Origin of the sequence: Ruegeria aquimaris (assembly GCF_025751555.1) — a bacterium.
Lineage (GTDB): Bacteria > Pseudomonadota > Alphaproteobacteria > Rhodobacterales > Rhodobacteraceae > Ruegeria_B > Ruegeria_B aquimaris.
The window spans coordinates 1-203,836 of record NZ_JAOWLB010000007.1 but is presented as its reverse complement, the minus strand read 5'-3'; the positions used below and the strand labels follow the sequence as shown (position 1 = coordinate 203,836).

Annotated in this window: 194 protein-coding genes and 1 riboswitch; of the genes, 97 read left to right on the top strand and 97 right to left on the bottom strand. The window is 62.8% G+C overall.

Annotated features, from left to right (window positions below):
• Positions 1-654: 654 nt before the first annotated feature.
• From OE747_RS12470 to OE747_RS12430, 9 genes are all read left to right on the top strand, one after another.
• A complete protein-coding gene (locus tag OE747_RS12470; protein ID WP_263828920.1) occupies positions 655-1,365 on the top strand; it encodes a Crp/Fnr family transcriptional regulator in 711 nt (236 codons plus the stop codon).
• A 105-nt stretch (positions 1,366-1,470) separates the two neighbouring features.
• Positions 1,471-2,109 (top strand): RNA polymerase sigma factor, encoded by a 639-nt coding sequence (locus OE747_RS12465; RefSeq protein WP_263828919.1) that lies wholly within the window; start codon positions 1,471-1,473, stop codon positions 2,107-2,109.
• Positions 2,099-2,386, top strand: a complete 288-nt coding sequence (locus tag OE747_RS12460) for a RebB family R body protein (RefSeq protein ID WP_263828918.1) — start codon at positions 2,099-2,101, stop codon at positions 2,384-2,386. Before OE747_RS12465 ends, OE747_RS12460 begins: the two co-directional genes overlap by 11 nt.
• A gap of 39 nt (positions 2,387-2,425) precedes the next feature.
• On the top strand, positions 2,426-3,157 hold the full coding sequence (locus tag OE747_RS12455) for a hypothetical protein (protein ID WP_263828917.1): 732 nt from the start codon (positions 2,426-2,428) through the stop codon (positions 3,155-3,157).
• Positions 3,158-3,183: 26 nt separating this feature from the next.
• The gene (locus OE747_RS12450; protein WP_263828916.1) at positions 3,184-4,575 is read left to right on the top strand and encodes a hypothetical protein; all 1,392 of its coding nucleotides are present in this window, start codon (positions 3,184-3,186) and stop codon (positions 4,573-4,575) included.
• Positions 4,576-4,654: 79 nt separating this feature from the next.
• Positions 4,655-4,957, top strand: a complete 303-nt coding sequence (locus OE747_RS12445) for a hypothetical protein (RefSeq protein ID WP_263828915.1) — start codon at positions 4,655-4,657, stop codon at positions 4,955-4,957.
• On the top strand, positions 4,954-5,577 hold the full coding sequence (locus OE747_RS12440) for a hypothetical protein (RefSeq protein WP_263828914.1): 624 nt from the start codon (positions 4,954-4,956) through the stop codon (positions 5,575-5,577). Before OE747_RS12445 ends, OE747_RS12440 begins: the two co-directional genes overlap by 4 nt.
• A gap of 69 nt (positions 5,578-5,646) precedes the next feature.
• Positions 5,647-5,970, top strand: a complete 324-nt coding sequence (locus tag OE747_RS12435) for a RebB family R body protein (RefSeq protein ID WP_011242175.1) — start codon at positions 5,647-5,649, stop codon at positions 5,968-5,970.
• Between the two features lie 50 nt (positions 5,971-6,020).
• Positions 6,021-6,365 carry a RebB family R body protein gene (locus OE747_RS12430; RefSeq protein WP_011242176.1) on the top strand — a complete coding sequence of 115 codons (345 nt, stop codon included), beginning with the start codon at positions 6,021-6,023 and terminating at the stop codon, positions 6,363-6,365.
• A gap of 259 nt (positions 6,366-6,624) precedes the next feature.
• Here the strand turns inward: OE747_RS12430 and OE747_RS12425 are convergent, their stop codons facing one another.
• From OE747_RS12425 to OE747_RS12390, 8 genes are all read right to left on the bottom strand, one after another.
• Complete coding sequence (locus tag OE747_RS12425; protein ID WP_263828913.1) at positions 6,625-7,617, bottom strand: C45 family autoproteolytic acyltransferase/hydolase; 993 nt, start codon at positions 7,615-7,617, stop codon at positions 6,625-6,627.
• Between the two features lie 185 nt (positions 7,618-7,802).
• Positions 7,803-9,254 carry a biotin carboxylase gene (locus tag OE747_RS12420; protein WP_263828912.1) on the bottom strand — a complete coding sequence of 484 codons (1,452 nt, stop codon included), beginning with the start codon at positions 9,252-9,254 and terminating at the stop codon, positions 7,803-7,805.
• A gap of 10 nt (positions 9,255-9,264) precedes the next feature.
• The gene (locus tag OE747_RS12415) at positions 9,265-12,018 is read right to left on the bottom strand and encodes an aminotransferase class I/II-fold pyridoxal phosphate-dependent enzyme (protein WP_263828911.1); all 2,754 of its coding nucleotides are present in this window, start codon (positions 12,016-12,018) and stop codon (positions 9,265-9,267) included.
• Positions 12,019-12,069: 51 nt separating this feature from the next.
• A complete protein-coding gene (locus tag OE747_RS12410) occupies positions 12,070-13,038 on the bottom strand; it encodes a carbon-nitrogen hydrolase family protein (RefSeq protein WP_263828910.1) in 969 nt (322 codons plus the stop codon).
• Positions 13,039-13,075: 37 nt separating this feature from the next.
• Complete coding sequence (locus OE747_RS12405) at positions 13,076-13,501, bottom strand: universal stress protein (protein WP_263828909.1); 426 nt, start codon at positions 13,499-13,501, stop codon at positions 13,076-13,078.
• 3 nt (positions 13,502-13,504) lie between these two features.
• Positions 13,505-16,276, bottom strand: a complete 2,772-nt coding sequence (locus tag OE747_RS12400) for a TRAP transporter permease (protein ID WP_263828908.1) — start codon at positions 16,274-16,276, stop codon at positions 13,505-13,507.
• Positions 16,277-16,383: 107 nt separating this feature from the next.
• A complete protein-coding gene (locus OE747_RS12395; protein WP_263828907.1) occupies positions 16,384-17,346 on the bottom strand; it encodes a TAXI family TRAP transporter solute-binding subunit in 963 nt (320 codons plus the stop codon).
• Positions 17,347-17,433: 87 nt separating this feature from the next.
• A complete protein-coding gene (locus OE747_RS12390) occupies positions 17,434-18,003 on the bottom strand; it encodes a cupin domain-containing protein (RefSeq protein WP_263828906.1) in 570 nt (189 codons plus the stop codon).
• Between the two features lie 197 nt (positions 18,004-18,200).
• Between OE747_RS12390 and gabT the strand changes: the two genes are divergently transcribed.
• Entirely contained in the window at positions 18,201-19,640 is a 1,440-nt protein-coding gene (gabT, locus tag OE747_RS12385) for a 4-aminobutyrate--2-oxoglutarate transaminase (RefSeq protein WP_263828905.1), read from the top strand.
• Between the two features lie 284 nt (positions 19,641-19,924).
• On the opposite strand, the gene OE747_RS12380 is transcribed toward gabT, so the two are convergent.
• Complete coding sequence (locus tag OE747_RS12380) at positions 19,925-20,506, bottom strand: carboxymuconolactone decarboxylase family protein (protein WP_263828904.1); 582 nt, start codon at positions 20,504-20,506, stop codon at positions 19,925-19,927.
• Between the two features lie 146 nt (positions 20,507-20,652).
• Here OE747_RS12380 and OE747_RS12375 point away from each other — a divergent pair, with 146 nt between their 5' ends.
• Positions 20,653-21,759: a hypothetical protein gene (locus OE747_RS12375; protein WP_263828903.1), complete on the top strand. Its 1,107-nt coding sequence runs from the start codon at positions 20,653-20,655 to the stop codon at positions 21,757-21,759.
• 7 nt (positions 21,760-21,766) lie between these two features.
• On the opposite strand, the gene OE747_RS12370 is transcribed toward OE747_RS12375, so the two are convergent.
• Genes OE747_RS12370 through OE747_RS12355 form a run of 4 tightly spaced genes read right to left on the bottom strand, consistent with a single transcriptional unit; the run spans position 21,767 to position 24,716 of the window.
• Positions 21,767-22,822: an aromatic ring-hydroxylating dioxygenase subunit alpha gene (locus tag OE747_RS12370; protein WP_263828902.1), complete on the bottom strand. Its 1,056-nt coding sequence runs from the start codon at positions 22,820-22,822 to the stop codon at positions 21,767-21,769.
• A 10-nt stretch (positions 22,823-22,832) separates the two neighbouring features.
• Positions 22,833-23,168 carry a carboxymuconolactone decarboxylase family protein gene (locus OE747_RS12365; protein WP_263828901.1) on the bottom strand — a complete coding sequence of 112 codons (336 nt, stop codon included), beginning with the start codon at positions 23,166-23,168 and terminating at the stop codon, positions 22,833-22,835.
• Between the two features lie 11 nt (positions 23,169-23,179).
• Positions 23,180-23,941, bottom strand: coding sequence for an amino acid ABC transporter permease (locus OE747_RS12360; protein WP_263828900.1), 762 nt, complete (start codon positions 23,939-23,941; stop codon positions 23,180-23,182).
• A 13-nt stretch (positions 23,942-23,954) separates the two neighbouring features.
• Complete coding sequence (locus tag OE747_RS12355; protein WP_263828899.1) at positions 23,955-24,716, bottom strand: amino acid ABC transporter ATP-binding protein; 762 nt, start codon at positions 24,714-24,716, stop codon at positions 23,955-23,957.
• A gap of 112 nt (positions 24,717-24,828) precedes the next feature.
• Here OE747_RS12355 and OE747_RS12350 point away from each other — a divergent pair, with 112 nt between their 5' ends.
• Complete coding sequence (locus tag OE747_RS12350; protein WP_263828898.1) at positions 24,829-25,599, top strand: transporter substrate-binding domain-containing protein; 771 nt, start codon at positions 24,829-24,831, stop codon at positions 25,597-25,599.
• 38 nt (positions 25,600-25,637) lie between these two features.
• Here OE747_RS12350 and OE747_RS12345 read toward each other — a convergent pair whose 3' ends face one another.
• A complete protein-coding gene (locus OE747_RS12345; RefSeq protein WP_263828897.1) occupies positions 25,638-26,246 on the bottom strand; it encodes a helix-turn-helix domain-containing protein in 609 nt (202 codons plus the stop codon).
• 78 nt (positions 26,247-26,324) lie between these two features.
• Here OE747_RS12345 and OE747_RS12340 point away from each other — a divergent pair, with 78 nt between their 5' ends.
• Positions 26,325-27,065: a creatininase family protein gene (locus OE747_RS12340; protein ID WP_263828896.1), complete on the top strand. Its 741-nt coding sequence runs from the start codon at positions 26,325-26,327 to the stop codon at positions 27,063-27,065.
• Positions 27,066-27,155: 90 nt separating this feature from the next.
• Here the strand turns inward: OE747_RS12340 and katG are convergent, their stop codons facing one another.
• Complete coding sequence (gene katG / locus OE747_RS12335) at positions 27,156-29,351, bottom strand: catalase/peroxidase HPI (protein ID WP_263828895.1); 2,196 nt, start codon at positions 29,349-29,351, stop codon at positions 27,156-27,158.
• A 188-nt stretch (positions 29,352-29,539) separates the two neighbouring features.
• Positions 29,540-31,192 (bottom strand): GMC family oxidoreductase, encoded by a 1,653-nt coding sequence (locus OE747_RS12330; protein ID WP_263828894.1) that lies wholly within the window; start codon positions 31,190-31,192, stop codon positions 29,540-29,542.
• Between the two features lie 102 nt (positions 31,193-31,294).
• Here OE747_RS12330 and OE747_RS12325 point away from each other — a divergent pair, with 102 nt between their 5' ends.
• Positions 31,295-32,191: a LysR substrate-binding domain-containing protein gene (locus tag OE747_RS12325; RefSeq protein WP_263828893.1), complete on the top strand. Its 897-nt coding sequence runs from the start codon at positions 31,295-31,297 to the stop codon at positions 32,189-32,191.
• A 245-nt stretch (positions 32,192-32,436) separates the two neighbouring features.
• Entirely contained in the window at positions 32,437-32,895 is a 459-nt protein-coding gene (locus tag OE747_RS12320) for a hypothetical protein (RefSeq protein ID WP_263828892.1), read from the top strand.
• 62 nt (positions 32,896-32,957) lie between these two features.
• Here OE747_RS12320 and OE747_RS12315 read toward each other — a convergent pair whose 3' ends face one another.
• The 5 genes from OE747_RS12315 to gcvT form a co-directional block, all read right to left on the bottom strand.
• Positions 32,958-33,809, bottom strand: a complete 852-nt coding sequence (locus OE747_RS12315) for an FAS1-like dehydratase domain-containing protein (protein WP_263828891.1) — start codon at positions 33,807-33,809, stop codon at positions 32,958-32,960.
• Between the two features lie 43 nt (positions 33,810-33,852).
• Positions 33,853-34,815 carry a helix-turn-helix domain-containing protein gene (locus tag OE747_RS12310; RefSeq protein ID WP_263828890.1) on the bottom strand — a complete coding sequence of 321 codons (963 nt, stop codon included), beginning with the start codon at positions 34,813-34,815 and terminating at the stop codon, positions 33,853-33,855.
• A gap of 68 nt (positions 34,816-34,883) precedes the next feature.
• Positions 34,884-37,742 carry an aminomethyl-transferring glycine dehydrogenase gene (gcvP, locus tag OE747_RS12305; protein WP_263828889.1) on the bottom strand — a complete coding sequence of 953 codons (2,859 nt, stop codon included), beginning with the start codon at positions 37,740-37,742 and terminating at the stop codon, positions 34,884-34,886.
• Between the two features lie 56 nt (positions 37,743-37,798).
• Complete coding sequence (gcvH, locus tag OE747_RS12300) at positions 37,799-38,164, bottom strand: glycine cleavage system protein GcvH (protein WP_263388281.1); 366 nt, start codon at positions 38,162-38,164, stop codon at positions 37,799-37,801.
• Between the two features lie 115 nt (positions 38,165-38,279).
• Positions 38,280-39,377 carry a glycine cleavage system aminomethyltransferase GcvT gene (gene gcvT, locus OE747_RS12295; protein ID WP_263828888.1) on the bottom strand — a complete coding sequence of 366 codons (1,098 nt, stop codon included), beginning with the start codon at positions 39,375-39,377 and terminating at the stop codon, positions 38,280-38,282.
• Positions 39,378-39,760: 383 nt separating this feature from the next.
• On the opposite strand from gcvT, the gene OE747_RS12290 reads away from it, so the two are divergent.
• Complete coding sequence (locus OE747_RS12290; protein ID WP_263828887.1) at positions 39,761-40,375, top strand: helix-turn-helix domain-containing protein; 615 nt, start codon at positions 39,761-39,763, stop codon at positions 40,373-40,375.
• Positions 40,376-40,411: 36 nt separating this feature from the next.
• Here the strand turns inward: OE747_RS12290 and OE747_RS12285 are convergent, their stop codons facing one another.
• The 9 genes from OE747_RS12285 to pcaQ all read right to left on the bottom strand — a co-directional run bounded on the left by OE747_RS12285 (position 40,412) and on the right by pcaQ (position 49,844).
• The gene (locus OE747_RS12285) at positions 40,412-40,789 is read right to left on the bottom strand and encodes a c-type cytochrome (RefSeq protein WP_263828886.1); all 378 of its coding nucleotides are present in this window, start codon (positions 40,787-40,789) and stop codon (positions 40,412-40,414) included.
• Between the two features lie 37 nt (positions 40,790-40,826).
• A complete protein-coding gene (locus tag OE747_RS12280; protein WP_263828885.1) occupies positions 40,827-41,345 on the bottom strand; it encodes a nitrous oxide reductase accessory protein NosL in 519 nt (172 codons plus the stop codon).
• On the bottom strand, positions 41,342-42,163 hold the full coding sequence (locus OE747_RS12275) for an ABC transporter permease (RefSeq protein ID WP_263828884.1): 822 nt from the start codon (positions 42,161-42,163) through the stop codon (positions 41,342-41,344). The genes OE747_RS12280 and OE747_RS12275 overlap by 4 nt, the downstream gene beginning before the upstream one ends.
• Positions 42,160-43,053: an ABC transporter ATP-binding protein gene (locus OE747_RS12270; RefSeq protein ID WP_263828883.1), complete on the bottom strand. Its 894-nt coding sequence runs from the start codon at positions 43,051-43,053 to the stop codon at positions 42,160-42,162. Before OE747_RS12270 ends, OE747_RS12275 begins: the two co-directional genes overlap by 4 nt.
• On the bottom strand, positions 43,043-44,299 hold the full coding sequence (locus OE747_RS12265) for a nitrous oxide reductase family maturation protein NosD (RefSeq protein WP_263828882.1): 1,257 nt from the start codon (positions 44,297-44,299) through the stop codon (positions 43,043-43,045). The genes OE747_RS12270 and OE747_RS12265 overlap by 11 nt, the downstream gene beginning before the upstream one ends.
• A 3-nt stretch (positions 44,300-44,302) precedes the next feature.
• Positions 44,303-46,210 (bottom strand): TAT-dependent nitrous-oxide reductase, encoded by a 1,908-nt coding sequence (gene nosZ, locus OE747_RS12260; protein ID WP_263828881.1) that lies wholly within the window; start codon positions 46,208-46,210, stop codon positions 44,303-44,305.
• A 14-nt stretch (positions 46,211-46,224) separates the two neighbouring features.
• A complete protein-coding gene (locus tag OE747_RS12255) occupies positions 46,225-48,402 on the bottom strand; it encodes a NosR/NirI family protein (protein WP_263828880.1) in 2,178 nt (725 codons plus the stop codon).
• On the bottom strand, positions 48,393-48,854 hold the full coding sequence (locus tag OE747_RS12250) for a DUF2946 family protein (protein ID WP_263828879.1): 462 nt from the start codon (positions 48,852-48,854) through the stop codon (positions 48,393-48,395). The genes OE747_RS12255 and OE747_RS12250 overlap by 10 nt, the downstream gene beginning before the upstream one ends.
• Before the next feature lie 72 nt (positions 48,855-48,926).
• Complete coding sequence (pcaQ, locus tag OE747_RS12245; protein WP_263828878.1) at positions 48,927-49,844, bottom strand: pca operon transcription factor PcaQ; 918 nt, start codon at positions 49,842-49,844, stop codon at positions 48,927-48,929.
• A gap of 90 nt (positions 49,845-49,934) precedes the next feature.
• Between pcaQ and pobA the strand changes: the two genes are divergently transcribed.
• The 7 genes from pobA (at position 49,935) to OE747_RS12210 (ending at position 54,608) form a co-directional block, all read left to right on the top strand.
• Positions 49,935-51,104 (top strand): 4-hydroxybenzoate 3-monooxygenase, encoded by a 1,170-nt coding sequence (pobA, locus tag OE747_RS12240; RefSeq protein WP_263828877.1) that lies wholly within the window; start codon positions 49,935-49,937, stop codon positions 51,102-51,104.
• Between the two features lie 22 nt (positions 51,105-51,126).
• Positions 51,127-51,504, top strand: coding sequence for a 4-carboxymuconolactone decarboxylase (gene pcaC, locus OE747_RS12235; RefSeq protein WP_263828876.1), 378 nt, complete (start codon positions 51,127-51,129; stop codon positions 51,502-51,504).
• A 47-nt stretch (positions 51,505-51,551) separates the two neighbouring features.
• The gene (gene pcaH, locus OE747_RS12230) at positions 51,552-52,280 is read left to right on the top strand and encodes a protocatechuate 3,4-dioxygenase subunit beta (RefSeq protein WP_263828875.1); all 729 of its coding nucleotides are present in this window, start codon (positions 51,552-51,554) and stop codon (positions 52,278-52,280) included.
• A gap of 65 nt (positions 52,281-52,345) precedes the next feature.
• A complete protein-coding gene (gene pcaG, locus OE747_RS12225; RefSeq protein ID WP_263828874.1) occupies positions 52,346-52,966 on the top strand; it encodes a protocatechuate 3,4-dioxygenase subunit alpha in 621 nt (206 codons plus the stop codon).
• Between the two features lie 14 nt (positions 52,967-52,980).
• Positions 52,981-53,805 carry a BKACE family enzyme gene (locus OE747_RS12220; protein WP_263828873.1) on the top strand — a complete coding sequence of 275 codons (825 nt, stop codon included), beginning with the start codon at positions 52,981-52,983 and terminating at the stop codon, positions 53,803-53,805.
• 66 nt (positions 53,806-53,871) lie between these two features.
• Positions 53,872-54,246, top strand: a complete 375-nt coding sequence (locus tag OE747_RS12215; protein ID WP_263828872.1) for a fluoride efflux transporter FluC — start codon at positions 53,872-53,874, stop codon at positions 54,244-54,246.
• Complete coding sequence (locus tag OE747_RS12210) at positions 54,243-54,608, top strand: fluoride efflux transporter FluC (RefSeq protein WP_263828871.1); 366 nt, start codon at positions 54,243-54,245, stop codon at positions 54,606-54,608. The genes OE747_RS12215 and OE747_RS12210 overlap by 4 nt, the downstream gene beginning before the upstream one ends.
• A gap of 132 nt (positions 54,609-54,740) precedes the next feature.
• Here OE747_RS12210 and OE747_RS12205 read toward each other — a convergent pair whose 3' ends face one another.
• On the bottom strand, positions 54,741-56,651 hold the full coding sequence (locus tag OE747_RS12205; RefSeq protein WP_263828870.1) for a di-heme-cytochrome C peroxidase: 1,911 nt from the start codon (positions 56,649-56,651) through the stop codon (positions 54,741-54,743).
• A 389-nt stretch (positions 56,652-57,040) separates the two neighbouring features.
• Here OE747_RS12205 and OE747_RS12200 point away from each other — a divergent pair, with 389 nt between their 5' ends.
• The gene (locus OE747_RS12200; RefSeq protein WP_263828869.1) at positions 57,041-58,216 is read left to right on the top strand and encodes a helix-turn-helix transcriptional regulator; all 1,176 of its coding nucleotides are present in this window, start codon (positions 57,041-57,043) and stop codon (positions 58,214-58,216) included.
• Positions 58,217-58,349: 133 nt separating this feature from the next.
• A complete protein-coding gene (locus OE747_RS12195; protein ID WP_263828925.1) occupies positions 58,350-59,144 on the top strand; it encodes a class I SAM-dependent methyltransferase in 795 nt (264 codons plus the stop codon).
• A gap of 16 nt (positions 59,145-59,160) precedes the next feature.
• Here OE747_RS12195 and nqrM read toward each other — a convergent pair whose 3' ends face one another.
• From nqrM to OE747_RS12180, 3 genes are all read right to left on the bottom strand, one after another.
• On the bottom strand, positions 59,161-59,403 hold the full coding sequence (gene nqrM / locus OE747_RS12190) for a (Na+)-NQR maturation NqrM (protein WP_263828868.1): 243 nt from the start codon (positions 59,401-59,403) through the stop codon (positions 59,161-59,163).
• Between the two features lie 21 nt (positions 59,404-59,424).
• On the bottom strand, positions 59,425-60,450 hold the full coding sequence (locus OE747_RS12185; protein ID WP_263828867.1) for an FAD:protein FMN transferase: 1,026 nt from the start codon (positions 60,448-60,450) through the stop codon (positions 59,425-59,427).
• A 62-nt stretch (positions 60,451-60,512) separates the two neighbouring features.
• A complete protein-coding gene (locus OE747_RS12180) occupies positions 60,513-60,701 on the bottom strand; it encodes a hypothetical protein (protein ID WP_164132193.1) in 189 nt (62 codons plus the stop codon).
• A gap of 106 nt (positions 60,702-60,807) precedes the next feature.
• Between OE747_RS12180 and OE747_RS12175 the strand changes: the two genes are divergently transcribed.
• Both OE747_RS12175 and arsB read left to right on the top strand, forming a co-directional pair.
• Entirely contained in the window at positions 60,808-61,332 is a 525-nt protein-coding gene (locus tag OE747_RS12175; protein ID WP_263828866.1) for a CBS domain-containing protein, read from the top strand.
• Between the two features lie 165 nt (positions 61,333-61,497).
• Positions 61,498-62,505, top strand: a complete 1,008-nt coding sequence (arsB, locus tag OE747_RS12170; protein ID WP_263828865.1) for an ACR3 family arsenite efflux transporter — start codon at positions 61,498-61,500, stop codon at positions 62,503-62,505.
• Positions 62,506-62,658: 153 nt separating this feature from the next.
• Here arsB and nqrF read toward each other — a convergent pair whose 3' ends face one another.
• From nqrF to OE747_RS12140, 6 genes are read right to left on the bottom strand one after another with little or no spacing between them, the layout of a single operon-like run.
• Positions 62,659-63,879, bottom strand: a complete 1,221-nt coding sequence (gene nqrF, locus OE747_RS12165) for an NADH:ubiquinone reductase (Na(+)-transporting) subunit F (RefSeq protein WP_263828864.1) — start codon at positions 63,877-63,879, stop codon at positions 62,659-62,661.
• Positions 63,880-63,891: 12 nt separating this feature from the next.
• Complete coding sequence (gene nqrE / locus OE747_RS12160) at positions 63,892-64,500, bottom strand: NADH:ubiquinone reductase (Na(+)-transporting) subunit E (RefSeq protein ID WP_011241816.1); 609 nt, start codon at positions 64,498-64,500, stop codon at positions 63,892-63,894.
• Entirely contained in the window at positions 64,500-65,153 is a 654-nt protein-coding gene (locus tag OE747_RS12155; protein WP_263828863.1) for an NADH:ubiquinone reductase (Na(+)-transporting) subunit D, read from the bottom strand. The genes nqrE and OE747_RS12155 overlap by 1 nt, the downstream gene beginning before the upstream one ends.
• Positions 65,153-65,956, bottom strand: coding sequence for a Na(+)-translocating NADH-quinone reductase subunit C (locus tag OE747_RS12150; protein ID WP_263828862.1), 804 nt, complete (start codon positions 65,954-65,956; stop codon positions 65,153-65,155). Before OE747_RS12150 ends, OE747_RS12155 begins: the two co-directional genes overlap by 1 nt.
• Complete coding sequence (locus OE747_RS12145) at positions 65,949-67,157, bottom strand: NADH:ubiquinone reductase (Na(+)-transporting) subunit B (protein WP_263828861.1); 1,209 nt, start codon at positions 67,155-67,157, stop codon at positions 65,949-65,951. The genes OE747_RS12150 and OE747_RS12145 overlap by 8 nt, the downstream gene beginning before the upstream one ends.
• A gap of 4 nt (positions 67,158-67,161) precedes the next feature.
• On the bottom strand, positions 67,162-68,505 hold the full coding sequence (locus tag OE747_RS12140; protein WP_263828860.1) for a Na(+)-translocating NADH-quinone reductase subunit A: 1,344 nt from the start codon (positions 68,503-68,505) through the stop codon (positions 67,162-67,164).
• Positions 68,506-68,887: 382 nt separating this feature from the next.
• On the opposite strand from OE747_RS12140, the gene hpaE reads away from it, so the two are divergent.
• The 9 genes from hpaE to OE747_RS12095 all read left to right on the top strand — a co-directional run bounded on the left by hpaE (position 68,888) and on the right by OE747_RS12095 (position 77,851).
• Positions 68,888-70,396, top strand: coding sequence for a 5-carboxymethyl-2-hydroxymuconate semialdehyde dehydrogenase (hpaE, locus tag OE747_RS12135; protein WP_263828859.1), 1,509 nt, complete (start codon positions 68,888-68,890; stop codon positions 70,394-70,396).
• 46 nt (positions 70,397-70,442) lie between these two features.
• Positions 70,443-71,294 (top strand): 3,4-dihydroxyphenylacetate 2,3-dioxygenase, encoded by an 852-nt coding sequence (gene hpaD, locus OE747_RS12130; protein ID WP_263828858.1) that lies wholly within the window; start codon positions 70,443-70,445, stop codon positions 71,292-71,294.
• A gap of 26 nt (positions 71,295-71,320) precedes the next feature.
• Positions 71,321-72,172: a fumarylacetoacetate hydrolase family protein gene (locus tag OE747_RS12125; RefSeq protein WP_263828857.1), complete on the top strand. Its 852-nt coding sequence runs from the start codon at positions 71,321-71,323 to the stop codon at positions 72,170-72,172.
• Entirely contained in the window at positions 72,169-72,969 is an 801-nt protein-coding gene (gene hpaH / locus OE747_RS12120) for a 2-oxo-hept-4-ene-1,7-dioate hydratase (protein ID WP_263828856.1), read from the top strand. The genes OE747_RS12125 and hpaH overlap by 4 nt, the downstream gene beginning before the upstream one ends.
• A gap of 98 nt (positions 72,970-73,067) precedes the next feature.
• Positions 73,068-73,724 carry a TetR/AcrR family transcriptional regulator gene (locus tag OE747_RS12115; RefSeq protein WP_234176895.1) on the top strand — a complete coding sequence of 219 codons (657 nt, stop codon included), beginning with the start codon at positions 73,068-73,070 and terminating at the stop codon, positions 73,722-73,724.
• A complete protein-coding gene (locus tag OE747_RS12110; protein ID WP_263828855.1) occupies positions 73,724-74,101 on the top strand; it encodes a c-type cytochrome in 378 nt (125 codons plus the stop codon). Before OE747_RS12115 ends, OE747_RS12110 begins: the two co-directional genes overlap by 1 nt.
• Positions 74,098-75,531 (top strand): D-arabinono-1,4-lactone oxidase, encoded by a 1,434-nt coding sequence (locus OE747_RS12105; protein ID WP_263828854.1) that lies wholly within the window; start codon positions 74,098-74,100, stop codon positions 75,529-75,531. The genes OE747_RS12110 and OE747_RS12105 overlap by 4 nt, the downstream gene beginning before the upstream one ends.
• Positions 75,524-76,696 carry a DSD1 family PLP-dependent enzyme gene (locus OE747_RS12100; protein WP_263828853.1) on the top strand — a complete coding sequence of 391 codons (1,173 nt, stop codon included), beginning with the start codon at positions 75,524-75,526 and terminating at the stop codon, positions 76,694-76,696. The genes OE747_RS12105 and OE747_RS12100 overlap by 8 nt, the downstream gene beginning before the upstream one ends.
• 9 nt (positions 76,697-76,705) lie before the next feature.
• Positions 76,706-77,851, top strand: a complete 1,146-nt coding sequence (locus tag OE747_RS12095; RefSeq protein WP_263828852.1) for a DUF819 family protein — start codon at positions 76,706-76,708, stop codon at positions 77,849-77,851.
• Here the strand turns inward: OE747_RS12095 and OE747_RS12090 are convergent.
• From OE747_RS12090 to OE747_RS12040, 11 genes are all read right to left on the bottom strand, one after another.
• Complete coding sequence (locus OE747_RS12090; protein ID WP_263828851.1) at positions 77,848-78,366, bottom strand: YbjN domain-containing protein; 519 nt, start codon at positions 78,364-78,366, stop codon at positions 77,848-77,850. The genes OE747_RS12095 and OE747_RS12090 overlap by 4 nt on opposite strands.
• Before the next feature lie 73 nt (positions 78,367-78,439).
• Positions 78,440-79,057 carry a (d)CMP kinase gene (locus tag OE747_RS12085; RefSeq protein ID WP_263828850.1) on the bottom strand — a complete coding sequence of 206 codons (618 nt, stop codon included), beginning with the start codon at positions 79,055-79,057 and terminating at the stop codon, positions 78,440-78,442.
• A complete protein-coding gene (gene aroA, locus OE747_RS12080) occupies positions 79,054-80,400 on the bottom strand; it encodes a 3-phosphoshikimate 1-carboxyvinyltransferase (protein WP_263828849.1) in 1,347 nt (448 codons plus the stop codon). Before aroA ends, OE747_RS12085 begins: the two co-directional genes overlap by 4 nt.
• A 147-nt stretch (positions 80,401-80,547) precedes the next feature.
• Positions 80,548-81,261, bottom strand: coding sequence for a tRNA (guanine(46)-N(7))-methyltransferase TrmB (gene trmB, locus OE747_RS12075; protein WP_263828848.1), 714 nt, complete (start codon positions 81,259-81,261; stop codon positions 80,548-80,550).
• A gap of 112 nt (positions 81,262-81,373) precedes the next feature.
• Positions 81,374-82,555 (bottom strand): methionine adenosyltransferase, encoded by a 1,182-nt coding sequence (gene metK, locus OE747_RS12070; protein ID WP_263828847.1) that lies wholly within the window; start codon positions 82,553-82,555, stop codon positions 81,374-81,376.
• Positions 82,556-82,561: 6 nt separating this feature from the next.
• Positions 82,562-82,612: riboswitch (SAM-SAH riboswitch) on the bottom strand.
• A 31-nt stretch (positions 82,613-82,643) separates the two neighbouring features.
• A complete protein-coding gene (gene lnt / locus OE747_RS12065) occupies positions 82,644-84,161 on the bottom strand; it encodes an apolipoprotein N-acyltransferase (protein WP_263828846.1) in 1,518 nt (505 codons plus the stop codon).
• Positions 84,158-85,045, bottom strand: a complete 888-nt coding sequence (locus tag OE747_RS12060) for a hemolysin family protein (protein ID WP_263828845.1) — start codon at positions 85,043-85,045, stop codon at positions 84,158-84,160. Before OE747_RS12060 ends, lnt begins: the two co-directional genes overlap by 4 nt.
• A gap of 33 nt (positions 85,046-85,078) precedes the next feature.
• Positions 85,079-85,576, bottom strand: coding sequence for an rRNA maturation RNase YbeY (gene ybeY / locus OE747_RS12055; protein WP_263828844.1), 498 nt, complete (start codon positions 85,574-85,576; stop codon positions 85,079-85,081).
• A gap of 48 nt (positions 85,577-85,624) precedes the next feature.
• Complete coding sequence (locus OE747_RS12050; protein WP_263828843.1) at positions 85,625-86,638, bottom strand: PhoH family protein; 1,014 nt, start codon at positions 86,636-86,638, stop codon at positions 85,625-85,627.
• Positions 86,639-86,776: 138 nt separating this feature from the next.
• Positions 86,777-87,082, bottom strand: coding sequence for a hypothetical protein (locus OE747_RS12045; RefSeq protein ID WP_263828842.1), 306 nt, complete (start codon positions 87,080-87,082; stop codon positions 86,777-86,779).
• Positions 87,083-87,094: 12 nt separating this feature from the next.
• The gene (locus OE747_RS12040) at positions 87,095-87,682 is read right to left on the bottom strand and encodes an OmpA family protein (RefSeq protein WP_404818314.1); all 588 of its coding nucleotides are present in this window, start codon (positions 87,680-87,682) and stop codon (positions 87,095-87,097) included.
• Between the two features lie 467 nt (positions 87,683-88,149).
• Between OE747_RS12040 and OE747_RS12035 the strand changes: the two genes are divergently transcribed.
• Positions 88,150-88,473: a hypothetical protein gene (locus tag OE747_RS12035; RefSeq protein WP_263828841.1), complete on the top strand. Its 324-nt coding sequence runs from the start codon at positions 88,150-88,152 to the stop codon at positions 88,471-88,473.
• Between the two features lie 12 nt (positions 88,474-88,485).
• On the opposite strand, the gene miaB is transcribed toward OE747_RS12035, so the two are convergent.
• Positions 88,486-89,805 (bottom strand): tRNA (N6-isopentenyl adenosine(37)-C2)-methylthiotransferase MiaB, encoded by a 1,320-nt coding sequence (miaB, locus tag OE747_RS12030; RefSeq protein ID WP_263828840.1) that lies wholly within the window; start codon positions 89,803-89,805, stop codon positions 88,486-88,488.
• Positions 89,806-89,930: 125 nt separating this feature from the next.
• Here miaB and OE747_RS12025 point away from each other — a divergent pair, with 125 nt between their 5' ends.
• Complete coding sequence (locus tag OE747_RS12025) at positions 89,931-90,797, top strand: hypothetical protein (protein WP_263828839.1); 867 nt, start codon at positions 89,931-89,933, stop codon at positions 90,795-90,797.
• Between the two features lies 1 nt (position 90,798).
• On the opposite strand, the gene OE747_RS12020 is transcribed toward OE747_RS12025, so the two are convergent.
• Together OE747_RS12020 and OE747_RS12015 are read right to left on the bottom strand one after the other, a co-directional pair.
• Entirely contained in the window at positions 90,799-90,993 is a 195-nt protein-coding gene (locus OE747_RS12020) for a hypothetical protein (RefSeq protein ID WP_263828838.1), read from the bottom strand.
• Positions 90,994-91,058: 65 nt separating this feature from the next.
• Entirely contained in the window at positions 91,059-91,868 is an 810-nt protein-coding gene (locus OE747_RS12015) for a phytanoyl-CoA dioxygenase family protein (RefSeq protein ID WP_263828837.1), read from the bottom strand.
• A 92-nt stretch (positions 91,869-91,960) separates the two neighbouring features.
• On the opposite strand from OE747_RS12015, the gene OE747_RS12010 reads away from it, so the two are divergent.
• Positions 91,961-92,857 carry a LysR family transcriptional regulator gene (locus OE747_RS12010; protein WP_263828836.1) on the top strand — a complete coding sequence of 299 codons (897 nt, stop codon included), beginning with the start codon at positions 91,961-91,963 and terminating at the stop codon, positions 92,855-92,857.
• On the opposite strand, the gene irrA is transcribed toward OE747_RS12010, so the two are convergent.
• Positions 92,858-93,277, bottom strand: a complete 420-nt coding sequence (gene irrA, locus OE747_RS12005; protein ID WP_263828835.1) for an iron response transcriptional regulator IrrA — start codon at positions 93,275-93,277, stop codon at positions 92,858-92,860. It abuts the gene before it with no gap.
• Between the two features lie 186 nt (positions 93,278-93,463).
• Between irrA and fabA the strand changes: the two genes are divergently transcribed.
• The gene (fabA, locus tag OE747_RS12000) at positions 93,464-93,973 is read left to right on the top strand and encodes a bifunctional 3-hydroxydecanoyl-ACP dehydratase/trans-2-decenoyl-ACP isomerase (RefSeq protein ID WP_263828834.1); all 510 of its coding nucleotides are present in this window, start codon (positions 93,464-93,466) and stop codon (positions 93,971-93,973) included.
• Between the two features lie 65 nt (positions 93,974-94,038).
• Here fabA and OE747_RS11995 read toward each other — a convergent pair whose 3' ends face one another.
• Both OE747_RS11995 and OE747_RS11990 read right to left on the bottom strand, forming a co-directional pair.
• Positions 94,039-94,302 (bottom strand): hypothetical protein, encoded by a 264-nt coding sequence (locus OE747_RS11995; RefSeq protein ID WP_263828833.1) that lies wholly within the window; start codon positions 94,300-94,302, stop codon positions 94,039-94,041.
• Between the two features lie 151 nt (positions 94,303-94,453).
• Positions 94,454-95,341, bottom strand: coding sequence for a sulfotransferase (locus OE747_RS11990; RefSeq protein WP_263828832.1), 888 nt, complete (start codon positions 95,339-95,341; stop codon positions 94,454-94,456).
• 216 nt (positions 95,342-95,557) lie between these two features.
• On the opposite strand from OE747_RS11990, the gene fabB reads away from it, so the two are divergent.
• Both fabB and OE747_RS11980 read left to right on the top strand, forming a co-directional pair.
• On the top strand, positions 95,558-96,787 hold the full coding sequence (gene fabB / locus OE747_RS11985) for a beta-ketoacyl-ACP synthase I (RefSeq protein ID WP_263828831.1): 1,230 nt from the start codon (positions 95,558-95,560) through the stop codon (positions 96,785-96,787).
• Between the two features lie 6 nt (positions 96,788-96,793).
• A complete protein-coding gene (locus OE747_RS11980) occupies positions 96,794-97,585 on the top strand; it encodes an enoyl-ACP reductase FabI (protein WP_263828830.1) in 792 nt (263 codons plus the stop codon).
• A gap of 65 nt (positions 97,586-97,650) precedes the next feature.
• On the opposite strand, the gene OE747_RS11975 is transcribed toward OE747_RS11980, so the two are convergent.
• The gene (locus OE747_RS11975) at positions 97,651-98,079 is read right to left on the bottom strand and encodes an FKBP-type peptidyl-prolyl cis-trans isomerase (RefSeq protein WP_263828829.1); all 429 of its coding nucleotides are present in this window, start codon (positions 98,077-98,079) and stop codon (positions 97,651-97,653) included.
• Positions 98,080-98,202: 123 nt separating this feature from the next.
• Here OE747_RS11975 and OE747_RS11970 point away from each other — a divergent pair, with 123 nt between their 5' ends.
• The 10 genes from OE747_RS11970 (at position 98,203) to OE747_RS11925 (ending at position 107,788) form a co-directional block, all read left to right on the top strand.
• Positions 98,203-98,889, top strand: coding sequence for a haloacid dehalogenase type II (locus tag OE747_RS11970; RefSeq protein ID WP_263828828.1), 687 nt, complete (start codon positions 98,203-98,205; stop codon positions 98,887-98,889).
• Positions 98,889-99,716: an alpha/beta fold hydrolase gene (locus tag OE747_RS11965; protein ID WP_263828827.1), complete on the top strand. Its 828-nt coding sequence runs from the start codon at positions 98,889-98,891 to the stop codon at positions 99,714-99,716. Before OE747_RS11970 ends, OE747_RS11965 begins: the two co-directional genes overlap by 1 nt.
• Positions 99,713-100,687: a threonine ammonia-lyase gene (locus OE747_RS11960; RefSeq protein WP_263828826.1), complete on the top strand. Its 975-nt coding sequence runs from the start codon at positions 99,713-99,715 to the stop codon at positions 100,685-100,687. Before OE747_RS11965 ends, OE747_RS11960 begins: the two co-directional genes overlap by 4 nt.
• 102 nt (positions 100,688-100,789) lie before the next feature.
• Positions 100,790-101,578 carry a 3-oxoadipate enol-lactonase gene (gene pcaD / locus OE747_RS11955; protein WP_263828825.1) on the top strand — a complete coding sequence of 263 codons (789 nt, stop codon included), beginning with the start codon at positions 100,790-100,792 and terminating at the stop codon, positions 101,576-101,578.
• Positions 101,579-101,593: 15 nt separating this feature from the next.
• Positions 101,594-102,307 carry an alpha/beta fold hydrolase gene (locus tag OE747_RS11950; protein ID WP_263828824.1) on the top strand — a complete coding sequence of 238 codons (714 nt, stop codon included), beginning with the start codon at positions 101,594-101,596 and terminating at the stop codon, positions 102,305-102,307.
• Positions 102,307-103,644 carry a class-II fumarase/aspartase family protein gene (locus OE747_RS11945; protein ID WP_263828823.1) on the top strand — a complete coding sequence of 446 codons (1,338 nt, stop codon included), beginning with the start codon at positions 102,307-102,309 and terminating at the stop codon, positions 103,642-103,644. Before OE747_RS11950 ends, OE747_RS11945 begins: the two co-directional genes overlap by 1 nt.
• A gap of 60 nt (positions 103,645-103,704) precedes the next feature.
• Positions 103,705-104,904: a TCR/Tet family MFS transporter gene (locus tag OE747_RS11940; protein WP_263828822.1), complete on the top strand. Its 1,200-nt coding sequence runs from the start codon at positions 103,705-103,707 to the stop codon at positions 104,902-104,904.
• A gap of 86 nt (positions 104,905-104,990) precedes the next feature.
• The gene (locus OE747_RS11935) at positions 104,991-106,079 is read left to right on the top strand and encodes a Zn-dependent alcohol dehydrogenase (RefSeq protein ID WP_263828821.1); all 1,089 of its coding nucleotides are present in this window, start codon (positions 104,991-104,993) and stop codon (positions 106,077-106,079) included.
• 89 nt (positions 106,080-106,168) lie between these two features.
• A complete protein-coding gene (locus OE747_RS11930; protein ID WP_263828820.1) occupies positions 106,169-107,401 on the top strand; it encodes a mandelate racemase/muconate lactonizing enzyme family protein in 1,233 nt (410 codons plus the stop codon).
• 102 nt (positions 107,402-107,503) lie between these two features.
• The gene (locus tag OE747_RS11925) at positions 107,504-107,788 is read left to right on the top strand and encodes an ArsR/SmtB family transcription factor (RefSeq protein ID WP_263828923.1); all 285 of its coding nucleotides are present in this window, start codon (positions 107,504-107,506) and stop codon (positions 107,786-107,788) included.
• Positions 107,789-107,806: 18 nt separating this feature from the next.
• Here OE747_RS11925 and OE747_RS11920 read toward each other — a convergent pair whose 3' ends face one another.
• The gene (locus tag OE747_RS11920; protein WP_263828819.1) at positions 107,807-108,802 is read right to left on the bottom strand and encodes an AraC family transcriptional regulator; all 996 of its coding nucleotides are present in this window, start codon (positions 108,800-108,802) and stop codon (positions 107,807-107,809) included.
• A gap of 97 nt (positions 108,803-108,899) precedes the next feature.
• Here OE747_RS11920 and OE747_RS11915 point away from each other — a divergent pair, with 97 nt between their 5' ends.
• On the top strand, positions 108,900-110,108 hold the full coding sequence (locus tag OE747_RS11915; RefSeq protein WP_263828818.1) for an acetyl-CoA C-acetyltransferase: 1,209 nt from the start codon (positions 108,900-108,902) through the stop codon (positions 110,106-110,108).
• Between the two features lie 12 nt (positions 110,109-110,120).
• Entirely contained in the window at positions 110,121-112,265 is a 2,145-nt protein-coding gene (locus OE747_RS11910; protein WP_263828817.1) for a 3-hydroxyacyl-CoA dehydrogenase NAD-binding domain-containing protein, read from the top strand.
• A gap of 27 nt (positions 112,266-112,292) precedes the next feature.
• Here OE747_RS11910 and OE747_RS11905 read toward each other — a convergent pair whose 3' ends face one another.
• Complete coding sequence (locus tag OE747_RS11905) at positions 112,293-112,859, bottom strand: TetR/AcrR family transcriptional regulator (protein WP_263828816.1); 567 nt, start codon at positions 112,857-112,859, stop codon at positions 112,293-112,295.
• A 303-nt stretch (positions 112,860-113,162) separates the two neighbouring features.
• Here OE747_RS11905 and OE747_RS11900 point away from each other — a divergent pair, with 303 nt between their 5' ends.
• From OE747_RS11900 to OE747_RS11885, 4 genes are read left to right on the top strand one after another with little or no spacing between them, the layout of a single operon-like run.
• Positions 113,163-113,627 (top strand): nuclear transport factor 2 family protein, encoded by a 465-nt coding sequence (locus OE747_RS11900; RefSeq protein ID WP_263828815.1) that lies wholly within the window; start codon positions 113,163-113,165, stop codon positions 113,625-113,627.
• Positions 113,628-113,641: 14 nt separating this feature from the next.
• Positions 113,642-114,262 carry a pyridoxamine 5'-phosphate oxidase family protein gene (locus OE747_RS11895; protein ID WP_263828814.1) on the top strand — a complete coding sequence of 207 codons (621 nt, stop codon included), beginning with the start codon at positions 113,642-113,644 and terminating at the stop codon, positions 114,260-114,262.
• 54 nt (positions 114,263-114,316) lie between these two features.
• Positions 114,317-114,508, top strand: a complete 192-nt coding sequence (locus OE747_RS11890; protein ID WP_263828813.1) for a hypothetical protein — start codon at positions 114,317-114,319, stop codon at positions 114,506-114,508.
• Between the two features lie 46 nt (positions 114,509-114,554).
• Positions 114,555-115,388: a PhzF family phenazine biosynthesis protein gene (locus OE747_RS11885; RefSeq protein ID WP_263828812.1), complete on the top strand. Its 834-nt coding sequence runs from the start codon at positions 114,555-114,557 to the stop codon at positions 115,386-115,388.
• A gap of 6 nt (positions 115,389-115,394) precedes the next feature.
• On the opposite strand, the gene OE747_RS11880 is transcribed toward OE747_RS11885, so the two are convergent.
• A complete protein-coding gene (locus tag OE747_RS11880; RefSeq protein WP_263828811.1) occupies positions 115,395-116,267 on the bottom strand; it encodes a LysR family transcriptional regulator in 873 nt (290 codons plus the stop codon).
• Positions 116,268-116,419: 152 nt separating this feature from the next.
• Here OE747_RS11880 and OE747_RS11875 point away from each other — a divergent pair, with 152 nt between their 5' ends.
• Together OE747_RS11875 and OE747_RS11870 are read left to right on the top strand one after the other, a co-directional pair.
• Positions 116,420-116,842 carry a GFA family protein gene (locus tag OE747_RS11875; RefSeq protein ID WP_263828810.1) on the top strand — a complete coding sequence of 141 codons (423 nt, stop codon included), beginning with the start codon at positions 116,420-116,422 and terminating at the stop codon, positions 116,840-116,842.
• Positions 116,843-116,873: 31 nt separating this feature from the next.
• On the top strand, positions 116,874-117,068 hold the full coding sequence (locus tag OE747_RS11870; RefSeq protein ID WP_164132133.1) for a DUF1059 domain-containing protein: 195 nt from the start codon (positions 116,874-116,876) through the stop codon (positions 117,066-117,068).
• A 69-nt stretch (positions 117,069-117,137) separates the two neighbouring features.
• Here the strand turns inward: OE747_RS11870 and OE747_RS11865 are convergent, their stop codons facing one another.
• Positions 117,138-118,829, bottom strand: coding sequence for a thiamine pyrophosphate-binding protein (locus tag OE747_RS11865; RefSeq protein ID WP_263828809.1), 1,692 nt, complete (start codon positions 118,827-118,829; stop codon positions 117,138-117,140).
• A gap of 105 nt (positions 118,830-118,934) precedes the next feature.
• Between OE747_RS11865 and OE747_RS11860 the strand changes: the two genes are divergently transcribed.
• Positions 118,935-119,624, top strand: a complete 690-nt coding sequence (locus tag OE747_RS11860; RefSeq protein WP_263828808.1) for a GntR family transcriptional regulator — start codon at positions 118,935-118,937, stop codon at positions 119,622-119,624.
• Positions 119,625-119,631: 7 nt separating this feature from the next.
• On the top strand, positions 119,632-120,372 hold the full coding sequence (locus OE747_RS11855; protein WP_263828807.1) for an aspartate/glutamate racemase family protein: 741 nt from the start codon (positions 119,632-119,634) through the stop codon (positions 120,370-120,372).
• 210 nt (positions 120,373-120,582) lie between these two features.
• On the opposite strand, the gene OE747_RS11850 is transcribed toward OE747_RS11855, so the two are convergent.
• The 6 genes from OE747_RS11850 to OE747_RS11825 form a co-directional block, all read right to left on the bottom strand.
• Positions 120,583-120,828 (bottom strand): MoaD/ThiS family protein, encoded by a 246-nt coding sequence (locus OE747_RS11850; RefSeq protein WP_263388199.1) that lies wholly within the window; start codon positions 120,826-120,828, stop codon positions 120,583-120,585.
• Positions 120,821-123,082: a xanthine dehydrogenase family protein molybdopterin-binding subunit gene (locus OE747_RS11845; protein WP_263828806.1), complete on the bottom strand. Its 2,262-nt coding sequence runs from the start codon at positions 123,080-123,082 to the stop codon at positions 120,821-120,823. Before OE747_RS11845 ends, OE747_RS11850 begins: the two co-directional genes overlap by 8 nt.
• Positions 123,082-123,561, bottom strand: coding sequence for a (2Fe-2S)-binding protein (locus OE747_RS11840; protein ID WP_164132127.1), 480 nt, complete (start codon positions 123,559-123,561; stop codon positions 123,082-123,084). Before OE747_RS11840 ends, OE747_RS11845 begins: the two co-directional genes overlap by 1 nt.
• Positions 123,558-124,439: an FAD binding domain-containing protein gene (locus OE747_RS11835; protein WP_263828805.1), complete on the bottom strand. Its 882-nt coding sequence runs from the start codon at positions 124,437-124,439 to the stop codon at positions 123,558-123,560. The genes OE747_RS11840 and OE747_RS11835 overlap by 4 nt, the downstream gene beginning before the upstream one ends.
• 182 nt (positions 124,440-124,621) lie before the next feature.
• Positions 124,622-125,458, bottom strand: coding sequence for a tryptophan 2,3-dioxygenase (locus tag OE747_RS11830; RefSeq protein ID WP_263828804.1), 837 nt, complete (start codon positions 125,456-125,458; stop codon positions 124,622-124,624).
• Between the two features lie 4 nt (positions 125,459-125,462).
• Complete coding sequence (locus OE747_RS11825; protein ID WP_263828803.1) at positions 125,463-126,239, bottom strand: alpha/beta hydrolase; 777 nt, start codon at positions 126,237-126,239, stop codon at positions 125,463-125,465.
• Positions 126,240-126,372: 133 nt separating this feature from the next.
• On the opposite strand from OE747_RS11825, the gene OE747_RS11820 reads away from it, so the two are divergent.
• From OE747_RS11820 to OE747_RS11780, 9 genes are all read left to right on the top strand, one after another.
• Positions 126,373-128,667, top strand: a complete 2,295-nt coding sequence (locus OE747_RS11820; protein ID WP_263828802.1) for a bifunctional salicylyl-CoA 5-hydroxylase/oxidoreductase — start codon at positions 126,373-126,375, stop codon at positions 128,665-128,667.
• Entirely contained in the window at positions 128,664-129,422 is a 759-nt protein-coding gene (locus OE747_RS11815) for an SDR family NAD(P)-dependent oxidoreductase (RefSeq protein ID WP_263828801.1), read from the top strand. Before OE747_RS11820 ends, OE747_RS11815 begins: the two co-directional genes overlap by 4 nt.
• On the top strand, positions 129,419-129,886 hold the full coding sequence (locus OE747_RS11810) for a MarR family winged helix-turn-helix transcriptional regulator (protein ID WP_263828800.1): 468 nt from the start codon (positions 129,419-129,421) through the stop codon (positions 129,884-129,886). The genes OE747_RS11815 and OE747_RS11810 overlap by 4 nt, the downstream gene beginning before the upstream one ends.
• Positions 129,883-130,686 carry an enoyl-CoA hydratase family protein gene (locus tag OE747_RS11805; RefSeq protein ID WP_234176925.1) on the top strand — a complete coding sequence of 268 codons (804 nt, stop codon included), beginning with the start codon at positions 129,883-129,885 and terminating at the stop codon, positions 130,684-130,686. The genes OE747_RS11810 and OE747_RS11805 overlap by 4 nt, the downstream gene beginning before the upstream one ends.
• A gap of 70 nt (positions 130,687-130,756) precedes the next feature.
• Positions 130,757-131,899, top strand: coding sequence for an acyl-CoA dehydrogenase family protein (locus OE747_RS11800; protein WP_263828799.1), 1,143 nt, complete (start codon positions 130,757-130,759; stop codon positions 131,897-131,899).
• Between the two features lie 28 nt (positions 131,900-131,927).
• On the top strand, positions 131,928-132,380 hold the full coding sequence (locus OE747_RS11795) for a cupin domain-containing protein (RefSeq protein WP_164132118.1): 453 nt from the start codon (positions 131,928-131,930) through the stop codon (positions 132,378-132,380).
• A gap of 3 nt (positions 132,381-132,383) precedes the next feature.
• On the top strand, positions 132,384-134,006 hold the full coding sequence (locus OE747_RS11790; protein WP_263828798.1) for an AMP-binding protein: 1,623 nt from the start codon (positions 132,384-132,386) through the stop codon (positions 134,004-134,006).
• Between the two features lie 13 nt (positions 134,007-134,019).
• Positions 134,020-134,415, top strand: a complete 396-nt coding sequence (locus OE747_RS11785; RefSeq protein ID WP_263828797.1) for a RidA family protein — start codon at positions 134,020-134,022, stop codon at positions 134,413-134,415.
• An 81-nt stretch (positions 134,416-134,496) separates the two neighbouring features.
• Entirely contained in the window at positions 134,497-136,026 is a 1,530-nt protein-coding gene (locus OE747_RS11780; RefSeq protein ID WP_263828796.1) for a sulfatase-like hydrolase/transferase, read from the top strand.
• On the opposite strand, the gene OE747_RS11775 is transcribed toward OE747_RS11780, so the two are convergent.
• The 5 genes from OE747_RS11775 to OE747_RS11755 are packed head-to-tail and all read right to left on the bottom strand — an operon-like array spanning position 136,017 to position 141,419.
• A complete protein-coding gene (locus OE747_RS11775; RefSeq protein ID WP_263828795.1) occupies positions 136,017-136,454 on the bottom strand; it encodes a MerR family transcriptional regulator in 438 nt (145 codons plus the stop codon). The two genes, OE747_RS11780 and OE747_RS11775, sit on opposite strands and share 10 nt — an antisense overlap.
• A gap of 39 nt (positions 136,455-136,493) precedes the next feature.
• On the bottom strand, positions 136,494-137,729 hold the full coding sequence (locus OE747_RS11770; RefSeq protein WP_263828794.1) for a Tm-1-like ATP-binding domain-containing protein: 1,236 nt from the start codon (positions 137,727-137,729) through the stop codon (positions 136,494-136,496).
• Positions 137,726-138,670, bottom strand: a complete 945-nt coding sequence (locus OE747_RS11765; RefSeq protein WP_263828793.1) for a homoserine kinase — start codon at positions 138,668-138,670, stop codon at positions 137,726-137,728. The genes OE747_RS11770 and OE747_RS11765 overlap by 4 nt, the downstream gene beginning before the upstream one ends.
• Positions 138,667-139,965 (bottom strand): aspartate aminotransferase family protein, encoded by a 1,299-nt coding sequence (locus OE747_RS11760; RefSeq protein WP_263828792.1) that lies wholly within the window; start codon positions 139,963-139,965, stop codon positions 138,667-138,669. The genes OE747_RS11765 and OE747_RS11760 overlap by 4 nt, the downstream gene beginning before the upstream one ends.
• Positions 139,962-141,419: an aldehyde dehydrogenase family protein gene (locus OE747_RS11755; protein WP_263828791.1), complete on the bottom strand. Its 1,458-nt coding sequence runs from the start codon at positions 141,417-141,419 to the stop codon at positions 139,962-139,964. Before OE747_RS11755 ends, OE747_RS11760 begins: the two co-directional genes overlap by 4 nt.
• Positions 141,420-141,559: 140 nt before the next feature.
• Between OE747_RS11755 and OE747_RS11750 the strand changes: the two genes are divergently transcribed.
• A complete protein-coding gene (locus OE747_RS11750) occupies positions 141,560-142,915 on the top strand; it encodes an aspartate aminotransferase family protein (protein WP_263828790.1) in 1,356 nt (451 codons plus the stop codon).
• A gap of 323 nt (positions 142,916-143,238) precedes the next feature.
• On the top strand, positions 143,239-144,150 hold the full coding sequence (locus OE747_RS11745; protein ID WP_263828922.1) for a DMT family transporter: 912 nt from the start codon (positions 143,239-143,241) through the stop codon (positions 144,148-144,150).
• Here the strand turns inward: OE747_RS11745 and bhcD are convergent.
• Genes bhcD through bhcA form a run of 4 tightly spaced genes read right to left on the bottom strand, consistent with a single transcriptional unit; the run spans position 144,145 to position 148,513 of the window.
• Positions 144,145-145,119, bottom strand: a complete 975-nt coding sequence (gene bhcD / locus OE747_RS11740; protein ID WP_263828789.1) for an iminosuccinate reductase BhcD — start codon at positions 145,117-145,119, stop codon at positions 144,145-144,147. The genes OE747_RS11745 and bhcD overlap by 6 nt on opposite strands.
• 40 nt (positions 145,120-145,159) lie before the next feature.
• On the bottom strand, positions 145,160-146,323 hold the full coding sequence (gene bhcC, locus OE747_RS11735; protein ID WP_263828788.1) for a 3-hydroxy-D-aspartate aldolase BhcC: 1,164 nt from the start codon (positions 146,321-146,323) through the stop codon (positions 145,160-145,162).
• A 13-nt stretch (positions 146,324-146,336) separates the two neighbouring features.
• Positions 146,337-147,311: a beta-hydroxyaspartate dehydratase BhcB gene (bhcB, locus tag OE747_RS11730; protein ID WP_263828787.1), complete on the bottom strand. Its 975-nt coding sequence runs from the start codon at positions 147,309-147,311 to the stop codon at positions 146,337-146,339.
• Positions 147,312-147,322: 11 nt separating this feature from the next.
• Positions 147,323-148,513 carry an L-aspartate--glyoxylate aminotransferase BhcA gene (gene bhcA / locus OE747_RS11725; RefSeq protein WP_263828786.1) on the bottom strand — a complete coding sequence of 397 codons (1,191 nt, stop codon included), beginning with the start codon at positions 148,511-148,513 and terminating at the stop codon, positions 147,323-147,325.
• A 190-nt stretch (positions 148,514-148,703) separates the two neighbouring features.
• Here bhcA and OE747_RS11720 point away from each other — a divergent pair, with 190 nt between their 5' ends.
• Positions 148,704-149,552 carry an IclR family transcriptional regulator gene (locus tag OE747_RS11720; RefSeq protein ID WP_318527308.1) on the top strand — a complete coding sequence of 283 codons (849 nt, stop codon included), beginning with the start codon at positions 148,704-148,706 and terminating at the stop codon, positions 149,550-149,552.
• Here OE747_RS11720 and OE747_RS11715 read toward each other — a convergent pair.
• The gene (locus OE747_RS11715) at positions 149,538-150,161 is read right to left on the bottom strand and encodes a hypothetical protein (protein ID WP_263828784.1); all 624 of its coding nucleotides are present in this window, start codon (positions 150,159-150,161) and stop codon (positions 149,538-149,540) included. The two genes, OE747_RS11720 and OE747_RS11715, sit on opposite strands and share 15 nt — an antisense overlap.
• 191 nt (positions 150,162-150,352) lie before the next feature.
• On the opposite strand from OE747_RS11715, the gene OE747_RS11710 reads away from it, so the two are divergent.
• Positions 150,353-151,834, top strand: coding sequence for a caspase family protein (locus OE747_RS11710; RefSeq protein WP_263828783.1), 1,482 nt, complete (start codon positions 150,353-150,355; stop codon positions 151,832-151,834).
• Here OE747_RS11710 and OE747_RS11705 read toward each other — a convergent pair whose 3' ends face one another.
• Positions 151,835-152,395, bottom strand: a complete 561-nt coding sequence (locus OE747_RS11705; RefSeq protein WP_263828782.1) for a DUF4202 domain-containing protein — start codon at positions 152,393-152,395, stop codon at positions 151,835-151,837.
• Complete coding sequence (locus OE747_RS11700; RefSeq protein WP_263828781.1) at positions 152,392-153,096, bottom strand: Crp/Fnr family transcriptional regulator; 705 nt, start codon at positions 153,094-153,096, stop codon at positions 152,392-152,394. The genes OE747_RS11705 and OE747_RS11700 overlap by 4 nt, the downstream gene beginning before the upstream one ends.
• A 182-nt stretch (positions 153,097-153,278) precedes the next feature.
• Here OE747_RS11700 and hemA point away from each other — a divergent pair, with 182 nt between their 5' ends.
• Positions 153,279-154,502 carry a 5-aminolevulinate synthase gene (gene hemA, locus OE747_RS11695; RefSeq protein ID WP_263828780.1) on the top strand — a complete coding sequence of 408 codons (1,224 nt, stop codon included), beginning with the start codon at positions 153,279-153,281 and terminating at the stop codon, positions 154,500-154,502.
• Positions 154,503-154,505: 3 nt separating this feature from the next.
• Here the strand turns inward: hemA and OE747_RS11690 are convergent, their stop codons facing one another.
• Positions 154,506-155,624, bottom strand: coding sequence for a THUMP domain-containing class I SAM-dependent RNA methyltransferase (locus OE747_RS11690; RefSeq protein ID WP_263828779.1), 1,119 nt, complete (start codon positions 155,622-155,624; stop codon positions 154,506-154,508).
• A gap of 123 nt (positions 155,625-155,747) precedes the next feature.
• Between OE747_RS11690 and OE747_RS11685 the strand changes: the two genes are divergently transcribed.
• Positions 155,748-156,209, top strand: a complete 462-nt coding sequence (locus OE747_RS11685; RefSeq protein ID WP_263828778.1) for a VOC family protein — start codon at positions 155,748-155,750, stop codon at positions 156,207-156,209.
• Here the strand turns inward: OE747_RS11685 and OE747_RS11680 are convergent.
• From OE747_RS11680 to OE747_RS11670, 3 genes are all read right to left on the bottom strand, one after another.
• Positions 156,200-156,577: a 5-carboxymethyl-2-hydroxymuconate Delta-isomerase gene (locus OE747_RS11680; protein WP_263828777.1), complete on the bottom strand. Its 378-nt coding sequence runs from the start codon at positions 156,575-156,577 to the stop codon at positions 156,200-156,202. The genes OE747_RS11685 and OE747_RS11680 overlap by 10 nt on opposite strands.
• A 149-nt stretch (positions 156,578-156,726) precedes the next feature.
• Positions 156,727-159,117 (bottom strand): 1-deoxy-D-xylulose-5-phosphate synthase N-terminal domain-containing protein, encoded by a 2,391-nt coding sequence (locus OE747_RS11675; protein WP_263828776.1) that lies wholly within the window; start codon positions 159,115-159,117, stop codon positions 156,727-156,729.
• Positions 159,118-159,284: 167 nt separating this feature from the next.
• Positions 159,285-160,487 carry a methionine gamma-lyase gene (locus tag OE747_RS11670; RefSeq protein ID WP_263828775.1) on the bottom strand — a complete coding sequence of 401 codons (1,203 nt, stop codon included), beginning with the start codon at positions 160,485-160,487 and terminating at the stop codon, positions 159,285-159,287.
• 116 nt (positions 160,488-160,603) lie between these two features.
• Here OE747_RS11670 and OE747_RS11665 point away from each other — a divergent pair, with 116 nt between their 5' ends.
• Both OE747_RS11665 and OE747_RS11660 read left to right on the top strand, forming a co-directional pair.
• The gene (locus OE747_RS11665) at positions 160,604-161,062 is read left to right on the top strand and encodes an Lrp/AsnC family transcriptional regulator (protein ID WP_234140617.1); all 459 of its coding nucleotides are present in this window, start codon (positions 160,604-160,606) and stop codon (positions 161,060-161,062) included.
• Positions 161,063-161,175: 113 nt separating this feature from the next.
• A complete protein-coding gene (locus OE747_RS11660) occupies positions 161,176-163,035 on the top strand; it encodes an amidohydrolase (protein ID WP_263828774.1) in 1,860 nt (619 codons plus the stop codon).
• Positions 163,036-163,131: 96 nt separating this feature from the next.
• Here OE747_RS11660 and OE747_RS11655 read toward each other — a convergent pair whose 3' ends face one another.
• Positions 163,132-165,345 (bottom strand): NADP-dependent isocitrate dehydrogenase, encoded by a 2,214-nt coding sequence (locus OE747_RS11655; RefSeq protein WP_263828773.1) that lies wholly within the window; start codon positions 165,343-165,345, stop codon positions 163,132-163,134.
• Between the two features lie 573 nt (positions 165,346-165,918).
• Here OE747_RS11655 and OE747_RS11650 point away from each other — a divergent pair.
• Complete coding sequence (locus OE747_RS11650) at positions 165,919-166,710, top strand: hypothetical protein (RefSeq protein ID WP_263828772.1); 792 nt, start codon at positions 165,919-165,921, stop codon at positions 166,708-166,710.
• A gap of 161 nt (positions 166,711-166,871) precedes the next feature.
• Positions 166,872-169,169 carry a Tex family protein gene (locus tag OE747_RS11645; protein WP_263828771.1) on the top strand — a complete coding sequence of 766 codons (2,298 nt, stop codon included), beginning with the start codon at positions 166,872-166,874 and terminating at the stop codon, positions 169,167-169,169.
• Here OE747_RS11645 and OE747_RS11640 read toward each other — a convergent pair.
• The gene (locus OE747_RS11640; RefSeq protein ID WP_318527307.1) at positions 169,166-169,867 is read right to left on the bottom strand and encodes a DnaA N-terminal domain-containing protein; all 702 of its coding nucleotides are present in this window, start codon (positions 169,865-169,867) and stop codon (positions 169,166-169,168) included. The two genes, OE747_RS11645 and OE747_RS11640, sit on opposite strands and share 4 nt — an antisense overlap.
• Before the next feature lie 474 nt (positions 169,868-170,341).
• Between OE747_RS11640 and OE747_RS11635 the strand changes: the two genes are divergently transcribed.
• Both OE747_RS11635 and OE747_RS11630 read left to right on the top strand, forming a co-directional pair.
• Entirely contained in the window at positions 170,342-171,649 is a 1,308-nt protein-coding gene (locus tag OE747_RS11635) for an AAA family ATPase (RefSeq protein WP_263828770.1), read from the top strand.
• Positions 171,646-172,743 (top strand): ParB/RepB/Spo0J family partition protein, encoded by a 1,098-nt coding sequence (locus tag OE747_RS11630; protein WP_263828769.1) that lies wholly within the window; start codon positions 171,646-171,648, stop codon positions 172,741-172,743. Before OE747_RS11635 ends, OE747_RS11630 begins: the two co-directional genes overlap by 4 nt.
• A gap of 33 nt (positions 172,744-172,776) precedes the next feature.
• On the opposite strand, the gene OE747_RS11625 is transcribed toward OE747_RS11630, so the two are convergent.
• Positions 172,777-173,823, bottom strand: a complete 1,047-nt coding sequence (locus OE747_RS11625) for a tyrosine-type recombinase/integrase (RefSeq protein ID WP_263828768.1) — start codon at positions 173,821-173,823, stop codon at positions 172,777-172,779.
• Between the two features lie 408 nt (positions 173,824-174,231).
• Here OE747_RS11625 and OE747_RS11620 point away from each other — a divergent pair, with 408 nt between their 5' ends.
• The 5 genes from OE747_RS11620 (at position 174,232) to OE747_RS11600 (ending at position 180,886) form a co-directional block, all read left to right on the top strand.
• Complete coding sequence (locus OE747_RS11620; protein WP_263828767.1) at positions 174,232-175,182, top strand: TAXI family TRAP transporter solute-binding subunit; 951 nt, start codon at positions 174,232-174,234, stop codon at positions 175,180-175,182.
• A gap of 66 nt (positions 175,183-175,248) precedes the next feature.
• Positions 175,249-177,342, top strand: a complete 2,094-nt coding sequence (locus tag OE747_RS11615; RefSeq protein ID WP_263828766.1) for a TRAP transporter permease — start codon at positions 175,249-175,251, stop codon at positions 177,340-177,342.
• A complete protein-coding gene (locus OE747_RS11610) occupies positions 177,339-177,701 on the top strand; it encodes a DUF1850 domain-containing protein (protein ID WP_263828765.1) in 363 nt (120 codons plus the stop codon). Before OE747_RS11615 ends, OE747_RS11610 begins: the two co-directional genes overlap by 4 nt.
• Before the next feature lie 111 nt (positions 177,702-177,812).
• Complete coding sequence (locus OE747_RS11605; RefSeq protein WP_263828764.1) at positions 177,813-179,579, top strand: sensor histidine kinase; 1,767 nt, start codon at positions 177,813-177,815, stop codon at positions 179,577-179,579.
• Positions 179,576-180,886: a sigma-54-dependent transcriptional regulator gene (locus OE747_RS11600; RefSeq protein ID WP_263828763.1), complete on the top strand. Its 1,311-nt coding sequence runs from the start codon at positions 179,576-179,578 to the stop codon at positions 180,884-180,886. The genes OE747_RS11605 and OE747_RS11600 overlap by 4 nt, the downstream gene beginning before the upstream one ends.
• Positions 180,887-180,902: 16 nt before the next feature.
• Here the strand turns inward: OE747_RS11600 and OE747_RS11595 are convergent, their stop codons facing one another.
• The 9 genes from OE747_RS11595 to OE747_RS24670 all read right to left on the bottom strand — a co-directional run bounded on the left by OE747_RS11595 (position 180,903) and on the right by OE747_RS24670 (position 191,661).
• A complete protein-coding gene (locus OE747_RS11595) occupies positions 180,903-182,642 on the bottom strand; it encodes a Mur ligase family protein (protein ID WP_263828762.1) in 1,740 nt (579 codons plus the stop codon).
• Between the two features lie 14 nt (positions 182,643-182,656).
• Entirely contained in the window at positions 182,657-185,458 is a 2,802-nt protein-coding gene (gene cphA / locus OE747_RS11590) for a cyanophycin synthetase (RefSeq protein WP_263828761.1), read from the bottom strand.
• Positions 185,459-185,469: 11 nt separating this feature from the next.
• Positions 185,470-186,369, bottom strand: a complete 900-nt coding sequence (locus OE747_RS11585) for a cyanophycinase (RefSeq protein WP_263390030.1) — start codon at positions 186,367-186,369, stop codon at positions 185,470-185,472.
• Between the two features lie 176 nt (positions 186,370-186,545).
• Positions 186,546-187,934, bottom strand: a complete 1,389-nt coding sequence (locus tag OE747_RS11580) for a glutamine synthetase family protein (protein WP_263828760.1) — start codon at positions 187,932-187,934, stop codon at positions 186,546-186,548.
• Positions 187,935-187,945: 11 nt separating this feature from the next.
• Positions 187,946-189,319 (bottom strand): aspartate aminotransferase family protein, encoded by a 1,374-nt coding sequence (locus OE747_RS11575; protein ID WP_263828759.1) that lies wholly within the window; start codon positions 189,317-189,319, stop codon positions 187,946-187,948.
• Between the two features lie 77 nt (positions 189,320-189,396).
• A complete protein-coding gene (locus tag OE747_RS11570; protein ID WP_404818313.1) occupies positions 189,397-189,714 on the bottom strand; it encodes an SRPBCC domain-containing protein in 318 nt (105 codons plus the stop codon).
• A 399-nt stretch (positions 189,715-190,113) separates the two neighbouring features.
• Positions 190,114-191,235, bottom strand: a complete 1,122-nt coding sequence (locus OE747_RS11565; RefSeq protein WP_263828757.1) for a Fic family protein — start codon at positions 191,233-191,235, stop codon at positions 190,114-190,116.
• Positions 191,236-191,356: 121 nt separating this feature from the next.
• The gene (locus OE747_RS11560; RefSeq protein WP_263828756.1) at positions 191,357-191,563 is read right to left on the bottom strand and encodes a hypothetical protein; all 207 of its coding nucleotides are present in this window, start codon (positions 191,561-191,563) and stop codon (positions 191,357-191,359) included.
• Positions 191,564-191,565: 2 nt separating this feature from the next.
• Positions 191,566-191,661 (bottom strand): MHYT domain-containing protein, encoded by a 96-nt coding sequence (locus OE747_RS24670; RefSeq protein ID WP_404818312.1) that lies wholly within the window; start codon positions 191,659-191,661, stop codon positions 191,566-191,568.
• A gap of 56 nt (positions 191,662-191,717) precedes the next feature.
• Between OE747_RS24670 and OE747_RS11555 the strand changes: the two genes are divergently transcribed.
• Positions 191,718-192,671, top strand: a complete 954-nt coding sequence (locus OE747_RS11555) for an aminotransferase class IV (protein ID WP_263828755.1) — start codon at positions 191,718-191,720, stop codon at positions 192,669-192,671.
• A 42-nt stretch (positions 192,672-192,713) separates the two neighbouring features.
• Positions 192,714-193,778: a hypothetical protein gene (locus OE747_RS11550; protein WP_263828754.1), complete on the top strand. Its 1,065-nt coding sequence runs from the start codon at positions 192,714-192,716 to the stop codon at positions 193,776-193,778.
• On the opposite strand, the gene OE747_RS11545 is transcribed toward OE747_RS11550, so the two are convergent.
• Positions 193,751-194,719 carry a GlxA family transcriptional regulator gene (locus tag OE747_RS11545; RefSeq protein WP_263828753.1) on the bottom strand — a complete coding sequence of 323 codons (969 nt, stop codon included), beginning with the start codon at positions 194,717-194,719 and terminating at the stop codon, positions 193,751-193,753. The genes OE747_RS11550 and OE747_RS11545 overlap by 28 nt on opposite strands.
• 80 nt (positions 194,720-194,799) lie before the next feature.
• Here OE747_RS11545 and OE747_RS11540 point away from each other — a divergent pair, with 80 nt between their 5' ends.
• The 7 genes from OE747_RS11540 to OE747_RS11510 all read left to right on the top strand — a co-directional run bounded on the left by OE747_RS11540 (position 194,800) and on the right by OE747_RS11510 (position 203,711).
• Positions 194,800-195,960, top strand: coding sequence for an acyl-CoA dehydrogenase family protein (locus OE747_RS11540; protein WP_263390040.1), 1,161 nt, complete (start codon positions 194,800-194,802; stop codon positions 195,958-195,960).
• A gap of 49 nt (positions 195,961-196,009) precedes the next feature.
• Entirely contained in the window at positions 196,010-198,025 is a 2,016-nt protein-coding gene (locus OE747_RS11535) for an acetate--CoA ligase family protein (protein WP_263828752.1), read from the top strand.
• A 3-nt stretch (positions 198,026-198,028) separates the two neighbouring features.
• Positions 198,029-198,634, top strand: coding sequence for a DJ-1/PfpI family protein (locus tag OE747_RS11530; RefSeq protein WP_263828751.1), 606 nt, complete (start codon positions 198,029-198,031; stop codon positions 198,632-198,634).
• Positions 198,634-199,419 carry a carnitinyl-CoA dehydratase gene (locus OE747_RS11525; RefSeq protein WP_263828750.1) on the top strand — a complete coding sequence of 262 codons (786 nt, stop codon included), beginning with the start codon at positions 198,634-198,636 and terminating at the stop codon, positions 199,417-199,419. The genes OE747_RS11530 and OE747_RS11525 overlap by 1 nt, the downstream gene beginning before the upstream one ends.
• A gap of 645 nt (positions 199,420-200,064) precedes the next feature.
• Complete coding sequence (locus OE747_RS11520; protein ID WP_263828749.1) at positions 200,065-200,871, top strand: transporter; 807 nt, start codon at positions 200,065-200,067, stop codon at positions 200,869-200,871.
• Positions 200,872-200,972: 101 nt separating this feature from the next.
• Positions 200,973-202,343 (top strand): serine hydrolase domain-containing protein, encoded by a 1,371-nt coding sequence (locus tag OE747_RS11515; protein ID WP_263828748.1) that lies wholly within the window; start codon positions 200,973-200,975, stop codon positions 202,341-202,343.
• A gap of 105 nt (positions 202,344-202,448) precedes the next feature.
• Positions 202,449-203,711 carry a serine hydrolase domain-containing protein gene (locus tag OE747_RS11510; protein ID WP_263828747.1) on the top strand — a complete coding sequence of 421 codons (1,263 nt, stop codon included), beginning with the start codon at positions 202,449-202,451 and terminating at the stop codon, positions 203,709-203,711.
• Positions 203,712-203,836: the final 125 nt, after the last annotated feature.

Genomic DNA, 203,836 nt, shown 5'->3' with positions numbered 1-203,836 from the left:
AACCATGGAAAGCTTCCTGGGTTTCATCGACATTACCTCCATCCGGCTTTGGCTCAGACATTTGTCAACATGACCTAGCCTCACAGTTAGGCGGCAAAGCGTCTACAAATCTAGGGGCACCTCAGTGGGTCGGTTTCTCTTTGCCGCTCATTGACGCATGGTCTCCATCCTGGTGCAGGGTATGTTGATCGTCTTACTGTCAGCGCTGCCTGTCGCATACGCTGTGCCAAGTATCAGCGGCGATCCGAGACGGACCGATCTGTTTCCATCGCCACGCGAACCTTGACGTCGGGACCATCAATCTTGCGTTTCGACATGTCCTGATCTCCGCGATGCTAAAGATGAACAGACGTCAGGTCGCAGCTTCCACCATCGGCTGATCTTCGGGAAGGGGCTCTGGTATCGACGATGCTGCCATGTCACGATTTCTCCACCCGAACACATTGGCTTTACGATGCCAGCAACAGTGATCCAGCGCACACTGCACAACTCTCCTCTTGCGGTATTACTCGGCGTCAACGTCTATCTGTGCTGGCAGCGTCGCTCCGCTGGCCCAGCTCTGATCCAATAATCCACGCCCTGTATCACGGGGCCACTGCCCGAGTTTCTGTCGACCGCGCCGGTCGGCTTCGTCTCTAACGATGTCAGGCTGTCATGTCCTCTGCCCGAAGCGAGATTCGCAGCGACCTGATCCGCCGTGTACTGAAACGGATGCCGCTTTTTGCCGGGCTGGGCGCGGGAGAGTTGGCCGCGCTGGCCCGACAATGCGATCTGCGCGCCTATGACAAGGCGCAGATGGTCTATGCCGAGGGCGAAGCGGCGCGCTCGGCATATGTCATAATGTATGGGCAGATCGACTCGATCTGGTACGACAAAACCGGGCGCGAGGTGATCTTTGAGACCCGCACGCGCTATGACCTGCTGGGCCTGCATGAAGTGGCCGATGGCCGGGGGCGCCCGGCGACCTGTGTCTGCGCGAGCCGCGCGGCACTGGTACATATCCCGCCCGGGGCAAGTCGCCGCCTGCTGGATCATGCAGGGATACAGGCGGCGCTGGCGCGCAGCATGCGGGACGAATTGCACAACCTGCGCGACAGTTATCGCCGCGCAGTGCTTTTCGATCTGGAAACCAGACTGGCCCACTACCTTCTGGCGCAGGCCGGTCCCGGTCGCTCGCGACCGCATCAGCTGCGCATCGAGGAGAACCAGTTGCGCATCGCGGCCAAGGTGCAGGCAAGTCGTACACGGGTGAACACGACCATCAGAAAATGGCGCGAATCCGGCGACATAGCGGTCAAGGACGGGGCGATCCTGCTGGACCGGACCTCGGGCCTGTGGGACCGGTTCGGACCGGATCAGAGTTAGAACCGCACCCAAACCAAGCGATGCGCCGGTGCTGTTACGCGCGTAACAGACAGACGTGCGGACAGGGTCAAAGCTGAGTTCATGCAACCCTAGGGGGGAATCAGCATGAACCAGTACAGTACGATCACCGGCACGTTTCACGCCATCCAGACGCCCGAGGAGTTCGGCCGGGCCTGGCGCCAGCACTATCCCGAACTTATGCGCCGCGCCTGCCGACTGGCGCAGGGCAACCCGGTTCTGGGCGAGGCCTTTCTGGCCCGCACAACCCTGCGCATCCTGGAATACCTGCGCAGTTCGAACCAGCCGATCGACAATTTCCAGGCCTTTTTTGCGGTCTCGCTGCGCAACACCGCTCAGGATCACTGGCGCCGCTACCGGCGCGACATGTCGATCATGGCCGAGCTTGGCTTTCACCAGGCCCACGCCGAGGATCCGGACGCCACCCTGCGCCGGGTGATCGCACGCCAGAATCTGGACACGCTCTGTGCCGCGCTGGCGCGGATGTCGCCCGAACAGGCGCGGCTGGTGCGGCTGCGAGTCTTCGAAGATCTGCCCTATGGCGAAATCGCGCGGCAGCTGCACATCTCCGAGCCGCTGGCCCGCAAGCGGATGCAGGTCGCCCGCAATGCGCTGCGTCAACAGATTGCCGCGGGAAAATCCTGTTTGTCGCGTCACGAACCCGGATTTGCCGCGTCTATTCCCGCAAAAGCACATCAATCCCTAGGAGGCACCCATGGCCAATGACGGTTCCGGCACGCCGGTGAATTCACAGATCACCGACGCGGTGACCCAGAGCAATGTCGAGGTCGTCGCGATCTCTCCCGCACAGTCGATGGGGATGCTCTATCAGATGGCGACCCATTCGGCGGGCCTGTCCCTGCAGAACTCGGTCTCAAGCCAGCAGAACCTCAACCAGATCGCCAATGCGGTGGTCGCGACCGCAGTGCGCGAGATCCTCAGCATCGGCGGCGGTGGTGGTGGTGGTGGTGGCACGGGCGGCGGCAAGCCCAAGAGCGATTGATGAGAGCTTTGGCAGATGTGGTCGTTTCTGGAGAAAATCATGTCCAAAAAGACACCTGAAGGCACAGAGCCTGTGGACCCGGCCGCACAGCTGGAAGAGGCAATTTCCGAGGTCGGGCACGAGATCCTTGCTAGTGTCGAGGGCAAGGCCGAAGGCGCCATCGAAACGGCCACAACCAAGGCCGAAGCCAAGATCGCGTCAGTCGAGGATGAGATCACCAAGGGAGAGGCCCAGGCCATGACCGAAGCGGCACTGCCGCCATCGACACGTCAGGCCTATCGGGCGCTCGCATTTGGCGCGCCACCCGCCACTCCGGCGGCGGGCGATGCGGGTGGGCCGCCCATCGGCCCGGTGCCCAAGGGCCCGTCCGATACCTCGGCGCTGGATCCGGCGGTGGTGCAATCAGTGGAATTCCAGAACCAGGAGATCAAGGATTACGCCCCTACAATGATCGTGACGCCGCCCGATCAGATGATAGGGCAGGCGGCCGGGCTCGCCGCACAATCTGCGGCGCAGTATTTCGACAGCGTGACCAAGCTGGTGATGGCCAGCCAGTCGGTCATGCTCAAGAAGATGTCCGAGGATCTGGTGGCGGGCAACATCGCCACAGCCGCCGAAGACGGGCTGATCATCGCCGAAACCGAATTGCTGTTGGCCGGTGCCATGGCCGTGGCCGCCGCGGGCGGCGCGATGGAGGCCGCCTCGGCCAGTTTTGGCATCTCGAAAATCAACGAAAGCGTACAGGCCCGCCAGGCGCAGGCCCGCAAATGAACCGCATGTCAGAGCGAGGTTGACCCATGCCACTTGTTCCCCAACCACAGAATGCCCGCTGGCTGACCGGCGATGCCGTCGAAGGCGCAAAGGGGCTGATCCGCGAGACCGACGCCAGCTATCTGATCCAGATCCTGCTGCGCGCCTTTGGCAATGGCGGTCCGATGGAGGCAGTGGCCGCCACCTTGCAGACCCTGTGCGATCAGGCCCGCAGCACCGTCGCCCAGCAGAACATCAATGCGCCGCTGACGGTGGGCGGGCAGTCGATCTGGTCGGGCTATGACCCGGGCGGGCGTGGTGAGTTCGAGTTCAACATCCGGTTGTTGGCCACGCTGCATGTGCGGGCCAACAACACCCTGTCCAATCCGCTGGCCATCGGCGATGTGTGCCGCGCCTGCGCGGACATGATCTCGGCCGCGCCGAACCATCCCAATACCGCTCCCGGCCTGGCGCCCATTGCGCAGTTCTTGCATGACTTGCAGAACGCGCAGGCCTTTAACAAGACCACCAACCGGGTGCGGGTGAAGCGGCGCGATATCCTCGACCAGATGCCCGGCGTCGGCGGCACCCAGTGGTATCTGCCGCCCGAGGATGTGCTGGGCAACATTGACCGGCTGCTGGGATATTACGAGACTGGCGATATCTCGGGCACCACCACCGACGGGCTGGGGGTGCTGGCAATGCTGTCCACGGTGAACGTCGCCGCGATCGGCACGCTTGACCAGATCAAGCAGCAACTGGCCGCCATGGTCAACAACGGGCTCGCCTTTACCAGCTTTGCCGGGATGGTGGTGCAGATGCATCATTCGCTGCCCGAATGCATGATGGCGCTCAACCTGATGCCACGCGATCTGGGGGTCGGCAACTCGGCGATCACGCAGATCTACTCGCCCTTCCTGACCAATACCGGTTTGGGCGAAATCAACAACGTCTACACCGAATGGCGACAGGCGCGTTATACGGCGTTGGGCGGTGCCGGCCAGGTTCCGGCCAATGTCACGCAGATGCTGATTGTGGTGCAGGACATCTTTCAGATGCCGAACCGCGCCACAGCAACGCATGAGGTGGCGCTGATCCTGCCGGTGACCGCGCAGGACATGACGAACAACGCCTATGTGTTCGGCCTCAACTTCTACAACCGGATCGTCGCAGCGCTCAACACTGCAAACCCAGGCCCCGCGATCACGCTGGAGAAACTGTCAACCGCCGTATTCGACCAATGGTTCGGCCCCGATTTCGATCCGGCCATCGTGAACCCGCAATTCGGCCAAGGCGTGGTGGAGAGTGTTCAGCGTGGCATGGCGCTGCCGCCCAACCTGCTGCAAAACGCCGATCACTATCGCCAGATCGCCGCCCCCTTTGTCGGGCAGGCCGAGTATGGCCAGGTTGAGCCGGCACAAGTCGGCAACCTGAACTGACGGATGTGCGGCGCCCGCGTCACGAACTGCTGCGCCGCGCGTCTTCCTAGTAACACACCCTGAGGCGCTGGAGAGAGCCATGTATGAGGAAATCGAATTTCTGCGCAGCCGGACCGATGAATTGCTGGTTCAGGTGCTGTCTCAATGGAGCGCAAGCGTGATGTCGAGCCGCGACCGGGGCCTGCCGCCCTATAGCAGCCTGGCGGCCGATCTGGCGGCGGCGCGCGACCGGCTGGCCGAGGCCGCCCAGGCAGCGGCCAGGTTGGACGGCTGGGACTATGCCCCTGAGTGCGACGAAGTGAGCGGCGAAGAGCGGGTTGAGATGGATGTCGAAACCCGAGAAGTCAAATCATCCACCGTCCGCAAGGGTGGTCGCAAATGAGCGGATTTGCCGAAGAGTTGCCCCGCCTGCTGGCGGTGGGCCGCAATTGGGTCGGGCGCGAGCTGCACGAGGACGAGGTGATCGGCCTGGTGAACTGGCTCAAGTCCGAAACCGCCCATAACCCCGCTGCCGCAGGTCAGATTGATCGCGGGCTGGCCGCCGCCTCGTCGGTGATCGCCCAGGGCCGTCAGGCCGCCGAGGGCGCCATCGCCGATGCGTTCCGCTCGGTGCGCGGCGCGCCGCCACAGCCCCATGCACCGGGGCAGGCGCCACCGCCCTCGCTGCATGAGCGGGTAACGCGCACCGAACAGCGGGTGCTGGAACAGGTGCTGAAATCGGGGGTCGCGGGCGAGGCCCGGATCGACCCGGCGATGGAGGCGCAATTCGCCCAGCTGGCCCAGCATCTGGCCAATCTGATCGAGACCGAGGTGGTGCGCCAGGTCGAACTGCGCATGGTCGAGTTCGACGCCCGCACCGGCGCCCGGATGGAGACCCAGAGCGCCCAGGTGGTCGAGCTGTGCAACCAGCTCTCGGCCGAGATCCGTCAGCAGCTGGCCCGCGACCTGCGCGCCGAAACCGCCCAGCGTTCGGAACGCCCCGTTCCGCAGAAAAAGAGCTAACCCGTTTTCACAAAACGGATTTCGCCGCGTCAATATCGGTAAGACCCCAACCGCAAAGGAGCACTCCGAATGCCTTACAACACCGCAGTAAACTCTCAGATCACGGACGCGGTGACCCAGTCCAACGTCCAGGTGGTCGCTCAGGCGCCCGCGATGGCGATGGGTTCGGTCTATCAGTCGATGGCCCATTCGACCGGCATCCTGCTGCAGAACTCGGTCGCCGCCGCCCAGCAGCAAAGCGCGCTGAGCCAGGCCGCCGCCAACCAGGGCGTCATGCAGATCTACTCGCTGGACACCACCGCTGCGGCGGGGGCCAGTGAAAAGATCGGACAGGTGGGCACGCCGGACCAGATGTCCAGCCTGCTGGCGGTCCTCAACTCGTTCGGCGGCTGATCCGGCGAACCCCTCTTCAATAAACCCAGTGCCAAACAAGGAGACAGATCATGACTTGGCCGACAGCAGTAAATGACCAGATCACCGACGCGGTAACCCAGTCCAACGTCAAGGTCGTGGGCGAAGCGCCCGCGATGGCGATGGGCACGGTCTATCAGACCATGGCCCATTCGACCGGCATCCTGTTCGAAAACGCGGTGGCCGCCGCGCAGCAGCAGAACGCGCTGAGCCAGGCCGCCTCGAACCAGGGTGTGATGCAGATCTATTCGCTGGATACCACCGCGACAGCGGGAGCCAGCGAGAAGATCGGCCAGACCGGCGTCGCCGACAACCTGACCAGCCTGCTGACCGTGCTGAACGCGTTCAAACGCCCACAGCAGCCCGGCGGTATCTGATCCCGCCACATGCACCGGGAGAGCGGGGCGTGCTGTGTAGCGCGCCCCGTTTTCGTTGTTCGGATCAGTCGATGACGATGGTGGTGTCATCCTTGGCCAAATCCACCATGACGACGGCTTGGGAGCGACACTTCTACTTCGCTCATGGGTGACATTTTAGCTTTGCGGCTACAATCCAAAGACGCGTAATTTGGATTATGTAAAGAATATCCCGGTAAGTATCGTGGAGCTCAAAATTCACATCATTTCGAAAAAACAATCAGCTTGCGGCGGTATCGCTTTGATGTGGGAAAACGACACGAACCGACTCTTCCTTGAAGTCTCCAAAACCTTTCGACCAGATTCGACCAGGCCAATGGATATCGACCATCCCGGCTTTTGGGCGATAGGCCGCAGTGTAAAGCGTCCCAAAACCAGCCGAAAACGCTGTTGAGTACAACGGAGGTTTCAAAAAGGTTGCGATGAACTTTTCCTGCGTTTCAGGATGTAGGGTCAGGCGTTGCAAGAGATACCGTTCTCTTTCGACCGTGGCAGTGAACCTGGCGTGGCTCGACCACTCCACGCGTTCCTGGTGGTTTGTGGCAACGGCTGAATGCGTCAACAATGTTGGTCTATCCGGAGCGAGGAAGGCTGTGAGATAGTTTCGCTCGGCATCCAAAACAGTAACATTGTAACTCATGTGCGAGGGAATGCGTTTGAGAGCCTGCCCGGCCTCCTCGGCGGTGCTGCAGGTTTGCAGGATGTAGCGTAGGATCAAAGGGACGCCAAAGCCGACACCTACCGCCTGCCGACCCCCAAACGTCAACGAGGCCGTCAAACCCTGATCGTTCATGCCATCGACCAGCCCGAACAAACCATCAGATGTTCCGATGACACCTCGGCCATTCCAGTTTGTCTTCAGCAGAACAGCATCAAACGCGTTCTTGTCATAATCGTAGTTTCGAACAAGAAGCGGCTCGTCGCCTTGCCAGATCGCCTGGCTGCACCCCGCCAGATAACGGGGTGGGCAGTAGAAACTCAGGAACCGAGCTTCGACGTCACCACCACCGACCAACTCGCAAAGCTCGTCATAAAGCCCAAGAATTTCAGGCATATGCATTCGAACGGCCTGACGGCACTCAAGGTAAGTCGGCCTGCCGGAAAGCCCTTCCCGCCGCCACCATTTTGAATAGGCAGGCCAATACATGGCGAACTGGTGCGCCCAGCGTGGCCCGGGCGACGCCTCGGCGATAGATCGAAATTCTACTGTCATGACCCATACATATCCCAAGCCCGCCCACGTACAAGCTGCTCCACCGAACGCCCGGTGAAGCACAAAGCTGACCTCTAACAAATGCCGATTGCCGTTGATCTCGGCCGATCAGGCGCGCCAGCGTATCCCTTTCCCACCGCACGCGAAGGCACGATCAAGACCGGTCGAACAGAGCCAAAACGCGACTACATGATCTTGAACGCGGGGTCCTCGAATGCCTGCGCCGAAGGAAGCGGGCGCGCCGAATACGCGTTCTTTATCCCATTGATCCAGTTCTTGGATTTTTCGGTCAACGCAAAGCCTTTGGTCATCGATCGCCCACGCGTCACCAGGATTCCAAGGTCCGCGCCCTCGTAACGGTAATCACCGACGTTGGAAATGCGCAGGAAAAAGGCCTCATCTTCGCTTTCAACTGCTCGGCGATGATAGTCAAACCGATCAAAGACCACCCGCCCATCCGGCGTCATCTTGTAGATGCCCGATTTCGGCGCGTGGGTGATGATATCGACGCTGTCCTCGGTGTGCTTGATGACCATCTGTGACCAGCTGTCGATCATATCAGGGTCGGCCCAACGCGCGTTCAGCTCTTCAACATCCAGCTTGAAGGGCTTTTTCGAGAATTCGAGCAAGTGGAACAGGAACAGCGGTGCGTCCGCATGGGCAAAGGCGGCGTGGTTGGTCATCGAAGATGCACCGGTGATCCGGGGATTGAGCTCACCCAGCCAAATGTCGCCAGTCTTTTTATCGATCAGGAAGTCCAGCTCGAAATATCCCCGATAACCTTCCTTGCGAAGTTGCTCACCGAATTTGAATGTCAGTTCACGCGCCTTTTGGCGTGTCTTCGGCGGGAAGGCGGTCGAGAAGATCTCGTTCCCGCACCAGCCGCCCCTGTAGGGCGTGAGTTCGTTGAACCCGACAAGTTCTGTCATCAGCGGCCCGACGATCGTGCCTTCGCTCGTGGCACATGCCTCGATCGCCGATCCCCGGCAATCGATCCGCTTCATGATCTTGATCTCGCCTTCGCCGATGATTTCGTGCTCGTGCTTACGGAAATCCGCCTCAGACTTGATAAAGAAGGTCGTGTGGCCGCTATCACCGAAGGCCGATTGTAGCACCAGGTCGTGCCCAATCCCTGCCTTTTCGCAGACCTCGCGCAACTGCTCGTAGCTGGTGACCTCGCTGAGCACATTGGGCACCGAAGGCACGCCCGCCTTGTTGCCGACGCGAACGGTCTCGATCTTGTTGTCCATCGACTGACGCAGCTTGGCCTTGGGGAACCAAACCTCGCCCCCAAGTTCCTTCACAAGTTCCTCGGTCTTTTCGTCAAACATAAGGAAGACGAATTTGGGTTTTCCGCCCCGCGACTTGACGTAGTCGATAACCTCTTTGTGTTGCAGCAGATAGTTGTTGATGTCCTCGATGGACTGAAATTCATCATGCGGCAGTTCCGAAGGGCACAGCACGTTGGGATGACGGCCATCAAAGCAATCCATGTAGCAGATGTATTTGAAGTTCTTCACCCATTCATCGAGCCCGAGCAGGTTGAAGTTGGTCGCAGAGACGAAGTAGATCGGGTCCCGATTTGTATGAAAGAAACGCCGGATCTCGGAGATGTTGTTTAGGGTTTTCTTTGGCATGTCGTCCTCTCTACATCTTTCTCTTTGATTGTTTCTTCAGGGCGGCTTCGGTGAATACCCGTAAACCTAGATCCGGCCGGAAACCGTGAATCTCGCTAACATCCAACGCGCGCATGAATGACAGGATTTCCGGGCTGATGACCTGACCCGGCACAAGGATTGGGAACCCTGGGGGATAAGGAATGATGAAGGAGGCCGAAACCATCTCCTCCCCTGCTTCAAGCCGCGCCATCAACGCATCGTCGAGATCGAAATAATCGCAGTTATCCTCGTTGTAGGCGAGGAAAAACGCCGAACGAATATCGCCTTCCGGCGTTTCATGGCCTGTTCGGAACGCATCATGAAAACGACTGAAATCAGGAAGCGGAGGAACATGCTCGACCAATGCAGCGACACGCTTCTCGAATGACCGTCGCTCCATCTTTGAAGCATCATCGAGAAGGTCATCAAGCTCTTTGGCAACCTCGACAAGTACTTCGATAAGGTAGGCGACCGACGACCGTGTTGTGCCAATATTGGTCATGAACAGGACCGAGTTGCGCGAGGTCTTGTTGATCTGGATCCCGTATTTGTCCATCAGGATCTTGGTCTTGAAGGTATCGCCATCCCAACCGGTTCCACCTACGGCAAGAGTCACACGGGTCGGGTCCAAAACAAATTCATCCTGCGCCCAGATCTCCCACTTGTCGGACCAGCCTTCATGCACATCGTAGTATGTTTGAACTCCGCTTTCCCTGTATTCGTCAGGGATCATGTCGGACGGGGTAAGCACCTTGAAATACTTGCGCAGCAATGGGTGAGTCTGAACCGCGCGCCGAATTGCCATTGCGCTCTCGACCTGGCGTTGTACGAACTCAAACCCCTCCAGTTCAACCTGGCGTCGCCCGACATCCAGCGACGCGATGATCTGATAATTCGGCGAGGTCGAGGTGTGCGTCATATAAGCCTCGTGAAAAGCCTGCTCGACCTCACCTTTGAAGTCCATATCATTCACATGAATCATGGAGCCTTGCCTCAGGGACGTCAGCGTCTTGTGCGTTGATTGGGTCGAATATGCCCGGACGCGCGCGTCAGGTGGCGGTATCAGCCGCGTGTTCAGCCACGTTTCTTCATTTGCATCCTTAAGCTGTTCCTGTTGCGCTTCATATGCCGCTGCATGCGCTGCCTCCTGCAAGCGTTCGCGCAACGTGTTCGCAACCGACATGGCCGTTCTCTGCCGGTAAGCCGGGCTAAAGCGTGCAAACGCAAACCAGGCTTCATCCCAAAGGAAAATGAGATCCTTCTTGATGGCAAGACACTCTTCCATGACACGTTCGACGTTGTAGACGAGTCCATCGAAGGTACAGTTGGTCAAAAGTACCATGCGCACTTTGTCCAGCTTCCCCGCTGCCTTCAACTTTAGCAGTGTGTGTTTGATCTCATTGATCGGAACAGCTCCATACATGGAGTATTCGTGCAACGGGTAGCTGTCCATGTAGACCACATTCGCTCCCGCCAACACCATGCCATAATGGTGCGACTTGTGGCAGTCACGGTCGACCAGAACGATGTCGCCCGGTCGAACCAGCGCCTGCACGACGATCTTGTTGCAGGTCGACGTGCCGTTGGTGGCAAAGAATGTCTGTTTGGCCCCAAAGGCCCGGGCCGCCATGTCCTGCGCTTCCTTGATCGGACCGCGTGGTTCCAGAAGGCTGTCAAGACCACCTGAGGTGGCCGAGGTTTCCGCCAAAAAGATATTAGGGCCATAAAAGGCCCCCATGTCCTGGATCCAGTGCGACCGGCTGATCGATTTTCCCCGGCTGATCGGCATGGCGTGAAACACGCCGGTGGGCTGCTTCGAGTATTCTTTGAGCGCGGTGAAGAACGGCGTCTTATACCGACGATTGACACCTCGAAGGATGTTCAGGTGAAGTTCAAGAAAGTCTTCCTGATTGTAGAAAACGCGTCGGCACCGCCCCAGATCGAGGCCCGCTATGTCTTCAACGGACCGATCCGTGATCAGATAAGCATCGAGTTCGGGCCGGACCTTCGCAATCAGTCTACAGGCTTCGGGGCCGTATTCGTAAGGTTGCAGCGCATCAACATCTTCGTCCTGATTCAAGCGGTGCAGATACTGTTCGATGATCGGCAGGACATTTTTTGATTTCAGGACCAGCCCCGGCCGAACAATGACCGCTTGTACATTGTAATTGAACAGGATGCCCATCAGCGCATCTTCGAGGCTCGGGACGATCACAGGCTCGTAGATGAACGGGTCTTCGGGACGTCGCATGCGGTGCAGATTGTTGCGCAAGAACCTCTCTTGGTGCTCATTGACATTGTCGACGATCAGAACTTCGAAATATGGACGTCCCAGGGCCCGATCTTCCGGAGCCAGAGCGCTTTCGTCTTCGTAGTCTTCATTGTCAGCTTCGTCGCCACCTATTGGAATCGTTCGCCGACGATAGGCGCCCGAGGTCAGTGCTCGGGCGACGCGTCGCACAGAAATTGACAGGTCCTCAATACTGCGCTGTTCCAACAATCTCTGAAGATGCTCAAACGCCCGGATACCCGGGAAGGCCCAATAGAGTTCTATCGGAGCAAGGGCTTCGAACAAGGCCTCTGCCGTCTTGAGCAATCTGCCACCCTGCCGCCCTTCGACACCATGAACCAGCATGGACTCTGCGGTTTCCCGCAGCGCACTCCAGCGATCTGCGCGCAACTGCGTCGCGCTGAAGTAATCGCTGACCGACGGCAGTTTCGTTCCATGCTGCTGTATTTTCATGTTTTCTCCTCCCTTGCCCGGTCACTCGGCAACTTGTGCCGAGGCCAGGCTCTAGTCTGTACCTGTCTTGCCTCTGAACATTGAGATTCCTGGCACAGCATTTTTTAGCTGTTCGTTGAGGCCAAGAGCCGTTCTGGGATCATTCACACCCACACCAGCGCGCGAGCCTTGTCTGGGGACTTCTAACGGTCCGAGTGTGTCCAGATAGCTTCCGGCACCTGACGTACGATCATAAATCGGGAAATCCGCCTCCCGATCCCGGAAGCTCTTGAGCACCTGCCCCAATCCTTTGATCCCGGTTTCCCGCTGGCGTCTCACCATGTCGAGGTCGATTTCGATCGGGAAAATATCTTCCTGCCCCGCAGACTGGTGAAGAACCGTTGCTGCGGGATCGACAACCAGAGATCTGCCGACACCGCCTGCTGCCAGTCCGTTCACATCAAAAACGTAGCATTGAAACTGCGCAGCCGTCGCCCTTGCGATGGCGATCTCGGCATCCCGATCAGTCGTTCCCGTCAAGACTGGATGCAGCAACACCTCCACACCTTGACTGGTCAGCTGCCGCGTCGTTTCCGGAAACCAGATATCGTAGCAAATAGACAATCCAAACCGGCCTACCCCGGGGACATCGAACACACAAAATTCGGTTCCCGAGGCAATCCCTCTTTCGTATGGCTTGAACGGAAACATCTTGGAGTATTTCGCAACGATCTCTCCGTCTGGGTTTATCACAACGGACGTGTTGTAGATTCTGCCATCTTCGCGCTTTTCGAACATGGACCCGGGGATCAACCATATCCCGAACCTGCGGGCATCCTCCTGAAATTGAGCCAGCGCATCGTTTGGAAACGGCTGCGCATAGTGGTCCAGCGGGCCGTATGGAGCCAACTCGGAAAACAACGCCATTTGGGTCCATGGGAAGCGTGCCATGAGAATTTCGAGGCGATGGCGCATGGCTTCCACATTGGAATGCAGCGCGGAGACGTGCATTTGAATGCCAGCGATTGCGAAGGGTGTCATGATTTCTGCTGCTCTCTTTACTTGTTCGGACACGCGCCTAGCGAAGCGTCAAGACTGGAATTGGAGAATGGCGCACCACTTTGCCGGCGTTCGAGCCAACGAGAAGTGTCTGTAAATCGTTTGGCGGGTGCGATGCCATAACGATCAAATCTGCGCGAATTTGCTCGGCGACTCGCAGGATGGTTTCGGGCACGTGCCCATGCCCAACATGCGTTTCGACCTTGTAGTCAGACGAAAACTGCGTGGATGCCAATTCCTCCAGTTTCGCCTTCAAGTTTTCCATAGCAGTTTGTTCGAAGTTCTCAGGAAGAAACGACGAGATCATTGCACTGCCGAGATCGTGTACGATGCCGAGGAGGTGAATTTCACCATCTGCACCTGCACAGCGCATTGCCGCAGGGAGCGCGTTTTCCCAGCTCTCGGGGTGGTTGACGTCAACGGGAAGCAGAACTTTCTCGAACATATCTCAAGCTCCCTCCGAAGCGGCGACTGCTGTCATACGCGCCCTGCCGCGCTGAAGCATGACAACCAGCCCAAGAACAATCAGGGCCGGGATGAACATCCAGTACTTAGATGGTTGTGACACCGGTTTTCTGACCTGCTCGACCTTCTGATCCCAGTCGAATCCGGCTTCCGCCGCAGGACTTCCAAAAGCCACGTTATCAACGATCACTTCGTCACCGTTGACGACGTATTCGAGGCCGGAAGCAAAGAGACGGTCCTGACCCGATTCACCATCACCGACGGGCAGGAGTGCCGTGAACGTAACCGGGTCGCCAACCGCGTTTAGCCCACTGACAGTCAGCCGCAGTGTTTCCCCAACCGGCACGTCCATAGCGGCCTGCTCTATGGCAGCAGGCGGGACGTTTTCGAAGGGCGGCGCAACCATGTCCATCCAGAAACCGGGTCGGAACAATGTGAACGCAACAAGAAGCAGTCCTATCGTCTCATAGAAACGATTCCTTGTCAGGAACCAGCCTTGCGTCGCCGCCGCAAACAAGAGCATCGCTACCGTCGCCGTCACAAAGACGAAAATCCCCTGCCCCCATCCCACATTGATGAGCAACAAGTCGGTGTTGAAGATGAACAGGAATGGCAATGCGGCGGTACGAAGCGAATAGAAAAACGCCACCACGCCGGTTTTGATGGGATCTCCACCCGAGACAGCCGCTGCCGCAAAGGAGGCCAGACCGACAGGCGGCGTCACATCCGCCATGATGCCGAAGTAGAAGACGAACAGGTGCACCGCGATCAGCGGTACAATCAGTCCGTTCTGTTGGCCGAGTGTAACGATCACCGGGGCAAGTAGTGCCGAGACCACGATGTAGTTCGCGGTCGTTGGCAAACCCATTCCCAGGATCAGCGACAAAATGGCGGTTAGAACGAGGATCGCAAGGATATTGCCGCCGGACAGCACTTCGACGACATCGGCGAGGGCAGAGCCCACCCCGGTCTGGCTGACCGCTCCGACAATAATGCCGGCAGTTGCCGTCGCGATACCGATACCGATCATGTTGCGAGCACCGGCCTCCAGTCCTTCCAACAGCTCGCGGACCCCGTTCGAGACCGCTCCACCGATGTTCCCCTCACCTCTGAGGGCCGCCTCAATTGGGCGTTGGGTGACAAGAATGAAAATCATGAAGGACGCAGCCCAAAAGGCAGACAACCCCGGCGACTTACGGTCGACCATCAAGGCCCAAACCAGCACGACGACAGGGAGCAAGAAATGCAGACCTGCGCGGATGGTTGGCCCTGGCGGCGGCAGCTTGGTGACCGGTGCATTCGGGTCTTCCATCTTCAACCGAGGCTGCCTGGACGACACGAAGAGCAATCCGACGTAAACGACAGTCAACCCTAGAAACACGATCCAGGGCGCTGCGGCGCCGAAGGTGGGGCGGATCCACCCCATCGTGTAGTAGACGCCGAAGGACAATGCGCAGATGACAGCGATGGTGAAGGCAAGACTGATCAACCAGGCAACCAGCGGCTTGGGCTCCACAGCACGCGGCAGACCCTGCATGTTCGCCTTCATTGCTTCCAGATGAACGATGTAGACAAGCGCGATGTAAGAGATCACGGCCGGAAGAAACGCGTGTTTGACCACGTCGAAATACGGGATACCGACATACTCGACCATCAGGAACGCGGCAGCGCCCATTACCGGCGGCATGATCTGACCATTCACCGAAGAGGCGACTTCAACCGCCCCGCCTTTCTCCGCCGAAAACCCGACGCGCTTCATCAAGGGGATTGTAAAGGTGCCGGTGGTCACGACGTTGGCGATGGACGAACCCGAAATGAGGCCGGTCATCGCAGAGGATACCACGGCCGCTTTCGCTGGCCCTCCCCGCATGTGGCCCATGAGGCTGAACGCCACCTGAATAAAGTAGTTCCCCGCACCGGCCTTATCCAGAAGCGAGCCAAAGAGCACAAAGAGGAAGACAAATGACGTCGAAACCCCCAGGGCAATACCAAACACGCCTTCGGTCGTGATCCACTGGTGGTTTGCCACGACACCCAACGACTTCGCGCTGTGCGCGATAATGCTCGGCATGTAAGGGCCAAGGAAGGTGTAGGCCAGAAAAATGGAGGCCACGATCGTCAGCGCGGGACCAAGGGCGCGGCGGGTTGCCTCCAGCAACAGGATCAGTCCGATAACGCTGATGACAAGGTCTTGTGTTATCGGCGCCCCTACGCGACTTGCAATCCCGTCATAGGCAAAGAAGATATAAAGCGATGTGATGGCAGCGACGATGCCAAGCGCCCATTCCCAGGGGGGAACCCGGTCCTTGGGCGATCCCAACAGGATTGCGGCCACGACAAGTGCGGCAATCAGGACAATCCACCATCCTGAGGCAAGGCCGCCGATTCCGATGACGAACAGGAAAGCCAGCAGCAAGGGTATGCCAACGCCCAAAGCAAGCTGGAACGGGGTCCGTGCGGCCGGATAGGCAGCGTAGGCAAGGAACAGGGCGAACGCGAGATGGAAAGACCGGGCTTCGGTATCGTTGAAGACCCCGAAGCCGAGCATGAAGGGCAGAGGTGACGCAATCCAAAGCTGGAACAGGGACCAGATGATCGCGACAATTGTTATGAACCGTGCGACTGGAAGCGACGGGCTGCGTCCGCCCGTATCAGAGGAGGCGACAAGTTCGTCAAGCTCGGACTGGCTCAGCCCGCCTTTGCCCGCCGCCTGATTTTCTACCGCTGCGGCTTGAGTCTGATCCTCGTTTGTCATCGCGCGTCCCCCCGGTTCTCTTCCTTGTTCGGTCCGACCAAATCGAACCGGCGAGTGAAAGGATGACCCCGACGACCGGAGCCATCCGATTGTACTGGCGTGCGCTGTTACTGAATCCAGCCGCGCTCACGGTAGTACTTTTCCGCGCCCGGGTGCAGCGGCGCGCTTAGACCGCCCGAGATCATCTCTGCTTCCGAGAGATTCGCAAAGGCAGGGTGCAAACCCTTGAAGCGGTCGAAGTTGTCGAACACTGCCTTGACGACCGTATAGACCACGTCATCGGGCACGCTTGCCTTGGTGACAAAGGTCGCCTTCACGCCGAATGTCTGGACGTCTTCGTCATTACCCTTGTACATGCCACCGGGAATCGTGGCCTTGGCGTAATACGGGTTGTCCGCCACAAGCTTGTCGATAGCTTCGCCAACGACCGGGATCAGCTTTGCATCGGTGGTCGTGGTGGCTTCCTGAATCGACCCGTTCGGATGGCCTGCGGTAAACACAATCGCATCGACCTTGTTGTCGCCAAGCGCGGCGGACTGCTCTGCCGATTTCAATTCGGATGCGAGAGAGAAGTCGTCGATGCTCTTACCCATAGCAGCAAGAACAACCTCCATCGTGCCACGCTGGCCCGACCCTGGATTGCCGATGTTCACGCGCTTGCCGAACAGGCTTTCGAAATCAGTCGCACCACTATCGGTACGGGCGACGACGGTGAAAGGCTCGCCATGCACCGAGAAGACGGCCCGCAGATCGTCCATCTTCTTGCCTTCGAATTCCGAGGTGCCGTTGTAGGCATGATGCTGCCAGTCAGACTGGGCAACGCCCATGTCCATGTCACCCGCAGCAATCGCATTGATATTCGCGATCGAACCGCCGGTCGAAGGTGCGGTACACTTCAGGTTGTGTTCGGCAGTGCCCCTGTTCACCAGTCGGCAAATCGACTGACCCACGACAAAGTACACCCCTGTCTGTCCACCGGTACCGATGGTGATAAACCGCTCCTGCGCCGTCGCCGTATGGCCGGCAAACACAGCAGCCGAAAGAAATGCGCTTAGTTTCAGGTATTTCATGGAAGTCTCCCATTGTTATCGTTGTGACCGGTTTTCCGGTCTATTGTGAATCAGCAGGTTAAAGCCCGCGCGTGTCTTTTTCAAATCTCAGAATGTCGGCGGTGTGCAGGCACTGATCACCACGCACTCCTGATCGCCGATGTTACGAAACCGGTGAGGCAGCCGACTATCGAACAGATAGCCTTCGCCAGGACCCAAGACGCGAACCTGATCGTCAACGGTTATCTCTATGTAACCGGAGACAACAACGCCCGCCTCCTCACCGTCATGCCTGAGCATTTCCGGACCTGTATCCGTGCCGGGGGGATAACGCTCATGCAGCATTTGCAGACTGTGCTCAGAAGCATTTCCCAGCTGACGCAAGGATAGCCTCGCCGCAGCGGCACCGAGGCCAATGTCCTGCGGCGACAACTCAACGAACTCATTTTTGGCAAAAAAGTACTTACGCGGACCGGAATTTTCGACTTCGGCGAAGAATTCCGACATCGTCATCGGAATGGCATCGAGCAAAGCCTTCAACGATGACACCGATGGGCTGCTCTTGTTCTGTTCGATCAGCGAGATTGCGCCACTTGTCAGGCCAGCACGTGTTGCAAGGTCGCGCTGCGAGAGCTTTCGTGACTCTCTTACCGACCTCAGTCTTCCGCCGACATCCATTGCCGCTCCAAAGTCCTCCAGTTCCCGATTGATATTTTAATCACCTCATTCTCGCTTCAGTCAACCAATTTCCAACTGAACAGCGCGCCCATGCGTAGTTGAGGTAAGAACACTTAGCAGATCGCCCTCATCTTGACAAGTATTCTAATCTGTGTATGAAAATTTTCATCATTCCACCCTTGTCCTTGGAGATCCAGATGACCAGGAAAGCACCCGCCGGACAGAAGCGAACAAAAGCCTCCACAGCGAAGACTTCGACAGCAACCAAATCGAGCGAGAACGTACCCGCGACAGAAAAGCCGGGGCTGAAACCGGACGTGTCGCCGTCCGGCTCCAACGCCGCACTGCTCGCGCGTCGCGAAGCGGCTGTGCCGCGCGGCGTGGCTTCTGCGGCACCCATTTTTGCCGCGAAGGCAGAGAATGCCGAGCTTTGGGATGTCGACGGTCATCGCTACATCGACTTCGCGGGCGGCATTGCGGTTCTGAACACCGGCCACCGTCACCCGTCCGTTGTCGCCGCCGCCAAGGCACAAGAAGACCTCTATACCCACACCTCCTTCCAGGTTGTGCCTTATGAACCCTATGTCGCGCTGGCCGAGAAGCTCAACGCGCTTGCGCCCGGCGACTTTGCCAAGAAAACCCTGCTGGTCACAACGGGCGCAGAAGCGGTTGAAAATGCCGTCAAGATTGCTCGCGCTCACACGCGGCGGCCCGGCATCATTGCCTTCACTGGCGGCTATCACGGTCGCACGCTGATGACGCTGGGCATGACAGGCAAGGTCACACCCTACAAGAAAGACGTGGGTCCCTTCCCGGCTGATATCTTCCGCGCACCCTTCCCTGATGCCCGCAATGGCGTAACGGTCGCGGACGCTCTGAAGGCGCTCGAAACCCTGTTCCTGACAGATGCCGATCCGTCGCGTGTCGCCGCGATCATCCTTGAGCCGGTGCTTGGCGAAGGCGGCTATCACCCGGTCCCGACCGAGATGTGGCAGGCCCTGCGCGCAATCTGCGACAAGCATGGCATCCTCCTGATTTCGGACGAGATTCAAGCGGGGTTCGGACGTACCGGCAAATGGTTCGCAATCGAGCATTCCGGCGTCACACCCGATCTGATCACCGTCGCCAAGTCGATGGCCGGAGGGTATCCGATTGCCGGTGTGATCGGTCGTGCCGATGTCATGGACGCCCTCGCACCGGGCGGGCTTGGCGGCACGTACGGCGGCAACCCGGTGGCCTGCGCCGCCGCGCTGGCAGCTATCGAGGCGCTTGAAAGCGAGGGCCTGCTTGCCCGGTCTGTGGCACTTGGTGAAACCTTCCGCGCGCGCTTTACCGAGATGGGTGCGCGTACAGCCCCCTACCGGATGTGGGACATTCGCGGCTTGGGCGCCATGCTGGCAGTTGAATTCGTCACCGATTTCGAAACGGCCACGCCGGACGCCGCCTTTACCAAGTCGGTGATTGCTCACGCTCTCAAGCGGGGGTTGATTCTTCTGGCTTGCGGGATGCATGGCAACGCCGTGCGCATCATGGTTCCGCTGACCGCATCGGACGCCATTATCGAAGAGGGCCTTGCGATCTTTGAAGCCGCGCTCGCGGATGCGATTGCCGCGGAACTCCAAGTCGCGGCGGAATAATGCGGTTGCCGGAGCGCCTGGTGTTGGCGCTCCGGCTGCCCGGACCTAATAGATCAACGGTGAAGACGATGGCCGCCGGGCGTCGCCGGTTCGGCTATCGACGCGCGCGTGTAATGCTGGTGAGCCAGAAGCACAGATACGATTGTATCACGAGGAGCCTCCGAAGGCCTGTCCTCACGATGGTCTGAAACGGACTCTTGGAACGCGCGGGTCAATGCGGGTGCCGACATGGTCGATGACTTCACGACCGGTCGGAACCGAACACGACGCTGCGCTGGCCCTCATCAATTGTCTTCCCTGTAATATCCGATCACATCGTTTTCGGTAGTCGCTCCAAGCCCATTCAACAGCCGGTTCGAATAGTTGAAATACGCACAGACCTGATTGACCTCCAGTATCTCCCCGTCGTCGCATCCGGCGATCTTCAAAGCCTCGAAATCTGATTTGACCATCTTGCCGACAGAGGTTGTCAGTTTCGCGGCATAACGCAGCAAAGCAAGCTCTTTCCCCGCAAACTCCTCTTCCGGGCGGTGTGCCTTGAGCGCGAGAAAGATCCGGTCCGAACGCGTTTGATCTCGCAGCAGGTTTCGCACATTCATGAAATGATGCGTCAGCGAATAGGTGCAATCGTTCAGGATCGACGTGTAGCTCGCAACGACTTCCAGAAACCAGAACGGCAGCACGTTGTCTTGTGAATGAAGAACCGAGCGATACAGGGTCACATGCCCGTTCATGGTTTCCGGTCTGAGTGAATGCACCCGCATGACGGTATCGACCGTGCCATGCGGCGTGCGCGCGTTGTCCAGCATCTCCTTGAGCCGACCATCCGCTTGCTCATCCGGAATCATTTCAATCCACGCACTCATGATTTCACTCCTCCAGTTGCAGCTACAGGATATGAGGCAAGTAGCCCTAATTCACAGTAGAAATTTCAACTGAGGAGAAATTTTTGTAGGAAGGGACGATGGAGCGGGAGTATGATTGACTCGATCTCGCAAAACAGTGGGCAGACATGTCAGAGGATAGACTTCGAGCCGGGGCCGAAAACCTCTTGCGCAATTGCGGTGGTTTGAGCGCGGGGGATCACCTCTTGATTGTTCAGGAGGAAGCAGGCCACGGCTATTACAGCGACGATCTCGCCGCCGAGATTGCAGGTTGCGCCAAGACGATGGGTGTCGAGACCGATCTCAGGACAGCGCCCTTTGACCCGATCGGATCGACCTTACCGGCCAGCATTCAATCTGCCATGGCGACGGCCGACCGGACCCTGTTCCTGTCGCGCTGTGGTGACCAGATCAGGTTCAGCGAAGAGATGCGCAGAACGCGCCCTATCGTCGCTTATGTCCTGGATACAGAGATGCTTGCGTCCGCTTTTGGCCGCGCCCATTATGACGGCTTCGTGGAGATCAAGGAGAGGTTGTACTCGCTCTTGGCGAATGCGCGCGAAATCGGCGTGACCTGCCCGCTGGGCACCAATTTCAGTGGCCCTGGCGCTGCCTTTCCCGACAAACGCATATCGGATGTCGCAATCACCCGGTTTCCCATGTCGGTCTTTGCTCCAGTCCCAGCTGCCGGGTTTTCCGGCGTGATCGTTCAGGACGGGTTTCTTGTGGGGACGGGATCCAGGTTTTACCAGCCCTATGGATGCCATCTGGATTCCCCAATCGAGATTCATTTCAAGGACACCGTTCTCGAAGGGTTTGAGGGAGCGCCCGAAGATGTCCGGCGCGCGATGGCGCATTTTCACAATGTCGGAAAACGGTTCGGGCTGAACCCGATGACGGTTCATTCCTGGCATGCGGGCATTCATCCGGGCTGCTTCTACACCAGGCCGGCTGCCGAGAACTTCGAACGGTGGAGCGGTAGCGCCTTCGGGAATCCACGATTGCTGCATTTCCATACATGCGGGAACACCGCTCCCGGAGAGATTTCCCTGAATGTGCTGGATCCAACCATCGAGGTTGACGGAGTCAAGATATGGGATGCGGGCGTTTTCCACGTTTCCCGTGTTCCCGGCGGAGCAGAGATCCTGGAACGTTACCCGTGTATCCGCGCGGTCTTCGAGAACCCGGAAAAGCAGGTCGGACAAGGGCCGACAGGGCGGCTTTCAGGCGTTTGACAAAGTCTCAATCGGCAGAGGTTTCTGCTCTGATCTGACGGGCCACCCTTGTGCGAAAACGCATCGCGCCTGCGTCCAGACCAAGATTGATGTAGGCAGACCTGCGGTTCGCCATGCCTGTTTGCACGTGCTCCAGAACGGCCTTGTCTTCGTTGAACGCCATTGTTGCGCCTTCGAACATCCGTTGCGAGAGTTGGTGATCCTCGGCATGCATGTTGCGATGCTGGAACCAGAAATACCGGGACCGGTTGGCATCCACAGGGGTAATGAAATTGTAGGAAATGTTCACAAAGGCATTGGGCGACACTGGCCTCTGCGCGCCGCCCTCTCCCGCAGGGGTATAGACCGACATGTTAATCGCGGTGGATGGCAGGCGACACTCGTAGTGCTGCTTGCGGTCGCAGGTGGGGCCAAAGGGCAGCATGGCTTTGTAGTATGGTGGCGGCTCTTCGCCCAGAACCCAGCGCGAGACGATAACGCCGTTCTCGATCTCCTCCAGATCCAGGGGCCGGTTATCGGTTCCGGCCCCCGCAAATGAAGAAAGATGAACCCAGGCCACATGGCTAGGGTCGAGAAGGTTGTCGATAATATAGAGGTAGTGACAAGCCATCTCCATGGCGCCTTTCGGCGTCTTGCCCCAGTCAGGATTGTCGAAATTGGGGATGTCCAGAATCGCATCTCGGTCCGCCTTGTCCGGGTCTCCCATCCAGAGCCACAGGAAACCCCACCTGTCTTCGGCGGGATAGGAATGAACAGCGGCGCGGCGCGGCGGATTGTCGAGCTGGGTCGGGGCAATGACACATTCACCGGTACAATCGAAGGTCAGGCCGTGATACCCGCAGACCACGTTGTCACCTTCGACAGTGCCACGCGAAAGTGGCAGCTTGCGATGCGGACAGGCGTCCTCCAAGGCAATTGCATTGCCCTTGGTGTCCCGAAAGATCGCGATTTGCTCTTCCAGCATGGTGACCGCGCTCAACGTCCGCCCAAAGTCCTCACTGCGTCCGGCGACATACCAGCAGTTTCGCAAGAACCCTTCCGCTCCGATCAGGTCAGGCCGCATATCCACCCCCCTACGCAGAAAACACGTCAAACGCCTTCAGCGCCTTGGCGCTATAGGCATACGAGGGCCCGCCCCCCATGTAGGTGGCCATCGCCAGGGCCTCGCACATTTCGGCCCGGGTCGCCCCCAGCCGCACGAGCGAGCGCACGTGAAAACCGATACAACTGTCGCACCGGGTCGCAATGGCAATCCCCAGCGCGATGAATTCCTTTGTCTTTTCGCTCAGGGCGCCATCGGTCTTTGCCGCCTTGCCCATGATGCCGAAACCGCGAACGGTTTCCGGCACCTCTTTCGAATAGGCCGCGATATCGCCTTCGATTTCGGCCATGAAGGTTTTCCAGTCCATGCCTCGCCTCCTCAACCCCGTTCGTCCGAGCCCATGCGCCGCTCCAGCCAACGCACGCCAGCGCTGATGATCAGAACCAGTACAAGGTATTCAAGGATCAGCAGGGTATAGATTTCCAGCGGTCGGTATTCGGTAACCACCAGTTCATTGGCGCGGCGGGTCAGTTCCTGCATGCCGATGACGCTGGCAAAGGCGCTCATCTTGACGATATAGATGAACTGGTTGGCCAGGGGCGGCAGAATGCGCCGGATCGCCTGCGGCAAGATCACGTAGCGCATGGTCTGGAGGTAGTTCAGACCGATGGTCTGCGCCGCTTCTGTCTGACCCTTGGCGATCGACTGAATACCGGCCCGATAGATCTCGGCGGTAAAGGCGCTGTCCGACAGCGCCAGCGTAATGACCGCCCCCCAGAACGGATCAATCGGAATGTTCAATCCCATCTCGCGGAAAATGATCGGCAGCCCATAGAACACCCAGAACAACATGGGCAACAGGGGGATGGAGCGGATGAATTCTACATAGATCCGGTTGACCAGCCTCCAGCCGCGTTTCTTGGACAATCCCGGCAGGGCGACCACAAGGCCCACCACGATGGACAGAGCTGCCGCGATCACCGAGATCAGTATGGTGTCGCCCATGCCCGAGATCAGGAACTTGATATTGATCCAGCCCCCGGGCGTCATCGGATTGATGACGTACCAGCCCCAGGTCGAGGAACTGGAACATCCCGAAAGCGCCAGAACGGGAAGTGCAAGAAGCAGGAGTTTCTTCATCAACCCTCGCGCCTCAATGCTGCAATATCTGTGACAGGAACTTCTGGCATCGAGGGGAACGCGGCGACCCGAAAAACTCCTCTGGTGGCCCCTGCTCGACGATCTCGCCCGCGTCCATGAACACCATCTGATCGGCCACTTTTCGGGCAAAACCCATCTCGTGCGTAACCACCACCATGGTCATCCCCTCTTCGGCCAGCGTGACCATGACATCGAGAACCTCCGAGATCATTTCCGGGTCCAGCGCCGAGGTCGGTTCGTCAAACAGAAGAACCTTGGGTTCCATGCAAAGCGAGCGCGCGATCGCCACCCGCTGCTGTTGTCCACCGGACAACTGGCTGGGGCGCTTGCGGGCCTGATCGGGGATATGCACCCGCTCGAGATAGTGCATCGCGCGCGCCTCGGCCTCTGACCGGGTCATACCGCGTGCCTTGATCGGGCCAAGCGTCAGGTTTTCAAGAACCGTCAGATGCGGGAACAGATTGAACTGCTGAAAAACCATGCCAACCTCGGAGCGGATGGCCGCCACGGATTTCGGATCATTGGTCAATTCCACCCCATCGACGCGAATCGTCCCCTCCTGATGCTCCTCCAGCCGGTTGATGCAGCGCACCACGGTCGACTTGCCCGACCCCGACGGCCCACAGATCACAACTTTTTCACCCAGACCAACGGACAAGTTGATATTCTTGAGAACATGGAAGGTTCCGAACCACTTGTTCACGCCCTTGAGTTCGATCGCCTGTGTTGATCGGGGCTGAGTTTGAGCGGGCATTTTTCTTCCTGAGAAATATTTTTCTTGAGGTTAGCGGTCCGCTTGCCCTTAAATCAAGTATCAAATCCACTGGTTTTCCAGTCGGCCACAGAAACACCAACAGGAGATACCCATGAATAGCTTTCTCAAGACCATAGCGGTAGCCGCTGTCGGCGTGGTGCTGTCTACCGCGGCACAGGCGCAATCGGCGCTGAACGACATCTTGGACAACGGGATTCTCAAGGTCGGCACAACGGGCGACTGGAACCCGATGACGCTGCGCGACCCGGCGACCAACAGTTACAAGGGTTACGACATCGACATCATGAACGAATTGGCCAAGGACCTGGGCGTCGAGGTCGAGTTCGTTCCGACCGACTGGAAGACATTGGTCAATGGCGTGGTTGCCGGTCAGTATCACATTACCGGTTCTGCCTCGATCTCACCGCCCCGGATGAAGGTTGCGGGTTTCTCGGAAAGCTATATCGCCGTCGAGATCTTCCCCTTCACCACGAAGGACAAGGCCGACAAGTTCTCGGGCTATGACTCGATCAACCAGCCCGGCGTGAAGGTTGCCACAACCCTTGGCACCACGTTTGAAAAACTGGTGCGAGAATGGTTCCCCAACGCCGACATCAAGGTCGTCGAAGCGCCTGCGCGCGGATACCAGGAGGTTCTGGCCGGCCGCGCCGATGTTTTCGTGACATCGAACATCGAAGGGTCCACGCTGGAGGCCAAATTCCCTGTCGTGCGCGTGCCCAATGCCGAACCCCGCGCGCCCTCGCCCATCGCCATGATCCTGCCTCAGGACGATCAGGTCTGGATCAACTACGTCAACAACTGGGTAAAGGTGAAAGCGGCCCAGGGTTTCTTTGAAGAGAACCGCAAGAAATGGGGTCTGTAAGCTCCTGACAGGGTGGCCGCCTTTGGCGGCCGCTTCCCTCAGAGGTCGTTGGAAACGGCCTTGGTCACCAGGGTAATGAAACTGACCCTATCCGTCTTGAGCTCAACCGGCCCATGCGCATTGCTTGATTCAAAGCTGATACTGTCGCCCGGTTTCATGTGGTATTTGGCTTCTCCGCACTGGAACACCATTTCACCACTGGTGACATGCATGAACTCCAACCCCCGGTGTCGGTAGAGCGGTCGTGGCTTCAGCGGCTTTTCCAGTGTGACACTGAAGCTTTCGAAACTGACATGGCTGGCCTCGGCCCGCCCGATCATCTTGTAGGTATGACCAAAACCGCTTCCCAACCTCTGCACGGTCACCCCCTCGCCTGCCGCGACAAAGGAAACATCCGAATGCTCAACCGTTCCGGCAAAGAAGTTGATCAGCGGAACTCCGATGCCGCCAGCTAGCGCCGCCAGGGTTCCCAGCGAGGCCGAAACCTGTCCGCGCTCGATCTTGGATATCATGGCAGTGGACACGCCAGAGCGTGTCGACAACTCGGCCAACGTCAGCCCGCCCAGCATCCGGTGCGTCTTGACTGTCGCTCCGACAACCTGGTCCAGCGCAGGTTTCTCGATATCCAGCGGCGGTGAATCTTCCATGCCGACAGGTTATTACGCTCTTGCACAAAGGGGAAGCGCTCTGCCACCACAGGCCTCCGTTGTCAAAAGGAGAGGGGAATGCAACTGTCCCACATGACATGGCTTCAGGTCGAGACATGCCTGAAAAAGGGCGCCGCGGTCATGGTGCCCGTCGGTTCGACCGAACAACATGGCCCAATGGGCCGGATCGGAACCGACACGATCTGTGCCGAAGCGGTCGCCCTGGCCGCAGCAGAGATTTGCGACGCCATCGTCGCGCCCCCTCTCGCCTATACGCCCGCGCCGTTCAACACCGCCTTCCCCGGGACGGTTTCCATGCCCGAGGACCTGTTTCAGGCACATGCCAGAGCGGTGTTTCAGGGGTTGTTGGCACAAGGGTTTCGCGGGGTCTATGTCGTCAACGGCCACGGGGCGAACATTGAGCCATTGGAGCGTGTGGTAACAGAGCTGGCACCGTCCCCCATCTGCATCCGCAGCTGGTGGGAACCCGCAGAGGTCAACCAGATGCGCAAAACGCTCTACGGAGATTGGGAGGGAATGCATGCCACCCCATCCGAGATCGCCATCACCCAGGCATTGCTGGGAGCATTGCCCGAAGGCGAGGCCGCCCTGCCGCCGAAATCGCTGAGTGCCGATTACATCCGGGCACATGCGGGTGATCGTCACGGCCCACCGGCTGAACACAGGGCCGAGTTTCCCGATGGCCGGGTCGGATCGCACTCCGCGCTCGCCAACCCCGTTGATGGCGCACGGCTGCTTGAAAGCGCCGCGCGGGGCATCGCGGCAGACTTTGCGGAGTTCCTGAACAGGGTGCGTTGAATTTCCCTTAGACAACGAAAAGAGGCCAGCAAACACATTGCTGGCCTCTCTTTACATCCCTCGGCCGAAGGATCGACCGACGATAACAGTTCAGTTCAGATCGAACCGGTCAGCGTTCATAACCTTGGTCCAGGCCGCAACAAAATCGGTGACGAAGTCGCCTGCCGCGTCATCCTGGGCATAGCGTTCGGCCAATGCCCGCAACTGCGAGTTCGAGCCAAACACCAGATCGGCACGTGTTGCCGTCCAGCGGGTCTTGCCAGTCGCCCGGTCGCGGCCCTCGTAAACGCCATCGCCTGCCGGTTTCCATTCGGTTCCCATATCGAGCAGGTTCACCAGGAAATCGTTGCTCAACACGCCGGGACGATCGGTAAGCACGCCGTGCTTGGAGCCACCGTGATTGGCACCCAGAACACGCAGGCCCGCGACCAGCACCGTCATCTCGGGTGCAGTCAGGCCCAGCAGCTGCGCCCGGTCTACAAGCATCTCTTCCGGAGACGTCCGCAGCTTGCGCGCCTGGTAGTTCCGGAACCCGTCCATCACAGGTTCCATCACTGCAAAGCTTTCGGCGTCGGTCTGTTCTGCCGTCGCATCGCCACGGCCCGAAACAAACGGCACGTCGACGTCGTGGCCACCGGCCTTTGCCGCCGCTTCCACAGCCGCCGACCCGGCCAGCACGATCAGGTCAGCCATCGACACTTGCTTGCCGCCAGCATTGAACGCCGACTGGATGCCCTCCAGTGTGCCCAGAACCTTGGCGAGTTGCGCGGGCTGGTTCACCTCCCAGTCCTTTTGCGGGGCCAGGCGAATACGGGCGCCATTGGCACCGCCGCGCATGTCCGAGCCGCGGAAGGTCGAGGCAGAGGCCCAGGCTGTCGAGACCAGCTCAGCGACACTCAGACCCGAGGCAAGGATTTGTTCCTTGAGCGCCTTGGCATCCGCTTCGCTGATTTCCGAACCTGCCGGAATCGGATCTTGCCAGATCAACTCCTCGGCCGGCACTTCCTTGCCCAGATAGCGCGCGCGCGGGCCCATGTCGCGATGGGTCAGCTTGAACCAGGCGCGGGCAAAGGCGTCGGCAAAGGCCGCCGGATCCTCGGCAAAGCGCTTGGCATGCGGCGCCAGCTTGGGATGATACCGCAACGACAGGTCGGCGGTGGTCATCATCGGGCGATGCTTTTTCGACGGGTCAAAGGCATCTTCGACCATATCCTCTTCATCGACATTGGTGGCCAGCCAGATATGGGCGCCCGCCGGGCTCTTGGTCAGCTCCCAGTCGTACTTGAACAGGACCTTGAAGTATCCCATGTCCCAAGTGGTCGGGTGCGGCTTCCACGCCCCTTCAATACCCGAAGTAATGGCGTCTCCGGCCTTGCCCGACCCGTGCGTCGAAAGCCAACCCAGCCCCATCGCCTCGATCGGGGCCGCTTCCGGCTCGGGGCCGACTGCGGTGGCAGGACCGTTGCCATGCGCCTTGCCGAAAGTATGGCCGCCAGCGACCAGCGCCACCGTCTCGGCCTCGTCCATCGCCATCCGACCAAAGGTCTCGATCACGTCATGCCCCGAGGCGACGATGTCCGGGTTTCCGTCGGGGCCCTCGGGATTCACATAGATCAGGCCCATCTGGACCGCGGCCAGAGGGTTCTCCAGATCGCGCGCGCCGGAATAGCGGCTGTTGGCCGAGTCCGAGGGGGCAAGCCATTCGCCTTCGGACCCCCAATAGATGTCCTCTTCGGGCTCCCAGATGTCGGGCCGGCCACCGGCAAACCCGAAAGTCTTGAAGCCCATCGATTCCAGCGCCACGTTGCCGGTCAGGATCAGCAGATCGGCCCAGGAGATCTTGTCGCCGTATTTCTTCTTGATCGGCCAGAGCAGGCGGCGCGCCTTGTCCAGGTTGCCGTTATCGGGCCAGCTGTTGAGCGGGGCGAACCGCTGGTTGCCGGTATTGCCGCCACCGCGCCCGTCGGCGGTGCGATAAGTGCCTGCAGCGTGCCAGGTCATGCGGATGAAAAGCGGGCCATAATGGCCGTAATCGGCAGGCCACCAATCCTGGCTGTCGGTCATCAGCGCGGTCAGATCGGCCTTGAGCGCATCGAGGTCCAGCGATTTGAACGCTTCCGCATAGTTGAAATGTGCCTCCATCGGATCCGATTTGGACGAATGCTGATGCAGCACCTTCAGGTTGATCTGGTTGGGCCACCAGTGGTGGTTGCGCATGCCTGAGCCCGCGGCTTGTCCGTGTACAACAGGGCACTGGCCCGAGGCAGGGGCGTCGTTTCCGTCCATGTCTGTCTCCAATCTGGGTTGAGCAAAACCTACTCGAACAGGCAGAGACGACATCCGTGTGACCGGACTGTCTCTGCTGTTTGACCGGATCAGGCTATCAAGTTGGATTGATCGGATTAAGTTCTATTTTCTGATGCTTTCAATAATTTTTACCTATCAATATTCCGAACAGCCTCGGGCCAGTCGGGTCAGGCCACCGCGGAGCGGCCCAGGTTGTCTTCGATGACCATCCGAGCCGCCCTGTCGGCCAGCATCATCGTGGGTGCATTGGTGTTGCCAGAGGTGACATTCGGAAACGCCGAGGCGTCAATGACCCGCAGCCGTCCGATCCCATGCACCCGCAAACGGTTGTCGGTTACGGATGTGTCCGGCCCGTCACCCATACGGCATGTGCAACTGGCATGGAAAACGGTTCCGGCGCGCTGGCGGAAGTTTTCCAGCAAGGCATCATCGTCCATCTCTAGAATATCGGGGTCGCGCCGGGCGCGGGTCACGCGCTGCAATGTCGGCGACTGCGCCAGTTGTTGAAGCAAATGGCTGGCGGCGACGGCAGTTCGCTGGTCTTCCGCCGTGGAAAGTGAATTGGGTTGAATGCGCGGTGCAGCCGCCGGGTCGGCAGACCTCAACGTGATCCAGCCCCGGCTGGTTGGTCGACAGGGTTGAACGCACAAAAGGAATCCGTTGTCGCGGTCGACGAGCGGCGCCCCATCCGGCAGGGTCGCATAGGTGGCGGGGTTGCAATAAACCTGAACATCCGGGACAAGCGCGCCGCTGGTCCTCAGATAGCCGCTCACTTGGTTCACGGGGACCGACAGCGGCCCTCCGCGCGTCAACAGATATTGTACACCAGCGCGGAACTGCCCTGTCCGTCGACCGAGGATACTGTTCAGGGTCGCTTCCTTGGCCCAGTAATAGTGCGAAACGGCAAGATGATCCTGTAGCCCCTGCCCAACCTGCGGCTGGTCCAACACCATATCTATGCCAAGGGTCCTGAGGTCGGCGGCAGGACCGATCCCCGATAGCATCAGCAACTTGGGCGAGTCGATGGCGCCCGCGCTCAGGATCACCTCGCGCCGAGCGCTGGTTTCCCGTATCTCGCCGTTCACGCGATAGCGGACCCCAGTCGCCAGTTTCTCTTTTGTCAGAATACGTTCGACGCGCGCGCCAATGACCACAGAGAGATTGTGCCGTTTGATCGCTCGTCGCAGAAAGACGTCGGCGGCGGACCATCGGCGCCCATTCCGGACCGTGGCGCGCATGTAGCCCATCCCTTCGTTCGGATGCTGGTTCTGACCCGGCGATGCGCTGCCGTTTAGATCCCCAAGGACAGGCCAGTTCAGGTCGCGGGCGGCGTCCAGGAAGTGGCGGCTGAAGGGGGACATCGCGTTCCTCAGATCGCTGACGACAATAGGACCGGAGCCGCATGTGGTTCCATCCGCCTCGACAACGGTTTCCAGCGCCTCATAGGTTTCCTGAACGGTTTTCCAGTCCCAACCGGTTGCACCGGCCTTGGCCCAATCGTCAAAGTCATGCGGCAGGCCACGCATGTAGGCCATCGCGTTGATCGAGGAAGACCCGCCGATCACCTTGCCGCGCGGCCAGTACCCAATGCGGTTCCCAAGGCCCGGATCCGGCTCGGCCTGATATTTCCAGTTCACCCGAGCATCGGAAAAGGTCAATCCGTAACCCATTGGCATTTTTATGAAAAACTTCTGATCACTGCCGCCGGCTTCGATCACCTGCACGGTGAATCGCCCGCATTCGGTCAGTCGGTCGGCGAGGACACAGCCCGCCGAACCGGCGCCGACAATGATGAAATCGAATTCCGGCGCCTTGGTCATTGTTGGTCTTTCCGCGATTTTCCGGGCAATTTCGGAGAGAGCAATAGACAAATCAAACGATGCGTTTTACGCCTAAGGCTAAATCAGCGTTGAAGCTTGCCCATGCCCGCCCTGCCCCATGTGACCTGGCTCAAGTCCTTTGAAGCCGCCGCGCGGCATAGCAGTTTTTCCTCTGCGGCGGCGGAGCTGAATCTCACGCCCGCTGCTGTCAGTCAGCAAATTCGCCTTTTGGAGCAACACCTTAAAGCACAACTGTTCCAACGCCTGCCACGCGGGGTCAAGCTGACGGATATCGGGCTGGCCTATGCCCAGACAATCCGCAAGAGCTTTGACGAGATGGCCGTCGCGACCGATGGGTTGTTCGGCAAACAGCGCAAACGCGAGGTCCGGGTGCGGGCCGCGATTTCAAGCGCGACGCTGGTCATCGCGCCGCATCTGGCCGAGTTCCAGACCGCACATCCAGACATAATTGTCCGTTTTGTAACCTCGATCTGGGCCGATCGGTTCGATTTGTACAATCTGGATCTGGATATCCGCTGGGGTCTGGGAACCTGGGACGAACCGCTGGTTCAGCATTTGGGCCACGAATCCGCGGTGCCGGTCTGCTCTCCCGCCTTTGCCGCCGCCCTGGGCGGGGCACCGGATATCGCGGCGCTGGCCCGGTCACAGGTGGTGCAGATCATCGGCTCGGAGACCGACTGGCGCAAGCTGTCGGACCTGCACGGGCTGGGCCTGGGCCCGACGGCCGACTGGATGTTTGTCGACAGTTCGCTGAGCGCGCTTCAGATCGTCAGCGCGGGCACCGGCGTGACCATGGTGCTGGAGAGCTTTGCCCGCCCCTATCTGGAGCGGAGCGAACTGATCGTGCCGGTTGAGTGCAAACTGCCCAAACGCCGAGCGCATTATCTGGTGACCCGCGACGAGGCGGCCCAGCGTGACGAGGTGCGCCAGTTCGCGGCGTGGGTGACCGGACTCTATCGCGACCTGTTGTCGGAGTAGGGCGACATCCCGCAATCTGGGTCAAACACACTGGCAACACATGTTGACCTGGCATTCGCGCGAACTGGACTGTCGAATGCGGCGCCTGACAAAGCTGTCTTTCGTCAAAGGGCCGCGAAAATGTTTCGACGGGATGACCGCCATGTGTACGGCTTTGGGCCTCCCGATTGCATTTGGAGTATCGCCGGGGAGCGGGCTCAGGTAAGCTTGCCAAGCTGGTTTTGGCCTCCCGACGAGGATGAAGAATGCTCCGTATCGTTCTATGCGCCGCAGCTGTCTTGGTGCCTGAGTGCCTGATTGCGTCAGAGAAGGTGTCAGCAACAAATTTCTATGTCGTCAAACAAGAGCAAATTCCGGCGGGAGAGAACGTTTTCTGGAAAGAGGACAACTACGGAACTTACACCATTCACGAAGGATCAATCGACGCTGGGTTTGTTCGGTGCGTCGGTTCGGGGTTCGGCGGTCCCGGCGGTATCACCGGTGGTGGCGTGTGTGTGTACGGAGCGGACGAGGACACGTTCACCATGAGATGGGAAGTTGTCAGTCTTGGCTTCAACAAGTGGCGGATCGTTTCCGCCACCGGCAAATACTCAGGGATGACTGGAAGCGGAACCACCAGAACACGCGTGGCGTCGCAATTCATGGCACTCCCGCACCGAATTTCCGACTGGGAAGGCGAGGTTAACTTGCCCGCCAAGGACTGATACACCGGGCCGTGCCGGAAGACCCTGACGAACCGGCACATTGAGCCGCTTTTGCCACGAGATCAGGCGATTGTGGCGCGTGCCTGCATGGCCAAAGCGCCATCGTGCCGCCGGGCCCAGAGGCGAAAGGTCTTGCCATCCGCCTCAGCCGCGCCATGCACCGAGAAATCAGTGGTGTCAAACACGGTCGAAATGGCACGGAATTCGAAGCTCTTCACGATGGCCTCCGGTTTCTCGCGGCGCAGCAGGTCCAGCAGCAGCGTGGCCAGCAGCGGGCCATGCACGACCAGCCCCTCATAACCTTCGGTAGTGACACAGAACGGCTGGTCATAGTGGATGCGGTGACCGTTGAAGGTGAGTGCTGAATAGCGGAACAGCATCACCGGGTCGGGATGAACATCGCGGGCAAAATCCCAACTGTCGGGGGCGGCAGGCGGCGGCGGCACCGGGTCAGAGGGGCGCGGCGCCTCGCGATAGACGATGTCGTGCTCTTCTTCGACGCAGAGAGTTTCATTGTCGAACACCTGATGTCCGACGGTGACAAAGACAAGCTGGCCCGTGCGCCCCTCTTTCGGCGCGACCGAGCGGACCGTGGAAACCTTGCGCAACGCGCGCCCGATCCGCAGCGGTTCGATGAACCGCAACCGGCTGCCGGCCCACATACGGCGCGGCAGAGGCACCGGCGGCAGGAAGCCGCCAAGGGCGGCGTGTCCGTCATATCCGGCGTCGGAGAGCTTGTAGACGGGCAGGAAATGCAGCCAGTGCCAGAGCGGCGGCAGGTCCGATCCCTCGGTGTATTCGGGATCGTCGCGATTCAGGGTCGCCGCCAGGGCATTGGCGGGAAAGGGGGCGATGCGTTCGCTGCGGGTCTCGCTCCGCCCGATCCAGGCGGTCAGGTCCAGTGTCTCGGTCATGGCTGAAACTTGTGCTGATCGGCGCCATGGCTGTCAACGGGGATCAGGCGGCGCCGCGAAACGCCTGCTGCCTGAGGGTCTGCGGGCTGACACCATATTCCTTGCGCACCCAGCGGGCGAGGTTCGAATGGGTGCCAAACCCGGTGGCCAGAATGATCTCGGACAGGGGCAGGCTGGTCTGGACCAGCAATTGCTGTGCCCGCTCGATCCTGAGCGCCCGGTAGATTGTCAGCGGCCCTTCGCCGATCAGATCGAGAAACCGGCGTTGCAGCTTGCGGGTGGAAACACCCTGATGCCGGGCCAGTTCACCGATCTTCAGCGGCTGTTCGATATGGGCCTGCATCAGCGACAGGCAATTGTCGATCAGCCGGTCGCCGCGCGCCTTGTGCAACAACCCAAGCGACAGGCGGCTGTGCCGGTTGGGCTGGGTCTGTTTCAGGCCAAGATAGGTGCCAAGCGCATGGGCGGCAAAGGCACCGTGATCCTGCGCGATCAGCTCCAGTATGACCGGCAAGGCGGCAAAGGCGCTGATGGCAGTGGAAATACAGCCGTTCCGGGTTGTCAGATCGGACCCGTCGCCGCAATCCAGCCCCTCTTCCCGGGCGGAGGCAGAGAAGTTGGGATGAACCGCCATGGCCCGGCCCTGCGCCAGCCCGGTATTGCCCAACAGGAACACCGCGCCGCCAATCAGGACGGTGCGCGGGGCCAGAGACAGGATGCGGTGAATCCGGGCGGATTCCTTGTCGGCGACGGGCCATCTCTTGTGGATGTCACCCAGGAAGATCACCGTCCGGCGCTGCCACTTGCGCGGGTCGCCGCCCGGCTGGGCCGAGAGCCGGTGCGCCGAGATGCGATAGGGCTTGCCTGGGAGGATCTCGTTGGCGGCCCGGAAAAGATCGGCCAGCATTCTGGCCGAAGAGGGCGCGGCGCCCTCGGGCAGAATGATGTCGATATGGCGGGGCGGGGCGGGCAGGTCAGTGGCCCCGGTGGATGCGCAACAGGTCACTTGGCCCTCCCTCTTGCGTCTGGCCGCGCCTGTCCGGGACGGGCGCGGCCGACTTTGGCTGTGCCGCCTTATTCGGCGGCTTCCTCATAGGCGCTCATCGGCGGGCAGGTGCAGACCAGGTGACGGTCGCCATAGGCGTTGTCCACCCGATTGACTGCCGGCCAGTATTTGTCGACGCCCAGATTGCCCGGAGGGAAACACGCCTGTTCGCGGCTATAGGGCCGGTCCCAGTCCCCCACCAGGTCACGCACCGTGTGGGGGGCGTGTTTCAGCGGATTGTTTTCCGGGTCGATCTTGCCGTCGATGATATCCTGCGCCTCGGCCCGGATCGACAGCATCGCCTCGCAGAACCTGTCGAGCTCTTCCTTGGGCTCGGATTCGGTCGGTTCCACCATCAGCGTGCCCGCCACCGGCCAGCTCATCGTCGGCGCGTGGAAACCGCTGTCGATCAGGCGCTTGGCCACGTCGTCCACCGTCACGCCACCCTCGTCGTTCAGCGGGCGGGTGTCGAGGATGCATTCATGCGCCACCCGACCGGTCTCCGAGGTGTAGAGGATCGGATAGGCGTCCTTGAGCCGGGCCGCGATATAGTTGGCGTTCAGGATCGCGACCTTGGTGGCCTGGGTCAGACCGGCGCCGCCCATCAGCAGCACATAAGCCCAGCTGACCGGCAGGATCGAGGGCGAACCGAAGGGCGCGGCCGAGACCGGGCCGACGGCGGTGCCGTATTCCGGATGGCCGGGCAGATGTTCGGCCAGATGCGCCTTGACCCCGATCGGTCCCATGCCGGGGCCACCACCGCCATGCGGAATGCAGAAGGTCTTGTGCAGGTTCAGGTGGCTGACGTCGCCACCGATGTCACCCGGCCGCGACAGACCAACCATCGCGTTCATGTTGGCCCCGTCGATATAGACCTGGCCGCCATGTTCATGGGTGATGTCGCAGACCTCTTGCACGGTGGTTTCGAAAACACCGTGGGTAGAGGGGTAGGTGATCATGCAAGCCGCAAGGTTATCCGAATGCTCGATGGCGCGGGCGCGGAAATCGGCCACGTCGATATTGCCCTTGTCGTCGGACTTGATCGGCACGACCTTCCAGCCGACCATCTGGGCCGAGGCCGGGTTGGTGCCATGTGCCGAGGTCGGGATCAGGCAGACGTTGCGGTGTCCCTGGCCATTGGCAACGTGATAGTTGCGGATGGTCAGCAGACCCGCATATTCGCCCTGCGCGCCCGAATTGGGTTGCTGGCTGATCGCGTCATAGCCGGTGATCTGGCACAGCTTGTCGTTCAGGTCCGCAATCATCTCGTGGTAGCCCTGCGCCTGATCGTCGGGGACGAAGGGGTGCAGGTTGCCGAACTCGGGCCAGGTGACCGGGATCATCTCGATGGTGGCGTTGAGCTTCATCGTGCAGGACCCCAGCGGGATCATGGCACGGTCAAGCGCCAGGTCGCGGTCGGCCAGACGGCGCATGTAGCGGGTCATCTCGGCCTCGGCCCGGTTCTTGTGAAAAATCGGGTGGGTCAGATAGGGGCTTTCCCGCAGCGCGTAGTCCGGCAGATGATAGCTGCGGTTGGCAACGCTGTCGTCTTTCTTGTCGATGCCAAAGGCACCCCAGACCGCCTCGATGGTCTCGGCGCGGGTCTGCTCGTCGAGCGAGATGCCGATCCGGTCGTCACCCACCTTGCGCAGGTTGACGCCCCGGGCAACGGCGGCTTCCATCACGGTTTTCTGGAGCGGGCCGACCTCGACGGTGATGGTGTCAAAGAACACTTCCGGTTCCACTTTGAACCCGGCCTCGACCAGACCGTCCACGAGGCGCGAGGTCTTGCGGTGCACCGATTGCGCGATGGCCTTGATCCCGTCGGGGCCGTGATAGACGGCATACATCGAGGCGATGACGGCCAGCAGGGCCTGCGCGGTGCAGACGTTCGAGTTGGCCTTTTCCCGGCGGATGTGCTGTTCACGGGTCTGAAGCGCGAGGCGGTACGCCTTGTTTCCGCGCGCGTCGATGCTGACGCCGATGATCCGGCCCGGCATCGCACGTTTGAGCTTGTCGGTGGTGGACATATAGGCGGCGTGCGGTCCGCCGAAGCCCATGGGCACGCCAAAGCGCTGGGTCGAGCCGATGGCGATGTCGGCGCCCATTTCGCCCGGGCTTTTCAGCAGGGCCAGCGACAGGATGTCGGCGGCCACGATGGCGATGGCGTTATGTTCGTGCAGCGCTGCGATTTCCTTGGTGAAGTCGCGCACATGGCCATAGGTGCCCGGATACTGGAAGATCGCACCGAATACGGCACCGGCCTCCAGCTCGTCAGGATCGGCGACCTTGACGTCGATGCCCAGAGGCTCGGCACGGGTCTTGATCACGGCAATGGTCTGCGGGTGGCAGTTCTTGTCGACGAAGAAGGCGGCATTGTTGGCCTTGGACCGACCGCCGCGCTGTGCCATGGTCATCGCTTCGGCGGCGGCGGTGGCCTCGTCCAGAAGCGAGGCGTTGGCCACGTCCAGCCCGGTCAGATCGCTGACCATGGTCTGGTAGTTCAACAGCGCCTCAAGCCGGCCCTGGCTGATTTCCGGCTGATAGGGGGTATAGGCGGTGTACCAGGCCGGGTTTTCCAGGATGTTGCGCAGGATCGGCGCCGGGGTGGTGGTGCCGTAATAGCCTTGGCCGATCAGCGAGGTGAGAACCTTGTTCTTCGAGGCCACCTGTTTCATGTGATAGAGCGCGTCGCGCTCGGTCATGGCCGGACCCCAGTCCAGCGCCTCTTTCTGCCGGATCGACGGCGGCACGGTGGCGTCGATCAGCTGGTCGAGCGTCTTGAAGCCGATCACCTGCAACATGTCGGCCATCTCACGCGGGCTGGGTCCGATATGGCGGCGGTTGGCGAAATCGTAGGCTTCGTAATCGGTGAGTTTGAAGGCCATGGCTCTGGGTCCTCGTCAGGCGGTGGGAGCCGCCGGCAGGGCCGGCGGCTGGCGGCTTAGCCGATCATGTCTTTATAGGCGGCGAGATCCATCAGCCCGTCAAGCTGCGACGCATCGCTGAGCTTGATCTTGTAGATCCAGGCGTCGCCCTCGGGGCTTTCGTTCAGGGCGCCGGGATTGTCGGCCAGTTCCTCGTTTACCTCGACCACTTCGCCATCGACGGGAGCATAGATCTCGGAGGCGGCCTTGACCGACTCGATCACGCCGATCTCGTCGCCCTGGGCAAATTCGTCACCGGCTTCTTTCTGTTCGATGAACACCACTTCGCCCAGCTGGTCGGCTGCGTGTTTGGTGATGCCCAGCGTGGCGATCTCGCCCTCGACGCTGAGCCATTCGTGGTCTTCGGAGTAGTAGATGGTCATGTTTGTCGATCCTTCGGATGGTGTATTTCGGCTGCGGCGGGCGCGGGCAAGGTTTTGGAAAAACCTTGTGGACAAAGCCTTGGTCAAGGCTTTGTACCCCTGCCTCTGGCAGGAGCTAGCGTTTGTAATTCTGCGCGACGAACGGCAGCGCGACGATTTCGGCGGGCTGGGCCTTGCCCCGGATGATCAGGTTGACCTTGTCGCCCGGCGCCGCGTGGGCGCTGGCGACATAGCCCATTGCCACCGGCGCGCCGACCGTGGGGCCGAAGCCGCCCGAGGTGATCTCACCGATGGTCTCGCCGTCAAGGCTCTGGATCTCCACATGCTGGCGGGCGGGTGCACGGCCTTCGGGCTTGATACCGACCAGCTTGCGCGGGGCGCCTTCGGCGATCTCTTTCAGGATGCGCTCGGCGCCTGGGAAACCACCCTCTTCGCGGCGACGTTTCTGGATCGCCCAGAGCAGGCTGGCCTCGATCGGCGAGGTGGCATTGTCGATGTCGTTGCCGTAAAGGCAAAGCCCCGCTTCCAGCCGCAAGCTGTCTCGGGCGCCCAGGCCCGCCGGTTCGCAATCCTCATGCGCCAGAAACAGGCGCGAGATGCGGATCGCCTCGCCTTCGGGGATCGAGATTTCGTAACCGTCCTCACCGGTATAGCCCAGCCGCGAGATGCGGCAGTCTACGCCGTCGATCTGACCCAGCATCGTCTCCATGAACTTCAGGTCGCGCGCTGCGGGGCAGAGGCGGCCCACCACATCCTCGGCGCTGGGGCCTTGCACCGCGACCAGCGCGCGGTCGAAGATCTCGGTCACCTCGACCCCGTCCAGGTGCGCCGCCATATGCGGGATATCCTGATGGCGCAGCGCCGCGTTCACCACCACAAAGAAGTATTCGCCCGCGTTCGACACGATCAGGTCATCCATGATGCCGCCCTGGGCATTGGTGAAGAAGCCATAGCGCGCCTTGCCTTCGGGCAGGGTCGAGAACACCTGCGGGCAGAGCTTTTCCAGTTTGGCGCCGATATCTTCCCCGCGCAGGATCACCTGCCCCATGTGGCTGACATCGAACAGCGCCGCCTTTTCGCGGCACTGCTTGTGCTCGCCCATGATCCCCATCGGGTATTGCACCGGCATTTCCCATCCGGCGAAATCCACCATCTTGCCGCCAAGCTCGACATGCAGGTCATAGAGCGGGGTGCGTTTGGGCGTGTCAGTCATGATCTGGTTTGTCCTTGAGCTCGCGCAGGGCACGCAAAGGGAAAGGGTTGCCGCCCCGCCGATCCCCATGCCGAAGGGAGAGGAGGAGAGAAGCTTTGACACGGTGATGTCGGCGGAGCGGCAAGGCGGAAAGAGGGGAGGCGGGGCGCGAAACCGACACATGGCAAGAACCATGGCCCATTTCACCGATCAGTGTCGCAAGTGGCAGGCCCACCGGATCCCCCCTGAGTTTCGCTGTGCGCCCGGTCTGTATTCCATGGCGCACAATTCTGATGTATCGTATAGGAAACTTTTCCCCTATTGGCAACAAAAGATTTGATTTGGAAAATTCGAATACGTTAGGGTTATGAGGGAGATCAACCGCCGAAATCAGGGGAATGCGCATGGAGCCGGTTCAGACAGAAGACGAAGGCCTGAGCGTCGAGGGGCTGGAAGCGCCCGATGGCGAAACCCTTGGCCGCATGATTCGCGAGGCACGCAAGGACAAGGGGATGACCCTGGAGGAGGTCGCGCGCGCCGCCGCCATCGGGCGGTCGACCCTGTCCAAGATCGAGAACAACCAGACCCGCGCCAGTTTCGACATCATCCGCCGCCTGATGCAGGCGCTGGAACTGGAGACGCCACAGCTCTTTGTGCAGTCGGGCAAGAGCGACATTTCCGGCCGCCGCGATTTCACCCGCAAGGATCAGGGCGAACATCAGGTCACCCGCACCTATGATCATGAACTCTTGTGCACCGAACTGACCAGCAAGCGGATGCTGCCCTATATCAGCACGATCAAGGCCCGCGATGTCAGCGAGTTCGATACCTGGGTGCGCCACCGGGGCGAAGAGTTCATGTTCGTGCTGAGCGGCGAGCTGACGCTCTATACCGAACATTACCGCCCGTTGCAGATGAAGGCGGGCGACAGCGTCTATTATGACAGCGGCATGGGCCATGGCTGCGTCTCGACCAGCAAGGAGGACGCGCGCGTTCTCTGGGTCTCGCTGGACGGTTGACGCGGGCGGCAGGCCTGCCTGCCGCCCCTTGACCGGTCAGAAGCCTTGCAGATAGGCAATGACGTCTTCGATCTCGTCTTCCTTCTTGAGCCCGGCAAAGCTCATCTTGGTGCCCTTCATGAAATCCTTGGGCTTGGCAAGGAAGGCGGCCAGATTCGCCTCGTCCCAGACCAGACCGCCGGCTGCGGCCTCGGTCAGGGCATCGGAATACTTGAACCCTTCGACCTGACCGGCAGCTGCGCCGACAATACCGTTCAGCTGCGGCCCGACCTTGTTGGCCGCCCCTTCGCCCACCGCATGGCAGGCCTTGCATTTGTTGAAGACTTTCTTGCCCTTGTCGGCATCGCCATCGGCAAGCGCTGGCATCGCCAGCGCCGCGGCCAGCGCCGTCAGGATCAGTCTGGATTTGAGCATCTCTCTCTCCTTCTTGGTTGAGGTTGGTCTTTCTAGGTCACGCCGGATTTTGCAGGGTCTGGTTCAGATCAACCGGCCCCAGTACCTCGGCGTCGGGTATGTCGTCGAGCGACAGGATACGGCCACCATAACGGGCGACAAAGCCCTCGGCCGCCGTCGGATCGGCAAAGGGTACGATTTCAGGGGCACCCATGCCCCCGGCGACACCCGCCCCGACGACAAATAAAGCTGTATTGGCGGGGGTCCAGTTCATTGAACCCGGTTCTGCCCAGCTGACGGCCGCGCCCATGTCGCTGACATAGACGGCGGTAATCTCCGCCTCGCGCTCTGGGCTTTTCAGATAGGTGACCAGATCGCGGACCTGGGCGAAAAAGATCGGGGCTGGATATCCATCGAGATGGATCTGTCCCTTGGGCCCGCCATGCTCGGCCACGTTCATCTGGCAGAAGTAGCTGAGCGCGGCCTCGGTCAGTTCCACCGGGGCGGGCGGCGCCTTGGCCTCTTCCTCCTTGCAGGCGGCAAGGGCAACCAGGGCGATGAGCGCAAGTGTCCTCATGGTTCGAGCCTCCGGAACGCGGCCCAGGCCAGGACAAACCCCAGGACCGGCCAGACCAGCAGCGATACCGGCGCGGCCCAGACCGGCAGCGCCTGTGCGGCGCCGGTCATGCCCGAGGTCATGGCGACGCCTTCGGTCGCGGCGATGTTCCACAAACGGAAAGCGTCGGCCGGGTTGGCCACCATCACCCATGGGAAGACGGAACGGGTGAAGGTACCGCCCTGATCCATGACCACGGCCCCCAAAAGCCCCAGGTCATACAGAACGACAAAGACCAGCCAGAGCCCGGCCGACAGACCTGCCGCAGCCGTGGCGCCCCGTGCCAGGGCCGACAGCAGGGATCCAAGCGCCAGGAACACGGCGCCCAACAGGATCGAGGTTAGGATGAGGCGCAGAAGCGCCATCAGGCTTTCAGGCCCTGCCCCACCGAACCAGGCGGCCACCGCACCTGCGGTGCCAAAGCCCACGGTCATGGCAAAGGCCAGCGCGGCCAGATGGGCGGTGAACTTGCCCAGCAGGATCTCGGCCCGACCGGCGGGATAGGACAGGAGCAGCGCCAGGCTGCCCCGGTCCACGTCGCCTGCCACGGCATCGAACGAGATCATCAGCGCCAGGAGCGGCGCGAGATAGACGCTGAGCGTCGTCATCGAGGCGACCGAGACAGTCAGCATGTCCACGCCCAGCGTGCCAGTGGGCGCACTGCCCGCAAATGTCAGGGCCAGCGCGAACAGCACCATGATCAGCGTCGCCACCAGCAGCCAGCGGTTGCGGCGCAGGATCAGCATTTCGGCCCGGGTGATGGCAAGAAAGCGGGTCATTGCACGGTCTCCCTTGCATAGTGGCGGTAGAGGTCTTCGAGCTTGGGCGGGGTCATCTCCAGATCGGCCACCGCCTCGCCCATGGCGGCGATGCGGCGCAGCGCCTCCATCTTGTCGTCGGGTGAACACAGAAGCTCGACCGAGGCGCCGTTGACACGGTTGCCGCCCAGCCGGGCGGCCAGCGCATCGGCGTTTTCGCGCGCCCTGACCCGCAGGCGGATTGGCAGACCCGCCAGCGCCGACAGGTTGGCCAGCGTGTCGTCGGCCACCTTGACCCCCTTGCGCAGGATGGCGATGCGGTCGGTGCGGGCCTCGACCTCGGTCAGGGCGTGGCTGGCGATCAGCACCGCAGCCCCCTGCCCGGCCAGTTCGTCGATGATGGCATAGAGATCCTGGCGCGAGATCGGGTCGAGCCCCGATGTCGGCTCGTCCAGCAGCGCCACGCGGGGTTTGCCCAGCAGCACCTGCGCCAGTCCCAGCCGCTGCCGCATCCCCTTGGAATAGGTGCCGATGCGGCGGTCCAGTGCGTCGGCCAGGCCGACCCGTTCCAGTAGTCCGGGCACATCGGCCCGTTCGCCAGACAGGCGGGCAAAGAGCGTCAGTTGCTCGCGCCCGGTCAGAGCCGGGTGGAAAGACACCGCCTCGGGCAAATAGGCGGTATCGCGGCGGGCCTGGGCGCTGCCGGGGGCAGCAGTGCCGATGCGGATCGTGCCGCCATCGGTCGGGATCAGGCCGAGGATGGATTTGATCAGGGTCGATTTCCCGGCGCCGTTATGTCCAAGGAGCGCCACGCGCTCGCCGGGGGCGACATGCAGGGTGATATCGCTCAGAACGCGGGTTGGCCCGCGATCCTTGCACAACGATGTGATGGTCAGGGCCTTATCCGTCATGAGGCACCTTTTTCAGGGCTGGAGGTTCAGGGGCTTTGATCAGGGCGTTGCTGTCGATCACGCCGCCGGGCAGAAGGACCGGAAAGGCGGATTGCGACCAGCGCACCAGCTGCACGGCAGGGGAGCCAAGCAGCAACTTGGCTGCGGGTTGCGTCCACAGCACATGGTCCATGCTATCGTTGGGGCGATAGGGAGCGTCGGCGATGCCGTCGCCATTGACGTCATAGGCGGCAAAATCGGACCAGTAGTTGCCGCGCCCGTCCTCGGACCACTCGACCCATTTGGTCGAGACATATTTGACCTGGGTCCGGTTGCCGACAAAGGCGTTGCCGACGATCCGGTTGCGCTCGGACCCGGCGGTGAAATGGATGCCGATGCCGCAGCCTTCGAACCAGTTGTCGGTAAACTCATTCTTGTTGGCATTGTAGAGGAAGGTGCATTTCTCCTTTGCCCCTTTCACCACATTGCCCGAGATCACGCTGTCATTGGCATAGTTCAGCATGACCCCATGTTCGCGGTCACCGATCGAGACGTTGTCGACCACCTTGACCCGGCTGGTGAACATCACCGCATAGCCCAGGTCGTTACCGATCGAGACATTGCCCGTGACCTCGGAATTGTCGGCATACATGTAATGCACGGCAAAACGCAGATCGCGAAACAGGTTGTTGCGAAAGATGTTGCGGCGCGAGGAGTTCACGAAGATGCCGTCGCGCCCGTATCGGATATCGTTCTCTTCGACCACCGCGCCGGGGGCGTTCCAGACATAGACCCCGTTACCGCGCGCGTTCATGTGGCGGTCCTGGCGGCCCTCGATCCGGTTGCCCCTGACCAGCGCGTCCTTGGCGCCGTGGATATCGACGCCGTAGAGATTGCCGATCAGCATGTTGTTTTCCACCACCGGGGCGCGGGCGGTCTTGGTCAGCTGGATACCGCTGTCGATGCCGTCATGGTCCGAGCCGGAGCCGACCACGGTCAGCCCTCGCAGGGTCACGTCGGGGCCGGTCACGGTGATCACGCTGCCCGCGCCCTGCCCGTCAATGGTGGCCTGCCCCATCCCGTCAAGGGTGACGGACCGGGACAGGACCAGGGTTTCGGCATAGATGCCGGGCGCCAGGCGGAGGGTGTCACCATCCGCCGCCTGGGCCAGTGTCCGGGCGATGGCCCCCGCCCGGTTGGGCACGTCCCAATCCGCCGCCCAAAGGGGCGTGGCAAACAGGGTCGCAATCAGCAGGGGCCAGCGCATGATTTATGCTCCCCGCGGTTCGACAAACATCCGGCCGCGCATTTCCATGTGCAGCGCGTGGCAGAACCACTGGCAATAGAACCAGTGCACGCCCGGACGGTCAGCGACGAAGGTGACCGAGGCGGTCGCCTGCGGCGCCACTTCCATTGCAACGCCAAAGTTGGCCATGCAGAAGCCGTGGGTCACGTCATCCACATCGTCGAGGTTGGTGACATAGACCGTCACCTCGTCGCCCTGTTTCACCGTGAACTTCTCAAGGCTGAAGGTCGGCGCCACGGACGTCATGTAGACCCGCACCTTGTTGCCGTCGCGGATCGGCTCCTCGGCGCCTTCCTCCAGGTCGACGCCATCGGCGGCGGCCTGCTGGCGGGCGTCTTCCCACATCGGGTCGTCGCGGTTCCAGACGTTGACCGGGTTCACCTTGGAGCGATGCACGATGATGCTGTCATGCGGCTCGGCAAAGGTCGGGCCGTCATGCACCACCTTCATCTTGTCGCCGGAGATGTCGATCAGCTGTTCGTTCTCGGGCTTCAAGGGGCCGACATTCAGGAACCGGTCCTTGGAGAACTTGTTCATCGAGATCAGCCATTTGCCGTCGGCCTCGGCGGTTTCTCCCATCGAGGTCGAGTTGTGGCCCGGCTGATACTGCACATCGACCTTGTCGAGGATCGGGTCGACATCGGCGCCGGCATAGGCCTCGATCGCCTTTGCGATGTTCCACTTCACCACCTGACTGTCCAGGAACAGGGTGGTATAGGCGTTGCCCTTGTTGTCGAACGCGGTGTGGAGCGGCCCAAGACCCAACTGCGGTTCGGCCACGATGGCCGAGCGCGGATCGGCATTGTCCGTGAACAGCGCATCGACCTTTTCGACGTCGATCACCGACACGGTGGGCGACAGCTTGCCGTTGATCATGATGTGGCGCTTGTCGGGGGCGGCGTTACAGCCATGCGGGCTGTTGGGGATCGGGATATAGCGGGTATAGTTCTTGCCCGCGCCCTTGCGCCCGTCGACAACCTTGACGCCGTTCAGCTCCTGATAGTCGCCCGCGGCGATGCCGGCCTCGATTTCCTTGAGGTTGAACACAACCACATGGTCCTGCTCGTTCTCGGTCATCTCGGCCAGGTTCATGCCCATTTCCGAGTTGTACGAAGTCGAGAAGGCGTATTTGCCCTGATAGTCGCAATCGGTGTTGTCGAGGTTGCCCGACACGATCACCTGCCAGGCGATTTCCATGCTGTCGCCGTCAATCGCGGTGAAGATGTTCACATATTGCGACGGATCGTCGAGGATCTGACCGTCATTGACCAGCGGCGCCTCATGCTCGCCATTGGCAAAGACATAGCCGGTGCGCGGGTATTTCTGCGGCCGCAGGCCGTGGATGTCATGCGCGTTGGGGATCTCGATAATCTTGTCGCATTTCATCACGTCGCAGCGCACGCGCGCCACGCGTGTGTTGGCCTTGTCGTTCATGAACAGGTAACGGCCGTCATAGGTGCCATCGGTGAACGACATATGCGGGTGGTGCAGGTCGCCGTTGTCATAGGTGACCTTGCCGTTGGCGGCGAGGTACTGCTTGGTTTCGGGCAGCAGGCCCTCGGTCAGCACCTTGAGAGACTCGTTGGTCTGGCCCCAGCCGGTGGCCGAGCAGCGGTTGAACACAGGCACCCGCATCAGCTCGCGCATCGAGGGGATGCCGAGGATGCGCAGTTCGCCGGTCTGGCCCGAGGACCAGAAGCCGTAATACTCGTCCAGCTCGCCGGGTTCGAGATTGGCCTTGGCGGCGGCGGATGCCTCGCGCGCGGTCATCAGGGTGGCCCCCAGCCCGGTGCTGGCGAGAACGGCCCCGGTGGCTGTCGCGCCCAGCAGGCCGCGGCGGGTGACGCTCAGGTTGTTATCGTGGTCCGACATGATCGTTCCTCCTTTCAGGAAGCTTCTTGCGGTTTGGCGTTTGGATGGTTCGCCGGTGGGTGTCCGAGGTTCAGTTTCGGATCGACCGTCCCTGTGCGCGCCCGCCGCTTGATCTGGCGGATGACGACGGGGCATTTGGCCTCGGACTGATAGAGCACCTGGCAATGCAGGCAGGTGATGCATTCGTTCGGGTTGATCTCGCCCGTGGGGTGGATCGCCTGAACCGGGCATTCGTTGGCGCAGGTCTGGCAGGGATTGCCGCAATCCTTGTAGCGGCGCAGCCAGTCGAACATGCGGATGCGGGCGGGGATCGCCAGTGCCGCGCCCAGCGGACACAGGTAGCGGCAATAGAACCGTTCGATGAAAAGGCCGATCAGCAAGAGCAGCAGGGCAAACACCACAAACGGCCAGTCGCGCATGAACTTGAGGATGATCGCGGTCTTGAACGGCTCGACCTCGGCATAGGTTTCGGCCAGCGGGATCGAGACAAAGCTGAGACCGAAAAGACCAAGGAAGATCATGTATTTGACTGGCCAGAGCCGCTCGTTCAGGCCCCAGGGCAGGGTCCATTGCGGCAGGCGCAGGGCGCGGGCCACCTTGTTGGTCAGCTCTTGCAGCGCGCCAAACGGGCAGAGCCAGCCGCAATAGGCGCCCCGGCCCCAGAAGATCAGCGCGGCGGCCACGGCGAACCACTGGATGAACACCAGCGGATCAAGCAGGAACGCGTCCCAGCTGAAGCCCGTGCGCAGGCTGCCCGCCAGCGCCATCAGGTTGACGACGCTCAGCTGGGCATTGGCGTACCAGCCGATGAAGAACAGCGTCGCGGTCAGATAGGCGATGCGGAACCAGTAGAAGACGCGCGCGTTCATCGTGGCCTGGAACTGGAAGAAGAAGGTTGCCGTCAGCAGCAGCAGCATCGCGCTGAGGATGCCGATCTCGACGGTGCGGTCCTTCCAGATCCGTTGCCACAGCGCGGCCTTGGCGGCGGCCTCGTCGCCTGCATCCTCGATCACCGCCGGGGCGGCGGCGGGTAGCAGGAAGCGTTCCGGCAGGCGGTAGCCCAGATCGAAGGTGAGGAAGCTTTTCTCCACCGCGCCCACGGCGCGCTGTACCAGGAGTTGCAGGCGGAAGGGGGCGGCGGGGTCGAATTCGGCATCGGCAGGGATCTTGAAGAGGTCAAGTTCCGAGAACGCAGGCGCATCCTCGGCCGCGACCGTTCCCAGGCGGCGTTGCTGGCGATCGAAGAAGCGCACCGCGCTGTCGCCCTGAATCAGCTGGATCCGGTCGAAGATGCCGCCGCGCACATAGCCCGATCCCTTGAAGCTGTAGGCGCCGCGCCCCAGCACCAGAATGGCCTGTTCACCCGGCTCCAACCAATTGACAAGATTGGTATATTCCGCCTCACCCAGCAGGGTGCGGCCGATCTCGGGGACCGAGACCAGGGCCAGGTGCATGTCGATGAACGTATCCTCGGGCGCGCCCGGTTCGGGCCGCTTGATGGCGCGGGCGTCGCCGGTGGCCTCAAAGGCCGCGTTGACCTGCCCGATATCCAGGGTCATCCGCCGGACCGAGCCGTCGCCCGACAGGGTGAACCAGTCGCTGGTGCCGGTCTGGTCCATGTCGATCTCGCGACGCGGGCCTTCGGGGGTGGCGGGCGACAGGCCGCCCAGACCCAGCGCGCGGGCCACCTTGAGCCCTGCGCGCACCAGGCTGTCGTCGATCACCATGATGGTGACGGTGGCGCCCGAGATGATGTCGAGGTCATGCCCCTCGCCGCCGGTCTCGGCCTCGCGTTTCAGGTCGAGGCCTTTGTAGCCTTCGGTCAGGGCGACCATTTTCGAGTTGGGAATACCAATAAGAACAATGGGTTCCGAGTGCGCTACCAGTTTAACGCCGGTCAGGACGGCATCGGCGTCGATGGCCGCGACCACGTGAATAGGCTTGCCCGAATAACCGGTCGTGCCGACAAAATCAGAGGTCAGGAACGCCCAGGCGACAGGCTCGCCGCCCTTGAGCACCGGGGCGACCTTTACATCCTCGCGCACGGGGCCAAAGGCGTCGGCGCCGGGGGCGAGGTCGGACGGGGCGATATCGGGAAGGAAGCTGGCCAGACTGTCGGCGCGGGCGGCGACCGCCAGCAAGCAGGACAGGGTAAGAACCAACAGGAATTCAGCTGCGCGTTTCAGGACCATGGCGCACCTCCGGTATTTTGGATTGACGCCAGGACCGCGCGGGGGGCGCGGGCAATTCTATCTTGGGCCGCGACCGGGGGGCCGCGGGTTTCGGGCCGCAAACGAGGTGTTTTGACCGTTTTGTACAGCGGTTTCAGACCCCATTGACCGTTTTGTACGCCCTGGAACAAGGCCATGACGGGCAGATCGGGCAGCGGCGCGGGACCGGTCAGTGCGCAGAGCGCGCAGTCGGCACAACGGGGGCAAGGCGCGTTCGGGTCGGGGGTTTCGTCTTCGGTCACCTGAACCCAGACCGCGCCGCTCTCGGAGCAGATCTCGATCCAGTTGCCCTGCCCGGCCTGCGCCAGTTGCGGCGCCATCAGTTGCAGCAGCATCAGCAGGATCGCGGCACAGCCCGCCAGCGCGCGCAGGGCGCGGTGGGGCAGGTTTGCTGATCTGTGCCGGCGGGACATGGGGGCTCCGACTCGGGGATTGCGGTTGATCCGAGTTCTAGAAGCCGGGGCGCCGGGGTTACTTGACTTTGGTCAGGCGTGGCGGTTCGCGCCCAGAACGTTGGTGACCGCCAGGGCAAAGAGCTGCCGAACCGGGGTTTCGGGATGGTCGGGGCGGGTCATCAACCCGACCGGCCCCTGGGTCAGCTCGGTGCGGAAGGGCAGCGCGACCAGACGGCCTTCGGCAATCTCGTTGGCGACCACCCCGCGCGAGATGATCCAGACGCAATCGGATTGCCTTGTGTGCACCCGGCCAAACGCGCCCGAGACGGTTTCGAGACGGTTCGGAAACTCCCCCACCCCGTTGGCGATCAGGAACTGTTCGACCAGCGGCCGGATGGCCGCGCCTGCGGGCGGGTAGATCACCGGCCAGTCGGCAACCCGGCGCAGATCGGGGTCGGACAAGAGCGGGTGGCCCGGGCGCACCACGAACACCACCTGTTCGTCATAGAGCTGGGTAAAGGAAATCCCCTGCATGGTGTCCGAGGGGCCGATGCGGCCGATCACCAGATCAAGCTCTCCCAGCCGCAACCGTTCGGTCAGGTAACCATGCGGTCCGTCGAGGATACGCAGCAGCGCGTTGGGCGCCAGCCGGCCGAATTCCGTCACCACCAGCGGCATCAGGTGGGCTGCCACGCTGGGCAGGGCGCCGACCGACAGCTTGTCCTTTTGCCGGCGGCCTTCCAGCTCGATCCCGTCGAGCCCCTGTTGCAGGCTGGCGATCGACATCTGTGCGAAATGCAAGAACACTTCGCCGGGACGTGTCAGAACCACGCCCGAGCGGCTACGCCGCATCAGGGTGGTGCCGACAATCTCTTCGAGTTCCTTCAGCGTCTTGGACATGGCTGGTTGGGTCAGGAACAGCTTTTCGGCGGCGGTCTTGAGGCTGCGTTCGCGGGCAATCTCGACGAAACACTGGATGTGCCGGAACTTGATGCGTCGGTCGATCATTTACTTTCCAGTATTGATAATCAAATGGCACGATAACTCATTTTACATGTCTGTTCCAATCATCCACCCTGTATTCGGGGAGGATTTTCCATGCGAGTTCAGGTTGTCATCATTGGCGGGGGGCCATCGGGGCTGCTGTTGGGGCAGCTGTTGCACCAAAAGGGCATCGACACGCTGGTGCTGGAGCGCAAGACGCGCGACTACGTGCTGGGCCGCATCCGGGCCGGGGTGCTGGAGGTGGGATTCGTCAACCTGATGCGCGAGGCGGGCGTGGCCAAGCGGATGGAGCGCGAAAGCTTTATCCATGGCGGCACGGTGATCTCTTACGAGGACATGCAGTTCGGCATCAATTTCGAGGAACTGACGGGCAATCATGTCGTTGTCTATGGCCAGACCGAGGTGACCCGCGATCTGTATGATGCGCGCGCGGCGGTCGGGGCCAGGACCGTGTTCAACACCGAACATGTCGAGATCCACGGGGCCGACAGCGACGCGCCATATGTCACCTATCAGGTGGACGGCGCCGAGCACCGGGTCGACTGCGATTATGTGGCGGGCTGTGACGGGTTCCACGGTGTGAGCCGCCAGACCATCCCGCTGACGGTGCGGCGGGAATACGAAAAGGTCTATCCCTTTGGCTGGCTGGGCATCCTGTCGGAGACGCCGCCGGTGAATGACGAGCTGATCTATGCCGGGTCGGATCGCGGGTTTGCGCTGTGTTCGATGCGCAACGCCAATCTGAGCCGGTACTACATCCAGTGTTCGCTCTCGGACCATGCCGAGGACTGGACCGATGCGGCGTTCTGGCAGGAGCTGAAGCGGCGCATTCCGGCAGAGGCGGCGGAACGGCTGGTGACCGGCCCGTCGATCGAGAAGTCCATCGCGCCGCTGCGCTCGTTCGTTTGCGAGCCGATGCGCTGGGGGCGGCTGTTTCTGTGCGGGGACGCGGCGCATATCGTGCCGCCGACCGGGGCCAAGGGGCTGAACACGGCGGCGAGCGATATCCATTACCTCTATCACGCGCTGGTGCAGGTCTATGACACCGGCGAGACCGAGGGCATCGACCGCTATTCGGAAAAGGCGCTGGCGCGGGTATGGAAGACCCAGCGGTTCAGCTGGTGGATGACCACCCTGCTGCACCGGTTCCCGCATCAGTCGGAGTTCGACCTGAAGGTTCAGAAGGCCGAGATCGCATTCCTGCGCGACAGCCGGGATGCGCAGACGGTGCTTGCACAGAACTATGTCGGTCTGCCCTATTAGGGTGCAGCGGAAAGGAAGACGGATGTCCGATCGCTTTGACAACGGAATGAAGGTGCGGCGCCGGGTGCTGGGCGATGCCTATGTCGACCGGGCCGAGGCGGGCAAGACCGCGTTCGACGTGCCGTTCCAGACGCTGATCACCGAGGGCGCCTGGGGCACGGTCTGGGCCTCGGACGGGATCAGCGACCGGGAACGGTCGATGCTGACGCTGGCGCTGTTGGCGGCGCTGGGGAATTTCGAGGAGATCCCGATGCATATCCGGGCCACCGCCCGCACCGGCGCCAGTAAACAAGACGTGCTGGAGGCGTTCCAGCATGTGGCGATCTATGCCGGTGTGCCGCGCGCCAATCAGGCGCTGAAACTGGCCAAGCAGACCTATGCCGAAATGGAACAGGAATAGTCCGGGAAACGCGCGACACGTCCCGCCCGAGAGAGGAGACCACAGAGATGCTCAAACCCGGTGAATTCTACCAGAGGGACAGGGAGTGGCACCCGCCCGCCTATGTGCACAACTACAAGACCTCGGTCGCGCGGTCGCCCCGGCAGGCGCTGATCAGCCTGGAGAACACGGTGAGCGAGATCACCGGTCCGGTGTTTGGTCACGGCGATATCGACGCGGGCGACAATGACCTGATCTACAACTATGCAAAGTCGGGCGAGAGCGCGATTGGCGAGCGGATCATCCTGCATGGCCGGGTTCTGGACGAGAACGGCCGCCCCCTGCCCCATACGCTGGTCGAGATCTGGCAGGCCAATGCGGGCGGGCGGTACCGGCACAAGAAGGACACCTATCTGGCGCCGATCGACCCGAATTTCGGCGGCTGCGGCCGGACCCTGACGGACGAGAACGGCTATTACTATTTCCGCACGGTCAAACCCGGCGCCTACCCCTGGCGCAACTGGGTCAACAACTGGCGGCCAGCGCATATCCATATGTCGATCTTTGGCACGGCGTTCGCGCAGCGGCTGATCACGCAGTGCTATTTCGAGGGCGACCCGCTGATCGCGAAATGCCCGATCGTGAACACCATCCCCGACCCGGCGGCCATCGACCGGCTGATCGCACCCCTGGACCTGAACGCAACGATCCCGCTGGATAGCATCGCCTATAGGTTCGACGTGGTGCTGCGCGGGCGCCGGTCGACCTTGTTTGAAAATCGTCTGGAGGGGAACTGAAGCGTATCCAGGAAAATTGGGAACCGGTTTTCCGGTTCGGAAACGCGACAGAAAAGGAGAAGAGCATGGCGCAGTCTTTGGATTATCTGAAGGAAACCCCGTCGCAGACGGCCGGACCTTATGTGCATATCGGGCTGGCGCCGGGTGCCGCCGGGTTCGACATCTACGGCCAGGAACTGGGCTGGGACATCGCCGGGCCGAATGCGCAGGGCGAACGTATCCGGGTCGAGGGGCTGGTCATCGACGGCACCGGCAGCCCGGTCAAGGACGTGCTGCTGGAGGTCTGGCAGGCCAATGCCGCCGGTATCTACGCCCATCCCGAACACCCAGGCGCGGTCGAGGACGGGTTTCGCGGCTGGGGCCGGGTGATCACCGATTTCGCCACCGGCGAATGGGGGTTCGACACGGTCAAGCCCGGTGCCGTTCCGGGCCGGAACGGAACCGTGCAGGCGCCGCATATCAACCTGTGGATCGTGGCGCGCGGCATCAATGTGGGACTCAACACGCGGCTCTATTTCGAGGACGAGGCGGAGGCCAACGCCGCCGACCCGGTGATCAACATGATCGAATGGGAGAACCGCCGCCAGACGCTGATCGCCCGGCGCAACGAGACGGACGGCAAGGTCGTCTATCGGTTCGACATCCGATTGCAGGGTGAGAACGAGACGGTGTTCTTCGACATCTGAGCCGGGAGGAAGCCATGACCAAACCCTGTATCATCTGCGTCGCCATAACCGGGTCGCTGCCCACCAAGGCCAACAACCCGGCAGTGCCGATCACGGTCGAGGAACAGGTCGAAAGCACGCAAGAGGCATTTGAGGCGGGTGCAAGCATCGCCCATTGCCATGTGCGCAACGACGACCAGACCCCCACCAGCGACCCCGAACGCTTTGGCCGACTGCTGGAGGGGCTGCGGCAGCACTGTCCCGGCATGATCGTGCAATTCTCGACCGGCGGGCGGTCAGGCGCGGGTCAGGCGCGGGGCGGCATGCTGCCGCTGGCGCCTGATATGGCCTCGTTGTCGGTGGGGTCGAACAATTTTCCGACGCGGGTCTATGAGAACCCGCCCGACCTGGTCGACTGGCTGGCCTCGGAAATGCGGACCTATCACGTGACGCCGGAAATCGAGGCCTTTGACCTGAGCCATATCCTGCGCGCCATCGACATGCATGGCAAAGGGCAGCTTTACGGCAAGCTCTATGTGCAGTTCGTCATGGGGGTGAAGAACGCCATGCCCGCCGACCGCGAGGTGTTCGATTTCTACGTGCACACGATGAAGACGCGCGCGCCACAGGCGGAATGGTGCGCGGCAGGGATCGGACCGAACCAGATCGTGGTCAACGAATGGGCCATTGCGGCGGGCGGCCACACGCGCACGGGGCTGGAGGATAACGTGCGGCTGGACCGCGACCGTCTGGCACCATCCAACGCGGCGCTGGTGCGGCGGGCGGCGGAGCTTTGCGAGAAATACGAGCGCCCGGTGGCCAGCTGGCAAGAGGCGCGCGAGATCCTCGCGCTGGCCTGACCCGCCGCAATTGAAAACCGCCCCTTCGCCCGGTATGCCGGTGGCGCAGGCGGATAAGGGGCGCGGGTGGCACGGGCAGGCATGTATCTGGCGGTATTTGTGGGCGGCGCGGCGGGGTCGCTGCTGCGCGAACTGTTCGCGCTGGAAATCCCCGGTCTGCCGCTGGTGACCGCCACTTTCGGAATCAATACGCTGGCCTGCCTGATCCTGGGCTGGCTATACGCCGTGCGGCACCGGGTGCATGCCCATGTGCTGCATCTGGGCGCGGTTGGGTTCTGCGGCGGGCTGTCGACCTTTTCGTCCTTCATCTTCGAACTGGACCGGATGATCCGGCTGGAGGGCTGGGGCACGGGGCTTGGTGCCATGACGCTGGAGATTGTCGCGGGCCTTGCGGCGGCGGTGCTGGGCGAGGCGCTGGGGCGCCGGAGGGCGGCGCGATGAGCGGGGTTTACCTGCATCTCCTGTTTGCATTTGGCGGCGGGCTGGGCGCGGTGCTGCGGCACTGGACGGCGCGCCGGATCACCCATGACCTGCCGCTGGCAACGCTGGCGGTGAATGTCGCGGGCACGCTTCTGCTGGGGCTGTGGCTGGGCCATCTGGAGGCCACTGGCGCGGGTGTCGGCGAGGATACGCGCCGGTTGGTGCTGGGCTTTTGCGGCGGGCTGACCACGTTTTCCAGCTTCGCCTGGCAGACGCTCGACCTGAATCGCTCGCGCACGATCCTGATTGCGGCGGGCAATATCCTGATCAGCGTCGTGCTTTGCGCCCTGGCTTTCCTGTTGGGACAGACCGTGACCGGCTGACCGGCTTCGGGTTCGGCGCCATTGAGTATTTATGACCAGAAAGAAGCCGCAGCGCGTTCAGGCTTCTTTCTGGTTCAAAATACTCCCGCCGGAGGCGCCCGCACGTGCCACGCGCGCAGGCGCCGGGACGGGTCACAGGGTCTTCAGATACTCCAGCAGGGCGCGGCGATCCTCTTCGGACAGGCCTGCCGTGCCATAGTCATGGCCCGAGTTGAAATTGCCAGGGATCGGTTCGCCATCCTCGCCGCGGGCGCGGAAGGTGAAGGGGTTCTGCTCCGGGTCCGAGACGAAGCCGACCTTGACCGGATCAAACTCGCGGCTGCCGATGCCGAACACCTCGGGCCGGGTTTCGGCATCCTCGGGCAGGGCGGCGTCGAGGTCGGAGGCCGTGTTGCGCATGCGCGCGGGCAGCAGCAGGTCGTAGAGCGTGGGCACCGAGCCGTTGTGCAGATAGGGCGCGGTGGCCCAGATCCCGTTCAGCGCACGGGCCTTGTAGGCGAGGAGCGCGTGATCCTGGGTCAGGCAATCCTGCGCGTCGGCCTTCTTCTTCTGATCCGTCACGCCGGGCAGGTATTCGGTGATCAGCCCGCTTTCGGTGCGGTCGCCCGAGGGGCGGTCATCCTCGTAGAGGATCGCGCCCAGCACCTCGCCCCGCTTGCCCCAGATGGCGCCGATCGTGGCGTTGACCAGCATCATGCGGGTGAAATCCTCGACCGGGTCGATGCGGGCGCCTTCGGTGATCACGTACTGGCCGCCAAACTGGCCGGGTTTCGAGCGGTGCAGGAAGGTGTTGCAACTGGTGAACACGTCGGTGCCGATCTCGGCCAGCGGCGTCATTGTGGTGGCCATCGGGCTGGTGGTGTCGGAGGCGTCCATGTGGCTGTGGCAGTCGGCGCAGCTTTCGCCGTCGATCTTGCGGGTGAACACCTCGCGCCCGCGCGCTGCGAGATCCCAGTCGATGGCGCCCAGCATATCTTCGGGCCATTTCGGCGATTGCAGGCTTTCGAGCTGGCGTTCGAGCGAGACCAGCTCGCGGACCCGGGCGCTGGAGGGATAGCCCCGGCGCACGGTGAACTTGTCGGTCTCGATATGGGCAAAGACGCCGATCACCTCGGAGGTGTTACGCACCAGCGCGCCCAGTTCCGTGCTTTCGCCGAGGAAGCGGATCTTGAACATCCGCTTGGCGATGCCGTTCCATTGCAGCTGCTCCTGCTGCGAGGTGTTCCAGATATGCGGATAGCTGGCTGGCGCGTCGGCCAGCACATTGGTGATCTGGTTCGGGTCGCGGACGGTCAGCGCAACCTTGTTCAGGATATGGCCCTGAGCATCCAGCCGGGCATGGCCATAGCGCACCTTGGGTGCCGCGTTCTTGTCGGCCAGCGCCTGCTGCCAGGCGATCTGTTCGCCGAGCTGGGTTTCCAGCGATGCGCGGGTGTCGATATCGTGATCCTGCCCCAGCACGGCGCGCGCGAAGCGGTCGAAGCGGGTGCGGTCGGTCACGGTGTCCTTGAGCGATTGCAGCAGGTCCTCTTCCATCCGCTGGAAATCGGCGAGCGTGGGTGCGCCTTCGATCCGCAGGCGGCGGCCCTGATGGGTGATCTCGTTGGTGTGGCAGGCCGAGCAGGTGAGCCCGACCCAGGGTTTGCGCATGGTCAGCGCATCGCAGGTCTCGGGGAAGGTATCGCACATCAGGTCCGCCGACAGGCTCTGGTCCTGGTCGATCACCCAGCCGAGCGGCAGACCCTCGGGATTGTTCACCGGGTCGGGGTTGGCGATATAGCCCAGCTCTTCCATATAGGCGCGGTCGAGAAAGGCGCGCTGGCCTTCGCCGGGCTGTTCCAGCGCCTGGAGCCAGTCGAGCGGCAAGAGGCGCGAGCCCTGGGTGGTGGTGTACCACCAGCGGCGCTGTGCATCGTTCCAGCCCTGATCCAGGCATTCGACGTCGCGACAGACGCTCCAGCCCGATTGCGCCTGGGCCTGGGGAGCGCCCAGAATCGCAAACGCACCAAGCAGGGTCAAACCAATCCAATGTCTCGAAATCATCACTCACCTCCGGTGCTGTTGCAGCCGCTCCTGTCCTTGCCACAGGGGCGGCGACCCCATTGTGCCGCCGCCCCTGCGTGTTTTTCAAATGTCTTTTTCAATTTTTACGCGCTTAAACATGGCTTGAGTTGAATATATTGATATGCTGAGCGGCGTCTGTCTTGCGCCGTATCCCGCCCAGGGCCGGGTCCAGAATACCCCCGTTTCCCTGTCCGGTTTTGGCGATCGGCCCGCCTCAGCCGCCAGCTCAGCACTTTAATGACTTTTTCCGAGCCACTCACTCACGGACTTGAATGATACGTAGCGTAAAGCAGGAACGACTTTGAAAAATCACCAGAACTGGTGAAACCGGGTATAGTCAGTACCAACCACTCGAATCACCAAGTCCAATGTCCAAGACCGACCGGCACGATCAGATAGTAGTTTCCATTTACGACGCCGCGCTGGATCCGGGGAAATGGCCTGCCCTGCTGAGCGAAATCGCGCAATATGCGGGTGCGGTCGGGGCCATGATTTTCGAAGTGGAAACGCCACAGGACCGGCCGCATCTGTTGGCCTCGCATTTCAGCGATACCTACAACGCGGGGCTGGTGCAGGGCTATCTTGCGCAGCATAACGACCTGGAGATCGCCGATCAGGCGGTTTTCGCCCGGCATTCCCGGGCGACCGACGATATCGAACTGATCCCCGATTCGGTTCTGGCGGCGTCCGAGGCCGAATTGCTGGCACGGCCCAATCAGCGCACCATGATGCAATACGGCATCCGCTATCGCTGTGGCGCCCTGCTGAACAAGGACCAGCTGTTTCACGACCGGTTTTCGATGCAGTTCGGGTCCGACGCGGCAGAGGATCTGCCGCTGCGGCTGGCGCGCGCCTCGCGGTTGTTGCCCCATATCGCCAAGGCGCTGAGCATCGGCCGCCCGATCCAGGCGGTGCAGAAGCGGCACCGGACGGTGCTGAACGCGCTCGACAAGCTGGATGTCGGGTTCTGTGTGCTGGACAGCCGGATGAACGTGATCGTCGACAATGAAGAGTTCCGCCGTCAGGCCGACGAGGCCGGAGTCTATCGCACGACGCCGCGCGGGCAGCTGTCGTTCCGGAGCGAAAGCGATCTGGGCCGGGCACGGGCGCTGATGGACGGGGTTGCCGGGCATGGCCGGTTCGGCGCGCGTCCGCGCAAGGAAGCGGTCGAAGCCGACCACAAGGGACAGCCCGCCGCCACCGAAGCGCTGTGCATCGACATCTCGCCCCTGAACAGGGCAGGCGAGATGGGGAATGGTCCGATCGACGGATATCTGCTGATGAGCACGGATACCAGCCGCAGCTATCGGCTGGAGATGCCATGCCTTGCGGCGCTGTTCGACCTGAGCGAGGCGGAAAGCGCGGTGCTGGAACTGATGGCGGAAGGCAAGACCAACAAGCAGATTGCCGAAGAGCGGGGCCGGTCGCTGGATACGGTCAACACCCAGGTCAAGTCGATCCTGTCGAAATCGAACTGCGAGAACCGGACCCAGGCGATCCGGATGGCAACCAATATCTCGTCGGGTTTTCTGGTTCGGGACTGAGGGCCGGGCGCGGGGTGCGGTTGTGCGCACTTGCCTCTGCCGCAACGCTCGTGATAGCGTCCGGCCATTCGCGCGGATGCCGGATACATCAAGAATATGAACATATTTTCAAGGAGATACGGCATTGAACGAAGTGGTAATCGACGCATCATTCCTGCCTGAGGTGGAGCGGACATCGCTGTCGGACATTCCCGAACACCTGCTGCGCCACACCATTGGCACGACGGATCTTGCACATTTCCAGCGCTCGGCCCTGGAGCATATCGCGTTCTTCGAGGCGGCCACGCTGAAGCATGACGGGAAGCGGCTGTATGATTATCAGTCGATCCTTGATTTCGGCTGCGGCACCGGCCGGCTGATGCAGATGTTCCCGAACACCGCCAACATCAAGGGCTGTGATCCGAACGGGCCGCTGGTCAAGTTCTGCAACGACTTCTTCAAACATGCCGAAGTGTATCAGAGCCAGCCGGAACCGCCGCTGAAATGGGCCGACGGGACCTTTGATCTGGTGTACAGCTTCTCGGTGTTCTCGCATCTCAAGCGCGACAGCGAAGAACGCTGGCTGAAGGAACTGGCCCGTGTCGGCAAGCCGGGCTGTATCTATCTGATCACCGTGCAGGGCGACTGGTGGCTGGAAAGCAAGTTCCCCAAGCCGGAGCGCGAGCAGATCCAGAATGCCGGGTTCTGGTATTTCGACATTCATACGTCGCGCGGGACCGACATGGATTTCCCGGAAAACTACGGTTCGTCCATCCACACCTCGGATTTCATCCGCCAGGAGTGGAGCAAGCACATGGATGTCCTTGAGGTCTACAAGGGCCGACCGCCGATGCTGTATGATCACCCCGCGTTGCCCGAGGCCCACCGCCGCGCGCTGCAAGGCAGCCGCTCGATGGGTCAGGACATGGTGATCATGCGGAAACGGTAAGACAAGGAAGCGCGGGTCAGCCGCGCTTTTCCTGTTCCAGCTCGGCCGCGATCTTGCGCGCGCGCGGACATTGCAACCGCTCGCGCAGCGGGCTGTCGGGGTCGATCTCCTTGGAGCAGACAACGCAGCGGTCGGCGCCGGAAATGGCGTTGAGCCCGCCGCAGCTGCCCTTGATCCGCTTGCCCATCAGCATGACGCCAAGCGACATGCCCAGCATCACGATCAGCAAGAGGAAAAAGGCCAGCAGGAAGGTTGTCATCTGGGGCGCCCCCGTTTCGGATCAGTCGGTGTTGAGCAGGTCGGCGAATGCGCTGCTCTGTGCTGTCATATAGGCATCGTCGCCGCCTTGCACGTCTCTTTCGATGAAGAACACGGCAAGGTTATTGGCTTCGGCCACTTTCAGCCCCGCGTCCAGCCCCAGAACCAGCATCGCGGTGGCCCAGGCATCGGCCATCATCGCGGTGTCGGCAATGACGGTGACCGAGGTGGTGCGGTGTGTGACCGGGCGGCCGGTGACCGGGTCGAGGATATGGGAATAGCGGCGGCCTTCATGTTCGAAATAGTTGCGGTAATCGCCCGAGGTGGCCATGCCGTGGTCGCTGACCGGCACCACCAGCTGGATGCTCTGCGCGCCCTGGTCGGGGCGTTCGATGCCGATGCGCCAGGCCTCGCCCTTGTCATTGTTGCCCCTGGTCACCAGATCGCCGCCGATCTCGACCAGATAGCTTTCGGCGCCCAGCCCGGCAATCGTGCGCGCCACCGCGTCGACGCCAAAGCCCTTGGCGATGGCGCTGAGGTTGATTCCGGTCTCGGGCCGGGCCTTGGCGATGGTTCCGGCGCCCGCGTCCAGCGTCAAGAGGCGGGTCTGGCCGACACCTTGCAGCGCGGTTTCAATGGCCTCGTCGGCGGGAATCGGGTCTTCGGGCTTGCGCGGACCAAAACCCCAGAGCTCGATCAGGGGCCCGAGGGTCACGTCGAACTTGCCGCCCGATTTCTGATGCACTTCGTTGGCCGCGGTCAGGATAGTGACGAAATCCGCCGATACCGGCATCGGCGTGGTCTGGGCGCTGGCCGAGAAGGTCGAGACTTCGGATTTCGGATCCCAGTTCGACATCTTGCCGTTCACCGCCGTCAGGGTCTCGGCCACGGCGGCGGCGAGTTTCGCCTCGTCCAGATCGGGGCCGATGGCGGTGACGTGATAGGTGGTGCCCATCGTCTCGCCCGAGAGTTTGACGACAACCGGCTCTTCATCGAACAGGCAGGCGGAGAGCAAGAGAGTGGCGGAGAGGGCAAGCCAACGGAACATCGAAAAACCTCGGCGATTTCGCTGCTGCGGCATAGGACAGCGGCGGGGCGGTGTCAAACGCCTCAGGGTCGCAGCGGCAGAAAGGCGAGAACCAGCAGGCCGATGGCCGCCGGGACGCCGTAAAGCCAGAGCCGCGACCGGGGCGCGGGGGGATCGGCCTTCCATGTCTTGCGGTAGCCGTGACCGCAGACCACCACCACGAAGAAGATCAGCGCGGCGGAAAACGGGGTCAGGTGCAGGGTATCGAACATCGCGGCCTTGCCGATTTTCGGGGTCCGGGCATTTCGGGCCTTCCCGGATCGGTCTGCCGGGGTAAGATGGAGGTGAACCCGCAGCAGGACAACAGGAGACCCGCGCATGGCACCCAGTTCATATCAGCCGCCGACCCGGGGCGACAAGGCCGACACGGCAACCTATAGCCAGACGGTGGAATCGAACCTGGCGCATTCCCAGTCGACGGTGGCCAAATTGCTGGAGGGCAAGGGCGACGCGATATTCTCGGTCCGGCCGGGGGACACGATCGGGCATGTGGTGGGCGTCCTGAAGGAAAAGCGGATCGGCGCCGTGGTGGTGACGGATCAGAATGGCACGTTGCAAGGCATTCTGTCGGAACGGGACATCGTGCGGCGCATGGCTGACACGCCGGGCCAGACCCTGCCACAGCAGGTCGAGGCGCTGATGACCAAGAGCGTGCGCACCTGCACGCCCGAGGACACGCTGACGGATGTGCTCAAGACGATGACCGAGGGCCGGTTCCGCCACATGCCGGTGGTCAAGGACGGCAACCTGTGCGGCATGATCACCATCGGCGACGTGGTGAATTTCCGCCTGCGCGAGCTCGAATACGAAGCGCTGCGGATGAAACAGATGATCGTCGGTTAGGGTCCCGCCCGGAAATCAGAGTGCACGGCCGAAGGCGGCTTCTGCCGGCGCCGGTCATTCTTGCCGGTAAAGCCCATGACCGGAACGCAGCCCGGGCCACCGATTTTTCAGGATTGCGAGGACGAGTTCACAATTTGGTTCGCTAGACGAGGTATGTGGCAGACCATGAGTGTTTTCGAGCGGTATCTTTCTGTTTGGATTGCGCTGGCGATGATCGTCGGCATCCTGGTTGGCAGTGCCGTTCCCGGCCTGGTGGAGACGATTGCCGCAGCTGAAGTGGCAAACGTAAACCTTGTGGTTGCGGTTCTGATCTGGGCGATGGTCTACCCGATGATGGTGGGGGTCGATCCCGGCACCCTCAAAGGCGCGGCGAAGCAGCCAAAGGGTTTGGCGATCACGCTGGCGGTGAACTGGCTGATCAAGCCGTTTACAATGGCCGCGCTTGGCGTTGTGTTCTTTGACTATGTCTTTGCCGATTTCATCGCACCCGAAGATGCACAACAATACATTGCGGGGCTCATCCTGCTTGGGGCCGCGCCCTGTACAGCGATGGTTTTCGTCTGGTCCCAGCTTACACGTGGCGACGAGAGTTATACGCTGTTGCAGGTTTCAGTAAACGATGTGGTCATGGTCTTCGCCTTTGCGCCCATCGTCGCCTTTCTGTTGGGTGTCACGGATATCGCCGTGCCATGGGAGACGCTGTTTCTCTCGGTCGTGCTGTTTGTTGCGCTGCCGCTGGCAGCAGGTATCTGGACGCGTCGGCGGCTTGGCAGTGCAGAGCGCATCGACCGGTTCCGAGACCGGATCAAGCCATGGTCCATCCTGGGCCTGATCGCGACGGTAGTCATCCTGTTCGGCCTTCAGGGGCAGGTGATCCTTGACCGGCCTCAGGTTATCGCGCTGATCGCAGTACCGATCCTGATCCAGTCCTATGGTATCTTCGCGCTGGCATATGCATCGGCCTGGGCGCTGCGGGTTCCCCACAGGATCGCAGCCCCCTGTGCGTTGATCGGAACCTCAAATTTCTTCGAGCTTGCGGTCGCGGTGGCGATCAGCCTTTTCGGCCTGAATTCAGGCGCCGCGCTGGCCACGGTGGTCGGAGTTCTGGTCGAGGTGCCGGTGATGCTGTCGCTGGTGGCCTTTGCCAACCGGACACGCACCTCGTTCAGCTGACGCCAACCCTGTTGCCGTGATCTCGATCTTCGGAAAATCGTTCACGCCGCGGGGCAACGCTTTGCCAAATTGGCGTTTCGCGCTCTACCTTGCGCTCTGGCCCGCCGGATCCTAGAAACGAAAACCCGGCGCATCTCTGCGCCGGGTTTCTATTTATCCACCGAAGTCGTCCAGCATGATGTCTTCGCGGTCGACGCCCAGGTCGACCAGCATCTTGATCACCGACTGGTTCATGATCGGCGGGCCGCACATGTAGAATTCGCAATCCTCGGGCGCGGGGTGGTTCTTGAGATATTCCTCGAAGAGCACATTGTGGATGAAGCCGGTGTAGCCCGTCCAGTCATCGCCCGGCTGCGGGTCGCTCAGCGCCACATGCCATTCGAAATTCTCGTTCTCGGCGGCAAGCTGGTCGAAATCCTCGACAAAGAACATCTCTTTGCGCGAGCGGGCGCCGTACCAGAAGGTGATCTTGCGCTTGGATTTCAGGCGCTTGAGCTGGTCGAAGATATGGCTGCGCATCGGTGCCATACCGGCGCCGCCGCCGATGAACACCATCTCCTTGTCGGTGTCGCGGGCGAAGAATTCACCGAACGGACCCGAGATGGTGACCTTGTCGCCCGGTTTCAGGTTGAAGATATACGATGACATCTGGCCTGCCGGGATGCCCTCGGAGCCCGGCGGCGGCGAGGCCACCCGGACGTTGAGCATGATGATGCCTCGTTCCTCGGGGTAGTTGGCCATCGAATAGGCGCGTTCGATCGGGACGGTCACGGTGGACTTGTACTGCCACAGATTAAACTTGTCCCAGTCCTCGCGATACTCTTCCTGAATGTCGAAATCGGTATAGGCGAGCTGGTGCGCGGGGGCCTCGATCTGGATATAGCCGCCAGCGCGGAAGTTGACGTTCTCGCCCTCGGGCAGTTCCAGCACCAGCGCCTTGATGAAGGTGGCGACGTTTTCGTTGGAACGCACGGTGCATTCCCACTTTTTCACGCCGAACACTTCCTCGGGCACCTCGATTTCCATGTCCTGTTTGACCGCAACCTGGCAGGAAAGGCGGTCGCCGCAAGCGGCCTCGCGCTTGGTGATATGGCTTTCCTCGGTCGGCAGGATCGAACCGCCGCCGGAATGCACCTTGACCCGGCATTGCGCGCAGGTGCCGCCGCCGCCGCAGGCCGAGGGCACGAACAGCTTTTCAGCCGCCAGCGTCTGCAACAGCTTGCCACCGGCGGGGACCGAGATGGTTTTCTCGCCGTTGATGGTGATGTTGACATTGCCGGTCGAGACCAGCCGCGAGCGGGCCATCAGGATCACGGTAACCAGCGCGATGACGATCAGCGTAAAGAGGACGACGCCCAGCGAAAAGGTTTCCATCTGTCCGCCTCCTTACAGTTTGACGCCCGAGAAGGACATGAAGGCCATGGCCATCAGCCCCGCGGTGATGAAGGTGATGCCCAGACCCTGAAGCCCGTCGGGCACGTCGGAATATTTCAGTTTCTCGCGCACGCCCGCCATGGCGGTGATCGCCAGCGCCCAGCCGAAGCCCGAGGACAGGCCATAGGTCGTCGCCTCGGCAAAGTTGTAATCACGTTCCACCATGAACAGCGAGCCGCCCAGGATGGCGCAGTTCACCGTGATCAGCGGCAGGAAGATGCCAAGCGCGTTGTAGAGCGGCGGGAAATACTTATCGAGGATCATCTCGAGGATCTGCACCATCGCCGCGATCACCCCGATATAGGAGATCAGACCGAGAAAGGTCAGGTCCACATCCGGAAAGCCCGCCCAGGCCAGCGCGCCGGGTTTCAGGAGCGTGTTCAAAAGCAGGTTGTTGGCGGGCACGGTGATGGCCTGCACCACCATGACCGAGATGCCAAGACCAAGCGCGGTCGAGATCTTCTTCGACACCGCGATGAAGGTACACATGCCGAGAAAGAAGCTGAGCGCCAGGTTCTCGACGAATACGGCCTTGACCGCGAGGGAAATCAGCCCTTCCATCAATGCGCCTCCACCGACTGGATCTTGAATTCACGTTCCTCGACCTGCTTGGGCTTCCAGGTGCGGAAGGCCCAGATCAACAGGCCGATCACGAAAAACGCCGAGGGCGGCAGCAGCAACAGGCCGTTGGGCACATACCAGCCGCCATTGTTGACGGTTTGCAGGATGATCACGCCAAACAGGCTGCCCGAGCCGAACAGCTCGCGGATCACGCCGACCAGCATCAGGATCAGCCCGTAACCCAGCCCATTGCCGACACCGTCGATGAACGAGGCCACCGGCGGGTTTTTCATGGCAAACGCCTCGGCCCGGCCCATCACGATGCAGTTGGTGATGATGAGGCCCACAAAGACCGACAGGGTTTTTGAGATCTCAAAGGCATAGGCCTTGAGGATCTGGTCGACCAGGATCACCAGGCTGGCGATGATCACCATCTGCACGATGATCCGGATCGAGCTGGGTATCTGGTTGCGCAGGATCGAGATGAAGAAGGACGAGAACGCCGTCACAAACGTCACCGCCAGCGCCATGACAAAGGCCACTTGCAGCGACGAGGTGACCGCCAGCGCCGAGCAGATGCCCAACACCTGGAGCGTGATCGGGTTGTTGTCGACCAGCGGATCGACCAGGAGTTCTTTCTTGGTCTGGCTCATCAGATCTCTCCCGCTTTCAGGGCCTCGAGGAAGGGCGCGTAGCCTTGCTCGCCCATCCAGAACCGCACCAGGTTATCCACCCCGACCGAGGTCAGCGTAGCGCCGGCCAGCGCGTCGACATAGAAATCGGGGCCGGCGGCTGGCTGCGTCTTGGCGACGGTGATCTGCAATTCGCCGGCATCGTCGCGCAGCTTCTTGCCGTTCCACATCGCCTTCCAGCGCGGGTTATCCACCTCGGCGCCCAGGCCCGGGGTTTCGCCATGCTGATAGAATTGCAGGCCAAAGATGTCGTTGCCGTTCTCTTCGACCGCGATGAAACCATAAAGCGTCGACCACAGGCCATAGCCGTGGATCGGCAGGATCACCTTGTCGATGCCACCGGCCTCGTCCCGCAGCAGATAGACGGTGCGATAGAGCGCCTGGCGGCCGATCCCGGCGGGGTCGTCGCTCAGCGCACGGCTCAGGTCCGGTTCGCTGGCAGCGGCCTTGTCATCGAATGTGGCCGCGTCGAACTGGTCGGTGAACCGGCCGGTGGCCAGCTCCAGCACCTGCGGTTCAAACGCCTTGAACGCCTCGGCCACGTTCTGGCCCGGCTCGAACAGCCCCGCGACCTGCAGAATGTTCATCTGCTTGTCCTTGAGCTTGTTAACCTCTTGCACTGGGCGCAGGGCGACGGCGGCAGAGGACACGATCATCGAGGCGACCAGACAGACGGCCACGGCGACAAAGATGGTCTTGCCCACCGAATCCGGCGGCGCGGCGAGGAAGCGGGCGATCAGGCCCTGATTCCGTGTCTCAGACATGGCGGCGGGCCCTCCGTTTGATGTTGGCCTGCACGACGAAATAGTCGATCAGCGGTGCGAAGACGTTGCCGAACAGGATGGCGAGCATCATGCCTTCGGGGAAGGCGGGGTTGATCACCCGGATCAGCACCACCATGACCCCGATCAGCGCGCCATAGATGTAGCGGCCGGTATTGGTGTGGCTGGCCGAGACCGGCTCGGTCACCATGAAGGCGAGGCCAAAGGCATAGCCGCCCAGCACCAGATGCCAATACCAGGGCATGGCGAACATCGGGTTGCTGTCCGACCCAATGACATTGAGCAGCAGCGAAAAGCCGATCATGCCCGCCATACAGCCCACGATCAGGCGCCAGTTGGCGATTTTGGTCATCAGCAGGAAGGCAAGCCCGATCAGGCAGGCCAGAGTCGAGGTCTCGCCAAAGCTGCCCTGAATGGTGCCATAGAACGCGTCCATCCAGGTGATGCCGTTGGCCGCCAGCTGCTGATAGCCATCCGCCGCCGACACCGCCAGCGCGGTGGCGCCGGAAAACCCGTCGACCGGGGTCCAGACGCTGTCACCCGACATGTTGGCGGGATAGGCGAAATACAGGAACGCGCGCCCGACCAGCGCGGGGTTGAGGAAGTTCTTGCCGGTGCCGCCAAACACTTCCTTGCCGATCACCACCCCGAACGAGATGCCAAGCGCCACCTGCCACAGCGGCGCGCTGGCCGGCATGATCAGGGTGTAGAGCATCGAGGTGACCAGAAAGCCCTCGTTCACCTCATGGCCGCGCACGGTGGCAAAGACCACCTCCCAAATGCCGCCGACGACCAGCGTGGTCAGGTAGATCGGCAGGAAATACAAGAACCCGTGCGCCACATTGGCCAGCGGATTTGCCGCGTCCAGCGAAATGCCAAGCGCCTGAAGTATGGCGATGCGCCAGCCGGTGGCCGCATCGGCCCCCAGCATCGCGATGGCCGAATTGGCCTGATAGCCGGTGTTCCACATGCCCCACAGGATGCAGGGGATGGTGGCGATCACGACATAGGTCATGATCCGTTTCATATCGACATAAGACCGGGCATGCGGCGCCGCCGTTGTCACCGTCTTGGGCGTGTAGATGAAGCTCTCCACCATCTCGTAGATGGGGAAGAATTTCTCATACTTGCCGCCCTTGGTGAAATTCGGCTCGATCCGGTCAAAGAAGTTGCGCAACCCCATGGGCTCAGCCCTCCTTTTCGATCTTGGAGAGGCTGTCGCGCAGGGCCAGCCCGTATTCGTATTTGGCCGGACAGGCAAAGCCGACAAGGCCCAGATCCTCTTCGTCCAGCTCCAGCACGCCCAATGCTTGCGCGGTGTCGGTGTCCATCACCAGAAGCGCGCGCAGGAGCTGGGTGGGCAGGTAATCCTGCGGCATCAGCTCTTCGAACGTGCCCGTAGGCACCATGGCGCGGCGGCCCCCGTTCAGGTTCGAGGTGAATTGGTAGAGCTTGCGCGAGAAGGCCGAGCCCAGCACCGGCTGCACCGCGTATTTCGACGGCATCGGCAGGATCCAGCCCATCGTATGCTGTTTGCGGTCCTCTTCGATCAGCGCGACCTGACGGGCGAAACGGCCCAGATAGGCAAACGGCCCGGTGGCGTGGCGGCCCGTCAGGATCGAGCCGGAGATCACGCGCACGGGCGCGTCGATGGCGATCTCGCCTGCGGTCATCGTATCGGTCGAGGCGCCCATGACGGTGCGGATCAGGCGCGGCTGGCGGGCGGCGGGACCGGCGAGCGCGATCACCAGCGAGGGGTCGATATGCCCGGTTTCCAGCAGGCGGCCGATGGCGATCACGTCCTGATACCCGATGGTCCAGACCGATTTCTCCGACGTCAGCGGCGCCAGGAAATGGATATGGGTACCGGCCAGACCCGCCGGGTGCGGCCCGTCGAAAGTGGCCACCGATACGCCCGCCACATCGCCGCCCTGGATCGCATCGCCCGGCTTGTGACACAGCCAGGTCGGACCGTCGGTCAGCAGAGCCACCGCCGCCAGACCGCTGGCAAAGGCGCTGCCCGCGTCTGCGATGACGGTGGCGGCGTCAGCCGCCAGCGGCTCGGTATCCATGGCGGTGACAAAGATCGCGTCCGGCTTGCTGCCCGGTGCGGGCATCTTGGAATAGGGCCGGGTACGGAAGGCGGTCCAAAGACCGGCGGCACAAAGCTTCTCGGTCAGGCCCTCGGGCGTCTTGCCATTGCCGGTGGTGGCAAAGTCAAGGCCGGGATCGGCGGCGTCGGTCACCTCGATCACGACGCTTTGCAACACCCGGCGCTCGCCACGGTTGATCGCGGCGACGCGACCGGTCATCGGGGCGACGATCATCGCCTCGGGCGCGTCCTTGTGACAGAAGAGCGGCGTGCCGCGGCGGACTTCGTCGCCCTCTTGCACCAGCATCCGGGGTTTCAGCCCGATATAGTCGGGGCCAAGAACCGCGACCGTGCCGACGGTGGGACCGGGATGGATGGTCTGCTCCGGCGCACCGGCGACAGGTAGGTCCAATCCCTTTTTCAATCTGAAATTCTGCATGTGATCGCTACGTTCTTCTCGTGTCCGATTCCCGTGGCGGGCCCTGAATAGTGCATGGGACCTTTCAGAGAAATACCCGGAAACCCTGAGTGCCTCCGGTGCCGCGCAGGCGACAGATTTTTGAACCGTCCCGTCTGGCGGGCACCTTTAAGGGAGTGGTCGCCCGAAAGCAAATGCCGTTCGGTCATTTATGGCGTCAAAAGCGCCCGGTTGGGGCGCTAACGGAAAATTTTCTGCGCTGCAGCGACAGGTTTGCAACAGGTTGCCGCAGGCCATAGCGCCCGTTTCCCCCGTTTCCCGATAGCAGCGGCAGAACGGCGGGCTTGACTCGTGTCGGTATTTGCTTAACATGTGAACAAAGAAAAAGCAGGAGTATTCGCGGATGAGCGATCTTTCGACACGGCTTGCAGCCCTCGACAGCCATCTTGCCCGGTTTCGCGAAAACGGCATTGCAAACCGGATCGGCGGGCGCGACCTGCCCGGCTCGGGCGGCACCTTCGACACGGCCACGCCGGTGGACAAGTCGGTGATCTGTTCCGTCGCGCGCGGCAACGCGGCCGACATGGACGCGGCGGCGCGGGCCGCCCATGCGGCCTTTCCGGCCTGGCGCGACATGCCCGCGACCGAGCGGCGCGCCATCCTGATCCGCATCGCCGAAGGTATCGAGGCGCGGGCCGAGGAAATCGCGCTGTGCGAATGCTGGGACACCGGGCAGGCTTGGCGGTTCATGTCCAAGGCGGCGCTGCGCGGGGCCGAGAATTTCCGCTACTTCGCCGATCAGGTGATACAGGCGCGCGATGGCCAGCATCTGAAGTCACCGACGCTGATGAACATCACCACCCGCGTTCCGATCGGCCCGGTGGGGGTGATCACGCCGTGGAACACGCCGTTCATGCTGTCCACCTGGAAGATCGCACCCGCGCTGGCCGCCGGTTGCACGGTGGTGCACAAACCCGCCGAACTCAGCCCGCTGAGCGCGCGGCTGCTGATCGAGATCGCCGAAGAGGCGGGCCTGCCCCCCGGTGTGCTGAACCTGGTCAACGGGTTTGGCGAGGATGCGGGCAAGGCGCTGACCGAACATCCGCTGATCAAGGCCGTGGCCTTTGTCGGCGAAAGCCGCACCGGCAGCATGATCGTGAAACAGGGGGCCGACACGCTGAAGCGTGTGCACCTGGAACTGGGCGGCAAGAACCCGGTGATCGTGTTCGACGATGCCGATATCGAGCGCGCATTGGATGCGGTGATCTTCATGATCTACTCGATCAACGGCGAGCGCTGCACGTCGTCCTCGCGCTTGCTGGTGCAGGACACGATCCGCGAAGAGTTCGAGGCGCGGCTGGTCGAGCGGGTGAACAACATCAAGGTGGGCCATCCGCTGGATCCGGCGACCGAGATCGGGCCGCTGATCGGCGAGGAGCATTTTGCCAAGGTCACCAGCTATTTCGACATTGCCCGTCAGGACGGCGCCACCGTTGCGGCGGGTGGCGAGGTGGTGGGCGATCAGGGCTATTTCGTGCGCCCCACCCTGTTTACCTGCGCGCATAATGAGATGCGCATCGCGCGCGAGGAGATTTTCGGCCCGGTGCTGACCTCGATCCCCTTCTCAACGGAAGAAGAGGCGCTGCAAATCGCCAATGACACGCCCTATGGGCTGACCGGCTATCTCTGGACCAATGACCTGACACGCGCGCTGCGCTTTACCGACAAGCTGGAGGCCGGAATGATCTGGGTGAACTCGGAAAACGTGCGCCACCTGCCCACCCCCTTTGGCGGGGTCAAGGCCAGCGGCATCGGCCGCGACGGCGGCGACTGGTCGTTTGAATTCTACATGGAGCAGAAGCACATCGGCTTTGCCACCGGCCAGCACAAGATCCAGCGCCTCGGCGCCTGAACCACTCACCGGGAAACGCGCGACCATCCCGTGACGGAGGAGAGAAATGGGAGAGATCGTCCTTGCCGCCAAATGCACCCATGTTCCGACCATGCTGATGTCGGAGCAGGAGGGGCCAGTGAAGGGCAAGCGCCAGCCGGCCATCGACGGGCATCTGGAGATCGCCCGCCGCGCCCGCGCGCTTGGCGCCGATACCGTTGTGATCTGCGACACCCATTGGGTGATCAATGCAGGGTTCCACATCAACGCCAACAACCGGTTTCAGGGGCTGTTCACCTCGAACGAGTTTCCGCAATTCATCCAGAACATGCCCTATGAGTATGAGGGTAATCCAGGCCTGGGCGATGCCATCGCCAAGGAGGCCAGCGCGCGCGGCGCCTATACGCTGGCGCACCATCTGGACAGTCTGGAACTGGAATACGGCACGCTGGTGCCGATGCGGTTCATGAGCCGGGAACACCGGATGAAGGTGGTCTCGGTCGCCGCCTGGTGCACCGTGCATGACCATGACGAAAGCCGCATCGTGGGCGAGGCGATCCGCGCTGCGGTCGAGGCGTCTGACAGCAAGGTGTTGCTGGTGGCCTCCGGCTCGCTGTCCCACAAGATCTGGCCCAACAAGGATTACGCCGCCAACAACGGCACCTTTACCATCAGTTCCGAGTTCAACCGGCAGATGGACCTGCATGTGCTGGAGATGTGGAAGCGCGGCGATCACGCGACTTTCCTCAAGATGCTGGGCGATTATGCGCGCTTCTGCTGCGGCGAGGGGTCGATGCACGATACCGCCATGCTGTACGGTGCGCTTGGCTGGGACAGCTATGACAAGCCGTGTGAGGTGGTGACCGAGTATTTCCCCTCCTCCGGCACCGGTCAGACCAACGTGATTTTCCCGGTTTGATTTCCGGGCCAGACGAGAGGAACAGCATGAAGTTCGCCACCATTGCCGCCGACGGGCAGGAGCTTTACGGCATCATCCGCGACGAGGGGTTCGTGGCCCTGTCGCCCGATTTCCCGCACTGGCCCGACCTGCGCGCGGTGATCGCGGCGGGGGCGCTGCACGCTCTGGCCAAGGCGGCGATGGGCCGTGCGGTGACACATAGCGACTTCATCTATCTGCCGCCGATCCCCAACCCGGGCAAGATCATCTGTGTCGGCGTCAACTTTCCTGACCGCAATGCGGAATACAAGGATGGCAGCGCCGCGCCAAAATACATGTCGCTGTTTCCGCGTTTCGCGTCGAGCTTTGTCGGCCATGGCCTGCCGCTGATCCGCCCGCCCGAAAACCACACGCTGGATTACGAGGGTGAAATGGCGGTGGTGATCGGCAAGGGGGGCCGGCGCATCAAGGCCGATGATGCCTATGACCATATCGCGGGGCTGAGCGTCTGCAACGAGGGCACCATTCGCGACTGGGTGCGGCATGCCAAGTTCAACGTGACACAAGGCAAGAACTGGGATCGCTCCGGCGCCATCGGGCCGTGGATCGTACCCTTCACCCATCCCGCACAGATTGACGCGGCGCGGATCACCACCCGGGTCAATGGCGAGGTGCGGCAGGACGATGAGCTGGCCAACATGATCTTTTCCGTGCGCGAGGAAATCGCCTATATCTCGACCTTCACCACGTTGAACCCCGGCGACATCATCGTCACCGGCACCCCCACCGGCGCGGGCGCGCGGTTCGACCCGCCGCGCTACCTGAAACCCGGCGACGTGGTCGAGGTCGAGGTGACGGGGGTCGGCACGCTGGTCAACGGGGTGGAGGACGAGGCATGACGCCCGAGGAACATGCCGATGCCGCCGCGCGGCTGATCGAGGCCGAGGCGACGGGCCGCCAGATCGGGCTGTTGTCGCTGGCCTATCCCGGCATGGACATGGACGACGCTTATGCCATCCAGCAGGCGTTGGCGGCGCATAAGCAGAGCGCCGGGCGCCACGTGATCGGGTGGAAGATCGGGCTGACCTCGAAAGCGATGCAATATGCGCTCAATATCGACATTCCCGACAGCGGCATCCTGTTTGACGACATGGCGTTTGACGATGGGGCAACGGTGCCCAAGGGGCGGTTCATCCAGCCCCGCGTCGAGGCCGAGATCGCCTTTGTGATGAAGGCGCCTTTGGGCGGGGCTGAGGTGACGCGGGCCGATGTGCTGGCGGCCACCGACTATGTCGCCCCGTCGCTGGAAATCCTCGACACCCGCATCCTGCGGGTCGATCCCGACACGGGACGCGCGCGCAATGTCTGCGACACGATCAGCGACAATGCGGCCAATGCGGGCGTGGTGCTGGGGGCGCAGCGCCATGCGCCAGACGCGTTCGATTTGCGCTGGGTCGGCGCGCTGACCTTTCGCAACGGCGAGATCGAGGAAACCGGGCTGGGCGCCGGCGTGCTGAACGATCCGGTAGAAAGCGTGGTCTGGCTGGCCCGCCGCATGGCGCAATACGGGCAAGGCATCGAACCGGGGCATATCGTGCTGTCGGGCAGTTTCATCCGCCCGGTCGAATGCCCGCCCGGCACCCGGATCGAGGCCGATTTCGGCCCCTTTGGCGCGGTTTCGATCCATTTCGCCTGACGCGCACCTGCCGCTCGATTGCCGCCACGTCAGGCGCGAAAGAAGTTGAAAATTTTTCGGAAAAAGTTTCCGCTTTCTATTGAGAGGAGAGCGGAGCCATGGCTTCATCTGAAACCGACACCCCGATGCATACCCGCGCGACGCCGAAACAGGCCCGCGCGCGCCAGCGGGTTGCCGATATACTGGACGCCGCCGCCGCGCTGTTGGCCGAGCGGCCGCCGGGCGATTTGAACACCTCGCTGATTGCCGAGCGCGCGGGTGTGCCCGTCAGCTCGATCTATCGCTACTTTCCCACCCTGCGCGATCTGCTGGACGAGCTGTCGGCCCGCGCGGCGGGCGACCTGCGCCACCATTTCATGGAAACGATTGCCGCCACCGAGAGCGAGCCCGATCTGGTGCTGCGCATCCGGCGCACGCTGGAGGGGATCCGCGTGTTCATGGCCGAACATCCCTATTACCGGGGCCTCTTGCTGCTGCTCGCTTCGCTGCGCGGGGTGCAGAGCGTCGAGGATGACGACAATGCGGAACTGGTGGGCTTTCTGGCCGACCGCTGGGCGCGGGGGCTGGACGGGTTTACCGGCGGCGACCCACAGGTGGTGGCGACCACCGCCGTGCAGATTGCCCTGACGCTGGAGGACCGGATGGCGCGGCAGGCCACGCCCGCGCTGGAGGCACAGTATCACGAAGAGATGGTGCGCGCGCTGGATGCCTATCTGTCGCTCTACTTGCGGCGCTCTCCTGCGGAGGAGAGCTGATGCGCGCCCTGATTCTGCTGATCTCGGCGCTGGTTCTGGCGGCGCTCTGGTGGTGGCTCTCCGGTGACGGCGCACCGCCGGAACCGGAGGCGGGTGATATAGCCCGGGCCGAGACCCTGCGCCCGGCTGACCCGGAGCTGGCAGCGATCTACGAACGGTCCTGCATGGCCTGTCACGCATTGGTCGAGGCGCGGGCGCCTTTGACCGGATTTGTTCCTGCCTGGGCTGCGCGGGAAAAGGAGCGCGGGGACCATGGCCTGTTGTTATCGGCGCGCAACGGGTTCGGGAACATGCCCGCGATGGGCCTCTGCCTCGATTGTTCGGACGAACAGCTCTCGGCGCTGATAGCCTTCATGTCGGGGGAGGGGCAGCAATGACACTGACACGGCGCAAATTGCTGGGCTATGGCGCGCTGGCCGGGCTGGCGGTGCCAGCGGCGATGCAGGCCCATTGGCTGAGCCGCGATTTCACCCGGCCCGGTTACAGCCCCGACATCCCCCCTGCCCCGCCGGGCCGCCAGATCTGGCGCAACTGGTCGGGCTATCAGGTGGCCACGCCGGAACAGATCTACTCCGCCGGTTCGGAAGAGGAACTGGCATCCCGCATCGCCGCATGGCCGGGTCGCATTCGCCCGGTGGGATCGGGCCATTCCTTTTCCGCGCTGGTGCCTTGCGAGGACATGATCCTGGATACCGGGCGACTGTCGGGGTTGATCTCGGTCGATGCGGCGGCGGGTATGGCGACATTCGGGGCCGGGACCCGCCTGCGGCAGGCGGCAATGCTGGCCGCAGAACACGGCCTGGGCTTTGCCAACCTGCCCGATATCGACGTGCAGACGCTGGCCGGGTCGTTCAGCACCGCTACCCATGGCACCGGGCGCGGATTGCAGGCCTTGCATGGCTGTATCACAGGGTTCCGCCTGATCACCGCCGAAGGCACCATCCGCGACGTGACCCGCAACAGCGACCCGGATCTTTTCGACGCGGGCCGGGTGTCGCTGGGCACGCTGGGGGTGATCACCCGCTATACGCTGAAACTGGTGCCCAGCTATGCGCTGAACCGCAAGTTGTTCATCCTGCCCACCGTTGAGGCGATTGCCCAAATGCACGATCTGGCCGCCGCGCATCGCAATTTCGAATTCTACGTGTTGCCCAATCTGGGCTATGCGGCAGTGATCACCCATGACTTGTTTGAGGGAGAGATCGCCGGGCGGGTGCCCAGCGAGGACGAGGACTGGATCGCCACGCTCAAGGATCTGCGCGATATCCTGGGCTGGTGGCCCTGGCTGCGGCGCCGCGCGTTCGGCGCCTATGTGGCGCTGGAGGTGCCCGCCGACGGGGTGCTGGAGGATACGACCGACGAATACTGGAAGCTGCTCTCAACCGCCCGTGCCACCCGGATGAACGAGATGGAATACCACCTGCCCGAGCAAAGCGCGCAAGAGGCGGTGCGCGCGGTGGTGGCGGCACTGGAATCGCGCAAGGAGAGCTTTTTCCCGATGGAGGTGCGGTTCACCGGGCAGGACGATGCGTGGCTGTCGCCCTTCAACGACGGAACGCGGGTCTCGGTCGCGGTGCACAAGCTGGCGTCAGAGCCGCTGGATATGCTGTTTGGCACGGTCGAGCCGATCCTGCGCGCATATGGCGGGCGGCCGCATTGGGGCAAGCTGCATGCGCTGACGGCCCCCGATCTGGCGGCGCTCTATCCCGATTTCGACCGGTTTGCCGCATTGCGCGCGCGGCTTGATCCGGCGGGCAAGTTCCTCAACCCCCATACCGCCGCGCTGTTCGGGGCCGGGGATGTCTGAGGCCTATTTCCAGCGGCTTCAGGCGGCCTTGATCGCGGCGGGGCGACACCTGCCGACGCTGGTGGTGGATAGCGAACGCCTGGCGGCCAATATCGCGGCGGTGCGCCGGATGACAGCGCCCAGTCTGGCGCTGCGCGTGGTCGAGAAATCGCTGCCCGCGCCGGACCTGCTGCGGCTGGTGATGGCCGGGTTGGAGACGAACCGGCTGATGAGCTTTCACCTGCCTTTTGTCCAGCAGGCAGCAATGGCGTTTCCCGAGGCCGATATCCTGCTCGGCAAACCGATGCCGGTGGGGGCCGTGGGTGGCGTATCGCCCGCATTGGACGCCCAAGTGCACTGGCTGATCGACAGCCCGGACCGGCTGGCGGAATATGCCGCGCTCGCCGCCCAGTCGGGTCGTGCCCTGCGCATCTGTCTGGAGGTCGATATCGGGCTGCATCGGGGCGGCTTCTCGCTGGACCGTTCCGGGGAGTTCACTGCAGCCCTGACCCGCCTGCGCGACGATCCGAACCTGCACCTGACCGGGCTGATGGGGTACGAGCCGCATATCGCCCGCCTGCCCCGCCTGATCGCCAGCCCGGCGCGCGCGTTGCGTGCGGCGCGGACGGCCTATGCCCGGTTTCATGTGCTGGCGGTCCAGACGCTGGGGCCAGAGGCCGCCGCCAAGCTGATCTTTAACACCGGCGGCAGCACGACCTTCATGCTCTATGACGGGAGCGGGGCGGAGACCGAGGTGGCGCTGGCCTCGGCCCTGGTCAAGCCGACCGATTTCGACCTGCCCGCGCTGAAGGCGCTGCAACCGGCGGCCTTTATCGCCACGCCGGTGCTGAAAACCGTGGAACGGCCCGATATCCCGATGGCGCGTGGGCTGAGCCGGGTGTTGCGTCTGCTGGGCCGCTCGCCGCAACGAGCCTGTTTCATCTATGGCGGCAATTGGCTGGCCGATCCGTGCCACCCGGCAGGCGCGCGGCGATCCCCCCTGTTCGGGCATTCCAGCAATCAGGAAATGTACGACCTGCCTGCAAGCAGCGCTCTGAAACCCGGTGATTTCCTGTTTTTCCGCCCGCGTCAGAGCGAGGCGCTGTTCCTGCAATTCGGCGATATCGCCGTGTTCGACGGTACCGCGATTACCGATTGGTGGCCGGTCTGGCACGAGACACATTAGGAGACGCCGATGCTGTTCACCCTGATCCTGCTGATACTCCCTGCGCTGATCATCTGGCTGGCGGCGCGGATAACGGCGCTGGACCGGATTGGCGTGGTGCCGCTGACCTTTGCCACCGGTTTTGCCCTGGCGCTGAGCCTGGATCTGAGCGCCTTCGCCGGGATCCAGACGACCCTGCAAGAGGTGAGCGTGGCGCTGGCCCTGCCGCTGATCCTGTTTGCCGCCAACCTGCGCCGCGCCCTGACCGAGGCGCGCGGCGCCGGGCTGGCCATGGCGCTGTCGCTGGTCTCGGTCTGTGTGGCCAGCCTGCTGGGGGTGCTGCTGTTTCAGGGCCGGGTCGCGGACCTGCCGCAGGTCGCTGGCATGGCGGTGGGCGCCTATACCGGCAGTGGGGTCAACATGGGCGCGATCAAGAGCGCGACCGGGGCCAGCGACGCGCTGTTTCTGACCATGGTGACCTATGACATCGTGTTTTCCATCGGCTACATGCTGGTCATCGTGCTGGTGGGCCAGCGGCTGGCCGGGATGATCCTGCCACCCTTTGTGCCCCAGGCCCAAAACGATCATGACGCCGACTCGTCGCATATCGCCGATGACAGCGCGCGTGGATATGCGCGGCTGATCGAGCGGTCGGGACTGGTGGGCTCGGCGCTCGCGTTTGGCGCCGCCGCATTTTGTGTCGGGATTGCCGTCGCGCTGGCCGGCCTGCTGCCACAGGCGTGGTCCGGCACCGCCACCATCCTCCTGATCACCACATTCGGCCTGCTGGGCGCGTTTGTGCCCCGGCTGCATGCCAGCCCGACCAGCTTTCACCTTGGCATGTATCTGATCCTGATCTTCTGCCTCAGTTCGGCCACCCTGCTGGACCTGTCGGTTCTGACCGGGATGAACCGGGCGCTTGGCGGCTATTTCGCCTTTATCCTGCTCGGAGCGATGGTGCTGCACGCGCTGCTCTGCCGCCTGTGCGGAATCGACCGCGATACCTATCTGGTGGCCTCGGGCGCGGCGATCATGTCGGTGCCGTTCATCCCGGTGATCTGCGGCGCGCTGCGCAACCGGGCTCTCTTGGTGCCCGGCATAGCCATTGCCATTCTGGGCTATGCGGTGGGCAACTACCTGGGCGTGCTTGTCGCGGGGTTGGCCGGGGCGCTCTAAAGGTCTTCGCCCTTCTTCAGAAGCTCGTCGATCAGTTGCCGCTGCAAGCCGCCGCTGTCGCCGCCGCCATATTGCAGCGCCCCGCCGGAATAGAGCGTGCCATAGCTCTGCGCCACATTCGCCACCTGACCCAGCCCCGAAATGAACTCGTCCCGCTCCAGCGGCGACAGGGCGTGGATGAACACACTCCACAAGGTCCCGTTGGCAATGGCATAGCGGGCATCCAGCGCACTGTCGAAATTGGCCTGCATCATGCGTTCCAGATCGGCCTGGGTCAGCCCCTCGGCGGGGCGGATCGGCGACATGGCCCGCATCCGGTCGGCATCCTGGTCGGTCACGACAAGGATGGAAACACCCCCGATCCGCATCGTGAAACCCGGCCCCTGCGGCTCGGCCTCGGGGTCAAGGGCAAAGACGATGCGGCCCAGCCGCTCATAGGTCATCGGCGCCTCGGCCTCTTGCGCGGTGGCGGGCAGGGTCAGGGCCACAAGGCAGAGGGTGAGCCATCGTGTCATCAGGGTTCTCCGGTTCGGGTGAACCAGCGTAACCCTTTTCCGGGCAACCTTCGAATCACGGGTGGGTGACGGATCAGCCCCGGTTGGATACCTTGCGCGCGACCTCGGCAATCGCGGCGGACAGGGCCGCCGGAATGTCCATCGCGCTGGTGTCCAGCAACACCGCATCTTCGGCCGGTTTCATCGGCGCGGTGGCACGGTCCGCATCGCGGGCGTCCCGTTCGCGCACATCGGCCAGAACCGCCTCGCGCGTGGTGTCGTGCCCCTTGGCCGTCAGCTCCAGATAGCGGCGTTCGGCGCGCACCTCGGCGCTGGCAGTGACAAACAGCTTCACCTCGGCCTCGGGACAGATCACCGTGCCGATATCGCGCCCATCCAGCACCGCGCCGCCCGCCCGGCGGGCAAAGGCGCGCTGAAAATCGAGCAGCGCCGCGCGCACCTCGGGGATGGCCGCCACCTTGCTGGCGGCCTGTGCCACTTGGGCGGTGCGCAGATCATCGCGTTCCAGATCCTCGGGGCGCAGGGCGCGGGCGGCGGCCTCGGCCGCCTCGCCGTCCAGCGTGCGGCGCCCGACCGCGCGATAGAGAAGCCCGGTATCGAGATGGGCGAAGCCAAAATGCGCGGCCACAGCTTTTGAGATCGTGCCCTTGCCCGCAGCCGCAGGCCCGTCAATGGCCACGGTAAAGGTCATGTCCGTTCGACCTTGGCGCCCAGCCCGCCCATCAGCGGCTCAAAGATCGGGAAAGAGGTGGCAATCGGGCTGCCATCGTCGACCGAGACCGGCGCAACCGCCCCCATGCCCATCACCATGAAGGACATGGCGATGCGATGATCCAGGAAGCTCTCGCAAGTGCCGCCGCCCGGCACCTTGCCGATGCCCAGACCATGTACCGCCCACCAGTCGGCGCCCTCTTCGACCGTGACACCATTGGCGCGCAGCCCGCGCGCCATCGCGTCGATGCGGTCGCTTTCCTTGACGCGCAGTTCCTTGACCCCGCCCATCATGGTCACGCCTTGGGCGTTGGCGGCCACCACCGACAGGACCGGGTACTCGTCGATCATGCTGGCCGCGCGCTCGGGCGGCACGGTGATGCCCTTCATGTCGGGCGAATAGCGTGCGCGCAGGTCGGCCACCGGCTCTCCCCCTTCGGTACGTTCGTTCTCATAGGTCAGGTCGGCGCCCATCTCGCGCAGCGTGGTGAAAAGCCCCGCCCGCGTCGGGTTCAGCCCGATGCCGGGCACCAGCACGTCCGAGTCGGGGGTAATCAGCGCGGCGCAGACCGGAAAGGCAGCGCTGGAGGGATCGCGCGGCACCGCGATCACCTGCGGTTGCAGCTCGGGCCGTCCGGTCAGAGTAATGACGCGGCCTTCATCGGTATCCTCGACCGTCACTTCGGCGCCAAAGCCCGCCAGCATCCGCTCGGAATGGTCGCGGGTGGCTTCCTTCTCGATCACCACGGTCTGACCCGGCGCGTTGAGCCCGGCCAGCAGCACCGCCGACTTCACCTGGGCCGAGGGCACCGGCACCACATAGCGCACCGGCACCGGATCGGCGGCGCCCACGATGGTCATCGGCAGGCGACCGCCTTTGCGGCCCACCGAACGCGCCCCAAACAGCGCCAAAGGATCGGTGACCCGCGCCATCGGGCGCTTGTTCAGGCTGGCATCGCCGGTAAAGGTCGCGGCGATGGGTGAGGTTGCCATCGCCCCCATGATCAGCCGCACACCGGTGCCCGAATTGCCGCAATCGATCACCTGATCCGGCTCGGCAAAGCCGCCCACGCCAACCCCGTGCACCGACCACGAGCCATCGGCATGCCGCGTCACTTCAGCGCCAAAGGCGCGCATCGCCTTGGCGGTGTCCAACACGTCCTCGCCTTCGAGCAGGCCGGTGATACGGGTCTCGCCCACCGCCATCGCGCCCAGGATCAGCGCCCGGTGCGAGATCGACTTGTCGCCCGGCACCTCGGCCACACCGCTGAGCGGGCCACAGGGATACGAGGTCATCGGGATGGGGGTGCCGTGTCCGGACATGCGCGCTCCTTCGGAAAAACTCCCCTTGCCGATTACCCAATTGCCCGGTCAGGGTCCAGCAGGAAGAGGCGCGCGGCCCTGCCTCTTCATTCCGCGGGAAATACTCCGGGGGGAGCGCCGCAGGCGCGGGGGGCAGCGCCCCCTGCCTCAGCCCTGCAACCGGCGAAAGGTCAGGTAATGCGGCACCCGACCCTCGCGCAGCGCCTTTTGCTCATAGCGGGTCGAGATCCAGTCACCCCAGGGCAAACGCCAGTCGGCGGGCGCTTCGGCCAGCCATTCGAACCCGGCGCGCGGCACTTCCTCCAGCGTCTGGCGGACATAGTCGGGGATGTCGGTGGCCACGCGAAAGATTGCGCCCGGTTTCAGCACCCGCGCCAGCGGTTCCAGATGGTCCGGCGTCACGAACCGGCGGCGGTGATGCCGTTTCTTGGGCCAGGGATCAGGATAGAGCAGGAAAGCGCGCGAGATGCTCTGCGGCGGCAGTACATCGAAGAGGTCGCGCACATCGCCCGGATGAACCCGCACATTGTCGGCGCCCGCTGCGCGGATCTTGCCCAACAGCATCGCCACCCCGTTTATGAAGGGTTCCGCGCCGATGATGCCGATGCCGGGGTTCGAGGCCGCCTGATGCACCAGATGCTCGCCGCCGCCGAACCCGATCTCGAGCCATGTCTCGCGCCCGCCAAAGAGCGCGTCGAGATCCAGTGGTGCGCGCGCGGGGTTGTCCTGCCAGCTCACCGGGCCGGGCGACAGGGGCGTCAGGTCCTCGTCCAGATAGGCCCGCTGGTTCGGTTTCAGGGTCTTACCCTTGATGCGACCGTAAAAGTTGCGGCGCGGGCGGTCTGGGATGGTTTTGCTCATGACCGTGGGGTTACTGCGACCGCGCGCCGGGTGCAAGGCGGGACCCCGACCGATAATTGCGAAAGGGGCGCGGTTTTCCGCGCCCCTCCCGTATCTCTTGCCGCTTTCCGGATCAGACCGCTTTCTTGAGCGCCTCGACCAAGTCGGTGCGCTCCCAGCTGAAGCCGCCGTCGGCTTCGGGGTCGCGGCCGAAATGGCCGTACGCCGCGGTGCGCTGGTAGATCGGCTTGTTCAGGCTCAGATGGGTGCGGATGCCGCGCGGGGTCAGGTTCATGACCTTGGGGATGGCCGCCTCGATTTCGGCATCGGAAACCGTGCCGGTGCCGTGGGTATCGGCATAGATCGACAGCGGCGCCGACACGCCGATGGCATAGCTCAGCTGGATGGTGCATTTCTCGGCCATGCCGGCGGCGACCACGTTCTTGGCAAGGTAGCGCGCGGCATAGGCGGCCGAGCGGTCCACCTTGGTCGGATCCTTGCCCGAGAAAGCACCGCCGCCATGAGGCGCGGCACCACCATAGGTGTCGACGATGATCTTGCGCCCGGTCAGGCCAGCGTCGCCGTCAGGCCCGCCGATGACGAACTTGCCGGTCGGGTTCACGTGCCAGACGGTGTTGGCGCCGATCCAGCCTTCGGGCAGAACCTCGCGGATATAGGGCTCGACAATGGCGCGGATGTCGGCGCTGGTAAGCGCCTCGTCCAGGTGCTGGGTCGACAGCACGATCGAGGACACGCCCACCGGCTGGCCGTCGCGATAGATCACCGAAAGCTGGGATTTGGCATCCGGGCCAAGCGCCGGTTCGGTGCCGTTCTTGCGCACCTCGGCCAGACGGCGCAGGATGGCATGGCTGTACTGGATCGGGGCCGGCATCAGCGCGGGCGTCTCGGTGGTGGCGTAGCCGAACATGATGCCCTGGTCGCCAGCGCCTTCGTCCTTTTCGCCCGAGGCATCGACACCCTGAGCGATATGGGCCGACTGTTCGTGCAGCAGGTTGGTGATCTCCACAGTCTCGTGGTGAAACTTGTCCTGCTCGTAACCGATATCCTTGATACAGGCGCGCGCGATCTCGTCGATGCGGCCCATGTATTCGCGCAGCTTGTCCTTGTTCGACAGGCCGACTTCGCCGCCGATCACGACGCGATTGGTGGTGGCAAAGGTTTCACAGGCAACCCGCGCCTCGGGCTCTTCGGTCAGGAATGCGTCAAGGACGGCGTCGGAAATCCGGTCGCACACCTTGTCCGGGTGCCCTTCGGAAACGGATTCCGAAGTGAAGATGTAGTTCTGTCGGGACATGCAAAGTGCTCCATTAATGAATACCCGCGCCACGCCAGGAAGCCGTTGTGGCAGGTCTGAGCCGGGATACGCCCCGTATTTGTTGAGGTCAATCGCTATTTGCCGGTTCGGGACGCGCCTGTATCCTTGCCGCACCAAGGAACAGGATAAGCATCGCCAGCAGCAGCGGCAGATCGCCGGTCTGGCTGTAGACCGTCGGTTGCAGCGGCAGGGGCAGTTCGGCATCGACGTACCCCGCCTGATTAAGCGGCAGGCCCGCTGTGATCCGGCCCAGCGGGTCGATCATCGCCGAGACGCCGGTATTGGCGACGCGAACCATCGGCAGCCCCTGTTCCACCGCCCGCATCCGGGCCTGCGCCAGGTGCTGATAGGGTCCCGACCAGGTTCCGAACCAGGCGTCGTTGGTCGCCTGCAACAACAGATCCGGCCGACCCGGCACCGCGTTCACCTCCTGGGGAAACACCGCCTCGTAGCAGATCAGCGGCACCGCGACACCGATCCCGGGTATCCTGAGCACGTCCGGCCCCGGACCGGGGCTGAACCCTTGCCCGCTGCGGGCGGCAAAGCCGGAGATGCCGAAGGATTCCAGCACATCGCCAAAGGGGACGTATTCGCCAAACGGAACCAGGTGGTGCTTGTCATAGACCGGATCGGCGATGCCGCCCTCTGTCACCACCGCGAGCGAGTTATAGATACGCGGCCCCTCGGACCGGTTCGCGCCGATAACCACCGGTGCGCCGCGTGCGGCTGTGGCGATCTCTTCCAGCACCGGACCCGCCCCGTCAAGCCAGTAGGGCAGCGCGGATTCGGGCCAGACCACCAGATCGGGCCGCGGCCCTTCGCCGGTGAAGCGGAGCTGGCGGGCCATGAAGACGGGGTACCAGTCGGGATCCCATTTCTGGTGTTGTGGCGCGTTGGGCTGCACCAGCCGCACCTGTTTTCCCGTGCTTTCGATCTCGGGCCGCATCGCGTCCACCGCCAGGATTGCCACTCCAAAGGCGACGGCCGGAATGCAGCGCAGCAACAGCGCAGTCCCGCCCATACCGCGTGCCAGTGCCGATCCCGGGGGCAAGACGGCAAGCAGGGTCAAGAGCGCCAGCCCGTTGGGACCGATCCAGGCCAAGAGCAGCGCCGCGTCGGTTTCCACCCAGACCTGCGCCAGACCCGCCCAGGGAAAACCCGTCAGAACATAGCCGCGTGCGAACTCTGCGATCCCCAGCGACAGGATCAGCAACCAGGTCCGCCGCTCGGCGGTGCGCCAGGGCATGGCCGCCAGCGCGAAACCCGCCGCCCAGAACAATGCCAGCCCCCCGGCCATAAAGATCAGCGCAAAGGGCGCCATCCAGCCGTGCCGCGCGATGTCGATCAGAAACGGCTCGACAATCCAGAGAAGCGCATAGCCGAAATAGCCGGTGGCAAAGGCCCACCCGGTCAGGGTCGCCTCGGTCCGTGAGCGCGCCGACTGAAACAGGGCCGGCACCGCCAGGAGCGCGCTGACGGTGGCCACCCAGATCGAGGTCGGCGCCAGACCCAAAGCCGCGATGACGCCGAGGGCAGCAGCAAGCAGCATGCGCTGCCACAAACGCCAGCCGGGCAAAAAGGTCATGCTGCGGCTTCGGGTATCATGACGCGCAGCCGTTTGATCCGGCGCGGATCGGCATCCATGACTTCGAATTCGACGCCCTCGGGATGCAGGACAACTTCGCCCCGGGCCGGAATCCGGCCGGACAGCATGAAGACCAGGCCGCCCAGTGTGTCGATTTCCTCTTCGTCCACGTCCTCATGGCTGGTCAAAGAGCGGCCAATCTCGGCCTCGAAATCCTCCAGCGGCGTCTTGGCCTGGGCGATGTAGCAGCCGGGGCGTTCCTTTATCCAGGTCTGCGCCTCGTCGGTATCGTGCTCGTCCTCGATCTCGCCCACCACCTGTTCGATCAGGTCCTCGATGGTCAAGAGACCGTCGACCCCGCCATATTCGTCGATCACCAGCGCCATATGGCGCCGCTCGGTCTGCATCTTGGTCAGCAGGACACCGATGGGCATCGACGGCGGAACGAACAGCAGCGGCCGCAGCATGGAGGCCAGATCGAACACCGCCGAATCGCCGTTGAACCCGTGTGTCAGCGCCAGGTCCTTGAGGTGCACAAAGCCGAGCGGGGTATCGAGCGTGGTCTCGTAAACCGGGATACGGGTCAGCCCGCTGTCGCGGAACACCTGGACCAGCTCTTCCTTGGATATGGTCACCGGCACGGCAATGATGTCCGCAGTGGGGATGGCCACGTCCTCGACCCGCATGCGCCGCAGGTTCAACAGCCCGGGCGTGACCGCAGGCGCAACCGATGTGCCGGGCAGCTCAGGCTGTTCCTGGCCGTCACCAGGGGAAAACGCATCCATGATGCGGGTAAAAAATCCTGATCTTTCTGCGTTCGTTTCGCCGGGAGTATCCGGTTGCGCGCTATGCGCTGCGCTAGAACTGCCTTCTATGTCGCCCATTAATCCTAATCCAATCCGGGGCCTCTTGGCCCTTCAGTCCGTATAATATGGGTTATCGAGGCCCAGATTGCCAAGTATCTCCGCCTCCAAACCTTCCATCAGCGTGGCGTCTTCGTCACGGATATGGTCATAACCCAACAAATGTAACACCCCGTGAACGATCAAATGCGTGACATGATCGGCCATGGGTTTGCCCGCCGCCTCTGCCTCGCATTGGCAAGTGTCGTAGGCGATCGCGATGTCGCCCATGGGAATCATGCCGGTAAAATCCGGCTCGGGCGCCAGAGGTGTGCCGCCCGGCGCGTCGGCGGCGAGATCTTCGGATGGCCAGCTCAGCACATTTGTCGGCACGGGCTTGCCGCGGAATTCGGCATTGAGTTCCGATATCCGGGCATCGTCACAGCCAAGCAGGCTGATCTCGCACTCCTCGGGGTCCAGGCCAAAATGCCGCAGGGCCGCGTCGGCGGCCCGCTGCGCCAGGGGCGGCAAGACGACCCAACGCGGATCTTGGAGAGTGATATCAAGTGTCATGGCGGTCCCGGCTTTCTCAGGTCACGACCCGCCATTCGGCCAGCCGGATCAACCTGCGTCGGCCTCATACGCTTCGATGATGGCGGCGACAAGCGGGTGCCGGACGACATCCTTGGAGGTGAAGTAGTTGAAGCTGATGCCCGGCACGGGTTTCAGCAGCCGTTCGGCATCGGCCAGACCCGACATCACCCCGCGCGGCAGGTCGACCTGGCTGCGGTCGCCGGTGATCACCATGCGGCTGCCCTCGCCCAAGCGGGTCAGGAACATCTTCATCTGCATGGTGGTGGCGTTCTGCGCCTCGTCCAGCACCACAAAGGCATTGGCCAGCGTGCGCCCGCGCATGAAGGCCAGCGGCGCAATCTCGATCTTCTTCTCCTCAATCAGCTTGGCCACCTGCTTGCCCGGCAGGAAATCGTTCAGCGCGTCATAGAGCGGCTGCATATAGGGGTCGACCTTGTCCTTCATGTCGCCCGGCAGATAGCCCAGCTTCTCCCCCGCCTCGACCGCGGGACGGCTGAGTATGATACGGTCGACCAGACCGTTGATGAACATGGTGACGCCCACAGCCACGGCCAGATAGGTCTTGCCGGTGCCAGCCGGGCCGATGCCAAAGGCGAGTTCGTTTTCGAACAGCGATTTGACATAGGCCTTTTGCGCCTCGGTGCGCGGTTCGACGGGTTTCTTGCGGGTCTTGATCTCGAACCGTCCGCCCAGGAACATTTCCAGCTGGTCGCCATCGCGCGGGTCAGGCTCTTCGGTGGCACGGCCCATGCGCAGTTCGCGGTCCACATCGGCCCCCTCGACAGGGCGGCCGGATTGCAACCGATCGTAGAGCGCCTCGAGAATCTCCGCCGCGCGGGCGCGGGTCTCGGGGTCGCCGCCGAGAATCGACAGATGATTTCCGCGCCGGACGATCTGCACCCCCAGCACCTGTTCAACAAGCACCAGGTGACGGTCGTGTTCGCCGCACAAGTCTATCAAAAGCCGATTGTCGGGGAATTCCAGGTGCAGGTCCGTCTGGACGCTGCCGTCTTGCGGTGTGGTCAGGGCACCGAGGGCCATCCGCTCTCCTGTTGTCGAAGTCCTGCCTTCAGCGTAGCCAAGATGTTGTGGGTGGTGCAAGCATGACCGCAAAGTTTTCACCAATCTGAAACAAAAAAGACCGCCCCGAGGGCGGTCTTTGTTCAGGTGGTGTTCAGATCAGATCGGATCGCTGAAGGTCGACCCGGACTTGAACGGCCCTGTCGCCACGCTGCGCGGCAGTTCGCTGTTGCAGACCGGCTTGCCATCCGGTGTCCGCCGCAGGTCGGCATAGCCCTCGACCCCGTCGTCGATGATCCAGTGTTCGCAGCCTGCCGGATCGACCCAGATACCGGCGGTCAATTGCGACAGATCCCCGCTTTTGCCATCCAGAATGTTACGGTCGCGGGTCTTGTCCGTGGCCGGCGCACAGGCCGAAACCGCGATTGCCAGAGTCAGAGCGGCAAATCCCTTGAAAATTGTCATCACCAACTCTCCTTAGCGGATGCAATAGATTTCGACGCGACGGTTTTGCGCCATGTTGGCGGCGCTGGTGTTCGGGACGCGTGGATCGCGCTCGCCATAGGCGCGAATGTCGCCGAGCCGCGCACCCACCGAACGGGCGACCTGAGCAACGGCGTTCGCCCGCCGCTCCGAGAGGCGGATGTTATACTCGTCCGAGGCGCGGCTATCGGTATGCCCTGCGATCACGAAATAGCGTGTACCCGGCATCGTCTTGCGGAAGAACTCCTGCAGGCGCGCCTTGCCCGCCGCATTGATGTAGTGCTTGTCAGTGGCAAAGAACTGATCCGTCGGCATCATCCCGCACAACTGTCCACGCCGACAAACCGGCTTGCCATCGGGGTAGACATGCGGGGTCATGTAGCCTTCGGCGCCGTCGTCCATCACCCAGTGTTCGCATCCGTCGGGGTCCACCCAGATCGTGGGCACATAGCGCTCGCCGACGATGGTGCGCTGCGTACCCGTATTCCCGGTTTGCGCGGCGGCCGGCGCGACAGCAGCTCCGGATACCACAAGGGCGGCTACAATCGCGGCCGCCACTTTCTTGAGATTGAAATCAGACACAGTGTTAATTCCTCACCTGGCTCCCCCACCTTCGGCGCCCGGCGCAAATACGCCGTCCGTCGAACGCGAAACTGCGACAACCATATGAAAATTATGTAAATCTGTGAAGGGAAAACCACCAGATATTGTGTCGTTTTGAGGAACACTCCCCAAGTTGACGGCAGGATTGTCCCTGGTCCGAGGCGAAGCGCCCGGCTCTGGCGCCGAGGTGAGTCGCGGCCCGTGTCACGGGTTCGCAAATCAAGCGCGACGCTGCGATTGTACTGGCGAGGGCGACAAAGCCGGTCACGGACCGGTAATTCTGCGCCTTGCGGGCGACAATGATCAGCCTCGGGCGCCGTTTAGACAGCTATCGCAATGGGTTGCAATCCGCTAGTATGGCCCTGCCTTTCCGGATGTCCGGAACAGGTCGGCGTCGGGCTGTACGGCGCTGTTACATATTTCCTGTCAGACGTGGGGGTATTGACATGAAAGCCTATCTGGTCGCCGGGATCGTCCTGGCGAGTACTGTCGTGGCATCCGGCTCGGCCCTGGCGCAGCAGCGCCCGACCAAACCGGGAACCGACGCCTACAACATCACCATCAGCTGCTTCCGCGGACCGACCCGAGACGTGATCTGGGACCGGCCCAATGCGGTCTTTGTCGAGGATCTGGTCAAGATCGGCTATTCCTATCCGCAGGCGCATGCCATCGGCGAACGCATCTGCCGTGACGAATGGGGCGTTGGCCAGCATGACTACATGCGGACCTCGCTCTTGGAGATCATGGCGAAAACGCCACCGTCGCACTGACCGGGCGCGGCCTCAGACCGGTTCGCCTGCCAGCGAATTCGGCCCTGAGGCCACGATCCGGACCCGCGCGATCTGACCGGTGGACAGGCCGGGGGCCTGCACGTGAACCGCGTGCAGGTATTCGCTTTTGCCGACCATCTGGCCGGGCAGGCGGCCGGGTTTCTCGAACAGGACACTGACCTCGCGGCCAACCATGCTGTCCTGAATCTCGCGCTGGTGGCGGGTGATCACCGCCTGCAACCGTTGCAGCCGGTCGTCGGCCTCGGCCGGGTCGACCTGTGCCCGCTCGGCCGCCGGGGTACCGGGGCGGGTCGAGTATTTGAACGAATAGGCATAGCCATAGCGGATCTCTTCGACCAGATCGAGCGTGGCCTGGAAATCGGCCTCGGTCTCTTCGGGGAAGCCCACGATAAAATCGCCCGACATCAGGATATCGGGGCGGGCGGCACGGATGCGCTCGACCAGCCGCAGATAGCTGTCGGCGGTATGGCTGCGGTTCATCCGCTTCAGGATCTTGTCCGACCCCGCCTGCACCGGCAGGTGCAGATACGGCATCAGCTTGGCGCAGGTGCCATGCGCCTCGATCAGGTCGTCGGTCATGTCATTGGGGTGGCTGGTGGTGAAGCGGATGCGTTCCAGCCCGTCGATCTTGTCCAGCTCCCAGATCAGCCCGGCCAGTGTCATGTCGCCGTTCGGCCCGGCGCCGTGATAGGCATTGACGTTCTGACCCAGCAGAGTGATTTCGCGCACGCCGCGTTCGACCAGTTCGTTCGCCTCGCGCAGGATGCGGTCAGCCGGGCGGCTGACTTCGGCCCCGCGGGTATATGGCACCACGCAGAAGGCGCAGAACTTGTCACAGCCCTCCTGCACGGTCAGGAACGCGGTCGGGCCGCGTTTCGCCTTGGGGCGGCCTTTCAGCTTCTCGAATTTGTCCTCCTCGGGGAAATCGGTGTCGAGCGCCTTTTCCCCCGCGCGCGCCTTGGCCTCCAGTTCGGGCAGGCGGTGATAGCTCTGCGGTCCGACCACCAGATCGACCAGCGGCTGGCGGCGCATGATCTCCTCGCCCTCGGCCTGGGCGACACAGCCCGCAACGCCGATCTTGAGATCGGGTTTCGCCGCCTTCAGCCCCTTGAACCGGCCCAGTTCGGAATAGACCTTTTCCGCCGCCTTTTCCCGGATATGGCAGGTATTGAGCAAGATCATGTCCGCGTCTTCGGCGCTTTGAGTCTCGACATAGCCCTGCCCGCCAAGCGCCTCGGCCATGCGCTCGCTGTCATAGACGTTCATCTGGCAACCATAGGTCTTGATAAACAGCTTCTTGGGGTCTGACATCGGGCGGGCCTTTGTTTTCACGGGATCAGCGGCGGCGTCTACAGGGATCGGGCGTCGCTTGCAATGCACGCGCAATTAACCGAAGTTGGCCCAGAATGCCAGACAGGCAAGGGTGGAAGACAGGCATGGAATACGCATCGCTGGACCATTTCCTGAAAACCGGAGCTGAGGCGCTGGCCAAGGGACCGGTGGCGATGATCTTTGTCGAGGACGATGTGGAACTGGCCACCACCATGCGCCATCACATCCAATCCGGGTTCAAGTCCGTTCTCGTCTTTATGCCCGACGCCTTTGTCCTGCCGAAAGATGTCGAGGCGCGCATTCATCGCATCCCGTTTGACTGCGGGCCGCGCAACGCGGTGGTCAATGCGATCAACCGGGTCATCGCGGCGGCGCCGGGCATCTGGATGTATTACTGCTACAATGCCGAATACTTGTTCTTTCCCTTCTGCGAAACGCGCAGCGTGGGCGAGATGCTGACGTTCCACGGCGAGGAACGGCGCGAGGCGATGCTGACCTATGTGATCGACCTTTATGCCGACGACTTGCAGGCCTGCCCGCTGGGGGTTTCGCTGGACCGTGCCTTTCTCGACAAGTCAGGCTATTACGCCCAGGCCCGCAAGGACCCTGAAACCGGCCACCCGCGCGAACGGCAGCTCGACTTTTTCGGCGGAGTGCGTTGGCGGCACGAGGAGCATATTCCGAAAGACAGCCGCAAGATCGACCGGATCGCGCTGTTCAAGGCGAAGCCTGGATTGAAGATCCTGCCCAATCACACGTTCGAGGATCAGGAATACAATACCTATGCCTGCCCCTGGCACCACAACCTGACGGCGGCCATCTGCTCGTTCCGCACGGCCAAAGCGTTGAAGAAGAACCCGGGCTCGACCTTCGAGATCCACAGTTTCCGCTGGCACAATTCCACGCCTTTTGAATGGCATTCGCGCCAGCTGCTCGATCTTGGCCTGATGGAGCCGGGACAGTGGTTCTGATCTAGAACGACACGTGCCAGCTGTTGCCGGTGCCGATCGAGATGTAACCCGGCCCGCAGCTGCGCCCGACCGAGACACCCCCGGTGGCACCGCCGGATCCAACCCCGACACCGACATTCACATCCGCCGGTGAATCGCATTTCTCACACCCGGCGACGACCATGCCCGCCAGGGCAACACAAAGAATTGCACGCATCACAATGTTCCAATCAAATCCGCAGTTCAGACAGGAACCGATGATGCGTGCTCAGCGCCGGGGCGTCAATCTTGGGCGCCGCGCCGGAACAGGACCGGGAACCAGTCCTCGCGCAACCGCTGGCCCGGCACCATACCGTGACCAGGATAGGGCGGTGAGGTGCGGCCCGGACGTTCGACATAGCGCGCATCGTCACCGACGAGGCGGAGGGAGAAGGCGCGACGCCGCGAATTGCTGGTATTGCCGCGCGCGCCATGCAGGGTCTTGTAATTGAAGGCTACGGCATCGCCCGGCTGCATCTCGAACTCGACAATGCGCATGCCTTCGGCCTCGGGGTCGGGGATAGCCATGTACTGCCCTTCGTCGGGAAAGAACCCCTCTTCGCTGACCCAGCGGGTCGGCAACACCTCTTTTTCCCACAGGTGGGACCCGGCGACACAGCGCAACGTCGCCTCTTTCACCGGATCGAGCGGCGACCAGAAACTGATGGTCTGACGACCGTCGACAAAGTAATACGGCCCGTCCTGGTGCCAGGGAGTCGCCATCGAGGTGCCCGGTTCCTTGACCAGAACGTGGTCATGGAACATCTGCGCGGTTTGCGACTGCATGAGGTCGGCGGCCACCTCGGCGGCGGGCGAGGATTGGATCACCTCGCGGAATTCGGGGATGCGTTCCCAGTTGCAATAATCGTCGAAGAAGAGGCCGGTATGCCCCTCTTTGCGGTTCTCAGAGGCATAAGGCCCCGGCGCGGTCATGTTCGCCTGAACCCCCGCGCGGAGTGTGTCGACATGATCGGCGAACAAGCCTTTGACAAGGACCACGCCGTCGCGCTGGAAGGTTTCGATCATCTCGGGCGTGACAAGCGGGTGCGTCATCTCGGGTTCTCCGGTGGGTGAGGTTCGTCTGTGGTTTTCACTGGAAAACCCCCTCTGTTCAAATCATATCTTCGAAATTAATAAATAAGATCATGTTATATCTTACGCTTCGGCAATACGAATATGTCTGTGCCGTGGGTCGCCATGGCAGCCTGTCGGCGGCAGCCGGGGCGCTGCATGTTTCTCAGCCCGCATTGTCAGCGGCGCTGGCCCGAATTGAGGAACATCTGGGCCATCCGCTGTTCATCCGCAGGCGTGGATCGGCAATGGCCGTCACGCCCGAGGGGCGGCGTTTCATCGCGGAGGCCGAGGCTTTGCTGGCCGATGCGGCCCGGATCGAGGACCCGGCACATCCGCGTCCTGCGCAGCAGCGCCTGCATCTGGGATGCTTTGCCGATCTGGCACCGTTCCTGCTGGCCCCCGCGCTACGCGCCTTGCGCCAGGCTCTGCCGGATGTGACCGTCAGCTATCGCGCCGAGGGGTTCGAGGCGCTGATTTCGGGCCTGCTCAAGGGGCAGGTCGATCTGGCGCTGACCTATGATCTGGGACTGGATGCGGGATTTCACCGCGAGGCCCTGTATCACAGCCACCCGCATGCGGTGATGGCACCGGACCATCCGCTGAGCCAAGGGGCGGCGCCCGATCTGGCGGCGCTGACAGGTTTCCCCCTGATCCTGTCGGACGAGGGGCTGTCGGCGCAGCACATGCTGGGGCTGTTCCGCGACCGGGGTCTGAACCCGGTCGTTGCACACCGCGCCGCCACGCTGGAACTTCTGCGCAGCCTGGCGGCGCATGGCGAGGGGATGGGGATCAGCTATGCCAACCCACCGCACATGACCAGCTATGACGGGATGCCATTGATCAGCCGACGTATCGCGAACCCCGATCTGGGCGAAGACGTGATCCTTGTGCGCCATGGCACCGGACCGGCGGATACCACCACCGGGCGGGCATGGCGGGTTCTGGCAGAGTTGTTTCGCGGGCGTTGATCAGGATTTACGCCGCAGACGGATCACCACATCGACCGAGGCGATCTCGACCCCGTCGGGCGCGTCGGGCAAGCGGTGGATCACCAGTTGATCCGAGGGTGCGTCAGACAGCCGCCCCTCGTCTTCCCAGAAGAAATGCGGATGGTCACGGGTGTTGGTGTCGAAATAGCTTTTCGATCCGTCCACGGTGATCTCTTGCAAAACGCCAGCCTCGCAAAAGGCGCGCAGGGTGTTGTAGACTGTGGCCAGCGACACGGCCGCGCCGCGGGACTTGGCCGAATCGAACAGGCTTTCGGCCGTCACATGACGATGCTTGCCATCCCCGACCAGCAACTCGGCCAGGGCAACCCGTTGACGGGTCGGACGCAATCCCGCGGCAACCAGCCAGTCGGTGGCGATCTCCTGTGATTTGGGCGTCATCATACGGTCCTGTCTGCGGCTGAATGCATATATAAGGCCGCCGGGGCGAAGATTTCAAATGAAATTCATTCGCATCTTGACCGGGACCTGCGGTCACATCTGCCGCCGCCACCCTTGCGGGACAAGGTTGGGCGATGTTAGAGGGGTCAAGAAAAGCACGAGATTCCATGCAGGAGACCAGGGCAGATGGCGCAATTCCCAAGCAGTTTTGACAAGGACGATCTGCTGAAATGCGCGCGTGGCGAGTTGTTCGGCCCGGGCAACGCACAGCTACCCGCACCGCCGATGCTGATGATGGACCGCATCACCGAGGTGTCCGCCGATGGCGGCGCCCATGGCAAGGGTCATGTGCGGGCCGAATTCGACATCACCCCCGACCTGTGGTTCTTTGACTGCCATTTCCCCGGCAACCCGATCATGCCCGGCTGCCTGGGTCTGGACGGGCTGTGGCAGCTCACCGGCTTCAACCTCGGCTGGCGCGGCTGGCAAGGGCGCGGCTATGCGCTGGGTGTGGGCGAAGTGAAACTAACCGGCATGGTGCGCCCCGACCGCAAGATGCTGACCTACAAGGTGGATTTCACCAAGGCGATCCAGACCCGCCGCCTGACCATGGGCGTCGCCGACGGCATTGTCGAGGCCGATGGCGAGGTGATTTACCAGGTCAAGGACATGAAGGTCGCGCTGAGCGAAAGCTGAGACCACCTCTTTCGCAGCGGCACACCCTGATCTGCTGCCGTGCTGCGACCTGTTCTGTCTGCGCGCTATCCCAGAAGGAAGAAGTCGCCTTCATCTGTTGCGTCCGGCGGCACATTGCCATTCCAATCCGGAGGGTCCAGACGGGCCTTGTGCTGCGCTGCTCTCTGAACCGCTTCGATGGCGTTTCCAAGATGATCAAACGCTCTAAGGTGGGCGATTTCGTTGGACAGACGGCTACTGGCGTGATCCAGCGCGGCCTGATTGACGATGGACAGGCGCGGGTTCTGATCGTCTTTGAAGAATTCAAAACCGATGGCGTCTTCTGGCATGGTGAAATTCCTTCTGAAAGAGAGGACAATTAATCCGGGTGTGAAACACCCGCCTGCTTCCGGTCTCACCGAAACAGTTCACACAGTTCAGAAAATTATCGAAATAGTAGCAAAAATGACCGGCGAAGTCGAGCGCCACAACCTTCGATTGTCAATCCAGCCACGCGTCGGGAACTGAACTCCCGAAGCGGTCTTGGCAGAAGTCGTATTGCCGGGACAGATGGCGGCGGAAGGCGTCGCGGGCATCGTCGGGAAGCGGAAGCATGACAGTGGTCTCGTTCTGCCGCCGCTCGGCGACCGCAGGTGCAAACGGTATCCCGAGGAAATCGCATAGGCGCCGGATCGCGGCGTCGCTCTCGAAAAGGCTTTCATAAAACAGATAAAGCAACTGAGACGACGGAAACACCTTTTCCAGCGCCTGGATGATCCCGCAGTAATCGGCGCGCGCCAGCAACGCAGGCGCGCTCAGCGCGTTCCGCCACTTGGTGGCAACATCGTTAACAGGGTTCAACTGTTGCAGATGGCGAAGCTGAGACCAGAAGCGTTGGACGGGATCGCGCATTAGAAAGAGGATCTTCACCTCCATGCCCTGACTTGCGCAGAATCGCTTCATATAGGTGAAGCCTTCGACCCCGATGACCGAATACGAGGGCGTCAGGTCACAAAAGCATCGCTTTCGCGGTCCGCTTAACCGATCAAAATGCCCGAAATAGGCGTTGTCGTCATAGATCATCTGGGTTCGGTCGACGCTGGCCTGAAAAATGGCCCGCCGCCTGAGATTTTCCACCGTTTCGCCCGCCTGCTTCAACTGAAAGGACAGGCGCGCCAGAGCCAGGCCATCGGGGTCTCCCAAGGCAAGGTCCGAAAACTTGCTGTCAAAGAAATGCAACTCTTTCAGTGGTGAAACCGCCATTTCGGCGCGTGACCCGAGATAGTCGTGCAGCCAGCTGGTCGCGCATTTTGCCGCGCCGACGCAGATCAGCAGCGTCTTTCCGGTCAGTTTCGGATAGGCCCGAAGATCCGGGATCTCGACGGTCATGTCATCGGCCAGCGGCGCGGCGCTTCCTTTCCGTTTGGTCGTTCGGCTTCCCCCGTGCAAAGGGCCGTTTCAGGCTGCCACAGCGCAGCGACATTCTCAATGTTACAGTCGGCCGTTTTCCGACGCAGGGACCCGGGCCCGAGCGTGTCCGCCTATTGGCTTGCCCAGTCCACCCCGCTACCCTACACAGGCACAACGCAACAAAGGAGTTCGTTCATGCGCCGTGTGGTTGTGACCGGTTTGGGGATAGTCTCTTCGATCGGTGTAAATGCCGAGGAAGTCACCGCCTCTCTCAGGGCTGGGCGCTCGGGGATCGAGGCTTGCCCGGAGATGGTGGAGCACGGGTTTCGCAGCCAGATCGCCGGAACTCTGAAGATCGATGTCAAGGAACATGTGGACAAGCGCACCTTGCGGTTCATGGGGCCGGGCGCGGCCTATGCCCATATCGCCATGCAACAGGCGATTGCCGATTCCGGCCTGACCGAGGATGATATCGTGAACCCGCGCACCGGTCTGGTCGCGGGCTCTGGCGGGCCATCGACCAGCGCCATGCTGACGGCGCATCAGACGGTGCTGAGCAGCGGCGCGACCAAGCGGATCGGGCCCTTTGCGGTGCCCAAATGCATGTGTTCGACGATCTCGGCCAACCTGGCGACCGCGTTCCGGATCAAGGGCCTGAACTATTCCATCACCTCGGCCTGCTCGACCTCGCTGCATTGCATCGGCAATGCCGCCGAACAGATCATGATGGGCAAACAGGACGTGATGTTCGCGGGCGGCGGCGAAGAGCTGGACTGGACATTGTCGTGCCTGTTCGACGCCATGGGCGCGATGTCCTCGAAATACAACGACACGCCCGAAAAGGCCTCGCGCGCGTTCGATCAGGACCGCGACGGGTTCGTGATCTCGGGCGGCGGCGGCATCGTGGTGCTGGAAGAGCTTGAACACGCCCTTGCGCGGGGCGCCAAGATCTATGCCGAGGTGACCGGGTATGCCGCCACCTCGGACGGGCATGACATGGTGGCACCCTCGGGCGAGGGCGGCGAACGGGCGATGCGGCTGGCGGTGTCCACCCTGCCCGAGGACCGCAAGGTCAGCTATATCAACGCGCATGGCACCTCGACCCCGGTCGGTGACGTGGGCGAGGTCGAAGCGGTGCGCCGCGTGTTCGGCGAGGGCCGCGTGCCTCCGATCAGCTCGACCAAGTCGATGACCGGCCACGCGCAGGGGGCGGCGGGCGCGCTTGAGGCGATCTTCTGCCTCTTGATGCTGGAGCACGACTTCATAACGCCGTCGATCAATGTCGAAACCCTGGCCGAGGGCATCCGCCCCGGCGAGGTCGCGACCAAATACGTGGAAAATGCCGGGCTGGATTCGGTCATGACCAACAGTTTCGGTTTTGGCGGCACCAACGGCTCGATGGTGCTGAGCAAGTTCAGGGGGTAAGGGCGCATGTCGGGAATTCTAAAGGGCAAACGCGGCCTTATCATGGGCGTTGCCAACGATCATTCGATCGCCTGGGGTATCGCGCGGGCGATGCACGAGGCGGGAGCGGAAATGGCCTTTACCTATCAGGGTGAGGCGTTCGGCAAGCGGCTGGAGCCGCTTGCGGCGAGCATCGGCAGCGACTTCATGGTCGACGCCGATGTCACCAATGACGAGTCGCTCGATCGCGCTTTTGCCGAGCTGTCGGCGCGCTGGCCGACCATCGACTTTGTCGTGCACGCCATCGCCTATTCGGACAAGTCGGAGCTGACAGGGCGGTTCCTGAACACCACCCGGGCGAATTTCAAACATTCGATGGATGTCTCAGCCTATAGCTTCATCGAGGTGGCCCGCCGCGCCTATCCCTTGATGCAGGAGAATGGCGGCACGCTGCTGACCCTGACCTATCAGGGGTCGAACCGGGTTGTGCCGAATTACAACGTGATGGGCGTGGCCAAGGCGGCGCTGGAATCGGCGACGCGCTACCTGGCCAACGACCTGGGTCCGGACAGAATTCGCGTGAACGCGATCTCACCCGGCCCGATGAAGACACTTGCCGGCGCCGCCATCGGCGGGGCGCGCAAGACCTTCAAGTTCTGCGACCAGAACGCGCCGCTGCGGTCGAACGCGACGCTTGAGGCCGTGGGCGGAACCGCTGTTTATCTGGTGTCTGACGCAGGCGCCTGCACCACGGGTGAGATCATCCGGGTCGATGGCGGGTTCCACGTTCTGGGCATGCCCCAGCCCGAATCCATGTAACGCCACAGAGCCGCGTAACATCTGAGATGAGAAAGGCCCTGCTCTGTGAAAGCAGGGCCTTCTGCTTAATTGATCGACACGATTTCGATGTCAAAGATCAGGTCCTGACCGGCCAGCGGGTGGTTTGCATCCAGCGTCACGGTGGCCTCGGTCACCTCGACCACGGTAACCGGGATGACCCGGCCGTCCGGCGCCTGCATCTGCAACTGGGTTCCAAGCTCCAGCGGGATGTCATCGGGGATACCCTCGCGCGGGATCGCCTGGCGGGCGTCGGGATTGAGCGGGCCATAGGCCTCGACACAGGCAATCTCCACCCGCTTCTTTTCGCCCACCTGCATGCCGGGCAGCGCCTTGTCGAGACCGGGAATGATCTGGCCAGACCCCACCTCGAACTGCAACGGGTCGCGCCCTTCGGAACTGTCGAAGGTGTTCCCGTCGAGCAGAGTTCCGGTGTAGTGGATGCGTACCGTGTCGCCTTGTTTGATCTGGGTCATGCCGTCCTTGCCTTTTTTCACTGAAAGAACGGCCAGCCTAGGGTTTGTCACGCCAATGTAAACCCCGGCCCCTTTTACCCGGTTCAAACCTGTGCAAACCTTCGCCGCAATCAGGAGGAACCCATGCCCATTACGACCTGCGTCTTCGATGCCTATGGCACGCTGTTCGACGTGGCCGCCGCCGCCCGTCAGGCGGCGTCTGAACCCGCCTATGCCGCGATGAAGGATTGTTGGCCGCAGCTGGCCTCGCATTGGCGTTTGAAACAGCTGCAATACAGCTGGCTGCGCGCGATCACCGGGGCGCATACGGATTTCTGGGAGGTGACCCGGAACGGCCTCGACTGGGCGCTGGATGCGGTCGGCTTGGCCGGGGATCCAGCCCTGCGCCAGCGGCTCTTGGATCTTTACTGGGAGCTTCAGGCCTATCCCGAGGTGCCGGATATGCTCAAGGCGCTGAAGGCGGCGGGGAAGCAGACCGCGATCCTGTCGAACGGGTCGCCCGACATGCTGGATGGCGCCGTGCAATCAGCCGGGCTGGGCACGGTGCTGGATGATGTCCTGTCGGTCGAAAGCGTGGGCATCTTCAAGCCCGACAGACGGGTCTATGACCTGGTTGGGCAACGGTTCGGATGTGCGCCGGACGAGGTCCTCTTCGTGTCGTCCAACGGCTGGGATGCCGCCGCCGCCGCGGGATACGGCTTTTGCACCGCCTGGGTGAACCGCGCGGGCGAACCGGTGGACCGCCTGCCCTGGACCCCGGACACGATCCTGTCGGACCTGACCGGCATACCAGCGCTGGCGGAGGCGTGATGCCGGATTTCAAGACAAGCGACGGGCTGCGGCTCCACTTCGAGGACGAAGGCAGCGGCGCGCCGCTCCTGTGCCTTGCCGGGCTGACCCGGTGCAGCCGCGATTTCGAATTCCTGCGCCCGCATGTGCGCGACCTGCGCCTGATCCGGCTGGATTACCGGGGGCGGGGTCGCTCGGATCATGACCCCGACTACATGAACTACAATATACTGCGCGAAGGGCACGACGCGCTTGAACTGCTGGATCATCTGGGGCTGGAAAAGGTCACTGTGCTGGGCGCCTCGCGCGGCGGCATGATCGCCATGACCCTTGCTGCCAGCCATCCCGAGCGCCTGTCAGGGGTCATCCTCAACGATGTGGGTCCAGTGATCGAAACCTCGGGGATCGCCCGCATCATGGAATATGTGGGCCGCAAGCCAGTCTCGAAAACCCATGAACAGGCGGCGCTGGTTCTCAAGGACGCGATGGAACCGCAATTTCCCGGCGTTCCGCTGGAGGTCTGGCGCAAGCAGGCCGAGATCCAGTATGAGGCCACCGAAAACGGTCTGGCGCTGCGCTATGACGACCGCTTGCACAAGGCGCTTTTGGAGCAGGCAGCGGCGGGTGCCATCCCGGACCTCTGGATGTTCTTCGAGGCGCTACGCGGGATTCCGACCGGCGTGGTGCGTGGAGCCAATTCCGACATTCTGGGCGCCGGGACACTGACCGAGATGCACCGCCGCCACCCGGGGCTGATTTCGGCAGAGGTGCCCGACCGGGGGCATGTACCATTCCTGAACGAACCGCAATCGCTTGACATCATCCGCCGCATTCTGGAGGCCGCATGAGTTCCATTGAGATGATCGAAGCCGCCGCCAGGCGGCTTGCCGGCCATGCCCGCCGCACGCCGCTGCTCAGTTCGCCCTTTCTGGACGAGATTGCCGGGCGGCGCCTGCTGGTCAAGCCCGAGTGCCTGCAACATACCGGCAGCTTCAAGTTTCGCGGTGCCTGGTCGGCGATCTCGGCGCTCGATCCCGAGATCCGCGCCCGTGGGGTCATCGCCTTCTCCTCGGGCAACCACGCCCAGGGGGTGGCCCATGCCGCCACGTTGCACGGTATATCCTCGGTCATCGTGATGCCATCGGACGCGCCAAAGCTGAAGATCGAGAATACCCGTGCATTGGGGGCCGAGGTCGTGCTGTACGACCGGGGCCGTGAAAGCCGCGAGGAGATCGGGGCCACTCTGGCAGGTGAACGCGGCTTGACCCTGATCAAACCCTATGACGAGCCGCAGGTGATCGCGGGTCAGGGAACCGTCGGTCTGGAAATTGCGCAGCAGGCAACCGAAATGGGCGTCAAACGCGCCGAGGTCCTGGTCTGCTGTGGCGGCGGCGGGCTGACTTCGGGGGTTGCTCTGGCCCTGCACCACCACGCCCCCGATATGCGCGTCAGGCCGGCCGAACCCGAAGGGTTCGACGATACCCGACGTTCGCTGGCCAGCGGGACGATCAGCCGCAACACCAGCGAGACCGGCAATATCTGCGACGCCATCCTGACCCCGCAACCGGGGCAGATCACCTTTCCGATCCTGCAACGCCTTTGCGGACCGGGGCTGGCGGTGAGCGAGGACGAGGCGCTGCATGCGATGGCGCTGGCGTTTCTCCGGCTGAAAATCGTGCTGGAACCTGGCGGCGCGGTGGCTTTGGCCTCGGCCCTGTTCCGGGGCAGCGAATTGCAAGGCGATACGGTTATTGCGGTCGCATCCGGGGGCAATGTCGACGCAGCCCTGTTCCAGCGGGCGCTGGAGCGCTTTGCATGATTGCTCGGCACCGGCGAATTGACGCCATGCGGCGTCAACAGGCCTTTACCTGACCTGGGGTCAATTTATACTCTGCGTCCCAGAAACACGGGGAGACAGGCCATGCGATTTGCCGATCTTGGCGACATAAGGCTGCATTACAGAATCGACGGCGACCCAGACGGCGCGCCGGTGGTGTTTGCCAATTCTCTTGGCACCGATTTGCGGCTCTGGGACCCGATCCTGCCCTATCTGCCCGCCGGGCTTAAGCTCATCCGCTACGACAAGCGCGGCCACGGGCTGAGCGATGCGCCCGCCGCGCCCTATACGATGGGGGCGCTGGTGCGCGATGTCGAACGGCTACTCGACATGCTCGAGGTGCGCGATGCCCTTTTCGTGGGCCTGTCCATCGGCGGCATGATCGGTCAGGGATTGGCGGTCAAGCGGCTCGATCAGGTCCGCGCACTGATCCTGTCGAATACCGGCGCCAAGATCGGCACCAAGGAGATGTGGGACCAGCGGATTGCCGCGGTGCAGTCGGGTGGCATCGAATCGCTGGCCGACGCGGTGATGGAACGCTGGTTCTCGCGCGGGTTCCGTGCCACGCCCGAACTGGGCCTGTGGCGCAACATGCTGGTGCGGCAGCCGGCGCAGGGTTATGCCGGATGCAGCGCGGCGATTTCCGGCACCGATTTCTACACGCCCACCAGCGGGTTGCGCCTGCCCTGCCTGGGTATCGCCGGGGATGAGGATGGCGCGACACCGCCCGATCTGGTGCGCGAAACCGTGGACCTGATCCCGGGATCGCAATTCCACCTGATCCGCAAGGCCGGTCACCTGCCCTGTGTGGAACAGCCCGAAAACTATGCCGCGCGGCTGGTGCAGTTCCTGCACGACACGGGTCATATCTGAGTAGGAGAAGCATACATGGCCGATTTCCTGTTGGTGCATGGATCCTGCCACGGAGCGTGGTGCTGGCGCGACCTGATCCCCGCCTTGCAAGAACGCGGCCATACCGCACGCGCGATCAACATGCCCAGCCACGGATCCGACGTGACACCAATCGCCGAGGTTACACTGGAGGGCTGTCGCGACGCGGTGCTGGAGGCCAGCACCCCCGATACGTTGATCGTGGGGCACAGCTGGGGTGGCTACCCGATCAGCGCGGCGGCGGAACATGACCCGCAGGCGATGCGCGGGCTGATCTACCTGTGCGCCTATGTCCCGATCTCGGGCCTGTCGATGGTCGAAATGCGCAAGCGGGCCAAGCGGCAACCGCTGTTGCAGGCGGTGGTTAAATCCGACGACGGCCTGTCCTTTACCGTCGATCCCGAACAGGTACCGGCGCTGTTCTATCACGACTGCCCGCCCGAGCGGGTGCTTTACGCGCAACCGCGCCTCTGCCCGCAGGCGATCAAACCGCAAAATACGCCCCTCACCGTGACCGATCGCTATCACGGGGTGCCCAAGGCCTATATCCGCTGCACCGACGACCGGACCATTCCGCCCGAGTATCAAGAGGAGATGACCGCGGACTGGCCATCGGACCGGGTTCATGTCATGAACAGCTCTCACTCGCCGTTCTTTGCCGACCCGCAAGGGCTGGCGCGTCTGCTGACCCGGATCGAAGGACAGTTCTGATGGCCGCATCGGTCTTTGACAGCGCGCATCTTGCGCGCCTTTTCCCGACCGCCGAGGTCGGGCGCCTGTTCACCGACGGGGCGGAACTGCGTGCCATGCTGCTGACCGAAGGGATGCTGGCCAAGGCGCAGGGCGAGTTGGGCGTGATCCCCAAGGAGAGCGCAGGCGCAATCCAGCGCGCGGCGATGGAAATTCACCTCGACCCCGGCGCACTGGCACAGGCGACGGGCGCCAATGGCGTCTCGGTTCCGGCGCTGGTCACAGCCTTTCGAACCGAGATGCAGGCCCCCGAACATGCGCAATACGTGCATTGGGGCGCGACCTCGCAGGATATCCTCGACACCGGCCTGATGCTGCGGCTGCGTCAGGCGGTATCCGTGGTAGAACGTGATCTGGGCCAGATCCTCACCGCGCTGGCTGGTCTGGCCGAGACCCATGCCGACCTGCCCATGGCCGCGCGCACCTATGGTCAACATGCGACCCCCACCAGTTTCGGCGCCTTGGTCGCCGCATGGGGTGAGCCTTTGATCGGTCTCTTGTCTGAACTGCCGGGTCTACGCCGCGCCTGCATTGTGGTCTCTTTGTCCGGCGCGACAGGCACCTCTTCTGCGCTTGGCCCCAAGGCTGCCGAAACAAGGGCGGCGCTGGCCAGGCTGCTCAATCTCGGCGATCCCGGCCGCAGCTGGCACACCGACCGTACCCCGGTCCTGCGACTGGCGAACTGGTTCATCCGCGTCGGACTGGCGCTTGGCAAGATGGGCGAGGATCTGACCGAACTGAGCCAGACCGGCATTGGAGAGGTTTCTCTTGGCATGGGCGGCTCGTCGTCCACCATGCCGCAGAAACAGAATCCGGTCGGTCCCGCCGTTATGGTGGCGCTGGCCCGGCAGGGCGCCGGGCTGCTGGCGGTTCTGCATGGCGCGGCCATGCACCGTCACCAACGCGACGGGGCGGCCTGGTTCACCGAATGGATGTGCCTGCCGCAGATCGTGCTGGGCGCTGCGGCGGCGGCACAGACGGCTGTGGGGCTGAGCGAAGGGCTGAAGCCTGACGCAAAGGCGATGGCCGATGCCCTGACCGGGGGCCTCGACCTGATCCATGCCGAGGCGCTGAGCTTTGCGCTGGCCGGGCTGATGCCACGCCCCGAGGCGCAGGCCAGAACCAAGGCCCTGTGCAAAGAGGCCGCCGACACGGGCACCCCGCTGAAGCAGGTGATCGCCCGCGACTGGCCGCAGCTGGATGCCATCGCCCTGACCGACCCCGCTCGGCAAATGGGCAGCGCACCGGAAGAGGCCCGCGCCTTTGCCGCGCGTGTCCGGGAGTTGACCCTGGAATAGAGGGTTTGCAACCGCCGGGCCCCCGGCTAGTGTCCGGGAAACTAAACCGGACGGTTCAGAATGCGGCTGCCTTTCCTCTTTATCCTGATCACGGTGATGATCGACGCGATGGGTATTGGCCTGATCATGCCGATCATGCCCGACCTGATCGTCGAGGTGCAGGGCGGCACGCTGGCCGATGCCGCCTTCTGGGGCGGTATCCTCAGCACGGCTTTCGCGGCGATGCAGTTCCTCTTTGCCCCGGCGGTCGGCAGCCTCAGCGATGCGGTCGGACGGCGGCCGGTGCTATTGGTTTCACTTTTCGTCATGGCGCTCGACTATGTGGTGATGGCTCTGGCCGGGACGATCTGGCTTTTGCTGCTGGGGCGGCTGGCGGGCGGCATCACCGCCGCCACCCATTCCACTGCCGCAGCTTACATGGCCGACGTCTCCTCGGCGGAGCAGAAGGCCGCCCGGTTCGGCCTGCTGGGCGCGGCCTTCGGCGCAGGCTTTGTTCTGGGGCCACTGGTCGGCGGGCTGTTGGGCGAGTTCGGTACGCGTGCCCCGTTCTGGGCGGCGGCAATGCTGGCCGGGCTGAACTTCGTCCTTGGCTTGTTTGTGATGAACGAGACGGTGACCGACGCCAACCGTCGGCCTTTCAACTGGTCCAGCGCCAATCCGCTAGGCGCGTTCCGGATGCTGGGCAAGGTGCCCGGCCTCAAGGGGCTGTTGTGGGCCTATTTCCTCTATTCCGTGGCGATCTACGTCTATCCCGCGATCTGGTCCTATTTCTCGCAGGAACGGTTCGGCTGGTCGCCACGCATGATCGGCCTGTCGCTGGCGATCTTCGGGTTCCTGATGGCCGTCGTCCAAGGCGGACTGCTGCCACATATCACCCGCCGCATCGGCGAGAGGCGCACGGTGATCTGGGGCCAGGTGTTCGACTTTGCCGGGTTCGGCGCGCTGGCCTTTATCAGCAGCGGCGCGCTGGCGCTGATCCTGATCCCGATTACCGCGATGGGTGCGATCGTGCCGCCCGCCTTGCAGGCGATCATGTCGCGCAGCGTGGCCGATGACCAGCAGGGCGCGTTGCAGGGCGTGATGACGGCGGTACATGCCCTGTCGATGATCGTCTCGCCCCTGTTGATGGCCAGCGTATTCGCCCGGTTCACCGGGCCGGATGCGCCGATCTATTTGCCCGGCGCGCCGTTTCTGGTTGCGCTGGCCCTGATGGCGGGCGGGCTGGTGATCTTTCTGCGCACCAGAACTGCCGCCGCGTAACACAAACGTATCTGCCGGTTTCCGCCTTGCAGCGTGGACCCCAAGCGTTCACCCTGTCGGCAGGACAATTCGGGGAGAAGACAGGTATGCAGACCATCCGAGCCGCCGTATGCCGCGCGTTCAAGGAACCCTTGGTGATCGAGGAGATACTGCTGGCCCCGCCCGGAACCGGCGAGGTCGAGGTGACGCTGGACGCCGTTGCGATCTGCCATTCCGATATTTCCTATGCCGAGGGCGCGTGGGGCGGGCATTTGCCCGCTGTCTATGGGCACGAGGCGGCGGGAACCATCAGCGCGGTGGGCACCGGCGTGCAGGGGTTCGAGATTGGTGATCCGGTGGTGGTGACCCTGATCCGGTCCTGCGGCACCTGCCCCAATTGCGCTGGGGGCAAGCCCACCATCTGCGAAAGCCCCTATGACGGGGTGAAAGGGCCGCTCAGAACCGCCGACGACCAACCGCTGCTCCAGGCCATGGCCTGCGGCGCATTTGCCGAAAAGGTGGTGGTCAGCCAGCGCCAGATCGTGAAGATCCCCGCCGACATGGGTCGGGACGTGGCCTGTCTGCTCTCCTGCGGGGTGATCACCGGGGTTGGCGCGGCGGTCAATGCCGCGCAACTGCGCGCCGGGCAGGATGTGGTGGTGATCGGTGCAGGCGGCGTCGGGCTGAATGCGATTCAGGGGGCTCGCATCGCGGGAGCGCGCCGCATCGTGGCCGTGGACATGACCGAAGAGAAGCTGGAAATCGCCCGCGCGTTCGGCGCCACCCACGGCGTGCTGGCGACCGGTCCGAAACCCTGGCGCGCGGCCTACAAGGCGCTTGGCGGGCGCGGTGCCGATGCGGTGCTGGTCACCGTTGGTGCCGTGCGCGCCTATGACGAGGCGCCGAAATACCTGGGCTGGGGCGGCCGGGTGGTAATGATCGGCATGCCGCATTCCGGCGGCATGGCGCAATACGAGCCGATGGGCGCCTCTTTCCAGGGCCATGGCTTCATCGGGTCCAAGATGGGCGATGTGGTGATCCAGCGCGATATCCCGTGGATGATCGACCTCTACCAGCAGGGCCGCCTGAAACTGGACGAACTGATCTCGGGCCGCTGGACGCTGGAACAGATCAACGAAGCCATTGCCGACACCCGCACCGGAAGCGCCAAACGCAACGTGATCCTGTTCACCTGACGCCGGAGACTGTCGGCAAATTTTCCCCGAAAATTTGTCTGCAAAAAGTTTTCAATTTTTTGCCTCTGCCCCCCTCGATGGAGTAACCGATGAAGCTGCAAGACCTCGACATCATCGTCACAGCGCCCCCCGCACCGGGTTGGGGCGGGCGCTATTGGATACTTGTGAAAGTGACCACCGACACCGGCATCACCGGCTGGGGCGAATGTTATGCCTCGTCCGTCGGGCCGCAGGCGATGACCCATGTCATCCGCGATGTGTTCGACCGGCACATGGCGGGCGAGAACCCCGAGAACATCGAGTTGATGTTCCGCCGCGCCTATTCCAGTGGCTTTACCCAGCGGCCCGACCTGACCGTGATGGGCGCCTTTTCGGGGCTCGAAATCGCCTGCTGGGACATCCTGGGCAAGGATCGCGACCGGCCCGTACATGCCCTCATAGGCGGGCGGATGAACCAACGTATCCGCGCATATACCTATCTATACCCGCTGCCGCATCACGAGCAGGGGCCATTCTGGACCTCGCCCGATCAGGCCGCCGAATGCGCCGTCGAAATGGTGCGCCAGGGCTATACGGCGGTAAAGTTCGACCCGGCCGGTCCCTACACGATCCGGGGCGGGCACATGCCCGCGATGACCGACATTTCCCTGTCGGTGGCCTTTTGCAAGGCAATCCGCGACGCGGTGGGCGACAAGGCTGACCTGCTCTTTGGCACGCATGGCCAGTTCAACACCGCCGGTGCGATCCGCCTCGGCCAGGCGCTGGAACCCTATTCACCGCTCTGGTTCGAGGAACCGACCCCGCCCGACAATATCGAGGATATGGCCCGCGTCGCCCGCAACGTGCGCATCCCGGTGGCCACCGGAGAGCGCATGACCACCAAGGCCGAGTTTGGCGCTGTGCTGCGCGCGGGCGCGGCCGAGATCCTGCAACCGGCGCTGGGGCGCGCGGGCGGTATCTGGGAGATGAAGAAGGTCGCCGCCATCGCCGAACTGTTCAACGCGCAGATGGCGCCGCACCTCTATGCGGGGCCGGTCGAATGGGCGGCCAATATCCAGCTTGCGGCGTCGATCCCGAACATCCTGCTGCTTGAAAGCATCGAAACCCCGTTCCACGATGCGCTGATCAAGAGTTCGATCCGGGTTGATAACGGATTTGTTATTCCGTCCGACGCCCCTGGCCTTGGGATCGAAGTGGACGAAGAACTTGCGCGCGCACATCCGTTTACCGGCCACGACCTGCATCTGAACATGCAGGAGGCCCCATGCGACTATCAAAACGGCAACGCATTCCAGGGGGGTGCGCCCGCATTGGAGGGGTGACAGCGCACCGGTCCTTGATGCATATTATCGCTGTTATGTAACAGGACCATTGGCGTGACGCTCAGTACCCCGCAACTTATCAAGCCCGAGATACCACAAGACATGGAAAGCCGCGCGGCACATGCCGCCGCCTTTCTCAAGACATTGGCCCATGAAGGGCGATTAATGATCCTGTGTCATCTTGGGGCGGGTGAAAAATCCGTGGGCCAACTGGAAAATCTGCTGGACATCCGGCAGGCGGCAGTCAGCCAGATGCTGGCTCGGCTGCGCGAAGAGGGGCTGGTCTCGACCCGTCGCGAGGGCAAGACCGTTTTCTATTCGCTGTCGGACACCAATACCGAACAACTGATCGGCCTGCTCTATTCGCTGTTCTGCGGCACTGATTGAGGCCGGACAGGCGCCGGATCAGAACTCGGAAACCCTGTAGGCGCGTGGTGTCAGCCCGGTCCAACTGCGAAAGGCGCGGATAAAGGCGCTGGCCTCACTGAAACCGGTGCGTGCGGCGATCTCTTCGACCGGGGCGTCAGTCGTCGTCAGCAGCCTGACGGCCATGTCGCGCCGGACCTGCTTGCGGATGTCGGAGTAATCGACCCCATCGCGTTTCAGGCGGCGGCGCAGTGTATGCGGCGCGATCCCGAGCGTGGCCGCGATCTGCACCATATCCGGCAACGCGCCTTCGGCGCTGAGCAGGGTTTCGACCGCAACCGCGACCTCCAGCGGCAGACCAGCGGTGCCATCCTGCGGCAGGAACGCATCGAGCGGCGTGCGCCGGGCATAGGCGGCGGCCTGCTCCTCGGTCCGCAGGACCGGCAGGCGGGACAGCGACAGCGGGATCGCAATCCCGCTGTCGCCCTGCCCGAACTGCATCGGCGCCCGGTGGAACATGGCGCGATAGGCCGCCGCATGACCCGGTGCGGGATAGTCGAACCAGGCCCCATTGATCGCACCGCGATTGCCCACCACCCAGGCCAGCATCCGGCTGACCAGCACCAGAACCATCTCGACCGCCGCGATGTTAAGCACCTCGCGCCCCGGAATGCGCGTCATCTCGAACAACAAGTTGGCGCCGTTTTCCCGCAGCGAATAGCGAAAGGAATTGTCCATCAGGTCCATGAACCCGACCGCACGGGCATAGGCCGCGCCCAACGTGTCGGCGTGGCTGACATGGGCGGCCATGATCGCATGGGTCCCCACCCGCTGCGGGCGCTGCTGCAATCCGGCCAACTCGTCATCCAGCGCCAGCGTCACCGCCCTCACCAGACGCACGAAATCCGGCGCCTCCAATGCGCCGACAACACCCGGCAACTCCGCCCGCGCCAGAATACCCGCCGGATCGGCACCGCGCGCCACCGCGCCTTCGAGGATGTTGGCGACAATCGTCGCCGGGATCGTTACCGCCATACCTGTCACTTAATGTCTATTTTTCTGCACGGCCAGATCATTGTTTTTGCACCACCCCCACCCCTAGGCTGTTGCCAAACCTTCAGGAGGAACGGTCATGGCAACATCCGCCTATATCTATGACGCGCTGCGCTCGCCCCGCTCGCGCGGCAAGTCCAGCGGCGCGCTCTACGAAGTGAAGCCGATCCAGCTGGCCGCCGGTCTCTTGCGCGAGATGCAGGCGCGTCACGACATGGATACCGCGCGCGTGGGCGATGTGATCCTGGGCTGCACCGCGCCGGTGGGCGATCAGGGTGCCTGTGTCGCCAAGGCCGCCGTGCAGGCGGCCCATTGGGACGAGGCGGTGCCGGGCGTCCAGCTTGACCGCTTCTGCGCCTCGGGGCTTGAGGCGGTGAACATGGCCGCAGCCAAGGTGGGATCGGATCAGGAGGAGCTGGTGGTCGCGGGCGGCATCGAATCGATGAGCCGCATCCCCATGCTCAGTCAGGGTGGTGCGATGTTCACCGACCCCGATTTCGTGATCGACCAGAACTCGGCCCCACAAGGGATCGGCGCCGACCTGATCGCCACCATCGACGGCTACAGCCGCGAGGATGTGGACGCCTTCGCGATGGAAAGCCAGCGCCGCGCGGCGCATGCCCGCGACAGCGGCTGGTTCGACCGCTCGGTGGTGCCGGTGAAGGATGAGAACGGCCTGACCATCCTGGAGCGGGACGATTTCATCAAGCCCGATACCGACATGCAGAAGCTGGGCGCGCTGAACCCTTCGTTCGCCGGGATGGGCGCCTTTGGCTATGATGACATGGCGCTGGCCAAATATCCCCACGTGGCGCGCATCAACCATGTGCACACGCCCGGCAACAGCTCGGGCATTGTCGATGGGTCATCCGCCGTGCTGATCGGCTCGGAAAAGGCGGGGCGCGATCTGGGGCTGGAGCCACGCGCGCGCATCGTTTCGGCCACCGTTATCGCCACCGATCCGGTGATCATGTTGGCAGGTCCCGGCCCGGCGGCCAAGAAATGCCTCGCCAAAGCGGGGCTGAAGGTTTCGGACATCGACATCTGGGAAATCAACGAGGCCTTTGCCTCGGTCGCGCTGCGCTACATGAAGGATCTGGATATCGACCACGAGATCACCAATGTGAACGGCGGCGCCATCGCCATGGGCCACCCGCTGGGTGCCACGGGCGGCATGCTGGTCTCGACCGTGCTGGACGAGTTGGAGCGCCGCAATGCCAAACGGGCGATGATCTCGCTTTGTGTCGGTGGCGGCATGGGCATCTCGACCCTGATCGAACGTCTGTAAGGGAGCGGTAGGATGGGTGATTTTCACTATACCAAGGATGCCGATGGCATCGTGACCGTGACCATGGACATGGACGGGCCGGTCAATGCGATGAATGCCGAGTTCTGGCCGCTCTTTGCCGCGACCATGGACCGGATCGAGGCGGAACCGGGGCTGAAAGGCGTGATCTGGACCTCGGCCAAGGACACGTTCTTTGCCGGCGGCGACCTGAAGATGCTGAAAAGCATCGAGCCCGACGGGGTCGAAGCACTTTTTCAATCGGTCGAGGCGACCAAGGCCGTGATGCGCCGGATGGAGAAACAGCCCGTGCCCCATGTCGCCGCGATCAATGGTGCGGCATTGGGTGGCGGGTTCGAGATCTGTCTCGCCTGCAACCACCGCATTGCCGCCGACAATCCGAAAACCAAGATCGGCCTGCCCGAGGTCACACTGGGCCTGTTACCCGGCGGCGGTGGCGTCGTGCGCCTGACCTGGATGCTGGGGCTGGAAGGCGCGATGCCCTTCTTGCTCGAAGGACGGCAGGTCTCGCCCGACAAGGCATTGAAGGCCGGGCTGATCCATCAGGTGGTGCCGGCCGATCAACTGCTGACCCGCGCGCGTGACTATATCCTGTCGGTGCAGGGCGATGCGGCGGCGGTGACCCAGCCCTGGGACACCAAGGGCTACAAGATCCCCGGCGGCCCCTCGACCGCGCCGCATAACATGACCCGCATCGCGGGCGCTGCCGCAATGCTCTACAAGAAGACGCGCGGGCTGATGCCTGCTCCCGCGCGTATCCTCGACATCATGACCGAGGCGGCGGGCAAGGTCGATTTCGACACCGCTACCCGCTATGAAAGCCGCCGTTTCGTGTCGCTGACGCCGCTGGCCAGCACCAAGAACATGATCGAAACGCTGTTCTTTGGCATGAACAAGGTCAATGGCGGCGCCAGTCGGCCCAAGGGCGTGCCGCCCTCCAAGGTCTCACGCCTGGGTATCCTCGGCGCGGGCATGATGGGACAGGGCATCGCCTTTTCCGCCGCCACGGCAGGGCTGCCCGTGGTGCTCAAGGACCAGACGATCGAGGCCGCCGAGCGCGGCAAGGCCTATACAGCCGCTCTGTTGGACAAACGCGTCAAACAGGGCCGGATGAGCGCCGGGGAACGCGAGGCGGTGCTGGCGCTGATCACGCCGACCGACAAGGCCGAAGATCTGAAAGGCTGCGACCTGATCATCGAGGCGGTGTTCGAAAAGATCGACATCAAGGATGCGGTGCTGGCCGAGCATGAGGCACTCTTGGCCGAAAACGGCATCTGGGGCTCGAACACCTCGACCCTGCCGATCACCCGGCTGGCCACGGGCGCCGCGCGGCCCGAGAACTTCGTCGGGCTGCATTTCTTCTCGCCCGTCGACAAGATGCCGCTCTTGGAGATCATCGCGGGAGAGAAGACCTCGGACGAGACGCTGGCGCGCGCCTTCGACTTTGCCCGCCAGATCCGCAAGACCCCGATCATCGTGGGCGACAGCACCGGGTTCTATACCTCGCGCACCATCGGCACCAAGATCATCGAGGCGGTGGAACTGGTGGCCGAGGGGCACGATCCGGTGCGCGTCGACAACCTGTCGCGGCTCACCGGCATGCCCACCGGGATGTTGTCGCTGCTCGACGAGGTGCAGATCAAGCTGGTCACCGACATCTACAACACCCAGGTGGAAATGGGCCTCTTGGACCCCGACAAGGAACAGAACCCCGCCGCCCGCGCCATGCTGGCCGAGATGATCAGCCAGCACGGCCGCCATGGCCGGGCCACGGGCAAGGGGTTCTACGACTATGACGCGCAGGGCAAGACGATCTGGCCGGGGCTCGCCGCCTGGCGCAGGGAGGGGGCCGATATCCCGGACGAGGACATCAAGGACCGCATCCTGTTCCGGGCCGTTCTGGAAAGCCTGCGCTGTCTGGAGGAAGGCGTGCTGCGCACGGTCGAGGATGGCAATGTCGGCTCGATCCTGGGCATAGGCGCGCCGGTTCATACCGGCGGCTATATCCAGTACGTGAACACCTATGGTCCGGCGCGGTTCCTCGCCCGGTGCGAGGAACTGGCGGGCAAATACGGAGACCGGTTCGCCCCGCCCGAGATTCTGAAAAAACACGTGGCCGATGGCCGTGCCCTGGCCTGACCCCTAGGGCGCGGTGAAACCCGCGCCCTACCGTTTCAATGCCTCATCCAGCAGGATGCGCGCCGTCTCCTTGGCGTCGCAAGCGGGCTGTGCTGTGCCCAGGAGCGAGGAGGTGACGATCGCCCCCTCTTTCAACAACAGGATCCGGCACCCCAATATCCCGGGGTCGCGAGCCCCCGCCTGACGGGCAAGCTCGGTAAAATATTCCAGTAGCACCTGCTTGTGATGCGCGGCCTCCACCCGGATCGGGTCGTCCTTGCAATTGTACTCCGCACCGGCGTTGATAAACATGCAGCCGCGATAGCTGTCTTCTTCGAACCATTCTTCCAAAGCGTCGAAACTCGCCAGGATCTTGCCGGCAGGCGTGTCGGCCAACTCGTCCACCCGCTTTTCGAACCATTCGCGAAAGCTCTCGTCGCGCAGTTTCAGCACCGCGACGATCAGTTCCTCCTTGGTGCGGAAGTGCTTGTAGATCGAGGTCTTCGACACCCCGGTCTCGGCCACCAGCTTGTCCATGCCTGTGGCGTGAAACCCGTCGCGGTAGAACACCGTCAGGGCTTTTCGCACCAGTTCGTCTTTCTTGTTGGGCCGCATGATTCGTCCTTGGGTTACTGATCGGTACATAAACACGCGGACGGCAGAGTGCAAATCACCACCGGTAACCATTTGTCGCGAAATGACGTTCTTCTGCAACGCGAGTGGCCTTGAAAAAAATTTGAACAAGAGGGTTGCAAAAGTTTACCGATCAGTACACCTTGAGAGCAAGTTAACAGATCGGTACACCAAAGGATCAATCCCATGCGACGCCGCTATGCCCTTTTCCCGACAAGACATGTTCCCCTGCTTCTGACGCTGGCAATTCTGGCCGCTTCCATCGCCTGACACCGGATACCCCCAATGACACGCCCCCCACTGCCCCCCTTCACCGCCGAAACCGCCGCCGAAAAGGTGCGCCTGGCCGAAAACGGCTGGAACAGCCGCAGCGCCGATGTGGTGACGCCCGCCTATTCCGACGACAGCCGCTGGCGCAACCGGGCCGAGTTCGTCACCGGACATGACGACATCCACGCCTTTCTGACCCGCAAATGGGACAAGGAGCTGGACTATCGCCTGATCAAGGAGCTGTGGGCCTGGTCCGGCAACCGCATCGCGGTGCGCTATGCCTATGAATGGCACGACGACAGCGGCAACTGGTTCCGCTCCTACGGAAACGAGAACTGGGAATTCGACGAGGATGGTCGCATGTCGGCCCGCCACACCTCGCTGAACGACCTGCCGATTACCGAGGACCAGCGCCTGTTTCACTGGCCCCTCGGGCCGCGCCCCGAGGGCCATCCCGGCCTGACCGAACTTGGCCTCTGAACGGAGATAGAACGATGCCCCGCGCCTTTTCCCAGCTGACCTTCACCCCCGCGGTTCTTGCCCATCAGGAGCGGCTCGGGTCCGCCCGCAGCTATGCCAAATTCATCGAGGGCGGTCCGCAGCAGGGGCACGAGATCGGACCTACCGAACAGGCATTCATCGAGGCGCGGGACGGGTTTTATCAGGCCACCGTGTCCGAGACCGGTTGGCCTTACGTGCAATATCGTGGCGGGCCTGCCGGGTTCCTTCGGGTGCTGGGACCGCGCAAAATCGGCTATGCCGACCTGTCGGGCAACCGGCAATATATCTCGCGCGGCAATCTGGACGGCAATGATCGGGTGGCGCTGATCCTGATGGATTACGCCAACCAGCGGCGGCTGAAGATCCTCGGCCGGATGACATTCACCGAAGGACCCGAGGCCGCCGCCAGCCTGCTGCCGGAGGCACAGACCCACCCCGCCGAACGCGCCGCCATCATCTCGGTCGAGGGGCTGGACTGGAACTGTCCCCAGCACATCACCCCCCGCTATACCGAAGCCGAACTGGCCCCGCATCTGAACGCGCTTGGTACCGAGCTGGCGCAGCTCAGGGCCGAGAATGCCCGTCTGAAAGAACAACTCTCCCGGTCTTTGTAGACCGCGCACATTACCCGCAAGACCTTCCCTCTTCATCCACTGGAGTAACTTGATATGTTCCGCCTCCTGATCCAGACCGTCACCTTCATCGCCGCAAGTTCCACTTTCTCTGCGGGAGTAATGACAGCCGCCTTTTACATCGTACCCAGCAGCATTCGGGCCGAAGCGCCGCACCTGCCGGACAGTTCCCTCCTGCCTGTTACACCGAAGGATGCTGTCAGCGCGCAAAGCGCTCTGGCAAGGTGATGGCACGAGGCCCATACCGGGGCGACACTCCCACAGGAGAGATGACATGACAGCACATGTGGACCGGATCGCCGCCTTTTCCGACGGCGCGCAGGGCGGCAACCCCGCCGGCGTGGTGATCGCCGATCAGATGCCCGCCGAAGACGAGATGCAGCGTATCGCGGCCGAGGTCGGCTATTCCGAGACCGCCTTTGCCGTGCCAGAGGACCAGGGCTGGCGGGTGCGCTATTTCGCACCGGTGGGCGAGGTCGCCTTTTGCGGCCATGCCACTATCGCGCTGGGGGCGACACTTGCCGCGCGGTTTGGCGACGGTACCTATGCCCTACAGCTCAACGATGCCGGCATCTCGGTCGAGGGGCAGCGCCATGGCGACCGGGCGCAGGCGGCGCTGATCTCGCCCCCCACCCGCAGCGGCGCGGTGGATGACGAGGTGCTGGAGGCCGCGCTGGCGCTCTTTGGACTGGATGAAAGCGATCTGGACCCGACCCTGCCGCCTGCAGTCGCCAATGCGGGCAACGATCACCTTGTGCTTGCCTTACGCGACCGCACCCGGCTGGCAACGATGGAGTACGATCTGAACCGGGGCGCCGCCTATATGCGGCTCAATGGCTTCACCACCATCAGCCTGCTCTGGATCGAAAGCCCGCAACGGTTCCACAGCCGCAATGCCTTTGCCATCGGCGGTGTGCTGGAAGACCCGGCAACCGGGGCCGCCGCCGCCGCACTGGCGGGGTATCTGCGCGATATCGGCTGGCCGCATGGCGGTATGATCGACATCGTTCAGGGCGAGGATATGGGCGCCCGCTCGCTGCTCAGGGTCGAGATCGGCGACACCCCCGGCGAAGGCGTTCGCGTCTCGGGCAGCGCCCGTAGAATCTGAAATGGATCAGACCGTCACAACTTCGGCCTGCGATCTCAACCAGTTCACGAAAGTCTTGACCGCTGGACGCAGGACGCCTGGCCGCGTTTCGATGTAGTAGACACCGAACAGTTTCTCTGAAAACAGCTCGATTATCCGTCCGGCCTCGATATCCTTTTGAAAGAACGCTCGGCTGGTAAAGGTAATGCCATCCCCTCGCCTTACAGCACTCATGATTAGGTTGCCCGGCATTTGGTGGACCACAAGCGGACGATCTGGGACCACACCATGATAGGTCAGCCACTCGGCAGCCTCGTTGGTTCCCAGTTCTTGTAGCCAAGGCAGGTCCATCAGGTCGGCGGCGTGTGACAGTTTTCTTCCCGCAACCAATTCGGGTGCGCCTATCAGAACCATGTCAGATAGCAACAACGGCTCGATATCGCCGACGGGGCGACGCTTGTCCCGGTACCGGATCGCAACATCAACGCCACCGGGCTTGAGTTCGACAAGATCAGCGGTCGGGTTCAGCATCAACGTGATGTCGGGGTTGGCCTGTTGAAACGCGGCCATGCGCGGCAACAGCCATTCAACCGCAAAAGCAGGCGACATGGTGATTTGGACTGGCCGGTTGGACAATCCGTCGGTCAGACGCTCGACACCACGCCCGATGGTGGCAAACCCGATTTCCAGATCCCGGGCCAGCGCCGCGCCTTCCTCTGTCAGTTCGATCCCGCGACCGACCCTGTTGACCAGCGGTGTTCCCAACCGGTCCTCAAGCAGCCGTACCTGCTGGCTGACAGCGGCATGAGTGACATTCAGCCGCTCGGCGGCAAGCGTGAAACTACCCGCCCCGGCCACCGCCGAAAAGGTACGCAATCCGTTCAGAGAGGGAAGCTTCATCCAATCCATTTGTAAGTTTTTCTAATATACACCCAAAATTTTTATGTTGCATGAATCCCTATTTCACTCAAGATTTTTGTAATCCAACGACGATTTCGTGGTAAAAAAATTAAAGGCAAACTTCCTACCGTGCCCGGCAAAGGAGGCTTCAGATGATCGTCAGTTCAACCTGTCACGAAGGCGGATGTTACTGCGGCGCCATAAGATACCGGATCGACAGAACCCCCGAGAATTCAGCTCATTGCCACTGCCGGTCGTGTCAGATGGCCCTAGGCGGCGCCTTTGCGACATGGGCCAAGGTTCCCGTCACCGAGTTCTCGGTCACCAAAGGCCAGATCAAGCAATGCGAAAAAACCCCGGGCGTCAGGCGTGGGTTCTGCGGCGATTGCGGCACTACCCTGACCTATGCCGCCGACACCGAGGTCGAGGGCCAGAACTGGCAGCAAGACGCCTGGTTTGCCGCCGTGACACTGGACGATCCATCAATAGTAGCGCCGCAAAACCATGTGTTTGTCTCGCACAAGCAACCATGGATCACCCTGCCCGCCGACGCGCCGACTTTCGAGGAATTCTGACTTTTCCCAAAACCTGCGAAAGGAGCACGCGATGTCAACGTCATTTTCTTACGCCTGCAAGGACTATCCCGGCATGGAATCCTGCCCCGGCAAGGTGGTTGCTCAAACCGAAGACGAGGTCTGGAAACTCATGGAGCTTCACGCGGTGATAGCGCATGGCGAGGATCCGTCTTCTTGGACCGACGAGGATCGCGCAGATTTGGCCAAGCTGATAAAGCCAGAGTAAAGATCACAGCTTTCCACGCTCTGTAATTGCGGCACATAAGGTGCCCCAAGCGCCTTTCGGACAAAGCACTCAGCCCATCCAGCGGCGGACGGGGGCATTGCTTTCCTCCAGCGGCTGGGTGATCACATCGACCAGCGTCGGCCCGTCATGGGCAATCGCCTCGGCCAGCACCCGCTCCAGATCCGCCGGGTCCTCGACCCGCCAGGATTTCACCCCATAGGCTGCCGCGATGGCCGCATTGTCAGTGCGGTTGAAATCGACGTTGTAATAGCGCTTGTCCTTGTCGGCAAACTGGCTGGCCTTGATCCAGCCGAATGTCGCGTTCGAGAACACCACATAGGTGATCGGCGCCCGCGACCGGCAGACGGTCTCCAGTTCGCCCACCGTGAACCCGAACGACCCGTCACCCATCAGCGCCACGGTCTTGGACGCCGGCCGCCCGTACCAGGCGCCCAGAGCGGCTGACAGCGAGTATCCCAGCGCCCCATGCGCACGGTTGGTGATGAAATGCCGCCCCGGGCGCGGCAGCTGGTAGTAGGCCGAGAAATAGGGGCAGCTGGTGCCGGGATCAGACACCACGGTCGCATCCTCGGGCAGCGTATTCATCAGGGCGCGGATCACCCGCTCGGGCCGGATCGGCGCCTGATCGGAACCTGCCAGCACCTCGAACGCCTCGAACTTGCGCCGTTTCCTGTCGGCAATCGCCGCCGCGCCGCCAAAGGTATCGGCTCCTTGTGCCCGCGCGTCCAGCACCGCGTTCACCTCGGCCAGCGCCAGCCGCAGATCGCCCACCACAGCGACCTCGGTCCGGTAATTGGCGTTCATCACCATCGGATCATTGTCGAAATGCACGATCCGGGTGCCCGGTTTCGGCGCCTCCCACCGTGCCGTTGTGGTGGACCCCGCGCGGCAGCCCATGAACACCACCAGATCGGCGGCCTCCATCATCTCCCATGTCTCGTCGGTGCCCCCGTTCGAGCCCACCACGCCCAGACAGTTGGGATGGGTTTCGGCAAGAGACCCCTGCCCCGAGATCGAGGTCGCCACCGGGATATCCAGCCGGGTTGCCAGACGGTCCAGCTCCTCCCAGGCCTGGGCGATCACCACGCCGCCACCGCAGACGATGAGCGGGTTCTTTGCCGACAGGATCGCATCGACTGCCGCCTCTGCCGCACCAGGCGCCGGCGCCTGTGGATAGGCAGGATAGCTGGCGGTCGCAGGATCGGCCCAGATGTCGGCGGCATCCACCGGGTCATATTGCACGTCATAAGGCAGGCCGATATGCGCCGCGCCCGAGCGCCCGGTGGTCATCGCGCGAAACGCCGCCCGCACCATGCGCGGGATATGATCGGCCCGGCTGATCACCGTGTTCCACTTGGTCAGGGGCGCCATCAGCGCCTTTTGATCCACCTCGGTCAGCGGGTATTTGCCGTAAGAGGCGACCGAGATATCGGTGGTGATCCCCAACACCGCATAAGAGCTTTCCGAGGCCTCGATCAGCCCCGGCAGGATATAGGTGGCGCCCCCACCCGACGGTCCCTCGGCCACACCGACGCGCCCCGTCACGCGGGAATAGCCATCGGCCATATAGGTGGCACAGCGCTCGTCACGGGTCAGGACATGGGTGATCTTGTGATCCAGCCGCAGCATCGCATCATAAAACGGCAAGGTGGTATCGCCACACAAGCCAAAGATATGCTGCACCCCCTGCGCCTCCAGCATCCGCACCAGCGCCTCGGCGCCGTTCATCTGATTGCTCATCCGAATCCCTCACACACTTCTGCGTTCATATCTGTATACAGCTTTGCATCACATCTTGCGCACAAGTCAATCCGACAATATCCTGCGACCAAATCAGGGGCGGAAATGGCCAGGACCGAAAGCAATGTTGACCGGCTTTATGATGCGCTCCGGCGTATGGCGACGGATTTCTCCTTCAAACCGGATGCGCGCATCAACGAAAGCGCATTGGCGACGCAACTCAACGCCTCGCGCACGCCGATCCGCGAGGCGTTGAACCGGCTGGTGGCCGAAGGCTTCCTGACCTTCCAGTCCGGGCGCGGCTTCTTTTGCCGGTCGCTCTCGCCGGAACTTGTGATGGATCTCTACGAGGCGCGCGTCGCTGTCGAAGTCGAATCCGTGCGCCTGGCCGCCCGGCGCGGCGACGAACGCGACATCGCCATCCTGATGCAGGAGTTGGAGGACATCGCCCCCGACTACACCTCCGAGGCCGATACCGAGGCGCTGCTGGCGATGGACGAACGGTTTCATACCCAGCTCTGCGCGCTTGCCGGCAATGCCGAACTGGCGCGCATGCTGGCCAATCTCAACGACCGCATCCGATACTTGCGGCTGATCGACCTGCGGCGGTTGCAGGCCATTGGACCACATGGTCAGACCATGGTGTCGGCCCATCAGCGCATCCTGGATGCCATCGCCCGGCGCGATGCCGACGGGGCCATGTCCGAGATGCGCGCCCATATCGAACGCCGCCGTGAGGGCGCGACCCAGGCGGTGCGCGATGCCTATGCACAATTGTACGTTCCGGAACATTGAGGGAAAAATGTCAGTACAAAATGGTGGAAAGACGGTTTTCGGGGCCGCAGTCGGCATCCTGATGCTGGAAACCCGCTTCCCGCGCATCCATGGCGACATGGGCAACGCCATGACCTGGCCCTTCCCCGTTCACTACCGCGTAGTGCGCGGCGCCTCGCCTGATCGGGTGGTGCGCGGCGATCCCCGCGCGCTCCTCGACACCTTTGTCGAGGCAGGTCGCGATCTGGTGGCCACCGGCGCGGACGGGATCACCACCAACTGCGGCTTTCTGGCGCTAGTGCAGGACGAATTGCGGGCCGCTCTCGGGGTTCCGGTGGCGACCTCGTCGCTGATGCAAGTCCCTATGGTGCAAGCGCTTTTACCGCCCGGAAAGAAGGTCGTGATCCTGACGATCTCCAAGGCCACGCTGACCCATGCGCATCTTGCGGCGGCCGGAGTACCACTCGACACGCCGGTCTACGGCACCGATAAGGGCCGCGTCTTCACCCGCGACATTCTGGGCGACGCGCCCGCAATCGACTTCGCCGCCTGCCGTCTGGACATGCTGGACGCCGCCGACGAGATCATGGCACAGGAACCCGATGCGGGCGCCATCGTTCTGGAATGCACCAACATGGTGCCCTATGCCGCCGATCTGCGCAAACGCACCGGCCTGCCAATTTATTCAATCTATTCAATGGTCACGTGGTTCCAGTCTGGCCTGATGCCACGCCGGTTCGAACTGATCCTGGACGATCCGCGCGGATAAACGCGCGTCAAGGGGGCGCTGCCCCCGTCACCTTTGGTGACTCCCCCGGGATATTTTCGGCAAGAGGAAAGAGCAGGGGCCCTTTGCTTCTTTTTGGTTCAAAATACTCCGGAGCGCGAGGCAGCGCCTCGCAAAAAATCGCCGCGTCAGCGGCGCCCGGCCCAACGCCCGCAGGCGTCCCGTCAGGGGCGGCCCAAGTGGGGCGGGAGTTCACCCGCCCCTGATCCGTTGCATCAGATAGACTTCGGCACCGTCGGGGATCGGTTCCGTCAGGCCCGAGGCGATCACGCGACCGTTGATCGTGACGGATACGCCTGCGTCTATCGGCGCCTGCAATTGCGGATGCGCGCGGGTCAGCGCGCGCAGCATCTCACCCGTATCGGTGGCCTCGACCTCGACCACCTCCAGCCCACCGGTCAGCGCCCGCAGGCCGGACCAGAGATGGACCTCAACCATCCGCCTTGAGCGCCGACAGGATGCGCGGCGGTGACATCGGCAGGTTACGCATGCGCACACCGGCCGCGGCAGAAACCGCGTTGGCGATGGCTGCCAGCGGCGGGCAGATCGAGGTTTCACCGACCCCCCGGACACCGAACGGGTGGCCGGGGTTTGGCACTTCGACGATGACCGTGTCGATCATCGGCAGGTCGGAGGCGACGGGAATCCGATAGTCGAGGAAGACGCTGTTCTGCAAACGCCCGTCCTCGCCATAGATATATTCCTCGTTCAGCGCCCAACCGATGCCCTGTGCCGCGCCGCCCTGGTACTGGCCCTCGACATAGGTCGGGTGGATCGCCTTACCCGCATCCTGGATCACGGTATAGCGCACGACGCGCGTCTTGCCGGTTTCCGGATCGACCTCTGCATCGACGATATGGGTGGCAAAGCTGACACCCGCCCCTTCGGGCGTGGCCTCGAAATGGCCCGAGATCGGTCCGCCGGTCTGCCCCATGTTCGCGGTGATGTCGGCCAGCGGCAGCGGGTCGAAATCGCCCGCATTCGGGCCAGAAGGTACCGCGCAGCCGTTTTCCCATTTCACCGCATCCACCGGGATGCCCCATTTCTTGGCCGCCCGCTCACACAGTTTTTCGACCGCGTGGCGCGCCGCCTTGATGGTGGCCAGCCCGCTGGCATAGGTCACCCGGCTGCCGTGGCTGACATCGTTATAGCCCAGCGTCGCCGTGTCGGCGATGGTCACGCGGATGTTCTCGTAAGGGATGCCCAGCACCTCGGCCGCCATCAGCGCCATCGAGGCGCGGCTGCCGCCGATATCGGGTGTACCCACCATGACCTGGGCCGAGCCATCCTCGCTCAACGCCAGCGAAACCGAAGTTTCACCGCCATGATTGAACCAGAAACCACAGGAGATGCCACGCCCCTGCCCCGGCTTCAGCGGCGCCGAGAGATGTGGGTGCGCCTTGGCGGCTTCCAGCGTCTGCACCAGACCGATCTGTTGGAAGCGCGGACCATAGCTGGCCTTGGTACCCTCGCGCGAGGCGTTCTTGAGCCGCACCTCGATCGGGTCGAGCCCAAGCTGGTTGCATAGTTCGTCAATCACCGATTCCACGGCAAAGGCCGCCATCGGCGAGCCGGGCGCGCGATAGGCCGCCTGTTTCGGGCGGTTGGTCATCACGTCGTAACCAACCTGCCGCACATTCGACAGGCTGTAGGGGGCAAAGGCGCACATTGCGGTGAATTCCGCCGGTCCACCCGGGAACGCACCGCCTTGCAGGCGGAAGATACCCTCGGCCGCAGTGAGGGTGCCGTCCTTCTTCATCCCGATCTTGATATCCATCGAGGCCGAGGCGGTTGGCCCGGTGGCGCGGAACACCTCGGATCGGCTCATCACCAGTTTCACCGGCTTGTTGGCCTTGCGCGACAGCGCCAGCGCCACCGGTTCGATGAACACGGTCGTCTTGCCGCCAAACCCGCCGCCGATCTCGGAAGCCGTCACCCGCAAGTTCGCGGTTTCGATCCCCAGAAGCGCGGCGCAGGTTTTCTGCACGATCCAGTGTCCCTGGGTGCAGCACCACAGCTCGCCCTTGCCATCCATACCCAGCGTCGCAAGGCAGGCATGCGGCTCGATATAGCCCTGGTGCGTCGCCTCTGTGGTGAAATGATCCTCGATCACCAGGTCTGCCTCGGCAAAGCCAGCCGCCACGTCGCCATGGCCGCTTTCGTGCATGCGGACCACGTTGGGGTGCATCCCCGCGGGCACCGAGTAGTCGGCCGCGCCTTCGCGGATCACCGGCGCGTCGGCCAACATCGCCTTGTCCACATCAGTGACATGGGGCAGGATCTCGTATTCCACCTCGATCAGCTTGAGCGCATCGCGCGCGGCCAGTGCAGAGGTGGCGGCAACAGCAGCAACGGCATGCCCGTCATAGAGCGCCTTGTCGCCCGCCATGACGTTTTCCAGCACGTTCCAGAATTCGCCTTCCAGACCTGGCGCAAATTCCACCTTGTCCGAAAAATCGGCGCGGGTGACCACCGCCTTCACATCCTTGAGCGCCTCGGCCTTCGACGTGTCGATGCGCAGGATGCGGGCATGGGCGTGCGGACTGCGCAGGATGGCGCCGTGCAGCATGCCGGGCGCATAGGCATCGGCGCCGAATTTGGCGCGGCCGGTTACCTTGTCCAGCCCGTCGGGCCGGTTCGGGCGGGTGCCCACAAAGGCGAAATCCTTGGTCTTGAGATCGTCGAGCGCCATTATACCGCCTCCCTCATATCCTTGGCCGTGTCCATCACGGCGCGGATGATCTTGTCATATCCCGTGCAGCGGCACAGGTTGCCGGCCAGCCAGAACCGGACTTCTTCTTCGGTCGGGTCCGGGTTCTGCTCCAACAGTGCCTTGGCGGCGACTAGGATGCCGGGGGTGCAGATGCCGCATTGCAGTGCGGCATAGTCGATGAATTTCTGTTGCAGCGGATGCAGCACATCGCCCTCGGCGATGCCTTCGACGGTGCCAATTTCCTTGCCTTCGGCCTCGACCCCAAGCACCAGGCAGGAGCAGACCAGCCGCCCGTCGAGCGTCACCGAGCAGGCACCGCAATCGCCAGTGCCGCAGCCTTCCTTGGCCCCGGTCAGGCTGAGCTTGTCGCGCAGACAGTCGAGCAGGGTTTCGCGCGGGTCGCAGAGATACTCGACCGCATCGCCGTTGACGGTGGTGGATACGTGGATCTTGCTCATCCGTGGTGCCCCTTGATGATTTCGCCCTTGGCCCGGGCATAGGCGATGCGCGCGACACGCTTGGCCAGCACGCCCGCGACTTCGGTCCGGAATTCGATTGTGCCGCGTTTGTCGTTGATCGGCTTGCAGGCGGCCGAGGCTGCGGCGGCCAGCCGGTCCAGCGCGGCGTCGTCCAGCGTGGAACCGATGATCGCCGCAGCGGCGTCTTCGACCAGCAAGACGGTCGGCGCAACAGCGCCCAGGGACACGCGGGCCTCGACAACGGTATCCCCGTCAAGCCTCAGGTTGACGGCACAACCCACCACGGCGATATCCATTTCACTGCGCGGAATGAAGCGCAGATAGGCGTCGCCTGCGTTTTCGCCCCGCGGGGGAATATGCAGTGCCGAAACAAGCTCGCCCTTTGCCAGCGATGTTTTGCCCGGCCCGGTCGGAATATCCCTGACTGCGACAGTACGATCACCGTTGGGTCCGGTCACGGTTGCGGTCATGGACGCGGCGACCATGGCCGGGACGGAATCCGCAGCGGGCGAGCCGTTGCAGAGGTTGCCCGTCAATGTCGCGCGGCCCTGCACCTGGGTCGACCCCACAAGGTTCATCGCCTCGACCACGCCGGGCCAATCGGCCACCAGCCCGGCATGTTCGCCCAGCTCCGCACCCGGCACGGCCACGCCCAGGGTCCAGCTGCCGTCCGCGTTGCGCGTGATTGCGCCGGTTCCCGGGATCTTCTTGATGTCGATCAGCGTGTCCGGGGTGACAATATCGGCGCGCAACTGCACCAGCACATCGGTGCCCCCCGCCAGAAACCGGGTGATGCCCGACGCGTCAGCGGCGATCCGCGACGCCTCGGCAAAGCTCGCCGGGCTGTGATAATTCATTGTTCTACCTCTTGCCTGTGGGGCCTGAGCCATTGGGTTCGCGGCGACGATAGACCACCTGACCGGCATCGTCCATGTCCGGATAAGTCAGAAAACAATCATGATATGTCGTGTTTGAACGCCATGGCAATTTCGCCCAGACCATGCCGGGCGAATTCGACAACTTTTTCGCAGATTCTGGCTCAGAGTTCGGTGCGAAGATGCCAAAGTTCGGGGAACAGCTCGACTTCGAGCATCCGCCGCAGGTACTGCACACCCGAAGTTCCGCCGGTGCCCCGCTTGAACCCGATGACCCGCTCAACCGTGGTGACATGGTTGAAGCGCCAGCGGCGGAAGTAATCCTCGAGATCGACCAGTTTTTCGGCCAACTCATAGAGATCCCAGAACTTGGCCGGGTTCTCGTAAACCATCTTCCATGCGCGCTGCACATCGGCATCCGCGCTATGCGGATTATCCATCCGGCGCGCTTCGGGCGAGATCGCCACTCCGGTCTTTGCCGACAGGGCGTCCAGGGCCACATGATAAAGCGAGGGCCGCTGCAATTCCTCGGCCAGCATGGCATGCAGCTCCGGCCGATGCTCGTGCACCTTCATCAAAGAGATATTCCGGTTGCCCAGAACATATTCGATCAACCGGTACTGGTGCGATTGAAAACCCGAGGAATTGCCAAGCGCATTGCGGAACGTGGTGTAATCGCTGGGTGTCATCGTGCGCAGCACGTCCCACGCCGAATTGAGCTGGTCGAAAATGCGCGCAACCCGGGTCAGCATCTTGAACGCCGGGCGGAAATCGCCGCCAGACATCAGCAACCGCCGCGCTGCGGTCAGTTCGTGCAGAACAAGCCGCATCCACAATTCGCTAGTCTGGTGCTGGATGATGAACAGCAACTCGTCATGCGCATCCGATTGCAGGTGATGCGTGGCGAGCAGGTCGTCCATATGCAGATAGTCGCCATAGCTCATGTCCTTGGCATAGGACATCTTGGCGCCTTCCTGGCTGGGGTCATAGGCTTGGGACATCGGGTTAATCCTTGAGAAGTTCTGAAAGCAGGGCGGAGCCGGGGCGCCCCAACTCTTCGACGACCGAGAAATGCTCGTGCCCGGCGGCAAAGACGTTGGGCACGCCCCACGCCTCGGACAAGAGCCGGGTCTGGCGCACCAATTCGGGCCGCTCATCGGCGCCGACCCAGCAGGTGACCGACAGGCCCGCGCGCCGGGGCAGAAGCGCGGGGCTTTCGGCCTCGGCCTCTGCCGCGTCCAGATGCAGCACCTCGTTCATCCGGGTGGCCAGCAGCGGGCGCAGATCGTGGATACCGCTGATACTGATCACCCGGTCCAGCCGGTCAGGCAGCGGCCCGTCGGTACAGGCCATGCGGGCCACCAGATGGCCACCGGCGGAATGGCCCGCCAGCCGCACCGGTCCCGCGACGTGACGCGCTGCCTCTTCTATCGATGCTCGAACTTCCTCGACCATCTGGCCCAGCCGCGCCTCGGGCGCCAACGTGTAAGAGGGCACCGCCAGCGCCCAGCCCCGGCTGAGCGGCCCGGCGGCGAAATGCGACCAGAAGCTCTTGTCGAGCTTTTGCCAATAGCCGCCATGCACAAATACCACGAGGCCCTTCGCCGCGCCGTCGGGGCGGAACAGGTCCAGCCGGTTACGCGGGCCCGGAGCATAGGAAATGTCAAGCGTCCCGCCCTGACTGTCGCGCCAGGCCGCCGCCGCAGCGCCCCAGGCAGCGGCCAGCTTGTCCGACCCCGGCACATAGCTGGAATTGTCAAAGGCATCATCCCAGTCGATCATCGCAGACCCTCCCGATTTGCGGATAGCGTAGATGCCGCTCCGTTATATTTCAAGCTTAAAGGTTTAGGCTTGAAATATATCCGAATCCCCGTATCCTCATCCTCAATCAGCGTATCTTGCGAGGGAGGATGCAATGCGTGTCGCATGTCTGGGTGGCGGTCCGGCGGGGCTCTATTTCGCCATTTCGATGAAGCTGCGCGACCCTTCGCATCAGGTCACGGTGATCGAGCGCAACAAGGGCGACGATACATTCGGCTGGGGCGTGGTGCTGAGCGATGACGCGCTGGAAAACCTGGCCGCCAACGACCCCAAGAGCGCCGAAACGATCCGCTCGAACTTTGCCTATTGGGACGATATCGCGGTGGTGCATGACGGGGTGCGCACCGTCTCGGGCGGGCACGGTTTTGCCGGGATCGGGCGCAAGGCGATGCTGCTCCTGCTTCAAGACCGCGCCCGCGAGTTGGGCGTCGATCTGCAATTCCAGACCGAAGCACGCCCCATTGCCGAGTATCAGGCGGAATACGATCTGGTGGTGGCCTGCGACGGGCTGAACTCGCGCGTGCGCAGCGATCTGGCCGCGCATTTCAAACCCGATATCGACACCCGCCAGTGCAAGTTCATCTGGCTTGGCACCCATCAGAAATTCGACGACGCCTTCACCTTCATCTTTGAAAAGACCGAACATGGCTGGATGTGGGTGCATGCTTATCAGTTCGACGAGGACACCGCGACGGTGATCGTGGAATGCAGCCAGGAGACCTGGGACGCCTGGGGATTCGAGCATATGTCCAAGGAAGAGAGCGTCGCCACCTGCGAGCGCATCTTTGCCGCGCATCTGGGCGGCCACAAGCTCATGTCGAATGCCAGCCATCTGCGCGGCTCGGCGGTCTGGATCAACTTTCCCCGCGTTCTGTGCGAGAAATGGCACCATGAAAACGTGGTGCTGATGGGCGATGCGGCGGCCACCGCGCATTTCTCGATCGGCTCGGGCTCGCGCCTGGCCTTTGACAGCGCCATTTCGCTGGCCACCTATCTGCATTCCGAACCGACGATGGAAAGTGCCTTCGAGCGCTATCAGGAGGAACGCCGGCTCGAGGTGCTGCGCCTGCAATCGGCGGCACGCAACTCGCTGGAGTGGTTCGAACAGGTGGAACGCTATCTGGACATGGACCCGGTGCAGTTCAACTATTCGCTGCTGACCCGCAGCCAGCGGATCAGTCACGAGAACCTGCGCCTGCGCGATGCCGACTGGCTGCGCTCGGCCGAACAATGGTTTCAGACCCGTGCGGGCGCTGCAGCCGAACCCGTGCGCGCGCCGATGTTCGCCCCCTTCCGCCTGCGCGGCATGGAGTTGAAGAACCGCATCGTGGTCTCGCCCATGGCGCAATACAAGGCCGTCGATGGCTGCCCGACCGACTGGCATCTGATCCACTACGGCGAACGCGCCAAGGGTGGCGCGGGCCTGGTCTATACCGAGATGACCTGCGTCAGCCCCACAGGCCGCATCACGCCCGGTTGTCCGGGCCTCTATGCGCCCGAGCATGAGGCCGCGTGGAGGCGGCTGACCGACTTCGTGCATGGCGAGACGAGCGCCAAAATCTGCTGCCAGATCGGTCATTCCGGGCGCAAGGGCTCGACCCAGCTGGGGTGGGAGACGATGGACGCGCCCCTGAAGGCGGAAAACTGGGGCCTGATCTCGGCCTCGCCCATCCCGTGGTCCGCCAACAATGCCACCCCGCGCGAAATGACGCGGACGGATATGGACGCAGTGCGCGATCAGTTCGTCGCGGCCGCGCAAATGGCGGAACGGGCAGGTTTCGACATGATCGAACTGCACGCAGCACACGGCTATCTGATCTCGTCCTTCATCTCGCCGATGTCGAACTCGCGCGGCGACGACTACGGCGGGTCGCTGGAAAACCGCATGCGCTACCCGCTGGAAGTGTTCACCGCGATGCGGGCCGCATGGCCCGAGGACAAGCCGATGTCGGTGCGGATTTCGGCCAATGACTGGGTGGACGAGGCCGGTGTCACGCCCGAGGAGGCAGTCAAGATCGCGGCGATGTTCCACGCGGCAGGGGCCGATATCATCGACGTTTCCGCCGGGCAGACCTCGGTCGAGGCCAAACCCGTCTATGGCCGCATGTTCCAGACCCCGTTCTCGGACCGCATCCGCAACGAGACCGGCATCGCCACCATGGCGGTGGGCAATATCTATGAGGCCGACCATGCCAACTCGATCCTGATGGCGGGCCGGGCCGATCTGATCTGCGTCGGTCGCCCGCATCTGGCCGACCCCTACTGGACCCTGCACGAGGGCGCGCGCATCGGTGATCGCCACGCCGACTGGCCGCTACCTTATCTGGCGGGCCGGGATCAGGCCTGGCGCCTGGCCGACCGTGACGCCGAGATGGAGATCCGCGCATGACGCTGGAAGGCACCCATGCGGTGGTCACCGGTGGCGGCACCGGAACTGGTGCGGCGATTGCCGAGGCGCTGGCCCATGCCGGTGCCAAGGTCACCGTGCTGGGTCGCCGCGAGGCACCGTTGCGCGAGGTGGCCAAACAGCACAAGTTCATCGGCTGGGTCACCTGCGACGTGACCGATCCGCAGGCGGTCCGCGCCGCCTTTCGGCAAGCGCGCGACCTGAACGGGCCGGTGGGCGTGGTGGTCGCCAATGCGGGTGCCGCCGACAGCACACCGTTCAGGAAGATGACCGCCGAAGGATTCCAGCAGATGCTGGATGTGAACCTCAAGGGCGTATTCAACAGCTTTCAGGCCGGGCTGGCGGATATGGAAAACGCGGGCGAGGGGCGGTTGATCGCCATCGCCTCGACCGCCGGGCTCAAAGGTTATCCCTATGTGGCGGGCTATTGCGCCGCAAAACACGGGGTCGTGGGCCTGATCCGGGCGCTGGCGGTGGAACTGGGCCGCACCGGCGTGACCGCAAACGCGATCTGCCCCGGCTTCATCGAGACCCCGATGCTGGAACGTTCAATCGCCACCATCGTGGACAAGACCGGGCTGAGCGCGGAAGCTGCGGCAAAGTCGCTGCGCAAGGGCAATCCGCAGGACCGATTCATCCAGGTGGACGAGGTGGCGGGCGCGGTTCTCTGGCTCTGCTCCGAGGCCGCCCGGTCGGTGAACGGCCATGCCCTTGCCCTGTCGGGAGGAGAGATATGAGCGCACCCAACCCCCGCCCCGATGTCGGGCCGGACAGCAAGGCGCGGCTGCGCCTCTGGCTGAAACTGCTCAAAACCACGCGCACGGTGGAATCCGGCCTGCGCGAGAACCTGCGGACCGAGTTCGCCTCGACCCTGCCGCGGTTTGACGTGATGAGCGCGCTGGCCCGCAACGCGGGCGGGCTGAAGATGAGCGAGCTGTCGGGCCTCCTGAAGGTGTCGAACGGCAATGTCACCGGCATCATCGAACGGCTTGTCGAGGATGGCCATGTGCTGCGCGAACCGGTGCCGGGCGACCGCCGCGCCAACCGGGTCCGCCTGACCCGCAAGGGCGAAGAGGAATTCGCCCGGCAAGCCGCGCGCCACGAGGCCTGGGTCGACGATCTGCTGGGCGCGCTCGACGCTGACGAGGCCCGCGCGATCACGGCAACGCTGGACCGCATTCTGACAGAGGGAAAATCATGACCGCCGCCGACACCACCCATTTCCTGTGCACCATCGAAGACGGCATCGCCCGCATCGCGCTGGACCGGCCCGAACGCAAGAACCCGCTGACCTTCGACAGCTATGCCGAGCTGCGCGACTGGTTCCGCGACCTGCATTACAATGACGACATCAAGGCGGTAGTCTTTGCCTCGAACGGCGGCAATTTCAGCTCGGGCGGCGATGTGCATGACATCATCGGGCCGCTCACCCGGATGAACATGAAGGAGCTGCTGCAATTCACCCGAATGACCGGCGATCTGGTCAAGGCGATGATCAATTGCGGCAAACCGGTGATTGCCGCCATCGACGGCATCTGCGTCGGCGCGGGCGCGATCATCGCCATGGCCTCTGACCTGCGCATCGCGACGCCCGAGGCCAAGGTGGCCTTTCTGTTTACCCGCGTCGGGTTGGCTGGCTGTGATATGGGCGCCTGCGCCATCCTTCCCCGGATCATCGGCCAGGGTCGCGCGGCGGAACTGCTCTACACCGGACGCGCGATGAGCGCTGACGAGGGTGCCGCCTGGGGCTTTCACAACCGGCTGGTGGCGGCGGACACGCTGGAGGATGAGGCCCGCAAACTGGCCCAGCAGATCGCGGCAGGCCCGAATTTCGGCCATATGATCACCAAGACCATGCTGGCGCAGGAATGGTCGATGTCGATCGAACAGGCGATCGAGGCCGAGGCGCAGGCACAGGCGATCTGCATGCAGACCGGCGATTTCGAACGCGCCTACCGCGCCTTTGTCGCCAAGGAAAAACCCGTGTTTATGGGCGATTGAGGTCGGACCGGGGCGCTGCCCCGGACCCCGGAGTATTTGGGGCGAAATGAAGCCCCTTGGGAGGAATGAGATGGCAGACCGCAGCTTTCTGACCTGGCCGTTTTTCGACGAGACCCATCGCGCCCGCGCCGAGGCGATGGAGGGCTGGTGCGCGCGCCTGCATGTGGATCACGGCGACATTGACGCGGCCTGCCGCAAGCTGGTGGCGGATCTGGGCGCGGGTGGCTGGTTGCAGGCCACCGGTGCGGCCGAGGGCGAGCGGCTGGACGTGCGGACCCTGTGTCTCAGCCGCGAGATCCTGGCGCGTCATGACGGGCTGGCCGATTTCGCCTTTGCCATGCAGGGGCTGGGCACCGGGGCGATCTCGCTCTTTGGCACTCCCGCGCAGCAGGCCGAGTGGCTGCCGCTGACCCGCAGCGGTCAGGCGATCTCGGCCTTTGCGTTGACCGAACCGCAATCGGGTTCGGATGTGGCCAATTCCACCATGACCGCCACCGCCGATGGTGACGATTACGTGCTGAACGGCGAAAAGACCTGGATCTCGAACGGCGGCATCGCCGATGTCTATACGCTCTTTGCCCGCACCGGCGAGGCACCCGGCGCACGCGGGCTCAGCGCCTTTGTCCTGCCCGCGGGTCTACCGGGGTTTGAGGTGGTCGAGCGCCTGGAAGTGATGGCGCCGCACCCGCTGGCGCGGCTGCGCTTTAGTGATGTGCGGGTGCCGAAATCGGCGCTGCTGGGTGCGCCCGGCGAAGGGTTCAAGGTGGCGATGGCGGTGCTCGACGTGTTCCGCTCGACCGTGGCGGCGGCGGCGCTGGGATTTGCCCGCCGCGCGCTGGACGAGGCATTGGCGCGCGTCACCACACGGCAGGTGCAGGGCGCGCCGCTGTTCGATCTGCAAATGGTGCAGGGCCATATCGCCGATATGGCGCTGGATGTGGATGCCAGCGCGCTGCTTACCTATCGCGCCGCCTGGGCCAAGGACATGGGCGCCCCGCGCGTCAGCCGCGAGGCGGCGATGGCCAAGCTCTATTCCACCGACCATGCCCAGCAGGTGATCGACCGCGCAGTGCAGCTGTTCGGCGGCGACGGGGTACGGCGCGGCGAAAAGGTCGAGGAGCTCTATCGCGATATCCGCGCCCTGCGCATCTATGAGGGCGCCAGCGACGTGCAGCGGGTGGTGATCGCCCGCCAGGTGTTGGCGCAGGGATAAGACCGAAACGTCAATGGGAGGAGAGACCATGACCCAGGATCTGGAAAAGGGCATTACCGAAAACGGCACCGGTTATGACGGTGTGGTCTGGAACATTCTGGGCCAGACCTATTACCCCAAGGCGGTTTGCGAGACGACCTTTGCCTTTGAGACGAACTCGGAACCGGGGCAATTCGTGCCGGTGCATGTCCACCCCACCCAGGACGAATTCATCCTGGTGCAGGAGGGCGAGCTGGACCTGAAGCTGGACGGTGTCTGGACCAAGGCGCGCGCCGGTGATCTGGTGCGCATGCCCAAGGGTATCCCGCATGGCTATTTCAACAAATCCGACAAACCGGCCCGCGCGCTGTTCTGGGTCTCGCCCGCGCGCAAGCTGAAAGAGCTGTTCGAGGCGCTGGACAATCTGGAGGATGTCGAACGGGTGGTCGAACTCTCGGCCCAGCACGAGGTCGATTTCCTGCCGCCCGAGGCGAATGACTGAACCATGCTGGGACCAAGCGCACATATCGACACCTTCACCCGGGACAACTTGCCGCCGCCCGAGCAATGGCCCGATTTCCTGTTGGACGGGTTCGATTATCCCGAGCACCTGAATGTCGGGGTTGAGCTGACCGATGCCATGGTCGACAAGGGGTTTGGCGACCATACCGCGCTGATCGGCAATGGCCGGCGGCGCACCTACAAGGAACTCAGCGACTGGACCAACCGGCTAGCCCATGTGCTGGTCGAGGATCTGGGCGTGAAACCGGGCAACCGGGTGCTGATCCGCTCGGCCAACAACCCGGCCATGGTGGCCTGCTGGCTGGCCGCGACCAAGGCGGGCGCGGTGGTGGTCAACACGATGCCGATGCTGCGCGCGGGCGAGCTGGCCAAGATCATCGACAAGGCCGAGATCACCCATGCGCTGTGCGACACGCGGCTGATGGAGGAGCTTGTCACCTGCGCCAAGACCTCGAAACACCTGCGCACGGTGGTGGGCTTTGATGGCACCTCGAACCACGATGCCGAGCTGGACCGGCTGGCGCTGCAAAAACCGGTGCGCTTCCAGGCGGTCGCGACCGGGCGGGACGATGTGGCGCTATTGGGGTTCACCTCGGGCACCACGGGCGACCCAAAGGCGACGATGCACTTCCATCGCGACCTGCTGATCATCGCCGACGGCTATGCGCGCGAGGTTCTGGGCGTGACGCCGGACGATGTGTTCATCGGCTCACCACCGCTGGCCTTTACCTTTGGGCTGGGCGGGCTGGCGGTGTTTCCGCTGCGCTTTGGCGCCGCCGCGACCCTGCTGGAACAGGCAAGCCCGCCCAACATGGTCGAGATCATACAGCAGTACGGCGCCACGGTCTGTTTCACCGCGCCCACCGCCTATCGCTTCATGCTCAAGGCGATGGACGAGGGCGCCGATCTCAGCTCGCTTCGGGCGGCTGTTTCGGCGGGCGAGACCCTGCCCGCCCCGGTCTATGACGAATGGATCGCCAAGACCGGCAAGCCGATGCTCGATGGCATCGGCGCCACCGAGATGCTGCATATCTTCATCTCGAACCGGTTCGACGACCACCGCCCCGCCTGTACCGGCAAGCCGGTGACGGGGTATCAGGTGCGCATCCTTGACGAGGCAGGCAACGAGGCGCCACGCGGCGAGGTCGGGCGGCTTGCAGTGCGCGGTCCGACCGGCTGCCGCTATCTGGCCGACGACCGGCAGGCGGGATATGTGCAAAACGGCTGGAACGTGACCGGCGACAGTTTTGTGATGGATACCGATGGCTATCTGCATTTCGCCGCCCGCAGCGACGACATGATCGTCAGTTCCGGCTACAACATCGCCGGGCCCGAGGTCGAGGCGGCGCTGCTGTCGCATCCGGCGGTGGCCGAATGCGGCGTCATCGGCGCCCCGGACGAGGCGCGCGGCCATATCGTCGAGGCTTATGTGGTGCTGGCGCCGGGCCATACCGGCGACGCGCTGATGGTCAAGACCTTGCAGGACCACGTCAAGGCGACCATCGCCCCCTATAAATATCCCCGCAGCGTCCGGTTCATCGACGCGCTGCCCAAGACTCAGACCGGCAAGATCCAGCGCTTCCGCTTGCGCACGGACAGTCAGTGAACGGAGGCCAGACATGACCCACAAGACCATCCAACCCGAGGGCTGGGCCCCCGCCAAGGGCTATGCCAACGGCATGCTTACCCGCGATGGGCATCTCTATGTCGGCGGACAGATCGGCTGGAACGCGCAACAGCGGTTCGAAAGCCATGATTTCATCGGCCAGATGGAACAGGCGCTGCGCAACATCCTCGATGTGGTCGAGGCCGCCGGGGGCCGGGCCGAGCATATCACCCGACTGACCTGGTACGTGACCGACAAGAAGGAATACATGGCCCGCCAGGCCGAGATCGGCGCCAGCTATCGCAAGGTGATGGGCCGTCATTTCCCGGCCATGGCCATGGTGGTGGTCGCCGGCCTGGTCGAGGATGATGCCCTGGTCGAGATCGAGGCCACCGCCGTCATCGACTGATCCGGCGCGCCAATTGGCCCGGCTGGACAGGGGATCGCCAACTGGCTACCCATTGGCCAACGGAAACCGGCGGGTCGCACCATGAACAGGCAGGGCAACGTTCTTTTCATCATCATCGACCAGTTGCGGGCCGATTGCCTGTGGGGGGCGCTGGCGGGTCACGTCGATCTGCCACATCTGCGGGCGCTGGCCGAGGACGCGGTCAGCTTTCGCCGTCACTATTCGGTAACCAACCCCTGCGGGCCATCGCGCGCCTCGATCCTGACCGGGCAATACGCGATGAACCACCGCTCGGTCCGCAACGGCACCCCGCTGCGCCATGACACGCCCAATATCGCGACCGAGATGCGCAAGGCGGGCTACTTGCCGCTGCTCTTTGGCTATACCGACACCTCGCAGGATCCGCGCGCCTATGACGCCAACGACCCGGCGCTCAAGACCTATGAATTCCCGATGAACGGGTTTCACGAGGTCACCGAGATGCGGCTGGAGATGTCCTATCCCTGGCAATCGCATCTGAAGAACCGCGGCTATGTCTTTGACGATTACGCGCAGGTCTATGTGCCCCGCCCGGATGCCGACGGCACCCCGTGCCTGAACGGCCCGGCGATGTATCGGGCCGAGGACAGCGATACCGCCTTTCTGACCGATCAGTTCCTGGCCAACATGCCCGCCTGGGCCGGGCAGAGCTGGTTCGCGCATCTTACCTATATCCGGCCGCATCCGCCGCTGGTAGCGCCCGCGCCCTATAACACGATGTACGATCCCGCCAAGTTGCCCCTGCCCGCGCAGCTGTCGGCGCGCGACGACGAGGCAGGTGAACACCCCTTCTTTGGCCCCGCCACGCGCTATTACAGCCCGGCCAGTTTCGTGCTGGGCTTCCCCGATCTGGAGCCCACCGACGAGACCATCCAGACCCTGCGCGCGGTCTATCTGGGCCTTGCGACCGAGGTCGATACTCATATCGGCCGGGTGATCGCGCATCTGAAAGAGACAGGCCAGTATGACAACACCCTGATCGTGGTGACCGCCGATCATGGCGAGATGCTGGGCGATCGTCACAGCTGGGGCAAGATGACGGTCTATGACGCCGCCTATCTCACGCCGCTGATCATCCGCGCGCCGGGTTGCAAGCCGGGCCATGTGGTCGAGGCCCCGACCGAGTCGATCGACCTGATGCCCACCATCCTTGACTGGGTCGGGCAGGATATCCCGAACTCGGTGGATGGCCGCTCGCTCAGGCCCTTCCTGATGGGCGAGGCACCCTCTGACTGGCGGCAGTACTCCTTTTCCGAGCTGGACATCTCGGACCCGCTGGCACCGACGCTCTGGCAAAAACAGTTCGGTTTTGGCCCCAGCGAGGGCGCGGTGGCGATCCTGCGCGACGCCCGTTTCACGCTGGTCGAATTCGCCGCCGACCTGCCGCCGATGCTGTTCGACCATCAAGGTAAGGGCGAGTTCCACAACGTGGCGGGCGACCCCAACCATGCGGCGGATCTGGCGCGGCTGTCCCGGCAGATGCTGCGCCACCGGATGCGCAACATGGACCACACGCTGTCGCTCTGCACGATCACCCACGAGGGGGTCAAGACCCGGCGCCGCTACGACTGAACCGGGGCCTCCGAGCCGTGATCGGTCAGGCATTCGGCATGGTCGCGCAACACCTCAAGCACCCGGCAATCGCTGCCGCGATGACCGTCGCAACTGTCGATCATCCGCTGCAACTCGGTCTCCAGCGCGCGCAGCCGGGCCAGCCGCTGTTGCACCTGCGCCAGTTGCCGCCGGGCAATGGAATCCGAGGTCGAGCAGCTTTGCCCCGGCTGGTCGTTCAACGCCAGAAGCTCGCGGATCGCATCCAGGCCAAAGCCCAGTTGCCGCCCGTGGCGGATAAAGGCCAGCCGGTCCAGCGCGGCCTCATCATAGCGGCGCTGCCCGCCTGCGGTGCGCCCAGCCTCGGGCATCAGCCCGATCTGCTCGTAATAGCGGATGGTCTGCACCTTGGTGCCGGTTCTGCGGGCAAGGGTTCCGATCGAGTACATGGTCAATACCTACAGCGCATGTAGGTTATTGACCAGAGTTCAAGCCCGTTTGCCGACCACCCCCCGTGCCACCCAATCGTCGAACACCGCCAGTGCCCGGTCCGCGAACGCGGCATCGTTGATATGGGCATCCAGCTCGATCAGGTCGGCATTGTCTGGGCAAGCACTGCGGATCTCGTCGCAAAAGGCCGCCAGCCCTTCCGCATCATGCAGCGGCGCGCCAGGGCGGTCCCATTCGTTGCAGCCCCCGGTGGGCAGCATCAGCGTCACCGGACCCTGTGCGCCCGCCAGTTTGCCACAGATGGTCCGGGCAACCTGCCGCCGCTCGTCCGCGTCCAGCACTGCCGAAGTCAACAGACGGTTATGGGCATGGCTAGGCCGGTCGGCCAGCGCGGGGGGCGGCGCCTGCCAGCCGACATAATCAACCAGATCGTAACAGCCTGGCGCCACCAGTTGCGGGATGCCGCGTCGCCCGGCGTTGGTCATGCGGTCTTCGCCAGCGGACAAGCCGCCAAAGATGTGGTTGGCCACTTCCTGCGGCGCGAAATCGAACACGGCGGCAAAGGCGCCCTCGGCCGCAAGGCTCTCGAATGCGCGACCGCCCATGCCGGTGGCATGGAACACGGCGACCTCATATCCGCGCGCCTCCAGCGCCGGTTTCAGGCTGACCATGTATCGCAGCACCGTCTTGCCAAAGCTAGTCATGCCGATGAGGGGCCGGTCGCGGATCGGGGCCTCAACCGCCCGCGCCGCGCCCAGCACCGCGCCCGCCGCCTGGCTGAGCGAGGCTTTGCAGATAGAGTTCAGCCCGTAAAGTCCTCCAGCCCAGAGGATCATCTGCACATCCGCCGGGATGCGGTCGGGTGGCAGCAAGGGTGAGAACGAGACAGTCGAGACGATGTATTTGGGGACCCCCAACGGCAGTGCCGAACACAGGTCCAGCGCCAGATCGGTGCCCATGGTGCCGCCCAGCACAATCACCCCATGGACGCGGCCCGCTCGGTACAACTCCAGCGCCTTGGCCGCAGCACCGCGCGCCATGATCTGCATCGCGACATTCTCGTCACCGCTGTCGATCGCCGCCTGAATCGAGCTTCCGCCCGCCTCGGCCACCGCGTGTTTCGAGACATCCGTCGGCCGGGACGGATCACCCAGCACGCTGACATCCATCGACAACAAGCCGCCCCCCTGCGCCGCGATCACGCCGGCAAGATAGTTCAGCTCGTCATCCTTGGTGTCATAGGTGCCCGCGATCAGGATCGTCTTGTCACTCATCTCTGCCTCTCCTCCATGAAATCCCTGGCCAGCCGCAGCGCGGTGTCCAGCATACGCGCCGATCTTTGCCGCCCGCCCGGCTCGTCCAGCCGTGACATGATCCAGCCCGGATAGGTCAGCGCCCGCAGCAGCAGCATGAAATCAAGCGTGCCGGGCTCGATCCTGCGGCGCGCGTCATAGCCCGCGCACAGGCCCGCCCGCAGCTTGTCGTAATCAGGCTGGCCGATGAACTTGACCAGAACCGTGGCAAGGTCGAAATCCCGGTATCCCCAGGCACCGTCGTCAAAATCTATGAATGCCACGCGATCGTGGTCGACCAGCACATTCTCGACGACCAGATCGGCATGGATCAAGCCCTGATCGGCGCGCGGCGCGAAATCCTCGAAACGCGCCAGCGCGCGCTCACGGGTCGCGATCATCAGCTGCCGCTGCGCGGGGTCGAGGTCGGGATGCTCCCAGAAGCGACCCCAGAGCGGGTCCGCCCCCAGCAGACCCGAACGCCGCCAGTCGGGGCGCTGGAAACCCGCGGGCGGCGTCCAGCGGTCCGACAGGTCGTGCATCCGCGCCATTTGCGCCCCGATCATTCGGCCCACGGCCTCGGCATCCAGATCCGGCGCCAGCTGCCCCATCTTGCCCAGCGGACGCCCGCCAAGCCAATCGAGCAGACTGACATGGCGCCCCTCGATCCGGCCCAGTACGGCGCCATCCGGCTGGCGCACCGGTTGGGGCACCCGCAACCCCGCCTGCCCCAGCATCTCGACCCAGAGCAGTTCCGAGGTCAGCTCGGCCTCGCTCCGATAGGCAGGCCGGTGAAAGCGCAGCGCATAGTGGCGCGTGCCGTCCGACACCTTCCAGACCTCGTTTTCCCGCCGCGCGGCCAGCTCATAGCTGGCCCCGTCGAGGCCCCAGAGTGTCAAGGTGCGGGCGACGGCGGCGGTCACGGCACAAACGGCGTTTCGGACAGCACAGCGTCCAGTGTTTCGATCAACTGGTCGGCATTGTCACGGCTGAACGGCATGGGCGGGCGGATCTTCAGCGTGTTGTAATGGATGCCCAGAAAGTTCAGCAGCACGCCCCGCTGCCGCATCGCGTTGGCAACACGTTTGGCAAAGGCGGTGGCGGGGGTCTTGTCGGTCCGGTCCAGCACCAGCTCGGCCCCAAAGAACAATCCCGACCCGCGCACATCGCCGATGCATTCGTGGCGCGCGGCGAGGTCGCGCAGGCCCTCGCGGGCATAGTCACCCACCGCGCGCGCATTCTCCATCAACCCTTCGTCCTGCACCACGTTCAGCGTCGCCAGCGCGGCTGCCGCCGAAACCGGGTTGCCGCCAAAGGTGTTGAAATAGCGGAACCGCTCGCGAAACGCCGCCATGATTCCGGGGCTGGTCACCACCCCGCCCACCGGGTGGCCATTGGCCATGGGTTTGCCCAGGGTGACCACATCGGGTTGAATACCCGCTTTCTGATGCCCCCAGAAATGGCTGCCCAGGCGCCCGAACCCAGGCTGCACCTCATCCGCGATCACGACGCCACCGGCGCGGCGCACGGCCTCGATCGCGGGGCCGAGCCAGCCGGGTTCCAGCGTGGGAAAGCCCTCGTTGGCGAAATAGGGACAGAGGATCAGGCAGGCGAGCTTGTGTCCGCGCGCGGCCAGCGACTCGATCTGCCCCTGCACAGCAGCGGCAAAGGCCAACGCATGCGCCGGGCCGGGAACGCCGCCCAGGGGGCGATAGCTGTCGGGCGCGGGCACAAAGGCCATGTTGTCCCAATACCCGCCCGGCGGCGGGTTTGTGCGCGACAGCTGGGACACCGCCATCGTGTTGCCGTGATAGGTATGATCGCTCGCGATCACCCCGGTGTTGCCGGTAACCGCCTGTGCCATGCGCAGCGCGATATCGTTCGCTTCGGAGCCGGTACAGGTCAGGATCGCGGTGTCCAGCGGCGCATCGAAGGTCTGAGTCAGCGCCTCGACATAGTCGAGAATTCCCTCGTGCAGATAGCGGGTATGGGTATTCAGCGTCGCGGCCTGCGTCGCGATGGCCTCGACCACGCGGGGGTGACAATGCCCCACATGAGGCACGTTGTTATAGCAGTCGAGATATCTGTTGCCGTCATTGTCCCACAGCCAGACCCCCTGCCCCCGAACCACATGTATCGGCTCGTCATAGAACAGGCTGACATTCGGCCCCAACAGGCGCGCGCGCCGATCAAGCAAGGACTGTGTGTCCGGTGTCATAGTTGCATCCAGGCGGTTTTTAGATCCACGTATTTGTCGAGCGCATGCAGGCTCTTGTCATGGCCGTTGCCCGACTGGCCGACCCCGCCCAAGGGCACGGTGCCATCGGCGCCGCCATAGGTGTTCACATGCACCACACCGGCGCGGATGGCGCGCACCATCCGATGCGCCCGGACAAGGTCCGAGGTCCACAGGCCCGAAGCCAGGCCATAGACGGTGGAATTGGCCAGATCGACCGCCTCACCCTCGGTGTCAAAGGCGCTGACCGCCAGCACCGGGCCGAACACCTCGTGCTGGTTCAGCGTCGCGTCGCGCGTCACGCCGGTCATCACCGTGGGCTGCATGTAATACCCGCCCGTCTCCTCCAGAATACGCTTGCCGCCGAGCGCGCAATCGGCCCCTTCGGCCAGCGCGGTCTCGACAAAGCGCAGGTTCTGCTCCAGCTGCGCCGCCGAATGCACCGCCCCCACGGTCGAGCCCAGATCGAGCGGATCGCCCACCTTCAGCGCGCTGGCATGGCGGCAGAGCGCATCGACGAATTCATCATGGATCGACCGTGCCACGATCAGCCGCGAGCCCGCAACACAGACCTGCCCCGAATTGCGAAAGATGCCCGCCGCCGAAACCTTGGCCGCGTGATCCAGATCGGCCACATCCGCAAAGACCACATTGGGCGATTTGCCGCCCAGCTCAAGGTAACAGCGTTTCAGGTTCGAGCGAGCGGAATACTCCAACAGCCGCCGCCCGACCGCACCCGAACCGGTAAAGACAAGTATGTCGATCTCCATCGACAGGCCCATCGCCTCTCCCACCTCGGATCCCTTGCCGGTCACCACGTTGAACACGCCCTCGGGCAACCCCGCCTCCAGCGCCAGTTCCGCCAGCCGCAGGATCGAGAGCGAGGCGCTCTCTGCCGGTTTGACCACGATGGAATTGCCCATGGCCAGCGCTGGCGCGATCTTCCACGCGCCGATCATCAGGGGGAAGTTCCAGGGCAGGATAGCGCCCACCACGCCCACCGGTTCCTTGTGGACCAGCCCCAAGATATCGCCCCCTGTGGGGGCAATCTCGCCATAGACCTTGTCCAGGGCCTCGGCGTAGTAACGAAAGGTCCCGGCGGCCGAGCCACTTTCGGCCTTGAAGGCCATGGAAATCTCGGTGCCGTTGTCGCGCACCCCCTGTACGGCAAGGTCCAGCGCCTCACCCTCGATCAGCTCAGCCAGACGGGTCAGCACCTTCTTGCGGGCGGCGGGCGTTTGCCCGGCCCAGACGCAGGAGTTGAACGCACGGCGGGCGGCGGCGGTCGCCTGCGCGACCTCTCGCGCGCCGCCCCGGGCGATCTGGGTCAGCACGGAACCGTCGATAGGTGAGATGACGTCAAGCGTATCACCCCCGGCAACAACCCGGCCGTCAATCACATGACCACGTGGAGGAATGACCCGGTTCCGCAACATATCGATACTTGATTGATCCAAAGTCAAACTCCTATCGGTTCACTATTCAAACCATCGTTTCAAAAAATTCTTGTCACAGGAGTTTCCCTGTGTCAAGCATGAGGGACAAAGGGTAGCTCGCCGCAAAAGGAGAGATGTCGATGAAAAACGCAAACTTCATCAGGGAACAGAACGCCCGCCAGTTCTGGCAGCCGATGACGCATCCCGCCGACGCCCAGGCGAATCCCCCCAAGATCATCACCGGCGCGGCGGGTGTACGTATCCGCGATATCGACGGGCACGAGACCATCGACGCGGTCGGCGGGCTTTGGAACGTCAATCTGGGCTATTCCAACGATGCGGTGAAACAGGCCATTTCCGGGCAACTCGACACCCTGCCCTACTACTCGACCTTCCGCGGCACCACCAACGATGCCTCCATCGAGCTGGCCTATGACCTGTGCGAATTTTTCGCCGAGGAAGGCATCCAGCGGGTATTCTACACCTCGGGCGGATCGGACAGTGTCGAGACCGCGCTGCGGCTGGCGCGACAATATCACAAGCTGCGTGGACAGCCGCAGCGGACCAAGTTCCTGTCGCTGAAAAAAGGGTACCACGGCACCCATTTCGGCGGCGCCTCGGTCAATGGCAACAACAAGTTCCGCACCGACTACGAACCGCTGCTGCCCGGCTGTTTCCACATCCCCGCCCCCTATACCTATCGCAACCCGTTCAACGAAACCGACCCGGCACGGCTGGCGCAGCTGTGCGCCCAGGCGCTGGAGGACGAGATCGCCTTTCAGGGGGCCGAGACGATCGCGGCCTTCATCATGGAACCGATCTTGGGCGCAGGTGGAGTGATCCCGCCGCATGAAAGCTTCATGCCGATGGTGCGCGAGATCTGCGACCGGAACGGTATCCTGCTGATCGCCGACGAGGTGATCACCGCATTCGGCCGCACCGGTGCCTGGTCGGGTTCGCGGCTCTGGGGGGTGCAGCCAGACATGATGTGTACCGCCAAAGCGATCACCAATGGGTATTTCCCCTTTGGCGCGGTGCTGATCGGCGCGCGGATGACCGAAGTGTTCGAGGGCGATGCCAGTGGCAAGGGCGCGATCAGCCATGGCTATACCTATTCCGGCCACCCGGTGGGGGCGGCGGCGGCAGTGGTCTGCCTGAAGGAAACGGTGAAGGCCAACGTGGCCAGCAATGCGGCTGCACGCGGCGCCGAACTGTTCAGCGGCCTGCAAACGCTGGCAGCCAAACACGACATGATTGGCGACGTGCGCGGCGGTCACGGTCTGATGGCGGCGATCGAAGTGGTCTCAGACCGGGCCAACAAGTCGCCCGCCGGTGCCGCGACCATGAACACCGTTTACGAGACGGCGTACCGGGCCGGGGTGATGCTTCGGATTTCGGGGCCGAACATCATCCTGTCGCCGCCGCTGGTGTTGAGTGCTCAGGATGTCAGTGACATTCTGTCGGCATTGGATGCGGGTTTTGCCGCGCTGGAGTAAGGGCGAGAGGGGGCGCTGCCCCCGTCACCTTCGGTGACTCCCCAGGGATATTTTCCGCAAGAGGAAGAAGCAGGGTGCCAATCCGGACCGCGATCAAGTGGGCGCTTGGCCTGATACCGGATCGGTTCATCATGGACCGTTCTTGATCGGGGGCTTACAGGCAGCGGCGCCGGGCCCGACCCCATGCAGAATTCGAAACCCGATATGCAGACGCCAACAATCCGGGCTTTGGCCTTTTCAGCCAGCATCTCCGGCGCTATGCAACACCACATGATGCATCGGGAAAAAAGATCGTGACCGGAGCCACCTCTGCGACACCTGGCATGGGTTTGGCCTTTGCAGGGTTCGCGGTCTTTGCCACCCATGATGCCCTGATCAAGGCGCTCGGCGAAAGCTATTCCGTTTTCCAGATCATCTTCTTTGCGACGCTGTTTTCCTTTGTCCCTCTGACAATCACCGTCCTGACAGATCGCAAGATCGACACGTTCCGCCCCAATAATCCCGGATTGGTCCTGTTTCGCTCTGCCCTGATGGTCACCTCGATGGCCACCGCATTTTATGCCTTTGCGACATTGCCGCTGACCGAGGTCTACTCGCTGCTCTTTACATTTCCTCTGCTGGTGACGGCGCTGTCGGTGCCGCTGTTGGGCGAGAAGGTCCGCATGCAACGGTGGGCCGCTGTTGCGGTGGGTCTGGTTGGCGTGCTGATTGTATTGAGGCCCGGCATGACCGCCTTGTCGCTTGGGCATTTCGCGGCGCTGACCGCAGCAAGCTCCAGCGCCCTGGCCACCATCCTTGTGCGCAAGATCGGTAACAGCGAACGCTCCGCCGTTCTGATCCTTTATCCTATGCTGGTCGGGGTTCTGGTCATGGGGGCGCTACAACCACTGGTCTATCGCCCTCCGTCGCTGGCGCACCTGTCGATGATGGCACTGGTGGGGCTTCTGTCGGTAAGCGCGCAGCATCTGATCATTCAGGCATACCGGGCCGCGCCCGCCGCTGTGGTCGCTCCAATCCAATATTCCCAGATCCTGTGGGCCACCACATTCGGAATGATCTTCTTCGGGGAAACACCCGACCGTTGGGTGGCGGTCGGGGCGGTTATCATCATCGCATCCGGCATGTTCGTGGTCTGGCGTGAAAGCCGGGCCAATGTGTCCGCCCGGTCGCCCGTGCTGAGAACCGCGAACCTGCGCCCCGACGCGGGCCCGTCGCCCGCGCCCAAGAGCCTATAAGGCCGCGCGCACGGCCAGACCGTGCTGCGAGGCAAGCTGTACGGCGACCGAGGCAACCGCGAGATCCTGCAAACCAACCCCGGTCCCATCGAACAGGGTGATATCCGCATCCTGCGCACGACCCGGGTGACTGCCGTTGATCACCGCACCGATCGGTGTGACATCATCCGCCCGGACAAGGCCCTGTGCCACCGCGTGCTGTGCTTCCCCGATTGTCACAGACTGAGCGACCTCGTCGGTGAACACCGTAGCCCTGGCCAACAGGGTCGGATCAACCTCCATCTTTCCCTTTGTATCGGTTCCCATGCAGGCCAGATGTGTTCCCGGCCTGATCCAATCGGCTAGAAGCAGAGGTTCATAGGCGGATGTGATGGTAATGATTACGTCCGCCTGCGCGCCAAGCTCCTGCGGGCTTACAGCTTCGAAATCCAAACCGAGTTCTTCAGCCACGGCTGCAAGACGCGGAAGCATTTCCGGATGCGGGTTCCAGGCGACGACCTTTTCGAACGCGCGCTGAGCGGCGGCGGCCCGCAATTGAAAAGTGGATTGATGCCCGGCGCCGACCATGCCAAGTACCTTGGCATCCTTGCGCGCCAGATAGGCGATGGACACGGCCGAACTGGCCGCAGTCCGCACTGCGGTCAGATAGTTGCCCCCCACCAGTGCCGACAATTGCCCTGTATCCGGGTCGAAAAGAAAAACGGTCGACTGGTGGTTGGTCAGGCCGCGCTCGATATTTCCCGGCCAGTACCCGCCCGATTTGACGCCCAGCACATGCCCAGCCCGGTCAAACCCGGATTTGAACCCGTACAAAGCCTCTGCATGCCCCAATGCCTCGCGGACCACGGGGAAGTTGCGCGCCTCGCCACGGTGCATGGCGGCAAAGACCGCTTCGACCGCGGCAAAGGCATCGCCCTGGCCCACAACCTGCTGACAGATGTCTTCGCCGACGATCAGAACCTCGTTCATTCTTCGTCCTTTCGAGTAAGTCTGGGCTACCGAAGTTGGGTTAATAGGCCTTGCCACGCGCCGAAACGGGCCAGAGTGCTTCGACCTTGCCGTTGCGGACACCCACATACCAATCGTGGACATTGCAGGTCGGGTCACAATGACCGGGGACCAGCCGCAGTTTGTCGTTTACCTTCAATGCGCCGTGCGGGTCGCTGACCACGCCATGTTCGTCCGAACACTTGATGTATTCCACGTCATCGCGTCCAAAAACGACCGGCAGACCGCTATCGACCGACTGCGCCTTCAACCCCGCGTCGACAATCGCCTTGTCTGCCTTGGCGTGGCTCATCACGCTGGTCAGGATGAACAGCGCGTTTTCCCATTCGCCCCGGTCGATGCGCTTGCCGTTCTCGTCAAGAATACGGCCATAATCCGCGTCCATGAAGGCATATGAACCGCACTGAAGCTCGTTGAATACGCCGGAATTGCTCTCGAAATAGTAGCTTCCAGTTCCACCGCCGGACACAAGCTCAGGCTCCAACCCGACCGCCTTCAGTCCATCGACCGCATCGCGGACCTGGGCAATGGCGATATCCAGCTTGGCCTTGCGGTCTGCGTAGCTGTCCATGTGCTGCATCGCACCCTGATAGGCCTGTATGCCTGTGAATTTCAGCCCCGGCGCGGCGTCAATTGCCTGAGCGATCCGAACCACCTCCGAGGTTGTGGTCACGCCGCAACGGCCCGCACCACAGTCGATCTCGACAAAACACTCCAGTTGCGTGCCGTGTTTCTGCGCGGCGGCCGAAAGGTCGGCCACATTGTCGATGTCATCGACACAGACGATGGTGCGCGCACCAGTCAGCGGGATGCGGGCCAGACGGTCGATCTTGAGCGGGTCTCGCACCTGGTTCGAGACCAGGACGTCCTTGATCCCGCCGCGCGCAAAGACCTCGGCCTCGGACACTTTCTGACAGCAGACGCCGACCGCGCCGCCAAGACGTTCCTGCAACTTGGCCACGTCCACCGACTTGTGCATTTTGCCGTGCACCCGGTGGCGCATGTCATGTGCGCGGGCATAGTCGCCCATCTTGACGATGTTGCGCTCCAACGCGTCCAGATCGAGGATCAGGCAGGGCGTCTGGATTTCGCTTTCGTCCATGCCGATCGCGGCAGGGATATCGAAACCGACTTCGAGTTCGGCGAGATTGGTCATGTCCTTCATATCCTTGTCCTTCTCAGCCCTGGGTCCAGGGCAGACTGTCCAGATCGACGTTGCCGCCGGTGATGATGACTCCGACGCGTTTGCCACGGTAGACATCGGGGTTCTTTAGAATAGTCGCCAGCGGAACAGCCGAAGACGGCTCCATCACCACCCGCAGGTATTTCCATGTCAGCTTCATCGCGGCGACGATCTCTTCTTCGCTGGCCGTATGGATGTCGGTCACGAAGTTGGAAACGAAATGCCAGGTATTTTCTTTCAGCGGCACCTTGAGCCCGTCAGCCACGGTTTCGGGCGCATCATCGGCTATGATATGACCCGCCTTGAAGCTGCGATAGGCATCATCGGCCTGTTCGGGCTCGGCGGCATAGATCGCGACTTCGGGTGCCAGGTTCGACAGGGTCAGGCAGGTGCCGGAAATCATCCCGCCACCTCCGATGGGCGCGACAACCGCATCGAGACCATCCATCTGCTCCAACAGTTCCAGCGAACAGGTTCCTTGCCCAGCAATCACGCGCGGATCGTTGTAGGGGTGGACGAATTCACCACCGGATGCCTGCTGAACCTCGGCAAAAACCGCCTCGCGGCTGCTGGTCGAAGGCTCGCATTCGGTGACGATACCGCCATAGCGCCGCACCGCGTCCTTCTTGGCCTGCGGCGCGGTGCGCGGCATGACCACATTGCAGGGAATGCCGCGTCGCCCGGCCGCATAGGACAAAGACAGCGCATGGTTGCCCGAACTGTGCGTGGCAACGCCGCGCCGGGCGGCGTCTTCGTTCAGACCGAATACTGCGTTGCAGGCCCCGCGCACTTTGAAGGCGCCCGCCTCTTGCAGGTTCTCGCATTTGAAGAACATTTGAGCGCCGGTCAGTTCATTCAGATAGTCAGAGTGCAGAACCGGCGTCCGCCGGATATGTGGCCGGATACGATCGTGCGCGGCGCGCACATCCGCGATCGTCAGGTCGGCGGCAAGTGTCATGGCATCAAGCATTCCGTTCTCCTTCATGCTGCGGATTTGGCCGCAGTGCGCGCAGGTTGCCGGAAAAACTCCTGCGCCGCCGCGACACCACTGCCCAATCGGATCGGATAGTTCAGATCGGCCATCGCCATTTCGATCGCGGCGAGCCCGCTCAGAACCATGACATCCGTCAGGCTGCCGAGGTGACCGATCCGGAAGGCGCGCCCGTTCATCTCTCCCAGCCCGATTCCAAAACTGACCCCATAGGCGTGGAACGCGTGATCGGTCAGCTTGTTGCTGTCGAAGCCGTCGGGCACGTAGATCGCGCTAACGGTGTCCGAGTAGAGATCAGGCGATTGTGCCACCAGCTTCATACCCCAGGCGGCAACCGCCCGCCGCACCCCTTCGGCCAGCCGGTGATGGCGGGCATAGACATTGTCCAGACCCTCTTCGAACAGCATGTTCAGGCTTTCCGACATGCCATAGATCAGTTGCAGGGGCGGCGTGTAAGGGAACCCGCCCTTGGCATTCGCCCCCATCATGTCGCGAAAATCAAAGAAGGTTCGCGGCAGGCGCGCGGTCTCCATCGCCGCCAAGGCCTTTGGGCTAACGCCCAAGATCGCCATTCCGGTGGTCAGCATGAAGCCCTTTTGCGAGCCGGACACCACGATATCGACGCCCCATTCATCCATGTGGAACGGGACGGATGCCAGCGAACTGACCGCATCGACAAACAACAGCGCCGGATGGTCCGCCGCCCGCATCGCGGCGCGCACAGCGGCAATGTCGCTCAGAACACCTGTCGCGGTCTCGTTATGGGTGACGAGCACCGCCTTGATCCGGTGATCCACGTCAGCGCGCAGCGCCTCTTCGAACCGATCGGCGGGCGCGCCGGCGCCCCACGCAGTTTCGATGATCTCGACATCCAGCCCATGCCGCTGGCACAGGTCGATCCAACGGTGCGAGAACATGCCATAGCGGGCCACCAGAACTTTGTCGCCGGGGCTGAGCGTATTGCTGATCGCGGCCTCCCAGCCACCCGTACCGGTGGAGGGAAAGGTGACGACATGCCCGTCGGTCGTGTTCAGGACTTTCTTGATCCCCTCAAGCACGGGCGCAAGCGTTTCGACAAAATCCGGCGCGCGGTGGTCACGGGTCTGTACCTGCATGGCGCGACGCAACCTGTCCGGAATGTTTGTCGGGCCTGGAATGAAAACCGGGTTCTGATCTGACATGGCGGGGTCCTCCCTCTTTGCACAGAGAATGCGGGCAATCAGCCAAGTACGCAATTTTTCTGAAAAACTTTTCCGCAGTACTTATGAAAAACATTACATGTTGTTTTCACGACGTTTTTCGTTTTTCATTGCGGCAACGAACAAGAAAACAGAAAAACTTTTCTTGCCTGGAATCGCCGTGAAACAAGGCATGAGGCACGCAATGAACACAACCAAACGGCCGCGTGGTCGGCCCAGATCGCCGTTTACGGAATCAGGCGGCGCAACCTTGCAGTCGCTGGATCGCGCCTTGGGATTGCTGACGACTGTTGCCCGGGTCGGGCGGGCGACATTGACAGATCTGGCAATGGCCCAGGGTCTGCCTCCGGCAACGGCACACCGTATCCTGACCACCCTGCAAAAACACGGTTTTGCCGATTTCGACCGCCATAGCCAGGAATGGCTTGTCGGGATCGAAGCCTATCGCACCGGTTCAGCCTATTTGCGTCGGGCGGGCCTGACCGAGATCGGTCAACCGATCCTGCGCGCGCTGATGGAACAAACCGGAGAGACGGCCAATCTGGCCGTACCGGATGGCGCCGAGGTCGTCTCCATTGCCCAGGTCGAAACCGCCCATCCCATCCGGGCCTTCTTTCCCGCCGGAACGCGCTCACCCATGCATGCCTCGGGAACCGGCAAGGCGATTCTTGCGATGATGCCGCCAGAGCGGGCGCGCGCGCTGTTGCAAAAGGCCGGTCTGCCGGTGTTCACACCCAACACCCTGTCGACCCCCAATGACCTGTTTGCGGATCTGGAACGTACGCGCGAACGCGGCTGGTCTTATGAGGCTGACGAAAGGCACGAAGGGATGTCCTGTGTCGGCGCCACCATTTTCGACGAGAACGGCCTGCCCTGCGCCGGTATCTCGATCTCTGGACCCAGCGGTCGCTTCAAATCCGTCAACATAGAAAGGTTTGGTCAGGCGGTCGCCGATGCAGCATCGCAGATTACCCGCCTGACGGGCGGCATGACGCCCCCCAACCTGTTACAGGGAGCGTAGAAGGATCGCACCGCTGTCCATCGCCTGGGCGATTCTTTGGAACTGGACCCGCCGCAGATCCGAGTTTCCGGTCGATCGCAACAAGACGGTCTGCGCTTCGGCAATCGCATTTGCCGCCTGACGGGCGGTCGTCGATACGGCGGATGCGGGAACCGGGGCGATCTTTCGCGTGGTGGTCTTTGGTTGGCTGCCCCCGCGGCTCAGCGTCTTCGCGGATGTCTGGGTACCGTGGCGTTTGACCAGTGCGGACATGTTCTTGGCCGCCCCCTCCAGCGCCACGCGCACTTCGGCATATTCACCCGTCTTGGGTAGCGCGTTCACGATCTGCCAATATTCATAGTTCATGCAATCCAGCACAAATGCGCGATCGGCTTTCGACCGGCAAAACTCTGCGGCCGAGTTCAGGGCTTTGACGATCCGCCCGGTCGTGGCCGCGTTGACCGGGGTCCAGGCCGCTATGTTGGAAAGCGCGCTGTCCCGGGAAACACCGCCGCCACCATATGCCGACGAACCTTCGTTCGATTGGGCGTTCGATCCGTCAGAAAACACACCCACCACTGTCATTGAGGCCAGCAGGACAACAGCCATCTTGACTTGCGGAATACGCATCGGATTTCCTTACCACTCGCGGGAACAATGGGCCTCGGCAAAAGAAGTCATATCAATGCCCCGACCATACACCCGGATTGCTTGCCGGGCAAACGGATCGCAACCGGATGGAGCATCGGAATATCTGGACCGGGACCGGTCCTGACGCTTAGTCTGATCCTACCAACTGTCGGCCCCCGGACAGGATTACAATGCTTCGTCTCATTCTTGTTGTTTTTGCTCTGCTCTGGCCCCTTTCCGCCCTGTGCGCCGAAAGGGTCGCGTTGGTCATCGGCATTTCCGCGTATCAGGCCATTACTCCGTTGAAGAACACCGTCAACGATGCGCGTGCAATCGCCGAAACTCTGGAACGTATCGGCTTTGAGGTTTCACAACTGACAGATCCCGACAGGGCAACGATCCAGCAGGAACTGGATCGTTTCTCGTTCCGGGCAGAGACAGCCGACCTCGCCCTGATTTACTTCGCAGGTCACGGTGTCGAGGTACAGGGCGAGAACTTTCTGATCGCCGCCGATGCGCGGGTCACCAGCAATCAGGACATCCAGAACCAATCCGTGTCGCTCAAGGATTTCCTGAACACCGTCGACCGGGCGCGCAAGATGCGCATCGTCATTCTGGACAGTTGCCGGGACAATCCGTTTGGCGACAGTCTGGCACCTGCGGGAACAACCACCGGCAATCAGAACGTTACGGCCGCCCGTGGCATCGGTCAGGGTCTGGCCGAACCGTCGCCCGAACGCGGCACCCTGGTCGCCTTTGCCGCAAAGGATGGCAAGGTGGCGTTGGACGGCGCCGGAGAGAACAGCCCCTTTGCGCTGGCCCTGATCGACAAGATCGACGAACCGGGGCTCGAAATCTCGCTGATGTTCCGGCAGGTTCGGGACGAGGTTCTGCGCCTGACCAACAACATGCAAGAGCCTCACACATACGGCTCCCTGTCGGGCATTCCTTTTTTCCTGGCTGGTGGTGCTCCGGAAACCGGCACGACAGACCGGGAACAACTGGCCTGGTCCGCGCTGCGCCCCGATGACGAGGCTCAGTTCCGGCAACTCGCCGCCGAGGGGGACACCCGGTCGCTCTTGGGTCTGGCATTCATGCATCTGAATCCGAACGAAGACCGGTTCGACCCGGTCGAGGCCGCACGGCTGCTGGCGCAAGCCGCAGACGCGGGATCGCCCGAAGCCCAATACGAACTGGCCATCCAGTACGAGACCGGACGTGGCGTTCCGCAGGATCAGGCCCGCGCGCTGGACTTTTACAGGCAATCCGCGAGCCAGGACTTTCCGGACGCCATCAATGATCTTGGATTTTTCTACTATCACGGCATGCTGGGCCTGCCCCGCGACCCGAAACGTGCGCTTGAACATTTTGAACGCGCCGCTGACCTCCGGCACCCGCAGGCGATGTACAACTTCGCCGCCCTGATCGACGATGGTTTGATCGAGGGCAAGGGCCCGCGCGAAGCGGCGCAGTACCTGTATCAGGCGCTCAGGGTCGGCAATGCCGACGTTCTCAAGGTTCTGACAGAGCACCCCGATTCATTGAAACCCGAAACTCGGCGCGAACTGCAAGCAGAGCTGCGGCGCTTCGATCTCTATCAGGGAACCATCGACGGCCAGTTTGGGCCAGGCACAAAACGTGGGTTGCGCCGGGCCTATGGGCTTGACGGTTGACTACCGGAAGGCAGAGGCGAGTTCGGCGGGCAATTCGAATTCCTGCAATACCCGTGCCCGGGCATCCGCCGACATCTTGCGTGCGGTCTTGACCACGATGTCCAGCACCTTCTCAGCACTATGTTTCGCGGCAAAGGGGGCGAAGTACCACTTGAGGAAGACAAAACAGATCACGTCTTCCAGCGCCTGAACCTGCGGATCGCGCTTGATGCCCTCCTTGCGCAGCATCCGGCCCGCAATCTCTATGTCCTCGGGATCGTACCCTGCGTCCCGCATCAGGGCCGAGACCACCTCGGCATGATGCACCGCCTGCGCCCGCCGCCAAGCAAGATACCCTGCCCGCCCCTCGGGATAGGTCGCGCGAGCCAGCTTCCAGCGTTCCACATGTTGCCCGCGCGCGGCGATGCGCAGCGGTTCTGACGCTTCGGGAAACAGCCGACCCAGTTCCGCACTCATTCGCTCGCCATAAAGCAGCGCTTCGGGGCGGCCTTCATCCATGCGTGGATCGGCGCTGTTGGCGGCATCGATCGCCGCGAGAACCGTTTGCAGTCGGTCAGTCATCCCTTGCTCCAGCTTTCGGCCGGATCGCTTTCGGCATAGTCGCGCAGTTGCGCGATGTCCGAGATCTCGGCGTGGTTGCGTTTAACCGTGACACCGGCGTCCTTGAGCCGGGCAAAGGCGCGGCTGAGGCTTTCAGGCTTCATGCCCAGACGACCGGCAATCAGCATCTTGTCATATGGCAGCGTGACTTCGCAGGGGCCATCGCTGCAATCAGAAAGGTTCAGCAGGAATTCGGCCACCCGCTGTGCTCCGGTCTGTGCCTTGAGCTGTTCGAGCTGCGCCACCAGAGAGTGCAGATGGCCAAAGGTCGAGGCGAGAATAGAGATGCAGATCTCGGGGTCGCGGCGCATCAGGGACAAAAACACCGAACTGGGGATATGCATCACCTCACACGTGGTGACCGCCTCGGCAGACACCGGATAAGGCATGTTCTTGAGCGCGACCGCTTCGCCAAAGCTCTCACCACGGGTGAACACGCTCACCACCGCCTCGGCGCCGGTGGGCGTCATCCGGAACAGCTTGACCCAGCCGTCGATCACCACATGGATAGCCTGGGCCTTTTCCTCTTGCAGGAAAAGGGTCTCGCCACGCTCATAACTGCGCCAGACCGCCTGGCCCAATAGGATATCGACATGATGATCGGGCAAGGACCGGATCAGCAGCGAGTTTCTGGCGATTGATTTCTGCCGTTCATGCGCCACGCCGGCGTCTCCTGTCCCCATGTCTTCTTCTTAGGCCTCAGCCTAGGGCAAATGCCGCGCCGGTGCATCTGCCTTTTCTGATCGCAACCGTCAATCCCGATGTCCACTTGACCATAGTCATGTCGCCCGGCGCGGCAGTTTCCTAACGTCAGAGCAAAGCCAAGACACCGGGAGCGCACACCATGGAGTACGAGCAATTCTTTCGCGACAGCCTTGCGAAGCTGAAAGACGAGGGCAATTACCGTGTTTTCATTGATCTCGAGCGGCAGAAGGGCAATTTTCCAGCCGCGCAGCAGACCGATGGAGAGACCCGGCGGGAAGTGCGCATCTGGTGTTCGAACGACTACCTGGGAATGGGCCAACACCCGGCGGTTCTGGGCGCGATGCATGACGCGCTGGACCGCTGCGGAGCGGGGGCCGGGGGCACTCGGAACATATCCGGCACCACTCACGACCATGTGCTGCTTGAAGAGGAACTTGCCGATCTGCATGGCAAGGAAGCCGCGCTGGTGTTCACATCCGGATATGTGTCGAACTGGGCCGCCCTCGGTACCCTCGCTTCGAAAGTTCCCGGCATGATCGTGTTCTCGGACGCGCTCAACCATGCCTCGATGATCGAAGGCATCCGCCATTCGCGCGCCGAGCGGGTGATCTGGAAGCATAACGACCTGGCCGATCTAGAGGCGAAACTGGCGGCTGCCGATCCGAAGGCCCCGAAGATGATCGCCTTTGAATCGGTCTATTCGATGGATGGCGATATCGCGCCGATCCGCGAGATCTGCGATCTGGCGGACAAGTACGGTGCGATGACCTATCTGGATGAGGTTCACGCGGTGGGTCTTTATGGTCCGCGCGGCGGCGGCATTGCCGAACGCGAAGGGTTGATGGACCGGCTGACGGTGATCGAAGGCACGCTGGGTAAGGCGTTTGGCGTGGTCGGAGGCTATATCGCCGCCTCGGCGGCGCTCTGCGATTTTGTCCGCAGCTTTGCCAGCGGGTTTATCTTTACCACCGCACTGCCCCCGGCGGTGGCAGCGGGGGCCGCTGCCTCGATCCGGCATCTGAAAGCATCGCAGATCGAGCGCGCGGCGCAGCAGGCGCGGGTGGCCGAGGTGCGGGCGCGGCTGGACGCGGCGGGCATTCCGCATCTGCCGAACCCCAGCCATATCATCCCGGTGATGGTGGGCGATCCGGTCAAATGCAAGTTTATCTCGGATATCCTGCTGGAAGAGTTCGGCATCTACATCCAGCCAATCAACTACCCCACCGTACCCAAGGGAACCGAGCGGCTGCGCATCACCCCGTCGCCGGTCCACAGCGACGCCGATGTCGCGCATCTGGTTCAGGCGCTGTCCACGCTGTGGCAACGGTGCCACATGGCGCGGGTGCCGATGGCAGCACAATAGGGATCAGCGCAGAGCGGGGGTCTGGTAAAGCCGGACCTTGATACCGCCGTGATCGACCACCGGACCGGGTGGCTTGAACGGCAGCCGGGTTGAACGGGCAAGACTCATCTCCGACGTGATCATTCCCACGCGCCAACCCGAAAAGCGGTCCATCAGAACCTTGCCCAGACTGCCGTAAAGCGAGCGCAGCCGCGCCTGATCTCCGATCCGCGCACCGTAGGGCGGGTTGACGATGACCAGACCCGGCCGCCCCTCAGACGGGCGGATATCGCTGACCGAGCGTTGGTGGAAATCACACAATTCCGCCACGCCTGCGCGGGCCGCATTGGCGCCGCTTGCCTCGATTGCCCCCGCGTTGCGGTCGGACCCGCAATAGCGGCTTTCGGGCTTGCCGCCCTCGCCTGCGTCTACGCGCATCGCCTGCCATTTGGCGGCATCGAACCCCGCCAATTGTTCAAAGGCAAAGCTGCGCGTGCGCCCGGGCGCCAGACCCGCCGCCCATTCCGCCGCCTCGATCACAAAGGAGCCCGAGCCGCACATCGGGTCGAGCACGGGTTCCGTTCCATCAAACCCGCATTGGCGCAGGAACAGCGCCGCCATCGTCTCGCGCATGGGGGCCTTGCCCACCGCTTCCTTGTGGCCGCGCTTGTGCAGCGCCTCGCCGGAGGTGTCGATGGAAAAGGTGCAGAAATCGCGCTCGATCCGCAGCATCAGGCGGATATCGGCCTCGTCCGAGATCGGGGCGCCAAACTCTCCGGTGATGGCGCGTTCAATCCGCTGCTTGGCGGCGCCCGCATGATAGATCTTGGACTTTCGGCTGACCGCCTCGACCCGAATGGGCACATCCGGGCGCAGGAAATCGCCCCATGCAAACTTGCGCGCCCGCTTGTCGAGCTGCGCCAGATGCACCGCGGGAAAACCGCCGATCCGCACCAGCACCCGGCCCGCGCCGCGCAGCACCAGATTGGCGCGCATGACCTCGGACCAAGGTCCACGCGTCTCGACCCCGCCGGGCACCACGCACGGTTCGGCAAAGCCGCACTCGGATGCCTCTTCGGCCAGAGGCTGTTCCAGTCCCGGCGGCGCCATCAGGAAAATGTCATAGCTTTGCGTTTTGTCCATCCCCGGCAATTACAGCGGATCGGGCAGCGGGGCTAGGGCAATCTCCGCGTTTAAATAGGTGCTTGACCTCAACCGGGGTTGAGGCCGCAGTCTGGGCGCATAAGACCAAATCGAGAGAGACCCATGCCCTGTTTTCCCCGGATCGACGCCGTCTATGAAACCCACCTGCCAGTGCGCGACCTCGACCGCGCCGTCACGTTCTACCGCGATGTATTGGGGTTGGAACTGGCCCATCGGCATGCGGCGCGGGGGCTGGCGTTTCTCTGGGTGGGCGGTCAGCAGACCGGAATGCTGGGCCTGTGGCAGGCGGGCAGCGCACCGATGCGGATGGTGCTGCATATGGCGTTCCGACTCGAGAAAGAGGCTGTTCTCGCTGTCCCCGCCGCGTTGAAGGTCGCAGGTGTTGATCCGCTGGGCTTCGACGGAGAACCTGTCCACGAACCGGTGGTGATCGGCTGGATGCCCGCGCTCACCGTCTATTGCAGAGACCCCGACGGGCATTCGATCGAGTTTCTCTGCCCCCTGCCCGATGCGCCCGACCCTGATTTTGGCATCGGCCCGTGGTCACGCTGGCGTCAGAGGTGATCGCGGATCGATCCGGTCTTGGGCGACAGATCCGGGTCGATATCGCGCATCTCCAGCGACAGGGCCAGCGAGCGCTGCGCCATCACCGGGGAGACAAAGGCGCGGACCGCTTCGAAGACTTCACTGGCGGCGGCCCGTTTCACCTCGGGTGCGCGACCTGCGCGCAGACGGATCGAGATGTCGATGAACCCGTGCTTGGGATCGCCATCGGCAATCGCCCAGTGATCGGCACGAAAGGCGCGCACCCGGATGCCCGGCATCGGAAAGGTGTCGATCCCCGCCGCGGTGGCACGGATCACCTCGCAAAGCGCGCCAATATCCAGCGCGTCCTCGAGATTGCCGGAATACTCGACGATGAAATGCGGCATGGCCTCCTCCTCGCACTGACAGCGGCGGGGCGGTGGCACAGGATTTCAAGTGAAATCCTGTGAGCAGGGATTTCCTTAAATCCCTGCCCCCTTGACCCGCGCCGGAGCACATAACAGGTTAACCACTCTCCGGCAGTCGGGTGCAAGCCCTATCCGACCAGCCGCGCGGGCTGGCCCGGGCGACCGGCGGTTAGCCCTTCGACCCGTTCGACAATCGCGCCCGCGTCGATGCCGAAGTGGCGGTAGAGATCACCGATGGTGCCGGTCTGGCCGAAATGTTCCACTCCCAACGGGATGGTCCGGTGCCCGGCCACCGATCCCAGCCAGCCCAGCGTTGCCGGATGCCCGTCGATCACCGTCACCAGCTGGCAATGCGGTGGCAATTCGCCCATCAGCCGCTCGATATGCGACAGCGCCGCCGGATTGCCGCGTGCCCGCGCCCGTTGTGCGGCGGTCCAGCCCGCGTTCAGCCGGTCGGCCGAGGTCACCGCCAGCACGCCGACATCACGCCGCGCCTCGCCCAGCAGCCCGGCGGCACGGATCGCCTCGGGCGCCACCGCGCCCTGATAGGCGATCACCACCTCGGCATTGGGGCCCGGCTTGCGCAGCCAATAGGCGCCGTCGATGGCGCCCTGGCGGAACGCATCGTCCACCCGCTTGCCCGGCTGCTCGATCGGATTGGTCGAGAGTCTGAGATAGACACTGCCCCCGGTCTCGTCGCGCAGCCAGGTGCGCTCGTCCGGGTCGCCCTCGCCATCGCGTTGCAGATAGTCGAAGGCCCATTCCATGATCACCGCCAGCTCATCGGCAAAGGCGGGTTCGAACGCGGCCAACCCGTCCTGGCTCATCCCGATCAGCGGCGAGCCGATGGATTGATGCGCCCCCCCTTCAGGGGCCAGAGTCACGCCCGAAGGCGTGCCCACCAGCAAAAACCGCGCGTCCTGGTAACAGGCATAGTTCAGCGCATCGAGACCGCGCGCCACAAACGGGTCATAGACCGTGCCGACCGGGATCAGCCGCTTGCCGAACAGCGAATGGCTCAGCCCCGCCGCACCCAACAGCAGCATCAGGTTCATCTCGGCGATGCCCAGCTCGATATGCTGGCCCTTGGGCGTGAATTCCCATTTCGCGGTCGAGGGGATCTTGTGCTCGATAAACGCGTCAGCCTGATCCTTGCGCGCAAACAGCTTGCGCCGGTTCACCCAGGGGCCGAGGTTGGTGGTGCCGGTCACATCGGGCGAGGTGGTGACGATGCGCGCCGCCAGTTCGCTGTCGCCCTTGCTGAGATCGTCCAGCACCTTGCCAAAGGCGGCCTGGGTCGAGATCTCGCGGTCGCTCGCAATCTCGATTCCCGGCACGGCAAGACGCGCATCGGAGAACCGCCGACGTCCCTTGGCAAAAAACGGCACCCGGTCCAGGAACCCACGCAGCGCGGCGGGGTCGGCAACCGTGGCCAGCGGCTCCCATTCCTGCCCCTCGGGCACGCCCATATGAGCCTGCCAGGCGGCAAACTGGGTCTTGTTCATCAGCCCGCCATGATTGTCCTTGTGCCCCGCGATCGGCGTGCCCCAGCCCTTGACCGTATAAGCCAGGAAACAGGTGGGGCGGTCATGGTCGATTGCGGCAAATGTCTCGGCCATGGTGGCAACGCAGTTGCCGCCGAGATTTTCCATCAGCGCGGCCAGCTCGTCATCGCTGCGCCGGTCGAGCAAGGCAGAGACGTCGCCCTGATCGCCCAGATCCTCCATCAACCGTTTGCGCCAGACCGCGCCGCCCATGAAGGTCAGCGCCGAATACTGCTGGTTCGGGCAGGCGTCGATCCAGTCGCGCAGCTTGTCACCGCCCGGTTCGGCAAACGCGGCGCGTTGCAGCGCGCCATACTTGATCCGCACCACGTCCCAGCCAAAGGCGTCGAAAATCTTCTCGATCCGTTCGAACAGACCCTCGCGCACGATCCCGTCCAGCGACTGGCGGTTATAGTCGATGATCCACCAGCAATTGCGCAGATCGTTCTTCCACCCCTCTTGCAGGGTCTCGTAAACATTGCCCTCGTCCAGCTCGGCATCGCCCACCAGCGCCACCATCCGGCCCATGGGCGCGCCCTGCCCCCAGTCCTTGGCGGCGATATAGTCCTGCACCAGCGCGGCAAAGGCGGTAACAGCCACGCCCAGCCCGACCGAACCGGTCGAGAAATCGACGTCATCCACATCCTTGGTGCGGCTGGGATAGGATTGCACCCCGCCATAGCCCCGGAAATTCTCCATCCGCGCGCGATCCAGATTGCCCATCAGGTACTGGATGGCATGGAATACCGGGCTGGCATGGGGTTTCACCGCCACCCGGTCCTCGGGCCTCAGCGCGCTGAAATAGAGCGCGGTCATGATCGACACCATCGAGGCCGAGCTGGCCTGATGCCCGCCGATCTTGATCCCGTCCACCTTGGGGCGGATGTGATTGGCGTGGTGGATCATCCAGTGCGACAGCCACAGGATGCGCTGTTCGATGGTCTTGAGGTGGCTAAGGTCCTGCGGCGTGCTCATCGGCGCTCTCCTTGCAATGCGGGATCAGACCCGTCCGGCGAAGTCTATCATTTCCCTGCCCCGGTGGCGCGGGGTTTCAACGCCGGGTTTGCCCCGCGCATCGGTCCGGACAGAGGGTATTCGAAGGCCGCGCGCCACTCCCCAGAAGCGCGCGGCTGCCGCCGCCCTCAGGCGGCGGCCTGAACCTGGGGCGCGTCCAGCGACTGCGCCAGATCGGCGAGGATATCCTCGACCTCTTCCAGACCGACCGATAGGCGGACCAGCCCGTCGCTGATCCCATGCTCGGCCCGCTCCTCGGGCGTATAGGTGGAATGGGTCATCGAGGCAGGATGCTGGATCAGCGTCTCGGCATCGCCCAGCGACACCGCCCGCGCGATCATGTTCAGACGGTTCATCATCGCCCGGCCCGCGTCCATGCCGCCCTTGAGCTCGAACGCGATCATCGCGCCGGGCTGGGCCATCTGCCGGTTCGCCAGCGCGTGCTGATCAAAAGACGTCAGACCGGGGAAATAGACCTCGCCCACCGCCGGATGCGCGGCCAGCCATTCGGCCACCACCTGCGCCGAGGCGCAATGCCGGTCCATCCGCAGCGCCAGCGTTTTCAGCCCGCGCAGGATCAGCATCGCGTTGAACGGGGCCATGACGGCACCGGTCATGTCCTTCATGCCATAGAGGCGGATCTCGGCGATCTGCTCGGCACCGCCCACCACAAGGCCCGCCACCACATCGCCATGGCCACCCAGATATTTGGTGGCCGAGTGCAGCACGATATCGGCGCCCATCTCGATGGGCCGGGTCAGATAGGGCGTGGCATAGGTATTGTCGACCACGACCGAGGCACCGGCGCCATGCGCGATCTCGCTCACCGCCGCGATATCGACCAGCCGCATGTTCGGGTTGGCGGGCGTTTCGAAATAGACCACGCGGGTCTTGTCGCTGATCGCGGTTTTCAGGTTCTCGGGGTCGGTCAGGTCCACATGGGTGATGGTCACCCCCCATTTCGCCAGCCCGTGCCGCATGTAAGAGAAGGTGCAGCCATAGAGCGTCTTGTCCACGATCACCTCATCCCCCGGCGACAACAGCGTCCACAGAACGGCGGTAATCGCGCCCATCCCCGAGGACAGCGCCAGCCCGGCCTCGGCCCCTTCGAGCGTGGCGATACGCTGTTCCAGCAGGTCGAGCGTCGGGTTCGAGATGCGCGAATAGATATGCCCCTGACGCTCGCCCGCGAACATCTCGCCCCCGGCTTCGGCGGTCTCGAACGCAAAGGTCGAGGTCAGATGCAAGGGCGGCGTCAGCGCGCCCTCGTGATCCAGCGGGTCATAGGCGTGGTGGATGGCGCGGCTGGCAAAGCCCTTGGCATGGGTCATGGCGGGATCTCCTGATCTGGTGTTGCAGACAGGATAGCCAAGCCAAACAGCGATGAGATTGCTATTTATGCCAACTTGATCTTTAATATTGGCAGTTTCTGCCAAGAAAGACGAAAATGGACAGCAAAGATCGCCAGATCATCCGGGCCTTGCAACAGGACGGGCGCATGACCAACCAGGACCTGGCCGAAAAGGTGAGTCTCTCACCCTCGCCCTGCCTGCGCCGCCTGCGCAATCTTGAAAAGAGCGGCGCCATCCGGGGGTTTGCCGTCGATGTGGATCCGGCTGCCTATGGGCTGCCAATCACCGTCTTTGTCCGCATCCGGCTGGAGCGCCATAATCAGGAGGATGTGCAGCGGTTCGAAACCCGCGTGCGCCAGATCGACGAAGTGCTGGAATGCCACATCATGACCGGCGCGATGGATTACCAGTTGCGGGTGGTGGTGTCGGGGCTGGACGCTTACGAACAGTTCATCCGCACCCGCATCCATCCAATTGGCGGCATCGCCTCGATCGACACCAGCTTTGTCTACAGCACGGTGAAGAAAACCGCCGTGTTCCCGCGCCTGGGATAGCCCCCGGCGCCGATCCGACAAAGGTGACACTTCCAATTTGAACCAGGCGATGCAACCCTGATCCCGGGTCAAGGGCGAAAGGCTGCCTGCCCCCTCAAATCGCGAGACAAATCATGGCACACGATGATTTCTATGGATGTCCATGTTGCAGCGGCACCTTCGGCGGGCTGTTTGCGGTCAACCACACGGTGCGAGAGCTTAAGGGTCAGGCCGCGCCCGGCAACGGCTGGTCCTGCAACTGGAGCATCGACTGGGCAAGTCTGGGCCGCAGGGATTTTCTCAAGACCGGCGCCGCCGCCGCAAGCCTTGCGGCGCTGATGCCAAACGACACGCGCGCCCAAACCGAGGTGAGCGAGCCCACCACCCTTTTCACCAATGCCAACGTGCTGACCGTTGACGCCGATTTCTCAACCGCCCAGGCCATCGCCATTCGCGGCAATCGCATTCTGGCCGTGGGGAGCGACGCCGAGGTGCGCGCGGCGACCGGGGACGAGGCCACCGTAGTCGATCTGGGTGGCAAGACCATCCTGCCGGGCTTTATCGACGCGCATGCCCATGCCGTCTCGGGATCGGTGGTCGATGCGATCATGGACTATGTCGGCATGGCCCGCTTCACCACCGTTGACGAGGTGCTGAACCATATCGCGACGCGCGCGGCCCAAACACCCGTCGGCGACTGGCTGGTATTCCGCAACTTCGATCCGGCGGTGCAGGAGGGGGCCGATGCCCTCACCTTTGCCGAGCTCGATCCGATCTCGACCGATCACCCGATCTTCATCCTGAACGCCTCGGGGCACCTTGCATATGCCAACTCCAAGGCGTTCGAGGCCTCGGGCCTGACCAATGACGTTCAGAACCCGCCCGGCGGCGAATTCATGCGCGACGCCGATGGCAACCTGACCGGCACGATCAAAAACAACGTCGCCTTCCTTCAGATTGCAGAAAACTATCCGGCGATGAAACAGGTGAACCCGGTCGAAGGTCTGCTAGGCCTGCTCGAGAAATGGTCGCAACAGGGCCTGACCACGGTGTCTGAACTCAGCCTTGGCGCGCTGGCGCAATCGCCCGCCGATGTCCAGGTCATGGCTGCGGCGGCACAGTCGGGCCGAATGACGGCGCGGCTTCGCGCCTACCCCTTTTACACGCTTGGCACCGAAGCCTGGGACAATGCCAACGTGAAACAGGGCGATGGCAACGCGCTGGCCCGCGTCGCAGGGTACAAACTGGTCGCCGATGGCTCCAATCAGGGGTTCACCGGCCTGCAGCGCGAGCCCTATCTGAATCGCGAGGATCGCGGCCTTGCGTATATGGAGCCGGACGAGCTGACCGCCACCGCTCTCGAGCGCGCGAGCAAGGGCTGGCATCTCGCCATCCATGGCAATGGCGATGCGGCCATCGACAACATTCTGGACACCTGCCAGACACTGGCCGATGCCGGGATCGACATGGCCCGCGTGCGTCCCCGGATCGAGCACTGCTCGATCCTGCATGACGAACAGATTGCGCGCATGAAAGCGCTTGGCGTCTCGGCCAGCTTCCTGATCGGCCATGTCCATTATTGGGGCGTTGCCATGCGCGATCAGGTCTTTGGCCTGGACAAGGCGCAGTTGCTGGACCGCTGTAAAAGCGTCGAAGAGGCGGGCGTGGGCTTTACGCTGCATTCGGATTTCATGCTGACCGACCCGAACCCGCTGCACATGATCGAAATGGCCGTGACCCGCCGCACCTGGAAGGAACCGGACTATGTGCTGGCGCCGCAGGAACGGATCTCGGTGGACTCGGCGATCCGGGCGATGACCTCCGAGGCCGCCTGGCAGCTGTTCTCGGACCACGAGATCGGCAGCCTCGAACCGGGCAAGCTGGCGGATATGGTGATCCTCGATCAGGATCCGCGCGAGGTGGAACCCGACGAGATCAAGACCATCAAGGTGCTCGAAACCTGGATGGACGGGAAACAGGTGCTCGCCGCCTGAGACGCGGCCGGGCAAGCGCCCGGCGGCCTGACGGAACCGCCACGCAAAAGGGCGCGAGGGTTAGCCCCGCGCCCTTGATCTTTTATCGCGTCAAGCTCAGCCGATGATCGCGTTCAGCGTCGCAGACGGCCGCATGATCGCCGCCTTCTTCTCAGCCGAAGGCTTGTAATAGCCGCCGATATCGGCGGATTTGCCCTGGGCCGCGGCCAGTTCGGTCAGGATCGCCTGTTCGCCATCGGCCAGCGCCTTGGCCAGCGGGGCGAATTCGGCGGCCAGAGCGGCATCATCGGATTGCGCCGCCAGTGCCTCGGCCCAGTAGCGGGCGAACCAGTAGTGGCTGTCGCGGTTGTCGGGCTGACCCACCTTGCGGCTGGGGCTGCGGTTGAAATCCAGAATGCCCTGGGTCGCCGCCTCGGCGGCGCGGCCCAGCACCCCGGCCTTGGCATTGCCCCGGCTGTCGGCGAGGAAGTTCAGGCTTTCCCCCAATGCACAGAATTCCCCCATCGAGTCCCAGCGCAGGTGGTTTTCCTCGACCAGCTGCTGCACGTGTTTCGGGGCCGAACCCCCGGCGCCGGTCTCGAACAACCCGCCGCCCTGCATCAACTTGACGATCGACAGCATCTTGGCCGAGGTACCCAATTCCAGGATCGGGAACAGGTCGGTCAGGTAATCGCGCAGCACGTTGCCGGTGATGGCGATGCTGTCCTTGCCCGCTGTGATGGTCTTGAGCGATTGCGCCGTCGCCTCGCGCGGGGCCAGGATCTGGAACTTGTCGGCCACGCCCGCCGCTTCGAGCACCGGTTTGACATAGGCGATCAGCTGCGCATCATGGGCACGGTTGGCGTCCAGCCAGAAGATCGCCTCGGACCCGGTCAGGCGCTGACGATCCATTGCCAGCTGGATCCAGTTCTCGATCGGCGCCTTCTTGACGGTGCAGGCACGCCAGATATCACCCGCCTCGACCGCATGCGAATGCAGCACGTCGCCATTGGCCAGCACGATACGGATGGTGCCATCTGCGGGCGCCTCGAACGTGGTCGGGTGCGACCCGTATTCCTCGGCCTTCTGTGCCATCAGGCCAACGTTGGCCACCGACCCGGCGGTGGTCACGTCCAGCGCGCCGTTGGCCTTGAAGAAGTTGATGGTCTCGTCATAGACGGTCGCATAGCAGCGGTCGGGGATCACGCAATTGGTGTCGCCCTTGGCGCCGGTCTGATCCCAGCCCTTGCCGCCCGCGCGGATCACGGCGGGCATCGAGGCGTCGATGATCACGTCCGAGGGCACATGCAGGTTGGTGATGCCACGGTCCGAGTCGACCATGTACATGGCCGGACGATCCGCCTTGACCGCCTCGATGGCGGCCAGGATCTCGGCGTCGCCTTTCACCCGCTCCAGCAGGTCGCCCAGGCCGGAATTCGGGTTCACACCAAGCGCCGCCATACGGTCGCCGAATTTCTCGAACACCGGCGCCAGCCAGGCCTTGACCGCGTGACCAAAGATGATAGGGTCCGCAACCTTCATCATCGTGGCCTTCATGTGCAGCGAGAACATGGTGCCATCGGCCTTGGTGTCCTCGATGGCATCGGCCAGAAAGGCCCCCAGCGCCTTGACCGACATGAACGTCGCGTCGGCAACGGTGCCTTCGTCCAGCTGCCAGTTCTTTTTCAGCTCGGTCACGCTGCCATCGGCACCGATGAACTCGATCCGCGCCTTGCCCGCCTGCGCGGCGGTGATGGTGGCCGATTTCTCGTTGGCATAGAAATCGTTGCCCGGCATCGAACTGACCTTGGTTTTCGAGGTCGACACCCATTCGCCCATCGAATGCGGGTTCTTCTGCGCATAGCTCTTGACCGCCTTGGCCGAACGACGGTCCGAGTTGCCCTCGCGCAGGACTGGGTTCACCGCCGAGCCCTTGATCGCGTCATAGCGGGCGCGAATCTCCTTTTCCGCATCCGTTGCGGGCGCCTCGGGATAGGACGGGATGTCATAGCCCTGGCCCTGCAATTCCTCGATCGCGGCCACCAGCTGTGGCACCGAGGCCGAGATATTGGGCAGCTTGATCACATTGGCGGTGGGCGTCTTCACCAGCTCGCCCAGGGCGGCCAGATCGTCGGACTGGCGCTGATCTGCGGTCAGGTTCTCGGGGAAGGTCGCGATGATGCGGCCCGCCAGCGAGATATCGGGGGTTCCAACGGTGATACCCGCCGCCGAAACGAACTTGCGGATGATCGGAAGGAACGAGGCGCTGGCCAGCTCCGGCGCTTCGTCTACAATGGTATACAATATGTCGGAGTTCATTTTATCAGCCATATTCTCTTACCTTTTCTAGCCTTTCCTGGGGCGTGCGATCCGAGAGTGTGTTGCCACATGTGTTGCGGCGCGGGGGAATCGGGCCATGGGTCCGACACCGGTTACTCTGATTTGACAGGCTCCCCATACATGGGCGCGCGCCGCGTTTCAATCGAGGGAGACTGCGCATTTTGCCCCAGTCTGCGCAAATCCGCGTGCGTGGGCGACAGTGGCGTCAGATCGGCCCAGATTCACATGCTCAAAGTCATGGCATTTTGCGCATATGTGATGCATCAACTTCTCCGTCGCGCATCGGGTCTCGACAGGCAAGTTTGACCTAGACGTCCTGCACATCGAACCGGAGGACGACTTTGCGGACGAAGCCGACCGCTTGGCGGCGGTTAATAAGGCCGCTGCACGAGCGCCTATTGGCTTGCTCGGAACTGTGAGTGGGTACATGATCGCTGCAAGAAACTCAAACGAGGGTTCCTTTTCAGCAAGTCAACCGATCCCGCACCTGCCAAAGTTTTTTTGCAGTGTCCGATCGCAAGGTTGTCCGACGGTCCGGGTTTACGGGGCTTCAAGGAGGAGTGGATGGCGGATTTTTGCGGCGATCCGGCAAATATCGAGGTGCAGAAACGCCTGCTTTCTCGGCAGGACTGGATATCCAGAACCCCTGCCGTCGCCAATGGCGGGCGCGTTCTGAACATCGTGGCACCCGACGAGTTGGGATGGGATCAGATACGCGATCTCATGGCCGAGGACGAGCTTGCAGGGTTCGTGGCCCAGGATCACGACACGTTCCTTCCGAAAGTGCAGGCGGAATTAGGTGAACACTACAGCTATCCATTCTGGCAGGTCTATCGCGGCTCTGCCGAGCATGTCCGAGCAGCTTGCGAGGCCTTGCTTTTCAAGCTTGATCTGCCGGATGGCTGGCGGATCGACACTCTGACTCACCCCAACGAAGATCAGATTGCAAAGGTGCAGGAGTTGAATCTCGCGACCGGCGTGGCGCCGTATCCGGCATATTACAGCGCAGGCTCGCTCGTTGGATGCGTCACGACGGTTCTATGGTCCGACACCGGTTTAGCCGTGGGTTCGGCATCCGTCGTCGACAAGTTCCATCCTGACGGGCGCCTCGGCGGAACGGTCTTCAAGGGGTCGACCTGCGTGCTGCCGGACTATCGCGGAAAGTCCTTGGGAAAACTCGTGAACGCCCACAACCTGCTGGGCAGTCTTGAGGCCTTCCAGTGGACACATGTGATCTCGCAAGTCCAGCCTAGTAATACAGCTTCACACAGGACGATCGGAACCTGCGGCCTGGCACCCTTGGCCGGATGCGTCACCGTAGGCGCCCTTCCCAACGGTACAGTTTTTACTCGTTGATCATGGCGGCAATGGGCTCTATGCCGACATTCTCCACATCTGCGTGACCCGATCAGCGAATACCCCAACCGGCACATAGGGCAGCGCCCGGCGCTCACCCCCTTCCCCTCCCCTGCCCCGCTGGCTAGATAGGATCTCCAACCTATCTGGGAGAAATTTTCTTGGACCGTATCGCCCGCACCATCGCCGCCGAAATCAATGCCCGCCCCGAACAGGTGGATGCCGCGGTCAAGCTGCTGGACGAAGGCGCCACCGTGCCCTTTGTCGCCCGCTACCGCAAAGAGGCGACCGGGGGGCTGGACGACACCCAATTGCGCACGCTGGCCGACCGGCTGACCTATCTGCGCGAGTTGGAGGCGCGGCGCGAGACGATCCTGGGCTCGATCCGCGATCAGGGCAAGCTGACCGACGAGCTGTCGCTCTCCATCGCGCGAGCCGAGACCAAGGCGCAGCTCGAAGACATCTATCTGCCCTACAAGCCCAAGCGCCGCACCAAGGCGATGATCGCCCGCGAAAACGGGCTGGAAGCGCTGGCCGAGGCCATTCTGGCCGACCGCCGCGCCGAACCCGAGGCGCTGGCCGAGGGCTATCTCTCCGAAGCGGTGCCCACGAGCAAGGACGCGCTGAACGGCGCCCGCGACATCCTCGCCGAGCGCCTGACCGAGGATGCCACCCTGCTGGGCGATCTGCGCGCATTTCTGCACCGCGAGGCGATGCTGAGCGCCAAGGTAATCGAGGGGCAGGAACAGGCGGGCGCCAAGTTCTCCGACTATTTCGCCCATTCCGAGAAATGGGCCACCACGCCGTCGCACCGGGCGTTGGCCATGCTGCGCGCCCAGAAAGAGGGCGTCGTGACGCTGGATATCGCCCCCGATGCCGAGGGCGCGGCGCGGGCCGAAACCATGGTGGCCTCGCGGCTGGAAACCCGTGGCTCCGGCCCCGGTGACGAATGGCTGCGCAAGGTGGCCGGCTGGACCTGGCGGGTGAAACTGTCGCTGTCGATGATGGTCGACCTGATGGGCGATCTGCGCGCCCGCGCGCAGGAAGAGGCGATCCAGGTCTTCGCCCGCAATCTCAAGGACCTACTCTTTGCCGCCCCGGCCGGGGCGCGGCCAACGCTGGGGCTTGATCCCGGCATCCGCACCGGGGTCAAGGCGGCGGTGGTCGATGCCACGGGCAAGCTGGTGGCAACCGACACGCTCTATCCCTTCCAGCCCAAGAACGACCTGCGCGGGGCGCAGGCCAGCATCGCCCGGATGATCGCCCAGCACGGCATCGAACTCATCGCCATCGGCAACGGCACCGCCAGCCGCGAGACCGAACGGATGGTGGCCGACACGCTGAAACTGCTGCCGAAATCGGTGAAAGCGCCCACCAAGGTGGTGGTGAGCGAGGCCGGCGCCTCGGTCTATTCCGCCTCGGAACTGGCGGCGCGCGAATTCCCGGGGCTGGATGTCTCCTTGCGCGGCGCGGTGTCCATCGCCCGGCGGCTTCAGGATCCGCTGGCCGAACTGGTCAAGATCGAACCCAAGAGCATCGGCGTCGGCCAGTATCAGCACGATGTCGACCAGCACCGGCTGGGCCAGATGCTGGAGGCGGTGATCGAGGATGTGGTGAACGCGGTCGGGGTCGACCTCAACACCGCCTCGGCGCCGCTCCTGGCGCATGTCTCGGGCTTGGGGCCGGGCCTGGCCGAGGCCATCGTCGCCCATCGCGACATGAACGGCGCCTTTGCCGTGCGGCGCGACCTGCTCAAGGTGGCCCGCCTTGGCCCCCGCGCGTTCGAGCAATGCGCGGGCTTTCTGCGCATCCGCGACGGCAAGGAGCCGCTCGACGCCAGCGCCGTGCACCCCGAGGCCTATGAGGTCGCCCGCCGCATCGTCGGCGCCTGTGGCCGTGATATCCGCCAGATCATGGGGCATGAGGGCGCTTTGAAAGGCCTGCGGGCGGAGCAGTTCGTGACCGATACATTCGGCCTGCCCACCGTGCGCGACATCCTGGCCGAACTGGAAAAACCCGGCCGTGACCCGCGCCCCAGTTTCGTGACCGCCTCCTTTGCCGACGGGGTCGAGGACATTACCGACCTGCGCCCCGGCATGGTGCTGGAGGGCACGGTGACCAATGTCGCGGCCTTTGGCGCCTTTGTCGATATCGGGGTGCATCAGGACGGGCTGGTGCATGTCAGCCAGCTGGCCGACCGTTTCGTCAAGGATCCGCACGAGGTGGTCAAGGCCGGTCAGGTGGTCAAGGTCACGGTGACCGAGGTCGATGTACCCCGCAAGCGGATCGGTCTGACCATGCGCAAGGATGGCGGCGCCTCGGCCCGGCAGGAGAAACCGGCGCGCTCGGGCGGCCCCAAGGACCGGAACCCGCGCGGTCCGATGCAATCAGGACCCAAGGGCGGTGGCAATACCGGCGCGTTGGGGGCGGCGCTTCAGGACGCGCTGCGCAAACGCTAAGGCCCCCACCCCGCCGCCTCGATCCGGATCGACCGGATCGAGGGGTCAATGCGCGAATAGGCGGCCAGCAGCCGCCCGCTCCATTTTGCGGCGATGTAATCGGCCATGAACCGGCTCGGCGCCATCAGCACCGCACGACCGTTGCTGCGCTCGACCTCGCTCAGGTGTTGGAACCAGCTTGACCACAGCTCCGGGTCGCGTCCATGGAGCGCGGCCTGAACCTGCCCCCAGACCGGGTCGTCGCTGGCCTCGGCGCGCGGGGCCGGTACATGAAGGGGCACGACATTGCCCGCTGTTTCGACTTGCGGGGCCTCATCCAATCGCGCCTCGAAATCCGGCCCGATCACGGCCCAGCTGTCCCGCGTGTCCAGCAGCATCTGTTTCAGGTCCAGCTCATAGACACTGACCCGACCCCGCACGCCCGGACGTTTCACCGTGACCCAGCCCAGCGTGCGCAGCCGGGCCATCTCGCGTTTCACGGTACGTTCGTCCACCGACCACAGCCGCGCGATCTCGTCACGGCCCATGGACAGCTCGTTGCGTTGCCAGTTGTAGCGGGTGGTGATCAGCGCCGAAAGCCGCAGGATCAGCCGCTGCCGATGCTTGTCGCCCGCCAGCGCATGCACCGCCAGCGCCGAAAGAATATCGTATTTCAGGGCCGACGCATTGCGCCCGACCGGTTTTGCGATCTGCATCATCCAACTCTCTGCCCGTCTGCCTCGACGATGGGATCTGTCGTCCCGTGTCGTCGGTTCGGCGTCTTCTCAACGCTTTTCCCGATCTTGGGGCAATTAGCGTCCAAAGCTTCGATTCTGTCAAGCGGCTTGGCCCAAGGCCCCCTCCCCTTCCCCTTTTCAAAGAAAGAATTTGGGTGAAGTATTGGTGAGGGGGGACATCCTGTCTGTCCCCGTATTGGCCCCTTTTGTCCCCCTATCAGGGGTATTCCAGCGCCTATGTGACCCCATATCTTGCGGAGCGCTGCCAGAGAGACCTGACCGAATCATGACGCTCTGCTCCCCTTGGCCCCGAATCGGAAGCCCCCTGTTTTCAAGGGCTTTCTTACCCGTGGGTAAGGTCGCATCCTCATGATATTTCCTTTTGCCATAAATGCAAATACAGCGTAAATGGGTAACCACAGATAATTAGCGTCCTGAGAAAAGGAAGCCCGAGGCATGTATACACACGAAGACCTGAGTCACCTGCGCAACCAGTCGCTGAAGCTGCAAGGCTGGATCCGGCAGCAGACCTTCAGCCCCGAGCTGGAAAAGACACTGCGCCGCTTTTCCAGCTGGGAGGTGAGCGAGTTGATCTTCAACGTCAACCAGTCGACCTTTCGCGGCAAGCTGGTCGCCGACCCCACCCTGCCCGGTGGCGAGGTCGAACCCGATGGCCGCCAGCGCTGGTTCAGCCTGGAAGAGGTGAACGAGCTGCGCCGCCGGCTCAAGATCAACCGCAAGTCGCTGATGCCACCGCGCCCGGCGGGCAAGCGTGCGATCCGCGCGGCGGTGGCCAATTTCAAGGGCGGCGCTGGCAAGTCGACCGTCGCCCTGCATCTGGCCCATGCCGCCGCACTGGATGGCTATCGGGTGCTGGTGGTCGATTTCGATCCGCAGGCGACGCTGAGCCATTCCATGGGTTTGACGGATGTGGCCGAGGACTACACCGTTTGGGGCATCATGGCGCGCGACCTGATCCGAGAAACCGAGCGGATGAACAACCGCGCCGCAGCCGCCGAAAGCGGCACCACCCTGCCCCGCCGCCAGTTGCCCGCCTCGATCACCGGCATGGGGCTGGGCGATCTGCGTGTTGGCGATTTCATCAAGCCCAGCTCCTGGTCGACGATCGATGCGATCCCCTCCTGCGCCAACGCCGCCTTTGTCGAATTTGCCAGCGCGCAATACCGGCACCTGAACCCGGAATGGTCCTTCTTCGCCGCTGTGTCGCGCTATCTCGATCAGATCCCCGATGACGCCTATGATCTGATCCTGTTCGATTGCCCGCCCGCCATCGGCTATCAGTCGATGAACGCGGTGTTTGCTGCCGACATGCTCTATATCCCTTCGGGGCCCGGCTATTGGGAATACGACTCGACCACTTCTTTCATCGGGCAATTGGCCGAGGCGCTGGAGGATCTGTCGCACGGGTTCGACGGCGTCTTACCCACGGGTAAGATCGGTCTGCCCAAGACCTTTGCTGAGATCCGCTTTATCCTGACCCGCTACGAGCCGGGCAATGCCCTGCATCAGGCGATGTACGAGGCGTTCCGCAAGGTGTTCGGCCATCACGTTACCGAGCATCCGGTCGAGATGACGCGGGCGGTGGAACAATCCGGCCGCTTCCTCAATTCGGTCTACGAGATGGATTACCGCGAGATGACGCGGGAAACCTGGCGCCGCGCCCGTGGCACCTTCGACAACGCCTATCGCGAGTTCCGCGAGGTGATGTTGTCGGCCTGGTCCAAGCTGGAGGATGACGCATGACCCGCAAGCGCAGAATCTTCGATATCGACATGCCGGCGATGGAGGACATCCCGGTCGGCAAGGTGCCCGACAAGGTGCTGGACAAACACCGGCGCGGCCCGATGGCGACTGCGATCTCGGAAAATGCCGATGCACTGCGCGACCGGCAAGAGACCGAGGATCGCATCCGCGCAGAAAACGACCAGTTGGCGCATGAGCTGGTGCGGCTGAAGAAAGAGGGGCTGATCACCGATCTGGTGCCGCTTGACGCGGTGCATGCCGAGCGGCTGACCCGTGACCGGGCACAAGGGCCGGACCCGGAGCTGGACGAGCTGAAAACCTCGATCCGCGAAATCGGATTGTCGAACCCGATCCGGGTCGAGAAGCGTGCCGATGGCGGGTACGAGCTGGTGCAGGGCATGCGGCGCCTGTCGGCCTATCGCGCGCTCTACGAGGAAACCGGGGACGAGCGCTTTGCCCGCATCCCGGCGGGGATCCTTGCAAATGCGCCGACGGATGATCAATACCGCCGGATGGTGGATGAAAACCTGATCCGCAAGGATATCTCATTCGCCGAAATGGGCGCGCTGGCGCGGGCCTATGCCGAGGACCCGGCCAATGATTGTGCCGATGTGGACAAGGCGGTGTCGGTCCTGTTCAAATCCGCCAGCTACACCAAGCGCAGCTATATCCGTGCCTTTGCCAGCCTGCTGATGATGCTGGGCAAGTCGCTGGAGCACCCCAACGAGATTCCGCGCAATGTGGGCGTTGATCTCAAACGCAAGCTGGATGGCGATCCGGGGCTCGTGGGTGTCGTGAGTTCCGCTTTGCTGGCGCAGCCGGGGCGGAGTCCGGCGGACGAGGTGGCGATCCTGCGCGGGTTTGCCGAGGGGGTAGGGGCGCCGGAACCGCAGGCGCGCACGCCTGCGCCCAGTGGCGACAAGACCCGCCGGGCCAAGACCACCTTTCAGATCAGCCGCCCGAGCGGGATCGCGAAATGCTCGGCCTCGAATGGGCGGATTGACCTGCGCTATGATCTGGATTTCACCCGCATCGACCGGCAAAAGCTGGAACAGGCGGTGGCGAAACTGATCGACAGTCTGCAAGAGGACTGACACCACGCGGTCTTACCCACGGGTAAGACCGCTTTACCCCAGCAGATCGGTTGCGGGGTTTTCGACAATCTCCACATCATCGTAATAGCGCTGCGCCTGTGCCACCGAGCGATGCAGGCTAAGCCGCATCGCCGCCTGGATCGGCGCGCCGTCCAGTGCTGCCTGGGTCAGAAAACCCGAGCGCAAACCGTGAGCGCTGGCAAAGTCCTGAGGCAGTCCGGCAAGGCGCAAGCGATGCTTGACGATCTGATAGATCGCATCCGGGGTCAGGCGACGTTTCAGAAGGCGGTCGGATTTCGACACGGGGCGAAAGAGAGGTCCGTCTTCAATTCGTGAAACTTCGATCCAATGGACAATCGCCTGTGCCGCGCGCCCCTTGAGCACAAGCCGGGGCGTAGCACCGCGCGCGGTTGTCTTTGTCTGAACCAGCGAAACCCAGACGACGCCGTCCTTGGCGAAATCCTTAAGCGAGATATCCTCTGCCATCAGCGTAGCGATCTCGGACCGGCGCCTGCCGCCGCTGGCCCAGCCCAGCATCAGGATGGCCCGGTCCCGGCAGTCGCGCATCGACCCGTGGCAGGTATCCAGCATTTGTTCAAGGATCGGACGGGTGATCGGGTTGCGGGATTTTGGTTTGGTCGGTCGTGCCGCCGCCCGGCGCGCCTTGGCGCGGGCCTGCTTCAGCAAGGGGGCGTCAAACGGGCTGTCGAGGTTCTTCATCCGGTGGAATGCTTGCCAGGATGCGACGCGGCGGTTGAGGGTCGACGGGGCCGGGCAGGACAGAGATCGGCGCAAACCTTGCGCGATCATGACATCGGCGACCGCGCGCGCGTCGTCAGTCGCGTCGGATAGGTCGCGTGAGTGGTCGAGCACGAAGCGAAGCGCGCATTCATCGCGTTCCGGCCAGGCCAGAGGTTCGTTGAACCGGAGGCGTTTCCACGCAGTCAGATAGGCCAGATCACGTTCGTATGCCCGCAGCGTGTTCTCAGGAGTGCCCCGAGCGTAGAGATCGTTGAGCGCATCAAGGTCAACCTTGGAAAGGGCAGGGGGGCTGAACGGGTGGGTTTGCACGGGTTTCATGCGTGGAACAGTGGCATGGATTGGCGAAGATTCATATAGACATGATAAGTGATAGTTATCAAGTATAATTATCCGAATGATAGTTTGTCCTTGTGGTGCGCATTATGACCTAATAATGCGTATAAAATGTTACCACTGCTTTCGATAGAACGGGTTTTGACACACAGGATCATTCACATTTCGGATGAAACCAGGATCGAAACCCGTAGGTCTGATCATCCGTCAAAACGCTGTGCGCCAGGGATGAACTTTGGTTCGCCGGGGCAAGATTCTGCCTCGCTTCAGGCAGATCCTTGCCCGTGAGTTTCACGCCAAACAGAGAATTCCCTGCGGGTTCCGCTCTGCAAACCCTAAGAGATGGCGCTGCGATATCAGCCATGACGCGCAGACATCCATTGGGAGGAACAAATGAAGACACTTGGTGTAAAACTGGCCGCACTGGTTACGGCGGCGACGCTGATGGTCCCCGCAGCGACCCGGGCCGAAGAATTCATCAACATCCTTACGGGCGGAACGTCCGGTGTTTATTATCCGCTGGGTGTTGGCCTGTCCAAGATCTATGCCGACAACATCCCCGGCGCCCGGACCCAGGTTCAGTCGACCAAGGCCTCGGTCGAGAACCTGAACCTGTTGCAGCAAGGCAAGGGCGAGCTGGCGCTGGCGCTTGGCGACTCGGTCAAGCTGGCCTGGGAAGGCGATGCGGACGCCGGGTTCAAGGAACCCCTGTCCAAGCTGCGCGGCATCGCGGCGGTCTATCCGAACTACATCCAGATCGTGGCGTCCAAGGAAAGTGGCATTGCCTCTCTGGACGGGTTGAAGGGCAAGAGCCTGTCGGTGGGCGCCGCAAAATCGGGCACCGAATTGAACGCGCGCAAGATCTTTGAAGCGGCGGGCATGAGCTATGACGATCTGGGAAAGACCGAATATCTGCCGTTTGCGGAGTCCGTCGAGCTGATCAAGAACCGGCAGCTGGACGCCACGCTGCAATCCGCAGGTCTGGGTGTGGCCTCGATCAAGGATCTGTCGACCTCGATCGACATCCAGTTGGTTTCGGTGCCGGAGGCGGTGATCAGCGCGCTTGGCGCGCCCTATATCGCCGCGACCATTCCGGCAGGCACCTATCAGGGGCAGGATGTGGATGTGCCGACTGTCGCGGTGGTGAACTTCCTCGTCACGCATGAGGACGTGTCCGAGGAAACCGCCTATCAAATGACCAAACTGCTGTTCGAGAACCTGGGCGAGCTGGAAGCGGCGCACAAGGCCGCAGCGCAGATCAAGCTGGAAAATGCGCTGACCGGCATGCCGATCCCGCTGCATCCGGGGGCCGAGCGTTTCTACAAGGAAGCGGGCCTGATGTAAGACCTCTGTCCCGGGTGGCCTTGTGCCATCCGGGTCTTTTGGCTTTCCGGGGAGGGGAAAACCACTATGACACAGCCACATCACGACATGCCCAAGGACGCGCCCGATCTGGGGCTGCATGATCCACTGGCCGAAAGCTTTCCAGCGACGGCCGAGGGGCGGGCGCTGTTCTGGATCGCGGTCGTCTTTTCGGTGTTTCAGATTGCGACTGCGGCGCACCTGCTGGATTTTTCAAGCCAGATCGTCCGGGCATTCCATGTCGGGTTCCTGACGCTTCTGGGATTTCCGTTACTGGCGGCGTTGAAGAAAAAGACACTGTCGTTTCGGGCTGTCGCCTGGGCATTGGCACTGACCGGTGTCTTGGTAGCGCTGTATCAATGGTGGGAGTACACGCCCTTGATCCTGCGGGCGGGCGATCCGCTGCCGCGCGATATCGTGTTGGGTGTTGCGGCGCTGATCACCGTATTCGCAGCGGCCTGGCTTCTGATGGGGCCTGCGCTGCCGATCATCGCGGGGGGATTTCTGGCCTATTGTTTTTGGGGTGAATATTTGCCTTCGCCCCTCAATCACAGGGGTTATGATTTCGCCCAGGTGATCGACCACATGGCCTATGGTACCGAAGGGATCTACGGCATCCCGACCTATGTTTCCTCGTCCTATATCTTTCTGTTCATCCTGTTCGGGTCCTTCCTGGAACGCGCGGGCATGATCAAGCTTTTCACCGATGTCTCGCTGGGCCTGGTGGGGCACAAACAGGGCGGCGCGGCCAAGGTGGCGGTGGTGTCCTCGGGACTGATGGGCACGATTTCGGGCTCGGGTGTGGCGAACGTTGTCACCACCGGCCAGTTCACCATTCCGCTGATGAAAAGCTTTGGCTATCGGTCGGCCTTTGCGGGCGGTGTCGAGTCCACCGCCTCGATGGGCGGTCAGTTGATGCCGCCGGTCATGGGCGCGGTTGCCTTCATCATGGCCGAGACGCTGGGTGTAGAATATGTCGAGGTGGTCAAGGCTGCGCTGATCCCGGCGATCCTCTATTTCGCCTCGGCCTTCTGGATGGTGCATCTGGAAGCCGGGCGGCACGGGCTGAAGGGCATGGCCAAGGCTGACCTGCCCTCGCCGATCAAGGCGCTGAAAGAGAACTGGTATCTGATCCTGCCATTGGGCGTGCTGGTCTACCTGTTGTTCTCGGGGTTTACGCCTCTGTTCGCGGGAACCATCGGGCTTGCCATGACAGTGATGCTGATCCTTGGCGGGTCGATTGCACTGGGACTGCCGGGAGGTGTGATCCGCATCCTGTTCTGGATCGGGCTGGGCGCCATTGCCGCCGCGTTCTTTGAGTTCGGTATCCTGCCAGTGGCCGTGGCCATCGTCGCGCTGATCGGGTGGAACGCCGTGTCAAAGGGCGGGCGCGAGACACTGGCGCTGTGCCGTGACAGCCTGGCCGAGGGCGCCAAGACCGCGCTGCCGGTGGGGATCGCCTGTGCCTTGGTGGGGATCATCATCGGCACGATGACCCTGACCGGGGCGGCCAATACCTTTGGCCAGTTCATCGTGCATGTGGGCGACAAGAGCCTGATCCTGTCGCTGATCCTGACGATGATCACCTGCATCGTGCTGGGCATGGGCATCCCGACGATCCCCAACTATATCATCACCTCGTCGATTGCCGGACCGGCGCTGCTGGCCCTTGGGGTTCCATTGATAGTCAGCCACATGTTCGTGTTCTATTTTGGCATCCTTGCCGATCTGACGCCGCCCGTGGCCCTGGCCTGTTTTGCGGCGGCACCGATTGCCAAGGAAAACGGGCTGAAGATCGCGCTGGAGGCGATCAAGGTGGCGGCTGCCGGTTTTGTCATCCCCTTCATGGCCGTCTATACCCCGACCTTGATGTTGCAGGACGGCGGCCCGCTGGCCGAGGCGCTGGGGTTCTGGCCTGCCGTGGCCTATATCGTCGCCAAGACCACCCTTGCCATCGGGTTGTGGGGGGCGGCCGTTATCGGCTGGCTGGGCCGTCCACTGTCCTGGCCGCTGCGCCTTCTGGCCGCCGCCGCCGCCGTTACGCTCATTGCTGCGCTACCACTCACGGACGAAGCGGGTTTTGCCATGGCCGCACTCTTTGCGGGCCTGGTGTGGCGTGCCCGCGTCGCAGGCACGGCATGAGCACCGCCTGCCTCCTGGTCGGCACGGCTGTGCTGGCTCTTGCATCGCAAGGCTTTGACCTGAGCTGGAATCATTCGGTGGAAAAGACCGTGTGGCGCGAGCATTGGGTGATCGAGGGAGGCAGGCTCAGATTGACCGAGGCCGCGGTCAAGGGGTCGGGGGCCGGGATGGACCCCGGCCCTGATGCCGTGCTGGAAAACGGCTGGTGGATCTGGGTCCCGATCTTGCCGCCGGTGCCTCGGCTGAACCTTGCGGCGTCCGGAGCGACCGGGGGTGGATGGACAATCTGTGACGGTTCCGACTGTTACGAGATCGGCCAGTCACCGGGCCTTGCGATCGAGATATCTCCTTGCGGTTGACCGTGGTGCCGGATCGTGACCTTGTCCGCGCAATCCGCTACGCTGCGCAGGAAGGTGGCCTTGCGGGCGAAAGGGTCGGGCATGCAATTGGCGGCAAGGGATAGGCGGAGGATGACACGTCGCGTCTTCGCCCTGATCGGAGCCATCGCCGTTCTGGCGGCTGTCAGTGCGTTTACGGTCGCCTACCGGGCCGGGCTCGCCGCGATGGATGCCGAGCTAGGACAATCCTTGATTCTGACCCGGCGGGCCATAGAGACGGAAATCGAACGATTCAGGGCATTGCCGGATGTTGCGGGCGAGGATGTCCGGATCGGTCGCGCGCTGCGGAGCCCGGGTTCCGAGACTGCGGTTCAAGCGGCGAACCGTTATCTTGAGACGATCAGCCAGCGTGCAGGCGCTACCGATCTCTACCTGCTGGATGCGGCCGGTACTGCGATCGCCGCTTCGAACTGGGCAACCGACAAGAGTTTCGTGGGCAACAACTACGCCTTTCGTCCGTACTTTTCCGACGCGATGGCCAATGACCGGGGCCGGTTCTATGCCATCGGCGTGACAACCGGAAAGCCGGGATACTTCCTGGCGACTCGGGTCGGGAGCGGAGAGACGCTTGGGGTGATGGTGGTCAAGATCGATCTCAAGCCGATGGAAGCGACTTGGCAGAGCGCGGGTGTCGCAACCGCCATCGCGGACCGCGACGGGATCGTATTTCTTTCCGGGGTGCCGGACTGGCTTTACCGACCGTTGTCTGTATTGTCCGAAGATGCGTTGGACCGGCTGAGGCGGCTGCGCACTTATGATGGTGTTGATATCACAGGTGCGGCAAGACTGCTGTCAGATCCGCCATCGGCGGATATCATGCTTTTGCCCGGGGTAGGTGGCGCGGCGCTGCGTGGCACGTCGACCACGATCGAGGCGGATGGCTGGCAGCTGATCTCGGCGAAGCCCTTGGCGCCAGTCATTGTATCTGCGCTGCTCTGGGCGTTTGGTGCGGCATTGGTTGCGACTGCGGCAACAGGGCTTGCCATGATCGTCAACCAGCGGCGCCAGCTGATCCAGTTGCGCTTGCGCCAGGGTGTGCTGCTGGAGGCGCGGGTGGCGGAGCGCACGCGGGAACTGGCGCAGGAGGTCGAAGCCCGGCGCAAGACCGAAGCCGATCTGCGCGCAACACAGGAATCCCTTGTCCATACCGAGAAGATGGCCGCTCTGGGGCGGATGTCGGCAGCCATCGTGCATGAGATGAGTCAGCCGCTGGCGGCATTGGAAGCGACGCTTGCGGCTGCGGAAATGTCCGGCGATGCGGACAAGACAAGGACCCGTATCGGCAGGGCGCGAAACCTGATCCTGCGGATGCAGCGCACCACCAAACATCTCAAGAGTTTCAGCAAGAAGGAGCAGAACCTGCGCACGCTGACCGACCTGAACAAGGTTGCCGAAAACGCGCTGGACCTGGTCGAGCCGCGCTCGAAAGCGACGGCGATTAAGCCGGTGTTTGTGCCGTCGTCTGATGCCGTTCTGGCAATGGCCGGTCCGGTTCGCCTGGAGCAGGTTTGCCTGAACCTCCTGCTTAATGCGCTGGATGCCGTCGAAGGCCGCCAAGGGGCGTGTGTCAGTGTTGAAACCGGGAATGACGGTGTTCAGGTCTGGCTCGCCGTGTCGGACAACGGGCCGGGGATCGCGCCCGATGATCTTGGCCGGGTGACCGAACCGTTTTATTCGACCAAGATCGGGGGCGAGGGTCTGGGCTTGGGCCTGTCGATCAGTCAGGCCATTGTTACAGAATTTGGCGGGCGGCTTGAAATCGTCTCGCAACCCGGCGAGGGCACCAGGGTTACGGTCCTGTTGCCCGCCGCCGCCGCCTTGGGGGAGGCGGCCGAATGACGGAACTTGCGTTTGTTGTCGATGATGACGAGGATCACCGTCTCGCCGCCGCCGATCTGATCGAGGCGGCGGGGTACAGGGTGATGTCCTTTGCCGGTGCGGCAGATGCGATTGCGGCGCTTGCCGAGGCTGATCCGGCGATTGTGATAACCGACCTCAGGATGCCCGGCATGGACGGGCTCGACCTGGTTTCTGCGCTCAAGGAGAGCGGGGGTGACCATCCGGTGATCGTCATCACCGGGCATGGCGACGTGCCGCAGGCCGTGCGCGCGATCCGCCTAGGGGCCGAGGATTTCCTTGAAAAACCATACAACGCCGATCATTTTCTGCTGGTGATCGGGCGTGTGATTGCCGCCCGGGCAACGCGCGCAGAACTGCGCCGTCTAAAGTCGCGCATCGCGAACGAAGAGATTGTCGGAGACAGCCCCGCCATCGCCAATCTTCGTGCAAAGGTCTCGGCGCTTGGCCCGCTGGACGTCAACGTTGTGGTCACCGGAGAGACGGGTACCGGCAAGGAATTGATTGCCCGCAGCCTGCATGCAGGCGGGCCGCGCGGCAAACACGGGTTTGTGGCGCTGAATTGTGCCGCCCTGCCGGAAAGCCTGTTCGAGATCGAGATCTTCGGTTGCGTCGGCGGCGCGTTTCCCGGCGCGGCGGTGGACAAGCCCGGCAAGTTGGAACTGGCCAGCGGCGGTACACTGTTGCTGGATGAGGTGGACATGATGCCGCCTGCCTTGCAGGCCAAGATGCTTCGGGTTCTCGAAGAGAACGCGGTCGAGCGCCTGGGCGAGAACCGGCTGCGCCCGCTCGATCTGCGGGTGATCGCGACGTCCAAGGTGAATCTCAAGTCGACGACCTTTGCAGGCGGGTTCCGGGCCGACCTTTACTATCGGCTTGCCGGTGCCGAGATCGAGACGCTGCCTTTGCGGGATGTCCCCGGCGACATTCCGTTGTTGTTTGCCGCTTTCGCATCCGAGGCGGCGCGCCGTCACAGCAGGGCTTTGCCCGAGATCACCATTGGTTTGCGGGCGCGTCTCATGCGGCGCTCGTGGCCCGGGAACGCCCGCGAATTGCGGGCGGTGGCCGAACGTTTCGTTCTTGGCCTGGGGATTGGCGACGCCGCAGAAGGTGGTGCCGAGGTGAAGCTTGCCGAAACCCTGCCCGAACGTGTCGCCGCCTTTGAGGCGCGCGAGATTCACGCGGCATTGGCACAATGCCGGGGCCATACGGATCGCGCGGCGGACCTGTTGGGCCTGCCGCGCCGGACATTGAACGACAAGATCAAGCGGCTTGGGATCAAGCTGTGACCTCTAGGGCCGGGTCCTAGCGGTCCTCCAGTAGGGCAAACACCCGGTCGCGTTCCGACAGGACCAGCAACAAAGCCAGGTCGCCGGGGTTGACTTGATCCAGGATCATCCGGGCGGCTTCGGTCGGCGAATCCGCGCGTTGGATCTGGGTCTTGGCCAAACCCGCACCGGTGGCTGCCTGTTCGATCAGCGCCGGTATCTCTCCCAGTTGACGGCCTCGCAGATAGTCGGGCAACTCGGCGGCGACGACGATGTCGGGCTGAAAGCCAAGCGCGGTGGTGGTCACATCGCGGATGTCCTGATCCGACCGGTCGCCTGCGTGGCTCAGCATGATGAAGCGGCGTTTGGCGGGGAGGTTGGCCAAAGCCTCGCAAACGGCGGCGATGGAATGCGGGTTATGGGCGAAATCCACAAACACCCGCGCGCCGTTATGGGTGAACTCGTTGCACCGACCGGGGTTGTCGGTGGGATCGGGGCGGAAATTGCGCAGACCCTGTCGAATGGCGGTCACGGGTATGTCCATGGCCCGCGCAAGACAAAGCGCGGCCAGCGCGTTCAGCACGTTGTAGCGGGCCGCCCCGTTCATGGTGATTGGGACGTCAGCCACCGGCAGGATGTCCTGTTCTGCGGTGCCGTCGAAGAGCACCAGCGTTTCGCCGCGCAAATAGGCACAGGGCTGTCCGGCCGCCTTTGCGGCGTGGATTTCAGCGTGCTCGGGGTCGAGCGAGAACCACCAGATGTTCGCCTCGGTGCGTACCGCCTCGGCCCGGACATAGGCGTCGTCGGCGTTGAGGGCCAGAACTCCACCCGGGGCCAGTGCCCGGTGCACGGCGAACTTCGCCTGCGCCAGTTCCGGCACCGTGTTGACGCCATATTGGCCCAGGTGATCGTTGGCGACATTTGTGACCACGGCAGCGCGCGCGGCACGGGTCGGCAGGCCACGCCGCAGGATGCCGCCCCGCGCCACTTCGAGACAGGCAATCTCCAGCCTTGGATCGCGCAGCAGCATGCGGGCGCCACCCGGGCCCGAGTAGTCGCCCCGGTCGAGGATCTCGTCGCCCACCCGGACAAACTCGGTCGAGGTGAGACCGGCGGTCTTGCCCGAGGCACGGGCTATCGCTTCGAGCAGACGGGTCGTGGTCGTCTTGCCATTGGTGCCGGTGACAAAGGCAATGGGGATGTCGTGCAGCGCCGCCCAATCGACCTGATCAGGGGCGGGCAGGGCATCGACAGGCCAGGTCCGGCTGCCGGTGCCGTGACCGATGGAAACGGCTTCGTCGTCGCACAGGAAATCGATCCCATGTTCTTCGGCCGCTCGGATCAGCGCGATCAGAGCCGGGTTCGTCTCGGTCTCCATGACTCCGCTCAGGTCGGAAATCATCCGGTCGAAATCGCCCGGTCGCTCTCCCAGCAATTCGGCGGCACAGAAATGCCAGGCGGTTTGAGCGGCGAAGATCGCCGAATAGAGCTGGTCCATGGGCGCCGAGAGGGCGAGGTTGGCACCCCCGGTGAATACCCGCGTAATCGCCGCCTCGTCCTGCCAGCCGAGCGCGTCGAGCACCCGGCGCGCGTGATGCATCCACAGGCTGGTCACCCGTTCGGGGTCCAGCCTGTCAAAGAACACATCCATCACCGCGCCGGGCCGGTTCCACAACAGTCCCGGACCGGTCAGGCGGCGGGCATCCTCGACCCGGATCAGATCCGAGGTCGCGCTGACAATCGTCAGCGCCGTTTCAAGCTGCTCGATCCGGTCCATGCCGGCCCCTCCGCTCAGTCGGCGTTTTCGCTGATGTCGCGGGCGAGGCGAACGCCGCGTTCGTCCCGGATCAGGGTCTGGTCGGTGTCGAACATGTCCTCGAACGAGGCCACAGGCTGTCGGGTGGCAGAGGATCCCTTCGGTTTCGGCTGATCGCCCGGCGCGTTGAAATAGATGATCTGTTTCCAACAGCGGGTGGTGTCGTCGCCAAATATGACCAGCAGATCACCGGGCGCGGCCATGCCTAGACCGGCATTGACGGCCTCGACCTCGTCGGGGATGACGGTGATTGCCGTATCATCCACCCCGTTCTGCATCAGCGCCTGTCGCAGCATCTGCGGGATCTCGTCATGGCCACGGCCACGGCGTCGATCATCCGCCTTGCAGATGAAATGGTCGAAATGTCCTGCCAGCGCGGCGGCGGCATCGACCACGTCCTGATCGCGACGATCACCCGGCATCGACACAACACACAGCCTGCGGCCCTTGATCTCCATCCGGTCCGCAAGCTCGGCCATGGCACCAAGGGCGGCGGGGTTGTGCCCATAATCCAGGATGACTTTGAACGGATGCTCATCATAGACGTTCATCCGGCCCGGCGCCTGGAAATAGCTGGTGTCAAAGGTGCGCAACCCATGCCGTATATTGTCCAGATCGACCCCGAAGCTATAGGCCATGGCGGCCGCGAACATGGCGTTCTGCACGTTGAACAACGCCTTGCCCTCCAGCGTGGCGGGGATCAGGTGCGACCACAGAACAGGGATATGCAGCCCGTTGTCATAGATCGTCAGCATGTCGCCGTTCATGCCCTTTTCCAGCACGATGGCCTTGCCTCCCGCCTTGATATGCTCTTTCACCAGGCTGTGGTTGGGGCTGGTGGTGACGTAAAAGATCGTGTCCGCATCGGCGTAATCGGCCATTTTCAGGCAATTGATGTCGTCGGCGTTCAGCACGGCTGTGTCGGTCGCGCTTTCGACCACCACGCGTTTCACGACGGCCAGTTCCTCGACCGTGTCGATGCCGCCAAGGCCAAGGTGATCGGCCGAAACGTTGAGACAGGCGGCCACGTTCGAGCGCTGGTATCCCAGCCCCGAGCGGACCAGCCCACCGCGCGCGGTCTCCATCACGGCAAAATCCACCGCCGGGTCACGCAGCACGATCTGCGCCGATTTCGGCCCGGTCATGTCGCCCTTGACGCTGAGCTTGCCATCGACATAGACGCCGTCGGTCGAGGTCATGCCGACAATCTTGCCGCTGGTCTTCATGATATGAGCCAGCATGCGCGATGTCGTCGTCTTGCCGTTGGTGCCGGTGATTGCGGCGATCGGGATGCGGGTCTGCTGCCCGGCGGGGAACAGCATGTCGATCACCCGGCCCGCCACATCGCGCGGCTGGCCTTCGGACGGGGCGACATGCATGCGGAAACCGGGGGCTGCGTTGACCTCGACAATGGCGCCGCCGATATCCTTGTAGGATTTGGTGATGTCGTCGATCAGGAAATCGACGCCGCCGACATCGAGGCCGACCGCCATGATGGCGCGTTCGGCCATGTCGCGGTTGTCGGGATGCACCACGTCGGTCAGGTCGATGGCGGTGCCGCCGGTCGAGAGGTTCGCGGTCGAGCGCAGGTAGAATATCTCGCCTGCGGGCAGCACGGTCGCTTCGGTCACGCCCGCATTGGCCATCAGTCGATTGGCCTGGGTGTCGAGTTCCAGCTTGGTCAGGACCTTTTCATGCCCGATGCCCCGGCGTGGATCCTGGTTCACGATATCGACCAGTTCGGCGATGGTATGGGTCCCGTCGCCGACCACATGGCCGGGCACGCGCTTGGCCACCGCGACCAGCTTGTTGTTGACCACCAGCATGCGGTGATCGAACCCTGTGATAAAGCTTTCAACCAGGATGGCGCGACTCTTGGAATGTTCCTTTGCCTCGGCAAAGCCTGCCTCGACTTCCGCGGGCGTGTTGAGGTTGATCGAGACGCCACGCCCGTGATTTGCGTTCAGTGGCTTGATCACCACCGGATAGCCGATGCGCTCGGCGGCGCGTATCGCCTCGCGTTCGGAATAGACCATACGCTGTTGCGGCACCGGCAGGCCGAGGTCGTTCAGCAGGTTGTGGGTGTCTTCCTTGTCGCACGAGATCTCGACCGCGATATGCTTGGTTTCCGAGGTGATCGTGGCCTGGATGCGTTTCTGGAACTTGCCATGGCCGAACTGCACCAGCGAGCCTTCGTTCAGGCGGATCCAGGGGATGTCGCGCGCCTGCGCGGCCTTGACCAGCGATCCGGTCGAGGGGCCGAACTCCTTGCGCTGCGCCCGCAGTACAAAGCTGCGCAACTCGTCATTCCAGTCGAATTCGGGGTCGAACTCAAAGTCGACCTGATCCTTGAGCGCCTGCGGCAGCAGATGCATGAGCAGGCGGATCGCAAGCTTGCCGGCCTCTAGCCCGACATCGCGCTGACGGTATTCGTAGACCATGTTGTATTGGCCGGGCTCTCCGGTGCCCCGGGTCCGCCCAAAGGTCACGTCAGAACCGGCGACATTCTGCACCTCGATGGCGCAATGTTCCAGAACGTGTCCCAGCCAGGTGCCTTCGTCCTCGCGCAGGCGGCGGATGAAGCCGCCGGGTTCGCGGTACGAACAGCCATGTTCGGCAAGGCCGGGCAGGGCCGCGATCAGATCGTCGATGAATTCGGGTCCGATCCGGGCCGAGGGCCATTCTTCGAGCAGTCCCAAGTCGATGACATGTCGTATGACCGGAAAACTGGCCCAGACGTTCGGGCCGACAAAGACATTGGTCGAGACTACTTTCATATGGCTCCCCGTTATTGTTGTTGAGTCTTCCCCCCCGTGGCGCCGCTGTTGCCGGATCGGTCGGGCAGGGTGCAGAACGCCAGATGCTCGTCAGGTGGAAACGCCTGCCGCGCAGTCAGATCATAACGGCACCCTTCACCCAGAACGTCAAGCCGCAGACCGAGCAAGCTGAGCGCCTGGCCCCGCCGCGCCTCCCACATCGAGGAATGGGTCAGGTGGCTGGCGTCTACAACGGTGACCGTTCCGCTGCCCACCACCTCGAACACGTTGTCGGGCCCGATGAAGGCGGCGGTATCCTCGTCAATCCCCAACCCGATCAGAAACGGGTTGAAAGATGAGGCAGTTAGCAACCGGCCCAGGCGATTGCGCTGGGTGAAATGCTGGTCGATGATCACCGCGTTTGTCAGGCCCATTCCGGGTGCCAGGGTAATGTTTCCCTCGGCCGGGCCTGCGTTGGAACTGCCGCCCGCCACCATGTGTTCGGACATGATCGAGGCACCGGCGGACGTTCCCGCAACGGGCACTCCGGCGGCGTTGCGGCGGCGAATCTTTTGCGCGACCAGCGTGCCGCCCAGAATCGCCGACAGGCGCAGCTGGTTGCCGCCGGTCATGAATATGCCGGTGGCCCGGTCCAGCATTCCTGCGAAATCAGGGTTGTCACAATCAGCCCGGCGCGAGATCGGCAGAAACTCGACCCGGCCCGCACCGAGCTCCGAGAAGATGCGGTTGTAATCCGGGCCGGTCTCTTCGAGCATCGAGGCGGTCGGGATCACCACGATATCGGCATCCGCGCCGCCCGACAGTTCGACAAACCGGCGATGGATCTGCATTTCCTTGACGCGGTCTTCGCCGCCACCGATCGGTATGATGAACCCGCGCGGGGTGCTTTCGTCAACAGGTGCGGGGCACATCTGATCCTACTTTCCGTTGCGGGCGCAGGTGTTTGTGCCGGGGTGCGCCGCCGATCTTGTCCCGGAACCGCATGCCGGTTCCGGACACTCCGGCCGCCTGTGACATGCCATTCCCCCCGACGTTCTGACATGACGCAGGTCCGGACGAAGGTCAAGTTATGGCTGACGCTGCAGGTTCAGACCGTGTGCAGGTAGAGATCGAAGTCGAGCTTGGACACCGTGCGGCTGACGCGCGCGTATTCTGCGGCTTTGACGGCCACAAAGGTCCGGTGCATGTCCTCGCCAAGCGCGTCCTTCAGGAAGGTTGAGTCCCGGGCAGCGTCGATGGCGGTACGCCAGTCACGCGGCATGTGATCGTCTTCGCCTTCGTCATAGCCGTTGCCGATGGTCTCGGGGCCTGGATCAATCCGGTTCTTCAATCCGTGCCGGATGGCGGCAAGCACGGTGGTCGCGATCAGATAGGGGTTGGCATCGACGCCCGAAGGGCGGTGTTCGATCCGGCGCGCGCGAATGTCACCCGCTGGAATACGCAGCGCCACCGAGCGGTTGTTGACACCCCAGTTGGTTGAAATCGGCGCATAGCTCTGGTTGGCAAAGCGCCGCCAGGAATTGGCATGCGGCGCAAAGACCAGCATCGATTCCGCCATCGTGTCACGCATTCCGCCAAGCGCATGCAGGATGGTGTCAGACCACTGACCCTCGCTCTTTTCAGCGAAGACATTGCGCCCTTCGCCGTCTTGTAGCGAAACATGGAAATGCATTCCCGACCCGGCATATTCCTCGACCGGTTTCGCCATGAAACAGGCGGTCACCCCATGGGCGCGGGCCTGGGCGCGCACGATCCGCTTGAGCCGGATCAGGTCATCGGCGGCCTGTAGCACGTCCTCGCGGTAATGCAGCGTCAACTCGTACTGGCCCGGCGCGTATTCCGAAATCAGGGTCTCGGCCTTGATCCCGGCCAGCTCGGCGGCCTTGTAAACGTCCGAGAACAGCGGCAGCATTCCGTGCAGATGGTCGACCGAATAGACCTCGGTCTTGTGCGAACGGCGGCCATCCAGCACGTCGCGGGCGGGCTGCGCCTTGTCGTCGGCATCCAGTTCGTTGGCCAGCAGAAAGAACTCCAGCTCGAACGCGCCTGCGGGTTTCAGCCCTTCGGCGGCGAGCAGATCGATCTGGCGGGTCAGCGCGTGGCGCGGATCGCTGGTCATTGGTGTGCCGTCCAGTTCATAAAGCGACATGAACACCTCGGCCCGGGGCGGGGTGGTGTTGTGCAACCGCTTGAGCGTCCCGGGAATGGGCCAGGCGCGCAGGTCTCCGTCGCCCTGATCCCAGATCAGACCGGTTTCGTGCACATCCTCGCCGCAGATGTCGAGACCCAGGATCGAGATCGGCATGTGGCGACCGGATTTGTAGAGCGAGGCCAACTCGTGTCGGCGGATGATCTTGCCGCGCCCGATACCGTTCGAATCGTGCAACAGAATGTCGACGGCCTCGATATCCGGGTTGGCTTCGAGAAAGGCTTCGGCCTCGGCCAGGGTTGCGCCCGAGGGGCAAGGGGTGGTCATGGTCGTCGTCCTCAGGTCAGAAGTTCGGTCAGGATATCGTCGAAGGCGGCAATTAGCCGGTCGATCTGTTCGTTCGAGGTGGCCGGGCTGACAAGCATCATGTTGTGGAAAGGTGCGATCAGACAGCCCCGGTTCAAAAGAGCGGTATGGAGCGCCGCCTCAAGCTCCGGTTTGTGGGCGGTCGCGGCCTCGGTGCCGTTTTTCAGCGGGCCCGGGGCGCAGATGAACTCCACCCGCGCGCCGACACGCACAACGTGCCAGGGTACGCCATGGCGGGCGATACTCTCGGACAGCCCGGTGGCGAGGCGCTCGGCTCCGGCCTCCATATGGGCATAGTTGCCGGCGGTCATGACCTGCGACAGGTTGGCGGCGAGACAGGCAAACTGCATCGGATTTGCGGACAGGGTGGTGCCCATGCCGGAATGGCCCCCCGGACGCGCATCGTCATAGATGCGCCAGGCCTCGGCCACGGCGGGGCGCAGACCCCAGACCGCGGTGGGCATGCCGCCCGCAACACATTTGCCGACGACAAAGACGTCAGGGTCGAGCCCGTAGACGCCGGTGTATCCGCCCAGACCCGATGACAGCGTATGCGTCTCGTCAATCATCAAGAGCGCGCCATACTGCGTGGCCAGCGCACGCAGGCCGTCCAGAAAGCCGGGTTCGGGCAACACCATGCAGCTGTTTGTCATAACCGGTTCGGTGAGGATGGCAGCGACATCCCCGGCCCGCAGTGCGGTTTCGACCGAGTTCAGGTCATTGAATTCGCAGGCGACCGCCAGCGTGGCAAGGTCGGTGACTTGTCCGGCCAGACCCGGGCGGGTCCGGGTCTGGCCCAGATGCAGTTCCACCATCGAGTCGTCGACAGCACCGTGATAGCAGCCGTGGAACACGATCACCTTGGCTTTGCCCGTTACCGCGCGGGCGACCCGCAGGGCAAAGCGGTTGGCGTCGGATGCGGTGGTGGCGATCTGCCAGCGGAAATCGCCAAACTTTTCGCTCAGCAGCGATGCGGCCTCCAGTGCGGCCTCGGTCGGCAGCATGTAGGTCAGGCCGATGTCGGCCTGGGTCCGGATCGCCCGCGCCACCGGCTCGGGTGAATGGCCGAACATCGACCCGGTATCGCCCAGACAGAAATCGTTGATCACATGCCCGTCGATATCGGTCAGCCGGGCGCCGCGCGCTTCGGCCACCAGCATGGGAAATGGCATCGGCCAGTCGCGCATCCAGTGCATTGGGACCCCGTCCAGGAACTGGTCTGCGCCAGCGTCCAATGCAGCGCGCGTCCTGGGCCGAGCAGACGCAAAGCGTTCCGCCTCGCGGCGGGCGAGGGTGTCGAAGCGGTCGCGGCGGATACCGGCGATGGTGGCTTGGGACTCTACCATGGGGGACTCCGAATGGATTCCCATGGTAGATGCCGCTTTTTGATCAAATTGGCAACGGGCTTGTTTTGGCCCGGGTGTCAGGCGTCGATGTTATCGACAACCTTGGCGAATTTCTGAAAGAAGCAGGCGGCCGGTTTCTTTGCCGTGCCCTGGATCAACCGGCTGCCCAGTTGCGCCAGCTTTCCGGTGATTTCGGCCTTGGCTGATAGGTCAGGACGGTTTTCCATCTGTTTCGACGAGGGTAGCATACGCGCCGCCCTTGGCATGGCAAGGGCCGCCGCCGCTGCCTTGCCGGTCAGCAACAATGGATCCGGTGCGCCTGAGGTTTCGAGATTCACGGCCCCGCCGAACCTTGCCTTGACCGGGCCGATCTTGAGCACGACCTTGGCTTCCAATTCGGTTTCCGGATTTTTGATCAACTCCTTACAGCGAGCCATCAAGGAGGGGTTCATCGAATCCTTTGGCGAACTCCATCAACTTTATGGTTTCCCGTTCCACTGGGCCCCATCGAGCCGGATTTCCGGGCGTGTCACTTAGTTGTTTACTCCCGGCATCTTGTGGATCGGATTTAGGATGGTGAACCGCTCCGGTAAATCCGGGGCGGTTCAGAGAGCTGCCGGGTAACAGGGCGTGGCGCTGCCGCGCCGAACTTGTCTCATAAGGTTTCCTTTCGTTCCACGGAAAGGATCTCACCGTCAAACCGCGGGATCAGACAGCTAGATCCGTGCACTCGGCAAAATCCCAGACAGTCGGCCCAACGAGATAAGGATTTCGTTTTGTCACACGCACGTCTGTCATTGCGACCGCCCCCGCTCATTCAGGTTCAACCAGTACCTTGTATGGCGTCTTTCACCGGTTCGGCTGAGCGCACCTTTTTCGACCAGGTCCTGAAGATCGCGGGTTGCGGTTGCGCGTGAGGTTCCGGTGATCTTGATGTAGTTGTCGGCGCTGAGGCCGCCTTTGAAACCGCCAGGGCCTTCCCGAAACATTCGAGCGATGGCCTTGGCCTGGCGTTCGTTCAAGTGGTCTCTGTGACGATCGTAGAAGTGTGCCTTGCTGATGAAGAAGCCGACACGGTCGAGTGTGACCTGTTGGGCCTTCAAGACAGTTTCCGCGAACCAGACGAGCCAATCGGTCACCTGAAGCGTTTTTTGATGCTGCTCGAGTTGGTCGTAGTAAGCCTTGCGCTCCTTCTCGATGGTGCAGGCGAGCGAGATGAGGGTCGGCTGGCCAATGTTCTGCGCCAGCGACTTTTCAGCGAGGGCGCGGCCCAAGCGGCCGTTGCCGTCTTCGAATGGGTGGATACTCTCGAAATAGAGGTGGCTTAGCCCTGCGCGCGTCAGCGCTGGAAGCGGCTCTGCTCCCCCCGGCCCGGTCTTGTTGAACCAATCCGCGTATCGCTCCATCTCGGGCATGACCCGCTCCGAGGGCGGCGCTTCGAAATGGATCGTGGGCCGGTCAAGGCGGCCGGAAACGATTTGCATCGCTTCGGCGTGGTGTCGGTAGGCCCCGATGGTTTCCAACCGGCGGTCATGGGACAGGAGCATCCGATGCCAGCGGTACAGTGTCTCATGGATCAGCGGCTCTGCAAAACTGGAATAGACGTCGACCATCATTTCCGCGACGCCCTGTTCGCGCGGTTTGGCAGGGTAGCTGTCCGGATCGAGGCCCAGATGGCGGCGCAGCGAAGATTGCACACTGAGCCGATCGAGGATTTCACCCTCGATGGCGCTCGTCTGCATCGCTTCCTCGCTGAGCAGTTCGATGCGGAGTTGCTCGCGTTCCGGCTGGCTGACATGATGGACCGCGCCGAGGATTTCTCCGGACGACAGCAGGAACGTCTGCTCAAACGGCTCCAGAGCAGAGGCGTCATACCGGAAACCCGGCCAATCGGGCAGCGTCCAATTCCAGGGCATGAGTTATAGACATCCTTTCTATAACTCATATTTAGATCATTTCTGAGGCATAGAAGTCAACTCTATCGCTCAGAGTGTCTGCTTGGCGGGTAACCTGCCTTGGCCGAAAAGGGTGCGGCGGCTAGTCGCCTTCGAGATTCAACGGGTTTCGGCGCTCTTGCGCGGATGTCTGCACATCAAGGGACTCCCGCACCTTCTCGCGCTTCATGGGTTCATAGCGAACCCCTTTCACGGCACCATCGAACCAGGCGGGTTGAAGGTCCTCTTTGTCCCACTCGTAGAGGAACCCGACCAGATCGCGGGTTGCATTGGAGAGGATCGCATTCATTGTCAGCCGACCAGTTTGTGGCCTCGTACTTCGTAGGGGCCCAGCATGGCCACGAAATGCATCGACCAGATGCCACCGCCCCAGGCGATTGCGGCCATTGCGGATCGGCGGACCTGATCCTAATCTCTGCCGCGACTAGCCAGCAGGATGACAGATGACAACCGATGCCCATGCCCCCGGCAAGACAACCCATGACGCCGAGGAAGACGCCCGCAACCGCGATATCCTGATCTATGTCGACGGCGAACTGGTCCACAAGGACGAGGCCAAGGTTTCAGTCTATGACAGCGGTTTCATGCTGGGCGACGGCATGTGGGAGGGCATGCGGCTCTATGATGGGGAATGGGCCTTTTTCGACGAACACATGGACAGGCTGTTCAACTCGTGCAAGGCGGTATCGCTGGATATCGGCAAGACACCCGAGGAAATTCGCGGGATTCTTGACCGGACGGCAGCGGCCAATGGCATGACCAGCGACGCCCATTGCCGCCTGATGATCACGCGTGGACGCAAGGCCAAACCGTTCCAGCATCCCGGCCTGTCGAAATGGGGCCCTACCATCGTTGCGATCATCGAACACTCGCGCCCGTCCGAGGATGTGCAGCGGCGCGGGGTCCGGCTTGCCTCGGTGCCGCAAGTACGCGGCTTGCCGCACAGTCAGGACCCCAAGTTCAACAGCCATTCCAAGCTGAACTGTGTGATCGCCTGCTTGCAGGCCGAGCAGGCGGGCGCGGACGAGGCGCTGATGCTGGATCCGCATGGGTTCGTGAACACGACCAATGCCTGCAACTTCTTCATTGTGCGGCGGGGTGAGGTCTGGACCTCGACCGGGGATTACTGCATGAACGGGGTGACTCGGCAAAAGGTGATCGACCTCTGCCGTGACAATGGTATCCCGGTGTTCGAGAAGAACTTCTCCCTCTACGAGGCCTATGGCGCCGACGAGGCGTTTCTGACCGGCACTTTCGGCGCCCAGACCCCGGTGGCCTCGATTGACGGCAAGCCCATCGGTACCGGCAGGGCCGGGCCGGTGATGATGCGCATCCGCTCGCTTTACAAGGAGCTGGTGGCGCGGAACCGGGCCGAACAACAGGCCCGGCGCGGGTGACAATCGGTATCCGGTCCGGGCGCGCCGCGTTATACTGACCTTATGAGACCGCAACCCGATACGTCTTTGCCTGACATCGACCCCGAAGGGCCGTTTGACAGCGACCCCGTCGCCGAAGAGGATCTGTGGTTTCTGCCCGGTCCCGAGGATGACGACGCGCAGGACCCGCTGATTCCAGCCCCGCGCGCACGGCCACGGCTGCTGTTCGATCCGGCTGATTGGCGGTCAGCACAGGCCGGATACTCCAACGAACTGGCGGATCTCGCGTTTCAGTTCGGCGCGCTGGAAGAGCGGTTGCGCGCCGGGCCTGCGGAATGGACCCACAGGCTGGCCTTGCTCGAGGTCGCCGATCTCGGCTGGTGGGCGGGTGACCGGATCAGCCCCGAACGGCTGGCGCTCTGGACCGGATTGCGTCTGAGCGCGACAGCCGATGACACCCAGGCATTGGCACGTGCCGGATGGGCGGTGCGCAGGTTGAGCGGCGGCCCCGCGCCCGATGCGGGCGGCTGGTTGGGCGGTCTGTCAGACTTTCTGGGCCGGAACGCTGTCGACGGCGAAGCCATTCCCGACACCATCGCCGATCTGGCCGAGGTGATGGAGGGCGCGGCCACCCTGCATCCGGCAACGCGGGCCGCGATGATGTTCCACAGCTGGATGGCGCTTGGTCAAGGCCGGTCGACAGCGGTCGAGGCCGTGGTTCTGGCCGCGCGCCACGGGGCCAGCATGGGGCGCGGCGCGGCCCTGTTCCTGCCATTGGCGCTGTCGGGGCCTGGCGCCTTGCGCGGCATTGGCGACCCGGAGCAGAAACTGGGCGCCTGGCTGCGCGGCTCGGCGCAAGCGGTTGTCGCGGCGCTTTTGCATCTGGAGCGGATCGCGGCCTGGCGTGCCCGGGCTGAAACCGCGACGGCTGATTTGAGCGGACGGACACCTCCGGCCCTGATCTCGGTCATGGCGGCCTGGCCGATGGTGACCGCGCCGCTGGCCGAAGCGAAGTCGGGCGCGTCGCGCGCCGCCGTGCAACGCAATCTCGATCTGTTCACCCGCCGGGGGCTGATCCGCGAGATGACCGGGCAGGACCGTTACCGGGTCTGGACAGCGGCGATCTGATCCCCGTTGCGCAACACGCGCGGGGGGTGGCCGAATTCCGCACGGAACGCCCGTGTCATGGCGCTGGCGTTCTCATAACCGCAGCGTGCGGCGATTTCGGACACCGGTTGATCGGACTCGGTGACCAGCTTGCGCGCAAGGTTCAACCGCAGCCTGCGATAGACGGCTTGCGGGGTCGCCTTGAGTTCGGCCATCATCCGGGCTTCAAGCGTCTTTTGGGTGCAGCCGGCCTGGCGCGCGATCTGTGCGATGGACAACGGCCGTTCCAGATTGTCCTGCATGGCCATCACTGCCTTGTTGACCGACCGGCGGCCGATCCCGGCAGGCGCTCCATGTGACCTGGCCGAATCCCGGGTCATGAACAGCTGGGCAACCTCCAACGACAGCAACTGCCCGTGATCCTGCCCGATCAGATGCATCACAAGGTCAAAGGCCGCCATCGCGCCCGAACAGGTGATCCGGGGCCCGTCGATGACAAACCTTTCGCGCAGCGTCTGAACCTGCGGAAAGGTCTCCGCAAAGCTCGAAAGCTCTTCCCAATGGATCGTGGCGCGGTGACCGTCCAACAGCCCTGCGCGCGCCAGCAGCCAGCTGCCAGTGTCGAGCCCCGCCAGAACCGAATAGCGCTTCGCGGCAGAGGTCAGGGCACGCAGCGTGCGCCAGCCTTCATGCCCGCGAAAGCCATAGGATGGCATGACCACCAACATGGACCCATGCCCGTGGTCCAGACGTTCGTGTGGCGAAACCTGCATGCCGGAGGAGCTGTGTACCGGCGCGCCGTCGAGGGTCAGAAAGCGCCAGGCATAAAGCGGGCGTCGAGACAAAGTGTTGGCCGCCCGCAGCGGCTCGACCGTGTTGGCCAGGCAATGGTTGGAAAACGCGTCGAACAGAAGAAAGTCGATGGTCTGGGTTTGTTGCAGAATTTTGGGTGAACTTTGCATGATCAGCATCTAAGTTGGCACGACACTATCTCGCAAGCCCGGATTTCCTGTACCCGAATTCGCATGAGGGAGCGTGCGCCATGTATTTTGGCCTGACCGAAGAACAGGAGATGATCGTCTCCACTGTCCGCAGTTTTGTGGAGAACGAGATCTATCCCCACGAAGCCGAAGTGGAGCGCACCGGGCAGGTGCCCCATGAACTTGGCGAAGAGATCAAGCGCAAGGTGATTGACCTGGGCTTTTACGCCTGCAACTTCCCCGAAGAGGTCGGCGGGGCGGGCCTCAGCCATCTTGATTTTACCCTGGTCGAGCGCGAGCTGGGGCGTGGCTCGATGGCGCTGACGCATTTCTTTGGCAGGCCGCAGAACATCCTGATGGCCTGCAATCCCGAGCAGCGCGAACGTTATCTGCTGCCCGCCGTGCGCGGTGAACGGATGGACGCGCTGGCGATGACCGAACCCGATGCGGGCTCGGATGTGCGCGGCATGAAATGCCAGGCGGTGCGCAAGGGCGGCGACTGGGTGGTGAACGGCACGAAACACTTCATCTCGGGTGCCGAACACGCGGATTTCTTCATCGTCTTCGTCGCCACCGGCGTGGACGAGACCCCGAAAGGACCCAAGAAACGGATCACCGCCTTTCTTGTTGATCGAGGCACGCCGGGCTTCACGGTGCGCAACGGCTACAACTCGGTCAGCCACAAGGGTTACAAGAACTGCATCCTCAGCTTTGACGACTGTCGTCTGTCGGACGCACAGGTACTGGGCGAGGTGGACGGCGGTTTTGCGGTGATGAACGAATGGCTCTATGCCACACGGCTGACGGTTGCGGCCTTCTGCGTCGGTCGCGCACGTCGCTGTTTTGACTATGCACTGAACTACGCCGCCGAGCGCAAGCAGTTTGGACAGGAGATCGGCAAGTTCCAGGGCGTGGGCTTCCAGATCGCCGACATGATCACAGAGATCGACGCCGCCGACTGGCTGACCCTTGCGGGGGCCTGGCGGTTGGATCAGGGACTGCCAGCCAACCGCGAGATCGCCAGCGCCAAGGTCTATGCCAGCGAGATGCTGGCGCGGGTCACCGACACCACGTTGCAGATATTCGGCGGTATGGGGTTGATGGACGATTTCCCCATCGAACGGTTCTGGCGCGATGCACGGGTCGAGCGGATCTGGGACGGGACCAGCGAAATCCAGCGCCACATCATCAGCCGAGACCTGCTGCGCCCGTTGGGGGCGTGATGCCTCCGGCGGGAGTATTTTCAGCAAAGTGAAAGGGCAGGGGACTGTCATGACCAAAGGTTTGGCGCGGTTGTTCCAGCCGCGGTCGATCGCGGTAATCGGCGGCGGCGCGTGGTGCCGTCAAGTGATCGTGCAATGTCGGCGCATGGGCTATGACGGCGCCATCTGGCCGGTGCATCCCAAAGCCGATGCGGTTGAGGGGTATCCGGCCTTTGCCCGGCTGGAGGATCTGCCGGCCGCGCCCGATGCGGCTTTTGTCGGTATCAACCGCCATGCCACGGTCGAGGCGGTATCGTTGCTCTCGGCCATGGGGGCGGGCGGTGCGGTCTGTTTCGCCAGCGGATTTTCCGAGGCTTTGGCCGAGGACGAGACCGGCGGCGATCTGCAAACCGCGCTGGTGGCGGCGGCGGGCGGCATGCCGATCCTGGGGCCAAATTGTTATGGGTTTGTCAATGCGCTCGATGGCGCACTGTTGTGGCCGGACCAGCACGGGTGCAGCAGGGTTGAGCGCGGTGTGGCGATCCTGACGCAAAGTTCGAACATCGCGATCAACCTGACCATGCAGCAGCGCGGCCTGCCCATCGCCTATGTGGTGACCTGCGGGAACATGGCGCAAACCAGCCAGGCGCAGATTGCCGCCGGTTTGCTGGATGATCCGCGTGTCACCGCGATTGGCCTGCATATTGAAGGGTTCGGTAACCTGCGCGATTGGGAGGCGCTGGCGGCCAAGGCGCACCGCAAGGGCGTGCCGCTGGTCGCGCTCAAGGTTGGTGCCTCGGAACAGGCGCAACAGGCGACGATTTCGCACACCGCCTCGCTGGCCGGCAGTGACGCGGGCGCGCAGGCACTGCTGGACCGGCTTGGCATTCCCCGGCTTGGGGCCTTGCCCGACCTGCTGGAGACGTTGAAACTCCTGCATTGCTACGGGCCTCTGTCTGGGTCCGACATTGCCTCGATCAGCTGTTCGGGTGGCGAGGCGAGCCTGATTGCCGATATGTCGGTTGGCATGGGCTTGCGTTTTCCCAAGCTGACGGCGCGGCAGAGCCAGATGTTGCGGACCGCGCTGGGGCCGATGGTGGCGCTGAACAACCCTTTGGATTACAACACCTATATCTGGCGCGACACCGATGCCATGGCTGCCGCCTGGGCGGGGATGACCGGGGACGGGATTGCGCTGACCTTCTCGATCGTTGATTACCCGGTCACCGATCCGACCGACTGGACCTGCGCGACAGGCGCGGCGTTGAAGGTGCGCGCCAAGACAGGCGCACCCTTTGCGGTGGTGGCGACCCTGCCGGAACTGATGCCCGCTGACATCGCGGCCGAGTTGATGGCAGGCGGCGTTGTCCCCTTCATGGGTCTGCGCGAGGCCTTGGCGGCGGCTGAGGCGGCAGCCGCGATTCGGGCACCACATCTCGTGCCACTTTGCTTGCCCGGGCATGGCGAAGCCGCGCGTACTCTTGGCGAAGCCGAAGCCAAGGGGGCATTGTCGGCGCATGGGTTGGTGGTGCCCCGCAGCTTCAGGGCCAGTGGGTCGAGGGAAATCGACCAGATGCTTGCGGGCCTGCCAAGCCCCTTCGCCGTCAAGGGCACCGGTCTTGCGCACAAGTCTGAACATGGGGCCGTGCGATTGGGTGTGGCCGCAGCGGATGTGGCCCGCGTCGCCGCCGAGATCGGCACGCCGGAGGTACTGATCGAGGAGATGGTGAGCGACGCTGTGGCCGAGCTGCTGATCGGGGTCATCCGCGACCCGGCGCATGGGTTCGTGTTGACACTGGGCGCGGGTGGGGTGCTCACCGAGTTGATGCAGGATACCGTGTCGCAGTTGGTACCCGCAGTGCCCGAGGATATTCGCGCGGCACTCGGTCGGTTGCGCATCGCGCCGCTCTTGGCGGGTTATCGCGGCAAGCCGGGGGCTGACATAGATGCCGTTCTGGAAGCTGTCGCGGCGGTGCAGGACTATGTTCTTGCCCATACCGATACGCTGGGCGAGGTTGAGATCAACCCGCTGCTCGCCACACCGGACCGGGCGGTGGCGGTCGATGCACTGATCCGGCAGGGGTGAGCTATGCGGAAACTGGCAGCGGTTTTCTTCGAAGGCTTTGAGATGCTCGACTATTTCGGACCGCTGGAGATGTTCGCCATGTTTCCCGACCAGATCGAGATCCTGGCGGTAGCTGAGCTTGCCGCGCCGGTGCGCGCCTCGGGCGGTCCAGCCGTGATGCCGGACCGGGTGTTCGCTGATGGCGTGGATTATGACCTGCTGCTGGTGCCCGGAGGGCGCGGCACCCGGCGCGAGGTGGACAATGCCGCCTTGATCGACTGGTTGCGCGCCGCCTCGGAAAAGGCCGAACTGGTCACCAGCGTCTGCACTGGTGCCGCGCTGCTGGCGCGCGCGGGTCTGCTGGACGGGCGGGCGGCGACCACCAACAAGCTGGCCTTTGACTGGGTCGCGTCCCAGTCGGACAAGGTGGACTGGCGCGCTTCGGCGCGCTGGGTGGCCGATGGCCGGTTTCTGACATCGTCGGGCGTGTCGGCGGGGATAGACATGAGCCTTGATGTGCTGGCGCGCCTCTTGGGACCCGAGGCGGCGGAAAAGGCCGCCAATTGGGCCGAATATGTCGCCAACCGTGACCCCGAGAACGACCCTTTTGCAAGATTGGACAGGATGTGATGAGCGATACCCCCGTGAAAACCCGCCGCGACGGCGCCATTTTTGAGGTCACGCTGGACCGGCCGAAAGCCAATGCGATCGACCTGGCCACCAGCCGGATCATGGGCGAGGTGTTCCGCGAGTTCCGCGACGACCCCGATCTGCGGGTGGCGATCATCACCGGGGGCGGAGAGAAATTCTTCTGCCCTGGCTGGGACTTAAAGGCTGCTGCCGATGGCGACGCGGTGGATGGTGATTACGGTGTCGGCGGTTTTGGCGGCTTGCAGGAACTGCGCGATATGAACAAGCCGGTGATCGCTGCGGTGAACGGCATCGCCTGTGGTGGCGGGTTGGAGCTGGCGCTGTCGGCGGATATGATTTTGGCGGCGGATCATGCGACGTTTGCACTGCCGGAAATCCGCTCGGGCACGGTGGCGGATGCGGCCAGCGTCAAGCTGCCCAAGCGTATCCCTTACCATATCGCGATGGAGCTTTTGCTGACCGGGCGCTGGTTCGATGCCGAGGAGGCGCATCGCTGGGGGCTGGTGAACGAGATTGTACCATCCGCGCAACTCCTTGATCGGGCTTGGGAATTGGCGCGGCTGCTCGCCAGTGGCCCGCCGCTGGTCTATGCCGCGATCAAGGAAATCGTGCGCGAGGCAGAGGACGCCAAGTTCCAGGACACGATGAACAGGATCACCAAAAGGCAGCTGCGCACGGTGGATGTTCTCTATTCGTCCGAGGACCAGCTGGAAGGCGCCCGCGCCTTCGCCGAGAAACGCGACCCGGTCTGGAAGGGGCGCTGAGACCCCGAATTGACCGTTTTGTACCGCCCGAAACACCCCCATTGACCGTTTTGTACAGGCGGTCAGGGGGGTGTATGGCCGTTGGGTTGGGGCCATGAATGGGCGCCAACCTTGACGGCTGCTTCTACCGACTGCGAACCGTCGGCAAGATTGGGTTAGCGAGCAAGCTGCGGGACGAAACGGGCGTTGGTTGAAGATGGGCATCCGCCGCTTGCGGCCCAAAGCGGAACTTCGTCCGCGAGGCGAGTGCCGCGTTGCAGCTTCGCCAGATCGGTCATTCGCTGCACCTGCACGACCTGGGTGGTGGTCAATGTCGCAAGAGCGGGTTAATCGCCCGACGGATTGCCCTTGGTTTTTGCCGCAATGCTACCGAAAGCGGCCCTCCGCTGGTTTTGTGGCGGCTTTTGTATCAAGTCCGGTTGGGTTGGCCGTTGGCTAATGCATCGGAAGCCACGCCGCGCACCTGGACACATGGGTAAGGGCCCGAAAGGAGGCGCGAGGGCGCAGCTGTTACTCCTTGACTTACGTCAACGTGGGATCGTGCTGCGCAGATTAGGCTTATCGATGAAAAGACTCCTGGTGGGCTGCCCAATGCGCGTGCTGCTCGCGGGCGTTTGAGAGAAGCAGCCGCTCCTGTAGAAAGGCATGCATCAGATGAACATCAAGAGCCAGATCTTCTCCGCGGTCCTTTCGGCAATTCTCGTGGCTGCAGGTGTTGTCGCAGGCGGGTCCGCGAGAGCGCGAGGTGCCGAGGAACTCGCCAAGGAGCTCGCGAACCCGATCGCGAACCTGGTCAGCGTTCCACTGCAGTTCAATTATGACCGTCTGAATGGCAATACCGAAAGGTTTCTCCTAAACGTCCAGCCGGTCATTCCTTTCGATCTTGGCGGCAACTGGAACCTGATCACCCGCACGATCGTGCCTGTTCAATCCCTCGACGGCCCCGGCATCGACCGGCAGGGTCTTGGCGATGTGGTCCAGAGTTTCTTCTTCTCGCCGAAAGCACCAACTGCCGGGGGCTGGATTTGGGGCGCGGGGCCGGTCTTCCTGTACCCGACCGGTCGGGACGGGCTTTCGGCCGACAGCTTCGCCGCAGGGCCGACCGCCGTTGCGCTGCGCCAGCAAGGGCCATGGACCTATGGCGGACTCGCGAACCACCTCTGGTCCTTGGACGATAATCCTGGCACCAAGATCAACGCGACATTCCTGCAGCCGTTTGTCTCCTATACAACGCCGGCGGGTACAAGTTTCACGCTCCAGTCAGAGTCGACATACGACTGGGAAACCGATGCTTGGTCTGTGCCAATCGCTGGAGTCGTTTCGCAGGTCGTTATGATCGGTAATCGGCCAATCTCAATCGGAGGCGGCATTCGTTATTGGGCCGAAGCGCCCACGGGCGGTCCGGAAGGCTGGGGCGCTCGCTTTTTTGTTTCCTTTCTCTTCCCCAAATAGCGTGGAGTTGATCGTGCTTGGCGCTCACGTCTATGATCGAGAGATCGTGCGACAGCTCTTTCGGAACAAATGACGCCGCACATGCAGGCAGGAGAAAAAACATGACGTACTCGAGTGTTGCCGCTGTGCTCGCAGCGTGCGTTACAATACTGTCGATGCCGCCGACAGTATCTTTGGCTCAAAGCGCTTCGCTCGAAGAGGCCCTTGGCAAGCCTGGTGCCCGCGTGACGATACCTGTCGAGGCCGCGAAGGAGCCCTTCCCAAAGGCATTCGTGAGCGAGGCGCAGAAGGCCTTCAACAGCTTCCATGCACAGATGGGCGGCGATCACACGCTCTACTACCTGCAGAACGTGAGTTCGGTCATGCGGACCGATCTCGTCGTGCCGAACGCCGAGTACAGGCCGTTCGAGTATGTCCTCGACCCGCGCATCCCGGAGATCGTCATCGAGACGGACAGCGAGGGGCCGATGGCGCTGAAGGACTACATCGTCCACCCGACCTTCCGCCATCAGGCAGTGATGATGGTGCACGAGGGCAAGGTCGTCTACGAGGCCTATCCCGGCATGCTGCCGACGCAGGTGCATCTCTGGTCCTCGGCGTCGAAGACGATCACCGGCCTTCTCGCGGCCAAGTTCGTCACCGAGGGCCGGATCGATCCCGACGCTTCGGTGACGCGCTACGTGGAGGAACTCGTCGGTACGGTCTGGGATCAGGTCAGGGTCATCGACCTGATCAACCACACGACCGGGCTCGACACCGAAGAGAACAACCAGTCGATCCTGAACCCCCAGTCGGTGTTCGTGCGCTTCCTGCTCTCCGTCTTCGGCAGCCCGGACCGGCGCGTGGAGATCGAGGACTGGCTGCAGGTCCTGCGCGAAGTTGAGCCGCTCCCGGGCGAGGCCCCGGGCGAGAAATTCCGCTATTCCTCGCTCAACACCCACGTTCTCGGCATGGTCGTCGAGGGCGTTGCCGGTATCCGTGTCTCCGACGTCATCGGGCGGGAGGTCTGGGGCAACCTGACCGCGCGGATGCCGCTGCTGGTGCATCTTGCACCCGACGGCCAGCCGCTCAATCTCGGGATCGTCTCCTCCACCCTGCAGGACATGGCCCGCTACGCTACCCTCTGGACGCCGAGTTGGCGGACCTTCTCCGACACCGAGATCGTGACGCCGGAGGTGCTCAACCTGATCCGCGCCAGCGGCGACCCCGTCGCCTTCCGAGGCGGCGCCAAGGAAGCTCAGGCGCTCGGCCTGTTCGCCGAGAGGCCCGTGAAGGGCGCCTACCAGTTCGACTTCATTTTCGAGGACGGCGCCCTCTACAAGCACGGCAACACCGGCCAGGGCATCTACATCGATCCGGAGCGGGATTTCGTTGCCGTCATGTTCTCCGCCACGCCGTATGTGCCGCCCTACGGCGAGATCAAGCTGCCCGCCTACATGCGCGCCGCCGCGAAGATGCTGGCCGGGGGGTAGGAAATGTCGTCGGTTCAAATTGCAGGAAGGCAGATATGCCCTCTGAAGTTCAGAGGCCTAATTTCGATCGCTCTCTTCCTGATCGTGGGAGTAGGTGGAACGGCGGTGGCACAGGACGCGTATCCCATTCCCGACGACCTCACGCCCGTTTCGGAATGGGCCGACGGGTTCAGCGCCGAGGATTCGAGGCGTTTCATCGAAAACTACAATGCCAAAAGCTTCGTCATCGGCGATGACATCGGCACGTATGGGTTCCTGAACCTCAGCGAGGTCCTGCCGGTCTCCAAGGTTTTCCGCTCGGACTACGTCTCGACCCTTGAGGTAGACATCGACCCTTCCATTGGCACGTTCAAGGTGGATGGCCCCCTCGGCAACCTGACGCTTGAAGAAGTGCTGGCTGACGAACGTTCGAGGATGCAGGGCATCATCGTGCTGAAGCAGGGAAAGATCGTCTACGAAAAGTATCCCGGCATGCCCCGAAACGCCAACCATGTCTGGATGTCCTCAACCAAGGTCGTAACCGGGCTGATCATGCATATGCTGGAGCAGGACGGCCTGCTGTCCCTCGAGGACGACGTGACCGACTATATCCCGGACTACAAGGGCACGGATTGGGAGGGTATCACACTGGCCGATATCCTCCATCAGCAGTCGGGAATGGACCTGGTGGAGAATGCGGCGAACATCGCCAATCCGGAGACGCCGGTCGCGCGGGCTTATGCCTTTGCATTCAGTCCAAAAGGGGCGACGCCCGATCCCTCCATCTTTGCCATAATGGGAGACGTGAAGCGCTACAGGGAACCCGGCACCCAGTTCGATTACTCCACCTTCAACACCCACATTCTGGGCGTTGTCATTGAAAAAGTCACCGGCAGCAAGTTCACCGATGTCTTCAGCGAGCGCATCTGGTCCATGGCGGGAATGGAAGGCGACGGCGAAATGGCGACAACTCCGATCGGCGAACCGCTGAACGGCGGCGTGTTTGCCGCCCGTTTGCGGGACAAGGCGCGGTTCGCGCTCCTTTTCACTCCGAGCTGGTCGACGGTGTCCGAAACCCGAGTGGTGGACGATGCCTATTTCGAGAAGGTCTACAGCTCCGGCAATTCAGCCGCCTTCTTCAATCCGGAGAGCGACATGGGCAGCCGGATGCTCAGGGACTTCGACGATGCCCCGACCCATGCATCCTACCAGTGGGACGCGGTCTTTGAGGACGGCGATCTCTACAAGTCTGGCAAAAACGGCCAGTGCATTTACATCTCTCCGAGCAATGACATGGCGGTCGTCTGGTTTTCTAACACCTACGACAATTCTCCCTGGCTGCCGATCTATGCAAGGGCAATCGTGAAGCGGGTTTCTCGTGGTCAATAGGCGTACAAGCGCCGCGCCGCGAATGCATGCCGCCACAGAAGGAATATCTTAGGCCGTGTTGACAAAAGGGATTCACAGGCAGCGCTGAACGTGATTCAAGCTGGTATCTGCGATGGAGACCAGCT

What these genes read in the sequence shown, in the direction of transcription:
- OE747_RS12470 (WP_263828920.1), top strand. Translation starts at nt 655, where the DNA reads ATGTCCTCTGCCCGAAGCGAGATTCGCAGCGACCTGATCCGCCGTGTA.
- OE747_RS12465 (WP_263828919.1), top strand. Translation starts at nt 1,471, where the DNA reads ATGAACCAGTACAGTACGATCACCGGCACGTTTCACGCCATCCAGACG.
- OE747_RS12460 (WP_263828918.1), top strand. Translation starts at nt 2,099, where the DNA reads ATGGCCAATGACGGTTCCGGCACGCCGGTGAATTCACAGATCACCGAC.
- OE747_RS12455 (WP_263828917.1), top strand. Translation starts at nt 2,426, where the DNA reads ATGTCCAAAAAGACACCTGAAGGCACAGAGCCTGTGGACCCGGCCGCA.
- OE747_RS12450 (WP_263828916.1), top strand. Translation starts at nt 3,184, where the DNA reads ATGCCACTTGTTCCCCAACCACAGAATGCCCGCTGGCTGACCGGCGAT.
- OE747_RS12445 (WP_263828915.1), top strand. Translation starts at nt 4,655, where the DNA reads ATGTATGAGGAAATCGAATTTCTGCGCAGCCGGACCGATGAATTGCTG.
- OE747_RS12440 (WP_263828914.1), top strand. Translation starts at nt 4,954, where the DNA reads ATGAGCGGATTTGCCGAAGAGTTGCCCCGCCTGCTGGCGGTGGGCCGC.
- OE747_RS12435 (WP_011242175.1), top strand. Translation starts at nt 5,647, where the DNA reads ATGCCTTACAACACCGCAGTAAACTCTCAGATCACGGACGCGGTGACC.
- OE747_RS12430 (WP_011242176.1), top strand. Translation starts at nt 6,021, where the DNA reads ATGACTTGGCCGACAGCAGTAAATGACCAGATCACCGACGCGGTAACC.
- OE747_RS12425 (WP_263828913.1), bottom strand. Translation starts at nt 7,617, where the DNA reads ATGACAGTAGAATTTCGATCTATCGCCGAGGCGTCGCCCGGGCCACGC.
- OE747_RS12420 (WP_263828912.1), bottom strand. Translation starts at nt 9,254, where the DNA reads ATGCCAAAGAAAACCCTAAACAACATCTCCGAGATCCGGCGTTTCTTT.
- OE747_RS12415 (WP_263828911.1), bottom strand. Translation starts at nt 12,018, where the DNA reads ATGAAAATACAGCAGCATGGAACGAAACTGCCGTCGGTCAGCGATTAC.
- OE747_RS12410 (WP_263828910.1), bottom strand. Translation starts at nt 13,038, where the DNA reads ATGACACCCTTCGCAATCGCTGGCATTCAAATGCACGTCTCCGCGCTG.
- OE747_RS12405 (WP_263828909.1), bottom strand. Translation starts at nt 13,501, where the DNA reads ATGTTCGAGAAAGTTCTGCTTCCCGTTGACGTCAACCACCCCGAGAGC.
- OE747_RS12400 (WP_263828908.1), bottom strand. Translation starts at nt 16,276, where the DNA reads ATGACAAACGAGGATCAGACTCAAGCCGCAGCGGTAGAAAATCAGGCG.
- OE747_RS12395 (WP_263828907.1), bottom strand. Translation starts at nt 17,346, where the DNA reads ATGAAATACCTGAAACTAAGCGCATTTCTTTCGGCTGCTGTGTTTGCC.
- OE747_RS12390 (WP_263828906.1), bottom strand. Translation starts at nt 18,003, where the DNA reads ATGGATGTCGGCGGAAGACTGAGGTCGGTAAGAGAGTCACGAAAGCTC.
- gabT (WP_263828905.1), top strand. Translation starts at nt 18,201, where the DNA reads ATGACCAGGAAAGCACCCGCCGGACAGAAGCGAACAAAAGCCTCCACA.
- OE747_RS12380 (WP_263828904.1), bottom strand. Translation starts at nt 20,506, where the DNA reads ATGAGTGCGTGGATTGAAATGATTCCGGATGAGCAAGCGGATGGTCGG.
- OE747_RS12375 (WP_263828903.1), top strand. Translation starts at nt 20,653, where the DNA reads ATGTCAGAGGATAGACTTCGAGCCGGGGCCGAAAACCTCTTGCGCAAT.
- OE747_RS12370 (WP_263828902.1), bottom strand. Translation starts at nt 22,822, where the DNA reads ATGCGGCCTGACCTGATCGGAGCGGAAGGGTTCTTGCGAAACTGCTGG.
- OE747_RS12365 (WP_263828901.1), bottom strand. Translation starts at nt 23,168, where the DNA reads ATGGACTGGAAAACCTTCATGGCCGAAATCGAAGGCGATATCGCGGCC.
- OE747_RS12360 (WP_263828900.1), bottom strand. Translation starts at nt 23,941, where the DNA reads ATGAAGAAACTCCTGCTTCTTGCACTTCCCGTTCTGGCGCTTTCGGGA.
- OE747_RS12355 (WP_263828899.1), bottom strand. Translation starts at nt 24,716, where the DNA reads ATGCCCGCTCAAACTCAGCCCCGATCAACACAGGCGATCGAACTCAAG.
- OE747_RS12350 (WP_263828898.1), top strand. Translation starts at nt 24,829, where the DNA reads ATGAATAGCTTTCTCAAGACCATAGCGGTAGCCGCTGTCGGCGTGGTG.
- OE747_RS12345 (WP_263828897.1), bottom strand. Translation starts at nt 26,246, where the DNA reads ATGGAAGATTCACCGCCGCTGGATATCGAGAAACCTGCGCTGGACCAG.
- OE747_RS12340 (WP_263828896.1), top strand. Translation starts at nt 26,325, where the DNA reads ATGCAACTGTCCCACATGACATGGCTTCAGGTCGAGACATGCCTGAAA.
- katG (WP_263828895.1), bottom strand. Translation starts at nt 29,351, where the DNA reads ATGGACGGAAACGACGCCCCTGCCTCGGGCCAGTGCCCTGTTGTACAC.
- OE747_RS12330 (WP_263828894.1), bottom strand. Translation starts at nt 31,192, where the DNA reads ATGACCAAGGCGCCGGAATTCGATTTCATCATTGTCGGCGCCGGTTCG.
- OE747_RS12325 (WP_263828893.1), top strand. Translation starts at nt 31,295, where the DNA reads ATGCCCGCCCTGCCCCATGTGACCTGGCTCAAGTCCTTTGAAGCCGCC.
- OE747_RS12320 (WP_263828892.1), top strand. Translation starts at nt 32,437, where the DNA reads ATGCTCCGTATCGTTCTATGCGCCGCAGCTGTCTTGGTGCCTGAGTGC.
- OE747_RS12315 (WP_263828891.1), bottom strand. Translation starts at nt 33,809, where the DNA reads ATGACCGAGACACTGGACCTGACCGCCTGGATCGGGCGGAGCGAGACC.
- gcvP (WP_263828889.1), bottom strand. Translation starts at nt 37,742, where the DNA reads ATGGCCTTCAAACTCACCGATTACGAAGCCTACGATTTCGCCAACCGC.
- gcvH (WP_263388281.1), bottom strand. Translation starts at nt 38,164, where the DNA reads ATGACCATCTACTACTCCGAAGACCACGAATGGCTCAGCGTCGAGGGC.
- gcvT (WP_263828888.1), bottom strand. Translation starts at nt 39,377, where the DNA reads ATGACTGACACGCCCAAACGCACCCCGCTCTATGACCTGCATGTCGAG.
- OE747_RS12290 (WP_263828887.1), top strand. Translation starts at nt 39,761, where the DNA reads ATGGAGCCGGTTCAGACAGAAGACGAAGGCCTGAGCGTCGAGGGGCTG.
- OE747_RS12285 (WP_263828886.1), bottom strand. Translation starts at nt 40,789, where the DNA reads ATGCTCAAATCCAGACTGATCCTGACGGCGCTGGCCGCGGCGCTGGCG.
- OE747_RS12280 (WP_263828885.1), bottom strand. Translation starts at nt 41,345, where the DNA reads ATGAGGACACTTGCGCTCATCGCCCTGGTTGCCCTTGCCGCCTGCAAG.
- OE747_RS12275 (WP_263828884.1), bottom strand. Translation starts at nt 42,163, where the DNA reads ATGACCCGCTTTCTTGCCATCACCCGGGCCGAAATGCTGATCCTGCGC.
- OE747_RS12270 (WP_263828883.1), bottom strand. Translation starts at nt 43,053, where the DNA reads ATGACGGATAAGGCCCTGACCATCACATCGTTGTGCAAGGATCGCGGG.
- OE747_RS12265 (WP_263828882.1), bottom strand. Translation starts at nt 44,299, where the DNA reads ATGCGCTGGCCCCTGCTGATTGCGACCCTGTTTGCCACGCCCCTTTGG.
- nosZ (WP_263828881.1), bottom strand. Translation starts at nt 46,210, where the DNA reads ATGTCGGACCACGATAACAACCTGAGCGTCACCCGCCGCGGCCTGCTG.
- OE747_RS12255 (WP_263828880.1), bottom strand. Translation starts at nt 48,402, where the DNA reads ATGGTCCTGAAACGCGCAGCTGAATTCCTGTTGGTTCTTACCCTGTCC.
- OE747_RS12250 (WP_263828879.1), bottom strand. Translation starts at nt 48,854, where the DNA reads ATGTCCCGCCGGCACAGATCAGCAAACCTGCCCCACCGCGCCCTGCGC.
- pcaQ (WP_263828878.1), bottom strand. Translation starts at nt 49,844, where the DNA reads ATGATCGACCGACGCATCAAGTTCCGGCACATCCAGTGTTTCGTCGAG.
- pobA (WP_263828877.1), top strand. Translation starts at nt 49,935, where the DNA reads ATGCGAGTTCAGGTTGTCATCATTGGCGGGGGGCCATCGGGGCTGCTG.
- pcaC (WP_263828876.1), top strand. Translation starts at nt 51,127, where the DNA reads ATGTCCGATCGCTTTGACAACGGAATGAAGGTGCGGCGCCGGGTGCTG.
- pcaH (WP_263828875.1), top strand. Translation starts at nt 51,552, where the DNA reads ATGCTCAAACCCGGTGAATTCTACCAGAGGGACAGGGAGTGGCACCCG.
- pcaG (WP_263828874.1), top strand. Translation starts at nt 52,346, where the DNA reads ATGGCGCAGTCTTTGGATTATCTGAAGGAAACCCCGTCGCAGACGGCC.
- OE747_RS12220 (WP_263828873.1), top strand. Translation starts at nt 52,981, where the DNA reads ATGACCAAACCCTGTATCATCTGCGTCGCCATAACCGGGTCGCTGCCC.
- OE747_RS12210 (WP_263828871.1), top strand. Translation starts at nt 54,243, where the DNA reads ATGAGCGGGGTTTACCTGCATCTCCTGTTTGCATTTGGCGGCGGGCTG.
- OE747_RS12205 (WP_263828870.1), bottom strand. Translation starts at nt 56,651, where the DNA reads ATGATTTCGAGACATTGGATTGGTTTGACCCTGCTTGGTGCGTTTGCG.
- OE747_RS12200 (WP_263828869.1), top strand. Translation starts at nt 57,041, where the DNA reads ATGTCCAAGACCGACCGGCACGATCAGATAGTAGTTTCCATTTACGAC.
- nqrM (WP_263828868.1), bottom strand. Translation starts at nt 59,403, where the DNA reads ATGACAACCTTCCTGCTGGCCTTTTTCCTCTTGCTGATCGTGATGCTG.
- OE747_RS12185 (WP_263828867.1), bottom strand. Translation starts at nt 60,450, where the DNA reads ATGTTCCGTTGGCTTGCCCTCTCCGCCACTCTCTTGCTCTCCGCCTGC.
- OE747_RS12180 (WP_164132193.1), bottom strand. Translation starts at nt 60,701, where the DNA reads ATGTTCGATACCCTGCACCTGACCCCGTTTTCCGCCGCGCTGATCTTC.
- OE747_RS12175 (WP_263828866.1), top strand. Translation starts at nt 60,808, where the DNA reads ATGGCACCCAGTTCATATCAGCCGCCGACCCGGGGCGACAAGGCCGAC.
- arsB (WP_263828865.1), top strand. Translation starts at nt 61,498, where the DNA reads ATGAGTGTTTTCGAGCGGTATCTTTCTGTTTGGATTGCGCTGGCGATG.
- nqrF (WP_263828864.1), bottom strand. Translation starts at nt 63,879, where the DNA reads ATGGAAACCTTTTCGCTGGGCGTCGTCCTCTTTACGCTGATCGTCATC.
- nqrE (WP_011241816.1), bottom strand. Translation starts at nt 64,500, where the DNA reads ATGGAAGGGCTGATTTCCCTCGCGGTCAAGGCCGTATTCGTCGAGAAC.
- OE747_RS12155 (WP_263828863.1), bottom strand. Translation starts at nt 65,153, where the DNA reads ATGAGCCAGACCAAGAAAGAACTCCTGGTCGATCCGCTGGTCGACAAC.
- OE747_RS12150 (WP_263828862.1), bottom strand. Translation starts at nt 65,956, where the DNA reads ATGTCTGAGACACGGAATCAGGGCCTGATCGCCCGCTTCCTCGCCGCG.
- OE747_RS12145 (WP_263828861.1), bottom strand. Translation starts at nt 67,157, where the DNA reads ATGGGGTTGCGCAACTTCTTTGACCGGATCGAGCCGAATTTCACCAAG.
- OE747_RS12140 (WP_263828860.1), bottom strand. Translation starts at nt 68,505, where the DNA reads ATGCAGAATTTCAGATTGAAAAAGGGATTGGACCTACCTGTCGCCGGT.
- hpaE (WP_263828859.1), top strand. Translation starts at nt 68,888, where the DNA reads ATGAGCGATCTTTCGACACGGCTTGCAGCCCTCGACAGCCATCTTGCC.
- hpaD (WP_263828858.1), top strand. Translation starts at nt 70,443, where the DNA reads ATGGGAGAGATCGTCCTTGCCGCCAAATGCACCCATGTTCCGACCATG.
- OE747_RS12125 (WP_263828857.1), top strand. Translation starts at nt 71,321, where the DNA reads ATGAAGTTCGCCACCATTGCCGCCGACGGGCAGGAGCTTTACGGCATC.
- hpaH (WP_263828856.1), top strand. Translation starts at nt 72,169, where the DNA reads ATGACGCCCGAGGAACATGCCGATGCCGCCGCGCGGCTGATCGAGGCC.
- OE747_RS12115 (WP_234176895.1), top strand. Translation starts at nt 73,068, where the DNA reads ATGGCTTCATCTGAAACCGACACCCCGATGCATACCCGCGCGACGCCG.
- OE747_RS12110 (WP_263828855.1), top strand. Translation starts at nt 73,724, where the DNA reads ATGCGCGCCCTGATTCTGCTGATCTCGGCGCTGGTTCTGGCGGCGCTC.
- OE747_RS12105 (WP_263828854.1), top strand. Translation starts at nt 74,098, where the DNA reads ATGACACTGACACGGCGCAAATTGCTGGGCTATGGCGCGCTGGCCGGG.
- OE747_RS12100 (WP_263828853.1), top strand. Translation starts at nt 75,524, where the DNA reads ATGTCTGAGGCCTATTTCCAGCGGCTTCAGGCGGCCTTGATCGCGGCG.
- OE747_RS12095 (WP_263828852.1), top strand. Translation starts at nt 76,706, where the DNA reads ATGCTGTTCACCCTGATCCTGCTGATACTCCCTGCGCTGATCATCTGG.
- OE747_RS12090 (WP_263828851.1), bottom strand. Translation starts at nt 78,366, where the DNA reads ATGACACGATGGCTCACCCTCTGCCTTGTGGCCCTGACCCTGCCCGCC.
- OE747_RS12085 (WP_263828850.1), bottom strand. Translation starts at nt 79,057, where the DNA reads ATGACCTTTACCGTGGCCATTGACGGGCCTGCGGCTGCGGGCAAGGGC.
- aroA (WP_263828849.1), bottom strand. Translation starts at nt 80,400, where the DNA reads ATGTCCGGACACGGCACCCCCATCCCGATGACCTCGTATCCCTGTGGC.
- trmB (WP_263828848.1), bottom strand. Translation starts at nt 81,261, where the DNA reads ATGAGCAAAACCATCCCAGACCGCCCGCGCCGCAACTTTTACGGTCGC.
- metK (WP_263828847.1), bottom strand. Translation starts at nt 82,555, where the DNA reads ATGTCCCGACAGAACTACATCTTCACTTCGGAATCCGTTTCCGAAGGG.
- lnt (WP_263828846.1), bottom strand. Translation starts at nt 84,161, where the DNA reads ATGACCTTTTTGCCCGGCTGGCGTTTGTGGCAGCGCATGCTGCTTGCT.
- OE747_RS12060 (WP_263828845.1), bottom strand. Translation starts at nt 85,045, where the DNA reads ATGGGCGACATAGAAGGCAGTTCTAGCGCAGCGCATAGCGCGCAACCG.
- ybeY (WP_263828844.1), bottom strand. Translation starts at nt 85,576, where the DNA reads ATGACACTTGATATCACTCTCCAAGATCCGCGTTGGGTCGTCTTGCCG.
- OE747_RS12050 (WP_263828843.1), bottom strand. Translation starts at nt 86,638, where the DNA reads ATGGCCCTCGGTGCCCTGACCACACCGCAAGACGGCAGCGTCCAGACG.
- OE747_RS12045 (WP_263828842.1), bottom strand. Translation starts at nt 87,082, where the DNA reads ATGACAATTTTCAAGGGATTTGCCGCTCTGACTCTGGCAATCGCGGTT.
- OE747_RS12035 (WP_263828841.1), top strand. Translation starts at nt 88,150, where the DNA reads ATGAAAGCCTATCTGGTCGCCGGGATCGTCCTGGCGAGTACTGTCGTG.
- miaB (WP_263828840.1), bottom strand. Translation starts at nt 89,805, where the DNA reads ATGTCAGACCCCAAGAAGCTGTTTATCAAGACCTATGGTTGCCAGATG.
- OE747_RS12025 (WP_263828839.1), top strand. Translation starts at nt 89,931, where the DNA reads ATGGAATACGCATCGCTGGACCATTTCCTGAAAACCGGAGCTGAGGCG.
- OE747_RS12020 (WP_263828838.1), bottom strand. Translation starts at nt 90,993, where the DNA reads ATGCGTGCAATTCTTTGTGTTGCCCTGGCGGGCATGGTCGTCGCCGGG.
- OE747_RS12015 (WP_263828837.1), bottom strand. Translation starts at nt 91,868, where the DNA reads ATGACGCACCCGCTTGTCACGCCCGAGATGATCGAAACCTTCCAGCGC.
- OE747_RS12010 (WP_263828836.1), top strand. Translation starts at nt 91,961, where the DNA reads ATGTTATATCTTACGCTTCGGCAATACGAATATGTCTGTGCCGTGGGT.
- irrA (WP_263828835.1), bottom strand. Translation starts at nt 93,277, where the DNA reads ATGACGCCCAAATCACAGGAGATCGCCACCGACTGGCTGGTTGCCGCG.
- fabA (WP_263828834.1), top strand. Translation starts at nt 93,464, where the DNA reads ATGGCGCAATTCCCAAGCAGTTTTGACAAGGACGATCTGCTGAAATGC.
- OE747_RS11995 (WP_263828833.1), bottom strand. Translation starts at nt 94,302, where the DNA reads ATGCCAGAAGACGCCATCGGTTTTGAATTCTTCAAAGACGATCAGAAC.
- OE747_RS11990 (WP_263828832.1), bottom strand. Translation starts at nt 95,341, where the DNA reads ATGACCGTCGAGATCCCGGATCTTCGGGCCTATCCGAAACTGACCGGA.
- fabB (WP_263828831.1), top strand. Translation starts at nt 95,558, where the DNA reads ATGCGCCGTGTGGTTGTGACCGGTTTGGGGATAGTCTCTTCGATCGGT.
- OE747_RS11980 (WP_263828830.1), top strand. Translation starts at nt 96,794, where the DNA reads ATGTCGGGAATTCTAAAGGGCAAACGCGGCCTTATCATGGGCGTTGCC.
- OE747_RS11975 (WP_263828829.1), bottom strand. Translation starts at nt 98,079, where the DNA reads ATGACCCAGATCAAACAAGGCGACACGGTACGCATCCACTACACCGGA.
- OE747_RS11970 (WP_263828828.1), top strand. Translation starts at nt 98,203, where the DNA reads ATGCCCATTACGACCTGCGTCTTCGATGCCTATGGCACGCTGTTCGAC.
- OE747_RS11965 (WP_263828827.1), top strand. Translation starts at nt 98,889, where the DNA reads ATGCCGGATTTCAAGACAAGCGACGGGCTGCGGCTCCACTTCGAGGAC.
- OE747_RS11960 (WP_263828826.1), top strand. Translation starts at nt 99,713, where the DNA reads ATGAGTTCCATTGAGATGATCGAAGCCGCCGCCAGGCGGCTTGCCGGC.
- pcaD (WP_263828825.1), top strand. Translation starts at nt 100,790, where the DNA reads ATGCGATTTGCCGATCTTGGCGACATAAGGCTGCATTACAGAATCGAC.
- OE747_RS11950 (WP_263828824.1), top strand. Translation starts at nt 101,594, where the DNA reads ATGGCCGATTTCCTGTTGGTGCATGGATCCTGCCACGGAGCGTGGTGC.
- OE747_RS11945 (WP_263828823.1), top strand. Translation starts at nt 102,307, where the DNA reads ATGGCCGCATCGGTCTTTGACAGCGCGCATCTTGCGCGCCTTTTCCCG.
- OE747_RS11940 (WP_263828822.1), top strand. Translation starts at nt 103,705, where the DNA reads ATGCGGCTGCCTTTCCTCTTTATCCTGATCACGGTGATGATCGACGCG.
- OE747_RS11935 (WP_263828821.1), top strand. Translation starts at nt 104,991, where the DNA reads ATGCAGACCATCCGAGCCGCCGTATGCCGCGCGTTCAAGGAACCCTTG.
- OE747_RS11930 (WP_263828820.1), top strand. Translation starts at nt 106,169, where the DNA reads ATGAAGCTGCAAGACCTCGACATCATCGTCACAGCGCCCCCCGCACCG.
- OE747_RS11925 (WP_263828923.1), top strand. Translation starts at nt 107,504, where the DNA reads ATGGAAAGCCGCGCGGCACATGCCGCCGCCTTTCTCAAGACATTGGCC.
- OE747_RS11920 (WP_263828819.1), bottom strand. Translation starts at nt 108,802, where the DNA reads ATGGCGGTAACGATCCCGGCGACGATTGTCGCCAACATCCTCGAAGGC.
- OE747_RS11915 (WP_263828818.1), top strand. Translation starts at nt 108,900, where the DNA reads ATGGCAACATCCGCCTATATCTATGACGCGCTGCGCTCGCCCCGCTCG.
- OE747_RS11910 (WP_263828817.1), top strand. Translation starts at nt 110,121, where the DNA reads ATGGGTGATTTTCACTATACCAAGGATGCCGATGGCATCGTGACCGTG.
- OE747_RS11905 (WP_263828816.1), bottom strand. Translation starts at nt 112,859, where the DNA reads ATGCGGCCCAACAAGAAAGACGAACTGGTGCGAAAAGCCCTGACGGTG.
- OE747_RS11900 (WP_263828815.1), top strand. Translation starts at nt 113,163, where the DNA reads ATGACACGCCCCCCACTGCCCCCCTTCACCGCCGAAACCGCCGCCGAA.
- OE747_RS11895 (WP_263828814.1), top strand. Translation starts at nt 113,642, where the DNA reads ATGCCCCGCGCCTTTTCCCAGCTGACCTTCACCCCCGCGGTTCTTGCC.
- OE747_RS11890 (WP_263828813.1), top strand. Translation starts at nt 114,317, where the DNA reads ATGTTCCGCCTCCTGATCCAGACCGTCACCTTCATCGCCGCAAGTTCC.
- OE747_RS11885 (WP_263828812.1), top strand. Translation starts at nt 114,555, where the DNA reads ATGACAGCACATGTGGACCGGATCGCCGCCTTTTCCGACGGCGCGCAG.
- OE747_RS11880 (WP_263828811.1), bottom strand. Translation starts at nt 116,267, where the DNA reads ATGAAGCTTCCCTCTCTGAACGGATTGCGTACCTTTTCGGCGGTGGCC.
- OE747_RS11875 (WP_263828810.1), top strand. Translation starts at nt 116,420, where the DNA reads ATGATCGTCAGTTCAACCTGTCACGAAGGCGGATGTTACTGCGGCGCC.
- OE747_RS11870 (WP_164132133.1), top strand. Translation starts at nt 116,874, where the DNA reads ATGTCAACGTCATTTTCTTACGCCTGCAAGGACTATCCCGGCATGGAA.
- OE747_RS11865 (WP_263828809.1), bottom strand. Translation starts at nt 118,829, where the DNA reads ATGAGCAATCAGATGAACGGCGCCGAGGCGCTGGTGCGGATGCTGGAG.
- OE747_RS11860 (WP_263828808.1), top strand. Translation starts at nt 118,935, where the DNA reads ATGGCCAGGACCGAAAGCAATGTTGACCGGCTTTATGATGCGCTCCGG.
- OE747_RS11855 (WP_263828807.1), top strand. Translation starts at nt 119,632, where the DNA reads ATGTCAGTACAAAATGGTGGAAAGACGGTTTTCGGGGCCGCAGTCGGC.
- OE747_RS11850 (WP_263388199.1), bottom strand. Translation starts at nt 120,828, where the DNA reads ATGGTTGAGGTCCATCTCTGGTCCGGCCTGCGGGCGCTGACCGGTGGG.
- OE747_RS11845 (WP_263828806.1), bottom strand. Translation starts at nt 123,082, where the DNA reads ATGGCGCTCGACGATCTCAAGACCAAGGATTTCGCCTTTGTGGGCACC.
- OE747_RS11840 (WP_164132127.1), bottom strand. Translation starts at nt 123,561, where the DNA reads ATGAGCAAGATCCACGTATCCACCACCGTCAACGGCGATGCGGTCGAG.
- OE747_RS11835 (WP_263828805.1), bottom strand. Translation starts at nt 124,439, where the DNA reads ATGAATTATCACAGCCCGGCGAGCTTTGCCGAGGCGTCGCGGATCGCC.
- OE747_RS11830 (WP_263828804.1), bottom strand. Translation starts at nt 125,458, where the DNA reads ATGTCCCAAGCCTATGACCCCAGCCAGGAAGGCGCCAAGATGTCCTAT.
- OE747_RS11825 (WP_263828803.1), bottom strand. Translation starts at nt 126,239, where the DNA reads ATGATCGACTGGGATGATGCCTTTGACAATTCCAGCTATGTGCCGGGG.
- OE747_RS11820 (WP_263828802.1), top strand. Translation starts at nt 126,373, where the DNA reads ATGCGTGTCGCATGTCTGGGTGGCGGTCCGGCGGGGCTCTATTTCGCC.
- OE747_RS11815 (WP_263828801.1), top strand. Translation starts at nt 128,664, where the DNA reads ATGACGCTGGAAGGCACCCATGCGGTGGTCACCGGTGGCGGCACCGGA.
- OE747_RS11810 (WP_263828800.1), top strand. Translation starts at nt 129,419, where the DNA reads ATGAGCGCACCCAACCCCCGCCCCGATGTCGGGCCGGACAGCAAGGCG.
- OE747_RS11805 (WP_234176925.1), top strand. Translation starts at nt 129,883, where the DNA reads ATGACCGCCGCCGACACCACCCATTTCCTGTGCACCATCGAAGACGGC.
- OE747_RS11800 (WP_263828799.1), top strand. Translation starts at nt 130,757, where the DNA reads ATGGCAGACCGCAGCTTTCTGACCTGGCCGTTTTTCGACGAGACCCAT.
- OE747_RS11795 (WP_164132118.1), top strand. Translation starts at nt 131,928, where the DNA reads ATGACCCAGGATCTGGAAAAGGGCATTACCGAAAACGGCACCGGTTAT.
- OE747_RS11790 (WP_263828798.1), top strand. Translation starts at nt 132,384, where the DNA reads ATGCTGGGACCAAGCGCACATATCGACACCTTCACCCGGGACAACTTG.
- OE747_RS11785 (WP_263828797.1), top strand. Translation starts at nt 134,020, where the DNA reads ATGACCCACAAGACCATCCAACCCGAGGGCTGGGCCCCCGCCAAGGGC.
- OE747_RS11780 (WP_263828796.1), top strand. Translation starts at nt 134,497, where the DNA reads ATGAACAGGCAGGGCAACGTTCTTTTCATCATCATCGACCAGTTGCGG.
- OE747_RS11775 (WP_263828795.1), bottom strand. Translation starts at nt 136,454, where the DNA reads ATGTACTCGATCGGAACCCTTGCCCGCAGAACCGGCACCAAGGTGCAG.
- OE747_RS11770 (WP_263828794.1), bottom strand. Translation starts at nt 137,729, where the DNA reads ATGAGTGACAAGACGATCCTGATCGCGGGCACCTATGACACCAAGGAT.
- OE747_RS11760 (WP_263828792.1), bottom strand. Translation starts at nt 139,965, where the DNA reads ATGACACCGGACACACAGTCCTTGCTTGATCGGCGCGCGCGCCTGTTG.
- OE747_RS11755 (WP_263828791.1), bottom strand. Translation starts at nt 141,419, where the DNA reads ATGTTGCGGAACCGGGTCATTCCTCCACGTGGTCATGTGATTGACGGC.
- OE747_RS11750 (WP_263828790.1), top strand. Translation starts at nt 141,560, where the DNA reads ATGAAAAACGCAAACTTCATCAGGGAACAGAACGCCCGCCAGTTCTGG.
- OE747_RS11745 (WP_263828922.1), top strand. Translation starts at nt 143,239, where the DNA reads ATGGGTTTGGCCTTTGCAGGGTTCGCGGTCTTTGCCACCCATGATGCC.
- bhcD (WP_263828789.1), bottom strand. Translation starts at nt 145,119, where the DNA reads ATGAACGAGGTTCTGATCGTCGGCGAAGACATCTGTCAGCAGGTTGTG.
- bhcC (WP_263828788.1), bottom strand. Translation starts at nt 146,323, where the DNA reads ATGAAGGACATGACCAATCTCGCCGAACTCGAAGTCGGTTTCGATATC.
- bhcB (WP_263828787.1), bottom strand. Translation starts at nt 147,311, where the DNA reads ATGCTTGATGCCATGACACTTGCCGCCGACCTGACGATCGCGGATGTG.
- bhcA (WP_263828786.1), bottom strand. Translation starts at nt 148,513, where the DNA reads ATGTCAGATCAGAACCCGGTTTTCATTCCAGGCCCGACAAACATTCCG.
- OE747_RS11720 (WP_318527308.1), top strand. Translation starts at nt 148,704, where the DNA reads ATGAGGCACGCAATGAACACAACCAAACGGCCGCGTGGTCGGCCCAGA.
- OE747_RS11715 (WP_263828784.1), bottom strand. Translation starts at nt 150,161, where the DNA reads ATGCGTATTCCGCAAGTCAAGATGGCTGTTGTCCTGCTGGCCTCAATG.
- OE747_RS11710 (WP_263828783.1), top strand. Translation starts at nt 150,353, where the DNA reads ATGCTTCGTCTCATTCTTGTTGTTTTTGCTCTGCTCTGGCCCCTTTCC.
- OE747_RS11705 (WP_263828782.1), bottom strand. Translation starts at nt 152,395, where the DNA reads ATGACTGACCGACTGCAAACGGTTCTCGCGGCGATCGATGCCGCCAAC.
- hemA (WP_263828780.1), top strand. Translation starts at nt 153,279, where the DNA reads ATGGAGTACGAGCAATTCTTTCGCGACAGCCTTGCGAAGCTGAAAGAC.
- OE747_RS11690 (WP_263828779.1), bottom strand. Translation starts at nt 155,624, where the DNA reads ATGGACAAAACGCAAAGCTATGACATTTTCCTGATGGCGCCGCCGGGA.
- OE747_RS11685 (WP_263828778.1), top strand. Translation starts at nt 155,748, where the DNA reads ATGCCCTGTTTTCCCCGGATCGACGCCGTCTATGAAACCCACCTGCCA.
- OE747_RS11680 (WP_263828777.1), bottom strand. Translation starts at nt 156,577, where the DNA reads ATGCCGCATTTCATCGTCGAGTATTCCGGCAATCTCGAGGACGCGCTG.
- OE747_RS11675 (WP_263828776.1), bottom strand. Translation starts at nt 159,117, where the DNA reads ATGAGCACGCCGCAGGACCTTAGCCACCTCAAGACCATCGAACAGCGC.
- OE747_RS11670 (WP_263828775.1), bottom strand. Translation starts at nt 160,487, where the DNA reads ATGACCCATGCCAAGGGCTTTGCCAGCCGCGCCATCCACCACGCCTAT.
- OE747_RS11665 (WP_234140617.1), top strand. Translation starts at nt 160,604, where the DNA reads ATGGACAGCAAAGATCGCCAGATCATCCGGGCCTTGCAACAGGACGGG.
- OE747_RS11660 (WP_263828774.1), top strand. Translation starts at nt 161,176, where the DNA reads ATGGCACACGATGATTTCTATGGATGTCCATGTTGCAGCGGCACCTTC.
- OE747_RS11655 (WP_263828773.1), bottom strand. Translation starts at nt 165,345, where the DNA reads ATGGCTGATAAAATGAACTCCGACATATTGTATACCATTGTAGACGAA.
- OE747_RS11650 (WP_263828772.1), top strand. Translation starts at nt 165,919, where the DNA reads ATGGCGGATTTTTGCGGCGATCCGGCAAATATCGAGGTGCAGAAACGC.
- OE747_RS11640 (WP_318527307.1), bottom strand. Translation starts at nt 169,867, where the DNA reads ATGATGCAGATCGCAAAACCGGTCGGGCGCAATGCGTCGGCCCTGAAA.
- OE747_RS11635 (WP_263828770.1), top strand. Translation starts at nt 170,342, where the DNA reads ATGTATACACACGAAGACCTGAGTCACCTGCGCAACCAGTCGCTGAAG.
- OE747_RS11630 (WP_263828769.1), top strand. Translation starts at nt 171,646, where the DNA reads ATGACCCGCAAGCGCAGAATCTTCGATATCGACATGCCGGCGATGGAG.
- OE747_RS11625 (WP_263828768.1), bottom strand. Translation starts at nt 173,823, where the DNA reads ATGAAACCCGTGCAAACCCACCCGTTCAGCCCCCCTGCCCTTTCCAAG.
- OE747_RS11620 (WP_263828767.1), top strand. Translation starts at nt 174,232, where the DNA reads ATGAAGACACTTGGTGTAAAACTGGCCGCACTGGTTACGGCGGCGACG.
- OE747_RS11615 (WP_263828766.1), top strand. Translation starts at nt 175,249, where the DNA reads ATGACACAGCCACATCACGACATGCCCAAGGACGCGCCCGATCTGGGG.
- OE747_RS11610 (WP_263828765.1), top strand. Translation starts at nt 177,339, where the DNA reads ATGAGCACCGCCTGCCTCCTGGTCGGCACGGCTGTGCTGGCTCTTGCA.
- OE747_RS11605 (WP_263828764.1), top strand. Translation starts at nt 177,813, where the DNA reads ATGACACGTCGCGTCTTCGCCCTGATCGGAGCCATCGCCGTTCTGGCG.
- OE747_RS11600 (WP_263828763.1), top strand. Translation starts at nt 179,576, where the DNA reads ATGACGGAACTTGCGTTTGTTGTCGATGATGACGAGGATCACCGTCTC.
- OE747_RS11595 (WP_263828762.1), bottom strand. Translation starts at nt 182,642, where the DNA reads ATGGACCGGATCGAGCAGCTTGAAACGGCGCTGACGATTGTCAGCGCG.
- cphA (WP_263828761.1), bottom strand. Translation starts at nt 185,458, where the DNA reads ATGAAAGTAGTCTCGACCAATGTCTTTGTCGGCCCGAACGTCTGGGCC.
- OE747_RS11585 (WP_263390030.1), bottom strand. Translation starts at nt 186,369, where the DNA reads ATGTGCCCCGCACCTGTTGACGAAAGCACCCCGCGCGGGTTCATCATA.
- OE747_RS11580 (WP_263828760.1), bottom strand. Translation starts at nt 187,934, where the DNA reads ATGACCACCCCTTGCCCCTCGGGCGCAACCCTGGCCGAGGCCGAAGCC.
- OE747_RS11575 (WP_263828759.1), bottom strand. Translation starts at nt 189,319, where the DNA reads ATGGTAGAGTCCCAAGCCACCATCGCCGGTATCCGCCGCGACCGCTTC.
- OE747_RS11565 (WP_263828757.1), bottom strand. Translation starts at nt 191,235, where the DNA reads ATGCCCTGGAATTGGACGCTGCCCGATTGGCCGGGTTTCCGGTATGAC.
- OE747_RS11560 (WP_263828756.1), bottom strand. Translation starts at nt 191,563, where the DNA reads ATGAATGCGATCCTCTCCAATGCAACCCGCGATCTGGTCGGGTTCCTC.
- OE747_RS24670 (WP_404818312.1), bottom strand. Translation starts at nt 191,661, where the DNA reads ATGGCCGCAATCGCCTGGGGCGGTGGCATCTGGTCGATGCATTTCGTG.
- OE747_RS11555 (WP_263828755.1), top strand. Translation starts at nt 191,718, where the DNA reads ATGACAACCGATGCCCATGCCCCCGGCAAGACAACCCATGACGCCGAG.
- OE747_RS11550 (WP_263828754.1), top strand. Translation starts at nt 192,714, where the DNA reads ATGAGACCGCAACCCGATACGTCTTTGCCTGACATCGACCCCGAAGGG.
- OE747_RS11545 (WP_263828753.1), bottom strand. Translation starts at nt 194,719, where the DNA reads ATGCAAAGTTCACCCAAAATTCTGCAACAAACCCAGACCATCGACTTT.
- OE747_RS11540 (WP_263390040.1), top strand. Translation starts at nt 194,800, where the DNA reads ATGTATTTTGGCCTGACCGAAGAACAGGAGATGATCGTCTCCACTGTC.
- OE747_RS11535 (WP_263828752.1), top strand. Translation starts at nt 196,010, where the DNA reads ATGACCAAAGGTTTGGCGCGGTTGTTCCAGCCGCGGTCGATCGCGGTA.
- OE747_RS11530 (WP_263828751.1), top strand. Translation starts at nt 198,029, where the DNA reads ATGCGGAAACTGGCAGCGGTTTTCTTCGAAGGCTTTGAGATGCTCGAC.
- OE747_RS11525 (WP_263828750.1), top strand. Translation starts at nt 198,634, where the DNA reads ATGAGCGATACCCCCGTGAAAACCCGCCGCGACGGCGCCATTTTTGAG.
- OE747_RS11520 (WP_263828749.1), top strand. Translation starts at nt 200,065, where the DNA reads ATGCATCAGATGAACATCAAGAGCCAGATCTTCTCCGCGGTCCTTTCG.
- OE747_RS11515 (WP_263828748.1), top strand. Translation starts at nt 200,973, where the DNA reads ATGACGTACTCGAGTGTTGCCGCTGTGCTCGCAGCGTGCGTTACAATA.